The organism is Proteus sp. G2673 (assembly GCF_009915125.1).
Lineage (GTDB): Bacteria > Pseudomonadota > Gammaproteobacteria > Enterobacterales > Enterobacteriaceae > Proteus > Proteus penneri.
This window is the reverse complement of record NZ_JAABLT010000007.1, coordinates 1-230,686: the sequence shown is the minus strand read 5'-3', so window position 1 is coordinate 230,686 and position 230,686 is coordinate 1. Positions and strand designations below refer to the sequence as shown.

Sequence of the window (230,686 nt, the reverse complement as noted above, 5' to 3'; positions counted from 1 at the left end):
GCATGGTTGACGATGACGAGTCACGGCACTATACATTGCGGTGAAAGACGATTTATACACTTTAACTTGATCTGCACCATATTGCTCAATCGCTTGAGGCTCTGTTAAACCAACAGTACCAATAGCAGGATGGCTAAATACAACGGTTGGAATATTTGAATAGTCTAAATGTTCGTTAGGTTTGTTGTTAAATAAACGCTCGGATAACCGACGCCCTGCGGCAACAGCAACTGGCGTTAATTCAACCGCACCAGTATTATCGCCAACCGCATAAATTCCTTTTACATTGGTGTTTTGGAATTTATCGACTTTGATATAACCTTTTTCATTTAACTCAACACCCGTTACTGCCAGATTCAAATTATCTGTTGCAGGTTCACGACCAATCGCCCAGATTAAGGTATCAACAATCTGTTCTGTACCATTTTCCAGTTGTAGCGTTAAACTTCCGTCGGCATTTTTAATCACAGCTTTAGGAATGGCATGTGTGTGTAACTTAGGCCCTTCGGTTTCCATCACTTCTAACAGTGTTTCAACAATTAATGGGTCAAAATTACGCAGTGGCGCATGTTTACGCACAAATAAATGAGTTTCACTACCTAAAGCATTTAACACACCAGCAAGTTCAACAGCGATATAACCAGCACCAACAACAGCAACACGTTTTGGTAAAGCTTTTAATTCAAAGAAACCATCAGAATTAATACCATATTCAGCACCTGGAATATTAGGCTGAACAGGACGACCACCTGTTGCAATTAGAATATTATCCGCTGTGATCTTTTCACCATTAACTTCAATAGTATTGGCATCAACAAAACGAGCAAAACCTTGGATAACATCAACTTTGTTATTACCTAAGACACGGTCATAAGATTGATGAATTCGGTCAATATAAGCAGAACGGCTACTGATGAGTGTATCCCAATCAAAACGGTTCACCGTAGTGTCAAAACCATAATCAGGGCCATATTGATGAATAGCTTCAGCAATTTGCGCCGCATGCCACATCACTTTTTTAGGTACACAGCCCACGTTAACACAAGTGCCACCTAATGCTTTCGCTTCAATTAATGCACATTTTTGTCCATACATTGCTGCTCTATTAATTGACGCGATACCGCCACTACCGCCACCGATGGCGATGTAATCGTAATGTTTGCTCGTCATTTATCTGATCCATTTATCTGTAGAAAAATAGGTAACTCACAGTCTAAGCCTTTCATATCATGATATCTATTATGACAAAATTTAAAACATAGCTCGTCAGATTTTAGCTTTTACAGTAATAGACAAAAACAATAATAAAGATACTTATTCTGGTACAACCCACTCAACTAATGTATGTCCAATACCCTCAGGAACTAAGGTTTTATGTAACCAAGGAAGTATTGATTTCATTTGTGATTCTAATTTCCAAGGTGGATTAATCACAATCATGCCTGATGCCGTCATCCCGAGTTGATCACTATCGGGTTTCACTGCTAATTCAATTTGTAAAATTTTACGGATCCCTGTTGCTTCAAGCTCTTTTAACATGCGTTTGATTTGCTGACGATGAACCACGGGATACCAAATCGCATAAGTTCCCGTCGCAAATCGCTTATGACCTTCAACAATACCTTTAACAACGGCAGAATAGTCTTGTTTAAGTTCATAAGGTGGATCAATTAATGCGAATCCACGCCGACTTGGCGGAGGTAACTTAGATTTTAATTGGCCAAAACCATCTTCACGAGAAACTCTAGCTCGCTCATCACGAGAAAATTCTGTGCGTAATAAAGGAAAATCTGTTGGATGTAATTCTGTTAGCATTAAAGAATCTTGTTCTCTTAGCAATTTACCCGCTAACAGAGGTGATCCCGGATAATAACGCAGTTCCCCATTTGCGTTTAATTCTCCAACCGCTTCAAGGTAAGGCAAAATAAGCTCTGGCACTTCTTCTTGCTGCCATAAACGCGCAATCCCTTCTAAATATTCACCGGTGCGAGTCGCATGAGCATTGGTTAATTGATAACGTCCAGCGCCAGCATGAGTATCAAGATAAAGGAAAGGTTTCTCTTTCTCTTTTAAAGACTCAATGATCAGTGTTTGAACAATATGTTTTAAAACATCGGCGTGGTTGCCAGCATGGAAACTATGGCGATAGCTCAGCATTCTTTATCTTCCGTTAGAAATAAGTATAGCTTAGTAATTAATTTACTCTGAAATAGTGATTGAACTCAGTGTATCAGAAAAAGCCGAACTTCTTCATTGAAAGCGAAAGAAACGTTGTGTCTTAGTACCCAACCGTTATGATAAGTCCATATTTCACTTAAGTTTAAATAGGATATTAAAATGAAAAAAGTACTCTTTACCACAATTGCATTAACACTCTCCATTAGCAGTGCGTATGCCAACAGCTCAATAAATGGCTGCGAGATTAAAAAACAAAATATCCAAAAACAGATGGAATATGCGAAAGCACACGGTAATCAATACCGTATCCAAGGCTTAGAGCGAGCATTACAAAATGTTGAGCGCTATTGCACACCAGAAAGAGTGGTTGAAAACACGCGCCTTGAATTACGTGAAAAACAACTTGATATCAAAGAGCGCGAGCTCGAATTAAAAGAAGCACAACTTAAGGGTGATGCAGATAAAATTGCTAAACAAGAAAGAAAGCTAGCTGAAGAAAAAGCAGAATTAAAAGCTATTGAAGAAGAATTAAATCTACTGACAAAGTAGTTATCATCAGTAATTAATGCCTACTCCTTATTTGACTGTGAAACACAGAATAAAACAATAAGTGAGTAGCCATTCTCTTATTAAACCAAACTTAATATCAGAATTGCTGTATTGGTTTTTTATCTTTTATTAAGTACAAGATTACCGACACCTTTTGGCAGAGCATCATCTACACTTAAGCCAGAACAAACAAATAGATCGCTTAAAATAGTGGCTAATGATAAGAAGCATAAGGTGTGTAATAGAAATTAAGCTATGCTATTTTTGAGTAGAAATTATAGTAATGCCACTAATTTATTAAAAATGGACTGATCTAATTAAAGAGGATATATGTCAGAAGAGCAACAACCCAAAACAGAGAACGAAAAAACTCAACTGACTCAGCCACTCAAGAAAGGGCTGGAAAAAGGATTACATGGTGGAAAAAAAGCCATCGGTATTGGGATAAAAATTAGTCATTTCATTACCAATATTCCTTTTATTGCACATCTTATTCGTGCCGCAGAGCGCTTTACTGACAGAATGGGAAATCAGTTTGGTGCTGCTATCACTTATTTCTCATTTTTATCATTAATCCCTGTATTAATGCTTTCCTTTGCCTGTGCCGGTTTTGTTTTAGCCTCAAATCCCGATTTGCTCGCTAAATTAATCACAGGTGTCGCAAATAGCATTGACGATCCAACACTTGCATCTACGGTCCAACAAAGTATTGATACCGCAGTTCGCCAGCGTACAACCGTTGGTTTAACCGGTTTAGCGATTGCTCTTTATTCTGGTGTTAATTGGGTGGGTAATTTACGCCAAGCTATTTTGGCGCAATCACGCCCCGTATGGGAAAGAAACAAAGAAGAGCAAGAGAAAATCTATTTCCGCTATTTTCGTGACTTTTTAGCGCTAATTGGCTTACTTTTTGCGTTAATTTTCACTATTACACTCACATCTGTAGCGGGTTCGGCCCAAAGAATGATTGTTCATATATTGGGATTAGACGGTATTGAATGGCTAACGCCAGTATGGACAACAATAGGTTTAACTATTTCCATTACTGCAAACTATTTACTATTTTTATGGATATTGTGGATCTTACCTCGCCATCAACCCAAACGAATTTCGCTTATGAAAGGCACGCTTATCGCTGCCATTGGTTTTGAAATTTTAAAATCCGTTATGACATGGATGCTACCAAGAATAGCAAGCTCACCTTCAGGTGCTGCATTTGGTTCAGTGATAGGTTTGATGGCTTTCTTCTACTTTTTTGCCCGATTAACACTCTTTTGTGCCGCTTGGATCGCCACTGATGGCCCAAATATGCGCAAAGAACAGTTGGTTGAAACGCAATCAACATCTTAACTTTATGATAAAACTATATGGTTAATTCCCTACATTAACCGCCTATAAATAACGTAATAAGGAAAAACAATGCCATACGTTAATATTAAAATTACACGCGAAGGTGCAACCGCTGAGCAAAAAGAGCAACTCATTGCGGGAGCAACACAACTTTTGGTTGATGTCTTAGGCAAAAATCCAGCAACTACCGTTGTAGTAATTGATGAAGTTGAAACAGATAACTGGGGAATAGGCGGTAAAACAGTAACAGAATTACGAGCAGCAACAAAAAGTAAATAAAAAATTTCTGCAATATAAATAAAGGGTGTCAAGTACACCCTTTTTGCTGATTTATTTTCCTGACAGATAAGGAAGTAACTATGGTTAAATCAATGACTGATGCTTTTCATGCTTTACCTTCAGCAAGCGCTATCTATATTACAGGTGCAGGCATTCAATACCCTTTTGGTATGGCTCACGGATTTGCTGACGAAAGTACCCAGAAAAAATTAACTGTAGATACCCCATTTCGCATCGCTAGTAATACGAAAACCTTTCTCGCCGCTGCTTTTTTACGTTTATGGGAGCAGGATGCTTTATCCCTTGATGATGATATAACTAAATATTTAAGTGCGAATTATCAACAGACATTATTAGAGCTAGGCTATGATCTTAAAACCATTACACTACGCCATTTATTAAGCCATAGCAGTGGATTACTCGACCATGCAAATGAAGCTTACTTTGAAGAAGTGATTAAAGATCCCTCTCATAAATGGACACGAGAAGAGCAAATAGCACACTATGCTCAACAAGGCTTTCCCATTATTCCAGCCGGAAAACGCTTCATTTATTCAGATACTGGATACATTTTGTTAGGTGACATCCTTTCTAAGTTTATGAGAAAAAATATGGCCACCGCCGTTCGTGAATTATTGCATTTTCAAGACTTAGATTTACCACAAACGTGGTGGGAGGGTTTAGAACAACAACCTAAGCATCCTAAAGTACGAGCTAGACAATTTGCAGGTGAACATGAAGGTACTCATATTGATGCATCAATGGATGCTTTTGGCGGTGGCGGGCTTGTGATGACAACCCTTGAGTTAGCTAAATTTACAGCTGATCTCTTCGAAGATAGAGTTTACTTGCATCCATCAACCTTAAAAGAGATGAAATGGCAAGGTTCACATACAGGTGCGACAAATTATCGTTTAGGTCTAATGGCCGAAGAAACTGACCTAGGCACACTTTACTATCACCTTGGTTATTGGGGCTCAGCAGCTTACTACTTACCTGAAAAAAAGATTGCTATTGCAGGTTTTATAACTCAAAGAAATAACCGTGAAGATTTGATTACCATTATTAAAGAAGCATTTAAACGCCTTTAATATCAAAAAAACAAAAAGCCAAAAATGTATCAATAACACTTTTAGCTTTTTGTTTATTTTATCGCGGATATTTTTTCAATATCTGTCTATTTCTGTTCTATTACTATTTCGCTGTTGTTACCACTGACGTTGTTACAGCAGGTGCAGGTGTATTTGCCGTTTCTGGATGAACTTGCTTTTCAAATTGAATACGTAATTCACCTAAATTTACGGTTGGCGTTTCACCACTTTGTGTTAATACAAAAGTAATATCTTCAGATAGAATTCTTGAAAGTTCCTGATTTAATGTCTCTTTTGTTAAACCCGCTAAAAATGCTTGGCGTAAACGTTGATATTGTTCAGGTGGAATATCAATAATATTGCTTTGTTGTGATAACAGACGCTGATTAATTAAAATCGCTGTGCTGGTTTTTGCATAACGTGCAAACAACTGAGTTAACTGCAGCTGTTTCTCTTGTTGCAACTCTTGGTATAACTCATCGCTGATGCCTTGATTACGCAAGCGACCCAATTCTTCTCCCACCCATGATGCTAATGCAGGAATATGCGCTGTGATAGTATCAAGATTTAAAGAACAACTTGCACGTTGATATTGTACTCGGCAATCAATGTTAATCTGAGTGCTGTCTTTTTCCTTACGTTGTTCAAGGCTACGACCTAAATGCACAAAAATCACTTCACGAGCTAAATCACTTAACCAATATTTGTTTAACGTGTCAGAGTCTTTTACTGGCGACCAGTCTAAATCCCAAATTAAAGCAATTTGGTCTTTTACACGCATAGGCTCTTGCACATATAACGTTTCAGGTTTCATATCGGCAAGGACAGGTACTGGAACGGGTGTTACACGCTTTCCTGATAGCGATGAAAAGGCTTGATTAATACTTTCAGTCAATAATCGATTATCAACATTACCTGCAACATAAAGCGTCATCATATCCGGGGTATACCAACGCTGCTGATAATCTGACAACTCTTTAGTATTTACAGATTGATTAACAGGTTTTCCCGGATTGCGGCCTTTTAAATTAGAGCCTTCAAGACGTGAACGCCAGATAGGATCTTCAATGTTAAGAGGAAACGTTGCAATCGGAAGTGGCGATTGAACTGCGTTACGAACCGCATCTTCAGTATATTGTGCGGGTTTAGCAATACCTGCTAACAATGCAAAAGCATCCTTTAACAGCTCAGGCTGGTTGTTCGGTAAACTTAAATTATAAACAGTAAAATCATATGAAACGATCATTGGAGGCAACGGATAGTCAGGATCTAACGCATTTTTCCATAAATTATCGCGTTTTTCTGGTGTTAAACCTGTATTTTCCAAAACGTTGAGTTTGGACACTAAGGATGAAAAACCCGTTTCACTGCTTTTTTCTGACAAAGATCCCGTATTAACTAATAAACGGATCTGTATTCTATCATTTGGGCGTTGCGGTGTTTGTAAGATTTGCCACTGAAAGCCATTTGCTAGTCGCCCTTCTTGCCAAGCAGGATCAGGCTGTAAAGCCTCCGCTTGAACTTGGCAAACAACAGCGCCAAACATAACGCTTCCCAATAAAATTCGTGTCATTACACCCTGCATGTGAACCTCTATTGTATTAATCCTTGGTATTAAACCACTTATGAGGTTTAACAATAAGTGCCAAAAGACATGTTAGATGTTGGATATCTATTTTTTGTATTATCATTCTTTATCACCACAGAAACATGAAATAAAATCACTATAGTGATTAGACTCATTATGGCGTAAGAAGGTTCAGACCTTCGGCAATTTTTGATCAGATTTTTGATGATTATATCCTTTAACCAGCAAACCAATCTCATCATCACAATGTGATTTTGGACAAGATAACGCTGAAACTTGGCTATCTTTATTGAGAGTGACGGCAATTTGGCGTAACGGTTTTACAACAATACGATTAATACACCAACTAATAGCAACCGTTAGAATAAGCCCCATCAACAGATATGTTGTTAGCATTAATGCAACAGTATTACTGGTAAAACGATAAAAACGATTTGTGTCAGCCTGTAAAATGAGATGACCACCATAGGACTTATCATCTGTTGAAGTAATACCTAAAGGCTGTAAAGGAATAACAGCTTCAACGGGAATACCAAAAAGCCAACTTGAGAATTCAGAGACTTCTTTCTTAGGTGCAAAATCTAAATTCATCACTTGCACATTTTCAGGTTGCATAACAATCGCTTTACCCAAAATACCCGTCGCTTTTAGTGCAACTATTTGTTGTTTAGCATCATTCAAATCTGATCGTAACAATGCATCAGCGAGTGGTTGCTGAATACTGACACCGGCATTAAAAAGCTGATTTTGATAATCTTCGCGGCGTTGATCAATCAAATAAACAAGTTGAATACTGATAAAAATAGCAATAGTCACCAACGTAACGCCCGCAACAGCGGCCATCTGTTTTATTGTTAATGAATGTTTAAGATGAGGTTTCATCGTTGCTATTTCCGGTAACCATGCTTGAACAAAGGGGATTATACTGTATTTTTTCGATTATGTATCACTCTCAATAAAGAAAATAACATTATAAAAAGCGCTTATCCATTAAAATGGAAGTAGATAAATATATAATAATTATTATTTGAGTATAGTTATAAGATAAAAATAGTAAAATAAAAATAAAACCTTACTCTCTTCTTATTACTTACAACTAATCTACTTTATTTTAATAAAAAGATACAATTCACTAAAAAATACCAAAGTATATAAAATTAAACTCTGAAAACCCCTTATTTTAAAGTTAGAATACAATACTAAGCGTAATGTACTTCTTAATAAAAAACATTATTTCCCTTTAATATCATTGAGGTTTACATTTTAAAAGCTCACATAAATATAATATTTTATATTTATAAGATTATTATTAGATTATTTAGTTAAAATTTATTAAACATTATTAATGAAAAAAATAAGAACAATATAAATAAGTATATTGTTCTTATTTAATGAGATAAATTTATTTTATTTAAACTATCACGCTATCTTGCTCCACCGCAAAACAAGCAATAAGTTGGCCATTATAATCTTTTAAAGTTGGCTGTAATTGACTGCATGGCCCAAATGCACGACGGCAACGAGCTGCAAAAGCACAACCTGGTGGTGGATTTAACGGGCTTGGTAATTCTCCCGTTAATTTAATACGCTCTCGTCTTAATTCAGGCGTCAATCTTGGGGTTGCTGATAACAATGCCTGCGTATAAGGATGTTGCGGATTTTCAAAAATTTGAGCTTTTGTTCCTTTTTCAACACAACGTCCTAAATACATTACAATAACTTCATCTGCAATATGCTCAACAACCGACAGATCATGAGAAATAAAAACATAAGAAAGTCCCATATCTTGTTGCAGATCCATCATCAAATTCAGTACTTGAGCACGAACTGATACATCCAGTGCAGAAACAGGCTCATCCGCTACCACAATGTCTGGATCAAGCATCAAACCACGAGCAATAGCAATACGCTGACGTTGACCACCAGAAAACATATGTGGGTATCGACTATAATGCTCTGTCTTTAATCCCACTTTAGCCATCATTGATAATACTTTCTCTTTACGTTCAGAGGCATTCAATGTTGTATTGATCAATAAAGGCTCTTCTAAAATTTGCCCTACTTTTTTACGCGGGTTTAATGATCCATAAGGATTTTGAAATACAATTTGGATCTTTTGGCGGCGCAATTTCTCTGCTGATTTATCTTTGATCAACAGATTTTGCCCACGGTAAGAAAGCTCTCCTGAAGTAGGAATTTCAATCATGGTTAATAATCGACCTAATGTCGATTTTCCACAACCTGATTCACCAACAACCGCCAATGTTTTACCGCGCTCTAATTCAAAAGAGACACCATCAAGCGCTTTCACTGTTCTCTCTTTTGAAAACAGCCCGCCTTTTACGCTGTAATACTTGGCTAAATTGACCGCCTTTAATAAGGGAGTAGTGACATTTGGATTAACTTCAACCATGAGTAGGTCTCCCTGTATTATCTAACGGTGTATGGCATTTCACGCGATGTGTTCCCAATTCTCTTAAAGCAGGTTCAGTTTTATAGCATTCATCATGAGCATAAGGACAACGTGGATTGAGTAAACAACCTGTTGGTCGATCATAGCGTCCCGGTACAACGCCCGATAACGATGCTAATCGCGCTTTATTACTCGCGAACTCCGGAAGTGCTCTTAATAATGCTTGTGTATAAGGATGGCGAGGCGCTTTAAAAATTTCTGATGCTTTTCCGGATTCCACCACTTGCCCCGCATACATCACAATAATGGTGTCGGCAGCTTCTGCCACTAATGCTAGATCATGGGTGATCAACACTAACGCCATATTTTCTTGTTTTTGTAAATCAAGCAAAAGCTCTATAATTTGAGCCTGAATAGTCACATCCAGTGCCGTAGTCGGTTCATCAGCAATCAATAATTTAGGGCGACAAGCGATTGCCATTGCGATCATAACACGCTGACTCATTCCCCCCGAAAGCTGGTGTGGATAGATATCTAAGCGAGAAGCTGGATCAGGAATACCCACCAGCGTTAAGAGGTCGATAGCACGCTGCTTACGTGTTTTACGACTTCCTCCCTGATGTACTTTTAACGCCTCCATAATTTGATAGCCAACCGTAAAGCAAGGATTCAAGCTTGTCATCGGATCTTGGAAAATCATCGCAACATCAGCACCAACTAAATTGCGTCGCTCTGATTCAGAAATTTTCATCAGATCTCTACCATCAAAATAGAGCTCTTGTGCACTCACTCGCCCAGGGAAATCAATAAGCCCCATAATCGCTAATGAGCTGACTGATTTACCTGAACCTGATTCCCCTACAATACCGACCACTTGCCCTTCTTCAACTTGATAGCTAATTCGGTCTACCGCTTTAAACGGAGTATCTTCATCACCAAAGTGAACAGATAGTTGATTAATATTTAGTAATGCCATGTTCTTACTCCGTTACTGCTTTAATTTCGGATCAAGCGCATCTCGTAAACCATCACCCATTAAGTTAAAGGCTAATACGGTAAACAAAATCGCCAAACCAGGAAACGTCACAACCCACCATGCACTTTGTGTAAACTGCAACACATCAGATAACATGGTTCCCCATTCAGGTGTTGGTGGCTGTGCGCCCATGCCTAAAAAGCCCAATGCCGCCATATCTAAGATTGCATTAGAAAAACCGAGAGAGGCTTGAACAATTAAAGGTGCAAGGCAGTTAGGTAAGATATTGATAAACATTTGACGCAGTGAACCTGCACCAGCAACGCGAGACGCAATAACATAGTCACGGTTTACTTCAATCAAAACAGCAGCTCGTGTTAATCGGACATAATGCGGTAAGGCGACAAAAGTTAATGCAATAGACGCATTAACAATAGAAGGCCCAAAAATGGCTACCAACACTAATGCTAATAATAAACTGGGTAATGCCAGCATAATATCGACCACTCGCATAATGCCGATATCCACAAGTCCACCGAAATAACCCGCCACCAGTCCTAGAATAATTCCTAAAATAAGTGATAGTACGACAACGATACAGCCAACTAATAACGAAAGGCGAGCACCAAACATTAAGCGAGAAAGAATATCCCTGCCAACATCATCAGTACCTAGAATAAATTGCCAACTTCCCCCTTCTTGCCAAACAGGAGGCGCTAATAAGAAATCACGAAATTGCTCATTCGGTGCATGAGGTGCAAGAAAGCCTGCAAATAGCGCAATCAGCAACATAATCACGATATAAATTAATCCAACAACTGCGCCCTTATTTTGTTTAAAATAGTGCCAAAATTCTTGGAAGGGTGTCATGGGAGCCGGTGCATTGATGACCGGTGTAACTTTATTTTCAGTCATTATGCATTCCTTATTTTTTATGGCGAATACGTGGATTCACAATGCCATAAAGAACATCAACCAACAGATTGACAAAAATAATCATCGTTGCAATTAACAGCACACCACCTTGAACTACGGGGTAATCTCGTCGTTGTAAGGCATCAATTAACCAGCGCCCTAATCCCGGCCATGAGAAGATGGTTTCTGTTAAGATTGCGCCAGCCAGCATTGTCCCAACTTGTAATCCAATTACAGTGACAACAGGTAACATCGCATTGCGTAGTGCGTGGATAAGAATAACGCGAGCACGACTTAAGCCTTTTGCTCTAGCAGTACGAATATAATCTTCACCTAATACTTCAAGCATTGAAGAACGTGTCATACGCACTATCACAGCTAAAGGAATGGTTCCTAATACAATGGCAGGTAAAATAATGTGATGGATAGCATCAATAAAATCCCCTTCTTCACCCCAAATAAAGGTATCAATTAGCATAAATCCGGTAAGAGGATTACTGTCATCTAAAAAGACACTATCAGCGAGGCGGCCAGAAACAGGGGTTAAGTCTAATTTTACAGACACTAACATGATTAACATGATCCCCCACCAGAAGATGGGCATAGAATAACCGGCTAATGACACACTAATCGCAGTATGATCAAAAATAGAGCCACGTTTCACCGCAGCTAAAACACCTACGGGAATACCGACTGAAACCGCGAAGATCATGGCACAAACGCCAAGTTCTAAAGTGGCTTTAAAACGTGGTAAAAATTCATCCCAGACGGGAATGCGGCTTTTTAACGAAATACCCAAATCACCATGAAAAATACCATTTAGGTAATTGAGGTATTGTTGCCATAACGGCTTATCCAAGCCTAATTCTGCCATTAAATAAGCATGTCGTTCTGGAGAAAGTCCACGCTCACCCGCCATAATCATGACCGGATCACCGGGAATAAGATGAACGAAAATAAACGTCAGTAATGTAATTCCGATAAACGTAGGGATCACAAGTCCCAAACGTTGAAGGATAAATTGCAGCATATCCTAATTCTCTTTTCAAACATCAGCTAAAAGATAGCGCTGATAAATCAGAGGAAAGTCCTCTGCGCTCACAGTGTACTGAATGTATTCGTTATTATTGAATAGCGGTGTCTTTCATCAAGAAAGACACCGTACTTAAAGCAACCCAACAATTAGGTATTGCTCTTATTTAAGAGAGACATTCTCGAAGTGATGTTTGCCTAATGGATCAACCACGTAGTTTTCTACTTTTTTACTCACTGGTTCATAAACAGTCGAGTGAGCAATAATTAGAGCAGGTGCTTGATCATGCATCACAACTTGAGCTTGTTTGTAGAGTTCAACACGTTTGTCGTGATCGGCGGTGATCCGTGCTGGTTGGATCAGATCTTCAAATGGCTTATAGCACCATTTTGAATAGTTCGAACCTTGCTCTTTTGCTGCACAACTAAATAGCGTAGCGAAGAAGTTATCTGGATCCCCGTTATCGCCTGTCCAACCCATCATAACCGCTTGGTGTTCACCGGATTTAGCACGTTTGAGATATTCACCCCACTCGTAACTTACTATTTTGGTTTTAACGCCAATTTTTTCCCAATCCGCTTGTACCATTTCAGCCATACGACGTGCATTTGGATTATAAGGACGTTGTACTGGCATTGCCCATAAATCGATGGTAAAGCCATCAGCAAGGCCCGCTTCTTTTAGCAGTGCTTTAGCTTTTTCAGGATTATATTCATAATCGACGATATCATCGTTATAACCCCACATTGTTGGTGGAATAAGATTTTTCGCTTTCTGGCCAGCACCTTGATAAACCGCTTCAATAATGGCGTCTTTATTCACAGCCATACTTAATGCTTGGCGAACTTTTTGGTTATCCAGTGGTTTTTTCTCGACGTTAAACGAGATATAACCCACATTTAAACCGGGTTGTTCTAACAAATTGATATCGCTATTTTGTTTCATCTTCTCAATATCAGCAGGATTTGGGAAAGGCATTACCTGACACTCACCTTTTTGCAGTTTTGCATATCGTACAGAGGCATCAGGTGTAATAGAGAAGACTAAACGGTCAATATCTGGTTTTTTACCCCAATATTGGTCATTGGCTTTATAAAGAATACGAGAATCTTTTTGATATTGCTGTAATTGAAAAGGCCCTGTACCGATAGGCTCGAGATCTACTTTCTCAGGTGTACCTGCTTTCATCATATTATCCGCATATTCAGCAGATAATATGGATGCAAAGTCCATCGCCATATCAGCAATAAAAGGGGCTTCTGAACGAGTTAGAACAAAACGAACGGTATGATCATCAACTTTCTCGATCTTCTCGATCATGTTGTTCATATCCATTCCTGAGAAGTATTCATAACTTCCGCCAGAAACTTTATGGTAAGGATGTTTTGGGTCCATTTGACGCATAAACGTGTACATCACGTCATCCGCATTAAATTCACGGGTAGGCTTAAAGGTCTTACTACTATGCCAATTCACCCCTTTACGCAAATGGAAGGTATACACTTTTCCATCATCGCTCACATCCCAGCTTTCAGCTAAGCCCGGAATAATTTCTGTTGTACCCAGTTTAAATTCAACTAAACGGTTATAAATAGGCACTGAACTTGCGTCATAGGTTGTTCCAGAGGTAAATAACTGAGGGTTAAATCCTTCAGGTGAACCTTCAGAGCAATACACCAATGTTTTGGCCTGTACACCCGCAGAAACAGCGAATGCAAGCAATCCAATTGTGGCGGTCAAAATTCCTGTCTGTTTTTTGGAGCTTTTCATCATTACTCTCCGAAATTGTTCTGTTGTGTTTTGGTTTCCTATTTAAAAACGGAATACCTTTTTATTTTGTCATTGTTCAATTAACCAACTGTATTCCCTTACGTCAATAAGGCATTAGAAGGTAAAAAGAACTCTTTATAAACACAAATGAAACAAATATCGAACAAACTCAGAATAAAAAAATAAGTATCTGGCTAATATCTAGTCAAAAAAACCACATATTAAAAAATCCTTAAGTGAAATAACTGTTTTAAAAAAAGCCATAATTTGTGATTGAACGCTTAAATATTAAACGAATATATTGAAATGAAACAAAGAAATGGATGATTTATTCTGTTAGCCCTAAAAAATAACACCACACATAGAAGATAATCAGTGCAATACTAAGCTAACTTAAAAAGAGAAAAATGCCTTTTTCTCTTTTTAACTACTAGAATGCTATATAAGCCAATAATATATAGTTATTTATCAAATGATTTACAAAATCAATAGTAAAAAATATAAGATAAACCACCAAAATCAGAAGTTAAATTGGGCGTTGAAATTAAACTGTGATCCTGTTGCTTTTCTACTAGAAGGGGCCGATAACGGTATGCTCCATATTAACTGATAACTCAGCTGTTTAAAGCTTCCTTCTAGCCCTGTTGCTGCACCAATCAAATATTTATTTTTATTATAAAAAACGTTTTTTCTCTCTTCAGAGACGGAACCATAATCTATTGCAGAGAATAGCATTTGGTTATTAAAGGGTGTAAGCCAAGTGACCTTGTGTCGGGAAACAAACTGATTTGCATCAGAATAACCTTTGCCTGACTCAAAACCATACACACTATATAAACCGCCGATATTTGCTTTATCAAGTAACCCATCAATATCCGATCGAGTTAGTTGAAACAGTATTTCTGGCTGATAAAAAAATAACTGTGAATTAATTTTAAAAGGAATTAACACTTCTAAATTAATATTAAAAATTGGCACACCATTAAGCGAATCTATCGGAGAAAGTTTAGCGCCAGGAATAAAAACGCTCTGCTTATAATTAAATTTAGTATTAAGATAACCCCCTCTCATAAAACGATAATTTTGCTCAATACCCGCATTAACATAAGGGCTACGACGCTCATGTACTGATAAGCGATAGCCTGACATTTCATTTCGGTAAGTGTAATACTGAATTCCCCCTTTTAAAGTCACTGTACGCTGCGTTGAGGGTCTAAACTGGCGCTGGATCTCAAAGGAAAGAAGTTGTTGACGCGTTTTTTGTAACTTTTTTGTCGTTTCCGATATTCTACGGTTTGATCCAATGTTATAACCAAATAATGTCGCACGCCAATAATGATAAGGTACCTGCCATAAAAAGATCTGCTTTTTGATACCTCTTGATTTTAAGGTATCAAGTTGACTTGAAAGAATAACCATTAATGTGTCATTAAGTTGCGCTAAATTACCAAAGCTTAACCTTGTCGTACCAAATAGATCTCCGTAAATTTTTTGCTCTTTATTATCAATCGATACCGAGCCTGCGACTGTCCTTTTTCCAACTTGAGAAAGAGAAATAATTGACTCATTTTCTTTTGATGATGGTTCTATCTGAATTTTGACATTACTTTTAGGAATGGTTTTGAAATTTTCAGCGCCCTGTTCAATATCTTTAATATTTAAAATATCGCCTTTTTTTATAGGCATCGCCTGTGAGATCAAATAGTGTTTATCTGTCGACGTTTTAGAAACAATGTCTTGTACTTTCCCGACATTTAATGTGATATCCAATACCTCGTCATCAGCATAAAGATCAACGTTACCCACTTCACTCGTCACATAGCCAGCATCATAAAGCATCGCATTAAGAATATTGATATCTTGTTCTAATAATGATTGCGAATGACAATGCCCTATTAATGCTGCTTGCCATTTCGCCACTTGGCGTTGTAATGATGGAGAAGAAAACTCCTCCAAATGATGAATTTTTACCTGTTTGATTGAAAAACATGGCAAAGAAGGCGTGACAAACTCCATTTTATTTTGTTGCGCTAAATTCACTAAAGAGACACTGTCATTTTGTTGTAGTAAGTCATCTCTAAGTTGTGTCTCTGTTGGTAAATCTACTGGTACGGAAAGATCAATATGACTTTCATTCGCTACAGAGAAAAAGGCACAACACCATAAAATACAGTAGATTAGAATAGACAACTCAATACGCATTCAATTTACACTCTTATACAGGGAATAGGAGTGTTATGTATATGTAAAGAGAAACAAAAAAGATTTATAAAAAACGTCTTTTACCTAGATAGGTGCCAATAATGCAACCATGCCTATCTATCAGAAAGTAAAAAGAGATGATTGATGAAGAGATGCCCAAAACGACAAAACCCCGCTTTAAAAGCGGGGTTTCTTAATATGGTCGGCGAGAGAGGATTCGAACCTCCGACCCACTGGTCCCAAACCAGTTGCGCTACCAGGCTGCGCTACTCGCCGAAAACGAGGTGCATCTTACTGCCAGAAACCCACTCCGTCAATACTTTTTTAGTATCACCTGACTGTTCGTACGGTTTTCGACCAAAATAGTTGATTTTTAACTTTTTTATCATAAACAAGAGGTGATTTTTAGCGTTACTGTAACAAGCTTAGCTTTCTTTCTTCGCTTTACTATGGCTTTCTTTACGTTATCTATAAAATATGAAAAAAAATAACAAATTTATTCTTAATTATTATCGTCTAATTAGTGTACTTTTTATATAATTCGATTATGTCAAATAAGGTGGGTAATTTAGAGAATGAAACAATGTTGGTTGGGTGTCGCATTACTTTTATTGTCAATCACACTTCCAGCTCAAGCATCTACAGTTCATGCTTGCCGAGTGTACTTTAAAGAAGCGGATAAATTTATTCAGTACATTTCTGAAAGAGAAGATCTAAAACATAATATGCCGGAGATTAAGGCTAACTTCGAGCAAAGCAAAAAACAGATAATGACAGCACCTCAAGCAGAACAAAAAGTTATATGTGACAAGGAAATGCAAGAGCTTAATAGTTTGAATAAAATGTTTGGCCCTAAAGAAGAAACAGCTTTACATAAATAATCAAATAGATAATGACTAAATATAATTACTTATTTATTATTTAGTCATTAATTTTTATATTAATTCTTATTTTCATGATTATTATTCGCAGTTGTATTTTCCAATCTTTTTATACGTTCCTTAGGTGAATTATCACTTTTATCATCACCTTGAGTATAATAATCATATGGTAATAATAAAGTATCTAATACGGCACTAAAAGGGAAATCGAGAATAACCAGTGGCTTCATTGCCCATCCGGTTTCATCATCTTTTAACATTGTCATGTTATTTTTTGTCCCTGAATAAAGTTCTTTATTCGGGCCAGCATGAGTCATAACACTTGAGCAACCTGTCAGTAATGTCGTCAAAAATGTAACTAATGTTAAATTTTTACTTGTCGTTCTGAATATCATAGGGCACCTATAAAACGAGAGCTGTAATCAACGCTTTTTATCATATAGTTAAACCTGTTTTCTCTTACAGGACAAGAGAAAGATGATATAAAAAAGCTTAATTTTTTAGTCAGTAAATAAATAGTTCTAGTGTAAGAAAGTTTCATTTTCTCTAATTAAAAAAATCATAATAATATTATTAATGATTATGTTTTGATGATATTAAAATTCAACCTTCATTATTTTAAATTAACACTTTAACGCTATATTTATCTTTCTTGTTAGTTTGATCTCTATATATGTTGAATCTGTGCGATAAGACACAGCGACTTTCATTATTCTTTGCCAAAATAGGTTTATCGTTTTAGCTCAAATTTCTTCTTTTTTTATTTTTTGGGTACAGGATCTTTTTTATGAGTGATATTGCATTAACAATGGTGATGTTGTCATTAGCAGGCGCTCTAGGTCTTTGGATTGGCAATATCAAAATTTATCGGGTTAGCCTAGGAATAGGCGGTGTTCTTTTTGGTGGAATTATTATTGGCCACTTTGCTCAGCGCTATAATTTCTTACTTAATGCACAAACTCTTCATTTTATTCAAGAATTTGGGCTTATCCTTTTCGTTTATACTATTGGTATCCAAGTCGGTCCTGGTTTTTTCTCCTCACTACGTGTTTCGGGCTTAAAACTAAACGCCTTTGCTATCCTAATTATTCTTCTTGGTTCAATCATAACCGCGTCTATTTATCATCTATTTGATGTTCCTTTACCTATTATTTTGGGTATTTTTTCTGGTGCGGTTACCAATACCCCTTCTTTAGGGGCAGGACAACAAATACTGACTGATCTGCATGTCGACCCAGCATCAGTGGGACAAATGGGGATGGGCTATGCCATGGCTTACCCTATGGGGATCTGTGGCATTCTGCTAGTCATGTGGCTTATTCGTGTGTTCTTTAAAATCAACATTGATGAAGAAGCAAAAGCCTTTAGCAACCAACAAAACAACACTAAAGATGCACTACATACCATTAATATTGCAATTAAAAACCCCAATCTAGATGGCTTATTAATGCAAGATATTCCTCTGCTCAATGAAGATGCCATTGTCTGCTCTCGCTTAAAGCGTGGAGATAATATTATGGTACCTATGCCATCAACAATTATTCAGTTGGGAGATTTACTGCATATTGTGGGTTCAAAAGAAGATCTCAATAAAGTACGCCTAGTACTTGGTGAAGAGGTCGATGCTTCACTTTCAACATCAACAAATTTATTGCAATCAGTACGGATCGTTGTAACAAATGATTCCGTGCTCAGTAAGCGTTTAAAAGATCTGGATCTTAAAAGAAAATACGATGTTGTCGTGACTCGATTAAACCGCGCAGGTATCGAACTTATTCCAAGCAATAATAGTATGTTACAGTTCGGGGATATTCTTAATGTCGTTGGGCGCCCTGAGTCTATTGAAGCCATTACAGCCCTGTTAGGTAACGCTCGTCAGAAATTAGAACAAGTTCAAATGCTTCCTGTTTTTATTGGTATCGGTTTAGGGGTTTTACTTGGCTCTATTCCTATTTTTATTCCTGGTATTCCTGTGGCACTTAAACTGGGATTAGCTGGTGGTCCCCTTGTTGTTGCCTTAATTTTAGGACGTATTGGTACATTTGGTAAACTCTATTGGTTTATGCCTCCAAGTGCTAACTTGGCATTGCGAGAGCTCGGTATTGTCATGTTTCTTGCGGTGGTAGGATTAAACTCTGGCGGTGAATTTGTCGAAACATTAATTGATGGTCAAGGCTTGAGTTGGATTGGCTACGGCATTTTGATTACGTTATTACCGCTATTGATTGTTGGGGTGATCGCCAGAGTCTTCTTTAAACTTAATTATTTAAGCCTCTGTGGAATGTTAGCAGGTTCAATGACAGATCCGCCTGCATTAGCCTTCGCAAATTCAATTCATAGCTCAAGTGGGGCAGCCTCACTTTCCTATGCTACAGTTTATCCCTTGGCTATGTTTTTACGCATCGTAACACCACAATTAATGGCACTGATTATATGGACTTTGTAGTGAAAATAATAAATATATTAAATAATTGAACCGAAGTTGTTATCAAAATCTATATTTAGCTTAGCAGAGTGATAATTAAGGCAATGAATAGCCCTTATTTAAGCCATAGATTTTATAAATGTCTGTTTTAATAGTTCTCGTGCTAAGAAATTTAGATTGAGACGGATTACTAAATTTTTAGTAATCAATTTCTTTCCGTCAAACTTATGCTCAAAAGTCCTCGTTATTGTCTTTGCCCCTTCTTCTCGCTGAAGGGGCATTTTTATTAGATATTCACTGGCTGATAGATGTTCTCGATTTCTTCAGCCAGAATTTTTATTCCTTTCTCTATCAATTCAGGCTCTGGTACATAATTCATTCTCATACATTGATGAGCATGATCCCATGAATCTTCTAATCCCGGAAAGAAGTAATGTCCCGGCACCATTAATACACCACGTTTTTTCAAACGACGGTAAAGCTCTTCACAAGAAACCGGTAAATCTTTAAACCAAAGCCATAAAAATATCGCACCTTCAGGCTTATGAATAAGACAACGCTCTTCAGGTAAATAACGACGAATAATATTAATAGTTTCAAGTACTCGTTGATGATAAAAAGGCCCTATCACATCTTGAGATAACCGCATTAAATCATCGCGTTTTAACATTTCTAATGCCATTGCTGGTCCAATTCCACCAGGTGCGAGACTAATAATGCCGTTAACATTTGTAATGGCTGAAATCAGTTCTTCATTGGCAATAATAATGCCACAACGTGCCCCCGGTAAACCTAGTTTAGACAGACTCATACAGAGAATAGTATTGTCATTCCAACGAGGTGTTGCTTGAGTAAAAATAATACCCGGAAAAGGAACACCGTAAGCATTATCTATAATCAGAGGAATATTATGTCGTTTAGCTAAAATCTCTAGCTTTTCAACTTCGTCATCTGTAATCACATTACCCGTTGGGTTTGTTGGTCTTGAAACACAAATAGCCGCAATATCATCACTAATTTCAAGATGAGCAAAATCCACATGATATTTAAATTGCCCATTCGGCAACATTTCTATTGTTGGCTTATTCGCAACAAACAGATCTTCTTCTAATCCAGAATCAGTATAACCAATGTATTCAGGCGCTATAGGGAAAAGAATTTTTCGTTTTTTCCCATCTTTAGTTGTGCCACCTAATAAATTAAACAGGTAGAAAAAAGCACTTTGGCTACCATTGGTTAATGCAATGTTTTTCGCCGAAATATTCCAACCCAGCTTCTCTTTTAAGCATGTCGCCAACGCTTGTAACATAGCATCTTTGCCTTGCGGACCATCATAGTTACAAACTGCATCACTTAACGTACCATTTTCTGTCATCTCTTTAAGTAATTGACGAAAATAGTTGTCCATTTCAGGAATATGCGCAGGATTACCACCTCCCAACATCACGGCACCCGGTGTCCGTATTCCTTCATTTAAATCTTGCATCAAGCGAGCAATGCCTGAGTGCTGAGCAAATTTTTGCCCGAATTGTGATAATTGAGTCATCTTTGCAGGTATCTTCTATGTTGCTTTCTCGTTAAGAAATACCATACCGCGAGCTTTAATCTGCATCAATAGTTATAATGGAAATGATAAAATAGGAATATTAATACAGATTTAAATATTGAAATATAAAACCAATAATTTCTTAAATTAAAGATAACTCAACCCACATTTTAATTTTTATTGGTGTTTTCACTCTCTTCTTGGCGACAAAAACAGGAGAGAATATGGTCATTCACCATACCAACAGCTTGCATAAAAGCGTAGCAAGTTGTTGTACCAACAAATTTAAAACCTTTTTTCTTTAACGTTTTTGCCATTTTATCTGAGATTTCAGTGGATGCAGGTACTTGGGATATATCATCCCACTGATTAACAATTGGCTTATTATCAACAAATTGCCAAATAAACTGGCTAAAATCCTCACCTTGCCCTTCCATTGCCATAAAAACACGCGCGTTATTAATAATGGCGTTAATTTTTCCTTGATGACGGATAATAGCGGGATCTTGTAATAAAGCTTCGACATCTTTCTCTGTCATTTTGGCAATTTTTTCAGGTGAAAAACCAAAGAAACAGCGACGATAACCTTCTCTTTTTTTGAGTACGGTATACCAAGATAGCCCAGCTTGTTGGCCTTCAAGGCAAATCATTTCGAAAAGCTTGTATTTATCTCGTTCAGGTTTTCCCCATTCATCATCGTGATATGCCAAATATTCAGGATCATTGGTTACCCAATCGCAGCGTTGTTTACTCATTCACTCATTCCTTGTTATCAATAACTTTCAATAGCATCACTTATATACTGTATAAATATACATGTAAATAGGTAAAAAAATTCAATCTAATTCTTTGAGCATAGTCATAAAGTCAATTAAAGGATTATTTTTTTGATCGAGGGAAAATTGCCCGCATTCCTTGCTGTATATCTTTCGTCTAGAAGGTATACTGAAACCTTTCTTTTTATTCTATGTATCGCCATGCGGATATAACATGCAAAAGTTTGATACCAAAACCTTTCAAGGTCTTATCCTGACACTACAGGATTACTGGGCTCGCCAGGGCTGTACCATTGTCCAACCATTAGATATGGAAGTGGGCGCAGGCACATCACATCCAATGACTTGTTTACGAGCATTAGGCCCAGAGCCTATCGCTGCGGCTTATGTACAGCCTTCACGTCGTCCAACAGACGGACGTTACGGTGAAAACCCTAACCGTTTACAGCACTATTACCAATTCCAAGTTATCATTAAGCCATCGCCTGATAATATTCAGGAGCTTTATCTTGGCTCATTAAGAGAGTTAGGTTTAGATCCTACAATCCATGATATTCGTTTTGTGGAAGATAACTGGGAAAACCCAACACTGGGTGCTTGGGGCTTAGGCTGGGAAGTTTGGCTCAACGGCATGGAAGTCACGCAGTTTACCTATTTCCAACAAGTGGGTGGATTAGAGTGTAAACCGGTTACAGGTGAAATCACTTACGGCTTAGAACGTCTTGCCATGTATATTCAAGGTGTTGATAGCGTTTATGACTTAGTTTGGTGTGATGGCCCATTAGGTAAAACCACCTATGGCGATATCTATCATCAAAACGAAGTTGAACAATCAACTTATAATTTTGAATACGCAGATGTAGACTTCTTATTCTCTTGCTTTGAGCAATATGAAAAAGAAGCTCGTGAGTTGTTAGAATTAGAAAAACCTCTGCCTCTACCTGCCTATGAACGTATTTTAAAAGCAGGACACACTTTTAATCTATTGGATGCACGTAAAGCTATCTCTGTAACAGAGCGTCAGCGTTATATTTTACGTATCCGTACTTTAACCAAAGCGGTTGCTGAAGCATATTATGCTTCTCGTGAAGCGCTTGGTTTCCCTATGTGTAAAAAGTAAGAGGCTATCATGACAACTGAGACTTTCCTCGTGGAAATCGGCACAGAAGAATTACCGCCGAAAGCGCTTCGTTCTTTAGCCGAATCTTTTGCTGCTAATTTTACTGCAGAGCTGGACAACGCCAATATCACTCATGGTGATGTATCTTGGTTTGCAGCACCTCGCCGTTTAGCCATTAAAGCCGCTAATATGGCGAAATCACAAGCAGATAGAACCATCGAAAAACGTGGCCCTGCAATTGCTCAAGCATTTGATGCTGAAGGTAAACCAACCAAAGCGGCTGAAGGTTGGGCAAGAGGCAATGGCATTACTGTTGACCAAGCAGAACGCTTATCAACAGATAAAGGCGAATGGTTATTTTATCGTGCAGAAGTAAAAGGTGAAGCGGTTAACCAATTACTGATTGGCATGGTAAGCACTGCATTATCAAAATTACCAATTCCAAAATTAATGCGCTGGGGCGATAAAGAAACTCACTTTGTACGTCCTGTTCATACCGTCACTTTATTATTAGGTGATACTGTTATTGATGGTGAAATTTTAGGTATCCAAAGCGATCGCGTTATTCGTGGTCATCGCTTTATGGGTGAAGCTGAATTCACTATTGATAACGCAGATCAGTATCCTGAAATTCTTTATGAACGCGGAAAAGTGATTGCTGATTACGAAACGCGTAAATCAATTATTCTTCATGATGCTCGCCTTGCCGCTGAAAAACTCGGTGGTATCGCAGATTTAAGCGATAGCTTAGTGGAAGAAGTCACTTCATTGGTTGAATGGCCAGTTGTACTAACAGCAAAATTTGAGGAAAAATTCCTTGAAGTGCCTGCTGAAGCACTGGTTTACACCATGAAAGGTGACCAAAAATACTTCCCTGTTTATGATAAACAAGGTGGATTGTTACCTAACTTTATTTTCGTCACTAATATTGAATCTTCGGATCCACAACAGATCATTAGTGGTAACGAAAAAGTGGTACGCCCTCGCTTAGCGGATGCTGAGTTCTTCTTTAAAACTGACCGTAAACAACGTTTAGAAGATAACTTGCCGCGCCTTGAAACCGTATTATTCCAGAAAGATTTAGGCACACTGCGTGATAAAACCGACCGTATTCAGGCATTAGCTGGCTTTATCGCAGGTAAAATGGGTACTGATGTTAATAAAGCAACCCGTGCAGGTTTACTGTCAAAATGTGACTTAATGACCAATATGGTGTTCGAATTCACAGATACCCAAGGTGTTATGGGTATGCATTATGCACGTCATGATGGTGAAGCCGAAGAAGTTGCGGTTGCATTGAAAGAACAATATCAGCCTCGTTTCGCAGGTGATGAATTACCGTCTAATCCTGTTGCTAGCGCCCTCGCTATTGCAGAGAAGATGGATACCCTTGCGGGTATTTTCGGTATTGGTCAACATCCGAAAGGGGACAAAGATCCATTTGCTCTACGTCGCGCATCATTGGGTGTTTTACGTATTATCGTTGAGCAAGATTTACCGCTAGATATTGAAGAATTAACGCAAGAAGCCGTTCGCCTTTACGGCGAAAAACTGACAAATAAAAATGTCGTCAGTGATGTGGTTGAATTTATGTTAGGTCGTTTCCGTTCTTGGTATCAAGAATTGGGTTACAGCATTGATACTATTCAAGCTGTATTAGCACGTCGCCCAACACAACCTGCAGACTTCAATGCTCGCGTTAAAGCGGTAACTTATTTCCGCACATTAGAGGAAGCCGCTGCGTTAGCAGAAGCGAATAAACGTGTTTCTAATATCTTAGCAAAATCTGCTAACGTAAAACTAAACGACACGGTTTTAGCTTCCGTCTTAAAAGCACCAGAAGAAGTTCAATTAGCGGCGAATCTTTCTGTATTACAAGATAAGTTGGCGCCATTATTTGCAGAGCGCAAATACCAAGAAGCCTTAGTTGAACTGGCATCATTACGTGATGTGGTCAATAACTTCTTTGATAAAGTTATGGTAATGGATGAAGACGAAGCGGTTCGTATCAACCGTTTAACCATGTTAAGTCAATTGCGTGAACTGTTCTTAAAAGTCGCGGATATTTCTGTTTTACAATAAATTGTAGAAATACAAAAAAACACAAAACCGGCATTGTGAAAGCAATGCCGGTTTTTTTCCAATGAATGGTGAAAATATAAAATGAATTCGCGAACAAAATAATATTCCGCAATCGTCTCTTGCTTTAATACTCAATATGACAAAAGAGAGTGTATCAAAATGGGAGCGGAACGAAATTAAACCCAACGGAGCTACACTGAGACGTGTAAATTTGATTGCTCAAAAAGTCACTTATAATCTAATTCATTCTATTTTTTAGAGCCTATATAATACAGGCTCTATTTTTAGAATAATAACTACAATCCAGTCTCTACCGTAAATATCTGACGATAACCATCAACATCACGCATAAAGGCGATATATTGATCATCAGGAGAGAATACAACAGCATCACTACTTGGTGCTTGTGCTGTTTTTTCTGTTAATCGCGTTAGTTCACCCGTTTTTGCATTACATAACATCACACTATTATCACAAATAAAGGTGAGATATTGTCCGTTACTATTCCATGTAAAGGCGGACTGAATATCCCAATCCTGCGAGGTAACTTGCTTTATTTCTTTCGTACTTGGCGAGACGGTATATAACTGCACAACACCGTTATCATCTTTCATTAAAAAAGCAATCGCATCACCTTGTGGGGAGCTTCTTAACCAATGACGAGGCTGATTTAAAACACCTGCATATTTTCTATTTGCGGTATTTGTTAGGCGAACTTGATGAATACCTTTAGCCACTGCTGGCATTGTTGTCTCGGTTCCTGCCAGTGGTTTATCACCTTCAATACTGAAAGCCTGATTATCATCCGGTAAATCCACTAAGAAAATATCAGAAACTTTATCACCCGTTTCACTGACGGTATCGCCAATAAATGCAATAGCCCAACGTTGTTGTGAACCATCAGCCTTTGTATACCCCTGAGTACCAACCCAACACTCTTCATAAGCTTTATTAATTTCATCGCTCCCCTTTTGTGGATGAGCGACAGTTTGGCTTATGACAGTGCAAAAATATTCACCGTCATATTCACGAGGGTGTTTTTTAACAACATTAATCGCTTTCAGTGGCACAGCAACAGCCACATTACGTTGATCATATTCGCCACCCAGTTCGTGCATAATATGATCGTTATATGTAAAGCTTAAACGCGTGCCGTCAGGACTAAAAACATGAACATGCGTACCGCCACGTAAAGCACCAGCCTGATAAGGTGATGTCAACGAACAAGCGTCGATATTAAATGCACGATTGTTTTCTGATCCATCAACAATCACTCCGCGACGATGATGAAAATCATAATGCCATTCATCATCTGGGTTTTCAGGTCCATGAATAAAAGCATAACGCACAGGCTCAATTGGGCATACTGTAGCCACACCAACATGTGCCCCTTGTGTTGCTGTGTAAATTATCTGTTGCTGTTTTGTTTTCGCATGAATTTTTTCTATGGTTAGACCTGTAAAAGATCCTCCATTGGGACGTACATCATAGACTAACCACTGGCTATCTGGCGTCCAAACATTTATATTGGTTAACTGATGATGACGGCTATCAAACGTAATCTGGTGTTCCTGAAAAGACATATTTATCCTTATCGGGAAATAAATTTCCACATTATAAAAACTAATTAATTTTACCTGGCACTAAAAAAATTCAGTCGAGACTTTTTCGCAAGGTAATTACTCTACCCTCACTAAATAGTCAAAAAATTAGAAAATCATGTTACTTAGTGTTCTCTATATTATTGGTATTACTGCAGAAGCCATGACCGGTGCACTTGCAGCTGGTCGTCGTAAAATGGATGTTTTTGGCGTTATTATTATCGCCTCTGCAACTGCCATTGGTGGTGGCTCTGTCAGGGACATTCTACTGGGCCATTACCCCCTCGGTTGGGTAAAACATCCTGAATATATTGTCACTGTTGCATGTGCTGCTGTTATCACCATGTGGGTTGCTCCCATGATGAAACACTTACAGCGACTCTTTCTTATCCTAGACGCCATCGGTCTAATGGTTTTCTCTATTATCGGCGCACAAATCGCACTCGATATGGAGTATGGCCCAATTATTGCTGCTATTGCCGCAGTGATTACAGGTGCTTTTGGCGGTGTATTAAGAGATATGCTTTGTAATACCATTCCTCTCGTGTTCCAAAAAGAAATTTATGCCGGTATCGCTTTTGGTGCTGCGTGGCTTTATATGGGATTACTGTTTTATACACCGTTACCAAGAGACGTCATTATCATCATTACCCTAATTGCTGGGTTAACAGCTCGACTTCTCGCTATTCGTTATAAATTGGGCCTACCTGTCTTTAATTACGAGAATCAAGATTAACGAATCGCTATTTTAACGACAGCGGTTCTTTTTGATTCTGTGGGGTATCTCAAAATATAATCTCTTTTCGCTATTGTGATAAAAGGTAATTCCTATCACTGAGCCTTTAATTGTATGTTAATATTGACATAGTTTAATTTTTCTCTTGTTTCTATATTCAGAAAATAGAATGTAATAAGAAAAAAATAGCTCTGTATTAAACATGGGCGCTGTATGTCATTCATTGTATGTGTATACTATATGGGGGGATTTACTCCCTAAACATGTATTTATACTTAATTCTCCAGTCAAATTCAGAAAGTCATCATGATCCAAGGAACACTTTATATTGTTTCCGCCCCAAGCGGTGCGGGTAAATCAAGTCTTATTCAAGCGCTGTTAAAAACACAGCCTTTATATGACACGCAGGTTTCTGTCTCTCATACAACCCGCCCAATGCGACCGGGAGAGAGCCATGGTGAACATTACTTCTTTGTTACTGAAGAAGAATTTAAAAGCATGATAGACAGCGGAGATTTCCTCGAACATGCTTGTGTCTTTGGTAACTATTACGGCACATCAGGCAAAGTTATCAAAGAAATTTTAGCCAGTGGTGTTGATGTCTTTTTAGATATTGATTGGCAAGGCGCACAACAAGTGCGTAAAGCGATGCCTGAAGCTCGCAGTATTTTTATTCTGCCACCGTCAAAAGAAGAGCTTTACCGCCGACTTCGTGGACGTGGCCAAGATAGCGAAGAAGTGATTACAAAACGTATGTCACAAGCTGTATCGGAAATGGAACATTTTAATGAGTATGATTATTTGCTGATTAATGATGATTTCAATACTGCGCTTGCTGATTTACAATCAATTATTCGTTCAGAAAAATTACGCCTTGATCGTCAAACGCTACGACATGGTGATTTAATCAGCAAATTATTGGCAGACTGAGTTAACTTTCAGTATTATGCCCAGTCATTTCGTTAATGGTGGAGTAACACAAATATGGCACGCGTAACCGTTCAAGACGCTGTAGAAAAAATTGGTAACCGTTTTGACCTTGTTCTGGTCGCAGCACGTCGTGCGCGTCAGCTACAAGTTGGCGCTAAAGACCCTTTAGTTCCAGAAGAAAATGATAAAATGACTGTTGTCGCGCTACGTGAAATCGAAGAAGGCCTGATTAACGGTAAAATTCTTGATGCTCGTGAACGTCAAGAGCAGCAAGAGCAAGAAGCAGCAGAATTACAAGCTGTTTCAGCGATTGCGGAAGGTCGTCGTTAATCGTTTATAAAATAGGGGTAGGTCTGCCTTGTACCTGTTTGAAAGCCTGAATCAAATCGTTCAAAAATACTTGCCATCGGAGCAAGTTGAACAACTTAAAAAAGCCTTTATCGTCGCCCGAAATGCCCACGAGGGGCAAACTCGTTCAAGTGGTGAGCCTTATATTACTCACCCTGTTGCGGTTGCGTGTATTCTTGCAGATATGCGATTAGACCACCAAACGCTAATGGCGGCGCTATTGCATGATGTTATCGAAGATACTCCTGCAACCTTCCAAGATATCGAAAACCTATTTGGTAGTACGGTGGCCGATCTTGTTGAAGGCGTGTCTAAACTTGATAAATTGAAGTTTAGAGACAAAAAAGAGGCTCAGGCTGAAAACTTCCGTAAGATGATTATGGCGATGGTAAAAGATATCCGCGTCATTTTGATCAAACTGGCAGACCGAACTCACAATATGCGCACTCTGGGATCATTACGCCCAGACAAACGTCGCCGTATTGCTCGCGAAACACTCGAAATTTACAGTCCTCTTGCACACCGTTTAGGTATACACCATATCAAAACAGAGCTTGAAGAGCTGGGTTTCGAGGCGCTACATCCTAATCGTTACCGTGTAATCAAAGAAGTCGTTAAAGCTGCTCGAGGCAATCGTAAAGAGATGATTAATAAAATCCTCTCTGAAATTGAAGGTCGCCTAACGGAAGCGCATATCGAATGCAAAGTTAACGGTCGCGAAAAACACCTTTACTCTATCTATCGAAAAATGTTGTTAAAAGAGCAACGTTTTCACTCGATCATGGATATTTACGCCTTTCGCGTTATTGTGAAGGAAGTCGATACCTGTTATCGGGTTTTAGGGCAAATGCACAGTCTTTATAAACCACGTCCCGGTCGAGTTAAAGACTATATTGCCATCCCCAAAGCCAATGGCTACCAATCTCTTCATACCTCACTAATTGGCCCTCATGGAGTACCCGTTGAAGTGCAAATTCGTACGGAAGATATGGATCAAATGGCTGAAATGGGGGTTGCTGCGCATTGGGCTTATAAAGAGCAAGGTGAACAACCGGGCACAACCGCACAAGTAAGAGCTCAACGCTGGATGCAAAGTCTACTTGAATTGCAACAAAGCGCGGGTAGCTCATTTGAATTTATCGAAAACGTAAAATCCGATCTTTTTCCTGATGAAATCTACGTTTTCACGCCAGAAGGTCGCATTGTTGAATTACCAACGGGTGCGACTCCTGTCGATTTTGCTTATGCGGTCCACACAGATATCGGCCATGCCTGCGTGGGCGCAAGGGTTGATAGACAACCTTATCCTCTTTCACAATCGCTACGCACAGGACAAACGGTTGAAATCATTACTGCTCCAGGCGCAAGACCAAATGCGGCTTGGCTAAACTTTGTCGTCAGTTCAAGAGCACGCTCTAAAATTAGACAACTGCTGAAAAACCTAAAACGTGAAGACTCTATTAATTTAGGTCGCCGTTTACTCAATCACGCATTAAGTGAGCACAAGCTTGCTGATATTTCAGCAGAAAATATTGAGCGTGAGTTGAAACGGATGAAACTTCATTCAATCGACGACTTAATGGCTGAAATTGGTTTAGGTAATACCATGAGCGTTGTTGTTGCGCGTAATTTATTGATTGATAGTCAAAATCAAGATGAAAACGCACAAACCGAAACAACCAATGATGCTCCACCTAAACTCCCAATTAAAGGTGCTGATGGCGTATTGATCTCCTTCGCTAAATGTTGTCGCCCTATTCCGGGAGATCCTATCGTTGCACATATTAGCCCGGGTAAAGGTTTAGTTATTCACCATGAGTCTTGTCGTAATATTCGTGGTTACCAAAAAGAGCCTGAAAAATTCATGCCTGTCGAGTGGGACAAAGAGATCAACAGCGATTTCATTACTGAAATTAAAGTCGATATGATTAACCACCAAGGTGCTTTAGCAAACTTAACCGCAGCTATTAATGATGCAAATTCAAGTATTCAAAGTATGAATACAGAAGAGAAAGATGGTCGCGTGTATTGTGCTTTTATTCGCTTAACAGCAAAAGACCGAATTCAATTAGCCAATATCATGCGTAAACTTCGTATCATGCCAGACGTTCTGCGCGTTAGCCGTAATAAAAACTAGTCATGAATTCAATTCGATATGCCCGCATCTGTCAAATGATGGCGATGCGGCAACCTGACCTGACGATTTGCCTTGAAGAAGTGCATAAATCCCATAATGTGGCTGCTGTTATAAGGACAGCTGATGCCGTGGGTATTCCTAAAATTCATGCTATTTGGCCTGAAGAAAAAATGCGAATGCTCGTATCACCAGCAGCCGGAAGTAACAGTTGGGTTAATGTAGAAACACACCCCACAATCACTGATGCCGTAGGTGCCTTTCGTACTCAAGGTATGCAAGTTCTTGCGACACATCTCTCAGATAAAGCCGTCGATTTTCGTGAGATTGATTACACTCGCCCAACTTGTATTATTATGGGACAGGAAAAAACCGGTATCTCACAAGATGCGATAGCGCTTGCCGATCAAGATATCATTGTTCCTATGATGGGGATGGTGCAATCACTGAATGTTTCAGTTGCCAGTGCTTTAATTTTATATGAAGCACAACGCCAACGTCAGGCTGCGGGTATGTATAATCGAACAGAGAGCACCTTAACAGAAGAAGAACAACAAATTCTGCTATTTGAAGGTGGATACCCAGTATTGGCAGAAGTTTCTCGTCGAAAAGGCCTGCCTCGCCCATACATTAATGATCGTGGTGAAATTGAAGCACCTGAGTCATGGTGGGCAGAAATGCAAATGACACAAAAGCAACTTAGGAAATTAAAAAAGACGGAGTATTGATCCCATGAAAGGAAAACTGCTTGATGCAATCCCCTTAACCACTCTTCACGGCGTAGGTGCAAGTCAGGCAGACAAGCTGGCAAAAATAGGGCTTGTGACTATTGAGGATTTGTTACTCCACCTTCCTTTGCGTTATGAAGATCAAACGCACCTCTATGCTATTAGCGATCTTCTTCCCGGTATCCCTGCCACTGTTTCAGGTGAAGTATTAAGAACTGAAGTCAGTTTTGGTCGACGAAAAATGATGACCTGCCAAATTTCTGATGGCTCAGGTATTTTAACGCTTCGCTTTTTTAACTTTACAGTTGCAATGAAAAATAACCTTGCTCAAGGTAAACAAGTCATCGCCTATGGTGAAGTAAAGCGAGGAAGTCGTGGCCCTGAAATTATCCACCCTGAATATAAAATCAAAGTGGCAGGTGCTGAGGTTAAACTACAAGAAACACTCACCCCGATTTATTCAACAACCGAAGGCTTACGCCAAACATCATTGCGAAAACTGATAGAGCAAGCGTTAGAATTACTTGATACCTGTGCTATTAATGAATTATTGCCCGATCAATTTATTCATGGTTTACCTCCATTAGCCACCGCATTACGTACACTGCATAATCCTCCCCCTGATATCGCTTTTGCACAGCTTGAAAAAGGACAGCACCCTGCTCAAAAAAGACTCATTATTGAAGAGTTACTCGCCCACAATCTAGGTATGCTCAATGCCAGAGCTGGTGCGCAATCTTATCGTGCAGAACCGCTGTTTATGCCAAGCACTTCCACATTACGCCAGCAATTTCTCGCAATGCTACCTTTTACCCCGACAAATGCTCAACAACGTGTCGTCAATGAGATAGAAACAGATTTAGAAAAAAACTATCCGATGATGCGATTAATCCAAGGAGATGTAGGTTCAGGTAAAACGCTAGTTGCAGCATTAAGTGCATTACGTACTATTGCAAATGGTAAGCAAGTGGCGTTAATGGCTCCAACAGAATTATTAGCAGAACAACATGCATTGACGTTTAGAAAATGGTTTGAGCCTTTTGGTATCCAAGTGGGTTGGTTGGCTGGAAAGCAGAAAGGGAAAGCTCGCGAGGCACAGCAAAACGCCATTGCGAATGGTGAAGTATCGATCATTATTGGAACGCACGCTATTTTCCAAGAACAAGTTAAATTCCACTCTCTAGCCTTAGTGATTATTGATGAACAACACCGATTTGGTGTACATCAACGCCTCGCATTATGGAAAAAGGGCGAAGAGCAAGGCTTTCATCCCCATCAATTGGTGATGACAGCAACGCCGATCCCTCGCACATTAGCCATGACAGCCTACGCTGATATGGACACCTCTATCATCGACGAATTACCACCGGGACGCACACCTGTTACCACTGTCGCTATCCCTGATACTCGCCGTAATGACATTATTGAACGCATTAGGTTGGCTTGCACAGAAGAAAAGCGACAAGCCTATTGGGTATGTACCTTAATTGAAGATTCTGATGTTCTTGAAGCGCAAGCAGCCCAAGTTATCTATGATGAGCTTACAATTGCACTCCCTGAAATCAAAGTAGGGTTGGTACATGGGCGAATGAAGCCCGCAGAAAAACAGGCCGTAATGACCGCATTTAAAGAAAATGAACTCCAACTTTTAGTTGCAACAACAGTGATTGAAGTTGGCGTTGATGTGCCTAATGCCAGTTTGATGATTATTGATAATCCAGAACGGCTAGGCCTTGCACAGTTACACCAACTACGTGGACGTGTAGGTCGAGGCGCAATCGCCTCTCATTGTGTCTTGTTATATAAAACACCACTCACTCAAACGGCACGTTTGCGATTGCAGGTATTAAGGGATAGCAATGATGGCTTTGTCATTGCACAAAAAGATCTTGAGATCCGTGGCCCTGGTGAGCTTTTAGGTACCAAGCAAACGGGTAATGCACAATTTAAAGTCGCTGATTTATTGCGCGACCAAGGACTTGTTCCTGAAGTTCAGCGTATCGCTCGTTACCTGCATCAACACTATCCTAAACATTCTCAAGCCTTAATCGAACGCTGGCTACCTGCTAAAACACAATACAGCCAAGCTTAAAGTTACTCTTTTACATGGCTTAGCGTGCGTTTAAACTCGCTTCAGGTCGATCTTGAAATATTAGTAAGTTACATACCACATAGAAAAACACCTCAATGCCGATATCCAACATTGAGGTGCTCTTTAACGTTTTTGAAGCTATTTTAATTTATAGCAACCAAACTATCCTGCAACTATAGGCGTAAAGAATGGCAATAGTAGATACAGTTTGATCACTATCGCATTCACAATATCAATAAAGAATGCCCCTACCATTGGTACTACTAAGAACGCAAGATGAGAAGGACCAAAACGATCTGTAACGGCTTGCATATTCGCAATCGCCGTTGGTGTTGCTCCTAAACCAAAACCACAGTGACCCGCTGCTAAAATCGCCGCATCGTAGTTTTTACCCATGACACGGAAAGTGACAAAAATTGCATAAAGTGCCATTACACCTGCTTGAACACCAAGGATAACCAGCATTGGGATCGCCAGTGAAGCCAGTTCCCATAATTTCAGGCTCATTAATGCCATTGCTAAGAATAACGATAAACTCACGTTACCTAAAACTGACACCGCTCTATCAAAAACACGGTAGAACCCAAGCATTGAAAGGCTATTACTTAAAATAACACCAATAAACAGAACACACACAAAGGTTGGTAGTGAGAATGCCGTGCCTTCTAACAATTGAGAAAGGAACGTACCGGCCATTAAACAGATAGAGATCATCGCAATAGTTTCTAACAATACCATTGAAGTAATCATTCTACCTGTAGTGGGTTTCTCAAAGGCTGTTGGCATTTCATGATCATCAGCACCAATTCCTGGTGTTGGAATATTTTTGATTAAGTAACGCGCAACTGGGCCACCAATCAATCCACCTAAAACCAAACCAAAGGTTGCACACGCCATTGCGACTTCAGACGCACTCATGAAACCATAACTTTCAACGAACGTTTTACCCCAAGCAGCCCCTGTACCATGACCACCCGATAATGTAATAGAACCAGCCAATAATCCCATAAGAGGATCAAGGCCTAACATTTTCGCCAATGCAATACCGACCGTGTTTTGCACTAATAACAACCCAACAACAACGAAGACGAAAATAAAAAGCGCTTTTCCTCCCGCTTTTAAGCTTGCAAGGTTCGCGTTTAAACCAATTGTTGCAAAGAAGGCTAGCATTAATGGATCTTTAAGTGAGAGATCAAAACTGACTTCCCAATCCATAAAAGATTTAGATGCTAATAGAAGAACTGCAACAAGTAGCCCACCTGCAACAGGTTCTGGGATCGTATACCGTTCTAAAAAAGGAACAGATTTCACTAGTTTACGTCCGATCAAGAGAACCAAAGTGGCCGCAACCAGCGTGCCATAAACATCAAGATGATACATTTATGTACCCCGTCTTATTTGTTAATTTTATATAAAAATACTACGACGCTAAGTTCATCCATAAACAACGCCAAAAGCAGGTATCCCCGATTAGAAAAAAAAACGCAGACAAACACAAGTTAAAACATATAAAAATGTGAGCGCCTCTTATGCATTTTGATAACATCATTTTCACGCAAACGATTGCTTTTGTGGCGCAGATCATTAAAATACTGTTTTTGCCGAATAAGAAATTCACACCATGGTTACTTCAGAAAATCAAAATTTGCCTAAAAATAGTGATGTTTCAATTAAAAAAAATAGCGAACTTCTTTTTGCTTTAGAAGAGAAACCGCCATTACCACAAACACTTTTTGCTGCTTGCCAACATCTTCTAGCTATGTTTGTCGCGGTTATCACGCCTGCGATCCTTATTTGCCAAGCATTAGGATTACCTGCACACGATACTCAACGTATTATTAGCATGTCTTTATTTGCATCAGGTATTGCCTCTCTTATTCAAATTCGAGCATGGGGACCGATAGGTTCAGGATTATTATCAATCCAAGGAACAAGCTTTAACTTTGTTGCTCCGCTCATTATGGGAGGATTAGCACTTAAAAATGGTGGCGCAGATATTCCTACAATGATGGCGGCCCTTTTTGGGACATTAATGGTCGCCTCATTAACCGAAATCATCCTGTCTCGTGTACTTCACTTAGCAAGACGTATCATTACACCATTAGTTTCAGGTGTCGTAGTAATGATAATCGGCCTCTCTTTAATTCAAGTTGGATTAACTTCAATTGGTGGTGGTTATGCTGCTATCGAAAATAATACCTTTGGTTCACCACAAAACCTGTTATTAGCAGGCTCTGTTCTTATCGTTATTATTTTACTTAATCGACAAAAAAATCCTTACTTACGCGTTGCTTCTTTAGTCATTGCAATGGCTGTGGGCTATGTTCTTGCTTGGGCTTTAGATATGTTGCCCACACCAGTAGAACATCAAGAAACGCCTTTTATGACTATTCCTGAGCCGTTTTATTATGGGCTGTCATTTGATTGGCACTTGCTTATTCCTTTAATGCTGGTGTTTATGATCACTTCACTAGAAACCATAGGCGATATTACGGCAACTTCTGATGTTTCAGAACAACCCGTTAGTGGCCCTTTGTATATGAAACGGATCAAAGGGGGCGTATTGGCTAATGGAATTAACTCTATGGTTTCGGCATTTTTCAATACCTTTCCAAACTCTTGTTTTGGTCAAAATAATGGTGTGATCCAATTAACTGGTGTTGCGAGTCGCTACGTAGGCTATGTTGTTGCCGCAATGCTCATTATCTTAGGATTATTTCCGTTTGTTGCAGAATTTGTGCAAAGAATTCCTGAACCAGTATTAGGCGGAGCTACATTAGTTATGTTCGGTACGATAGCTGCGTCTGGTGTACGCATTGTTTCTAAAGAAGCGTTAAATCGCCGAGCCATCATGATCCTTGCAATTTCACTTGCGGTAGGGCTGGGCGTTTCACAGCAGCCTCAAATATTACAATTTGCTCCTGATTGGCTAAAAACATTGCTGTCATCAGGTATTGCTGCAGGCGGCTTAACGGCAATTATTCTTAATCTTATTTTCCCTCAAGAAAAGTAGTTGCCATAAATTATAACAGTTAAATAATCTTGTTTTATCTAGTGATGAATACTTGAGCATCGCCTAGTTTTCAGGCATAACTGTATACTGTTTTGATGGAGTATAAAACAGGAGAAGGGCAATGCGCTGGCTGATGAAAAGTATGGTATCTCTGATACTTATTGTTATTTTATTTATTATTATAATTTACGCTTTTATTCAGACTCAGTGGGGAGCGCAAAAGGCAAGCGAATGGCTAACAGAATACACTGATTACGACATTCGCTTCTCAGGTATTGAACATGACCTTATGCAGCCCGAACAAGTTATTGTTTATGATCTCCTCGTTAATCCTAAACAAGATAAAGCCAGAGTATCGGCAAAATCAGCACAAATCCGATTTGATTGGCAATTTTTTACCACCCCTTCCCATCTGCAAAAAATTACATTAGAAAATGGCAATATTGAATTTACCAATAAGTCTCCATCAATACCGTTAAGTGCTGATATTCTGCAATTTAAAAATATGATTTTAAACAGCACCAATGCGGATTTTTCTTTCGAAGCAAACAAAGTGACGGGGGGAATTACACCTTGGGCACCTACATCGGAAGATTTTATTGGAGCAGGCCATTTTCAATTTTCTATTGCTGATGGAATGATAAATAATAATAAATTCAGTAACTTTATTATTTCTGGTCAATATCAGCCCAATAATATTCAAATAGAAAAACTAGGAACGCATTTACTTAATGGCTCACTCTCATTAAGTGGTCAGTATCAAGATAATCAATGGAAGTTTGATGAAGTTTATATGAATGGCTTACGCTGGCAATCTTCGCAAACTTTTAATGAATTAATTCAGTCTCTCTCTGAGTACCCACGCATTAGCATAAGAGCGCTTAATATTGTTGATTTTACGGCTGAAGGGAAACAGTGGGCAATGAGTGGTTTTGATGGGCAATTTTCTCAATTTAATTGGGATAACGCTCTTTCATTTACAACCGGCGAGCTCAATACAAATGACCTTGTTTTTCAAGATGAACACTTCACTGATCTTATCGCAAAACTCAACCAGCAGAACAATCAACTCAATCTAGATAACCTCAGTTTACGCTATGAAAAAGGCTTAATTAAGCTTGCTGGTCATTGGAATAAAGACAATAAAACCATCACGATCCAAGATGCCACACTATCAGGTCTTTTATATACGTTACCTGAAAATTGGCTCAATTTTTTAGCTAAACCGATAGATACCAAGAGTAATATTCAAAATATCACTATCGAACAGTTATCTATCAACCAATCTATTTTGATTGATATCACGCCGGAATTTCCATTTCAATTCACCAACTTAACAGGAAAATTGCAAAATTTAATGGTTGCAAAAGAAGGTGAATGGGGATTATGGCAAGGTTCAGCCGTATTCAATGCAGATAGTGGAACATTAAATCGCATTGAATTACGTCGCCCTGATTTAAAAATTGTCACTCAGCAAGATAACGCTATTATTGAGCAATATTCAGCATTTATTGGTGACGGCATTGTTCGAGGTTCAGCCGGCTTAATCCAATCTAACCAACAACGCCAATTTTCACTTATTACTAATGGTTTAAATGTACCTTTATCAATACCTTATACATTAGGTTTAAAAACAACCTACTCTGATGAAATAGGTCAATTTACACTAAAATTGAAAGGTAATTTACGTGCAAGCCCAGTGATATCAACACTCAATGGCACATTGACTGGAAGTAAAGGTGAGCAACAAATACTCAATTCAGAAATACAAAATGGTGAAATAATTAATCACCTATAATATTGATCTTTCGCAGGAGCACGGATTGCTCCCTTAATAAAAAGCGTTACAATGCGCTATTGCCCTTTTCTTTATCGTGGAGTTTTCATGTCTGACGAAGATTTTTCCCCTGAAAAAATATCTTTAAACACGTTTCAACAATCTCCTTTAACTGCACTTAAAGATAACAGCACACTGCTTGTGTGTGATGACAACAAAACTCCGTTGTTCTATTGCCTTTCTAAAGAAGACTATGACGCCTTAATTGAACGAGTTATGGATGCCGAACTTGCCGCGATAGTGCTTGAACGTCGTCAAAATAAATTAGATGAGTTGAATTTAGACTAACTTTATTGATGCCTAAATAGAACAAATAAAAAACACCCTTTCAGGTGTTTTTTTGTTTTTATCGCATCTACAAAAATGAAATTAACGTTTTTTCTTTTTTCGACCCGGCTGAGCAAAGCGCTTACGAGAGTTATTTTCCGTTTCTTTGGTTTTTGTTTGAGGAATATGAATACCCAAGGCTTTTGCATTACTGCTGATTTGTTTCTTCGGCTTATTTTGCTTAGCTTTTGGTGGTGCTTCTGACGTTGATTTTTCAATCGCATCAAAGAGTTTGATCAGCTCATCATCCGTCAAGTCTCGCCATTCACCGACTGGTAATCCAGATAAGCTCACATTCATAATACGAACACGTTCAAGCTTAGTGACTTCATAACCAAAATATTCGCACATACGACGAATTTGGCGATTTAACCCTTGAACTAAGGTTATACGAAACACCATCGGCGCTTCTTTCTTGACCTTACATTTCTTGGTTTTTTGTCCCATGATAGGAACACCCGCACCCATTCCATGAATAAATTCATCAGTGATCGGTTTATTCACTGTCACAAGGTACTCTTTTTCGTGATCATTACCCGCACGTAGGATTTTATTGACTAAATCACCGTGGTTGGTCAAGAAAATCAATCCTTGTGAATCTTTGTCCAAACGTCCAATTGGGAAAATGCGGGTGCTGTGGTTAACATAGTCAACAATATTATCTTTTTCGCCATCATCTGTGGTACTGACAATACCCACAGGTTTATTCAGCGCAATCAGCACCAGCTCAGAATTATCCTGTGCTTCAATCAATCGACCATTGACTTTGACTTCATCGCCAGCAAATACTTGGTCGCCAATACTGGCGCGTTTGCCATTAATAAGGACAAGTCCTTGCTCAATATAACGGTCAGCCTCACGACGTGAGCAGATCCCGCTTTCACTGATATATTTATTAAGACGAGTAGATAAATTGGTGTCCATGCTTCCCTCCGTAAACTGCGAAATATACATCAATTGGATAGGGATAGAAACTCTATAACACTAGCATTCAAGAATAGATTTTTTATACTCTGTTTTTTTAATTAAAAACGCAGAAAATAGAAAAAGTAACCCAAAAGAAAATAATAATTTCCCTTTAAATGACTTTAAAGATAGCTAGCTGAATTAGCACTGCTTATTTTGTGAAGGTAAAACGATATAAGTACCACTAAAAACAGCACCAACACCTTCATCACCACAAATATCAACATCTAGCTTAATTCGTGCCTTACTCCCCTTCGCTAATCGCCCTAAATCTCCGCTTAAATTTTCCATATCAGCAACGGCAGCAGGACGCCCTGATACAGGTTTGCGATAACGAATATGCGCATCCACCAACACAATATCACCTTGCAACTTATGTTCTTGCATTAATAGCCAAATCAATCCCCAACCCGTTAATGTTGCGAGTGAAAATTGGCTGCCTGCAAAAATAGTGTGGTGAGGGTTTTGGTTCCCCGCTTCTGGAATAGTGGTGTAAAAACGTGTTCCCGTATATTGAGTAATACGTAACCCCATTTTTTCACTTAAAGGAATATGTTGATGCCACTGTTTTTGTAATTCAGCACACCAATCAGGCCGATGAAGAATATCATCTAAAGACTCAATACTTTTTTTCATAAAAAAGTGCTTAATGGGTGTTGTTTGCGGGCCTGTCACTAAACCACAATTTTCATAACCCAATTTTTCAAAGAAACTTACAGATTCTTCTCTCGCACTACACACTATTCGTTTTATACCCTCTTGGCGAGCCAATGACTCAAGTGCCATAGCAACGAGAGTACCTAAACCTTTACCTTGTGCATCCGTGTGCACCGCCATAAAGCGAATAGCACCCTCATTATCGGCATTGATATAGAGTCGTCCAATCGCAACAGGTTGTCCTGTTTCATCGACAACCATTTGGTGATGTGCAAAGGTGTCATAACCGTCTTTTTCAGAGCCTTCAGGTTGATGTAGAGGTTTACGAAGCATTTCCCAGCGAAAAGCATAATAGGCATCAAATTCGGCCTCTGTTTTTGGGGTTCGTAAATGGTACATATCTGAGCTCCTTTTAACATCACTGCTCGTTCGATGTTATACCTGTAACCAGAAGGTAACAGGGCCATCATTCGTCAGTGTAATTTGCATATCTGCGGCAAATTGGCCTGTTTGCGTTTCTAAGCCTTGTTGCTGACATTGTTCAATAAAGTAGTGATAGAGATTTTTCGCTAATTCTGGGGGGGCGCCATTCGAAAACCCAGGACGCATTCCTTTTTGTGTTTCCGCGGCAAGTGTAAATTGAGAGACAACTAATAAACTGCCACCAGCTTGTTGCACATTTAGGTTCATTTTGTCGTTTTCATCACTAAAGATGCGATAACCACATACTTTTTCACATAATCTTTTGGCTTTCTGTTCGTTGTCGTCTTTCTCTACACCTAATAAAACCAATAAACCTTGATTAATAGCACCGACTGTTTCACCTGCAATATCCACTTTTGCCTGTGTCACTCGTTGAATTAATGCGATCATACTCTCTCCAAAATAAATCAATAAAAAAGGATAACAAACTCAGCCTATTGTTATCCTTACGATAGCATTATTCTTCTACTGGGAGAGAAAAATCATAATCTTTGAAATAATCGATAATGGTATTTTTATCAACTACATGCACGGCTTTCATACCAACCGAAAGAGCAGCATCGACATTAGCTTGTAAATCATCAAAAAAAATGGCGTCTTGTGCTTCAACATTTTCAGACTCCAAAACATACTTAAACAGTTCAGGATCGGGTTTTCTCATACCAAGATCTTGCGATAAGTAGAGGAAATCAGCGGAAGCTGCGATTTCAGGATAATGCTCTGGCCAGTAATCATGATGCAAGCGATTCGTATTTGATAACACCACAACCCGATGTCCTTGCTCTCTTAATTTATTCATTATATCAATGACTTCAGGTCGTACTGCGATAAAAATAGCCTGCCATCCTTCAGCAAATTGCTCAAAACTTAAGTTCATGCCAAGTTCTGAGTTAATTTCTTCAGCAAATTCGATATCTGTAATATTACCGCGCTCGTGTAATTTAAAAACTTCGCCGGCTGTGAAGTTCTTTTTTATACTTGCTAATGGAACACCACTAAGCTTACTCCATACTGCGAATACTCGGTTAAAATCGATATCAATAATCACATTACCCATATCAAAGATATAAAGCATAAATCCTCTCCATAATAGAAAACTCGTTTTACTTTAATCATAAATCGCGTTACTGAACAGGCTTAAACGCTAAAAAAGTACAATAATCACACTTAATTTTTTGTAAAACATAAAATCCAAAGAGGGAGAGATAAAAAAAGAGATGAGAAGCATCATTATCTAAAATGAGATTATGGGGTGATGATAAAACATGATAAAAGGTGGGAGAAGAAAGGATTGATGGAAAACTTATGCGGCAGAGATTATTTTCCACCGCATTCGTCTTTTATAGCAATATATACTCTTGATGAGTATAAACTCAGGGCGCTAAACGCGCCCTAAGAATTATGTTATCAAAATAACGAATTAGTCTTTGCTACGGTAAGCACGACGACGATCGTTTTCTGACAGATAACGCTTACGCAGACGAATAGACTGCGGAGTAACTTCAACTAACTCATCGTCATCAATAAATTCTAGTGCTTGTTCTAATGTTTGTTTCAGGTGTGGAGTCAGCGTTGTCGCCTCATCGGTACCAGAAGCACGCATGTTAGTCAGCTTTTTACCCGTTAAACAGTTTACTGTTAAGTCATTAGAGCGAGTATGAATACCAATTACTTGGCCTTCATAAACTTCTGCACCATGAGTAACGAATAATTTACCACGGTCTTGTAAGCTATACAGTGCGTAAGCAACGGCTTTACCTTGGCCATTAGAGATCATAACACCATTATTACGGCGACCAATTTCACCTGGACGAACATCATCATAGTGACTGAATGTTGCATACAGTAAACCAGTACCTGATGTCATGGTCATAAATTCAGTACGGAAACCAATCAGACCACGGCTAGGGATAATGTAGTCTAAACGTACACGTCCTTTACCATCTGGTTGCATATCACGCATTTCGCCTTTACGCTCACCCATCGCTTGCATCACATCACCTTGGTGCTGTTCTTCAATGTCGATAGTCACTTGTTCAAAAGGCTCTTGTTTACGACCGTCAATATCACGGAAGATAACTTTAGGGCGAGATACGCCTAATTCGTAACCTTCACGACGCATATTTTCAATCAGAACTGACAGGTGAAGCTCACCACGACCTGATACACGGAATGCATCTGGATCTTCTGTTTCTTCTACACGTAATGCAACGTTATGGACTAACTCTTTTTTCAGACGATCTAAAATCTGACGAGAAGTCACAAACTTACCTTCACGGCCACAGAAAGGTGAAGTATTAACACAGAAATACATGCTAACAGTTGGTTCATCAACGGCTAATGCAGGTAGCGCTTCAACAGCACCCACTTCACAAATCGTATCAGAGATATTCAGTTCACCTAAACCAGTGATTGCAATGATATCGCCAGCTTCAGCAACATCAACTTCGATACGCTCTAAACCTAAATGGCCTAAAACTTTACCGACTTTACCATTACGGGTATTACCTTCGCTATCGATAATAGTCACTTGCTGGTTAGGTTTAACTTTACCACGCTTGATACGACCGATACCGATAACACCTAGGTAGTTGTTGTAGTCCAACTGAGAAATTTGCATCTGGAATGTACCTTCCAGATCAACTTTTGGTGGCTCTACATATTTGACAATAGCTTCATATAACGGAGTCATATCTTCAGCCATGTCATTATAATCTGTTCCCGCAATACCGTTTAATGCAGATGCATAGATAATTGGGAAATCAAGTTGTTCGTCAGTTGCACCTAAGTTTACGAACAGGTCAAATACCTGATCAACAACCCAGTCTGGACGCGCACCAGGGCGGTCAACTTTATTGATAACAACAATTGGTTTTAAGTTGTTAGCAAACGCTTTTTGTGTCACAAAACGAGTTTGTGGCATTGGGCCATCCATCGCGTCAACCAGCAATAGAACGCTGTCTACCATAGACATAACGCGTTCTACCTCACCACCGAAGTCGGCGTGTCCTGGGGTATCTACGATGTTAATACGATAGTCATTCCATTTAATCGCTGTATTTTTCGCAAGAATAGTAATTCCGCGCTCTCTTTCGAGATCATTTGAGTCCATCACGCGCTCAGCAACGGTTTCACGTTCACCGAACGTACCAGATTGCTGTAGTAATTTATCGACGATAGTTGTTTTACCATGGTCAACGTGGGCGATGATGGCGATATTACGCAAGTTTTCGATCACAAAATTTGCCTCAGGCATTGTAGAAATAAGCGCAGTATTGTACACGCTTTAGACGAGAGACTAAACAAGATCACAATAATGATTGCTTAACAATATGCAATTAATTGAATTGTGATCCTTTTCACGCCTCAGAATTTAGTAGTATCCGTTCCGTTGCACCAAAATAGTGCAACTAATTAGGCTTAATTTGCACCAAGTTTGTGCAATAATTAAAAAATCACAGGAGATATTCTACACTAAACTTCATCAATACAGTATATATCCCTTTTTAGATAAGTTGGCATGCTTTTCGCAATAGAATTTAGGTGAGCAAAAAATTCACCGAAAAATGTGTAAGGCCACTGCACTCAATAAAACCATTCGCCAGGAGAGTTCCTATGTCCCTTGAACATGTGTTATCCATGATTGAAGAACATAAAGTTAGATATATTGACTTACGTTTCACTGATACCCGCGGTAAAGAACAACATCTTACTATTCCGGCTCATCAGGTTAACGATGATTTCTTTGAAGAAGGAAAAATGTTCGATGGTTCCTCTATTGGTGGCTGGAAAGGCATTAACGAATCAGACATGGTACTGATGCCTGATGCAACAACCGCAATGCTCGACCCATTTTTCCAAGATCCAACCCTGATTATTCGTTGTGACGTTTTAGAACCGGGCACAATGAAAGGTTATGACCGCGATCCTCGTTCTATTTCAAAACGTGCTGAAGACTATTTAAAATCAAGTGGTATTGCAGACACAGTACTGTTTGGGCCAGAACCCGAATTCTTTCTATTTGATGACATTCGTTTCAAAAACGATATTTCGGGTGCTTCTTACGCTATCAACGATATTGAAGCGGCTTGGAACACCAATACCAAATATGAAGATGGCAACAAAGGTCACCGCCCTATGGTGAAAGGGGGTTATTTCCCACTGCCACCTGTTGATTCATCACAAGATATTCGTTCTACCATGTGTAACATTATGGAAGAAATGGGCTTAGTGGTTGAAGCACATCACCATGAAGTAGCAACTGCAGGTCAAAACGAAGTAGCAACTCGCTTCAATACCATGACCAAAAAAGCAGATGAAACCCAAATTTATAAATACGTGGTACAAAACGTGGCTCACGTATTTGGTAAAACAGCGACCTTTATGCCAAAACCTCTCGTGGGTGATAACGGTTCAGGTATGCACTGTCATATGTCACTGTCTAAAAACGGTGTAAACCTGTTCGCAGGCGACAAATACGGCGGATTATCTGAAATGGCGCTGTATTACATCGGCGGTATTATCAAACATGCTCGTGCATTAAATGCATTTACTAACCCAACCACTAACTCTTACAAACGTTTAGTCCCTGGTTTTGAAGCACCTGTAATGCTGGCTTACTCTGCGCGTAACCGTTCAGCGTCAATTCGTATTCCAGTGGTTGCCAGCATGAAAGCACGCCGAATTGAAGTACGTTTCCCTGATCCTTTAGCAAACCCTTATCTCGCGTTTGCAGCTCAATTAATGGCTGGTCTTGATGGAATTATCAATAAAATTCATCCTGGTGATGCTATGGATAAAAACCTCTATGACTTACCGCCAGAAGAAGCAAAAGAGATCCCAACGGTCGCAGGCTCATTAGAAGAAGCATTAAATGCATTAAATGCAGATCGTGAATTCTTAACCCGCGGTGGTGTATTTACTGATGATGCTATTGATGCTTATTTAGAGTTATTACGTGCGGATGTTCAACGTGTACGTATGGCACCACATCCTCTTGAATTTGAAATGTATTACAGCGCTTAAGATAAGTTTTACTGATAAAAACTTAAGCCAAGATGTAAAACTGTTTTTTTTGCCGTGAAGCTATTTTGCCCATCTTCGGATGGGCACTTTTCTCCCACTTAAGGAGTCCATCTATCACTTACGCATTGGTTCATTAATGCAATAAAGGTAAGATGCACTAAAATGGTGCAAAGAGGTATTCAATATGGAAACGGCGGACTTACCTGACAATACATTAATTTTAGACTCATTGATTCACTCAGTATTGGTTATCAACAAAGAGTTTATTATTTGCTACGCAAATCATTCTGCGTTACAGGTTTTAGCACAAAGCCGTCGAAAATTATTTGAAACGCCTTTCACTGCCCTTTTCAGCTATTACTCCTTTGATGCTGATTTAATGCGTGAAACATTAGCAAATGGACAAAGCTTTACCGACAATGAAGTGATATTGGTTGTAAATAACCAATCACACACAATGTCGCTCAGTGCCCAACCTATTTCCGAACAACATATTTTGCTGGAACTGGCGCCTATGGATAGTCAACGCCGGTTAAGCCAAGAGCAGATACAACAAGCCCAGCAAATGGCTGCTAGGGAATTGGTTAGGGGGCTGGCACATGAAATTAAAAATCCGTTGGGCGGATTACGGGGTGCGGCTCAATTGCTCGCAAAATCCTTACCTGATCCTGCTTTAACGGAATATACGCAAGTCATTATTGAACAAGCTGATCGCCTACGTGTGCTGGTGGACAGATTACTCGGCCCCCAACATCCAGGGACAAAAACACATCAGAGTATTCACCATGTCGTTGAGCGCGTTGCTCAACTTATTTCTCTCGAATGCCCTGAAAATGTTACCTTGCTAAAAGATTACGATCCCAGCTTACCTGAGTTATCACATTACCCAGATCAAATAGAACAAGTACTCCTAAATATTACTCGTAACGCCTTACAAGCTGTTGAAAAAACAGGAGGGACGATTATTTTGCGTACCCGTACTGCTTTTCAAGTCACACTCCATGGTGAGCGCTACAAACTGGTTGCACGTATTGATGTCATTGATACGGGTGATGGCATTCCTCCTCATCTACAAGATACGCTTTTTTACCCCATGGTGAGTGGTAGAGAAGGAGGAAATGGGTTGGGATTATCAATTGCGCGTAATTTAGTCGATCAACATGCAGGTAAAATCGAATTTACCAGTTGGCCCGGAAATACTGAGTTTTCTATTTATTTACCAATTAAGTAGGAGATAACCAATGCAAAAAGGAAATGTATGGGTTGTTGATGATGACAGCTCAATTCGCTGGGTACTTGAACGTGCCATTTCTCGTGAAGGTATATCTTGTAAAACCTTTGAACATGCGAATGATGTGCTTAATGCACTCAATACAGAAATACCTGATGTGTTGTTATCAGACATTCGTATGCCTGATATTGATGGTTTATCTCTTCTTAAAATCATTAAAGAAAACTACCCTACTTTACCCGTGATAATTATGACTGCGCATTCTGATCTGGATGCCGCAGTAAATGCTTATCAACAAGGGGCTTTTGATTACTTACCAAAGCCATTTGATATCGACGAAACATTAGCATTAATTGACCGCGCTATTACGCATTATCGCGAGCAAAAACAACCGAATACCGATGAAACCTCACTGCAATCAGTTACCGATATGATTGGTGAAGCACCTGCAATGCAAGAGGTTTATCGTATTATTGGTCGACTTTCTCGTTCCTCAATCAGTGTACTTATTAATGGAGAATCGGGTACGGGAAAAGAGCTAGTCGCACATGCATTACATCGCCACAGCCCAAGAGCTTCCTCTCCTTTTATTGCTCTCAATATGGCAGCTATTCCTAAAGATTTAATTGAATCAGAGCTTTTTGGTCATGAAAAAGGGGCATTTACAGGTGCTTCTCAAGTACGCCAAGGGCGATTTGAACAAGCCAATGGCGGTTCTCTTTTTCTTGATGAAATTGGTGATATGCCTCTCGACATTCAGACACGGTTACTGCGAGTGCTTGCTGAAGGGCAATTTTATCGAGTCGGCGGTTATGCTCCAGTTAAAGTTGATGTGCGCATTATTGCCGCTACACATCAAGACTTAGAAAAGCGCGTTCAAGCCGGTGATTTTCGTGAAGATCTCTATCATCGACTTAATGTAATACGTATTCAATTACCACCATTACGTGATAGAACGGAAGATATTCCCAGCTTAGCGCGCTATTTTCTGCAAAAAACAGCAAAAGAATTGGGCGTCGAAGCCAAAGTATTGCATCAACAAAGTTTGCAAATCATGATGGAATACAACTGGTCAGGCAACGTTAGACAATTAGAGAATGTGTGTCGCTGGTTAACGGTAATGACGGCAAGCCAAGAGATTATGCCTCAAGATTTACCACAAGAAATTCGCCAACCTGATGAGAGAGCCAAAAATATCAATCGAATTGCTTCTTCTCAACATTGGTCACAACATCTTTCATTATGGGCAGATGAAGCATTAGGGGAAGGAAAAGAAAACATCTTAACAGATGCTCTACCTCAATTTGAACGCACACTATTACTCAGTGCCTTGGCATATACACAAGGACATAAACAAGATGCCGCACGACTATTAGGTTGGGGCAGAAATACACTAACCCGTAAATTAAAAGAGTTAGGGATAGAGGAATATTAATCCTCTATATTCGTCATCCTTCAAGTTGCAAGGGTGTTGGCTACGCTCAGCTACCGAATCACATACATGAGTATGCTCATCGGGATATCTTTGCTTGCCGCCTACCTGCAACTCAAATGATTTAGAGTATATACCCTCTTTTGTATTTAAATTACACGAGAGAATTGACGTTGGCGCATTTGATTTCGTAAATAGGTATCAAAACACATGCAGATATTACGAATAAGCAAACGTCCTCTTGGTGTCACTTGAATGCCGTCAGCTGTTATTTCAACTAAACCGTCATCTTTCATTGGCACAAGTAATTCTAAATCTTCTTTAAAATAGTCATGGAAGACAATATCGTGCATTTTTTCAATATCAGAAAAATGCAGATTAAAATTACAAATTAAGGTTTTAATTACATCACGGCGAATACAATCATCATGAGTCAGTGATAAACCTCGCCATAGTGCATTACCTTCACTATTTACGCGCGCATAATACTCTTTCAATACCTTCTCATTTTGCGCATAGTTATCCCCTAACATACTAATTGCAGAAACACCCATACCTAATAAATCACACTCTTCATGAGTGGTATAGCCTTGGAAATTACGATGTAAAATACCTTTGCGCTGAGCCACGGCTAATTCATCATCAGGCTTTGCAAAATGATCCATTCCAATAAATTGATAGCCATTTGTCGTTAGCGTGGAAATGGTTTCTTGTAATATTTCTAATTTTTCTTCCGCTAAAGGGAGGTCTTCATCTTTAATTTTACGTTGAGCTGCAAATAAATTAGGTAAATGAGCATAATTAAATACACTTAATCTATCTGGTGATAATTCAATGACACGTTTTAATGTGAAGGCAAAACTCTCTTTGGTTTGCTTAGGTAAGCCATAAATTAAATCAATACTGGTGGAGTGAAAACCCACTTCACGCGCACGCTCTACTAATGCAAAAATAAACGCTTCATCTTGCTCACGATTTACTTTTTGTTGTACTTCTTTATTGAAATCTTGCACGCCCATACTCAGGCGGTTAAAGCCTTCATTACGCAAATGATCGATAACATCTAATTCAATCTCACGCGGGTCAATTTCAATAGAAAGCTCTGCATTATCGACAAAATCAAAATGCTGACGTAATAACGAAACCAATCGACTAATTTGTTGCTTATCTAGAAAAGTCGGTGTCCCCCCCCCCCAATGCATTTGAGTCACTTTTCGGTCTTTAAAATAGCGTGCTCGATTAATAATTTCTTTTTCTAAAACATCAAGATACTCATCTGCTTTATGTTTATGGCGCGTAATAATTTTATTACAGCCACAGAAATAACACAGCTTATGGCAGAAAGGAATATGGATATAAAGTGATAAAGGGCGCTCAGGATAACGTTGAGTCGCTTTGATAAAATCAGCATCGCCATATTGCTGATTAAACTCTAATGCTGTTGGGTATGATGTATAGCGAGGACCTGAATAGTTATACTTATGGATCAGGTCAAGATCCCAAATAATTGTTTGTTCTGACATGCCTCTACCTTCCAAAAGTGAACCGCTGATATTTCATACCAGCAAACAGACATTATGAATATCTGGAAGATATAGTGTAACCAATAAATCAGAAACTGAATATGATCGAAAGAGGTATCGCATAAATCTCTATCTTCTTATTGATAGACGATAACTCTCAAATATACGGCGTGATGTAAATCACATTATATAAAAATAGTCTTATCCATTAAAGATATTCATGAATAAATTAAGTTTATTCAATATGTTAGTCGTTTAAATTTATTGTGGAATATCAGAAGAAAACTTTTACACCGAGTTTAAAGCGATATATTACTCAAAATACGATTTAAATTAATTAAATATCTCGTTATATTGGTTTTATTATTCTTTTATTCCCTCTTAATTCGATGATTATAATAATAGTAACATTTATACCTTTACCTAAATTATAATATTACATATCCTAGAGACAAACATTGATTAATATCCAAATCAGTCGTGTTTTGATTTAAATTTGAGAGTCATTTAAAGAATAAAGGTCGCTATATTACAAGGAAAGATAGCATCCCCCATACCTTATCTTATTCTAATTGACCAGTCTCTTTTATATACCCGAATTATGGATTATTAACCATGGAAGGAAATGGACTAGCAACCAAGGATGGTTTATCTTTTCAATAACAGCACTTCTTTTTTATTTCCTCTCTATCTCATACTTATCAGATCGTAAGTATAAGCAGTATTACCTAACATTAAATAAGAATAATTATTATCCGTAAATAAAATAAGGCTCTGCTTATTTTAAACTAATTAAACAGAGCCTTTCATTATAATGCTTATTTTAGTGTATTTACTTATTTTGCATCTTTACCATAATTAGGTGAGCGAGGACCGTATAAAATACCATTGACTTTACCGGCTGAAAGTAACCGCACACTGGTTATTCCTGCAATTTGGTAACTCTTATCAGAAACGGTATTAACAATTTGATTCACAACAGCTGAAACCAACATCCCGACTAAACTACCTGATGAACCGTCTGTTTCTGTACTTGATGCCGTTGCAGAGCTGCTCCACAACACGCCACCATTACGAAGATCAACAAGCTTAGCAGTCACGGTCACTCTCGTATCACTGGAAATAACTTGATATGACGTTCCAAACTCGGTGATATCTAAGTATAAAACAGCATCTGCCCCAAAGATTTCACGTAATTTATTAGGACTTACCGCGTGAATATCCCCAGCCATGGATAAACCATTTTGCTTAAATGTCTCTTCAACGACAGCAACCGGGAAAACATAATATCCTGCTTCTGCCAAAGGGTATGTCACTTGAGATAAGAAACTGTGCCCTGCTTCAACTTCCGTTGTGTGGTTTTGCGGCACTAAGACTAAAATACTTTTTGGTTTACTCTGTTTAAATGCAGTGTAATCTGTTTTAACTGGCTGGGCGCAACCCGTTAATACCAACGTAAAAGCCAAGCAAACTAAAGTGAATAAGCGACTCATTTTTGCATTCCTTTATTTTTCATCAGGCGATCCATAAATTCTGCTGATTCAGGGTAAAGTGCTTTTTCCTCATTAAATTCAGCCATCGCTAAATCTAATGCACCTGTCGCACCATATAACATGCCTAAATGCGCATGTAATCCTGGTGGAATACCTAATGATTTAGCACGAGAAAGTTCGATGCTTTTCTTTAATGCATCAATCTGTGCTTGAGGGTCACTTTCACTTTGTTGATAGTGTTGATAAACCACTTGTTGATAACTGTCCCAGTTATAAAGTGGTTTAGGGCCACTTGCACAGCCCGTCAGTAATAATGCCCCAAAAGCAAGGCTTACTAATGATTTAGACATCGTTATATCCTTATAAAGACATATTATTTTGAAGGCTGCCAAGCATTGCTCTCAATACCTGCAACTAAGTTATTAACCGCTTCACGAATCGCTAAATCTAGCACTTTACCGTTAAGTGTTGAGTCATAGCTTGCTGTTCCACCAAATCCAATGATTTCACGGTTAGAAAGCTCGTATTCACCCGCACCTTGAGATGAGAACACCACTTCTGATGTGTTTACATTCACAACGTTTAAATTGACTTTTGCGTAAGCAACTTGGGTTTTACCTCGGCCTAAAATACCAAATAATTGGCGATCACCGACTTCTTTACGGCCAAATTCAGTGACATCACCCGTAATAACATAGGTTGCACCTTTTAATTGCTGGCTTTGGCCTTTAATACCCGCTTCTTCTTTTAATTCAGATAAATTAGCTCTATCTAATACATTAAAACGCCCAGTCTGTTGTAAGTGCGTCATTAAAATGGTTTTGGATTGATTACCTAATCTATCAACACCATCAGAGAATATTCCATTCATATAACTAGAACGGTTATCAAACTTACCAATTGAAATAGCGCTCTTAGTGCCTGTATAAGTTGTGTGATAGGTTGCGACTTTAGCAACCTCTAAAGAGCGTGAAGATTCTGATGCACAGCCTGCTAGTAATGAAGCAGAAATCATGATCAAACCAAACGATAATTTATTTAAATTCATATTCATAACCTAATAAAGGTGAAATAAACCTATAGATATTCATTCTATTAATTAAGATAGAGTTGGTATAAACGGAAACAATGGTTTCCAGTTCTAGCTCATAGACGTTCACTTAAAAACCTCAATAATAATAAGGTTATAAGACGATCAACTCATATTTATAATATAAAGGTAATCAGCGATAGGGAGAATAGAAGATGATTGATAAAAATAATAACAAATAAATATAGAGATAAAACAGAGAATGCTTTGTTTATTATTTTTTTAATATCACTTAAGTCAGTTCAATATTAAAGCTATAAAAAATAGAAGAGAATTTATATTACCTTACTATTTAATTAATTCTTATAAGTATCTTTATCAAAAGAAAACATCTAAATAATGTGTAATAAAAAAGGCGATATAACCTATATTAGTTATATCGCACTTATTATTCTCGTTCTTTTTACCAACTACCAACTAATAGGGTAGCAATAAATGCGCTATTAGCGTTTTTTTCCAAATGCTGCGGCTAAAGCATCACCCATTGCACTATTTCCTGCATTATTACCATTACTCATTGGCTGACGGTTATTACGAGCTGTTTTTTGCCCTTTGTTATTTCTAACAGAATTCGTGTTATTTGATGATGAATGTTTTTTATCACTATCACCCGCGACTTCATCTAAACGCATAGTCAGTGCAATGCGCTTGCGAGCTAAATCCACCTCAAGAACTTTAACTTTAACAATATCACCCGTTTTTACCACAGTATGTGGATCTTCAATAAATCGATCTGCTAAAGAAGAGATATGAACCAAGCCATCTTGGTGTACACCGATATCAACGAATGCGCCGAAGTTCGTCACGTTAGTCACAGTTCCTTCAAGGATCATACCACTGACTAAGTCATTCATTGTTTCGACACCTTCAGCAAACGTTGCCGTTTTAAACTCTGGGCGAGGGTCACGCCCTGGTTTTGCTAACTCTTTTAAGATGTCATTAATCGTTGGTAGACCAAACTGCTCCGTGATAAACGCTCTTGCATCAACCTGTGAGATCAAAGCGCTATTTCCCATTAAATCGTCAATCTTTTGCTGCGTAGATTGCAGGATATTTTCCACAACAGGATACGCTTCAGGGTGAACTGTTGAGGCATCAAGTGGGTTTTTGCCATCACGAATACGCAAGAATCCTGCACATTGCTCAAAAGCTTTTGGCCCTAAACGCGCCACTTTGAGTAACTGTTTTCTATCAACAAAACGACCGTTTTCATCGCGCCAGCTAATAATATTTTGAGCAATAGATTGGCTAAGTCCTGCAACACGCGTTAATAATGGTACTGATGCTGTATTTAAATCCACACCAACACTATTCACACAGTCTTCCACGACAGTATCCAGTTTTCTGGCTAATAATGTTTGGCTAACATCATGCTGATATTGACCAACACCAATTGATTTAGGATCAATTTTTACCAGTTCAGCCAACGGATCTTGTAAACGGCGAGCGATAGATACCGCACCACGAATAGAAACATCTAAATCAGGAAACTCGTTAGCAGCAAGCTCTGATGCGGAATATACGGACGCTCCTGCCTCACTCACAATTACCTTTTGTGCTTTGACATCTGGGTAACGTTTTACAGTTTCAGCAAAAAAGCGTTCGGTTTCACGAGAAGCAGTACCATTGCCAATTGCCACCAGTTCAACATTATGCTTAATACATAACGCCGCAACACTGGCTGCCGCTTTATCCGCTTGGCCTGTATGTGGATAAATCGTATCTGTGGCGATTAATTTACCAGTGCTATCAACAACCGCAACTTTAACACCGGTACGTAAACCAGGATCAAGCCCCATTGTGGCACGCATGCCGGCAGGAGCAGCCATCAATAGATCATTAAGGTTACGAGCAAAAACATTAATCGCTTCTTCTTCCGCTTTTTCTCGTAATTGGCTCATCAGTTCTGTTTCAATATGCATTAAAACTTTTATGCGCCAAGTCCAACTTACAACCGCTTTACGCCAGCTATCTGCGGGTTGATTATTTAAACGTAACCCTAAATGTTCCGTAATCAGTTGTTCACCGTAGCTCTCTTTGGGTGCTTCTTCAAATTGTGGATCTGGATTAAGTGATAATTGAAGAATACCTTCATTTCGACCACGAAACATTGCTAATGCGCGGTGAGAAGGAACATTAGCAATAGGTTCATGATGATCAAAATAATCACTAAACTTCGCCCCTTCTGCTTCTTTACCCTCAATCACTTTGGCAACAAGGTGTGCATTTTTCCATAGATATTGACGGACTTTCGCTAATAATCCAGCATCTTCTGAAAAGCGCTCCATTAAAATATAACGCGCACCATCTAAAGCGGCTTTCGTATCATTCACGCCTTTTTCTGCGTCGATATAAGCGGTTGCCACTTCTTCTGGATTATTTTGTGGTTCATTCCACAGTAAATCCGCTAAGGGTTCTAATCCATTTTCAATCGCAATCTGCCCACGAGTACGGCGCTTAGGCTTATAAGGAAGATAGAGATCTTCAAGCTCTGTTTTACTTTGAGTGTCATTAATTGAAGAACGTAACTCAGGCGTTAATTTTCCTTGTTCTTCAATTGATTTTAAAATTGTTTGGCGGCGATCGTTGAGTTCCCGTAGATAACTAAGGCGAGTTTCTAATTGACGTAATTGCGTATCATCTAGTCCGCCGGTGACCTCTTTACGATAACGGGCAACAAATGGCACCGTATTCCCTTCATCCAGTAACGTTATAGCCGAAAGGACTTGCTGGGGCTTAACTGAGAGCTCATCTGCAATAATTCGGCTTAATGATTCATTCATAAAATATTTACCTACCGAGAGGAATAGTTAAAAAAAGATGGTTATTATACACGCAGAGCACTAAAAAAATTGGGCAAATTTCCTATCTATCTCGACAATTATGAGGAAATTAACAGATTATTTTAACATTCACGTTATAGTATCTTTATGAAATTCAATGTTGATGATAGTTTTTATTTGTAATGGCAAAAAGTAACTATATTACTCGTGATGGCTGGTATGCCTTAGACAAAGAGCTAAAATATCTTTGGAAAGAAGAACGCCCCCGTGTCACACAATCGGTTTCAGAAGCCGCGGCACAAGGTGACCGTTCAGAAAATGCTGAATATATTTATGGAAAGAAGCGATTACGCGAAATTGATAGACGTGTTCGTTTTTTATCAAAACGTCTTGATGAGCTAAAAATCGTTGACCCAGATCCTCGCCAAGAAGGAAAAGTCTATTTTGGTGCTTGGGTTACGCTTGAAGATGATGACGAAAATGTCAAAACCTTTAGACTTGTGGGTCCCGATGAATTTGACCCAGCAAAGCAGTGGATTTCTATTGATTCCCCTGTTGCCAGAGCGCTTATTGGTAAGCAAGTTGATGATGAAATTAGTGTGCAAACACCAGGTGGTGAAGTTAATTACTGCGTATTATCTATCAAGTATCATTCAGAATAAGGCAAATAAATAGATTTATTCTCTTTATCCTCACCAAAGAACAAGTTTTATCTATAAATTATTAATATTTATTCTTTGTTTTTGGTTTAATATTCTTATCGATGATAGAATTCGCTAATAGAAGCATTTGCACTTCGGGAGCTTAAAAAATGCAAGAAAGTTATAAAGTGCTAATCGTAGATGATGATTTACGTCTACGTTCACTACTCGAGCGTTATTTGACAGAGCAGGGTTTTCAAATCCGTACTGCTGCAAACGCTGATCAAATGGATCGTCTGCTCACACGTGAATCTATCCACCTTATTGTGCTCGATTTAATGCTTCCAGGTGAAGATGGCTTATCTATTTGCCGTCGCTTAAGAAGCCAAAATAACCCTATTCCTATTATTATGGTTACAGCAAAAGGGGAAGAGGTTGATAGAATTGTAGGGCTTGAAATTGGCGCTGATGATTACATATCAAAACCTTTCAACCCAAGAGAATTACTCGCACGTATTCGCGCCGTTCTTCGTCGCCAAGCAAACGAACTGCCCGGTGCACCATCACAAGATAATGCCATTATCTCTTTTGGTAAATTCAAGCTAAACCTTGGTACACGTGAAATGTTCCACGAAGAAGAGCATATGCCTCTGACAAGTGGTGAATTTGCTGTATTGAAAGTGTTGGTATCACACCCTCGTGAACCGCTTTCTCGTGATAAGTTAATGAGCCTTGCTCGTGGTCGCGAATACAGTGCAATGGAGCGCTCAATTGACGTGCAAATTTCTCGTTTACGCCGCATGATTGAAGAAGATCCAACACATCCTCGCTATATTCAAACGGTTTGGGGTCTTGGTTACGTCTTTGTTCCTGATGGAACCAACGTTCAATGAGAAGGCTGAGGCTTTCCCCTCACAATAAACTGACACGCTCGTTATTTCTGGTTATCTCGCTGCTTTTTTTTAGCTTGATAGCCAGCTATATCCTTGTGCAGCATCTTATTGTTGGGCCAAGCCTTCAGCAATTTAATAAAGTATTAGCGTATGAAATACGCACATTAGTACCTGAAGAACTGATCCTAGTTGACGGCACTCCGCTAAAAATATCCCCGGCTTTACGCAATAAAATCTATAACGAATTAGGCATTTCTTTCTTTGATAAAGAAGCTGCACTTAAGGAAGGGCTCTATTGGGCAAAAATAGACGATGAATTAAGTGAACAGATGACTGAATATCTTGAGGGGAAAACTGAAATTTGGATCGAGAATACGCTGGAATATCCTGTTTTATGGGTCAATACACATATTTCCCCTTCTCTTTGGATCCGTGTACCACTAACTGAATTAGGGCAAAACTTCTTACTGCCTGTTTATCGACAAGCGATTATTTTTATTATTATCGTTGTCGCTTTTTTCTGGCTTTATAGTCGTTTTCAAAATCGCCCACTCAATGAAGTAGAGTATGCTGCGCGCCGGATTGGAAAAGGCGTCATTCCTCCTCCTATTCCTGAATCTGGCTCTTCAGAAATGCGTTCAATCATTCGCGCCTTTAACCAGATGTCATCAGGAATTCGCTCATTAGACAATGATAGAACACTTGTTATGGCAGGTGTTAGTCATGATTTGCGTACACCACTGACTCGTATTCGTTTAGCAACTGAAATGATGAGTCCCGAAGATAGTTACCTCGCAGACTCTATTAATAAAGATATCGAAGATTGTGATGCTATTATTGGGCAATTTTTAGACTATATGCGCACGGGTAAAGAGATATCTTTAGAACTGTGTGATATGAATAATCTATTACAAGAAGTCATTTCAGCTGAATCTAATTCAGGAAAAATCAGTGAAGAACATCTTTATCCAGAACCCATTAATATCACAGCTAATCCTATCGCTGTAAAACGAGCACTTGCCAATATGGTTGTCAATGCCACCCGCTATGGCAATGGCTGGATAAGCGTTTCAAGTGGAAAAAATGAAGAATATGCATGGTTTCAAGTCGAAGATGATGGCCCTGGTATTCCACAAGAGGATAGACAACGTCTTTTCCAGCCTTTTGTTCAAGGTGAACAAGCACGTAGCTCAACGGGGGCGGGTTTAGGATTATCCATTATTCGCCGTATCATGGATGCTCACGGTGGTTATGTTGAGCTTGATGATAGTGTTAAAGGTGGATTATTAATTCGAGCTAACTTTCCATTAAAAGAGCGAGAAGACGAAGACGATTAGGCACATCTTAATCTATCTCTTTTTATCTTTCTCACTTCCTTTTTTTCTTTCTCCCCTATAAATATTTCATCATTTTTATGCTTTGTCATAAAACTGTCACAATTAAGACATTTAATTGTCATCTAACTGACCTATTGTCTGTGCGTACCGTAACCGAAGTTGATAGATGTCGAAAATTATTCTACCTATCCCACAGGAGGGATTATGAAACTGATGCGTACCACCCTGACTAGTGTCATTGCCGCTGCGTTTTCAATGACCGCTCTTTCTGCACAGGCAACGACCTCGCTGACTGGTGCTGGCGCAACGTTCCCTGCCCCAGTTTATGCTAAATGGGCAGATTCCTATCAGAAAGAAACGGGTAACAAAATTAACTACCAAGGCATTGGCTCCTCTGGTGGTGTTAAACAAATCATTGCTAATACCGTTGATTTTGGTGCTTCTGATGCGCCATTAGCAGACGATAAATTACAAGCTGACGGTTTATTCCAATTTCCTACTGTGATTGGTGGCGTTGTTATGGCAGTCAATATTCCTGGTATCAAATCAGGTGAACTGACCTTAGATGGCGACACTATCGGTAATATCTATCTAGGCAAGATCCAAAAATGGAACGACCCGGCCATCGCTAAACTCAATCCAGGCTTAAAATTACCAGACCAAAATATCGCGGTTATTCGTCGTGCTGATGGTTCAGGTACCTCTTTCGTTTTCACTAGCTACTTATCAAAAGTAAATAGTGCATGGAAAGATGGCGTGGGTGCTGGCTCTACCGTTAAATGGCCAACAGGCTTAGGTGGAAAAGGAAATGATGGTATCGCTGCATTCGTTCAACGTGTACCGGGTTCAATTGGTTATGTTGAATATGCTTACGCGAAACAAAACAATCTTGCTTATACTAAATTAGTCACCGCTGACGGCGAAGTCATCGCGCCTACAGCAGACAGTTTCAGTGCGGCAGCAAGAAAAATCGATTGGAGCAAAAGCTTTGCACAAGATCTGACTAACCAAAAAGGTGAAAATGCATGGCCGATTACTTCAACCACCTTTATCCTTGTGCATCAAACACAAAAAGATGCTGTGAAAGGTAAAGAAGTACTGAATTTCTTCAACTGGGCTTATGAGAAAGGTAATCAGGAAGCGAAAAATCTTGATTATGCCGTCTTACCAACCGAAGTTGTAGAACAAATCCGCACAGCGTGGAAAACAAGTATTAAAGACAGTAATGGTAAACCGATTTACTAATAAAACGGCAACCATTAAGAAATTAGTTAACGTTCACCCCCTGTAAAACAGGGGGTAATAAATTAAAAGAGGCTTTATGGCCGAGCACACAACGGTAATAAAGACCCCTAGTAAACGAGGGGACGTTATTTTCAGCGCACTAGTCCGTCTAGCTGCGTTGATTACGCTTTTGCTTTTAACAGGTATCATTGTTTCACTGATTTTTGCTTCATGGCCAAGTATTCAGCAGTTTGGCCTTTCATTCTTATGGACAAAAGAATGGGATCCACCAGCACAGGAGTTTGGTGCATTAGTACCGATCTACGGTACCATTGTGACCTCAGTCATCGCACTGATTATTGCTGTTCCTGTCAGTTTTGGTATCGCCCTTTTCCTCACTGAATTAGCGCCTAATTGGCTAAAACGTCCATTAGGTATTGCGATTGAGTTACTCGCGGCTATCCCAAGTATTGTTTATGGTATGTGGGGGCTATTTGTCTTCGCACCACTGTTTGCCACCTATTTCCAAGAGCCTGTCGGTAATGTGCTTTCATCCATTCCTATTGTGGGTGAGCTTTTCTCAGGCCCTGCTTTTGGTATTGGTATCTTAGCTGCAGGTGTTATCCTCGCTATCATGATCATTCCTTATATCGCTTCTGTGATGCGTGATGTGTTTGAACAGACACCTGTCATGATGAAGGAATCAGCCTACGGTATTGGTTGTACAACATGGGAAGTGATTTGGAATATCGTTCTACCTTATACCCGTAACGGTGTTATCGGTGGCGTTATGTTGGGATTAGGCCGTGCCTTAGGTGAAACCATGGCGGTGACCTTTATCATCGGTAATACCTACCAATTAGACTCTATCTCACTGTTTATGCCAGGTAACAGTATCACGTCTGCATTAGCGAACGAATTTGCTGAAGCAGAAACGGGATTACACACTGCTGCATTAATGGAATTAGGGCTTATCTTGTTTGTCATCACCTTTATCGTTCTCGCGATTTCTAAGTTTATGACATTACGTTTATCAAAAAATGAAGGAGCGCGCTGATATGTCTAAAACATCCTCTTCTTCATTACGAGTTCAAACAGAAAACGAACTGCGTGTACGCCATAAACGCCAACTTTGGCGTCGTCAAAAAAACCGTATCGCGCTGTTTTTATCTATCTCGACTATGGCATTTGGTCTTTTCTGGTTAACGTGGATTTTATTCTCTACGTTCACCAAAGGCTTTGATGGCATGTCAATCGCGCTTTTTACTGAAATGACTCCACCACCGAATACTGATGGTGGTGGATTGGCGAACGCCATTGCTGGTAGTGGCTTACTGATTTTGTGGGCGACGGTTATTGGAACACCGTTAGGTATTCTTGCAGGGATTTATCTGGCTGAATATGGTCGTCGTTCATGGCTTGCTGAAACTACACGTTTTATTAACGATATTTTGCTGTCAGCGCCATCAATCGTCGTCGGACTCTTTGTCTACACCATTGTGGTTGCACAGATGCAGCACTTTTCAGGATGGGCTGGGATTATCGCATTAGCGTTACTGCAAATTCCTATCGTGATACGTACCACTGAAAATATGTTGAAGTTAGTCCCTGATAGCTTACGCGAAGCCGCTTACGCATTAGGAACACCAAAGTGGAAAATGATCTCTAAAATCACCTTAAAAGCCTCGGTATCAGGCATTATCACGGGTGTGTTATTAGCGATTGCACGTATTGCCGGTGAAACAGCACCACTGTTATTTACTTCACTATCAAATCAATTCTGGAGCACAGACTTAAACGAACCGATAGCTAACTTACCTGTGACTATCTTTAAGTTCGCCATGAGTCCTTTTGCACAATGGCAAGAGCTTGCTTGGGCTGGCGTATTACTTATCACCCTCTGTGTTCTATTTATCAATATTATTGCGCGCGTGCTGTTTGCTAAACGCAAGCACGGTTAACGCAGAAAGTTAAGCAAGAGAGACGTTGAATGATTATGGCTAATGATAACGCAGGAAATAAAATTCAAGTTCGTGATTTGAACTTCTACTACGGTAAATTCCATGCGCTGAAAAATATCTCTTTAGATATTGCCAAAAATAAGGTGACTGCATTTATCGGCCCTTCTGGCTGTGGTAAATCAACCTTACTGCGTACTTTTAATAAGATGTATGAGCTTTATGGCGAACAACGTGCAGAAGGCGAGATTCTGCTAGATGGCAACAATATCCTGACAGATAAGCAAGATATCGCGCTATTGCGTGCCAAAGTCGGTATGGTGTTCCAAAAACCAACACCTTTCCCGATGTCAATTTATGACAACATCGCTTTTGGTGTACGCTTATTCGAAAAGTTATCTCGCGCTGATATGGACGAACGTGTTCAGTGGGCTTTGACTAAAGCCGCATTATGGAACGAAACCAAAGATAAATTACATCAAAGTGGATATAGTTTATCTGGTGGTCAACAACAGCGTTTATGTATTGCACGCGGTATCGCTATTCGTCCTGAAGTGTTATTACTCGATGAGCCTTGTTCAGCACTTGACCCAATCTCAACAGGTCGTATTGAAGAACTTATCAGCGAACTCAAATCAGAATATACCGTGGTTATCGTGACACATAACATGCAACAAGCAGCACGTTGTTCTGATTACACTGCATTTATGTATTTAGGTGAGTTAATTGAATTTAGCGATACGGATACGTTATTTACGCGTCCTGCGAAAAAACAAACTGAAGATTACATCACTGGGCGTTATGGCTGATAACGAGGCAATCAATGGATAATTTAAATCACAACAAGCATATTTCTGGTCAATTTAATGCTGAGTTAGAGCATATCCGTACCGAGCTGATGGTTATGGGTGGGCTTGTTGAAGAACAACTGAAAAAAGCCGTTATGGCAATGCATAATCAAGACCAAGCATTGGCAAATGAAGTTATTGAAGGTGACCATAACGTCAATATGATGGAAGTCGCCATTGATGATGCGTGTATGCGAATTATTGCTAAACGCCAGCCAACCGCGAGTGACTTACGTTTAATTATGGCGATATCAAAAACGATCGCTGAGCTAGAACGTATCGGTGATGTTGCTGAAAAAATCTGTAAAACGGCGCTTGAAAAGTTTTCACACCAGCATCAACCTCTGCTTGTGAGTTTAGAATCTTTAGGTCAACACGCCATACAAATGCTTCATGATGTTCTTGATGCGTTTGCGCGCATGGATTTAGATGAAGCTGTACGCATCTATCGTGAAGACGCTAAAATTGATAATGAATATGAGGGGATTGTTCGTCAATTAATGACTTACATGATGGAAGATCCTCGCACTATTCCAAGTGTGTTAACCGCACTCTTTTGTGCACGCTCAATTGAACGCATCGGCGACCGTTGCCAGAACATTTGTGAGTTCATTTTCTATTACGTAAAAGGTCATGATTTCCGCCATTTAGGGGGCGACCAAGTAGAAAAAATGCTCACCAAAAGTGACGATAGCAACACCTCTAAATAAATTTATCTCTCTTTTTCTTTTCTTCAAAACAGCGACGCTGATGTCGCTGTTTTTTTATTTTCTTATCAATTAATCCCCTTCTAGCTCAACACGTTTTTTTATCTTATTCCTTAAAAGCATATACATATCAATTTTTATTATTTTATGAACTTAGATCAACTTGATAGCGTGATATCCAACATAACGATGATAATTCTTTTCTTTGGGGTGAATAATGAAACTACGTGTTTTGGCAACCGCATTAATTGCAGGCTCTGTGCTTTTCTCTGGTCTTGCAAAAGCAGATAAACTCGATGATATAAAAAAAGCAGGTGTAGTACGTATCGCGATTTTTGATAGCAATCCTCCTTTTGGCTTCATTGATCCTCAAACCAAAAAACTGGCAGGTTATGATGCGGATATCGCCAATGAGATCGCCAACGATTTAGGTGTAAAACTGGAACTTCGCCCAACAAACCCAGCAAACCGTATCCCACTTTTAAGTTCTAAGAAAGTTGATTTAATCGCGGCCAACTTCACCATTACCGATGAACGCGCTAAGCAGGTTGACTTCTCTATTCCTTACTTTGCAACCGGACAAAAATTTATTGCACGTAAAGGGGTTTTAACTAACCCAGAACAAATTCATTCACTGCGCATTGGTGCAGATAAAGGTACTGTTCAAGAAATCACGTTACGTGAACGCTATCCTGACACCAAAGTTATCTCTTATGACGATACACCACTGGCTTTCGCCGCATTACGTAATGGTAACGTACAAGCCATCACACAAGACGATGCAAAATTAGTGGGTTTATTAGCCAATCTTCCTGATGCCATTAAAGCAGATTTTGAAATTTCACCGTTTAGCATCACCCGTGAATACCAAGCAGTTGCAGCAGCTAAAGGTGAAGAACGTTTAATTAATGAAATCAATAACACACTATTAAGATTGGAAAAAGAAGGCAAAGCAGAAGAGATCTATAACCGCTGGTTTGGCCCTGAAACCAAATCAGCTCAACCTCGCGGTGATTTTAAATTTGCCCCACTATCAGAGCAAACACCACAATCTTGATCTTTAAAGCGTAATAACTTTCTTCTTTCATCAAAATAAAGTTATTCCTTTACTAAAACACCTACCCCGCTTTTGCGGGGTTTGGTGTCTACAATAGGCCTATTATATGTTTGAGCAATTTCTATCACATTACCTTCTTGAGCCACACTATTTAAGCTGGCTCTGGAACGGTTTTCTAATCACTTTGCTTATCTCTTTTTGGACTATTGTCATCGCAACATTAATGAGCTTCGCCCTTAGTGCTGCAAGAGATAGCACGTTTGCGCCATTACGCTGGTTAGCCACTGCTTATACTTCACTATTTCGAAATACTCCACTGTTAGTACAGTTGTTCTTTTGGTATTTCGCCTCAGGAGAATTTCTGCCACAAAGCGCCATGATGTGGTTAAACACACCTCATGAGATTGTATTCTTAGGTGTAACACTTTCTTGGCCTTCTTTTGAGTTTTTGGCTGGCATTGTGGGGCTGACATTTTACTCAACGCCATTTATTGCCGAAGAGCTGAGAGCGGGCATTCAAGGTGTTAAACAAGGGCAAAAATATGCCGCTTTAGCACTAGGCTTAACACCGTGGCAATCTATGCGTTATGTGATTTTACCTCAAGCGTTTCGTATTGCTCTGCCTCCTTTGTTGGGTCAATACATGAATGTGATAAAAAACTCATCACTGACTATGGCTATTGGTGTTGCAGAGCTTTCTTACGCATCAAGACAAGTCGAAACAGAATCACTACGTACCTTTGAAGCCTTTGGTGTCGCAACCATTCTTTATATTGCGGCGATAGCCTTGATGGAAGCTTGGGGACAATGGCATCAGCAACGTAAATTAGCACAAGGATATTAAAATGGATTTTACTGTTATTGCTGATAACTGGCAGTACTTACTCTTTGGTGCTTATCCTGATGGGCCTTTAGAAGGTGCAGCGCTGACCATCTTTATCAGTATCATTGCGGGTATTGCATCTATTATTTTAGGTACCTTAGGTGGCATTGCACTTGCGATGCTCAGAGGCATCTGGGTTAACCTTTTCGCGGCTTTTTTAGGTTTTTTCCGCGCTATTCCCGTCATTATGTTGATATTTTGGGTCTATTTTTTATTGCCCGTTGTATTAGGGATGGAAATACCTGAGATCACCACCGTAATTTGTGCATTGGCGTTAATTACATCGTCTTATATTGCACATGGCGTTAAAGCGGGTATCTTGGCGATTGGGAAAGGTCAGTGGCAAGCAGGGTTATCGTTAGGCTTTAATCGCTGGCAAGTGTTGTGGCATATCGTATTGCCACAAGCATTACGCATGATGGTGCCTTCATTTATTAATCAGTGGATAGCCTTAATCAAAGATACTTCATTAGCTTATGTCGTCGGTGTCGGTGAGCTTTCGTTCTTAGCGACACAAGTCAATAACCGCAGTATGGTTTACCCAATGGAAGTCTTTCTGTTTGTTGCTTTTATCTATTTTGTTCTCTGTTTTTCATTGGAAATTATTGCCAATAGAGTGGCTAAATTATTTTCCACACAAAAAGAAAAGCGCCCTTTTTGGCAAAGGGTGTTACCGTTTAGAAAAAAATATTTCACCGAAAAAGAAAAGGCATAGAAAAGGATTTAAATGTATGACTGATCCCGCTATAGAAATTGCATCATGTCGATACCATTATTAGACTTATTAGCCTCCTTACATTTATCCAGTTTAACCCTTAAAGGATCTCAACGTTTTTTAAGCTTTAGATTTTCCCTCTACGCAATCGATTACTTTTTTAGGTGCAGTTATGGTTTTATTTGTGTAGGATAAAGCGAAAAACATTTTTTTTGGGATCTTTTGTCTATGAGCATGTCATCACCAAACTCTGGTTCACAGGGTTTGCTCCAACGTGTGTTTAAGCTACAAGAACACGGTACAAACGCTCGCACTGAACTAATTGCGGGTATCACGACTTTCTTAACGATGGTTTATATTATCTTCGTTAACCCTCAAATTCTCGCCGCTGCCAATATGGATATCAAAGCCGTCTTCGTAACGACCTGCTTAATTGCGGCTTTCGGCAGTATTTTAATGGGATTAGTGGCAAATTTACCTATCGCCGTTGCCCCCGCTATGGGTCTAAACGCCTTCTTTGCTTTTGTGGTTGTTGGCGCGATGGGCTACTCATGGGAAGTTGCTATGGGAGCGATTTTCTGGGGTGCCGTAGGTCTGTTTTTACTCACGCTCTTTCGTATTCGTTATTGGATAATTGCCCATATTCCACTGAGTTTACGTGTGGGTATTACGAGCGGTATCGGCCTTTTTATCGCCATGATGGGCTTAAAAAACTCCGGTATTATTATTCCTAATAACGACACTATCGTGACTATCGGTAATTTTGCTTCTCATAACGTATTACTAGGTGCATTAGGCTTTTTTATTATCGCTATTCTTGCTGCTCGTAATATTCATGCCGCAATTCTTATCTCAATTGTTATCACCACTATCATTGGTCTTTTCTTAGGGGATGTTCAATATCAAGGTATCTTTGCTATGCCACCTTCTATCACTACCGTGGTAGGTAAGGTGGATATTGTTGGCGCGTTAGATATCGGCCTTTCTGGTGTGATTTTTGCCTTTATGTTAGTTAACCTATTTGACTCTTCAGGCACATTAATTGGTGTGACAGATAAAGCGGGATTAACCGATGACAAAGGCAAATTTCCACGGATGAAACAAGCATTATATGTCGATAGCTTAAGCTCTGTTGCAGGCTCTGCAATGGGAACATCGTCTGTCACTGCTTTTATCGAAAGTACTTCGGGTGTTTCTGTCGGCGGTCGTACAGGTTTAACGGCGGTCGTTGTCGGTGTTCTTTTCTTACTCGCGATCTTCTTATCACCACTCGCAGGCATGGTACCAAGCTATGCGACGGCAGGCGCACTGATTTATGTGGGTGTATTAATGACATCCAGCCTTACGCGCGTGAAATGGGATGATTTAACAGAATCTGTTCCAGCCTTTATCACTGCTGTCATGATGCCATTTAGCTTCTCAATTACTGAAGGTATTGCTCTTGGTTTTATTGCCTATTGTGTGATGAAAGTGGGTACTTTCCGCTGGAAAGAAATTAATCTATGTGTTGTGATTGTTTCACTGCTATTTATTTTAAAAATATTACTAATTGATACTCACGTGATTGATTTAAATAATTTATTTTAACATTTAATAAATTAAGATCATGATGATACAGACAAAACGGCACCAATAACGTGCCGTTTTTTATAAGAAAAGAGGTGATTATGCAACGTTCGTGGGCAACAACAAACCAAAGATAATCGAATCAGAAACCTCATCACCGACTATCCAACGCTGTTTAAGATACCCTTCCTGTTCAAAACCTAATTTCGCTAATAAAGCAGCTGAAGCTTTATTATCAGGGTGAATATCGGCCTCTAAACGACGAACAGATAAATGCGTTTGGAGATACGTGATAAACGCAGCCATAGCTTCTTTCATCACCCCCCTGCCTTGATAAGCCGTATCAAGGCAATATCCGATTTCGCCACGTCGTGAATTAGGGTAATGATTAAAGAAAACACACATCCCCATCAGTGTATTAGTTGCTTTATCTATCACCGCTAAACGCAGATACTCTTTTCTTTCCATATGGGTGATATCTTGAATGATATCTTCTTGCGCTTCTTGCAGAGATTGCCAAGGAAGATGACTCCAGTAGCGCGTCACTTCAGGTGAGCTCATGATCTTAAACCAATCTTCCGCATCCCCCATTTCAAAAGGGCGCAATCTTAATCTTTCTGTTTCAACCTGAATATCGGCGTAACGCATCTCTACTTTTCCTTATGTGTTTTTGGCGCCACAAATGCAATACAAACTGGCTCGGCAATGGCATCAGGTTCAGCACGAAACATTATCTCTTGAGTATCCGCTATTTTTAAGCTCGGCCAGTGTTTTAATCCTTCATCAAAATGTGCTTTTTCACAGTAATAGCCGACTGCACTCACTAAGACGACACCTTTTTCTTCTAATTGTTGAAGTGTTATATATCGATTATAAATATTAGGTGGTTGAACATTTTCTTCTAACACCCAAGGCTGTGAAGATAATGGTCTATCTTTACCATAAAAAGTCACCCATTCATGCATATACTCACCACCAACATATGCAAGTGGCGTGTGATAATGCTGATGCCATGCTTGTTCAACCTCTTGCACAAAGGTTTTTACACCAATAAATTTTTGACCTGCATTACGCACATTAGCAGCTTGAACGACGGTATAGCCAGAAACAACCAACATGCCAAACACACCTAAACCGTACAATACACCACGCAATGAACGCTTAGGCATGACACTGATTGAACCCACAAAAAGCGCAGTTGCAACTGACATAAAGGGTTGTAACCATTCCGTGATACGTCCACCTTCATGAAAACTAAACCAGACAAAAATAATTACCAATGGGAATAGCAATACAAAATTCAATAATTGGCTATCTTTAGATGCAGACCAACTTACTCGGCCACCATAAAGACGTAATATTACCCACATCAAGATAATGGGATAAAAAACCGTCAGTACAGCACGCGTTGTACGCAAATTAAAACGGTTTTCTATTTGTGAATCGACCCACTTAAAAGCGGCAAAGTCGGTTTGCCATAACCAAATAAAATTAGGGATAACAAAAGCAAACCAAATAACCAACGCTATATAGAAATAGGGAGAACAATAACTTGCTCGAACTTTAGGTACAAAAAGGCTTGATAAAAACACAGAACCTATAAAAGCTAACGATGAATATTTCCCCATTGTGGCGATACCCATCGTAATCGCAAAACCAATCCAATATTTTTGATTGTCATTAATAGCACAAAGGAAAAAATAGAACGCCCATGCCCAACAACCCACTAGAATATAATTATCGTTATACGGGATAATATCAAAGTTGATAACGCCAGATAAATTAAGCGACAACATAGCAAACCAAGCTAGATTAGTATTTTGTGTCAACTTATAGGCTAAGTTCCAAACACCTAATAGCCCAATGGCAATGACAATAAAGTGGATAAAATACCAATAAAAGCTAAAATCGATACCGCCATAAATAGCCGGTGTCATTATAAAACCAACAAACCAAGGATTTTTTGGAGATCCCCACCCTCCATTAGTGCCCCAATTAACAGCCTCAACAGCATCATAAGGCACGGTAGGGTCAAAGAGATAACTCACTAAGATCCAGAGCGTCGCATAACCAATAACCCACCAATATACTGGTTTACGTAATTGTGCAGATAATAATGTCATAATAAATAAAAATTTAAGTTAATTAATTTAGTTTGGTCGTTGATTGACGTCACAACACAGTAAAGTATAGTGAAACGAACCGCACATTGTACGTGAGCAAAAATTAAATTGTCTTAAATTTGCGCTTTTATTGAAAATTTGTTTCTGATAGATTGCGCAACCAAGAAGATCACTATCGAGTTACCATTATGAATATGATTAAAAGAAAACCCGCAGCTAAAACACGTAAGAAATCTCGTGAAGAGCTGAACGCGGAAGGACGTGAACGTAAACGTCAAAAAAAACACCGCGGCAATCCTGCCGGTAACCGTCAGCAGGAAGCGGAAAATAAACAGCAAACGAAAAATACAGCGCCGAAAGATCCCCGTATTGGTAGCAAAAAACCGATCCCTCTGATTGTGGGTGATACACCAAAAGTGGCGAAGAAAAAACCGGCACCCGTTAAAGAAGAGCCCGTTCGTTTAACATCTGAGCAAGAATTAGACCTGTTAGAAAACGATGCTCGTTTAGATGAATTACTGTCTCGTCTTGAAAACGGTGAAAAACTCAACGCAGAAGAACAGGCTTATACTGAGAAAACCCTTGATCGTATTGACGAATTAATGGTTGAACTGGGTATTGAGTTTGAAGATGATGACGATGAAGAGAAAACAGAAGACATCATGCAATTGCTGAAAGGTAAATAATCAAAAGATTAATTATTTTCCTTGATTAGCTGACATCTAACGGATATTAATAACTTATTGATATCCGTTATTTTTTATAACGTTTTCTCTGTTTTACTTTTCATTAATTTTTATTATCAACAATAGATTAAATAACCCTCACAAGCTCAGATAACTCCATCTATTCCTCTCTTGTTATCCCTGATATCCTATTTTTCTATCTTTAATATACGAGTGATAAAAAATATGGATAACAGACAGCAGTACTTAGATATCGCAGCCGGGCAAGGAGAAAAAGTGCCCTCTCGTATAGTGGCCTTCCCTGCACAGCCACTAAACTATGCGCTTATTGAACAACGTCTAGACGAACAGACAGATTACACTGATGGTGAAATAAATTATCTCAGTGAAAATATTGACGACGGTTTTTTCTATCGTTGCCAACATGGTGATGACGAGTTACATTTTTTTGTCTGTCTTTACCCTCGTGATGAAAATTACGAAATACGCCCAATGTATTCAACAGATGAACTTACCCCGCAATTATTAGCGCACGCAAATACCACAACTCAAGATTTATTGTTGGAAACACTGTTTACTGAAACCTTGCATCCTTTAGCGAGTTATCGCCATCAACTGAATTTTCTTAATATCATCGCACCCGAAATAGTTTTAGCATTAGATGAATCAGCGGCAGGTAAAGCATTAACGCCTGAGTGGATACGCTTCCAATTAGAAACGCCCGATCTTTATCCTGAAGTAGAAAGCTTATATGTTATTCATGCTGTCTATGACACAGAAAATGAACCACCAACCATGTTCTGGTTCCATACACATGGATTAGCTCGTTGTGGTTTAACAGAAGTCGATTTAGTTATTCCAAGTATGCTTGAATCTTACTATGGTATTCCTGATCTCTTCCGTTGCTTTGTTAATAACAGCATTAATCATCGCCAAATTGCATTTGGTGAACCAATGCTTTGCGGTCAAACATCATCAGGCTTGGAGTATCTTGTCGCATTACCTTTTGAAGAAGGTATTCGCCATATTAATCAATCAACACCACTCGAAAGCCTTAGACCTTTAGAAGAGATGCGTTACGACACGGAAGGTGCACCACACGGCGTTTTCTTGGGTGATTTGGCCGATCGTGATGAATATCATCAACATCCTTCTTCTATGCTATTTAGAACCAATGAAGAAAATCCTGTTTTAGAAACCTTCTTTAAAGGTTATGAAGAGCAGCAAGCGATGATGCTACTGCGTAGCAATGAAGAAACCTATGAGATGTCTGAAAAAGCCAAGCGACGTTGGGAATACTTCGTTTCTATGTTTGATAACTACAATCAACCACCTGTTGAGAAAAAAAGTGGGTTTCTCTCCAAGTTATTAGGAAAAGACAAACCCGAAGAGACCGAAAACCCGTGGCAATTTATGATCAAATTCGGCATTCCTTATGGTGAAGAGGAAGAGCTAGAGCATATGTGGTTTGTGCCACAGTCTCGTGATGGAGACACTGTTTATGCAAAATTACTCAATGTGCCATTTTATGTGAAAGAGATGCAAGAAGGTGAAATCTATCCCATCAATATAGATTTAATTACTGATTGGGTCGTTTCATTTGAAGGTGATAGCTATACCCCTAACAATATTTACCAGCTTTTTAGCCACCAGCAAACTCACTAATTAGTAGGCATTCACAATAACAACGCGAGCTTTTTTACTTAAGCTCGCGATCTTCATATTCTTGAAATCTACGTTTATCTTGTTCCCTGTTAATACTATTAATTGATTATTATTTTATTGCTACATCGACATCTCAACACTTCACATTTTGTTTTTGTCTAGTAACAGATAGAGAAAACAGCCTGATTTCCTCCCAATATCTTTTCTCTGGTTGATTTAAATCAAGTGCAGATAAGTGTAGTCTAGGCTAAATTATACCCAATAAGGATAGTTATAATTCTCATTAGCATTAAAAATATTTATTATAATTATCCTGACTATTATTATGTGAATTCTCATACGCGTTAATAATTATCAGTATCATTATTTTTTGTATCAACATTCGTGGAAGGACGATTATGTCTCTGATCCCAAATCACAGTTATAAAATCTTGAGCTACTCACCTCAGATTAGCCCTGCATACAGACAGAAATTGTTATCTTTAGGTATGTTACCTGGCGCTGTGTTTAACGTTATTCGTATCGCCCCACTGGGTGATCCTATTCAAATAGAAACGCACCGAGTCTCCCTAATTTTAAGAAAAAAAGATCTCGCATTCATTAATCTTAGCGAAGTAGTTCATAACGAAAAATAATCGTTATTTCTCATTCAACCTGGCAAGACAACTATTGGCATCACTATTATGACTCCTCTCACTATAGGCCTTATCGGTAATCCCAATGCCGGTAAAACAACACTCTTTAATCAGTTAACAGGCTCTCGTCAGCGTGTGGGTAACTGGGCGGGTGTAACGGTCGAACGTAAAGTTGGTCGTTTCACAACTGCAAATCATAAAATTGAGCTCGTCGATTTACCCGGAACTTACTCTTTAACGACAATCTCAGAACAGACATCGCTTGATGAGCAAATCGCCTGCCATTTCATTTTAAGTAATGAAGCAGACATGTTGATTAACGTGGTTGATGCATCAAACCTTGAGCGTAACCTCTATTTGACATTGCAACTGCTTGAGCTTGGTATTCCGTGTATCGTGGCATTAAACATGCTCGATATTGCAGAACACCAAGATATGCAAATTGATATCAAGGCACTTTCAGAACATTTGGGTTGTCCTGTTATTCCAATGATTTCAACCAAAGCATCTGGCATTGATAAGCTCAAAGAAGCCATTGATACCTTCCCGGCTGAAAAGAAAAAACCACAAGAATTACTCACTTCTTATCCACTATGGTTATTAAATGAAGTTGAGGTACTTGCTGAAAAAATTAATCATGATGAGTTTAATTTACAGCAACGTCGTTGGATGGCATTACAGTGTTTAGAGGGCGATATTTATACTCACCAACGAGCTCAAATCACGAGTGAAGATATCAAAAACATCCGCCAACGCATTCAAGACGAACAGAATAATGAACCAGAATTAGTCATTGCGGATGCCCGTTACCAAAATATTGAGCGCATCTGTCATACCGTGATCAATATGGAGTCCATTAAGCCGAATATTCTGACACAAAATATCGATAAAGTGATATTAAACCGTTGGTTAGGTGTTCCTATCTTCCTGTTTGTTATGTATTTAATGTTCGTTCTAGCAATTAACATTGGTGGTGCATTACAACCTGCTTTTGAAGGTGGCTCCGAAACTATCTTTATTCATGGTATTCAATGGGTTGGTGCAACGTTTAACTTCCCTGAATGGCTGACAATTTTCCTTGCTCAAGGTGTCGGTGGCGGTATCAATACTGTTCTTCCATTGGTGCCACAAATCGGGATGATGTACCTCTTTTTATCTATCCTTGAAGACTCAGGTTATATGGCTCGTGCCGCATTTGTTATGGATAGATTGATGCAAGCTCTGGGATTGCCGGGTAAATCATTCGTACCACTGATTGTCGGTTTTGGTTGTAACGTACCTTCCATTATGGGTGCGCGTACTCTAGATGCACCCAGAGAGCGATTGATCACCGTATTAATGGCACCGTTTATGTCTTGTGGTGCTCGTTTAGCGATCTTCGCGGTATTTGCGGCAGCTTTCTTTGGTAAAAACGGCGCGAGTGTTGTTTTCTCGCTTTATCTTCTGGGTATTGTGGTTGCTATCCTCACAGGCTTGTTGCTAAAACACACCATTATGCGCGGCGAAGCATCACCTTTCGTGATGGAACTGCCTGTTTATCATGTTCCTCACCTAAAAACGTTACTAATGCAAACTTGGCAGCGTTTAAAAGGCTTCGTGGTACGTGCGGGTAAAGTCATTATTATTGCCAGTATGTTTATCGGTGCATTAAATAGCTTTACTTTCTCAGGTAAGCCTGCCGATAACATCAATGACTCTGCATTGGCAGAGGTCAGTAAAGTGATCACACCATTATTGCAACCTATTGGTGTTCATAACGATAACTGGCAAGCAACGGTAGGTTTAGTCACTGGTGCGATGGCAAAAGAAGTGGTTGTGGGAACATTAAATACCCTTTATACCGCGGAAAGCATTGTGAACGAGCCTTTTGATCCTGAAGAATTCGATCTGTGGGGTGAAATTGGTGACGCCTTTGGTGAAACATGGGATAGCTTAAAAGAGACTTTCACGCTAGCTGCGCTTTCTAATCCAATTGAAGCAAGTAAAGGTGATGGTGAAATGGATACCGGCACAATGGGAACTATGGGGGCAAAATTTGGCTCCGGCATTGCTGCATACAGCTATTTAATCTTTGTTTTACTGTATGTGCCTTGTGTTTCAGTGATGGGTGCTATTGCGCGTGAAACCAGTCGTGGCTGGATGACCTTCTCTATTCTTTGGGGATTAAATATTGCTTACTCACTGGCTGCGCTGTTCTATCAAACCGCAACCTTTAGCGAGCATCCACAAAGTAGTGGTATCACCATTGCGGCTGTAGTTATCTTCAACTTAATTTTGTTTATCTTGTTGCGTAATGCCCGTAATCGTCTAACAATTAACTTAAGCAATAAACCTTCATTGGCTAAACAATGTTGTTCAAAAGGTAGTTGTCACTAAGTGACCAAGGAAAAGTAAGATGGCTAGTTTGATAGAAGTACGTGATTGTATCGCCCTTAATGGTCGAGCCGATGCCCGTCTTATCAGCCATCAACTCAATATGCCTGAACCGTTGGTGCAAGCAATGTTAGAGCGGCTCACATTGATGGGTAAGCTTCAAGAGGTAGATGTCGAGGATTGTCTTACGGGCAGTTGTAAAAGTTGCCCTGAAGCCACCGCCTGCCAGACAAAGCTTTATCAATTACGCTAACAATAATGGTGTATAACCGACTTAAATCCCCTATTTTTATAGGGGATTTTTCTATCATCACACTCGGTTCTATCTTGCTTGGTGCATAATAGTAGTTCATTCTTTACATGCGTGAATAAGTGCGTCACTAAATTCATCTGGATGTGAAATAAACGGTGCATGAGCCGCATTACGGAAAATAACCGAAGGTGATTGTGGATAAATAGCATCTAATAACCCAGCTACTTTTCGAGGTACTAACCCATCTAAATAACCGTAAAAACGAATAAAAGGGCAACTCAGCATTTTCAACTCTTCTCGTAAATCCTCAGTACGCAGAATTTCTAATCCTCCATTAAGCACTTCAACAGAAGGAAGAGGTTGCTCTAATACCACTGATTTTAATGCCTTCATATCTTCACGCGCACTTTGAGTACCTAATGTTTGCAGTGCTAAAAAGCGCTCAACTGTACGATGAAAATTCTCATTTAACTGCTGTTCAAACCCTCTTAAAACCTCAGATTTGATACCAGGCCAATCGTCATGAGCACCAAAACAAGGTGAAGAAGCTACGGTAATCAACGCTTGCACATTATTAGGATTATCTAAAACAACACGGCTCGCGACTAATCCACCTAGAGACCATCCTAGCCAAATAGCATTAGCAGGCGCTTTTGTAAAAACAATCTCTGCCATCTCTTTTAATGTGAGGGCAGGAAAACCTTGGCTACGCCCATAACCCGGTAAATCAACAAGATGCAGTGTAAAATGCGAGCTTAGCCGCGGTATTAATGATTGCCAGACCTCGGCATTCAATCCCCACCCGTGTAATAGCACAAGATCTGTTTTTCCTTCACCGATTGTCTGCCAATACAATTTATTCATTGTTATGATCTCTTCTCTTAATACAGGGATTTTGATTATGTGGATAACAATAGCAGGATATTGTTGGTTATGTCGCCAACCCTTACATTATGATACTAAAGGTATTTGTTCGAGTTGTATTCGCTATTTACCTAAACAACATAACCGTTGCCCATGCTGTTTATATCCCTCATCTCACGCTATGATGCTATGTGGGCGCTGCTTACAATCGCCTCCACCATGGAAACAGATGTTGACAGTCACAGACTATCAACCTCCATTAAATAAATTATTACACCTTTATAAATACCAACCTCGCCCTCAAATAGCTTTATGTCTCGCACGACTTTTTCTATTGCGATGGCTTTCACATCATAGAGAAAATGGGGTGCAGAAACCCGATAGAATTATTAGCGTTCCTTCGCATCGCCATCGCCGTTGGTCTAGGGGCTTTGAGCAAGTAGAAGCGATTGCTAAGCCTTTGGCAAGGTGGCTAAATTGTGCTTATCAACCAGATACCCTGATAAGAACTCGTGCTACACTGGTGCAAACGCATCTTAATGCCAAGCAAAGGCAACAAAATTTAAAGAATGCATTTATATTAAATAACACAGTGTCGGTATCAGGGAAAAATCTGGCACTAATTGATGATGTTATCACTACAGGCGCGACATTAAAGAGTATTGTCCCCTTGTTATTTCGTGCGGGAGCACGCTCTGTTGAGGTATGGGCGATTTGTCGAACCTTGTAGTTAACCGCCAATTGGGCGTATGATAACCAACCAGAACAGTCAACTATTGAGCAAGACGATATGATTATTATTACTGATGCCGCACAGGCGCATTTTGCCAAACTACTGGCTAACCAAGAACCCAACACCCAAATTCGCGTATTCGTTATCAATCCAGGCACACCTAATGCTGAATGTGGCGTTTCATACTGCCCACCTGATGCCGTAGAACCAAACGATACTGAAATTAAGTTCGAAAAACTTTCTGCGTATGTTGATGACATCAGCGCACCTTTCTTAGAAGATGCAGAAATTGATTTTGTTACTGACCAACTAGGCTCACAATTAACCCTGAAAGCACCTAACGCAAAAATGCGTAAAGTCGATGCTGATGCACCATTAATTGAACGCGTAGAATACGTACTACAATCACAAATTAACCCACAATTAGCAGGGCATGGTGGTCGTGTTAGTCTAATGGAAATCACAGAAGATGGTTATGCTATCTTACAATTCGGTGGTGGGTGTAACGGTTGTTCAATGATTGATGTCACATTAAAAGATGGTATCGAAAAAGAACTGTTAAACCAGTTCCCAAATGAATTAAAAGGTGTGAAAGACTTAACTGAACACCAACGTGGTGAACATTCCTACTACTGATCCTTCAGTATCACATCCCCTATGATACTCACCTGCACGGATATCATGGGGGATTTGTTTATTAAAATAATCATTTACAAAGTATAACGTCATCTTTACCTATTTGACGTTATGATAAATGTACCGTTCTCTCGCTCAGAACAAATAAATCAATTAACAATATAATAAATAAGACAATTATGGATAAGTTTCAATTTCTCAGCATTGAACAAGCCTATCAATTCTGGACATCTCAATCGGCAATCTTAGTTGATGTTAGAGATCCTCAGAGTTACCGCATGGGTCATGCTACCGGCGCATTTCATCTCACCAATGATACGCTAAACAAATTTTTACAAGATGCTGACTTTGATGTGCCTGTGATGGTGATGTGTTATCACGGTCATAGCAGTCAAGGAGCAGCTCAATATCTGGTCAATATGGGCTTTGAAACCGTTTACAGTGTTAATGGTGGTTTTGAAGCATGGCTAAGAGAGTTTCCACAAGCGATAACCTCTCTGCAATAACTACAGATGAGTTTTGTTAATGATCCACATTATTACGCTTTCTAACCCTCAAGCAGCTGATTTATTTGTCAATTATATGGCAACAAAAGGTGTGCGAATTCACGCAAAAAATGAAAATCAGCAGATCTCACTTTGGTTAGAAGACCAACATCAATTGGATATGGTTGAAAAAGAACTCAATACTTTTTTACGCGAGCCTTTTCACCCACGTTACCAAGCCGCAAGTTGGCAAACCGGTAATCCGCAAAATACGGGTATCAAATATCGCCCAGCTTTTTCGATAAAAAATATGGTGCAACGTTCAGGGCCGTTAACGGTACTGGTGATTATTTTATGTATCCTCGTTTTTATCTGGCAACAAGTGGTTGGTGACTATGATGTCATGCTCCATTTAGCATGGCCTTATGAAGAGAGCTTAAACCTTGAAGTTTGGCGCTATATTACCCCAGCGTTTATTCATTTTTCACTGATGCATATCGCCTTCAACCTTGCTATGTGGTGGTATCTCGCAAGTCAAACAGAGCAACAATTAGGCACCGGTAAATTATTTGTGATCATGCTCGTTTCTGCGCTCTTTAGTAATTGGGCACAATCCTTGTTTACAGATTCCAACTTTGGTGGGCTTTCTGGCGTTGTTTACGCATTAATTGGCTATGTCGGTTTAACAGGAATACGTAATCCAGAAAAAGGTATTGGCGCTCCAACAGGTTTAATCGTCTTTTCAATTTTGTGGATTGTTGCTGGTTATATGGGCGTTTTAGGTGACTCTATCGGGAATGCTGCACATTTTGCAGGCTTCCTTATCGGCTTATTGATGGCTTTGTGGGATAATCGACATCAATTATCTCGTAGATCATAATAAAATTAACATGATATTTTTAACATTAGGGGATACCTGTGAAGCAAACGCAACGACATGATGCCATCATTGAACTGGTACGCCTACAAGGCTATGTCAGCACTGAAGAATTGGTGGAGCATTTTGAAGTCAGCCCACAGACCATCCGACGTGATTTAAATGAATTAGCGGAAAAGAACAAAATCCAACGTCATCACGGTGGTGCGGCATTACCTTCAAGCTCAGTGAATACGGCTTATCATGATCGTAAAATTATGTGGTCTGATGAAAAATCACGTATCGCACAACGAGTAGCAAGCTTAATTCCTGATGGTGCAACACTGTTTATTGATATCGGTACAACACCTGAAGCGGTCGCACATGCATTAATTAACCACAAAAACCTACGTATCGTGACCAACAATCTCAATGTGGCAACGTTACTGATGGGCAAAGAAGACTTTCGCTTAATTCTTGCGGGTGGTGAAGTACGTACACGAGATGGTGGCATTGTCGGTGAAGCGACACTTGATTTTATCTCTCAATTCCGTCTTGATTACGGTATCTTAGGGATAAGCGGTATTGATATGGATGGTTCTCTACTTGAGTTTGATTACCATGAAGTTCGCACTAAACGCGCAATTATCGAAAATTCACGCTGTGTAATGTTGGTGACTGACCATTCTAAGTTTGGTCGTAATGCGATGGTGAATTTAGGTAATATGAATCTAATCGATTACTTATTTACCGATCAAGAACCCCCCGCAGGGATCCAAAAAATTGTTGAGCAACACAACGTTCAACTCGAATTATGTTAATTGAATAAATTCCTCAAAAAGTACCTTATCAGGTACTTTTTTTTCGCCTATTTCCTACTAAACTCAGATTAATCCATTCTATTTGCTCTCATTTTTGATCTGTCTACACTCTTTTTCATTAATACATGAACAATGTTGCTTATTATTAATAAACCCACAAAAAATGTGGATATGATAATAAATTGTTACCCATATCACGCGGTTATGTTTTTTATCAGTTATATAGTTGGCATTTTCATCAAACTTCATTACAATTGTGAGCGAAAACGAACATTAAAGAATTATTTCGCGCATTCGTAGGAGGATGTTATGAAAACTCAAGACTTGATTGTCATCGGCGGCGGGATAAACGGCGCTGGAATTGCGGCGGATGCAGCTGGCCGAGGCCTTTCAGTACTTATGCTGGAAGCTCAAGACTTAGCAAGTGCGACATCTTCCGCGAGCTCTAAACTTATTCATGGTGGTTTACGTTATTTAGAACACTACGAATTCCGCTTAGTTAGCGAAGCACTGGCAGAGCGTGAAGTATTATTACGCTTAGCACCACATATCGCATTTCCAATGCGGTTCCGCCTGCCACATCAAGCACACTTACGCCCAGCTTGGATGATCCGTATTGGTCTATTCCTTTATGATCATTTAGGAAAACGTGTCAGTCTACCAAGCAGTAAAGGCATTAAATTTGGTGCAAACTCTGTTTTAAAACCAGAATTAACACGCGGTTTTGAATATTCAGATTGTTGGGTTGATGATGCACGTTTAGTGGTACTCAATGCACAAGAAATCGTCCGTCGTGGTGGTGAAGTGCGTACTCGCACAAAAGTAACCCGCGCTTGGCGTGAAAATAATTTGTGGATGGTAGAAGCGCAAGATTTACGTACTGGTAAAACATCGCTTTATCAATCAAAAGCTCTTGTCAATGCGGCTGGTCCTTGGGTTAAAACCCTGTTTGACGAAGGCTTAAAACTGAAATCACCTTATGGTATCCGCTTAATTAAAGGTAGCCATATTGTTATTCCTCGTGCTCATAACGAACCACAAGCTTATATTTTACAAAACGAAGATAACCGTATTGTCTTCGTTATTCCTTGGATGGATGAATTCTCTATCATCGGTACTACGGATGTTGAATATAAAGGTGATCCTAAAGATGTCGCTATTGATGACAACGAAGTTCAGTATTTACTGAAAGTCTATAACGATCACTTTAAAAAGCAGTTAACCAAAGAAGATATCGTTTGGAATTACTCTGGTGTACGCCCATTGTGCGACGATGAATCCGATTCACCACAAGCGATAACCCGTGATTACACCTTAGATGTTCACGATGATAATGGTCAAACACCACTATTATCTGTATTTGGTGGTAAATTAACGACTTATCGTAAATTAGGCGAACACGCCGTTGATAAACTCGCAAGCTACTTCCCTAACATGGGTAAACCGTGGACCAAAAATGGTCAATTACCGGGTGGTAATTTAGAAGGTTGTGATCGTGATGGTTATTCACGTTTAATTCGTCAACGTCATCCTTGGTTACCAGAAGCACTGGCGCTGCGTTTTGCTCGCACTTATGGTAGCAACACTGAATTACTGCTTGAAGGTATTACTGATTTAGCCGGTATGGGCGAAAACTTCGGTCATAATCTGTATGAAGCAGAATTACGTTATTTAGTGAAACATGAGTGGGTTATCGAAGTTGATGATGCGATTTGGCGTCGTACCAAACTCGGCATGTGGCTAGATGACGAACAAAAACAACGTATTAGTCAATGGTTAGCGGCTAATACACAAAATTCATAAGAATAGTCACCCTATTCTCTGACTCTGTTCGATGTTTTTATTAGCAATTTTTGTGGCGCCTAATACCGCGCCACTTTTTTTTGCTTTTTTTACCAAAACGCTAAAATTACTCATCATTGATCATGAGTTAACTGCTTTTCTAGAAAAGCTTTTAACACTGTTGCATTATTTTGTTGCTCGTCTTTACCTGAATAAAGTAATACCAGCGGTTGCTTTTTGGCTATTGCGACAAGTGATTGCCAATGTTCAGGTGCAGCCATTAATTCTTGCGTATAACGTTGCCTGAATTCAGTAAAATCGCCCCCTCCGCCATGAAACCATTTTCGTAATTCAGTCGAAGGCGCGACACCTTTATTCCATTCATCATAATGAAAATCGGTCTTTTTCACACCCCTTGGCCAGAGCCTATCGACTAACACACGATAACCTTCATGCTCGCCGTCTTTATCATCATAAACACGTTTACAAGTGATCATTTCGCCTCTCATCAATACGTTAGTTAACTTTATTGTAGAAGAAAAATGAGAAGATTGACCTCTCAATACGCTCATTTTCATCATAGAGTCTCTTTCAACATGAAATTTTCTCTCCTTTTGATTGAATTATCCTCATCAAAAACAAGGTGAATAGTTGTTGACTAAATAACCTAATTAAGAGAATCTACATCTAGACGTCTAAATGGTTAGATGGGTAATTAGGTAGTGATACTTAAATAAGAATAACAACACAGTGACATGATTGATGAGGTATAGGTATGAGCTTTTATCACGCAAGCCAACATGAAGCATTAAACCAAAATCTTGCCGAACTTGATGGCCAGATCCAAGTTTCTTTTGAGTTTTTCCCACCTCGTACCGAAGAGATGGAAAATACTCTTTGGCAATCTCTTGCGCGCTTAAATACCTTAAAACCGAGCTTTGTTTCTGTGACTTATGGTGCAAACTCAGGCGAGCGAGATAGAACGCACTCGATTATTAAAGGGATCAAAGAGCGTACAGGATTAGAAGCCGCACCGCATTTGACTTGCGTTGATGCTAGCCGTGAAGAACTACAACATATCGCACAAGATTATTGGCAAAGTGGTATTCGACATATTGTTGCCTTACGAGGTGATTTACCGGACAACACTCAAAAGCCCGATATGTACGCCACCGATTTAGTTCATTTACTCAAAGGCGTGGGTGATTTTGATATCTCCGTTGCAGCTTATCCTGAAGTCCATCCTGAAGCAAAAAGCGCACAAGCGGATTTAATTAACTTAAAAAGAAAAGTCGATGCAGGAGCAAATCGCGCCATCACTCAGTTTTTCTTTGATGTCGAAAGCTATTTACGTTTTCGTGATCGCTGTGTTTCAACAGGTATTGATGTGGAAATTGTGCCTGGTATTTTACCTGTCACTAATTTTAAACAGTTAAAACGCTTTGCCGATTTAACCAATGTAAAAATTCCGGGATGGATGCATAAAATGTTTGATGGGTTAGATAATGATCCTGAAACCCGTAGTCTGGTAGGTGCATCAATTGCAATTGATATGGTGAAGATCTTAAGCCGAGAAGGCGTCAAAGACTTCCATTTTTATACACTTAATCGCTCAGAACTGACCTATGCTATTTGCCATACGCTAGGCGTTCGTCCTGAACTGGTACAAGCCTGATCCTAACTTACAATTACCCCGCTAATTAAGCGGGGTGACATCGTGATAGATTACTCACCAAAGTGATATGGCTTTTCTACTGGCAATAGGCTGTATGCGGTGTCGAGATCACCATTAGCAATACAATTATCTATTTTACGTGCCTTATCGGTAATATCCGTAATATTCACAATCCACTCTTGGCAATATTTTTCAACTGCTTGATTTCGCAAACCAATTTGGATAGTGCGATAACTGAGTCGATTCAGATAAATATCACGTTCAGGATCCCACTGAATACGGATATTACTGGTTTCTGATGCCGCTTTCCAAGCCTCAGCACTGACATAGCGGTCTGGGTCAAAATGACTCACAACACCTTGTGTCAGCATTTCTTGAAAGCCTTCATGGGTAATATCAACGGCAAGAATAGAAGCTTGGTTAACGTCTTTACGTCCCCAACCAGAACGGTACATCATCCAAAGAAAGGAAGGTTTTACCCAAGTCATGCGGGTCATACTAAAGGGGGGCGAAACAAATGTTCCGTTTGCGACTGCGCTCTGAGCAATAGTATTTGAATAGGCTTGATAAACACGAACAAAATCATTCGTATAATATGCCCTTACTTCGCATTCAGGACATCGGTCAACATCATCGTTCATCTTTCTTTAATATCCTTTTATATTAATAAAATGGAACTATCCGCTTAAATTATGAGCCTCTGATTACAGATAATCAAGAGTCCCCATTTTTTATAAGGCTATATAAATAGCGTAACGCGTGCCCACAGAAATAAAAAAAGAATAACAATAAAACGAGCAGACTCATGTTCCTATTGTGTTTTATTTATACAGTGATAAGTCAATTAATCTTGCTAATCTACTCACAAAGTGAGGCGAATAAGCAATTTAATTGACTCACTGGGTAGAGATTAGGCGCTCGATAAGCTGTGTTTTGATAAGTGAAGGGGATTTCACGGTATTACCTGAAATTTTTGCCGTCATGATTTCAAACGCTTTTTCGACTAATAAAGCCTCATCTTGCTTCATTGACCACACGTTATTAGGTAAAAAGCTCAACATCACATGATCATCGAAGGTACCAATATGGAGGTGAGCAGGAATAACACCTTCACGCTGACGAATAACACTCAATAGACCTTCAAGAATAGGCAGTGATGAGGCAATAAAATGAGTCGGTATTTGCTGATGTTGCTCTAAATACTGTTTCATCATTTGTTCGCCATCTTTGGTCGTATTCTGTTCTGCATAAGAGACCGTGACACGACTATCATCGCCATAATGCTCTTTTATCGCTTGCACATAACCGCGCAAACGCGCTGCAATCGTAGGCAGTAATGCATCTCCCGCAAAAAAATGGATTGGTGCATCTTGCTTTATCATCGCTCTTGTCAGTTGAGCACCACTGTCACAGTTATCTGAAGCGACACAAATAGCCTCACTCACAGAGAAATCTCTATCTAAAAATACCAATGGTTTTTGACGATGCTTAACATGGTGTAGCTGATTTTTGCGGCTTGATGAAACAATGAAAATACCATCAACATTGCGTTCATCCATTGATTTAACAAGCTTATTTTCATTTTTGATATCACCATAGGTACAGCTAATTGTTAGCTGGCAACCAATTTGGTGACAATGCATCTCTAATTTTTCTGCTAAAGCAGCGAAGAATGGGTTAGAAAGACGAGGGATAACCAATCCGTAGGTATCTGTTTTATTCAGCTTTAAACTTCTAGCTGCATGATTGACGGTATAGCCAAACACCTCAACATAGTCCGCTATTTTCTTTTGCGTTTTTGCACTGATCCGGTATTGATCACCTTTGCCATTTAATACCAATCTGACTGTGGTAATAGACAAATTCAGGTCATTTGCAATCTGTTCAACTGTTTTTGCCATTAATATTCCATTATTGATATTGTGCCCTCATCGTAATGATGAGGGCCTGTTAACCTTTACTGAGCAGGCTTAGCTCGGTATTTCTTCCACATCGCTTTTAACGAAGGTCCAATAATGGGTAGGATCAACGTCAGTATCGCAATACCTAAGAATGTCGCTGTAATCGGGCGTGTATACAGGATAGATAAATCACCCTGAGACATCATTAAAGCACGACGTAAATTTGATTCTGCCATCGGCCCTAAGATAATCCCGATAACCACAGGAGACATGGAAAAATCGAGCTTAATCATAATGTAAGCGAGCAATCCTGCCCCCATCATCACAAATACATCGATGATACTATGGTTCACAGAATAAGCACCGACACTACATAATACAAAGATAATAGGTACTAATACACGGCGTGGCACATCCATCACTCGAACAAAGAGTTTCATACATAAGAAACCTAAGATACCGAGGAAAATATTCGCCATCATCAAGCCAATAAAGATACTGTTTACTTCAACGGGATTGTCCGTAAAAAGCTGAGGCCCCAATGCCAATCCTTGAACCATAAACGCACCCATAATAATGGCGGTTGCGCCATCACCTGGGATACCTAAGGTCATTAACGGCACCATGGTTCCGCCTGTGACTGAGTTTGCACCGGCTTCTGGCGCAGAAACACCTTCTGGTGAGCCGTGACCAAATTCTTCAGGGTGTTTAGACCAACGTTTCGCTTCGTTATAAGAGATAAATGATGAGATATCTCCGCCCGTTCCCGGAATAGCCCCAATCGTTGTACCAATGGCAGATGAACGAAAATAAGTTGGTAATACACGTTTAAAATCAGCCCATGTCGGTAATACACGGTGAATACGTGCGTTAATTTTTTCGCTCTTCTTCTGTTTGCGTTCACGGTACTCTTCTTCAAAGCTAATAAGTCCTTGAGAGAAAGCAAACAGACCCACCAAGATAGGGATAAACGAAACGCCACCCATTAGGTAAACGGTATCAAAGGTGAAGCGAGGCCCAGATGTCATTGGATCAAGACCAATAGTTGCAATCGCTAAACCTATCGCACCACCCATTAATCCTTTCACAATCGATTGCGATGATACACTGGTAATAATACTTATGCCAAATACAGCGAGCGCAAAATATTCAGCCGCCGAGAAACCCGTCGCCACTTTTGCTAATTGAGGCGCAATAACAATCAGGGCGATCGTACTAAAGACGCCTCCAAACATAGAGCCCATCGTAGATAAACCCAACGCTCTGCCTGCTTCCCCTTTTTTCGCCATTGGATAACCGTCCAATACCGTTGCAGCGGAAGCGGGAGTACCCGGCGTACTAATCAATATCGCAGTAATTGAGCCGCCATAAACGGCACCACAATACATGCCTAATAACAGGAGGATCCCTGTCATTCCTTGGAAGGAATAAGTTAATGGGAGAAGTAATGCAATCCCCATATTCACTGTTAAGCCTGGTAATGCGCCGATAATAATACCCGCGAACACCCCTAACAGGATCATCGTTATCGTTTCCAGACTGAAAACGACCATTAAAGCGTCTAGTATTTCCATCTCAAAGCTCCTTTACCGCTTACTCAAAAAAGACGGAGGTTGGCAGAGGTGAATTAAAGATAATGTCAAAGAAGACATAAACGACGGCAACTATTACAACCGGAATAACAACCAATGCAATAGGTTTTCTTTCATTCATCAGCCACATAATGATCGGGATAAGAAGCAGTGACGGAATAATAAAGCCAAAAAAGTGCAGGCCTGTGGCATAGACCAACATAAAGAGGCCCAAACCGTAAGCGCGTTTAACTGCAGTAGAACTCAGGTCAACAGACTGGTGTACATGTTTGATTTTATCAACCACAACACTGATCCATTGAAAAATCCCCAGTAAAATAAATAAGATGGCTAAACCGTAAGGCCAGAAACGTTCCCCTGGTACACCATAATCATCAAACATGCTCATATCACGGGAGAGATAGATAATTAGTGCCCCGAAAGCCACTGAAATCGCACCGATGATTGTATTGATTTTTGTCATGTCGGGATCTCCCCGACCCTACCTGCCGTAACAGGTAGGGTGGTTTATAATAATAGAAAGGTTATTTTTTCAGGGTTGTTGAAATTAGCTCAGCATACATCTCGTGGTCTTCTTTCATCATTTGGTAAGCATCGTCACCAGTGATGAATACAGGCATAATACCTTGTTTTTTCAATGCTTCTTGATATTCAGGTTTTTGAACCACTTCAGAGAATGCATCCACTAACTCTTTCTTCACGTTATCAGGTACATTAGCGGTTGTTGCTAATACAGCCCAAGCACGCATTTTCACGTTAGTATCTAATTTCAATGCTTCTTTGAAAGTCGGTACTGCTGGGAATAATGGGAAACGACGTTCATCCATTACACCAAGAACACGTAAAATACCCGCATCAACTTGAGATTTAACCGCACCTGGTGTGGTTAATACGCCATCAATGTGATTACCCACTAATGCTGCGATTGAAGGACCTGTACCTTCGTTATAAGGGATATGGTTAAATTTAGCGCCAGTAGTACGTTCGATATTCACGCCCGCTAAGTGATAAATAGCACCCATACCCGAGTTACCGACTTTCAGTTTACCCGGATTCGCTTTCGCGCCATCGATAAACTCTTGTAACGTGGTGTAAGGTGATTCTGCATTAACAACTAATACCACTGGGTCGGCAATAGTTGTTGCGATTGGGGTAAAGTCTTTATAAGTAACAGGTGATTTTCCTTGGTGTGGGAACATCGCCAATTCGACGGTTGTCATCACTAATTTTGTGCCATCTGGGCGCGCATTAGCAACTTCAATCAGACCCGTTAAACCATTACCAGCAGGCTTATTCACAGGAACGAAGATACGTCCAGCTGGCATAACATCTTTTGCAAATTCAATGATAGTACGAGCAGAAGTATCAGTACCACCGCCCGGATTTTTCGGGATGACAACATCAATATTTTTTGTAGGATACGTTAACTGTTGGGCAACAGCATTCCCCATGCCCAGTGTCATCGTAATCGCCAACGCTGCGAGTAGACTCTTTTTCATAAAACCCTTTCTCCACATTTTTATTGAGTAGCCATTAATTGCTGATAAACAATGTTTTTTCGATTCCAAGTAAAGGTCACGTGTAGGGTATTGTTTTCAGCAATAATAGCCGGATATGAAAATTCGCCTTCCCCATCGAGTAAATCGAATGGTTCAGACCAAGTACTGCCATTATCGGATGAAAGACTGACAGAGATAGGATAACGACGGCTCCAGTTACCTGAATTCGGGTTATACACCAATGCCAGTTGACCATCTGCGAAGGAGACGACATCAATGCCGCTATTATTATTTGGTAATATTGTTGCATAAGCCGGACACCAACTGCGCCCATAATCCGTTGAATCGCTACGATAAATAGTACCGCGCGTACTCCGCATCATGGCATGCACATGCCCAGGCTGGGATTCCCATAGTGTTGGCTGTATCACGCCATCCCATTGAAAAACGCGTTGTAGATCAGTCTCCCATAGGGCATCGTCCTTTAAACCCTGCCAGATTTCATGTTCCGTCTGCCCACCTTTATGATGTTCAATCGGAATATCCACTCGCAACCAGTGTTGACCGTTGTCACTTGAAATATCGACAAACGCATCCCAGAATTGATCATCCTCAACCGATCCTGGTGCCAACCACTCGCCATTCGACATCACTAATACTTTGTTCTTCACAGGACCTCTAGGTGCTACATCACCAGAAACCAATTCACTCGGTAAACTCCAGCTATTTCCGCCATCCTTCGAGATAACGTATTGGGTCGTCCAACTATGTACATCGGGACCCGTTTTATAAAACAGCCAGATATTACCTGTTGATGGGTCAACATGTAAAACTGGATTCCAGTGTGCAACACCCGGATTTTTAACAACAGGTTGAGCGTGTTGCCAATGATCACCCTCTTTCATCACTAGCCAGATAGCGGTATTACCGCTACCTTCTTTATCGCCAGCGAAAAAAGCGGTTAACAAACGCTCAGAGTTAGGCACACGCACAATCGTTGAAGCATGGCAGTGATTAAAAAGTGAATGTGCATTATCAAGCACAAACTGGGTTTCCTTCATCACGAAAGGCATATTCCTACTCCTGTGTCCTAAATTAATCTAACGAAAGCCACTTCTTCATATTCTCACCCAATGCAGTCATGCTATTGACGGCAGAAGGGAAAAATGAGTTTTCAAACTGACTGCTGTTACGGGAACGGCAGACCAGTGTGCTGAAGTTACCAATCAGGCGCTGATGATATTTAGCGCATGCTGGATAATCCAGTGTTTCGGTCATCGCTGCTGTTGATAAATAATCTGCTAACACCGCAGCCTGCTCTGGTTTATCTTTCCAATTCTCATAAAGCCAAACATAAAGCTCTGGATGGAAATTGGCCATAACACCGCTATATGCCTGACATCCTGCTTGGAATGAAGCTAATAGCGTTTGACTGTTGGCGTTTGCAAGATGCAAGCGAGTTCCTTTTGATAATGCCAAACGGCGCTCTATCATTGGTAGAGAACAACACGTATCTTTGATGAAAGTAAAGCGATCACTTTGTGCACACCACTCTACAATCTCTTCAGATAACAAGCGTTTGTAAGGATGAGGACATTCATAAATGCCCAAATCAATCTCTTTTGGTACCACATTGGTTAAGACTTGCAGTGTTTCCAGCGCTTTATCATCAGACTCACCAATAAGCGCTAAGCGATTACTGATCATAATGACGCCATCAACACCTGTACCTGCCATTGCCTGCAATTGTTCTTTTTGCTGGCTTAATGCGGTTGCAGTATGGCCAGAAGCCACTACAGGTACTCTTCCATCTGCTTTTTCAACGATAAAGCGGGTAAGTGCTTGAGTTTCCTCATCACTTAAATAAAACATTTCGCTTGATTGGCAGGCAGCAAAGAGTCCATGTACACCAGAATCGATATACCAGTCTACAAGGCGCTCTAATGACGCCCAATCAATCTCCCCTTTGGCATCAAAGGGAGTTAACATAACAGGCCAAACACCGACGTATTTTTGCTGGCTCATCATCAATTCCTTACAGTAAGTTAATGGCATCGCCTGCCACTTTCACTTGGATACCTTGAGTCAATGCTTGAGCAACGAATGCTTTAAGCACAAACGCCAATTTATCTTCATCAACATAAGCCACGGTAATGTGGTTACTTTGATGCCCCGCCATAAGGTCATCACGTGTTACGCCATCTAACGTACAGTTCAGTAATGGCCATTCGTAGTTAGTTGCTCTACGACGACGTTCAAATTCTGCTTCAGGTAATTCCACCGCTACGCCAGTACCAATATGCATAATTACATCAGTACCTTCATAGTGTGCACGCGCCCATAACAAACGCCCTGCTTTACCTTGACCTGCGATAGTTGATCCTCCTTTAGGGAAGAACATCGGAGGCTGACGATAACCTGTCGCACCTTTTAAGCCGCCTTTGAGGTGTTCAAAAGGAACCGATCCTGAAATTTCCATATCCCAGTAGAACGTGCCTTCATACTCACTACCCCAACGAATATCATGCAATGTGGTTTCAGCCGGTAATCCTAATGAGGTTAATAAACGCCATAACATCGTTTGAGGAATAGCCGTACCCATATCCACTTCGTTGATACAAGGAATTGGTGTATTAGGGCAGATAATCTCGCCGTTTTCATCTGGTAGTGGGAAACGCGCGGTTGAACCAATCGCACCTTCAGCAAAGTCAGACGCTGGGCAACAATCTTTTAAGCCCTGCTGATATTGCACACCCACCGCAGTTAAACCAAAACGTTTGACGAAACGCGCCATTGCAATCATCATGGCGCACTGCTCCATTACCTGTTCACGAGTGAGTTCAGTTTTGTCATCTTGACCAAACATAAACGTCATCCCGTTATCTTCGTACCACTGTAAACATGCCTCTCTTAATTCTGTCGGCACTTTCGCCATTTCGACCAGTAACGCAGATTGAGAAAGGGATTCAATTGGCATACCAATATTGATCATCGCCTGTTGTGGGAAGACCCCGTTAATCATTCCCATACAGAATGTATCGAACAAACCAATTATTTCTTTATTTTTAATTATATATTCGCCGACTTTACGACCCACTTCGCCAGCGTCTGTCGCCATTACCCTGTGTGTTGGCGCAATATCTGTAAGATAGCTAAGCTTATGATTTACATAACCATATTTTAACCAAGTCGCTAAGCCATCTACAAAAAATTCATCATCAAATTCTTCTGACCATAAACGTGAATAATTTTTACCTAAACTGGTCATCGTGCCCGCTAAACACAACATTCCTACCAAACCCGGCCATGTACCATCAAAGTTAGCTAGCAGTAAAATAGGACCACGATGGTGTGCTAATGAAGAGGCAATATGGTGTGAATATTGCCATGCAGTTAATAACACGATAACCGGCGCATCAGGATCGATAGCGGCAAACATGTCGCAACCTTCACGCTGACTACTGATAAAACCATGACCGCGAGCTTCATTAATTTCATGAGCACGCTTCATTTTGTAACCTTGAGCTTCTAATGCTGCAGCCAATTTATCTTCAAATTTTTTCTGTACAGGCCAGCATGTTACGTTTGCAGGCTCACGTAAGTCTGCGTTGGTGACCATCAGGATCTCTTTCTGACCTGCTGTGATGGTTGTTGGTAATTTTGGTAGATTTAAGTTCAACATAAGATATCCCTGGTGAGGTAAACTTGGTTCATAATCGGAAAAATTAGAGGTCAACAATCTGACATCATTTCGTTATAACGCTGCTGATCTTGATACATCTGCAAATAAACTTGATATTTAGCTTGATGGAAAGCAAACGTGTCGCTATCTGGTGTGATAATGCTGCCTTCTCGTACCATTGCGCTGGCAGCTTTTGAGAAATCATCAAAGGCTTTACACGCGACAGCACCGAGTAACGCAGCCCCTAAATTCACCGCATCTTCTTCTTGTGCTAAATGAATTTCACGACCTGTCGCATTGGCGTATTCGCGTAGCCACAATGGATTTTTCGTTGCTCCACCGCACATCACGATGCGATTGATTTGATGTCCAGCATCTTCAAGTGTGTCGATAATATGGCGTGTGCCATAAGCAATAGATTGCAGTGTTGCAAGATAATAACGAGCCAATGCAACACGACCACTTTCCAGTGTTAATCCGCTTACCATACCTTTTGCAGCAGGATTGGCGCGCGGAGAACGATTGCCATGATGATCAGCTAAAACATGAAACTGTGTCGTTGGATATTGTTCATTCTCTTCCAATTCAGCGACAGCTTCGTTTAATAAGGCATAGTAGTTAACGCCTTTTTCATTCGCTTCTTGCTCTAATTCAGCCCATGACTCATGACGGCGGATAGACCATTCAACTAACGCACCAGCGGCACTTTGACCACCTTCGTTTAGCCATAATTCGGGTAACATCGCGCCAAAGTAAGGTCCCCAAACACCGGGCACCATAATGGGATATTGGCTCACAATCATATGGCAGTTAGATGTACCACTGATAATTGCCAAACTCCCTTCAGGTTGTGATGCCGTTAATGCCAAGCCACCCGCATGTGCGTCAATAATGCCTGAAGCAACAATGACACCCGTGTGCAAGCCAAACGCATTGGCAACCGACTCATCTAAACAACCTGCTTGTTCACCCAATGCCAGAATGGTTTGTGGTACTTTTTCTAATAATTCATCCAAACCTACATCGGCTAACAAACTCTCACTGAATTGTCCCTGATGTGCTAAATAGTTCCATTTACAGGTTAATGTGCAGGTACTTGCTACATCTCCTGATGTTGCTTTCCAAACTAAAAAGTCTGCTAAATCAAAGAATCGCCATACATTTTGATAACGTTCTGGGTAATGGTTTTTCAACCACAGAATTTTTGGCAATTCCATTTCAATACTCACTTCACCACCGACATATCGCAGTGAAGGATCATTGGTCAGATTGATGGTGACCGTTTCTTGTACAGCTCGGTGATCCATCCACATGATGATATCTTGTTCAGCGTTACCGCTTGGTGAAACAGAAAGCCCTTTACCGTCCTTACCCACTGCAACTAAAGAACAAGTGGCATCAAAACCAATAGATTTCACATGGATAGGATCAATAGCAGATAACGCCACCGCCTCTTTTACGGTAGTGCAAACCTGCTGCCAAATATCGGTAGACGATTGCTCAACGAAATCCGTTTTTGGACGGAATTGAGCAATAGGGCGGACAGAAAAGCCCAAACGCTTTCCATTGCTATCAAATACCGCTGCACGGACACTGGCTGAGCCAACATCAACGCCAATAAAATATTGTTGTTCCATGCGAACCCTCATCATTTGCTAACGCTATGCTAATTTTTGCTACTTCGAGTTAGCAAGTTAATTCGAGCATGACGAAAAAACAATCACAATAAGAGTAGTTTGTGATGCAGATCTACATAGATAATTTAACTATATGATTTTATAGGTAATTTATTTATTTGGCTTTATGCATTATTTAGATGACGTACTGAATCGATTATGTTCGCTATGAAACTAACGAACATTTAATTAATAATGTAAGTAAAAACACTTAAAATAATATTAACGCCTCAACAATACCCTCTCTTCTATTAAAAGATATCTCACTAATAATGAAAGATATTATTCAAAAAATAATGAAATCAGGGAAAACAATAATATTCCTATTGCTATAACGCTCTATTACTTTATTTTTAATAAGTTAATTTAAATTTATATATTCATTTTTGGAGTGTTTGATCATGTTAAAAAATATTGCTGTCAGTCTCTCTCTACTACTTTTTCAGCGACATTAGCAGAAAAAGAATCACATCAAAAAATACTTAACAGTATTGCTGTTTATTAATTAGATAACAGATTGAATAAGTTTTTTAGAATAATCATGTGTAACATTACCTAGATTATTTACCTCACATAATTCAATTTTCTTACCTTGTAAAAAGAACATCACTTTATCGCAGAAATAAGCCACCGTTTGAATATCATGACTAATAAAAAGATAAGAGAGTGAAAATTCTTCTTTTAACTGTTTTAATAAATCTAATATTTGAACTTGAGTGGGAATATCTAAAGAGCTAAGCGCTTCATCTAATACAATAAGTTTTGGATAAGACGCTAATGCACGACATAAACATACCCGCTGAGCCTGACCACCAGACAGTTCAAATATATAACGGGTATAGCAACTTTTAGGTAATTCTACTTTATCTAAAAAAGCAAAAATAAGTGTTCTGAGTGCTTGATGGCGAATACTTGGATTAATGATTTTAATCGGCTCAGCAATAATTTCGCCTACCGTTAATGTCGGATTAACAGAAGTCAGATAATCTTGAAAAACGATACTGATTATACCTTGGCGATGAAGTCGTTTTGTAACGGGCTTATTATTTAAAGAAATAACACCACTATCAGGTAATTCTAATCCACAAATTAAACGAGCTAAGGTACTTTTACCACTACCACTTTCCCCTACTAAACCAAAAGTTTCTTGGGTATTTATATTAAAAGAAAGCGCATCAATAACCTTCACTTTTTCACCGAATAAAGTGTTATTTCTTTGAGTATAAAACTTACTGATATTCTCAACGTTTAATAACATAGCATCTCTTTTATTATGATGATATTAATCTGTTTTTTTATTAATCAATTGCTCAAAACGTAATGAAAGCTGTCGGCGTGCATTAATTAAATAACGCGTATATTCCTGTGTTGGAGATGTTAAAACGGTTGCTTTATCACCACATTCAACCATTTTTCCCTCTTGCATCACGACAATATCATCAGCAATTTCATTAACGAGTCCTAAGTCATGGGAAATAAAAATCAGCGTTGAATGATGAGTGGTGACGACATGCTGGAGTAGCTTTAAAATCTCTCGACGAAGGGGTGCATCAAGCGCCGTTGTCGGTTCATCAGCAATTAATAGTTTAGGTGACAACGCGAGCGCAATTGCAATCATCACACGTTGTAGTTGTCCGCCACTTAATTGATGAGGGAATGCCTGCATAATAGATTGAAATTGATGAGGAAAAACATGAGATAATGCCAACTGAGTTTCTTCCAGCGCTTGCTTTTTAGTATAGGAAAAATGGTAGATTAAAGTTTGGCTGATTTGCTTACCTATTTTCATCAAAGGATCAAACGCACTCATGCCATTTTGAACAATCAAACCTAAAGATGTTCCCAATAAAGCTCGACGTTGAGAAAATGCCTCATCACTGATTTTCTTTCCTTCAAAGAGGATCTCCCCTGATACTACTAATTGTTCAGGCAGTAATCCCATAATGGCTTTACTCATCAAGCTTTTGCCACTTCCACTTTCTCCGATAATTGCGAATGTACGCCCTTGCTTTATCGAGAAAGAGACATCATCAATCAGCTTTTTTCCGCTTTCTTGATGAGTAATAGAAACATGCTCAAGCGTCAGTAAGTTGTTCATGCTTTTCTCCTACTGACTGGCGATTATCAGGATCAAACACATCACGTAAAAAATCACCCCAAAAATTAAAGGCAGTGACAACAAGAGTGATAGCAATCCCCGCAGGCAACATCTGTTCTGGATGTAATACCATGACATTTTTTGCTTCACTGAGCATATTTCCCCATTCTGGGATCGGTGGTTGTACGCCTAACCCTAAAAAAGAGAGCGCCGAGATCATTAAAATAACACTGCCAATATCGGTTGATGCTAAGACGATAGTTTCAGCAAACGTCACAGGTAATAAGTGGCGTCGTAAAATATGGTGAGAAGGCGCACCAATCACGCGGGCGTAAGCAATATAGTTACGATGTGAATATTGGCGAACAACCCCCCTGATCATTCTGGCATACCATGCCCATTTCACTAAAACAACGGCAATTAAGATATTACCAATGCCCGGCCCCATTATTCCCACTAACGCTAAGATCATAATTTCTGCAGGAAATGACAAAACTACATCACATAATCGCATAATCAAGGTATCTGTCTTTCCATGGAAAAATCCGGCTAACATCCCCATTAACCAACCAATGATTAATGTCACACTCATGGCAAATAAGGCATAAAATACTGTCGTTCTTACACCAAACAATAACCTTGAAAAGATACAGCGCCCTAAATTATCCGTACCTAACGGATAATCAACACTCATGGGCTTAAATTTCAAACGTATTGAAGTTAATGTGGGATCATGCGGTGCTAACCAAGGGGCGAATATTCCTGCAATAACCACAATCATAATCACCAATAAACACAGTTGTGCACTTTTATCTTTTGCGAGCCGTTGCCAAAAAATCCGCCACATTATTCTCTCCTTAACCGTGGATCTGCCATCATTTGAATGACGTCCATCAGAAAATTAAAAAACAGAAAGAGCAGTGACATCAATAAAATATAAGCTTGTATCATCGGATAATCACGACCAAATATGGCGCTGATACATAGTCGCCCAATTCCCGGCCATGCAAAAATATTTTCAATGACCACTGTACCTGCAATAAGCTTCGGAATACTCATACCCAGTGCCGTTAAACTGGAATACAGCGAATTTCGTAAAATATGGCGACGTAAAATCAGGTTATCCGGTAATCCTCGTGCTTTGGCATAAAAGACGTAAGGCTGATGCCATTGGTTTAACATCGCACCTCTTAACAAGCGTAAATAAGTACCGATATACCCTAAAGAAAGCGCCAGAGCAGGCAAAATAACAGATTGTGGTGATAACATTCCACTGACAGGGAGCCAATCTAAATAAACGGCGACTCCCCAGATTAATAGCAATCCTAACCAATAATTAGGTATAGCCGTTAAAACAAACACAATGAAACGAATACATTTATCTATAAAACTTTGAGGTTTAGCCACACACCACAATGCTAAAGGCAGTGCCAAAATAATCGTAAAGAATAGCGCCGTCGAGGCTAGCCAAAGTGTTGGAGGTAATGCCCTTAACATCTCTTGAATAACAGGGGTTCTGGTAAGAAAAGACGTACCAAAATCGAGCTGGAACCCCGCCATTAACCATAAAAAATAACGCGTAAAAAAAGGCTTATCTAAACCTAGCTCATGACGCATGCCTTCAATGGCTTCGGGTGTGGGTACGATTTCATTGACACGTAGCGCAACCTCCGCAGGATCAGACGGGGCTAATTCCAACAGAATAAAAGCAATAAATGAAATCATCAGTGCCAGTGGGAAGATCGCCAGCACTCTCCAGAATATATAACGTAGCATAAGATTTAATCAGTGTGGCATGTTGATATTACGTGCCACACTTATTTGGGTTAATCTCATTGATGTATTAATTAAGGCTTAAAACGCATCTTTTCAAACGGTATTTCATATTGAGACGGATTAAAGCCAACATTTTCTAATTCACTGCGATGGATAGCCTTAGTACGTGAATAGGTTAATGGGATATAGACCGCTTGCTCTGCTAATAAGGTAAATAAGGTTTTATAGAGTTCCTGACGTCGTGTTTCATCAGGTGTAATTAATAGCTCACCAATCATGGCATCCAATTCGGCTTTATTAGCCAACCCTTTTTGTCCTTGATAATCCGCATGAGCCGGTATTCTAAATGATGAAACAAAAGAAGCCGGATCGTAAGGTGTTCCCCATGAGAGTGAATATTGTAAATCGAAATCACCATTTTTTTGTCTATCTAAATAGGCTTGTTTCTCTTCACCTAAAATCGTTAAACCGACACCAATCTTTTTAAAATCATCTTGAATAAGTTCAGCTATCTCTTTCTCAACCGCATTGTTCACATTATAAGAGAGCAACAGCTGTAATTTCTGACCTTGTTTCTCACGGATAGTCTGACCTTTTGGTAATACCCAGCCTTCGGCTTCTAATAGCTCAATCGCTTTTGTCGGTCGATAAACATAAGTTGGAGAAGTAAAATCACAGTAAGGCACGCTACGCGCCATTAAAGTATCAGCGACTTTTTCACTGCCCGCTAAAATACCTTGTGCTATCCCCTCTTTATCGACGGCATATTGTAATGCTTGACGAACTTTTTGGCTGGATGTTATTGCACGACTACTATTGAGCACAATCGCGCGAGACGCGATCGGTGCACTCATTTCAGTATTGAATTTATCTGATGCCATAAGAGCTTCAAATGAATCCATATCTAACATGTCGCCATCTGCACCAAAAATAAGCTGAATATCCCCTTTTTGTAGAGAAAGTAACATGGTTTGTCTATCGGGGATCACTCGCCACATTACCCCATTTAATACAGGTTTTTCTCCCCAATAATTTGGGTTAACTTTAAACTCTGCATATTGGTCTTTTTTATGTTCAGTTAATACCCAAGGCCCCGTACCAATATAGTTCGCAACACCTGTTTTTGTTTTGCCATTAATAAATGAATTTGGCGAAATAAAGCGGAATGGGCGAGTTAAACCTAATTCAGTTAATGTTGGGTAGTAAGGATGTTTTAAATTTAATTTAACGGTAAATTCATCGACAATTTCAACGTTATCAATCTGACGCACTAATTCTAACCATGCATGTCGTTCATAGTTGTCTAGCACAGCTTCAATGTTTAATTTTACCGCGTTGGCATTAAACGGTTCGCCATCACTGAAGGTCACATCATGACGTAAATAAAAGGTATAACTTTTGCCGTCTGGGGAAATATCCCAACGTTCCGCTAAATAAGGTGCAACACCTTTTTCGGTATTTAATACAAGGGATTCAAATACCATATTTTGAGCCGCCATCTCACCTGAGTAGAGATGCGGGTTAATATCACGAATATCTTTTGTGCTAGCATAATCCAACATATTATTACTTTTATCTGCTAACGCAGGAAAAGCACATGTAAATGTTAATAATAGTGTTGAGAACACTGAAAATAAGGGCTTCACGTTATTCTCCTTTAATCATTTATTCTTTGTTTTTGAGCGTGGATCATAAACATCGGTGTTGAACCATAATTAATTTTTTCTTCTTCGTTCCATACAAAATCACCAATGCGAGTATCTATCATATATCGACTAAAACCGACTTCTAACAAAGTATTAATATCCCATTGAGGACGCTTTATTTGACTCAATGGAAGTTGGCGGGCAATTCGTTCCATCTCTTTGGTATCTGTATTGACGTAATGATCTTCAACTTGCTTTTCAATTGAACGCTCTCTATCTGCTACAAAACCTTGCCAATAATTCTCATCAAAGAGATGTAAATACCAATTAGCATCAAAATTAATTAAACTGCCTCCCGGTTTTAATACACGAAACCACTCCGAATACGCTTTTTGCGGCGCTTTTAAATTCCAAGTGACATTACGGCTGACAACAAGATCAAACTGCTCATTGGCAAAAGGCAGTTGATGTACATCGCCTCGAATAAATTGAATATTTACCTGATGTGTTTGTGCATTTTGTTTAGCTTCCTGCAACATGCCCTCAGTTGCATCAATTGCCGTGACATCATGACCCGATAACGCTAATAAAATGGCAAAAAAACCAGGGCCTGTCCCAATATCAAGCACCTTTAAGGTTTCGCCTTCTTTGATATGCCCCAATAACAGATGACGCCATTTCTGTTGTTTCTCGCTCAGCAATTCCTGTTGATTAGACTCACTATAACTTTCAGCTCTGATATTCCAGTAGCGAGTTACATCATTAAGTAATTGGTTATTATTTATTTTATTTGTCATCAGAAACCTGCTGTTATATCCACATAAAAAGAGGAATAAATTCCCCTAAAAGCGAATGATTTGGCTATTTTTTAGTGTGGGTAACATACCTTGTAACCCCAAGATGCTCTATGTGCTATATCAATATTCACCAGTACTTAATCAGGAAGATCAGCCAATTTGCGATCTTCCTCTTTAACATAAATACGCATCCTAATAGGGGTGAAGATAAATAAGCAAATGGATTATTTCTCCTGTTAAAATAGAGAAATAAATTGAGCGAATTTAGAAATAAAAATAAAATTTGTCTTGTATTAAAAAAGTGGGCGCTTTAATTTCACCTTTTTTATAAAACCGTTATAGTCAATAATATTGTTATCTTAAATTTCTTTCTTTAAACGAATAAAGCCGTCACATAAGGCTCTCTAAAATATGAATCGAATCTCACGATTAACGGCTGATATTACCCGCGCCGATTTTGCCTTCACGCATCAACAGCAATTACTTCAATTGCTGACCCAACATTTTCCGACTAAGTATCATTCTCTATTTGCTACTCCAGAGAAAAAATCGGATGACGTGATTGAATGGTATTCTCCTGTTTCTGGCAACCCTGTCGCTTTAACCTCGTTACAAGACCAAGAACAACAAGAAATAAGACGCATTTTAGATGAACGCCTTAACGATATTAAAACGCAAACAGCGTTATTGGCTTCACAAAATAGAATTACGGATGAAGAGCGCCACCTTTTAGATACCGCATCAACGCTGCCTGATAGCGAAAGTGTCTATGTAATTAATGGGCAACCTGTTATTACATGGTGGCCTCGCACAACCCCATTACCACCACCTATTGCTCAAGTTACTGCGGGTGCAAGTGCCGCGGCGGCGGGTGCTGCACTCGCTGATGTGCCAGCCAAAACACGCAATCGCTGGTTACGTTGGCTATTACTCTTCTTATTCTTGCTGTTTTTAATTTTATTGGCTTCTTGGCTAAAAGGGTGTTTTGATCCCAAGACCGTTCCTCCTGTTGTGGAAGAAAAACCGGCTGTTGTTATACCGCCAAAACCAGAGCCTGCCCCTGAGCCAGAGCCGACCCCTGAACCCACTCCTGAACCTGTACCGGAGCCTATTCCTGAACCAGAGCCAGAACCAGTCCCAACACCTGCACCTGTGCCCAAGCCTATGCCAGTGAAAAAACTCACACCACTAGAAGCTTGTGTACAAGATGAATTGAAAAAAACCGGTGTGACAGAGAAAACGGCAAATGCAACTTGTGAAAATCGCTTGGCAAATAAAATTAAGCAAATGTGTCCAGCCGAACGTCCACCAGAATTAGCACCACAGGTCATTCTTATTTTTGATGCTTCTGGCTCGATGGCACTGAGCATGAATTTAACAGAAAGTGATTTAGATTATATTGCTTCAACTGGACAACTTTTCCCAGGTTATGATGCCGAACCCCGACGGATCACGACAGCAAGAAACGCCGCAATAAAAATCATTAATAACATTCCGTCAGATATGAAAATCACTACCGTTGTGGCATCTGACTGTGGTGTTGTGAAATCAAGCCCTGCTTATGGGGGTAATGAGCGGTCAAAATTGCTTAACTACATTAAGCGTATTGAGCCAGATAGTGGCACACCATTAGCCGAGTCGATTAAACGTGCGAGTAATCTAATTAAAGGCAATAATCGTGACACCATTATTGTGTTGTTATCTGACGGTTTAGAGTCTTGCGATCAAGATCCATGTTCAGCAGCCAGAACATTAAAACGTGCTCATCCTCGCGCAGTTATTAATGTTGTCGATATCTTAGGAACGGGTGCAGGTAACTGTGTGGCGAATGCAACGGGCGGTAAAGTCTTCACTGCACGTAATGCGAATGAAGTCAGTTTAATGACTCGCAAAGCGATTGAAGATTATATTCCGAAGAACTGTAAATAATGATTAATTACTATTTCTAATATTTAATTCACCCTCTTTGGTTTCACATTGAGGGTGAACTTTTTCACGTATCGCGTGTATTTTATTATTATATTGAAGTTAGCAATCTCTATATCTTATCGATTGCAGACCATTCTTTAATTATGTTTTTTTCTTTTCTTGCTCTCTCATTATTCAGAATAAACCTATTTTGTGATTATTATCACAGTGACTAGATGATTATTAATAGTTTATTCTTTTATATTTTTTCTTTTTTTCTTCTATTTCCTTATTTTTTAATGTAAAACCCAACATTCCAGTGATTTAATCTATATATTTCAAAAAATATAGCGCAACCTATATTGCCACGATTTAATTATCATAATCGCTATCTCAATATTCCCGCTTTCACGCAAGAAAAATAAAAAAGTGTTTAATAATAATCAGTTAATTAACCCTAAATAATCCGCTAGATAGACACCTAATTTCTGATAATATAAAATGTATATCAATTTTATATCTTTATTTTTAGCCTTAAAGCCTATTTACGGATAAGCCAACTTACCCATAGATAATCTTGCCTAGCGGAATGATCGTCGTGAATAAAGCATTCTTACGAAGTGGTAAATTAGAAAGTTACCTCCCGATGGGAGAAAATGGACAGGCTGTTTATATCTCTGCACTGCAGCTACGTGAAACTCTGCGTTTGAAAGGAAAGGCACATATTTCTCAATGCCTTGCCATTCCTCAGCCGAATGAAACTGGCGAGCGCATTGACTGGTATTCACCGATTGATGGCTCGGTTATTCCTTGGTCTGCAGCTTCCGAAGAAGAGCGTACAGCTGCTTATGCTGTGCTGAAAAAAAATCAAGATGATTTAATCGCTTTTAGTGAACAAGAGAGGCAAAAGGCTGGAAATAAAGAAAGTCAGCTTTTTGGCGCACTCCTCAGTAAAACCATCCAATTTCCTGACGAAAACCATATTTTTATTGTTGATGGCCAACCGATTATTACCTTTTGGGGATTTGTCAGCGCCAATCAACAACTAAGAATTGATCCTGTTGCTTGCTTAAAACCCGTTGTTGCGACAATCGCACCAACATCAACAACGATCCCACCAGCGCAAGAAAAAGTCATTATCACTGAGACTAAGCGCCCTTGGTGGCGTTTCTTATGGTGGCTGTTACCTTTATTATTACTTCTACTCGCTATTTTCTTCTTAAGAGGCTGTTTCTCAGCGCCAACGTTACCTACGGTCGATATTAAAACACCCAATATTGAAGCGCCTCAACTACCCGATCCTACGCTTGAAAAGCCAAACGTTCCCACTGTGGTGACTAATGGTCATACCGTTGGTATACCAACAGGTACCGTTCACACAGGTACATTAGGCACCGTAGATGCAAATGGAAATGTGATTAATAGCACTGATGGGAACAGTGCAGTAGTTGATCCTAATACGGGGTTACCTGTGGTTGATCCTCAAATAGATAATAACCAAGGTGCTTTACCTGAAGGAGCCGCGCCCAACGATGCGCAACAATCGAATGTGCCTCCTGTTGATCCCACAACACAAAATGAGCAACCGAAAACAGATACTCCTCAAAATGCAGGGAATGAGAACAATACCGCCAACCCTCCGGTTGATCCTAATGCACCACCCGATGTCACACCACCAGCCACGGCTGATAACACAACACCACTGACTATTCCTGCAAATGCGTTAGCTAATGGCTCAACCCAATTCCTTAATGGCCAATGGAAAGCAGGTGCCGGTATTCAAGATCAAAAAACAGGTAAACCACTGAGCTTGAACTATCAATTAGATAATGGTAAAGGGCAAGTCGTCATGACACGCAGTGATGGCGTGACCTGCAAAGCCCCTGTTAACGCAGCCGTCAATCACGGTGGGCTGAATATAAATAACCAAGGTCAGGCTCTGTGTAGTGATGGCTCAAACTATTTGATGCCAAATATTATTTGCCAACCTGGAAGCCAAAATATTGCTGATTGCCAAGGGAAATATGAGAACAGTCAGCCATTCCCATTATCAATGAAGCGGGAGAATAATTAATTCATGTTAGCGCCACTGACCGATTATAAAGATAAAATCACCCTTATCCGTGACAGCAATATTCAGTTTCTGGATTTTGGTTTTACGCTACCACAGCGCAAAGAATATGGTGAGTTTGTTAAAAAAGGCGAAAACGGCCCGTTAATGCGACTCATCTATAATGAGCGAGACGATAACTATCTTTATCCAGCGCCGAAAAATCAACCACAAACACCGAGAGAAGCAGAATTTAGCTTCTCTCTTGAAGAGTCATTAAATTTACTCAATGACACTTGGTTGCCAGTGCCGTTTTTTCGCTTTAATCCGCCACGCTCATTCTCTCAAGGCCCTGATAACTGGGTGAGAATGATGTTTCACCAACTGCCAGAGCCAGATGAAGATGGGCATACACATCGCATTGTAGTGGCTTTTGATACTCGCATTGAACCCAATCGCACTAATACGGCTTATCTCGCACCAAACGAAGAAGATGTTCGTTCTGGTGTTGCTTTTGCTCTCGCCTATCTAGGTTATGAGGTGGAAAATTTCCTTGAAACACCTTGGATTGATGGTTGGTTAAAGGAAGTCTTTAGTGAAAGAGCGCTGACTGTAACCAAAATGTACCATGATGAACTGGATGAGGCGCTGAAAGAGTTTCAACATCAGGCACATTATCTCAATTTGCTCAATATATTAGGTGAGAAACTCCACTTACCTGAGATCAAAATTAATGAATCCAAACCGCAAGAGCCTGCCATTGAAGTTGACCTTATCCTTGATGTGGGTAACTCACGTACATGTGGGATCTTAATTGAAGATCATATCAATGATAATAAAGGGTTAACTCAACTTTATGAAATGACATTACGTGATTTAAGTCACCCTTATCAAATCTACAACGAGCCATTTGAAAGCCGTGTTGAATTTGCGCAAGCGGAATTTGGTAAACAAGATTTTTCAGTTAATAGCGGTCGAAATAATGCCTTTATGTGGCCAACTATTGGTCGCGTTGGCCCTGAAGCTAACCGCATGGCAGCACAACGCTTAGGAACCGAAGGCTCAACAGGTATTTCAAGCCCTAAACGTTATTTATGGGATGACTCACCCTATTCTCCAGGTTGGCGCTTTAGTCGCTCTTTTGGCCAAACAGACAGAGAGCCACTGGCAACCGCTGTACCTATGACATACCTTCTAAACGATCATGGTGAACCGTTATTCCGTTTAGAGCCTGATGAGCGTATGCCTGTCTTTACGCCAAACTACACACGTAGTTCATTAATGACCATGATGTTAACCGAGGTGTTAGCACAGGCATTAACGCAAATGAACAGCCCAGCTCAACGCCTTAAAATGAGTCACGCAAGTGCGCCTCGTCAATTGCGTAATATCATTTTAACGATCCCACCTGCGATGCCAAAACCAGAGCGCGCGATTTTTGAAACGTGCATGGAAAATGCATTAGGCCTCATTTGGAAAGCGATGAATTGGGACCCAACTGATGAAAAACTGCGTTTTGATGGTAAAGATGAACAATGTCGTATACCAATGCCAAACATCCATGTGAAATGGGATGAGGCCACTTGTGGTCAATTAGTTTACCTCTACAACGAAACACAAATTAAATTTGGCGAGCGTACTGAAGCCTTTTTTGCCAGCCAAGTGCGGGAAGATAACCGCGCATTAACCGGTGATAGCACGTTAAAGATTGCCTCAATTGATATTGGTGGCGGAACAACCGATCTCGTTATCACGCGCTATAAACTGGATACGGGTACCGGTAGCAACGTCAAAATTATTCCAACACAACTATTCCGCGAAGGATTCAAAATCGCGGGTGATGATATTTTATTAGATATCATCCAGATCTGTGTTTTGCCTGCATTACGCACAGCATTAACAGATGCGGGTATTTCTGATGCCGATGCTCTGATGTCTTCTCTTTTTGGTAGTGAAGGTTTAGATGCGGGTCAGCAAGTATTGCGTCAACAGCTTACCTTACAAATCTTCAATCCAATTGGATTACGTATTTTAAGCCAATACGAAAACTTCGATCCATTAGTGCCTCATGAAGGTATTAACAGCACCTTTGGCGAATTGCTAGATGTCCAACCAACAGAGCATGTGCGACGTTATATTGACGATGCCGCCAATAAAGAGTTAGGTGGCGGAGATAGCTTCTCTATCTTGAATGTGCCAGTACAAATTAACTTTACACAACTACACGCTGAATTTATTTCAGGTGAACGTATTAACATCACCCGTAGTTTAAAAGCATTGTGTGAGGTACTTTATTACTACTCCTGTGATGTTTTACTACTCACAGGTCGCCCTTCTCGCTTACCGGGTATTCAAGCACTGTTAAAAGTATTACAGCCTGTACCACCTTCTCGTATATTGCCATTACATGGTTACAAAACGGGGGGTTGGTATCCGTTCAATAAAAAAGGCCGCATTGACGATCCAAAATCAACCGCTGCGGTTGGTGCAATGTTGTGTTTAATGGCTGAGAATGCACGTTTACTCAACTTTTACTTCTCGACAGGTAATTTTAAAACTTACTCAACAGTCCGTTATTTAGGGATGTTAGATAATAACAACACGATTTCCGATAATGACGTTTATTACCGAGATATTCAGGATAAATTTGAACCTGATCCTGATACCTATTTTGAAGTCAGAGGCGGAATACGTTTAGGTTTTCGTCAATTAGATAACGCCCGTTGGCCTGCCTCGCCACTTTATACCTTACGCATTAAAAATCCGAAGTTGGCACAACAGTTAAGCCAAGAAGACAGCGTATTGCATATTAAGCTAGGCGAAGAGCGCGGAGCCTCTAGCCATAATAATGACAATAAATCTGAAAAATTACGGATTGAAGAAATGGAGCTTATTAATGGCAAAGGTGGCGTTAATAAAAACGGTTTAAGCTTCAAACTCAATACGTTAGCAGATAGTGGTATTGGTGAAACATCCTATTGGCTGGATAGCGGGAGTGTATTAGGTAAATGAATATGATGGATGAAAAACAGTTAACAGCCAAATGGGATGCCATTTATCAAGGTGCAGGCAAAGCCATTGATTGGGTAAGTGCTGTAAGAGGTAATGCACCTCGTTTAAATACCGAAGCCGATAGCCTTATCTATCGCCTGCGCCGTAGCCGTAATATGGCAAAAAATCTCAGCTTAGCGACCCAACGCCCAATGTCAGTGGGCTTTTTTGGTCTGTCTCAGGCAGGAAAATCGTATCTGATCTCAGCCCTTGCCGCAGGACAAGAAGGTCGTTTAAGAACCAGCATGTCAGGTAAAACACTTGATTTTATCGACCATATCAACCCACCGGGTAGCGGTAAAGAAGCCACTGGCTTAGTCACTCGCTTTAGTCGCAACGCCACAAAAGGTACACAAGCGTTTCCTGTCGAACTGCATCTTTTTAGCGAAATTGAGATCGTTAAAATTATCGCTAATGCTTACCTGTATGACTTTAATCAGGAAAAAATTGATTTTGAATTAGATGAAGAAAAAATCTCTCGTTTAATCAATTCATTAAGCACACAACGCAGTGCGACACCTGTTGCTGGTATTACTCATGATGATGTTGTTTCATTATGGGATTACCTGCAACGCCACGCGGAAAAAAGTCAGAAGAAATTAGCAACAACCTATTGGCCTAAAGCGATTGAATTAGCGCCTTATCTCAGCATAGCCCAACGTGCTAAGTTATTTTCAGTGTTATGGGGCGACATTGCAGAACTGACATCTGCTTATCAGCGTTTTAGTACCACACTTGCCTCTTTAGGCAATGCACCTTTAGTTTTGGCTCCGCTTTCTTCTTTAGTCAAAGAACAAGACGGTGTGTTAGTACAAAACGACAGTATTATGAACGTAGATATGTTAGAGCGTCTCAATACTGCCAATGATAGCCAGATCAGCATTTGTCCTGTTCATGGTGATCGTATTGATGCCCCTGTAACCCTTTCATTAGCAGAGTTAACTGCACTCACGGTTGAATTAGTCGTCCCGTTATTAGATGCACCAAGTAAAACGCTGTTTGAACAGGTTGAGCTACTGGATTTTCCGGGTTATCGCGGGCGTTTAGGAGTTGAAACCATGGCGGATGTGCGCCGTCAGGTTAATGATGATAGCGCAAACCCACTCGCTCAGCTTATTCTTCGGGGTAAAGTTGCCTATCTGTTTGAGCGTTATACCGATAACCAAGAGATGAATGTGCTGGTGGTATGTACCGCATCAAACAAACAATCCGATGTAAAAGAAGTGGGAGCTGTCCTCACAGAATGGATCAATAACACGCAAGGTAAAGATGCACAAACTCGTGCTAAACGCCCTTCTGGCTTGATTTGGGCGATGACCATGTTTGATATGCGTATTACCAACTCCTTAACCATGAATGAAGCGTTATTACGCCAATCATGGGGTAAAGGGGGCATGATCAAAATGGCGATGTTAGAACGCTTTGGTCAATACCCTTGGATGTCAGATTGGATGAATGGAAATGCCTTTAATAACACCTTCTTGGTGCGTAAACCGAGTATGCCTACCCCGTTTATTCAAATCAGTAATGGCAAAGAGAGTGTGCTCAATGAGGACAGCGTTTCACAATTACATCTGATGAAAAAAACCTTTGCTGAAGACGAAACTGTCCAACGTTATATTCGTGAGCCTGACCAAGCATGGGATGCCATGTTGTCGCTTAACGATGGTGGTATGCAACGCCTTGCTGATTATCTTGAAACCGTTGCCTTAAAATCACTAAAACTTGAACGTATCAGTGAGCAACTGCAAGAAATTCAACGTGATTTAATCGGTCATCATCTTGAGAAATGGTATCAATCAGGTGGTGAAGAGGAATTACAAGTAAAACGTCGTAATGCCGCGACTATTTTGCGTTTTATGCAAAGTCGCCCTTATTTACAAGGTGCTTTACTAGATTACCTGTTGCCGTCTCGTAAATCTCTCTACGACCTGTATATGCAGGAAAAAGAGGTTGTCGATACCCTTTCAGACAACAAAAAAGCAACACAAGCCCCAGTTTCTGCCTTTGCTGCTATGGAACAACCGACTTTTGATCTCTTTAGCGATGCGCCAATCTCTTTGGTGCCAGAAGAAGATGAAGCCCCTAAAGGCCACGGCAATGAGGTTACCTACCCTAAAAAAGTGATGGCATTATGGATAAACCATCTGCGTAGTCTACCTGATAACAATACATTGTTAACCTATCTCGGTATCGACCAAGAAATTATGGTGCTGTTAGTTGATGAACTTATTACCGCGATTAATCGTCTTGGTGTTGAACAACGCATGTTGAAAACTCTGGCAGGAACTGAAGCCATTGCCCGCCGTGATGACTTAGCCGAACAGCAATCATCTCGTGTTTATAATGTATTGGGTGATTTTATTACTTGGTTTAATTTCAAAGATAACGGTGTTGAGAAGCCAGATAGCAAAATCAATGTAGGCCATAAAATCTTTGAAAGACCCGATAACACTAGCGTGCAATGGGGTGATGATGAGCGCTTAGTCCGCTTACCTACCAACCCAGTTAACTATACCCTTTTATTTGTGATTGATTGGCTTATCGCTTTATCGGCGGTTATTACTGAGAATGCAGGTCATTCAGCAGGAAGAGAAATCAGTGCTGAACAAAACGCACAGTTAGGCCAAATCATTCAAACCATGAAATCATCCGTCGTGGAGTCATAATTCGTGTTTAATCCAGAATTAAAACCCGTACAACCTGCTCGTCCTGGCTTTGCGGTATTAAGTATTCGTAATTGGGAAGGTGACGCTTCCCCTGTTTATTTAAGCATTCAGCGCAACCAAGATCGCTATTTCTTAAATGATAAAGGGGAGTGGGTAGGTAATGCCTTTTTCCACCAGCTGTCTCTTGAAGATGCTGATGACGGTTATCAAATCGTTCTTGATAAAACGTTAGTTGATCCCCTCGTTAGCAACTTACAAATGGCGTATCAATTTACGTTAAAAGACGATAATGAAACACAAGATATCGGTCGATTACGTATTCGTGATGGTGTATTAGCTTCTCAAGCACAAGGTCAAAGTGAAGCATTAAAATCAACGGCAACATTAGATACTCAAGCCGTTCCACCCGCTCCGATTGTCGAAACACCACCAGAGCCGAAGCCTGAAGCAATCAAAGAGCCTGAGCCGATTATTCCTGAAATTAAGCTAGATGAACCGCCACAACGACCGACACCACCTGCACCGAAAAAATCTAAAATTGGTTTAATTTTAGCAATTATCCTGATCTTAATTTTAGCGGGTATCTTAACGTGGTTCTTCTTACTAAGAGGCAATCCAGCAGGTGAACCAGCACCACAACCGATATCAGCGCCATCAACACCAAGTGTGTGTAGTGTTGAAAATATGAAATCAGGTACGGCGCTCGCTTTTGTACAAAGTTGCATACAGAGCCAACCAGATAGCAAAACTATCCTCGCAACGATCTCACTCGCAAAACAGAACAATCAATGTGATGTTGCTCAGCGTTTATATGCATATAAAGCGCAATCAGGTGATGTTGAAATCGCACTAAATTATGCTCGTGAATACGATCCAGAAACCGCATCAGCACAAGGTTGCTTTAGTGCAGACAAAGAGACCGCTATTTATTGGTACGAAGCAGTTTTAAATCATGATCCACAAAACAGTGACGCAAAAGCGCGTCTTGAAGCTTTGAAAAAATAGGAAAGTCACATGAAAAAGGCGCATTGGCTGACACTTATTCTCAGCGGTTTAATTCTAACAGCACCTGCCAGTGCTGAAGAGAAAAAACCGCTATTACAAGAGGGGAAAAAGACGCTCTATCAGCGTGTATTAACCTACCCAGGTTGCCAAGTGGCAGACACAATTGGTGCAGCAGGTAAAGAACAACCCGCATTTAGCCGTTTTTATGTTTATCAACGTCAAAAACAAGGCACCAATGAGTGGTTACAAGTCGGCCCTGATAGCTTGGGACATATTAGCGGTTGGATGAATGCAAGCTGCACATCTGAATGGAAAATGCAGTTAACACTCGCATTTACTAACCCTGCGGGTCGTAACCCAATGCTGTTTTTCAAAGATAAGCAAACGGTTGAAGGCTTACTTGAAAGCCCTACTCCCGAAAAACAGTATCAACCTTTTTTAGCTGATATCAAAAATCAAAAAGTCAATCCGGCTATTTTAGCTAAAGAGCCCGATTATATGATTGATCAGAAAAGTAATTTTTATCTGTTACCTGTACTAGGCTCAGATGAAGTCTTTACTGACGCGGGCTATAAAGTGCGAGTGCTTAATGTGGCATCGGTCTCTTCACAAACCAAAGACAGCAAAGACGCACAGAATACAAATGCAACCGCAAACAATACAAAACCAGCAACGCCAGATAGCAAAGATGCTGACAATATGATGCAAGGTTTTTCTGCGGCTGTCGTGTTTGTTATCGACTCAACAATATCAATGGACCCTTACATTGATAGAACCAAAGAAGCGATTCAGAAAGTTTATACTCAAATCGAAAAAGACAATATGTTGGATAAGGTAAAATTTGGTTTAGTGGCGTTTCGCTCTAATATCAAAGCCGTTCCCGCATTGGAATACGATAGCAAAATGTTTGTAAACCCCAATGACGTAAAAGATGGCCCTGATTTCCTGAATAAAGTAAAAGAATTGCGTCAAGCAAAAGTCTCAAGTAGTCGTTTTGATGAAGATGCATATGCTGGTGTTATGCAAGCCCTTGATGATGTTGATTGGACTCGTTTTGGTGCGCGTTACGTTATTTTAATCACCGACGCGGGCGCATTAACGGGCGATGATCCTCTGTCATCCACTAAACTCGATGCTGAACAAATTCGCCAAGAAGCCGCTTATCGTGGTGTTGCACTTTATACCCTGCATTTAAAAACCCCGTCAGGTGCAAAAAATCATGCTTCAGCACAAACGCAATATGAAGCATTAACGCTGAATCCGTTCTTACACAAATCGCTTTACTACCCTATCAACTCAGGAGATGTAAATAGTTTTGGTCGTATGGTAGACAGTTTAGCAACTGCTGTCACCACGCAAATTCAAACCGCTTATCGTGGTGAAGCTACTGTGGGAAGTGCATTAAATGCTGATCCTACTTATGGCAAAGATAAAGAGACTGACACCTTACTTAGTGATGCACACGATTTAGGCTATGCCATGCGTTTAGCGTATTTAGGTGAAAAACAAGGTACAAAAGCGCCTCCGGTCTTTAAAGCATGGATAAGTGATCGTGACTTATTACAGCAAAATATCCCAACCACAGAAGTACAAGTGTTACTGACCAAAAGTGAGCTTAGCGATTTAAGTGACGTGATGAAAAAAATCGTTAATGCGGCTAATGAAGGTTTGATCTCACCTGACAATATGTTTGCAGATTTACGCTCGATTGCTGCCACAATGGGTAACGATCCTAATCAAATCAAACAGGGTTCGGCAACCAAATTAGGTGAAATGGGCTTACTCGGTGAATATATCGAAAATCTCCCTTATTTAAGTGAAGTTTTAGGCTTAGATGAAGAGACATGGAAAAGCTGGGATGGCCTTGAGCAAGAGAAGTTTATCCGCCGACTCAATACCAAGTTGCAATATTATCAACGCTATAACGAAGATGTTGATCGTTGGATATCCCTCGCACCACAAAGCGATCCGCGCGATCACGTTTATCCTGTCCCACTGGAAAACCTGCCTTAATGATCCAGATTGAAGACATGGCAATTACGCGTGGTGATGCGCAACACGGTTTTCGTGTTGCGCTTCCTTCATTGACCCTTAAAAAAGGGGAAATTGGCGCGCTAACAGGATTAAGTGGTTGTGGTAAAAGCACCTTACTAGAAATGATCGGGTTAATCTTACGTCCTGATAAATTAACCCATTTCCAACTCGGTGATGATGTCATTATCACACAAGCGGTGTTGAGTAATGAGCAGGCACAACTCGCATCATTGCGTGCCGAAAAATTGGGTTTTATGCTCCAAAGTGGCGGATTGCTTCCCTTTTTAACCGTCATGCAAAATATTCAATTACCTCGCAAAATGCTGGAATTACCGCCACACTCCGCTTGGCTTGATCACGCCATTGACCATCTGCAATTACGCCCATTGTTAACTCGTCTTCCTCGCCAACTCTCTATTGGTGAGCGCCAACGCGCAGCATTTATTCGCGCAATCGCTCATGAGCCCGCTTTATTACTTGCTGATGAACCTACAGCAGCCCTTGATCCCCATAATGCACAAGCGCTGTATGCACTCATTGTAGAGATGGTAAAGCAACTGGAAATTTCTGCGCTGGTTGTTAGTCACGATTGGTCTTTAGTCGAGCGTTTTGGATTTAGCCACTATCACGCGCAACTCGAAGGAGGCGGTAGTGTCTTTATCAAACAATAGTGCCAATCCTAATCGCCTAGGGTTACTTAGCTCACTCGCTTGGCGCGACTTAATTTACGATCGCAAAGTCGCATTATGTATTGTGTTTTCTTTGGTCTCAGTCATTGCCCCACTGCTACTGCTGTTTGGATTAAAGAATGGCATTGTAACGCAGCTTCATAATCAACTGCTAAATGATCCTCGTAACCTTGAAATACGGATGTTGGGCAATGGTAATTATCCACAAAGCTGGTTTGATGAAATTGCGCAAAAAGAAGAAGTCCGTTTTGTTATCCCATTAACACGTAGCTTAAACACACAAGCCGATATTGTAATTGATGGGCAGCATTTTATTGATAACGCTGAAGTTATCCCGACGGCAGACAACGATCCTTTATTAGAAGGTGTAGCTATTCCCCAAAATGCAGACACTTTAGTCCTTTCTGCCAATGCAGCACAAAAGCTACAGGCAAATGTAGGCGATAGAGTGCGCTTATTTATCAGCCGTAAGCTTAATGGCGTTAATGAACGGGCCAAACGCACCTTTACTGTCGGCGCCATTATCAGTGATAGCAAATTTTCAAGAGCGGCGGCCTTTGTTTCTCTTGATGTTTTAGTCGCAATGGAAGATTACCGAGATGGTTATCAGGCGCCTCTTTTTGGTATTACACAAGGAGTTGAGTCAAAACCAAGAACCCAGTTTGCTAAAGCTCGCCTTTACGCCACAAATTTAGATGCCATCACACCATTAGATGATTGGTTTAGGCAACAACACATTGATGTAATAACACAAAAAAGCCAAATAGAGTCTGTAAAAGCGATCAGTTATGTCCTTAACGTTATTTTCTCTGTTATTGCTTGGGTCTCACTATTAGGTTGTATTGCCTCATTAATTGGCGCCTTTCTTGCCAATATTGATCGTAAACGCAAAGACATGGCAGTCCTTCGCCTATTAGGTTTTCGTCAATTTGCTGTTTCTTTATATATTGTATTGCAAGCGCTGCTATTAACGAGCGTTGCCTTTATTTTAGCCCTTGGGCTTTATGGCATTGGTAGCACCTTATTTACCACATTATTAGGCACCCATTTACCTGAACAAGCTTTTGTTTGTCAGTTAACGTTTTGGGATTTATTGATCGCCATGTGTAGCGCCTTACTTGTGGCCTTAGTAGTGGCAAGTATTGGCGCATTACGTGCCGTTTCGATTGAACCTGCGGAGAGCTTACGTGAAATTTAATTTATCGCTTTTAACTTTATCATTTGCGCTGTTATCTAGCAGTTTTACCGTATCTGCCAAATGGGACGATAAATTCGTTAACCCAAAAGCGTTGCCTGATGATGTGATCTTGCCTTTCCCTTGTGAAGGTTCAATGGTATTTCGCCAAGTGACTATCCCTCTCAGTCAGCCTTTACAAGACTACAGCGTGACTTTAGGGCAAGAAGGTGATGAATGGGGGTATTTAGAACAATCACGAGCTGAACATATCGCGGGTAGCTTTCCACTAAAAGGCAAAGAAAAAGGCCGTTACTACCTTATGGCAAAATACCCCGTTACCGATCTGCAATATAACGCCATGCAGAGCGTGATTAACAATAAAGAGTGCCCTGTCGCTTCAAATAAATTACGTTTACCAAAAGTGAATATTAGTTGGTACGAAGCGATGCAATTTGCAGACCAATATAACCAATGGTTAAGAAGCAAACATCCAGAGGCATTACCCGTTGAAGATGGCGCAAAAGGTTTTGCACGATTACCGACAGAAACAGAATGGGAGTTCGCAGCGCGTGGTGGCCTAAAAGTCTCAGCCTCCGAGTTTCGTGATGTGCGTTTTCCAATGCCAGAAGGTACCAAAAATTATATTTGGTCAGCAGGCAGCCAATCTGCTAATGGCTCATTACAACTCACCGGTTTATTATCACCCAATCCATTAGGCTTACATGATATGTTGGGTAATGTCGCTGAAATGATGTTTGAGCCTTTTAGATTAAATAAACTCGACCGCTTACATGGGCAAGCAGGTGGATTTATTGTACGTGGCGGTAGTTATCTCACGCCGGAGAGTGATATACGCAGTTCATGGCGTCAAGAAGAGCCTTATTACACTGACACTGGTGCAAATAAAAACAAATACACAGGCTTTCGTTTAGCCATTGTTGCCCCAGCATTAACATCACGCGACAAAATCAAAGAGATAGAAAAAGAGTGGCAGCAATTAGGTAATGAGAAACCAGCAAATAATAAATCGAAATCCAATAGCGATAATTCCATTAATAGCCTGAATACACTCTCAACTCAAGTGCAAGATGAAGCATTGAAAAAACAGTTAGCTGAATTAAAAAATACATTACGGGCTAATGCACAACTGCGTGATGAGCAACGTGATCAAGCTATCCGTACTTCACTGCAATTAGGTGCTTTTTTGTGTACCAAATTAAAAGATGATGGCGAGTTCTACGACCGATTAATCGCATTACATGAAAAAAACTGCCCTGCTGGCACTAAAGATGCCACTTGTGAACGACGTCAAGAACAAGTCAACGAACATAAGAAAACCCTCGACTTTGTTGTGAGCTATTACGCTGACACGTTAGTGGATATGGCAACAACATACGACGCCTCTTTAGTAAAACCGCAAATTGACGTTGTACGCCAATTGATGGAGGCCAGAGGTAAATCAAATTTAAATACGTACCTTTCAACGTATATGCAAGGACTTCAAGGATATTGGGCTAACGGTAAAGTTTCACGGAATGAATGGCTTGAAGCGTGTAAAAAACAATAACAGAGACTTTGGGATAGGTGTGGTATGAATAAACAACTTATGGCGGTACTTAGCATTAGTGCTTTACTTGCCTTATCAGGGTGCCAAAGTAATAACGGTACTGATCCTCGTTTGAAAAATAACAGTGATATGGAGTTTTTCAGCAAATCAGGTATTACAGCCTGTGCGGGGGGTGCCGCGATTGGTGCATTAGGCTGCTTAGTTTCAAATTCCAGCAATAAAGGCGCATGTATGCTCATTGCTGCTGTCGCGGGTTGTGGTGTTGGTATTGGTGCCAATGCCTATTTAGACAATAAACGCCAAAATTACGCGACAAAAGAAGAGATGCTCAATTCCATGATTGCTGATATTCAAAATGAAAATCAGCGCTTACAAAATGCTTCTAACACAGCGAAAGCCGTTATTGCTGATGATAAAAAAGCCATCGCTAAAATTCAGCAAGAGATGAAACAACAACGTTTAAATAAAGACGCCGCAGAGAAACAACTCAAAGGTATTGATGCCAATATTGCAGCGCTTCGTTCGCGCTTAGCTGATATGAAAAAACGTGAAGGTGAATGGCGTGATATCGCTGCTCAAAGTCGTCAAGATGGCTTAAAAACCGCACAGCTTGATAAACAAATCGATGGGATGAAGCAACAAGTTGCCTCTTTACAAGAAGAGCTTGATAGTCTTTATACTCAACGCACAGCAATAAGACTTAGTTAACGTTAAAAAGGATGATAATGAAATTTTTACCTCTTTCCCTTATTGGCATGAGCTTACTTTTAAGTGGATGTGTCACCAATCCCGCGGATTGTGATCCGACAACGGGTGATGTCAGTATAATTACTAAATTTAACTGTAATTATTCAGGGACTTATGACAATCGTATTGAACAAAAAAAAGCGATTTTAGGTAACGAACAAGCATTAAACACCGAGTTTAAAGCCGTTCTTGCTGCCATTGAGAAAGAAAAACAACAGACCAATGCAGATCTAAAAAGTAAACAAGCTAGTCAACGTGCATTAAGTCAATCAATGAATAATCTGTTAAATCAAATTCGCCAAAAAACCAAAGGGCAAAATGATATTCAAAAGCAGATCAATGAAATTGATAAGCAAATGAAAGCAGCACAAAACAACCCATCAAAATCAGTGATGGAAAAACAGCTTGAATTAGAAAATTTACAAAATCAAGTCATTAGTCTACAAAGTGATTTAGGACTAAAATAAACCTAAAAAGGCTCTCTATTATTATTTAGAGAGCCTTTATCTTAATTCTTATTTATTTTTATGATGATTTACACCGCATATATATTATTATTTATATAATATTGATAATAATTAATAAGGCACTTTAATAAAACAACCATATTTAAATCCTTGTGCTATTTTTTATTCCATTAGAAATGGACTCGTTATTATAATTTGATCGCTTAATAATGCGTTCTTATTATTTTAATTATGGGATATAACTATGAAAACCAAATTACTATCAACTTTATTTATATCTAGTTTATTAGCTGCATCTTCTGTTTATGCTCAAGAAGATTTTAACCTTGGCAAAACAACACTTTCAGCGGGTTACGCACAACTCAAAATGGAAGGCCAAAAACCGATGCATGGTGGCACAATTTCGTTACGCCAAGAACTTAATCAACAACTCGGTGTTCTTATCACAGGTTCATACGCACAAAAAGATTACGATTTAGATAAACCTGTTAAACAGTTCTTAAAAGATGTAGATACTCGCTATTATTCTGTTATGGCAGGCCCTACTCTACGCTTAAATGATTACCTAAGTGTTTATGGTGCCGCAGGGATTAGCCAAATTGAGATGAAGAATATTAAAGGTGTGGATCTCAACGAAAAAATCAAGAAAAATGCATTTAGCTGGGGAGCTGGCTTGATCATTAATCCTGCCGAAATGGTTTCTATTTCACTTGGCTATGAAAATAGCCGCTATAAACTTGATAAGTTGAGCGATAGTAAAATTGTCATGGATGGATTTATCGCTAATATCGGTTATCGATTCTAATAAAAAAAGCACATATTATTTTTATAATATGTGCTTTTTTCTTATTTTGATTATTATTAAATTCATTATTCTTATGAAAAAAATATTATTATCACTATTCTCTTCTACATTACTTTTTACTTCTTTCACTTATGCTAAAAGTGATCGTCCTTTATATTCTATTGGTTATGCTTATATTAAAGTGAAAGATTTACCCACAGCAAATGGGATTAATATGAGAATTCAAGCATTACCGGCAGCTAATAAAAAAATCTCAATACAACTTGCAGGAACTTTATCGAATCAATCATTATCAGATAATGGCAGGTTACGTTATGTTTCTATCGCTTTAGGACCTGCTTATGCTCTAACATCTTTTATTGATCTCTATGCCACAATTGGTGCCAGTGGAATAAGTTATCAAACCAAAGAAAATATAAATAAAGATAATTCATCTAAATCTGTCAGTTGGGGAACCGGTATCACATTTACATCACCACAAAATATTACACTTACTTTAGGCTATGAAGGCAGTTACTTTAAAATGGCAGGGAAAAGTTATCCAAGTTATGCACTTATCAGCAATATTGGTTATCGTTTTTGATTTCTACAGTGGTAAAAACAAAAACGCCTCTGCGTTATAACAAACAGAGGCAAAATAACTCAAAAAGACCCACACCAGGGAATAACACAGACATCAATCATCCAAATCACATTCCAAATCATTTCATTAAATCTTGATACGTTCCCAATTGATAACCTCGTTCAATAATCGCTTGTTTTAACGTCATATCTGTTAACACTTCAAGTTCCATTAAGCGCTGAAAACAATAACCACTCGCACGTAATGGATTATCCACAAAAGCTGGATGTGTCATCACTTCAATAGAGTGCTCATGACGCGCTTTCGACTCATCAAGCACCTTTAAAAATAAAGCTTGAGTGATTTCATCTCCATAAAATTGACTATCAAAACCATCACTACTTATCACACCTTGGGTATCAATCCCTTCTTTTTGCGCTAACGGTCTATCAACCCGTATCGGTAGCGATTTTTCTTTGGCAAACTCCGCCACGATAGGAAAAACTTGCTTAAACATATGTACATGATGGTGGCTATCAATATGGTCAGGCTCACGACCAAAGATCTCAATAAAACGCTGATATTGTGCGTCAAGTTCAACTCGAATTTCATCCAGCGGTAAATTGCCCTCTTCTGCCATTTGCCATACCCATTTCCCTAGTACACCTTCACGCGTTAAAGAAGGTAAAGGAGACAGCGGCTTACCCATCGTCAAAGTAAAATGAAGCCCAACACCCAGACCGGGTAACTCATGGCACAATTGTGCTGCATGTTTAATTCCTTCAACGTTGACAAGTGCCGTTGTTGAACTAACCACTCCATGACGAAAACACTCTACAATGCCGTAGTTTTGGCCTTTACTCAGTCCGAAATCATCTGCATTCACAATTAATAAACCAGCCATTCTGTCTCCTTATTACTTATTTTTATCTACCGACAATTAATGAGCGGCTTTTTCTAACTCAGCAATTGTTTTAGCAAAATTAGGTAGATGCGCTTTATGTGCTAATAACATTTCGCGCGTAAGCACTTCTGAATCTTTATCTGAAAGTACTAATGGCGTTAAATTCATTGCTAATAAAGCATCATTTAATTCACCACTAATAGCCGCTTTGCTGGCCGCGATTTCAAAGGCTTTAATGGTATGAATTAATCCCATCACTTTTTCATCAAAATGTGTTAAACGTGGATGAGGTTTAGCACCATCTCGCCCTAAAATCGCGGTCACTTCAATTGACCAATCTGCTGGAATATTATCGACATGACCATGATGAGGAATATTCACATAATGCTCAGCTTGTTTATCATTATAAATAGCATTAATCACTTCACAGGCCGCATCCGAATAATAAGCCCCTCCACGTAATTCCAACTCTTTCGGTTTGATATTCAAATCAGGATTTTTATACAATTCAAACAGTTGCTTTTCGACTTTTTGTACTACTTTAGCGCGAGCACCACCTTTATAGTATTCGCCCATTTCAATAGCTAACATCTCTTTTTGCTTGAAGTAATACAACAAATAAGAGCATGGCAACAGATTAAGAGAGCGGATCAATCCCTCACTAAAGGGTAGGTCAAAAATGTTCTTCACAGAGCCAGCAGTTAATGTGCCTGAAGCAACACCGTCTAATAATTCAGGGAAACGAGACTGGCCATTTACAATAACGTCTTTAATAAACACCATGTGATTTAAGCCAAATAAATCAATGGAGAGTTCATCTTTATCTGTTAACTTAAGAACATCTGTAATAAACATCTTCATACCAATTGGGATATTACAAACCCCAATAAATTTCTTAAAGTTGGTATGACGATAAACCGCTTCTGTTACCATGCCTGCTGGATTGGTAAAGTTGATGATCCACGCATTAGGGCAAATTTCTTCAACATCTTTAATAATATCGAAAATAACAGGGATCGTGCGTAGCCCTTTAAATAACCCGCCCGCACCATTGGTTTCTTGTCCTAAATAGCCGTGACTTAACGGAATAGATTCATCAAGTTCTCTTGCTTTCAATTGACCAACACGCAATTGTGTTGTGACAAAATCAGCATCTTTTAACGCTTCACGACGATTAAGGGTTTTATAAATGGTTAAAGGAATACCCGCCTTTTTTACCATGCGTTGGCAAAGCTCAAAAATAATCTCGAGCTTCTCTTTTCCTTCTTCTACATCCACCAACCATAATTCAGTGATCGGCAGTTCATGATAACGTTTAATAAAACCTTCTAATAACTCAGGTGTATAACTGCTTCCGCCACCAATGGTAACAACTTTTAATTTATGACTCATAAAACACTCCCATACAGCGTAATCATGCTGTTATTTGTGTATTAATGGCAAAATTAAGGCGTAAAGAGCCATAAAGAAAATAAGCTTATTTTCTTCTTTCTCTTTTATTTTTAATAAATTTAATCTTTATTGTTGATTAATTTATTACGCCCAATAATGAATTAGTTTGTTTCTTTAATACTACATAAATTTTTTCGATAACTATTTGGGGTTAGCGAAGTTATTTTCTTAAATGTCTTAATAAATAAACTAGGACTACTGTAACCCGCATCAAAGGCAATATCTGTTATCGAATAGTTTGTAATTTCCAATTGCTTTTTCGCAAAATTAATTCGAATATCATGAATAATTTGCATTGGTGTTTTATCGTAATAACGCCGAGTTGCTCGGGTTAAATATTCTTGTGATTTCCCTGATAACATCACCATATTAACCAATGCATTTTCACCAAATTTTTGTTTGTCATGCATCTCGCTTACGGTATCTCTTAGCCATAAAGGAATATCATCTTCAATACGATTATCTCGATGGTGTCGTAATCTGTTCACCACATTAAAGGTGACAATTTCAATAAATTCATTAAATTCCGTATGGCGAAAATTCAAAGAGCCAATAACGGATTCAATATAGGAAAGAAATTCATTTTTTAATTCATAAACTTGTGAAGCGATAAAATAAGCAGGCAATAACGAGAAGTAATGTTTATCAAAAAAGGCCTTACTAATTCCCACATTTAAAATACGTGTTGCACCAAAATCATAGAAACTTTGATGATGAGAGCCTATAGGGATAAAAACAAAATCTCCTCGCTCTAATAACACCTTCTTACCATTAATCTCTTGATAATAACGCCCTGTTAAAACAATGGTGAATTCATAATAATCATGTTGATGCAGTCCGCTGACACTTTCTGTTTTATTATAAATAAAGACATGAAAGTTTTTGCCATTAAATAGCTGATCTTCATAGACCATGCGTATTTCGCTTGGTGCTCTCAATGACTCCACCACAATATTCATCTTATTTTATCTTCTCATGTAACTCGATTAATTCTGTCACTAACTCTCTGGCTAACATTGATGTCATTAAATGATCTTGCGCGTGAACTAATACTAAACTGACTTTCGTTTTTCCTACACCTTGGTCATCACCAATTAAACGAGTCTGTATTTTATGTGCTTCATTTAATGCTTCACGAGATTGTTCCATTAACTTTCTAGCGCCTTCAAAATCGCCTTCTTTGGCTTTTTTTAATGCGCCATAAGCCACACTACGAGCTTGGCCTGAGTTAATGATAAGCCCCATAATGATCTCTTCAAATTCATCATCGGTTGCACTGCTATCAACGACATTTTCAATATCTAACATCATATTTCCTCTTTGACACTGGCAAGTGCAGAGAAACCTCTGCACTTGTATTTTCTATCACTTAAAATTTCAACGCGTTAGCAATATCTTCTTCACTTTCTTCTTTTTCAATTTCAGTTTGAGCTTTATTTGAAATAATCACGAAAGGAAGATAAATCAGTGTTGCTACACCCAAGTTAAACAGCGCTAATAACAGTGCTGCGATACTGCCGTTAGTGTTAAAGAATGCACCTAATCCTGTTGGCATCGTCCATGGCGCTATATTTGTTACCGGTGGGATTATCCCTAAGTAATAAGCCGTCACAGTAATTGCGGCAAGAATAGGCTGAATAAGAATAAAGGGAATAAACATCACTGGGTTCATGATAATAGGCAAACCAAAAATAATCGGTTCATTAATTTGGAATAAACCTGCTGGTAATGCCAGTTTTGCCACTTGGCGATGATCGGCGCGACGAGATGCGATAAAGATAGCCAGAATCAGCCCCAGCGTTGCCCCCGTACCCCCTAAGAAGATAAAGGAGTCTAACATCGGTTTGGCCCAGAGATGGAATGTCTTACCTGCCGCTAATGCGGCTTCAACAGAACCGTACTCTGTATAAATCGCAATATTCTCTAATGCCCATGGTGTCATAATGCCACTATCAAGCGCTGTCAGCGCTAGTGAACCATGAATACCAAAGAACCATAACAATGATGTGAAGATAACATACGCCCAACCCACTACAGAACCTAACGAGGCTAAAGGTGTTGAGATAGAGTCCAAAATAACTTGGTGGAAATGTGTCTCATAATGTCCTAATCCCCACGAAACTATTCCCATAACAGATAAGATAATAAAACCAGGGATTAAGGCCGAGAATGAACGTGAAACAGAAACTGGTACGCTATCAGGTAAGCGGATCACCCAATTACGACGCACAATAAAGGTAAACATTTCAGCCACAACAAGACCGATAATAATACCTGAAATAACATTTGCGCCCCCTAACCAGTTGGCGCCAACAGCATACGCTCCCCCAGCATTATAAGGTGTGACAGTCATAAACGCGGCGATAGAGAGTAACCCCGCGGCGATAGGATCGACCTTTCGCTCTTCGGCTAATCCCATACCGATAAAAAAGGGTGTCATTAATGACATGATACCCAATGTTCCGTTATAGACATTCCCCCCAATGGCTTTAAAACTATTGAGTGTTTCTATTGTTGATGCATCAAGGCGGATACCTAAAGAATAAAAAAAGGAGCCCTCACCAAAACTAAGAAAGACGTTATTGATAAGTACAAACATTGCCCCTGCAAGGGTTAACGGCATTAAACGAATAAAACCATTTTTAATCGCATTAACGTGAGGTTGCTTTCCAATTTTAACCGCAAAAGGAAGGAGTACCTTTTCAAGTGAACCAATGAACTTACTCATAGAAAAATACCCTTAAAATGCCGCTAATTACTCGGCTTGCTGAAAAATTCGCTCTTTGACTGGAATAAAAAATTAAATAATAAAAAAATAAAATTAATTTGTTGTTGCAGATGCTTTTTTAATAGAGGCGACAGCGGCTTTTAACACGCCTAAGCCATCTACTTTTCCATATAACAGAGAGTCGATCACTTCGACCGGTTTATTCGGGAGTAATTTTTGGATATCAGGCAACATCCAACTAATTTGTGGACCAAGTAAAATTAGATCCGCATCCTGTCCTTTTTGTGCCGCTAAGGTTTCAGGAAATGCTTCAATAACCACAGGCACTTGATATTTTTCTGCTTGTGCTCGCATTTTGGTCACGAGAAGAGATGTTGACATGCCAGCAGAACAAAATAAGTAAATATATTTCTTTTGCATAAAACCCTCTTGAGTTGGCAACGATTTACCCTAGAGATAACAAGGCTTTCTCTTGTGCATTCATTACTGTGTCAGTACAGAAACCGAAGTAAGATTAAAATAAGGATTGTTTCTGCTTGAATGAAGTATACGCAATGATACTGGCTAACGATATTTCTTAGTGGTTCAGAATTGTCTCTCCTTGACCTACTCTTTTGACACTCTTCACAAATTGAGCAAATAATCTTAAGAGTTCTTTCACGTCACAAAATTTGTTCTTTATTTTCCTTTAATGATCTCTCACAAAATTTCGCCATTTTAGTCAAGTTAATCCTTTATTATTATGAGAATGTGAATTAGTATCATTACTCTTTATGTTTTTGATGGTATTATCGCCTTCTTTGTGGATCGACATTTAAGCCACTGCTGTAAAGATCCGTGTTATTTCGTGTTGCAACAATATGGGAAAGAGAATGTTTAAAAAGTCATTAAGCCCACTGTTTTTACTGCTTTCTTCACTTGTTATCGCAGGTTGTGATAACGCTCAAGACGCATCAACAGCACAATCAGCGGAGAAACAAACTCTCACGATTGAACATTTCCAAGGAACAACTGAAATCCCTGCACACCCGCAAAAAGTGGTTGTGATGAATATGGAAACCCTTGATATTATTGATGCATTAGGTGTTTCTATTGTTGGCATTCCACAAACGAATGTTCATTTACCAAAATTCTTAGAGAAATACACCAATCCGAACGACTATATCAATGAAGGTGCTTTATTCGAGCCAAACTATGAAAAGCTCAGCACAACAGCGCCTGATTTAATTTTAAGTGGTAGCCGTGCTCGTGATGCATATGCAAAATTAAGTGAAATTGCACCTGCGATTTCAATGGATATCGATCCGAAGCGTTTCGTTGAAAGTCTTGCTGAACGCACCACAACATTAGGTCAAATTTTTGGCAAAGAAGAACAAGCTAAAAAATTACTGGCTGATTTCAATAGCAAAATTGATACCGTAAAAGCCAAAACACCAGACGCAGGTAAAGCAATGGTGGTTTTAGTCAGTGGCGGTAAAATTTCAGCTTATGGCCCAAGCTCTCGCTTTGGCTTTATCTACGACGTATTAGGTTTTGAACCCGCTTATGTTTTTGATAGCCCTGGTTCACACGGCAACATCGTCAACTCTGAATTACTGTTAAAACTTAACCCAGATTGGCTGTTTGTCATTGACCGTGATGCAGCCATTGGTCGTGAAGATTCACAACCAGCTCAACAAGTTCTTGATAATGCACTAGTTAGAAAAGTAAATGCTTGGAACAAAGACCAAGTTATCTATCTTGATGCAAGTTCCATTTATATCTCCGGCGGGATCCAAACTTACTCTCGTTTAATGGATACAATTAATCAAGCCTTGGATCAAAAAAATAAAGTAACTGAATGAAAACGTTCCATTTATCATTGGGGATAGGGGGTATCGCTATCCTCTCAATGATCAGTCTATTCATCGGCGCAGGAGATATTACTCCTGCTTCGCTTTTTACTGATCCCGATATGCGCGATATCTTCTTTATCAGCCGTGTTCCAAGAACGCTATCATTATTACTCGCCGGTGGTGCCATTAGTGTTGCAGGATTGATTATGCAACTGCTTACCCAAAACCGCTTTGTCGAACCTTCTCTTGCCGGAACAACGCAATCTGCAAGTCTTGGATTATTAGTCGTCATGCTGCTCTTTCCAGCGGCAGGCATCTTCACCAAAATGATGGTCGCAACTGTTTTTGCCCTTCTTGGTACATTGTTGTTTATGTTGTTGCTGCAAAAGATCACCTTAAAAACAACACTGATAGTGCCTTTGGTCGGCATTATGCTTAGTGCGGTTATTGGCGCACTTACCATCTTCTTAGCGGTGTATTTCGATTTACTGCAATCATTAGATGCATGGACAAGTGGTGATTTCTCAAGTGTGCTACAAGGTCGTTATGAGCTGTTATGGCTTGTTGGTGCTCTAGCAATCATGGCGTGTTGGGTTGCAGATAGTTTTACTGTTGCCGGAATGGGACGAGAGTTCTCCATTAACGTGGGGCTGAATTACCGCAAAGTGATGATAATAGGATTATCGATTATTGCACTGATTAGTGGTGTTGTGGTGTCTGTTGTTGGTGCATTGCCTTTCCTTGGTTTGATTGTGCCCAATCTGGTGAGCTTAGTGATGGGGGATAATATCCGCAAAACCATCCCTTGGGTTTGCTTAAGTGGTGGTGCGATTGTTTTATTATGTGATGTCATTGGCCGACTTATTCGCTACCCATTTGAAATTCCTGCCAGTGTTATTTTAGGCGCGGTGGGTGCCGTTATTTTCCTTTTTTTACTACTAAAGCAGCAACGTTATGCAAAAAGTTAATTCATCCATAATTAGCAAATGTACTGGCGCTGCCGAACATAAGAAAACGCGCCTTTCGCCCATGTCACGTATCTGGTTATTATTAGGGGTATCGTTATTATCTATTGTGTTATTTATGACGATAAACCTAAACGGCAATATCTCTTATATTTTGACTCATCGTGCTTACATTATTCTCACCATGATTGTAGTGGCTTTTGCCGCGGGTGTTTCAACAATATTGTTCCAAACTATTGCAAATAACCGTATTTTGACACCATCACTTATGGGGTTAGAAGCCCTGTTTGTATTGCTACAAACCGTATTTGTCTTTTTTGAAGGCGATATGCCTGCATCATGGATGTTGAACTTATCAAAATTCTTTTTAGAATCAACATTGTTGGTGCTATTTTCGGTTGTACTTTATCGTTGGTTGTTTAGCTCGGTACGTTTTAACATCAATTTAGTCCTGATAATTGGGATCATCTTAGGTACGTTATTTCGTAGTTCAGCCACACTATTACAACGTTTGATGGATCCTAATGAGTTCTCCATTTTACAAGGTCGCATGTTTGCCACTTTCACCCGTGCAACCCCTGATCTTATCTTTTGCGCTTTAGCCATTATCGTTGTCGTCGGTGTTTTACTTTGGCGTATGCGCTATAGCTTTGATGTAATGGCATTAGGCCAAGCGAATGCGATTAACCTCGGTATTAATTACCGCAAACAGACCACTTATATTCTGTTACTCATTTCTGTCTTAGTGGCTGTTTCGACCGCTTTAGTCGGCCCGTTAACCTTCTTAGGTTTAATTGTCGCTAACCTTGCTTACCATATCAGTGGCAGTAGCCAACACCGTTTCTTAATGCCTGTTGCCTTCCTACTAGGTACTATTGCCTTAATCGGTGGGCAACTGGTTTTAGAATATGGCTTAAAAATGACAGGAACACTTTCTGTTGTGATTGAGTTTGTTGGTGGGATGTTCTTTATCTATTTGGTGTTAAGAAGACTTTAATATGATTGAAATCAGTAAGATATCAAAGCATTATCAAGATATAACCGTTCTCGATAATATTACAACAACCATTCAACGTGGCGGTATTACTTCGATCATTGGTCCTAATGGCGCGGGTAAATCCACACTACTTTCTGTTATTGGGCGTTTATTGCTTCCTGAAAGTGGCATGGTCAGTGTTAATGGTATGGATGTTGCGGCAACAGATAGTGATGTGCTGGCAAAAAACCTCTCAATACTGCGCCAAGAAAACCAGTTCGTCAGCCGTTTAACCGTAGAAGAATTAGTTGGCTTTGGGCGTTATCCTTACAGCAAAGGGCGGTTAACACTCGACGATAAAAAAGTCATTGATGAGTCATTAGCCTTTTTAAATTTGACTGAATTTCGTCATCGCTATCTAGATGAGTTATCAGGCGGACAACGTCAACGTACCTATGTTGCGATGGTGCTATGCCAAGATACAGAATATGTCATGCTTGATGAACCACTGAATAATCTTGATATGAAACATGCGGTAATCATGATGAAACTTCTGCGAAAAGCCGCAGATGAATTAGGAAAAACCATTATTATCGTTATTCATGATATTAATTTTGCTTCAGTCTATTCAGACTATATTTTAGCCATGCGTAATGGACAGCTGTATTATCATGGTTCACCAAAAGAGATCATGAAAGCCGATATTATCGAGGATATTTTCGATACCCCCGTTGACGTTAAAGAGCTCGATAATAAACTCATTGCTATGTATTACTAATTCCATTTAGCCATATTGTCTTCAATAAAAAGCATGTTGTTTTTATTATTAGCAACATGCTTTTTTATTGTTTTTTCTCTTGTTCAAGCAACTCTGAATCAATATCTTCAAAGATAGATTGCCATTCGTTATCATCAATATCCATTAGTCCAAAATAACGCAATAAAAAGGTGCCTTCTGTCGCTAAAAATGCCAATCGTGCACGTTTTCCAACCTCCGTTGTTGTATCTAATCCCGCCAATCGCTGTTGATACCACTCTTTGGTACTTTGTAGATACTCAGGCGTCTGTAACAATGCCGCCATCAAACTCGCACCTTTGGCAAAAGCGACTTTGTCATGATTATGGGTCGCATGAATATGTGCAGCAACACGATTTTCTGGCGAGTTATCGTTTTCAACACTCTTTTGAAACTGCGCTTCATAGTGACCTTCCCAGTGTTCAAACATGGCATCAATCATCGCCTCTTTACTGCTAAAACAGTATTGAACACCCCCTTTAGAGATCCCCATTTTTTTTGCAACAGTATCAATCGTCAGTGCGGCAGCACCTTGTTCCATAACGATATCGAAGATCGCTTCTAATAATTTTTCTCTATCAATCGTTCTTTGCCGTCCCATAAAAAAACCTCTTTTCAATACGACCGTATGGATTTATATTGTAGCCGTTAGTAAAAATAATACACATAAAAATAACTGAGATTTCTATGATAAAAGATTATAAACGTTGGATAGTACTACTTTTGGTATCGAGTATGCTGTTTCTCATTGTTGTTGATGTCACAGTGCTTTATACCGCATTGCCACGTTTAACTCATGATTTAAACGCCAGTGCATCAGAAAAATTATGGATAATGAATGCTTACCCGTTAATTGTTGCTGGATTACTACCTGCAGCGGGTATGCTCACAGACAGGATTGGCCATAAAACACTCTTTATTTGTGGGTTACCGCTATTCGCTCTCGCTTCTTTGTGTGCAGCATTTTCACCCACCGCAACGACCTTAATTGCCTCTCGTGGTTTTTTAGCAATTGGAGCCGCAATGAGTATGCCAGCTACTCTGTCAATAGTGCGCCAAGTCTTTAGCGACTCGCAAGAACGCGCTATTGCGATTGGCATTTGGTCTGCGGTTGCTTCTGGCGGTGCGGCTTTAGGGCCTTTAATTGGTGGGATGTTGCTTGAACATTTTTGGTGGGGCTCTGTCTTCTTAATTAACGTCCCTATTGTGCTTTTGGTATTACCATTTTCGATTTGGCTTATTCCTAAGTTTGCTGGACATGGTAACCATAAAATTGATTATTTAAGCTCAGTACTGATCCTAATCGGTTTAATCAGCGCTATTTATGCTTTAAAAGAACTAGGAAAACCTTATACACAGTGGATTGAAGTCACTATTACAGGTGTAATTGCGGTAATTTTTCTCACACTATTTACCTTGCGCCAACGTAAACAAACTCACCCGATGATTGATTTTGGGTTATTTAAAAACCGCTTTTTTAGTATCGGGATTTTAATGGCAGTGCTTTCTATGGTGATCATTGTGGGCATTGAATTACTACTTAGCCAGCGTTTACAGCTTGTTGCGGGTTTTACCCCTTTAAATGCAGCATTAGTGATCTTACCTATTCCAATTGGCTCTGTGTTGGCATCCCCTTTAGCGGGCTATTTTTTAACACGACTAGGGGAAATTCGCTTAATTATTGCTGGATTTATGCTTACTTTGATAGGAAATCTGTGGTTAATTGCCGTTTATCAAACAACATCGCCAATGGTGTTAATTGGTAGCTTATTTTTAATCGGCTTTGGTTTAGGTATTATTTTTACCACCGCATCGACATCCATTATGTTAAGTGTCGCTGATAAACAAGCAGGAATGGCGGCCTCCATTGAAGATGTGGCTTATGAGCTAGGGAGCGTGATTGGAGTGACATTTATGGGCAGTTTGATGAGTACAGTGTACACCTTAAAACTCGTACTACCTGACTCATTAGCTATCAATGATGCAGCCTATGACAGTTTAGATGAGGCTCTTATTGTGGCAGAAAAATTACCAAATGATGTGGCTTCTCTTGTGATATCTCAAGCAAATTTAGCCTTTGAAAATGCCTTTTTTGTTGTATTAATTGCCACGGCTATTATGACTGCATTAAGTTTATTCTTTTTGCCTTATTGTTTACGTCATACTGTAAGAAAAAAAACAATTAACCATAATTCACTATTAGATAAATAGTATAAATAACCTCACGCATCACCATGGTACGTGAGGTTATTGATTGCAATATGAGAGAATATTAAAGCGTGATAATTCCTTTCATCAGTAAACCGATAACTATCACATCAAGTAGTAATAAAATAACGAGATAAAGCGTCTCTTTTTTCTGAAAAATAGGTTTATTATCGTGTTTCTCTTTACGTGACCAGATAAAAACAGGCAGTCCACAAGTCAATAAAATTGGGACTAATGCAACATATTGAATTTGGCTTGCATACAAAATAAAGAGGCAGAAAATAACACCTAATACACCACTTAATAAGGCTAATCCTCTTCCTGTTTTTGCATATTGATCATATTGGCGGTTAATACAAATCTTAGTGATATATAACGTTGTAGTGATGTAAGCGGGAACAACCATTAATGCGCTAATGTTATACATGGTATTCCATGCATTATTTGAGAAATAAACCAATAACATCGCTGCTTGCATCACAATACTGCTCACCCATAGAGATGTATTTGCGGCTTGGTTTTTATTGGTGCGTGCAAAGGCTTTAGGAAATGCACCTTTTTGCCCTGCGACCATCGGAATTTCTGCACATAACATTGTCCATGCTAACCATCCCGCTAAAACCGAAATAATCAGCCCGACATTCATTAACCAGTCCCCCCAATTACCAACAACTTTGGCTAATACACCCGCAGTTGATGGATTACTTAATTGAGACAGTTGTGGTTGTGGCATAATGCCAAAAGGTAAGATGGATAATAAAATATAAATAATTAATGCTAATAAAAAACCTAATAAGGTTGCTTTACCAACATCTTTTTTATTTTTTGCTCTACCAGATAAAACGACAGCACCTTCAACACCAATAAATGCCCATAGGGTTACTGTCATCGGTGCCAGTATTTGGGACATTAATGACACTGGCTCTGCCTTATTATCCACCGTACTCATAATTTGTGGTGATGTACCCCAGAAGTTACTAAATAATTGGTAATAATCATTCAGTACACCCAGAATAATAACAAATAAAATCAATGGCACTAATTTAGCAATGGTTCCGAGTGTATTAACAAAGCCCGCAACTTTCGTTCCTGATAACACTAAAAAGTTATAGCCCCAAATTAAAATGGAACCACAAATAATGGAATTTAAATTATTGCCATCGGTAAATACACCGGGGAAAAACTGATCAAAGGCATCCATCAAGATAACAGCGAAAGCCACATTACCAAATGCGGTCATTAACCAATATCCCCATGCAACATTAAATCCAATAAAAGACCCAAAACCTTCTTGTGCGTACATATAGACACCAGCTTGAAGATCAGGTCGTAAATCAGATAATAAGCGAAACGCATTAGCAATAAAGTAAATACCAATACCCGCAATAATCCATGCGATCAAAACCGGCCCTATCGCTGAACTTGCCGCCGTATTTTGTGGCAAGCTAAACACACCACCGCCTAACATAGAGCCCACAACAATTGCAATCAGGGCAAATAAACCCAACTTTGCACCATTATCACTCGCCGCGGGGGTGGTATTCTTTGACGATGTGGTTTCTGATTTGTTTGCCATAAAAACCTCTTACCTTAAGATAATAATATCTGGCGCCTAATCCCACGCCAGATATTTTCATCGCATCATAATGTTGTCATTAATTACTGACGGCCTTTTTTAATTGCTGACACACGGCGTTTGAATTTCACATGTGAAGGTAATTCTTTCGCAATGCGTTCATCTTCAACAATCGCTCTTACCCAAAAATCACCCTTCTCATCGACATTGATCCCTTGTATTTCATGCTCAAACCCTGGAAATGCCTTATCAAAAATTTGTAAGGCTTTTAGGTAACCAATAATACCTTGATCTCCTTTAGGTAAGCGTTCACCAGGCATAAGAACAGGAATTCCCGGCGGATAAGGAACTAACATACTCGCCGAAATACGACCTGAAAAATCATCTAAAGGGATATGTTCTGCTTTATAGCGAACGACTTTTTGATAAGCCTCCGCTGGTGACATGACAGGTTCTGGATCACTATTTACTGCATCATTAATATGTTTCATTAAATCAAGCTCATCCATCTTTTCATGCATAGATTGGCAGAGTTGTTTTAATGTCATTTTTGCATATTGAGGAGCGATTTCTTTTAGTGAGGGAATAGCATCTATCGCTAACGCATCGGAATCATAGAGCTTTTTAAAGGTCAGTAAACTTTCTAATAACGTTCCCCATTTACCTTTAGTTACCCCTACAGAAAAGAGGATTAAAACGGTATAGTCCCCCGTTCTTGCAATTTCAATACGCCGATCGTCCAAGAATTTAGTAATGATATAACCTGGGATACCCATCTTTTGATATTGACCATCGGCAGTAATACCAGGGCAGGTAATTGTGACTTTAACAGGGTCTAACATACTGTCGGTATCAGCAATATCTTCATCAGAAAAACCATGCCATTTATCACCGATTTTTAATGTCCAACAATCAGACTCTTGGCTTAACAAATCGAGAGGTGCTTGCTCAAAGCTGTGATTTTCGCCAGTTTTCGGATCACGTACTTGAGTTGGCTGTAATACATCGAAGAACCAATCAGAATCACCATTTTGCTCTTTTAATTGGCGTTTGACAGAAACGACGGCCTTACGAAATGCAATGGCTTCTTCTATCGATTCTTGTACTAAAGAATAACCAGATTCTCCTTTCATCATTCCGACTGCAACATCAATGGAAGCAATAATAGGATAATAAGGTGAAGTGGTGCCATGCATCATAAATGAGTCATTAAAGTCATCAAAATTTAACGGCGCACGTTCGCTTTTTTTCACGTGGATCATTGATGCCATAGAGAGTGATGGCAACATTTTATGTGTTGATTGCACGGCAAAAAGGGTAGGACGATTAGGAATATCTTCAGATACATCCATCGCAAAACGATTTTTATATAAAGGATGGAAACGCGCATAAGCATACCATGCTTCATCAAAATGAATTCGAGGTACGCTGGTTGCTAAATTTTTCACCACATCATTTACGTTGTAACAAAAACCATCATAAGTACAGTTTGTCACAACAGCATAAGTCGGTTCAGGGCTGATAGCACCTTCGGCTAGCGGACTCTCTTTTATCAGTTTGCTAATACTGGCTTGTGTTAAGCGTTTGGTTGGGATCGGACCAATTAAACCGTAGCCATTTCGTGTAGGTTTTAAATAAACAGGACGTCCTTGTGAAAGTGTTAAGCCATGATTCAATGATTTATGGCAGTTTCTATCCACAACAACAATCTCGTCTGCCCCAATAGCGCCTTGTGCCACAATACGATTGGAGCCGGATGAACCTGAAACACCATAAAATGTCCAATCAGCGCCAAATAGTTCTGCTGCTATTTCTTCTGATGTTTTTGAAGGCCCCGCATGAATAAGGTAATCCCCCATTTCAGCCGTTGCGACACCAATATCAGCACGCATCATATTTTCACCAAAGAAATTGATGAACTCAATACCAATAGGATGTTTCAAATAAGCCATACCGCCCATATGTCCTGGGCAATCCCAATAATAATCACCATCCTCAGTGAAATCTTTTAATGTTTTAAAATATGGAGGTAAAAGGCTCTCTGCATAGCGATGAATTAAAGTATAAATACGATTAGCTGTAAATGTTGCGGTTTCTGAATAGAGATAGATATATTCACTTACTTCTTTAAGAATATTAATAGAAACATTATCGGTAATATTCTCTTCAGACAGTAGAATAATAGGGGTCGTTGGATTTCTTTTTCTAAATAATGAAATAAAGGCTTCACTCTCTATATTCATTTTTGGATTGTTTTTATCCCAGAAAATACCTACCGCACTGTATTTAGGGCTCTCTTTTATATATTTAATCCCATGATCAATATTATCTGCAATTTGAGCAATAAAACCACGCTCTGTAATTGCATGTTTTAATGATCCTAATGCTTGTTTTGCAGGGCTATCTTCTTTTAGTCCCGCAGATGAGACAAATAATACATGATGATTAAACTTCATAGACACCTCCATAGGTATCAATATTGATTGATATTGCCATTATCTGATTCATTTCATTGAAAAAATTTCAATTAATAATTATGCAATAATTAAAATTCAATATAATTATTGAGATATAGAAAAATCGTCAATACGTCCAGTAAGATAATAAAAACAAATAAAATACGCTCTGTTGGATTAAATAGCGTCTTCTGCTCTTGATATCTCGACCAAATAAAAAGGGGAATACCTAATGTCAGTAAAATAGGCACCATCGCTAAATATTTAATTTCACAAGCATAAAACATAAACAAGCAGAACATTAATCCAATAAATCCACTAATTAAAGCAGAAGCCTTACCTTTATTGGCATATTTTGAAAAGTCACCCGACAAACAAAGCTGTAATAAATAAGCTGATGTTGCCAAATAAGCAGGTAGAACCATTAATGCAGAAATAGCTAACATTGTTAGCCAAGCATCATTAGAAAAATAAGCAACAAAGACAACCAATTGCATAAATAGGCTACTCACCCACAGAGAGGTAGAGGCAGCGCCATTTTTATTTTTTACTGAAAATGCTTTAGGAAAAGTACCATTTTGAGCCGCTACCATAGGTATTTCAGCACAAATCATCGTCCAAGCTAGCCAACTGGTTAATACGGACACTAATACGCCGATATTAATTAACCACTCCCCCCAATCCCCAACAACAGTTTTTAATATTCCGGCTGTTGATGGTGTTGGTATTATGCTTAATGCTTTTTGCGGTAAAACACCAAAAGGTAATACTGAAATAAAAATACAAATAATCAGTGAGACAATAAACCCTATCAATGTTGCTTTGCCCACATCTTTTTTATTGCGCGCTCGACCAGATAGCGCAACCGCACCTTCGACACCGATAAAACACCACAGAGCAACATCTAAAGGCGCTAAAATTTGTGCAGGAATAGGCCCTAAATTATCAGCTGAAATAGGTGCTGAATTTCCCCAAAAATTATTAGTTAGCTCTTCATAATTCAAGAAGTAAACCAGTATAAACACGAAAATACTTAAAGGAATTAACTTCGCAAACGTACCAATAATATTAATCGCACCCGCCAATTTCGTGCCGGATAAAACAAGGTAATTAAATCCCCAAATAAGAATAGAAGCACCGATAATAGAGGGAATATTATTTCCGCCTTTAAAATCACCCGGTAAGAAATAATTTAAGGTATCCATCACCATAATAGCAAAAGCAACATTGCTAAAAATGGTCATTAACCAATAACCCCAAGCAACAATAAAAGCAACAAAAGCACCAAATCCTTCACGAGCATACATATAAATACCTGATTGAAGATCAGGTCGAATATCTGAAAGCACCATAAAGATCCGGGCAATAAAATACATACCAAAACCGCAAATTAGCCAAGCAATAATGACTGGACCAATTTCAGATGTTGCTGCCATATTTTGCGGTAATCCATCAACTCCACTACCTATCATTGAGCTGATTACGATGGCAATCAACGCAAGTAGTCCTATCTTCTGGCCTGTATTATTATTTGAATTGCCTTTTGACATATTCTTAACCCTATTGTAACGACTTCTGTATTAACATGATGAGCTAATGAATGAGTATAGTAGAATATAAAAATCATACACTCCAAACTATTACGATAATTGTAACTTATTATGTCTAAATGAAAAAAACATGACTTAAATATTAATGGGTTTTAATATTTAATCACCTAAAGAAAATAAATAACAATAGATCCCTTTCAATAGATAAGAATCAAAAATTAAGTGTTTAAAATTTTATACATATAACAACCATCTTCATGAAAAGTAAAAAGATATATTTTTCATCATCAGATAATAATTATATTCATATAAAACGAACATTAAAAGTATTTGTTATTTTATATATATCAATCAACTAGTTAAATATAAATTTAGTATACTTTCCTTTTATTAAGATAGTAATAAATACGTAATTCACATATAAGGTAAATCTTAAAAAGAATTATTCTTTATTTAAAATATTGGAAAGAATCTTAAAAAGAATAGTAATTGAAATTAAATATTAAAAACGATCTAATTTCAGCCCATCCGCACTAAAATGAGAAGGCGATTGTCCCATCTGTTTTTTAAACATTGTCGAGAATGAGCCCGCGCTGTTATAACCTAAATCAAAGGCAACTTCAGTAATACCGCGCCCAGATAAAATTTGTGTTAATGAATTCAATAAACAGACTTGTTGTCGCCATTGTGAAAATGACATTCCTGTTTGTTTGCGGAAAAAACGGCTAAAAGAGCGCTCACTTTTATGTAATTTATCTGCCCACTGTTGCGGTAAAGAATCTATTTTTGGGTTACGAATAAAATCACGACATAATTGAGCTAATTTACTGTCTTGTGGAATAGGCGCAAAAAACGGTAACGGTTTTGCTTTTGCTAACTCACATAAGATTAACTGCATTAAAAGACCATCTCGCCCTTTTTTATCATATTCTGCAGGCACATCTACAGCTTCAAGCAGTAACTGGCGAAAAAGAGGAGAAACACTGACAACTTCACATTGTTTGCTATGACGAGGTGCTGCGGAAGGCTCGATATACAAGCTTCGAGTGCTCACATCTAACATACGCGTTTCATGCCCAGTTTCTGGTGGGATCCACACACCACAAGACGGTGGAATAATCCACTCACCATCATCTGTACTCACTTCAATTAAACCCGTAGCAGGGTATAAAAATTGCGCTCGACGATGTTGATGTGTTTCTAACAGCGTATTGGGCAAATAGTCTGTACCCAGCGCAATAACATCTCGGTCAAGTGAATCAACGCTTTTTAACGGTACATTTCTCACAGTCTAGGTTACCCTTTTTTTATTTTCGTCCTTTTTAATATAACAGTTCTCACGCACTCTACACACTGGCAAATAATGAGTTATATAATTAAAATCGCTATATGTTTTAATAAATAACGAAGATATTTTATGTGAAATTTCAACCTTCTTGATATCTATTAAATAAACTTCGTTAACAATCAAAAAACGCGCTTTTAACACCCTTAGTAAATAGGCTGAAATTCAAATGTCATTGTCTGGTTTTAGAATGTTGGCAAAAGATTAATCAACTACTATCCCTCTCGCAGAGGTTAATTCAAGCATTCTGCAATTATCTATGCATTCAATAATAATGCAGCGGATACCAGACATTCCCTTTATTCATAGCCTAGAAAAATCACGCACGTTCTTTATATCAAGTATCGGGTATATCGGGGTCCGCCTATTATGTTTAAGGTAGAGTTCATTATGAGCAATCAGTCCGATCACGATCATGATACAAAGAGCATTCTCAACGATGTTAGCCGCCGTCACTTTATTCAAGCGAGCTCAGCATTAGTCACCCTTCCTTTTCTCGCATCAAACTCCTTTGCTGCGACAACCGATAACGCTATCCCAGTAAAATCAATAACGACCGAAGAGGGTGAACGGGTTGTTTCAACTTGCAGTAGCTTTGACTGTGGCGGTAAATGTGATATTCGAGCCCACGTAAAGGATGGCAAAGTCACCCGTATTAGCACACGTCCCGATGCTGATCTAGATGAAGAGATGCCTATTATGCGTGCCTGCGTTCGAGGTCGCGGTTATCGAAAATTTGTCTATCATCCAGACCGTTTAAAATACCCAATGAAACGCGTTGGCAAACGTGGCGAAGGCAAATTTGAACGGATCACGTGGGAAGAAGCGACCACTCTTATTGCGCAAAATATGCAGCGTATTAACCAACAATATGGCCCCGCATCACGCTTTGTCAGCTTAAGTACAGGTGTGACTGGCGGTATTTTCTCGGGTGCGAATATGTTACGTCGCCTGTTTAATATCACGGGGGGTTTTCTAGAAAACTATCACTCCGTTAGTAATGGAAATACCCTTGCAGTCACCCCTTATACTTACGGTACAGCTGCTAGTGGTAGCACACTTGATACATTAGAAAACACCCCTCTTGTGATTTTATGGGGCCATAACCCTAACGAAACGATTTTTGGTCACTCAAACCATTTCTTCCAAAAAATGAAGAAAAATGGCACTAAGTTTATTGTTGTTGATCCTCGTTATTCTGATACCGCCTCTTCTTTAGCTGATCAATGGATCCCATTATTACCAACAACGGATAACGCCATGATGGATGCGATGATGTATGTCATCGTCAGTGAGAACCTTCACGATCAAGCATTTATCGATAAATACACTATTGGCTTTGACGAACACCAAATGCCAGAAGGTGTAGGTAAAAATGAATCTTTAGTTGCCTATTTGATGGGTAAAAAAGATGGCATTAAGAAAACACCTGAATGGGCAGAACCTATCACTAAAGTGCCTGCTGATACTATCCGCCAATTAGCCCGTGAATATGCATCGACAAAACCGGCAGCATTGATGCAAGGTTGGGGGCCTCAGCGCCATATTTGTGGTGAACGGACGGCACGTGGTGCAACATTACTTGCAACGATCACCGGTAATGTGGGGGTTCGAGGTGGTTGGGCTGCCGGCTATGGTATGGCTTTAAACTCTGAATTGCGTAAAACCATCGCAGGGCCAAGCCTATTAACCAACCCAGTAAAAGCGAAAATTAATATCACCAACTGGGTGCAAGCGTGTGAAGACAAAAATTTAGTCACACCACAAAATGGGTTACTGAACGCCGAGAAACTTGATACTGAAATCAAGATGATTTTCTCAATGGCGGGTAACTACATGACAAACCAAAATACCGATATTCTTCATGCTGCTAAAGTCCTTGAAGATGAATCAAAGGTAGAATTTATCGTCTGTAGTGATCTGTATCTGACACCAAGTGCAAAATATGCCGATATTTTACTACCTGAAACCAGCTTTTTAGAACGCTGGAACATCGGTGGTACATGGAGTTATGGCGACTACATTATTCTTTCTGAAAAAGTGATTGAACCTGAATTTGAACGTCGTACTGACTACGATTGGTTACGTGAAGTTGCAGATAAATTAGGCGTTGGTGAACAATTTAGCGAAGGCAAAGAGACTGATCGCGATTGGATTGAATATTTAGTCGATGACGCCAGTGTGAAACGTCCTGAAGACGGCATTCCAACCTTTAAAGAGCTATTGGTTAAACGCCGTCATCTATTAAAACATCGTCCTCATACTCAAAATGTAGCGTTTGAGAAAAATATCCAAGATATCGAGAATAACCCATTCCCAACACCATCAGGCAAAATTGAGATTTTCTCTAAACGCTTATATGACATGAATAATGTCGATATTCCGGCGCTCTCTCATTACGTACCCGCTATTGAAGGCCCTGAAGATACGCTAACGGATAAATTCCCGTTACAACTTATCACATGGAAAGGGCGTAATCGCGCAAACTCAACGCAGTTTGCCAACCCTTGGTTACAAGAAGTACAACGCCAAGAACTCTGGTTAAACCCGTTAGATGCCCAAGATAGAAACATCAAAGAGGGCGAGAAAGTCAAAGTGTATAACGATCGTGGAGTAACGATGGTGCCCGTCAAATTAACACAACGAATTATGCCTGGCGTCGTGGCCTTGCAAGCAGGAGCTTGGTGGCAACCTGATGCAAAAGGCATAGATCAAGGTGGATGTGCCAATGTATTAACATCATCCCGTAGCACCGCAATGGCACACGGCAATGCTCACCAAACATTATTGGTCGAGGTAGCAAAAGTATGAGTCAATTTATCGTTTATCCCGCTGTGAGCAACAAACAGTTAGGATTTTATATCGACAGCGCTCGCTGTTCAGGTTGCAAAGCGTGTCAGGTTGCTTGTAAAGATAAAAACAACCTTGATGTCGGACGCAAATTTCGCCGTGTCTATGAAATCACTGGCGGGGGTTATACCCGTAATTCGAAAGGTGCGCTGATCAATAATGTCTTCGCTTACACCTTATCTATCTCTTGTAACCATTGTGACGATCCGATTTGTGTTAAAAACTGCCCAACAACAGCAATGCATAAGCGTAAAGGCGATGGCATTGTCATGGTAGATACCGACAAATGTGTCGGTTGTGGTGCTTGTGCGTGGTCTTGCCCTTATGGCGCGCCACAGATGAACCCAGAAACCAAACAGATGTCAAAATGCGATTTTTGTATCGATTTACAGCAAAAAGGTGAACAACCGGTTTGTGTCGCCACTTGTCCGCTAGGTGCAATCCAATTTGGCCCTATTGATGAACTGCGTGAACGCTATGGCGATTTAGATTATGTCACGGGTTTACCTTCCCCTGAAATAACACATCCCAACCTTGTTATTAACCCACATCAGGGTGCAAACAATGACGGAATTAATAATAAGGGAGAAAGAAAATGAATGAATGGTCATTATTAATCTTCACATTTATGATGAATGCGACCATTGGTCTTGCACTAACAACAGGGCTTTTTGCTCGTCGCCTTTCTCATTATCTCAATGCAGAAAGCTACTATCGCTTTATGCTGTTGACCTTATTTGTTATTTGTGGATTGGCAGGTTTAGGCTCTATCGCTTCAATAACTCACTTAGGTGTGCCATTAAATGCCCCTAATGCCATTAGAAATGTTTTTTCTGCTTGGTTAAGTCGTGAAGTCGCCGTCACTGCTATTTTTGTCGGTTGCCTAGGATTAACCTTTTTATGGCTCTGGCGCACTCGCAAACTCTCAATGCTGTTATTAAGTAGCAGTATTCTGATTGGGTTATTTGATATTTATTGTATGGCATCGATTTATCGCCATACCTCTATTTTGACATGGATGGACCCTAACACTTACATCATGTTCTTCGGCACGATGTTAACACTTGGTGCCGCTATTTTCTTTTTGCTGATCAAAGTATTACAACACGTAGGCAGTAAGTTAGGTATTGAAATACCACAAGACTCATTCCCAATACGCTGGAAATGGCAATTATGGGGAATAATGGCATTTAGCTTAATTGGCCGATTACTGTATCAACCTTTTTATGAACAATATTTAACTCGCACACTCTATAGCCAAAAATCGGTGACATTCCCGTTATCACCTATTCAAGTGTATTACTCTATTGGCTCGCTACGGACTGCCTGTTGGATCTTAGCCACCTTTGCAGTATTAGCTTGTGGCTATAGTTTAGTGAAATTCCTAACCCCTAAAAATCAAGGTCAATCAACTGAGTCTATTTTTGCACTTGGCTGTGTTATCGCAATTATCGCTGACTTTATGTTGCGCTATGTTTTCTACTCAATTCACTAATTGCAATTGAGTATGGTTGTTTTAAGAAAGTATCAAAAATTATGAGCAGACTTTCTTAATTATTTAAGGTAATTTGGATCACGCACCCAGATTACCTTTTTTCGTTTAGGGCATTCCTTTTTAAAATTATTATTATTTTAGCCCTAAGCGTTTTGTCAAACGACGTAAATTAGCCGGATCAAGCGATAATTCTCGTGCAGTTGCCGCCCAATTTTGGTTATTACGTAGTAATGCCTGTTTAATTAAATCTCGTTGAAACTCATCCGTAGCTTCTTTTAAATTTTTGTCCCCTGATGGTAATGATTGTGATATTGGATGAGTAAGATTTTCTGTGCCTAAAGCAAAATGACTAACTTGTAAAATAAGACTGTCTGTCTTATTCCCTGCTCTCGCTAATACGATTGCTCGATGAATAGTATGTTCTAATTCACGCACATTACCCGGCCAAGAATAATGCAATAAATAAAGGCGTAATTCAGGACTAATAATCACTTGTGTAAGATTAAAACGCTGACGATATTGCTCGCAGAAATAACCCACTAATAGCAAAATATCGTCGTCTCTTTCTCGTAATGGCGGAACATGCAAAGGAAAGATACTTAAACGATGGAAAAGATCGGCACGGAAATTTCCCGCCAAGACTTCTTCCCATAAATCACGATTTGTTGCTGCTATTACACGCACATTAACGCGTAAGTTACGATCATCACCAATACGTTGAATATCGCCATATTGTAAAACACGCAGTAATTTTGCTTGGAGTGATAATGATAACTCCCCAATTTCATCAAGAAATAAAGTGCCATTATCTGCCATTTCAAATTTACCACTACGATGGCTAATTGCTCCGGTAAAAGCCCCTTTTACATGCCCAAATAATTCACTTTCTGCCACACTCTCAGGAAGTGCGGCACAATTTAAATAGACTAACGGATTATCTGCACGATTAGACATTTCATGAATGGCTTTTACCACCAGATCTTTACCGGTTCCTGTTTCGCCATTCACTAAAATATTCATATCTGCGGATGCAACAATTTCTATCTCTTTTTTCAGTTGCATCATCGAAGGCGATAAACCAATAATTTCTGTTTTTACTGTGGGCTTAAACGTATTAGTTGGCATAAATAACATATTTTGATTTTCGAGTTGCTCAATCAATAACGCATTATTTAATGCACCAGAAGTTAAGGCCGCAATTAAACGAAGCTCTTCATCACTGAAAGTATCAAACTGATGAGGGTCCATTCCATCAAGTGTTAAAGTGCCAATTAAATCTTGTCCTGCAAATAACGGTAACCCCACACAAGCATGCACTTTTAAATGCTCTCTATCTGGAATAAGGCCATCATAAGGATCGGGCAAATCACTGTCTGCAGGAAAACGCACCACATCCCCTGCTCGCGCTATCGTTTCGAGACGAGGATGCCCTTCTAGTAAAAAACGACGCCCTAATACATCAGGCACGAGGCCATCTATGGCTAATGGGATAAACTGATGAGGCTCGTAGCGAAGCAACGCGGCAGCATCGCAATTTAGCACTTGCCGAAGTGTGGTCACCAGCCGCTGAAATCTATCTTGGTGACCAACATCTTTTTGTAATTCAATGGCAATTTTAGCCAACACATCAACAGAAAAACCCATAAAAACACCTCATAGTCATTATGATTGTTATTATGGTCATTTTGACATGACAAAGATAGTCATATTGACAATATATTAAATAACTATAAAAACAAAAATCATTTTAAAACAATAAGATATTGACCCTAATGTGTTTGTAAAAAGCGATAACGTCGCCAAAAGTGATAAAATGGAAAGTAAATGAATTGCTCGGTCAGAGCAATCATTAGAAAAATCAGTAAACCTTACCGTTCACCTTGTGTATCAATCAATAAACGCTGATTTATATACTCAATAGTCTCGTCTATCGTCATAATATTATTAACGACATTAGTAATACCTTGCCCAATAATAATTTCGGCTTGGCGTAAATTAAATAACTTACCATTAGGCACCGAAGATTCTCGTATTCCTTTATTAATTTCTTGATAAGCCAACGTCATCCATGGATAACGATGGCTAATTTCTTGATTATGGCTAAAATTTTTATGATTACTATTTCCACCTAATAAAATTAGGTGATCCATTACCATTGGGGAATAAAGCCAACGATAAAATTGCTCTGCATATTGTGATTTTTGGCTATAACGTGAAACCCCTAATACGCCACCGCCTAATTGTGGAATACTACCGGGTACAGGTGCAAAACCTGTTTTAGGTAAAATATTGCTATGTGCGACATCGTTAAATAAATTCATATAAGCGATCAGCATGGCAAGATGCCCTTGCTCAAATTGCCTAACCGACTCACTCCACCATTTATTATGAATATTCTCAGTGATCGACAACTGTTTTAAATATTCTTCTAATATTTCGCCGGCTAAAGGCATTTTTAATCTAGGAATATTATCGTTTCCTATTAAACACCCACCTTTGGCGTAATAACGTAATAGATACTCTGTTGCAATCAGCCCCGCACTACCTAATGTTGTTGAAGCCCCCATTGGCCGACTTAATTGCCCTTCTTCATGTTGTTCAGTAAAAAACTGCGTCACATTATCGTATTCTTCAAATGTTGTTGGTACGGTTAACTCATTACCTGTTTTCTCGTAATACATTCTTTTTAAGATAGGATCTTCAAACAAGTCTTTTCGATAAAACAGAAGTTGCGCACTGGCATCAAAAGGCATGGCATAAGCAACATTATTCACTAAACTAAATTTTTGCTGAGTAGGTAGTGAAAAATTATTTAATAAGTCCGTTAATCCATTACCAATCTTATCTAATGGCTGTAATATTCTTTCTGCAAACCAAGGAAAACAGGCCATATCAATACGCAATAAATCATAATAGGGATGCAAATGTAACTGACTTAAAATTTGATAAACTTCATCGTAAGGATGTATCGCTAAATTAACTTTAATCCCTGTTTGACGATAAAAATGAGGTAGCAACTTTTTTAATGCACTGGTTGAAGGGCTAGGTAAAATCAGTAAGTTAAGACTTATATTTACTTTATCCTCACTGATAACCGCGGGTGTTAAAGTATAAAGATGATCACTTTGATTACGCACACAAGTTACATTATTCTCGATAATCTTCTCATCCTCTTCATTTTGAATGAGTGCATCAATCACTTCTAACCCGAGTTGAGCATAATTCATAGGAAAGTAATATAACCCTTTTAATACAGGTGGAATATTGTCGCTCAATGCAAAAATAGGCGGGCAATCATTATGGCTACCAAAATAACTCGCTTGCGTTAAATAACGTGCCTTCTCTATATCTTGAGCAATAAAGATGTCTGGGATTTGCTCCAGAGAAAAGAAATCAAACGCAATTTTATAACTCTCTTCATCTGATGCACAAAGCACCACATTTTTTTTATTGGGAGCAGTCTCTAAAAGTCGATGTTGTAATTGATTGGCAAAGTTTTGATTATTTAAATAATCACTACTCCCCATAAAAATGCCCACTAATTTACCAGGGGTTTTTGCAACCTGTTGGCAAATAGCCTCTGCGGCTTGAGCAAAATCTAGCGTGAAAAATCGTTGAGTATTAAGTGGCTGGCGATAAACAAACGCAACTTGAGAGGGGGGTAATTTTAACGTGTCAAAATAGATATTTGCATCTTTGAGACAACTTACCGTGATCACTTGTTTATAACCACCCGCGGCAATTTTCTGTAATGCCTCTAATTCTGTGGTTTCCAGATCATCCGTTAAAAAAAGATCGTAAGTGACCTCAGGAAAGTGAGCAATAGATTGCCTTAAGGAATTAAAGAAAACCGCATATTTTTCAGAAACTAATTGAGGTAAAAGTATAGCTATTTTATGGCTTTTATTGGTTCTTAACAGTTGAGCTTGTGTATTTAACTGATAGCCCATTTGTTTGGCGGCTTGATACACAGCTTCAATTTTCTCAACACTCACATTCCCACGTTTATTCAATACGTTAGAAACCGTTCCATGAGAGACACCTGCTAGTTTTGCAATATCTTTAATCGTTGCCATTGACCTTTTTCCATCTCAATTTCTGCTTTCACTAGCATACCTGAATTATTTATCGCGACTACTGCTAATTGATTTGAACGTTCCATCTTTAATTTGTTTATAAAACAAGCGTTTGTTACTTATCAAAAATAAATAATTATCAATATCAATTAAAATATATATCAATATTAATCAATGTGATAAGAAATTTAATTTGAATAAGATCACTGATCTGATCTTCATTTATTGGCAAATGAATACCACCATTTTATTATTGGAACGTTCAAATTAATCTATAACTTATAGATAGCCAACACCAGATAATTAATAAAATCATAATAAAACAATAGGATAAGGGGATTTCTTATGAAACTTCATTTTTTAGGGACGGCTGCCTCAGAAGGCATACCCAATCCCTTCTGCCGTTGTGAACACTGTCTGAAAGCAAGAGAACTTGGTGGGAAAGATATCAGAACTCACTCTTCTGCCATTGTCGATGACATTATGTTAATCGACGTATCACCTACATTTAGTTACCAGTTAATGCGTGATGGGATGGATGCAACTAATTTTGAAAGCCTTCTATTCACTCACACGCATCCTGATCATTTCAATGTTGGCGATCTGTTTAGCCGAATGGAAGGTTATGGTTTTGAAATTAACCATCCCCTTCATATTTTTGGTAATGATCGCGCAATTAATGGTTGTATCGAAGTTTTACCTGGTTACAGCAAAGAGCGTTTTGCTTTTCACTGCTTAATTCCTTTTGTTACCGTCGAAAGAAACGGTTATAAAATTACGCCATTACTCGCTAATCATGCGAAATGGGAACTTTGCTATGTTTATCATATTGAGAAAGATGGCAAGGTTATTTTCTATGGCCATGATTCTGGTTGGTTCCCTGAACTAACATGGAAATGGTTAGAAAACAAGCCACTGGATATCGTTGTTTTTGAATGTACTTATGGACTCAATGGTAAAGATCGAACTGATAATCATATGAGCCTAGAAACTGTATTTGCAGCGAAAGAAAAACTGCAACAGCAAGGTTGTTTACATCAAGATACACAAATTGCTGTTTCGCATATTTCACATAGTGGCAAATTGCTTCACCACGAATTAGAAGCTGTTTGTGCTCCTCACAATATCCGCGTTGCCTATGACGGGTTAACGTTAGAAACAAATTAAGAGGAGAACGATGATGGATATGAAAATAACCTCTCGCTTACTGATTATGATGTTTGTGCAATATTTCATGCAAGGCGCATGGAATATGACCATGGGGCTAGTATTAAGTAGCTATGGTATGGCAAGCATTATTGGTAATGCCTACGCTTTATTAGGCGTCGCAACCATTATTTCCCCATTATTTATTGGTATGGTGGCTGACCGTTTCTTTGCTTCACAAAAAGTCATGGGCATCCTTCATTTAATTAATGCCGCTGTCATTATTTGTGTTCCTCAATTTATTGAAGCACAAAACAGTGGCATGACATTATTCTTAATTTTCATTATTGGATTATTGTTTTATCCAACAACTGCGCTTTCAAATAGTATTAGTTTCTCCCATATTAATGGCGTGAAATATTTCCCTATTATTCGTGTATTCGGTACGTTTGGTTTTATGGCTATCGGATTTATATTAGGTGAAATGGGCTTCTCTGGTAGTACGATGACTTGGTATATCGCTTCGGCTGTGGGGGTTTTACTCGGTTTCTACTGCTTTACTTTGCCTAATACGCCACCTAAAGCGAAAGGTAAGCCATTCTCTGCTCGTGATGTTTTATGTTTAGATGCACTTTCATTATTTAAAGATCGTTATTTCGCTATCTTAATGTTTAGTATCTTTATTTTAATGATCCCTAAAACAGCTTATTCCGCTTATATTCCGGTATTTATTAAAGCATTAGGTTTTAATAATGCGGCGTCTATTATGCAAATCGGTATAGCCTGTGAAGTGCTGTTTATGTTTGTGTTGTCATTCTTCTTAATGAAGTTTGGCTTCAAAATTACATTACTTTTAGGGGCTGTTAGCTGGATCATTCGCTCAATATTCTTCTCTTATGCAGCGGTAAATACAGAGTTTTATTTTATCGTTATCGGATTAATGTTACAGGGATTATGTTGGGACTTCTTCTTTACCGCTGGTGATATCTATGTTGACCGCAAAGCTAAACCTGAAATCCGCGCTCAAGCACAAGGTCTACGTTTTATTGTCTCTAATGGTTTCGGCTTATTATTTGCTTCCACTATTTGTGGTCAAATCTTTAATTCAACCGTAACAGAAACAGGTGATGCTGCATTACCACAGTGGTCAACATTCTGGATATACCCAGCTATCGTTGCCGCTGTTGTGACAATATTCTTTATCTTCTTCTTTAAAGATGATGTGAGTAAAAAGAAAAATAACGAAGATAAAAAAGTACAAGAAAGTATTGCAACACAATAGTCTTAAAATAAAGGAATGAGCCAACGTTAGGAGCAAACCATGGACGCATTAATTCAGTTTGTTGACAGCATTGGCCCTTTATCACTATCAAGTATCGCTAAATTATTGGCCGCCTTTATTTTGGGCGGCTTTATTGGCTTAGAGCGTGAATCAAAGGGAAAACCTGTCGGTTTTAAAACTTGTGTCATTATTGCCGTTGCCAGTTGTTTATTAACTATTGTTTCTATTCAATCTGCAGAATATTACGCCAATATCTCCGACAACATTCGTAGTGATCCAATGAGATTAGCAGCACAAATTATCAGTGGTGTCGGCTTTCTTGGGGCTGGTGTTATATTGCATCGACGTGATGATGCCATTTCAGGACTGACAACAGCCGCTATCGTATGGGCATCAGCGGGTGTTGGTATTGCTTGTGGCTCAGGTTTTTATTGGCATGCCATGATTGTGACGGTTCTATTTTTTATGGCTATTCAACTTAGCCCACAAGTGGTGTTATTTCAGATGAAAAACCACCGTTTAGGTAAGATAAAAGTGCGTATGTTATTTACTCATGAAAGCGGTGTTCCTCTGTTAATTGAGTATTTAAAAAGCCACAAAGACGTGATTGAAAATCTCACTATTCGCGACATTAAAAAAGAGCGTGTTGAAGTGAATTTGAAACTGTTAGTGAGACAAAAAATTACTTTACCTGAATTTTATTGTTCATTAAAACAGCTTGAACATGTTCATTCTGTTTCTCTTGATCATTAATTTCTATCCACTCATAAAAACACCTCAAAAGCAAATATTCCCACTTTTGAGGTGCAAGTCGATTTAAAGTATTTCTACAAAATTAGAAATATTAATGATTATTCTTCAATCAAATCATCTCTAAATTTGGGTTTTTGCTTAATATCATCACAATTTTCAATTTGTATTTTTAACCCTAATTTCCATTGCTCAAAAGCATAGGTATCAGCAAGATCAATTTTAAATTTAGTATCACTCACTTTTGTGATTTTAACTGAATCTACACCTAACTCATTTAACATATCCAATGTCAGCAATTCTCTGGCTTCTAAACCAAAAACATCATGTAATATCCATTTCCCTAAAATAGATTGAGGATTAGTTTGTAGCCCTTTTCCATTGTCTTGTGTCACAATAGCTGTGATTACTCGATCATCTGGTAATTGTAACTCAAATCCTTTAGATGCATTTCTTTCTTCTTTATCTAAGGCATTAAACCCAAAAAAATGAGGAAATATATGATGGATCCAGATAGGGATCGGAATATAAGCTTCAAAGTCTGGACGAGGTTTATTTGAGCCTTTAGTTTTAGGTGCTGCATTCCATGCATTAAAACCTGATTTTTCTTCTACTTTCATTGAAGAGTCTGAATAAATAGGTAGATAAATCGTTTCTTTCGGATCTTCTATTTTTTCTTTTATAGGGGCTAATTTACTTACCGATGAATTAGTTACATGTATATATGACAATAAATCAAAAGGATCTTTATATTGTGTAATAGGAATTTTAGTTACAATTGATTCTTTAGAAGCATCAAATTCTTGCAATAAGACACTTTTACTCACATAAAACTTATATTTTTTATTTTTGTCCTTAAAATTAAAAACACCTTTATTATCATTAACAGAAATTATTTTAATTGAATCTAAATCAATTAAATCATAATTACATTCAACAATATTCATCACATTACTGTCTCTCGTAATATTATGATATATAGTATATGTTGTGTTATATGTACGCTGATCAAGCTGAATTCGTTTATTTCGTAATAAAGCCACTTTCTTAACAACATCAAGTGGCGTACCTTTATCGATTAAAGGCCTAATTTCTGTCGGCGCCACTTTATTAAATTCTGCAACTTTTTGAAAAGTCTTATCTCTTGAATGTATCCATGTTTTTAAACCAACACCAATTCGATTTTTCCCTATCTTAGCGATAGCATCAAACGCGGAATCTTTACGTGTTAGGTCTTCTACATCAAAAACTCGAGCAAAAAGTTGTTCATGATTTCGATAATATAGATAAGGTTTATCTGCACTACTTCCGGCTTCTGTATCCTTAAAAAGGCCAGATAATGCACCAAAAATCTCTAAAAATTTAATATATTCATCTCTTTTATCTTGAGGAAATGAAGACCATAAATCTATATTTTTTGCCATATTTACCTAAAACCTTTTAGAAAATTATCATAAAAAACGTATTAACTTATCATATAAACAACACAAGATATTAATACTACCTCACAAAAAAAATCATTAAGTTTTAAATTACAACATTGAAAAAAATAAAGATATTTATAATTATAAATATAAAAAAATAAAATAAAAAAACTTGAATAAAAAAAGAGGGTAACTAATCTATAGTTTACTTTAAAATAAAATATATTAAGGAATTAAAAAATGACTTTTATTTATTTACCTCTTTATTCTGACAGAGATAATACCGTACATCCTAAATCAGGACTTAATGCATGGAATGCATCATCTAAAAACCCTAACTCACCTAATCCAAAACCAAGACCTGCAGATGAAGTTTATATTCCTATCCCTAAATGGGTTCATGAACATTTTCCCTATTTCTTTGGTTTTGATGCATTAGATCCTACACAACAAAATGCATCTTCAAATGGTTTTTACCTACACTCTCCCATTGGAAGATGGGACGCTATTGTTACCCAAGAAAATAGTAAAGGACTTGAAACCAATCCTCAATCTGATTTAGGTTATTGGCTTTTACGGGATATTCTTAAATTGCCTTATAATACGGAATTAACTATGGATATATTAAATAGAAAAGAAATTGATTCAGTAAAGATAACTAAAATAGATAATTCTAATTTTAGAATTGAAATCGCGCCATTTAATGCATTTAGAAATTGGAAAAATACCCTCTCTAGCTAATAAATTTACCCTAGAAAAACTCTAGGGTTTTCATCGCTAGTTCTTAATATTTTTTCATTTGGTTATTTCTTTTTTAGGCCATTATCTAAATAATTCAATGTTATTACCCCAAACCATTAACAGTTGCTGCTTTTTGCTTAAGAGTTCTGTAGAATACTCTTTCGAATTTAGTGATTTGGGATATTATTTATGAAGTGTGCGTCATTTTTTGCGGGTGTTGGTGGTATTGATATAGGCTTTGAAAAAGCAGGTTTTGATACAGTTTATGCTAATGAACTGGATAAATTTGCGGTTACGACCTTAAAAGAAAATTTTGACTTTATCATTGACCATCGAGACATCAGAGATGTAAAAACAAATGAGATCCCTGATTTTGATATCATGTTGGGTGGTTTTCCATGCCAAGCATTTTCAGTCGCAGGTTACCGCCAAGGCTTTGATGATGAAAAAGGCCGTGGTAATTTATTCTTTGAATTAGAACGGATTTTTGCCGAAAAACAACCACCTGTTATCTTTCTAGAAAACGTTAAAAATTTAGTTTCCCATGATAAAGGTAACACCTTTAAAGTGATTTTAGATTCACTTCATAAACACGGCTATCACGTTTCTCATCAAGTATTAAACGCCTCTGAGTATGGCAATATTCCACAAAACCGAGAGCGTATTTATATTGTATGTTTCAAAGATGAGCAAGCTCATAAACGCTTTGTTTTTCCAGAAAAAACACCATTAACTAAACGTATCTCAGATTTATTAGAAGATGAAAGTACAATAGAACCACGCTATTTTTATACCGCTAAAACTCCTTTCTTTGACCAACTTGTTGAAGATGTGGTTGATGCCGAAACGCTCTACCAATGGCGTAGAAAATATGTAAGAGCCAATAAAAATAACCTTTGCCCTACATTAACAGCCAATATGGGGACAGGTGGCCATAACGTCCCCTTACTTAACGTTCAAAAGAAATCAAACACCATCAGAAAGCTCACACCAAGAGAGTGTTTTAATTTTCAAGGTTACCCAGCTGACTATAAATTACCCAAAGATATGAGTAATGCTAATTTATATAAGCAAGCTGGAAATAGTGTTGTAGTGCCAGTTATTGAACGGATCGCACAGCAGATAAAATTAGCGCTAGGATAAAATGTAATAGTTTTGAAATTTAAATCCCAAATCTCAATTTTCTAAGCCTATTATCCTGATCATAAAAAAGCCCGATAAAACATTTATTTTATCGGGCTTTGTCTTAACAGAGATCTATTTACTATTCTTTATTTTTTAATGGATTAGCAAAGCGTTCTAGGTACATCATGCCAAAAATTGTTGAAGCATAGTCTGTAATATGCCCGACATCACGATAAACTGGCACACCTTCTATGTCGGTTAAACAGACATTTTTATCGCACTGCACATCTTTGGGATCGATGATAATTAAAGTTGGATAGTCCTTTTTTAATTTAGCAAATAATTGATTCATCCATGTATTCCCCTCACCTTTGTAGTTTTTGGGGTTACAGTTATTATCTGCAAAATCTTTTCTTAATTTTGCATTTTCATAAAAACAGGTCATAAAACCACTTGGCATTGAATTAACTGTTTTAATAAAAACAGGTTTAGCACCCGTGGCAATAATAATATCAAGTGCTTCACGCATCGCTTTTTCAACACGTTTACGAGACGCTTCGACGGTTCTAACATCACCTAATTTATTAATGACATGATTTGACGCGTAATTATTCCAAACTTGCCCAAATATGACATAATCAAAGTGGTTATTCTTGATAAGTTGATAATATTTCGCTGTTTGATCGTAACAACGTTGATAAACTGTATTTTTATGATTAGACCAGTCATAAAGATAAATATTAGGAAGTGTAATACACGATGACGTTGCTTGTGCATATACATCTAACTTGGCGTCTTTACCTAATATATCCATAAAGCCCCAATAATGATTCGCATGAGAATCACCCAATAAAAATGCTTTTCTCTGACTTCCCACTTCACCAATATGGCACATTTTATCTGGATCAGAAGCTTCAAAATTCATACATTTCGTTCGATTAGGATAATCAAACTGATTCAATTTAGCTTCTAAATTAACGTAGTTTTGCCCAAGCCTTGCTCCAATACCTTGGTATTTTTCATTTAGTAAATTTAGCCCCAAAGCAAATAAAATAGGAACAATCAACAAAAATATGATGGAGTATTTAAAAGCTACCCGCTTTCTTCTAAATGGTTTTTCAATAAGAAAATAAGAAGCAATTGAGAGCAATAACGTTAATGCTAACAGCGATCCTTTTTGCAGTTCTGTATTAAATACACCGATATAACGTGCAACGGCAAATAATGGCCAATGCCATAAATACAATGAGTAAGATAATAACCCAACGATCACGATCGGTTTTAATGAAAGTGTTTCTTCAATAATACTTCCATGCTGTCCGGTATAAATAATTAATGCAGCACCAAGACAAACATACAACGTATTAAGGTTCGGGTAACCAGCAATAATATCGTTTTTAAATGCAATCCAAAGAATAACACCTAACGCAATTAAGCTAATGACATCATTTATTCTGCGGTTAGGTTTTATCTTTGTTGGGAAATAGGCGACACATGCCCCTAGCATGAATTCAAAGATACGCGTACTAAAGTAATAATAATTTTTCGGTTGGTCTTTTTGATAAAAAAATACCAACAAAAAAGAAACTATCGCAATAAATACAACAGGATAAAAATTATTTATTTTTTCTTTATGATTTATTTTATGTAGAAAATAAAGTACAAAAGGCAAGAAAAGATACCATTGCCACTCTACCGCCAAAGACCATGTATGCAATAACGGTAAAAAGAGTGCATCTTGTGCTGCATAGCTGGTTGTTGCTCTCGCAAAATATTTATTAGAGAGAAAGGCTGAGGCGTATTTTTCGCTATTTGTAATATCAAGATAATCACTAGGGAGATAAAACAGTCCGGATATCACTAAAACCGCAATCAGAACAACAAGGTAAAGAGGTTGTAATCGCCATAATCGACGATTATAAAAATCACGAAATGAAAAATCACCTTGTGATAATGACGTTTTAATTATCAGCGAGATCAAAAAACCAGAGATCACAAAGAAAATATCGACGCCAATAAACCCTGAAGGAATTAAACGATTATCTAAATGGAAAAAGATAACCAAAATAACAGCGACCGCTCTTAAACCATCTACATCTGCCCGATATTTTACATTCATAACTCAAACAAATAACCCAAATAAAAAGAATCGCTGGATTATATACCAATTAGCTATTTCGCTTTAGTCACAAAAAGAAGAAGACTATTTAATATTGACTATTAATAACACCTAAATGGCCATAACTGATTAAATTCCATCGTTAAACCTATCTGTACTTCAGTTGAAAGTGAACCCTTGCTCACTACAAATTTAGGGTGTCGAATAACAATAGGAGTATTAATCGCATTATGTATTAATGATGATCGGTTTTGCTCTAATTCATCATAAAGCTTCTTCATTTCTGCTGATGACGTATTCTCACTTAATCGCCCAAGCGTAATATGAATAATATTTTTATGAAGAGTGTTATCAATAGGGATCTGCTGATAAATCTGCTGCCTGAAGCGTGTTAATTCCTCGGAGATACCCGTTAATATCAAGCTACCATTGGATGTTAGGATAACGTTTTTAAATAAAATTTTGATACTTTTTATTTGATTAAAGATTTTTGCAATCTCATGACACCATGCCAATAATACAGGTCGTTGCAGTTTAAACTGTTCATTTTGTTGATTAAAAATCGTTAATAACGTGGAATGAAATTCTTGTGGCTGAGCAAATTCAATAAATGGAAATTTAAGCTTAAGCTGTTCACAATAAGCCATTAGCTTCTGGCTAAAGGGAATAAAGCTTTCTTCAATTTCAGGCTGACAAATTATTAATTGCCCAGCATTTAAGCTGACATCAATAATATCTTCATCATTAACTTGTCGTTGCCAAGCGTCACCTGTTGCCAATTTTTTGAGTGTTGCTTGTGTCAGGAATTCATATGCCATCCGCGCACCTTAATTAAGAATAAAATAATAACTCATACTTTGGTTTGAGTGACATTTAAAATCAAGCTTTAGAAAGAAGAATAAAAAAGTGGCTTTCTTCTGAAAGCCACAGTCACATCAAAGGGGGAGATGTTGAAAGATGGGTCTATCTACAAAGAACTCAATCAAAGTCAAATCGATTACAGAAAATTAGCCGCTTTAAACTTCGCGAGTGCATCAGCTTTTTGTTCTGCTGTCATTGGGCGTAACGGACGACGGGGATCACCCACATCAATGCCATGCAATTGCATTGCCACTTTTCCTGCTGCAACACCACCGTATTCGACTAATACACGAATAATCGCAATCACTTTATCCATGCAAGCAGTAACACCTTCATGATCACCAGTTTTAAATTTTTCAATAATTTCAAGATATAATGGCGCAGCATAATTATATGTACTGCCGACAGCGCTTAATGCACCACAAGCTAATCCTGCAGGAATAAATTCATCAACACCAAATGGAACATCGTACTTTCCGCCATCTACGCGTAAGCAACGCTGGAATTCATACATATCAGGAGAATTAAATTTCATACCAGATAAATTAGGTATTACTTTACCCGCTACTTGTAGGAATTTTTCCATATCAATACTTAAGCCTGACATGGTGGAGTGATAATAGTAAAAACCTTTAGATGGCGCGCTAGCAGCAGCCAAACGACAATATTCAACAAGATCATCAACATTGCCGGGTTTAAAGAAACAAGGGCCAATAACGGATGTTGCTTTAATATCTAAAGTTTCGGCATGGCGGGCAAGTTCTAGCGTATCAGCAATACTTAATGCACCGGTATGAATAATAAGATCAAGCTTGCCCTGACTTGCCTTAACCCAGCGTTCAGCCACTTTCTTACGTTCTTCAACAGAACAATGAATACCTTCGCCTGTTGTTCCTAATACGTAAGCACCTGTCACACCACTTGTAATCAGGTGTTTTGCTATCTCATCAATGACAGGATAATTAACGCTACCATCTGTTGCAAAAGGCGTATGAGGTGCGGCAATCAGTCCAGAGAGTTTGTTCATGATAACTTCCTTTGGAGGTTAATTTCTTTTGTATTAATCTTATGGAGCTTAACTCTATATTAGGGAGCAATACTTCAGAACGCAATAACGAAATGAGCATTAAAGGAAGAGAAAAATGAAAGTGTGATCTTTAGCCAATTTTCACTAAAAACCACACAATAATGTAGAGATAAACTTATGCGGAATGAGTCTGTTTTAGTGCATTCAATGTTCGTAATTTTTGCTCTTTAACCATGTCAGGTTGAGCTTGGACTAATAGTGTATAAAGAAGATCTAATACAAAGAGTTGTGCTGTTTTTGTACCAATAGAGTCACCTTGCAGTTTCCCTTGTCGGTTACCATTAATTAAATGGTGATCAGCATACTCCATAATTTGTGAGCCTAAATTATGCGTCAATGCAATCGTGCTGGCTCCTGCTTCTTTAGCCAATTTAAGTGCATGAACAGTTTCTGGAGAATTGCCTGAGTGGCTAATTCCAATCGCCACATCACCGGGTTTTAATAATGAAGCTTGCATATACATAAAGTGATTATTTGTCACAGCATCAACACGATAACCAATTCGCATCAGTTTATTTTTTAAATCTTCTGCGGTAATTCCTGAAGAGCCAACACCACAAATAAAAATATAGTTTGCAGATAATAAAGCATTTACAGCACCTTGAACTTGCTTCATATCGAGCAGATTCAATGTCTCTGATAGTACGTTATTAATCGTTGCTTGAAGTTTTAAACCAATAGTATGGATATCGTCTTGATGGGTTACTTCTGCATCAAGAATAGGTGACTCGTCATTATCAGAGGTCGCCATTTCAATCGCCAAATCCATTTTAAAATCTTGAAACCCTTTATAACCCAATGTACGGCAAAAGCGCACAACAGTCGCTTCACCCGCTTTTGTCGCTTGTGAAAGTTGAGCAATAGAGAGCTGAGTGACTTCTGTAGGATGGAACAGGATATAGTCTGCAATACGCTGTGATACTCGCGTTAGACTATTTTTCATTGCGCCTAGCGTATCAAGTATTTTACCCGGCTTTAATCGGGTCGTTGCCTGTTCTGTCATGGAGATTATCCTTGGTTGCAGAAGATACACGGGAAAAAAATTCTGCCAACAAGAGTACCAATTCCAACAGGTTAAAAAAAGCCTTGCACATACAATAATGTGATAATAAAAAACGCTTTATTCCTTAATATCATCAGAATACAACTTACTGATACATCAGAAATAAAGCGCTTAATAAAGACCGTAATTGCTAGTCAGTTAATGTGGTGACATCTAGCTTAACAACCACTTTCTTCAGTACATTTACACTCTTTTCAGCCGAAATTCCCGGTTTATGTGGTTCATAAGGCATAAAAACAGCAAACATGTTTGGTGTAAGCGTTAAAGTTTGTTGACCTATTATTGTATCAGTGAGTTGATAATCATCAGTCTCATTATAAGGTGTCACATCTTGAGCTGAACCCTGTATACCAAAATCAATGATCTCTTCGCCACTAAGCAATATTTGAATATCAATATAACGCTGATGCAACTCAGCTCGCTTCTGTTCACGAGGCTGAGTTTCAAACGTCATCACATTCATAAACAGCGTTTCGTCATCAATTTTATAACTACCCGGAGCAAGTGAAGCGGGATCTAGTGCTAATGCTTTTTCCATCGCGTGACGTAACGCGGGATTCATTTCTGGCATTGTAGCCAAATCTGATATGTGTCCAAATATCATAGATTATTCCCTATTAGTTTCCTGATGTTTCGTTCTCATCTAATGAAATTTGTTTTGCTGATGCGAAAAGCGGTGCTGTAACTGTGCCTGCAATAACAACAGACATTGCACCAATCACTCCATAGAAGAAGAAATTGAGATCACTGCCATAACGCGCGGCTAATACTGCAATAATACTGACAATGATCCCAACAATGGCACTACCTGCATTCGCGCGTTTAACAAAAATACCCAGCATAAACAAACCCGTCATTGGGCCACCCATTAAACCAATCAGACTATTAAAGGCATCCCAAATTTCAGATTCATCAGATAAAACTAACCAGATTGCTGCCAAGCTACTGAAGACGCCAGCAACAATAATGACTAACCTTGCGACTTTCATTTTTTGTTCGGCACTGCGCTCAGATTTACTTAAACGAGTATAAATATCAGAGTTAAAACAACTTGAAATACTGTTTAAGCTACTCGAAATACTGGATTGAGCCGCAGCAAAAATAGCGGCAATAATTAATCCTGCAATACCAACGGGCATTTCAGTCACAATAAACAGAGGCAAAATCCCTCCCGTATTAAAGCCTTCAGGTAAGAAATTAGGATTCTGTTTGTAATACACAAACAAGGCAGATCCAATAGCAAAGAAGAAGATAGGAATAATGGCAACTAATTTCGCATTCGTTATCAGTGTACGTTTTGTTTCTTCAATGGAATCTGTCACAATATAACGCTGCACCACATCCTGGCTTGCAGTAAACTGTTGAATATTAGCGAATAAAAAACCGATCATCAAAACAGGGATGGTGCTATCAGTCCAACTCCAACGAAATTGAGTCGTAGGAAAAAATTTATCGGCTTGTGATGTTGCAGTGAAAATTTCACTAATTCCGCCATCAACTTTAAAGCAGATCATAATAAAAATAAGAACTGCACCACCTGAAAGTAATAACCCTTGAATAACGTCTGTCCAAATAACCCCTTCAATTCCGCCCATCCATGTATAAATAATACAAAGCAAGCTAATCAGTACAATTAAGACAACAGGATCGATACCCATAAAAGGACGTAAAGCAAGTACAGTTAAATAAGTAATAATGGCAATCCGACCAATATGGAATAACATAAATGAAAGGCTGGCAAATAAACGACTGCGTACATCAAAACGTGCTTCTAAATATTCATAAGCCGAAGTGATTTTTAATTTTCTAAAGAAAGGAATATAAAAATAAAAAACTAAAGGCAAAATAGCGATAGCCAAGTATTGCCCGATAATAAAAGTCCAATCAGAGGTATAGGCTTTTGCTGGGATCGACATAAAAGTAATGGAACTTAAAGTCGTCGCAAAGACAGAAACTCCTGCCGCCCAACCTGGAACGCGACCTCCTCCACGAAAATAATCATCCGCTGTTTTTTGGCGTTTAGAGAAATAAACACCCACGAGTAACATTGCTGCCAAATAACCAAACAGCACTGCATAGTTAATAAAACCAAAATCATGTAATTGCATTTTTTAGTCCTGCCATATGTAGGGTAAAAGGTAAGTTTTACGACAGTTTTTTTATTGCTCTCTAGCCCAAAGGACAGCGCCCCAGAGCCCGGCATCATGATGATAGTGAGCCGATAATATCGGCACTTGTAATGCAACTGGTTGCTTTATCTGGGCAGCTTGAACGAGTTCGATATATCCCTTAGCTAGCCCGACACTTCCCCCAAGAACAACACAATCAGCATCCGTTGTTGCTTTAATATCGGTCACCAAATTTGCAATGGTGTTTGCTGAACGTTCAATAATTGATTTTGCTTGTGAGTTTCCCTGATGAAAGGCAGCAAAAATCGCTTTTGCATCTTTTCCAGCAAGTTCCTCTGTCGCTTGCGACGCAATTGCACGGCCAGAAGCAATTGCTTCAACACAACCATAGCGACCGCAACCACAAAGTGGACCATGAGGATCAGCAAGCGTGTGACCTAAATGACCTGCAATACCTCTTTTTCCTGTAAAGAGTTGTCCTTGTTGAATTACGCCACCACCCACACCTGTGGATACAGTGATAAATGCCATATCAGAAATAGTTTCACGACGATGATCATACTCAGCCCATGTAGCTGCTTGAGCATCGTTGAGTAGCCAACAAGGCAATCCTGTGAGTGCAAAGAGTGTTTCTTTTAAAGGAAAATCTTTTAGCCCACCTAAATTATCAGGATTTAATGCGGTCAAAATGCCATTACAAATAATTCCTGTTGATGCAACAGCAACACTATCTGCATAGCTTTTTAGTGGTGTAGTAATAGCAACTAAGGCTTCATAAAGTTGCGTTGGTGATGCACTTGCTGGTGTGGCTATCTGAGTATGTTGTGTCAATTCGTTATCTCGACTAATTAGTGCTGCCGAGATTTTTGTTCCTCCAATATCAATGGCTAATGTATTCATTTATCTAACTCCTGCTGCCACTTTAATGCCTGAGTAAACCAATCACAGACATGCTCAAGACGCGTTAATGCAGAACCTACTGTGACAGCCCAAGCACCAGCTTGCATTCCTCTTGCGGCTATCATTGGTGTGTTATAACGCCCTTCAGCAATCACTCGACATCCTTTTTCAGCCAATGCGGTAACCAGCTGCAAATCAGGTAATTTCGGTATTTCGCCACCGGTATAACCCGACATCGTTGAACCAATAAATTCAGTGCCTAACTCTTGGCAATACATGCCTTCATCAAAAGTGGCACAATCTGCCATCGCTAATTTTCCTAGGCGATGAATATGGGCTAATAGCGTTTTCACTGGCACAGGACGTACACGATCAGTACCATCAAAAGCAATAATATCGGCACCCGCTTTAGCCAAGTCATCAACATCACTAAGCCACGGAGTGATCCTCACAGGGCTATCAGGTAAATCTCGCTTCACAATGCCAATAATCGGCACATCAATAAGAGGACGAGTTGCTCTTAAATTATCAATTCCCTCAATACGCACAGCAATTGCTCCTGCATTTACCGCTGCTTGAGCCATTGCAGCAACAATTTCTGGCTTATCCATTGGGCTATTATCAACAGGCTGGCAAGACACAATTAGTCCACCTTTTTGTTGAATATCTTTAGTCATCTTTTCAATTAGCGCCATTTTGAACTCACTGCTCTCTTTTTTTGAAATGTAACTCCAAATTATAGTATTTTACGGAGTTTAATTTCTCAATCAAAAAAACAGTAAATTGTGAAGAAGATCAAACAATAACCAAAATCACACAACTCACTGATAAATAAATAGAATAAAAAACAGAATGATGTTTACACCACTCTGCTTTTTTATTCCGTTTTACTTAAATTAAAAATGGAATTGCAACCCAACTCGATAACGAGTCTGACGATCATCGCTGAGAGGGCTTACAGCCATATTGCCAACTTCAATATAAGGTGTGAAAGTACTGTTGATTTGATAAGAGAGAGCGACGTTATGCTCATAATTGCGTTTTTTATTATCATATTTTATAGCGTCGCTATACATTTGAGTATAATCATATTCCACTTTAAATTTGTTATATTTATAACCGATAAAACCATCAAGGCGATTTGTTTTTTCATCATCAACACCTTGTTTTGTTTTACGGGCATAATCAAAACGATAACGTCCTGCAATATATAAACCATTATCAAAGTTATATTGTGCTTTTAAATAGGGTTTATATATAGAAGTATCTGTTACAGTTTCAAAAATAAGGCCAGGCTGCAATGTAATATGGTTATTTAGTTTATAGTTATAACTTAATCCCATTTCAATCGCATTATTAACAACATCACTAAATAGTTTATCTTTTTCACCATCAACACCACCCGATTTAACGCTAGCATCAATATAAAAACCAACGCCATTTGAAAAAGAGTGAATAAATGCAACTCTATCTTTATTAATTCGAGTAGAGTCTGCATATTCATGACGAAAGTCCAACGTAGTCGCATATAATTGAGATGATATTAATAAAGTACAGCATGACAATAAAAGTTTTTTCTTTTTATTTAGCATAATATTTATCCAAAAGGTGAGATCCCCTGAATTAAACAAGGAGATCTTTATAATTTATTTTAATTTATATGTAGGAAGAGATTATTCAATAATTAATTTTTTATCTTTCATCGTTAAAGTAATAACTGAATTAACAGCTTCACCTTTATTTGTTTCACCTCCAATTAAATAAAGTGAATTATTATGTGAGATAGTGACACCATAACCAAGAGGAAGAGGTAATTCACCAATGACTTTCCATTGATTATTAATAAAACCATAAATTTCTTTATGCCATGTCTTTTCTAATCCTTGATGCGCAAAATAATGTTGCTGTGCATATTTTTCCTGTGCGCCCGGAAAATTAGCCCCACCAGCAACAAGTAAAGTATGCATACTATAACCTGTAAACGCACCAGCTAAGCCATCTTGCCGTTGATTAGATATAGGGGCGGGTAGTTTCTGAGCAACAGAATCCCATTGTAATTGATTATTTTTTAATGTGGCAGTTTGTACTTCACTGGTACGTAATCCAGGTTTTATTTCACCATTGATTAAAGTGATTTTATTGCCATCATAAGCTAATGCAGAACCTGCTGTTCCATTAAATGGTATAACACCTAATAATCGCCATTGATTATTTTCAGCATTATATTCCATTACATTTCGATTAAAAAAATAGCCCTCTACTGGCTTATTAAAATAATCACTAATGACTTTTTTATTTTCAATTTCATTCGATTTAGTTCGATTTAAATCCACGAAATAACCGTCAAATATTTGTTGATTAACACCACCAAGAATAATGGCGTGATCATTGTTAATGTTAATCCCTGTGTGCCCCACTAATCCATAAGGCGCTCGTGTATTGACCTTTTCCCATTTATTTTCTTTTGGTAAATAGCGATAAACATCCGTAAGCGCACTAATTGTTGCGCTATTTTCATTTTCTTTACCTGCTCCACCAAAAATATAAATATCGTTATTTAACTCTAGTGCAATAGCTTGCTCTCTTTGTGTTCCAGGAAAGTCTGCCATTTTTTCCCATTGTTTTATCGAATTATTGAGATCAAGCTTGTACCATGATTTCCCCGCTGTACCTAAACCAGCATAAATAACATTTTCGCTGATTGTTCCAGCCCCACTTTTAAATGTTACGGGTAAATTAGGGAGTTTTTCTGCAAAACTAGCAGACGTGAATATTGTCGTCACTAGCATTACAGAAAGACAGGAGTAAGATATTTTCTTTATTCTGTTCATACTTATTAGCTCTTATTATTGTCATCAAGTAGGGTATTTTTCTTGTATCTTAAATATCACTCCAATATATAATTATTTTCGGAGTTAAACTTCAAATCGATCTTTTCTGAATTGTGAAGGCGATCAAAATGTCTATTTTTTAATCTCATATTTTTACAGCTTTCTTTAAACTAAATTTAGGAATAAAAATCTGACAATGAAATGAAAAATAGTCACAACAAATTATTATTGAGATTTTATGCAGAATATAATTTTACTTCTTTTGCAGTAAAAAAATTTTATGACACAGGTAAAAATGGAGTTTTATTTCAAGTGCCTTTTTAATCGATTTAATGCTTATTTTTACCTTGTGTGTTAATTAAAAAACGAGTTATGTAACATGATGGAGTGGTGAGTTGATCACCTGAATATAAATAAGGTGTACCCATATCTTCAATATCAGTACAAGGCCATTGAATATGCGCTAAACCTGCCAATTTTTCATAAGTGACACCAAAAATAGCGGACATATTCCATAACTTATTACGACCTTCAACTATTGGCATCAGAAAAACATTTAGAAATAAAAATTAACACTGAATTCTAATAAAATTTCTTTCTTTAGTTTGAATTTATGATATAAATAATAAATACGCATTTTGAAAAACAATATTTCATATTGCATTGCGATCATATCCATTTCAATAAAGAGCAAAAAGATGAACATGAATACCGATAACCGACTTTTAGGCCTAAACCTACTACTCCTTCGTTAGGTGGCCAAGCACGTTCATTTTTTTGCAAAAGCCACCAGTAAGGTGGCTTTTTTGTCTGTAGCCTTCTGGTGGAGCTGTTTTTAGGGGAGTTCTATGATGTATAGTTTCACCACAAGGATTAAAAGTTACAGTCACTTACCAACAACCTATTGTTTGGCAATCACCTCCATAACACACATGATTAAACAGGGGGAAAAATGAGCCAACAATGGACATCACGAATCGGCCATATCTTAGCAGCCGCAGGCTCTGCAATCGGTATTGGCGCAATCTGGAAGTTTTCTTATGTTGCCGCCAGTAATGGGGGAGGCGCATTCTTAATCGTCTTCTTATTATTCAGTTTTATTATCGGGCTTGCGGTATTACTGGCTGAGAATATCTTAGGTAGCAGCACTCACGCTGAAGCCGTTAATGCCTTTAAGAAAATGATGGGACGCAATTGGGTCATCATTGGCGTTATTGGTGTATTCAGTTCATGGTGTATTTATAGCTTCTATAGTGTTGTCGGTGGTTGGACAATTGGCTATACCGTTATGGCGGCAACAGGTCAGTTGAATATTACAGATAGCGCTGAATTAACTGGTATTTTTACCCACTTTATTAGTGATCCTTTATGGCCTATTTTGGCTCACCTTGCCTTTGCTGGATTAACCTGTTTTGTGGTTTTAGCTGGTGTACAACGTGGATTAGAAAAAGCCGTCAAAATCATGATGCCAATGTTATTTATCATTATGATTTTATTGATTATTGTTGGTATCAGCTTACCCGGTTCATCTGAAGGCTTAAAATTATTTTTATACCCTGATTTTAGCAAGTTAACCCCTCAAGGCGTATTAGATGCGTTAGGGTTAGCCTTCTTTTCACTGTCTATCGGTTTAGGTATTCACATCACTTATAGTGCTTATTTAGCGGATAACAAAGGTATCGCTAATTCCAGCATGTGGGTGGTTATTTTGTCCTGTATGGTGTGCGTACTTGCTGGATTAATGATTTTTCCTGCTTTATCTGCCGCAGGTTTAGAGCCTAATGCTGGCCCTGGCTTAACCTTTATGACGATGCCGGTTTATTTTGCTCACTTACCCGGTGGCAATATATTAGCTGTGACGTTCTTTATCCTGTTATTAATGGCGGCATTAACCTCTGCAATTTCATTACTTGAGCATATCGTCGCTTATGTGCAGATGCGTTTTCAGTGGACTCGTCGTCGTGCAGGATTAGTGGTTACCGCCTCTATTATGTTGATGGGTATTCCAGTTTCATTATCTTTCGGACCGATGAGTGATGTGACACTGGGGGGGAAAACAGTCTTTGATTTGTTGGATTACCTGACTTCTAATATTTTGATGCCACTGTTTGGTATTGCAATGTGTTTAATCTTTGGTTGGTCACGTAGAGCGAATGCATTTATTCCTGAAAATATCACGGGATTAAAACGTCAAAGCTTATTATTGGTGTGGCGTTATATTGGTCCAATCTGTATCGGTATTATTTTAGTTCATGGTTTAATTGGCTAACTATCAACGAAAAAGAGCTACTCAAATGAGTAGCTCTTGACTTAACTGATAATGATTTTTTATGGATACTTGATAGTTTTTACTATTTATTTATAACTTTGTTTAATTTCTTGAGAAATCGCTAACCCACGTTTTGCTTCTTTTTCAGCAAGCTCAACAGATAAACCGATATAAGAGCGAGGATCTAGCATTGCTTTAATTTCATCCGCATTAAAGGTAGCGCTAATGATCTCATTCTTCATTAGGTTAGTGTAAAAATCCTCACCATCTGCTGCTGTTTTAATGGCTTCTTCATATAACAGTGAATGCGCTTTATCTTTACCTAATTTTTCTGCCATTTTCATCATAACGTATTCGGTATTATCTAATCCCTTATTTCTCATCACGTTATGTAGCATTCTCTCTTCATGAGGAACAATGGTTCTTGAAAGCTCTTCCGTTCTTAACAAAACTTCTGTTGTTAATTCTAATGCTTCTTCAATTAAGCCATCGAATAACATATAAGAACTGCTGTCACCTTCATAAGGTCTTACCGCAGAGTACATTCCCACATTTGGTAACGAGTACAATTTCTGAGAGTTAGCAATAATACCTTTCGCTAATTTTGGATTAATTTTATGAGGCATCGTGCTACTACCCACAGTGCCTTTGGTAAATCCTTCAGAAACTTCAGCAATTTCTTCTAATGTAGTGCTATAAACTTCTTCACCAATTTTATGGCAGATATTAGCCATCAGTGCCAAGTTCATCATGTACTCTAATTTGTGTGTACTTAGGTTACGTGATGGTACTTCCATTGCCTGCATACCCACCAATTCAGCAACGCGTTTTTGTACTTTCATTCCCACTTCAGGCATTGAGTTAAAAGCACCTACAGCGCCACCCATCATAATGGTGAATACACGCTTCTCACACTCTTTCATGCGCTGATAGCAGTCAATAAAATCGCTGATCCACACTGACACTTTATACCCGTAAGTGATAGGAATAGCATGACGACCGTGCGTTCTACCCGCCATTACCATATGTTTTGTTTTTTCAGCGAGGTTTGATAAGTTTTCAATAATTTCGCTTAACAACAACATAAATTTGTTATGTACGGTTTTCATCATATACAGCTGTGAGCTTTGCTGTATATTTTGTGTGGTAATGCCGTAGTGCACATATTTACCACTCTCTTCAGAGCATGCATTCACTAGTACTTTTAAGAAAGGCACAAAGCCATGACCGATTTTTTGATAAATACGGTTCATCTCTTCAAAATCAATATTCTCTATAATCGCCTTTTCTTTAATTTCATCTGCGGCAGACTGTGGAATAAAACCATATTCAGCTTGTGCTTGCGCTAACATTGCTTCAAACATCAACCAAGTTGAATATTTAGCTTCATTGGACAGCAGCTTTTTTATACCGCGATCGTCGATTGTTTTACTTTTAGAATCGTATAACGCTCTCATCATGTATCCTTTTATTTCTTCATTGCTTCATCAACAGCATTGCGAACAAATTCGACTTTAGGGCCATAAACGACATGGACATGGTTTGCTGCCGGAAAGAAGAATGCTGTACATCCAGACTCCAACATTAATTCTTTATCTATTTGATTAACTTCATTAATATCAATACGTAGCCGTGTAATACAGTTATCAACATTACGAATATTTTGTTTGCCACCTAACGCCTGAATAAGAATGTCTGCAATTTCGCCATAACGTTTTTCTTTGATTAGCGTATTTTTCATATTGCTTGATTCTTCTCTACCTGGCGTTTTGATATCAAATTTGACGATAGCCCAGTAGAAAATGAAGTAAGTCACAACCGCAAGTGCGCTACCAATCAACACTAAGAAGATCCAGTTAGTGTGTTCGTACAGCAAACCAAAGATAGTGAAATCAAAGACGGTGCCTCGGATATAACCAATTGCAACACCAGCAAAAGAGAGCAGAACTGCGCCAATACCTACGATAATCGCGTAAATTAAATAGAGTAACGGTGCGATAAAGACGAAGGTAAATTCAAGCGGTTCGGTAACGTTACCTAACATGGCAGTTAAGACCATCGTCACCAACATCGATTTAACTTCAGCGCGGTTCTCTTTTTTCGAGGTTTTATAAATTGCTAATGCAATCGCAGGGAATAAGAACAACGTAACCAACATTTGTTGCTGAGCCATAAAACGCGTCAAGCTTGGCATCATTGCCCAATATTCACTACTTGGCCCTTGGTTAAATAACACTTCTGTCATTGCTGGAACAACGCCCACATAGGTTTGGCCGTCAATCACATAAGAACCACCAGCTTCAGTAAATCTAAACAGAACGTTCCAGACATGGTGTAAACCAAATGGAATAAATAGACGCTCACCACCTGCGGTAAAGAAAGGTCCGACAGGACTTAAGAAGACAGCCGAGAGCTTAGTTAAGCCCATGACTAATACTTCCCAAATAAATGGCAGTAATGCACCTACGCCAATCATTAATCCGACCATAATAATGGCGACAGATTTTTTTCCTGAGAAGAAGGCAAATGCGGTCGGTAATTCAAGGTTATAGAATTTATCGGTAGCCCATGCAGCGATTAATCCGGTGATAATCCCCCCTGCGGCACTGATGTTCATAGTTTGTATACCAAGCACCTTGATTTGCCCCACCTGTGTCATAATCGCAGGATCAGCAAGTTTTCCAGTCAATACCAACCAGATATTGATTGTACTTATCAAGGTTAAATAACCCACCACAGAGGCAAAGACCGCTATCCCCTTATCTTTGTGGCTCATACCATATGCCACACCCATTGCAAATAAGAGTGGGATATTGTCAAACACAACGCCCGCAATAGAACGGATACTCACTAATAAAGCATTGACTGTTTCATTTCCTAAAAAAGGAAAGCGTGCAATCATATAAGACTGAACTAAAGCACCACTGATCCCCAAGATCATACCGATAGGTGCCAATACGCCGATTGGTAGAAGTAGGGTTCTACCAAAGCGCTGAATAGATTCGCTGAACTTTTTCCTGGCCATATTTGTTTCCTTATGACTTCTCGAATATAAAAGAATTACCGAGGTACTCTAGCTTAGGGATTATAGGAAATGAATGACGTGGCGGTTTTAAATATTATCTCAGGTCACAACTTATGACTTAGGTCTTTTTTTAATTATCAACTTAATCAATAACAGTGAATAAATAATTTTACTCTATTAAATAATATTTATTTTAGAACTTAGAAGTAAGATTGAAAAGAAAGACTATTTTAGAATAAATGATAATTATTCTAACGGAATAGATTAATACTATTCACGCTTTAATAATTAAAAGAGGAGCTAATAAATCAGATAGATGATGTTATCTTTTTTTAAAGTAGATTTTCCAGCTCGTTAATCAATAAATCTACCAGCATAAAAAAACCAATACGTGATTTGGTATCGTCTTTTTTTGTATCATGATTATCCGCAAAACAAAATAGCGCATGTGTTGCGTAACTGGTTAATTCATTAGTATTAAATGCTGTCATGCTAATGATATTGGCATCTTTTAACTGAACGATTTTTGCTGTCTCGATGATTTTCTTGGTGCCACCAGAAAGAGAAATGAAAATAACGGTGTCGTCTTCATTAACAAGACGCGTAAACGAATCAGATAAATTGTAATCATTAATAAAAAAGCAATGTAGACCTAATGCAAACAATAGGTGTTCAAGGTAATACCCTACGGCTTTACTGGTGCCTCTTGCAACAATAAAAATATTCCTAGAATGGCGTAAAGTTTTTGCACACTCCTGAATTTGTGCTTCATTAATTAAGGTAAATGTTTTATTAATGTTTTTTTCTAACTGTTTTTTATAAGATGCCGCACTCGTCTTTTCAACCTTATTTCTGGTCAAAATATAATTATTAATTTGGAATTTAAGCTCTTTAAATCCACTAAACCCTAATTTTTGCGATAAATTAATGATCACCGTTTTTGATACAAAGGTTTTGGCAACTAAATCATTAATATTTAAATATGGAATATCCGCAATATTATCGGTGAGATATTTTAATACTTTTTTTTCGCTGATCGTTAAATTGTCATAATTTTTTAAAAAATCCAGCATATCTCACCCAATAAATTAATCTAACGCATTCTATGAAAACAGCAAACATCAAAAAAGCAGCTCTGTTCTTTCTGCGAGTTTATGTGAAATAAAGTACATTACGAGTATACGTCAAATCATACAGTTATGTAGGCTCAGAGTGATATTTTGTGAATTAGGATAATATTGAGCCCACTTTTTAATGAGCCCAATACGTGTTATTCATTACCCCAGCGATTTAGAAATTCAGCGATATCATCAATGCGTTTTTTATCAATACCCGCTTCTTTTGCCATCTCTTGTTGTGCCGATTCACTAATTTCTTCGTTATTTGTGAGTCGAGTGAGTAACAACTGAAAATAAAGTGCTAGCGCATCTTCTTCAGCTTGAGCGACAGGCTTTGCGGATTCCATCGCATACTCTTCTACCATGTCATAATATTTAAAATGAATGTCATTGTTCATAAGTTATTCCCAAGAATTAACGTTTATACTCGCCATATTCAAATGAGTAAGAGTATATCTCTACATTCGCCTGATAACCTAAAATTCGCTATCATCCACTTTCTTCTTTTTTGCGGATAAGCTGATGTCTACGATTATCGATACTTTTATCGCCCCACCTTGCCATGATGAAATCGAGATCCTTTATCAAGACGAGCACTTAGTTATTATTAACAAACCAACCGGACTATTGAGCTTATCGGGAAAAAATCCACAAAATATCGATTCGGTGCATTATCGATTAGTGAAGCTATTTCCAGGATGTACGCTTGTTCATCGGCTTGATTTTGGCACATCTGGATTGATGATTGTGGCACGCAATAAAGCAATCAATGCGCTTTTATGTCAGCAATTTAGCCAGCGCAATATAACCAAAATATACAACGCACTACTATGTGGTCATTTGAAAAAGAATGAAGGGGTGATTGATGCACCAATTGCAAAAGATCCCGCTCTATTCCCACGCATGTCGATTTGCCCTATTAATGGTAAACCTGCACGCTCTGGTTATCACGTTATTGAGCGTTTTTATCATACATTAGAAGATGGAACATTATTGCCTTTAACACGCGTACAATTTACCCCTGAAACAGGAAGAACGCATCAACTTCGTATTCACAGCCAGTTTATAGGGCATTCTATTTTAGGTTGTGATTTATATGGTGGATGCGACGGAGGTTTAATTGAAAAAAGGGAAGGAACTGAACGGACTCCGCGACTTATGCTTCATGCAAGTGAACTTCATTTTGTTCACCCTATTAGCCAAACACCAATAAAAGCGCGTTGCGAAAGCCCGTTTTAAATGTCGATATTTACAGTTTGAGCGCTTTTACTGTTTCATCGATATCGAGTTCATCTTCAGTAAAAACTATCTCTGTTCCATGCATTGTCATGATCGCCAGTTTTCTCAAAGTACGCATATTATTAGCACCATCCGCTGATTTTGGTCTGATGCTATTCATTAAAGTCCCGACAGAAAGTACCGTGTTTTCTTTATCGATATGCGTATCTGCGGATACTTCCTCACTATAAATTCGAAATGATTTAATAGATGTTAGCTTAATTCGCTCACCTGCAATATAAACGTATTTGCTGTCTGGGATCACTTTAACCGCATACGCAGACAGCCCTTTGGTATTGGTGGTCGGCTCAAAAGTGACATTTGCATCTGTCTTTATCAAAGCAGGGTTGGCAACTTTAATCACATGAAAATAACGGTTATCCCCGTTTTCATCTTTAATAAATCCAAAACCTTTATCTTCAAACCACTTTGTGATTATTCCGTTCATTGCCATTATTATCGCCTACTTAATCGTTTATCTACAAAAATTTGCTGATGCAGTATAAAGCACAATGCTTATACAGACTATGCCTGTGAGCGAATATGCTACGTTGCTTACTACCACATCAAATCATCTGGAATTTTAAAATCAGCATAAGGATCGTCTTCATCTTGTTCTGTCTCGCTAAGCGCGTTATTTAACAAGATACAGTCCACATCTCTTTGTGTAATTTTATCCGCAACACTGGCTGGAATAATCGCGTATTCCGTTTTATCTGCACTATCCAGACGAGCAATAGCAAGACGCCCACTAATTAATTGGGATTGCGTTAGTTTATCCACTACGATGTTTTTAATCACATTATTGTCAGTGAAATTAAAATCAATATCACCTTTTGCTGGTGTAATTCTATTCATCTCAATAAGTTGCTTAACTTGCGCTTTATATTCTTTAGATAAAGTTGCTTGTTTTTGTTGTTCACTAAGCAGTCTATCGCGCTCAAGTTGGGCTTTTTTATTTTCTTCTACGGCTTCTCTTGCTTCTCGCGCTTGAACGCGTGATTTTTTTGCCGTTCTTTGGACTTTTGCCATTTTTTTACTGGTCACAAGCCCTGCTTTTAACATTTGCTCTTGTAAGGTAAGTTTTGCCATTTTTATGCCTAAATCTGCTCAATCATTTTTGAAATTATACCTGTAATTTCCAAGAGTGCATCAGATTGTAAGATTGGTCGTTTATTAGAAAAATAGGACTAGTGCGATTTGAACCTACCTGTGTATTTAGAGTATATTGGAAAAACTATCGCCAAACCTTCTCTTATAACAGGTAATACTAACAATGGCTCTGATCCCCAAAAACTATGCACGGTTAGAAAGTGGTTACCGTGAAAAAGCACTGAAAATCTATCCGTGGGTATGTGGACGTTGTGCTCGTGAGTTTGTCTACTCGAACTTACGTGAACTAACCGTTCATCATATTGATCACGACCATACCAATAACCCAGAAGATGGTAGTAACTGGGAGTTATTGTGTCTGTTTTGCCATGATCACGAACATTCAAAATATACAGAAGCAGACCAATACGGCACAACTGTTGTCGCAGGTGAAGATGCGCAAGATGATGTCGGTGCAGCAACCTATAATCCTTTTGCTGATTTAAAGTCGATGCTCAATAAGAAAAAATAGTATTATTAACATCTGCAAATAATATAAAAATAACACTGTAATTTAGTGAATATAATAAAAATAGTAAGGCTTCTCTTTTTACTGATTTATTTCAGTAAGCCTTTCTATACTCTACCTCTCAACTTTTTATCCATATTTAAATTATCATAATGAAGTTTTTAATACTCTTTTAATGACAAAAAATAATTAGCAAATTAAATTCATTTAAATAACCAGATAACCAATACTATTAAAGAGTTCTTTTCATTAGAAAACACAATCAATCTATTAAATAGAAAACCAATCACCCCACATCAAAAAAACCTTTGTTTTCTTTATATTAATTGGATCACATCTCAATATTTCTATATGACTTCTTAAATAAATTATTAATAAACAATAAGCGCAATTAATCATAAATACCATAAAAGAAAACTATTTAAATAGTTTATTAACTTATAAAAAAACAATAAGATAAATTTAAACTTATTAGCAATATAATAAATCTCAAAATTTCAAATCAATACAAAATTACCTTGATTTCTTCATACTAACTTGGCTAAATTAAAACCAAGGCAAATCTAATTAAGTTATTATTTTAAATATTCATGGCATTACTTCTTATATATATTAGCGATAAATAGCATCGCCATTTTATTACTGCGTGATATATAAAACCATTGACTAACAATTAGCATTATTAGGAAGTTATTCAAACAATGAATAAACATCATTATATAAAATGGGGATTGTTCTCTTTTTATTTTTTATCTATTCCGTTAATTGCAGTACCATATACTTCCCCTATACCGGCAGAACAAGCCGTGTCGATTGATGATCGAGAACAACAACGCCAAAAAGAGCGAGGGCGTATTTTACAACAACAAAATAGACCTGATATTGATACTCGTCTTTCTCACTCAGATATCGAACTTCCTGACTACCCTATTAATGAAAAACCCTGTTTTTGGATTAATACCTTTACGCTTGAGGGCGAAGCTTCTCGTGATTTTCAATGGACACTAAAAGCGGTAGATGACGCTAAAGATCATTGCCTTGGTGGACAGGGTGTTTTGTTAGTCGTGAACAAAATTCAAAATGAAATATTATCAAAAGGCTATGTCACCACACGAGTTATGGTACAAGAACAAGATCTTACACAAGGTCATTTAACGCTCACACTACAACCCGGTCGAATTCATGAGATCCGTTTTGATGATAATGTCTCTTGGCGTGCTCGTTTATGGAATGCGATCCCCACATCATCAGGCAATATTCTTAACTTACGTGATATTGAACAAGGGCTGGAAAATTTTAAACGGGTACCGAATGTCACAGCAAACATTCAAATCGTCCCCGGCAAAGAAGATGCCACCAGTGATTTAGTTGTGAGTTGGCAAGAACAGCGCCCTATACGGCTAAGTTTGGGGTTAGATGATAGCGGTTCAAAAAGCACTGGGCGTTATTTAGGTTCGGCGACATTGGCCATTGATGCACCTTTCTCTCAAAACGACCTATTTTATGCCAATGTGGGTAAAGATTACTTTGATAATGGCCCATTTGGTAATCGTTCTTACACCTTTAACTATTTTATTCCTGTTGGAAACTGGGGCTTTGCCGCTAACTACAACCATTATACGTATCATCAAAACATTCCTAATGCGAATGAGATATTGCGCTACAGCGGTGAAAGCGACAATACCCAATTTACCGTATCCCGATTGCTATTTCGTAATCAGTTTCATAAAACCACACTCAATATGCGGGTCTATCGCAAGCATTCTACCAATGCGGTCAATGGGATTGATATTGACCAACAACACCGCCGAACCGCAGGGTGGGAAATCGGTTTTAACCAGCGGAGTTATTTCGGTAATGCCACCTTAGATGCCAACCTCAATTGGCGCCGTGGTACGGGGGCATTTGGTGCTCTACGTGCCCCCGAAGAAGACACTCACAGTGGGAGTGCCAGAACCGGACTTTTTTTAGGTAATATCGGTTTTAATCAGCCTTTTTCTTTGGGTAAGCAGCCTTGGCGCTGGAACACCTCGCTACGTGGTCAATGGAGTCAACATGCCTTAACTCCACAAGACAGAATGGCAATCGGTGGACGTTATACCGTGCGCGGTTTTGATGGCGAGCAAAACCTATCTGGTGAAAAAGCCCTGCTTTGGCGCAATGACATTGCGTGGAACCTGTTTTCTCAAGGACAAGAGCTCTATTTAGGTATCGACTATGGTCGTGTTGAAGGACAAAACACACGCTACCTCGTGGGACACCAATTAGCGGGTACAGCATTGGGTTTACGCGGCTCACTATGGTCTCGAATAAGTTATGACGTTTTTGTGGGTACACCACTTTATAAACCCGAAGGTTTCCATACTTCAGGTGCGACCGCTGGTTTTAATCTTAATGTAGAGATTTAGTCTTTCTGTGGCAGTTATTCCCTTGGTTTAACTAATCCTTTCTCTTTTTTTGGATTGTTGATTTTAAAGGTATTATTTATGAATAAGCATTGTTATCGCCTTATCTTTAGTCGTACCCATGGGGAATTACGTGTTGTTTCAGAATTAACCAAAAGTTGTAGTACTGAAGCAGGACAAACAAGAGGCTCCCAAGGTACTCGGATATGGGTCACACTTCGGCGTAGCGCTTTTTTACTTTGGTTGGCGTTAGGTTCTCCTTACGTATTGGCTAATGGTATTGTTGCTGATAACAACGCGCCACAAAATCAACGACCAGAAGTCATTAATACTCAAAATGGTTTACCACAGGTTAATATTAGTGCGCCTAATGAGGCGGGAATTTCTCATAACCAATACAAACAATTCGATGTCGATCAACGCGGTGCTATTTTAAATAACTCAGCGGTCATGACTTCAACACAGACCGCAGGCATGATCCAAGGTAACGCCAATCTTGATCCGAACAAAGCGCCAGCTCGCGTTATTTTAAATGAAGTCAACAGTAATAATCCAAGCCAATTGAAAGGGTTTATTGAAGTTGCTGGTGGGAAAGCACAAGTGATTATTGCTAACCCTTCGGGCATTATTTGTAATGGGTGCGGCACGATCAATGCGGGTCGAATGACGCTAACAACGGGTAAACCTCAACTTAATCCTGATGGAAGTTTAGCGGGATATCGTGTTGAAAATGGCGTTATTCATGTTGAAGGTGGTGGGTTAAATGGAGATAGTCGCCATGATACACAATACGTTGATCTGCTCGCCCAAGCGGTAAAAATCAATGCAGGCGTGTGGGCAAAAGAAAAAATTGAAGTTGTCGCAGGGCGTAATCAAGTCGATACGCAAAACAATGCCACGGCACTTGAACAAAAAGAGAAGACTGCAAAACCGGAATTTGCCATTGATATGGGACAAATGGGGGGAATGTACAGTGGTCAAATTAAAATGGTGGGCACTGAACAGGGCGTTGGTGTACGTAATCAAGGTGGTCATCTACAAGCCAATAAAACCTTAACGGTGACAAGCCAAGGGCAACTCGTTTGGCAGTCAACAAAAACGCAAGAAGCAGTGACACAAGCAGGTGGCGATATTAACCTGATTGCCAAAGAAGATCTTATTCATCAAGGTAAACTTCATAGTGGCGGTCAGTTACGTGTAGAAAGTCAAGACGGTGCGTTGAAGCAATCAGGCACATTAGCCGCAACAAAAGACGTGACTTTAATTGCCCAAAAAGAGATCCAAACACAAGGAAATTTACTGGCGGGCAGTGATCTTAATAGCCAAATCATCCAAGACGCAAATCTCACTTTAAACAGCCAAAATAATATTCGCGCTCAAGGTAATTTACTGAATAAAAAAGCGATTAATATTACGGCAAAACAGGTCGATTTAAGCCAAAGCCAAATTGCTACTTCAACGTTAGCGATAAAAGCAACACAAGGTGATGCTCGTTTAGACAATGCACGAGTTGATACCCATAAAGTTGATGTTATCGCAACGGGGAATATTTCTTCTCAACAAGCCAAAATAAAAGCCCAATCTTGGGATATCGATGGGAATCATCTTTTCAACCAAAAAGGTATTTGGACACAAACAGGAAAAAGTGAAAGTCGTTTTGCATTAAAAGGCCTATTTAATAATACGAAAGGCAGTGTTGAAGCTTATCAATTATCCCTTAATGGCCAAGACTTAAATAATACCGATGGGCGTTTAGTGATGTTAAATAACTCGCAACAACATTGGCAATTTAATCAATCGATAAATAATCAACGTGGCGAGTTAGGGAATAATGGGAATTTACAGCTTGATACTCAACATCTTAATAGTGAGTCAGGGAGTATTAAAAGCCCAACGCAATTAATAATAACAGCAAAATCAGGGATTAATAATCAAAAAGGTCAGCTTCTTTCTGGTGAACAGCTTATTTTAAATACGGACAATTCTCTTAATAATCAATCCGGAAAAATAAACAGTAACCAAATTGACATTAAGACGTCTTTATTCAATAACACGCAAGGACAGCTAGTTGGTCAAGATACTTTAACGCTTTCTACCCAAAAGACATTAACCAATACTCAAGGTTTTATTGGTGCGGGTAAAGCATTAACGTTGTCTGCACAAAGTGATTTAAATAATCAAGCAGGCATTGTGCAAAGCGAATCTCTATTTAACCTTGTTGCCAACCATATTGATAATCAAGAAGGACAATTACTTTCTGGTCATCAAATGAAGGTGAAAGCAGCTTCATTAAGCTCATCGAAAGGTAATATCAGTGCAAAAGAGATTGATCTTAATGCAAATACGGTCAGTAATGTTGCGGGAAAAATTATTGGTCAAGATAGGTTAACGCTCACAACGCATCAATTGCTCGATAATACACAAGGTACATTATTAACAAATAAAGCTTTGGTGCTTTTAAATGAAAATAACCTTATCAATGATAATGGTCTGATACAAAGTGGCGAAATTACGAAGATTGATGCTCAAAATATTAGCAATAATCAAGGTAAGCTTCTTGCTGGTCAACAGATAACATTAACCACTCCAAAAAACCTCGATAACCAAAAAGGTGAAATCAGCGCCAAATCGTTAGCCGTCACCACCGATCAGTTAACAAACCAACAAGGTAAATTGGTTGCCACAGACAATCTCGACCTTATTGCTCACCAATCTCTTAATAATACTCACGGTTTATTGGAAGCAGGGAAAACACTAAAGATAACCACCGCAGGACGTTGGAATAATCAAGAAGGGATCACCCAAGCAGGGCATCAAATTATTGCCAGTGCTGATACCATTGATAATACCCAAGGGCAGTTACAATCAGGGGATAAACTTACCTTCAAGACGACTCATGATGTCATCAATACATTAGGTAAAATAACCGCACAACACCTTTTACAGTGGCAAGGTCACGATAATAGCCAATTTAATAATAATAACGGGTTACTGCAAAGTAATGGCACGCTAACGTTAGAAGGCGGGGCACTGAGCAATCAACAGCAAGGCAATATCTTTAGCCAAAAGGCGCTACAGTTAGTGCTAAAAGGTGATTTACTTAATCAACATGGCAAAATCACGAGTAATGAAAATAGTGTGATTAAAGCGAATAATCTTATCAATACACAAGGTGAGATAAATTCCCTTAATACACTCAATATTGATTTATTAGAGCAACTGGATAATCGCCAAGGTCGCCTGTTTAGTCAATCATCACAACACTTACAAGCCACGGATATTCTCAATACCAAAGGTTGGATGGGCAGTTTAGACACATGGTTTGCAAAAGCATCAGCCTTTAATAACCAAACGGGACAAATACAGAGCCAAAAAGAGGCCTCTTTAGTTGCTAATACCTTTGATAATACAAATGGATTGCTTCAATCTAGCGATAGCGCTCAATTACGTATTGCTAAGAGTATAAACAATACCCAAGGTAAAATTAGTGCACAGAATACAGTTGATGCACAAGGTACACAGCCTAACGGTGCTATTGAAACGGTTAACAATATTGCTGGTCAATGGTTAGCAGGCAACAGACTCAATTTACATGTACTCAATCTCGATAATTCACAGCATGGCTTGTTATATAGCCAACAGCATACACAGTTAGCGGTGGATAATGCCCTGAATAATCGTCAAGGAAAAATTCAAAGCGAAGATAATCTCGCCTTAACTGCCAAAACGCTATACAACCAATCAGGTTCAATTGATGGTCAGCAAGGGGTAACGCTGACGCTAGCGGATTTACTCGATAACTCACAGGGTAAAATAAGAAGTAATCAACACCAATCCATTTATGGCTCTAGAATTCAAAACCATCAAGGTCATATCAGTAGCCAAGGTGAATTAACGGTTAATGGTGCACAGCTTGATAATACGCAAGGTATGCTGATTAGCCAGAAAAACAGCCATTACGATATTGAACACATTAATAATAATGCAGGAAAAATACACAGTGGCCAGTCATTAACACTGACTGCAACTGATCTTCAAAATCAGCAAGGCCAGCTCGTTTCAACACAGGCGTTAAAGGTTAATACCGCTCAATTAGATAATCATAATAACGGTATTTTAAGTAGCCAAGATGCCCTTAATATCACCACAAACACGCTAAATAATCGCGATAATGGCTTAATTTGGGGTACCACCCAAAATGTGATTTCAGCAAAAAATATTGATAACACCCAAGGGCGCCTACAAAGTAATGGATTGTTATCCTTAAATTCTCTCTCTTTATTGAATAACCAAAAAGGGCATATTTTAGCTAATGGGGCGATTGCAATAAATGCGAAAGACGCCCCTATTGCCTCAACCTTAATGTTATTGAATCAGCGTGGCGTTATTCAAAGTGGTGATAAACTCACACTTAATACTCAGACTTTCAATAACCAAGGTGGCACGTTACAAAGCGAAAAAGCTTTAACGCTTACCGCAAAACAGGATTATACCCGACGTGATGGAGATATTTTAAAGAGCAATCAATCTGTTTCCCTTTCTATTTCTGGCGTATTTACGAATTTAGCTGACTGGTTATTACCCGCTTCACTGACGATAAAAAGCCAAGATATGATTAACTCGGGCACGTTAGTTAGCCGTGCACTAAATTTCAACACGGGTTTACTGAAAAACCGCGGTCGCCTTGAAGCTGACGATTTTACCTTTAACCTGACAAGCTTGGATAATTCCGCCACTATTATGGGTGATAATGGGGTTATTCACACTCAATTACTGGAAAATAAAAGTAAAAATGCCGTTATTGCAACGACACAATCTCTTGATTTAGCCGCTCGTGACAAGTTGATAAATCATGATGGTGCGTTGATTTATAGCGGCGATAAGTTATCTCTATCCGGTTCATTTATTGAAAATAAAGCTAGCTTTATTGAAGCCGAAGGCGATGTCTCAATTACCGCAGACCAATTGCATAATTTACGTGAAGGACTGGAGATTGAGCGAGAAGCGGAGAAAAGTGATTATCGCTGGCATCGTTATCATTATTTCTGGCGTTCTTATAATTCAAAAGTTATTACAGATCCCACACCTTTTGCGCCTACAACCCAAAAGTTAACGTTTAATGATGATAATGCTGTTCTTAATAATAAATATGGAACATTAACAGCAATAGATGCCTCAGGTAAAAGAGCTCAAGTTCTTGTTAATAATGTAAATGACAATACACCGATAAGCTTATGGGTACATTATGAATCGCTTATTCCTAATAGCGATGGTACCTATAATATGACCTTTTATCAGACGACTGGATTTGAACAGATAAATGGCGTTCCTACACCGTATCATAATACGGTATGGAGAGAATTCTCAGGCGAACCTCGTATTGAACAATGGGATCCAAATATACATGTAAGTAGCTATGATCTAAAACTTATTAGTGATTATAGTAATTTCCGTGAACGCACAGTATCAGGAACAGCAACACGAGATAAATTAATTTCTGAAGGTATTGGCGCTCGTATTCTCTCGGGTGGCAATATGAAGGTGAATATTTCAGAACGACTCTTTAATGATGCCAGCATGATTACTTCAATGGGCGATCAACATATTGAGGGAAACGGTAAAATAGACAATAAAGCCTATTCTGTTAATGAACGCCGCCAAGAGTATATTGTCGATCACTACGATAAGGATACCAAGCACTGGTACCCAAGCTTTAATAATGATGAGACTACAGCATTAGCTACCATTGATAGCATCATTTCAGGCAATGGTAATGTCACAATTAAAGGGGCATCAATCACCAATACTACGGTGAATGCCGCGCAAATTAACACGCTTGAAGCTGCATTAAAAGCCGTTGAAGCAGAGCGCGCAGAATTTGCCCGTAATCCGTTAGCGTTTAATATAAAAGGTGTGGATAAGCAGACCGCCAATACAGAGGTCACAACGGGAAGTAAAAGTGAAATAACCCATTCTGATGCTACATCGCCTTTGGCTCGTCCATTATTACCCTCAGAAATTGCACTGACTGAAAAACAACATTTAGGCAATGTGATCACCGATTTGCCTGATAATGGTCTATTCCGACAAAATATCGCCCCCGATAATCCATTCTTAATTGTGACGGACGAACGTTTTACCAGCCGTACTAAATTTATTAGCAGTGACTATTTACTTGATCGTGTGGGGTACGATCCTGCGCAAGTACCTAAACGATTAGGGGACGGATTCTACGAACAACGTCTTGTGCGTGAGCAAGTATTAAAACTGACGGGGCGCCCCTCACTTTATGAAAGCGATGCCATGGCACAGTATCAATATCTTATGAACAATGGTGTGAAAGTCGCGAGTGATTTCCATTTACGCCCCGGTGTTGCGCTTACACCAGAGCAAATTACGTCATTAGAACAAGATATTGTTTGGTTGGTCAGTGAAACAGTCGATACCGCACAAGGGCCACAAACTGTTTTAGTGCCAAAAGTGTATTTAGCGAATAAAACCTTAAACTTATTGAACAGTGGCGCGATTGTAAGTGGCGATCATTTACATCTTTCTGCTGATAGCATCAATAATGCAGGACAACTGCTTGCCAATAAAGGGCTTGAAATTGATGCCAACCAATTTGAACACCAAGGTGGCGATATTCGGGGTGAAAATGTCAATATTCAAGCGGATAGCATTAATTTAAGTACTAATCTGCAAGATGCTCTACGCCAAGCCCGTATCAACGGTACCGATATCACGCTAAAAGGCCACGATATTCAACTGCAAGGGGCAAAACTGGATGCATTAAACGACATTAATCTAAATGCGCGTGATAATCTCACTATCACTACAGCAAAAAGTACCCATTCTAGTGAATTTGATGTGATATCAGGTTCAATGGGTAGTCGGACTGAAAATTTTATAGAAGAACCGGGTGAACACCGCCTTGCTCATCTCAGTGGTGAATGGCAACGAGCACAAGGAAGCGAGTTGAACGCCGGCGGTAACCTTAATCTCACCGCGGTGAAAGATGTCACACTGCAAGGCAGTCAAGTCAAAGCGGATGAACACCTGACCGTAAATGCAGGCGAGAACCTCAATATCCTCGCTGACAGTACCACAACCAAAAGCCACCTTGATGCCAATAGTAAAAGCACCTCCGTGAGCAATACTCGTGAAGAAGAGCGTTTGCAATTAAGTACACTCAGTGGTGATAAAGGCGTCAGCCTAAATGTGGGGCATACCTTGACAGCACAAGGTGCTCAAGTAGATAGCACCGAAGGTAAAACCACCGTTCGAGCTCAAGATGTAGATATCCAATCCGTCACAAAACAGATTGAAGACAGTGACTATCAGCATTCAGGCGGAGGACGTAAAAGTTACAGTCGTCTTGTGGATACCGCCCAAGAAAACGTGGTTGGAAGCACCTTTAGCGGACAGCAAGGTGTTGAAATTACCGCCCGTGAGGGTGATATCAATTTAACAGGTAGCACTTTACACAGTGAAAAAGGGGCTGTTGATTTAAGCGCCACACAAAATATTAATCTCAATACCGCGACAGAAACCCATACGGAGTTTTTAGAAGAACATTCAAAGAGTAAAGGATTTTTAAGTTCTAGTCAGACTCATACTCTCCAAAATGATCATGTGACACGTGAGCAAGGTAGCGTCGTCAGTGGAGAGCAAGTCAATATTCAAGCGGGTAAAGATATTCAAGTTACAGGCTCTTCGGTGGTCGCAGAAAACGATGTCAGCTTAACCGCTGGTAACAATGTCGATATCACCGCTGCGACCGAGACCGACTCGCATTATCTCCTCGAAGAGAAGAAAAAAAGCGGTCTAATGAGTAGTGGTGGCATTGGTTTTAGTGTGGGTAAACAATCCTCCCGCCATGAAGTGGATGAAAAAGGCACCACCCAAAGCCAAAGTGTCAGTACCATTGGCAGCACACAAGGTAATGTCAATATCACCGCAGGTAACAAACTGCATGTGGGTGGCGCTGATCTGATTGCCCAAAAAGACTTAAACCTCACCGGTGATAGCGTCCAAATCGACCCGGGCTATGATGAACGGACTCGCACTGAAACCTTTGAAACCAAACAAAGTGGGTTTAGTGTTGCACTCTCTGGAAGTGCAGGTAGCGCCCTCAATACTGCCGTCAGCACCGCACAACAAGCTCGCAAAGAAAGTGACGGTCGTTTAAGTGCCCTGCAAAACACCAAGGCAGTATTATCCGGTGTCCAAGCCCAGCAAGCGGTTGAGTTAGATGGGCTGAAAACCGATGCAGCCAATGCACACAATCTTGCCAACAACCTCAAACCGGGCGATGAAGACTATCAAAAAGGCGCCACCAATACGGTTGGTGTCAGTGTGTCTTACGGTAGCCAATCGTCGAAAAGCGAAACCCATACCGACAGTCGCCAGTCTCAAGGCAGTACCTTAAATGCCGGACAAAATCTGTCGATTACCGCAACGGGTAAAAATAAAGATACGAACCCAGACAGCGGTAATATCACGGTTGTTGGCAGTGAACTCAAAGCCGGCAAAGACTTATCGCTGTCTGCCACGCAAGATATCAACCTTGTTTCTGCCCAAAATACCGAGCAAACCACCAGCCAAAACCGCAGCAAAGGCGGCAGTATCGGGGTTGGTGTAGGTGTGGGTGAAGGTGGCTATGGGGTCAATGTCTCTGCCTCCGTCAACCAAGGCAAAGGCCATGAAAAAGGCAATGCCCTCACTCACACCGAGACCACGTTAGATGCAGGTAATAAACTCACCTTAAACAGTGGACAAGATACCACCCTCAAAGGTGCTCAAGTCAGTGGCGAACAAGTCACTATCAATGTCGGTCGTGACCTCACTTTACAAAGTGAGCAAGACAGTGACCGCTATGACGCCAAACAGCAAGAGGTCAGCGTCGGTGGCGGTTACACGCTAGGTGGCACACCAAACATCAATATCAGTGCCAGCAAAGACAAGATACACAGTAACTACGACAGTGTGAAAGAACAAACCGGTATTTTTGCCGGCAAAGGTGGTTTTGATGTCAACGTCAAAGACCATACTCAGCTTGACGGTGCGGTGATTGCTTCTACCGCCGACAAAGGCAACAATCACCTTGAAACGGGTACGCTGGGTTGGAAAGATATTGACAACAAAGCCGATTTTACTGCCGAACACACGGGCGGATCGATTGGCACCGGTGGCCCAATTGGTAGCCAACTGGTGACCAATGCCGCGGGCGGGCTACTCTCTAACGCCAATAACAGCGGCCACGCCGAAGGCACCACACAATCAGCGGTCAGTGACGGTAGTGTCATTGTTCGCAATGAAGACAAACAAAAACAGGATATTAACAAGCTAAATCGCGATACCGACCATGCCAATGACGGCAGTATCAACCCTATCTTTGATAAAGAAAAAGAGCAAAATCGCTTAAAACAAGCGCAACTGATTGGCGAAATTGGCAATCAGGCGATGGATATTATTCGCACCGAAGGAAATATTGCGGGTCTGAAAGCGCAGAAAGACCCCGATGCGTTAGCCATTGCCAAAAAACAACTGGAAGCGGCGGGTAAAACACCTACCGAGCAAACCATTAAAGACCAAGCCTACAACAATGCCATGGCACAATATGGCACCGGCAGCGACTTCCAAAAAGCCGCCCAAGCGGTGACTGGATTACTGCAAGGGCTGGCGGGTGATAATTTAGCCGGTGCATTGGCAAATGCTTCTTCACCGTACTTAGCAACGTTGATAAAACAACAAGTGGGTGAAGAGAATAAAGCCGCGAATGCCATGGCGCATGCCGTATTGGGTGCTGTAGTTGCAGAGCTAAATAACCAATCTGCCGCCGCAGGAGGATTAGGCGCTGGTAGTGGTGAATTAGCAGCGAGATATATCGCTAAAGAACTCTTCCCGAATAAAGACGTGAGCGAACTTACGGAAAGTGAAAAACAGCAAGTCAGTGCATTGAGTCAACTGGCCTCTGGTCTTGCCGGAGGACTGACTACCGGTGATATAGCTGGTGCAATTACTGGCTCGCAAGCTGGGAAGAATGCGGTTGAGAATAACTTTTTACATTCTGAACAAATTATGAGTTTTGTTGACGCTCAAGCGAAAACTAAGACCCCAGAAGAGAGAAAGCAGTTACAAAAAGATATTGATACACTAGACAAGCAACTTCAATCACAAGCGGAAAGATGGGGAATATCAACCAATGATATGAAGAGCGCTTTAGATAGCTTGAAAACATTGGAAGGTTTGCCAGATTGTAATGCACAATGCCAAGACATGGTGAAAGATTCAATATCTAAACTTGAGCCAGCATTAGAAAATAGAATTGCTAAGCATTCATCACAAACAGAGAACCTCAAAGAGCTAACAGGTATTTTAGCGACGGTGATTGTACTGAATGAAAGCGGATTGATTGATGGAAATTCGAAAGGGAATAATACATCATCAGTAGTTACTAAGCCTAATGTAACGACAACAAAACCAAATGAACAAGTACCACCGAAAACTGTACCTAATCAGACAGGTGGTGATAAATTAGGTAATTATCAAGTTCACGACTTGAAACAGGTGACTGACCCTGCTTTAAATTTAGATTCTATTAGGAATGCGACTCAACAATATTTGAAAAAACCGTTACAGCAAGATGGTGCAGCAGTTAGCTATGCTACTGCTTCAGTTACAGTAAATGGTAAAACTGAATATTATCTTTCGGTGAGTGGCAAATCTTGGTCAGGGAAATCTCCTGATACGGTAAATATTGATGGGGTTACTTATAAAGTTATTCGTGATGATAAGAATAGTTTTACTAGTGTAGGAAACATTGAGTCGAAGAGAACAAATTTTAATCATGCAGAACAAAAGTTATTTAATCATATTCAAGATGCTTATAAAGGACAAAAAGCAGATGTAAATATGGCAATACAAAATACATCGAATCGAGATCCGGGTATGTGCGTAAGTTGTGGCTATACAAGTAAAAATTTTGCAGAAAATAATAAAGATCTTAATGTGAAAATTTATCAAGGCTCTACGGGGGAAAATAAGTAATGAACAATGAACTGATAGAGTATCTACATTCGGTATATCCTGAGTTACCGATTGATACTAGCTATATGCGGGGTTACTCGAATGAAGAAATTGGGAAAATTGAACGTTTATATGACATCAAAGTCGAAGGTCAATTGTATGATTTTTTAGCTAATATTGGTCGTTGTAGCGGTGGCCTTTTTGGCGATGAACCGCTTGTTTTTTATCGATATGGTCAGACGGTTAGAGGTAACATCTTATATCAAGATTCAATGAGAGATGAAGTCCCACATGTTCAGCCATATAATCTTCGAAAACAGAAAGCGTTATTTATATCAGTAGAAAGCTATACTCAGTATTTCTTTTTACTTACAGAGTCTGATGATCCTAACCGAGTTTATCAATATGATGAAAATGAAGAGACTGTAGAAGCGACTGACTGGGATCTAAACAGTTATTTAAGACATATAGTTAATGTCTATACGCGAAACTACAAAATAAAAGCTCCATTTGACGAATGCGGCGAGCTTATTGTTATTTAAATTATAAAGATCCCAATTTAATATTGGGATCATCTTTAATAATCTTATTCACTCCTCAGTCGACCGGATAATCAACTGTCCAGCTTGGCGGATAAAGGTATAATGATCACCACCTAAAATTCCTGTTTATTCACACACTTACAACTAATTATCAGTTGGGGGCTGGAGTTGGATTTTCCGCGTTTCGGCAAGTGACCCACTGTATATTGTCTGGTTTTCCCCCTTCTTCTTTAGCTGTCTAGCTTTTTGCCTTACAACAGAGCACTAATGCCAATCGTCGAAAAGCGAAACCCACACCGACAGCCGCCAATCTCAAGGTAGCACCTTAAATGCCGGATAAAATCTGTCGATTACCGCAACAGGTAAAAATAAAGACAGATTCAAGTGGTTACAGGATTACTGCAAGGCTTAGCAGGAGGATTAGGCGCTGGTGGCGGTGAATTAGCAGCGAGATATATTGCGAAAGAGCTCTTCCCTAATAAAGACGTGAGTGAACTCACTGAACGTGAAAAACAGCAAGTGAGTGCATTGAGTCAACTGGCCTCTGGTCTTGCCGGAGGACTGACTACCGGTGATATGGCGGGTGCAATTACTGGCTCGCAAGCTGGGAAGAATGCGGTTGAGAATAACTTCTTCAAACCTACAGTTCTGCCAACAGATATGGCTGATTATGGGCAATCAGTTTCATCACTAGCGGTTTCAATGGCCCAAAATGATGACAGTATAGAAGAAATCAATGCAGAGTTATATCCTTCTCACTCATGCAAAATCATGCTCATCGTGTGGCGAAATCAATGTCCTGCCAACAAGCAAAGCGGAGCTCTTGTGTCCGAACAACCGTTAGCAGAATAATTTTAGTCGCTATTTTGGTGATCACACTACCTGTATAACCAGCTAGATCCTTCAGAAAATAAGGTAACTCTTCAGCGGTTAAGAATGGGAAATGTTGTTTCTTCGGTGGGGTTAGTGCTGTTGCCAGATCAGGTGCTGGATTGTATTCGATCACATAAGGAGAAAGTAGACTTTAATAGACGATGGTAAGCTAGGCGTGGCGGAAGATCACAGGAGTCGAACCTGCCAAGGACCGCTGGCGGCCCCATCTGGATTTGAAGTCCAGCCGCCCCACCGGGGACGATGATCTTCCATTTTTAAATAGGTCAAAAGGAAATAACGGGATGATTATACGCTGAATTATTTTTAATCCCAAGTGCATCAAATCAATAAAATCCCTTTCAAATAAAATAATCCCGTTTTTGAGTAAAACCTCGGATAATTACCGCGATACTATTGAACTTATACAGTTTCATCCTCATCTTACTATTTATAACGAATAAACTCAGTGGTGTGTTTTACGTCACTGCAAACCCAAATACAGGATGTTTTTTATGTCAAATCCATTACTTAGCACAACGGGATTACCTGCATTTTCCCAGATCAAACCAGAACATGTTGTTCCTGCATTAAAAGAAGTGTTAACAAATTACCGCGAAACAGTTGAAAGATTACTCGCTGAAAATACTCAATTTAATTGGAATAACCTTTGCCAACCCTTAGCAGAAGCAGGCGATAAACTTTCTCGTGTTTGGTCCCCCGTTAGCCATTTAAATTCTGTTAAAAACTGTGCTGAACTGCGTGAAGTGTATGAACAAAGTTTGCCGTTGCTATCTGAATTTAGTACATGGATGGGACAACATGAAGGCTTATATCAAGCTTATAAATCAATTAAAGAAAGTGCTGATTTTAATGCGTTAACTCAACCACAGAAAAAAGCGATTGAAAACGCATTACGTGACTTTGAATTATCAGGTATCGGTTTACCTAAAGAGAAACAACAGCGTTTTGGTGAAATTAGCGCGCGTATGTCTGAGTTAAGCGCTAAATATGGAAATAACGTATTAGATGCAACGATGGGGTGGTCTAAATTAATTACTGATGTAGAAGATTTATCGGGTATGCCTCAAAGTGCTATTGATGCCGCAAAAGCTATCGCACAAGCAAAAGAACAAGACGGCTATCTGTTAACACTTGATATGCCTAGCTATCTCCCTGTTATGACCTATGCGGATAATCGTGAACTTAGAAAAGAGATGAGCATCGCTTATAGCACGCGCGCATCAGATCAAGGCCCCAATGCAGGCCAGTGGGATAATAGTGAAATAATGGCGGAGATCCTCGCATTACGTCACGAACTCGCCCAACTGCTTGGTTTTAAAAATTATGCTGAAAAATCACTTGCTACTAAAATGGCAGAGTCTCCGGAGCAAGTTCTTAGTTTTTTAACTGACTTAGCACAACGCGCTCACCCACAAGGTAAAGAAGAGTTAGCGGAGTTAACTCAATTTGCAAAAGAGCATTATGGCATTGATAAATTAGAATCTTGGGATCTGGCTTACTACAGCGAAAAACAGAAACAACACCTGTTCTCAATCGATGATGAGCAATTACGTCCTTACTTCCCTGAACAGCGTGCTTTAAGTGGTTTATTTGAAGTTGTTCATCGTATCTATGGTTTAACAGCCAAAGAGCGTAACGATATCGACACTTGGCATGATGATGTTCGTTTCTTTGAGCTTTACGATGACAATAACACCTTGCGCGGTAGCTTCTATCTTGATTTGTATGCACGTGAACACAAACGTGGTGGTGCTTGGATGGATGATTGCATAGGAAGAATGCGTCATGCCGATGGCAAGCTACAAAACCCTGTTGCTTATCTCACCTGTAACTTCAATAAGCCTGTAGGTGATAAACCAGCACTGTTTACTCATAATGAAGTCACCACACTGTTCCATGAGTTTGGTCATGGCTTACATCATATGTTAACGCAAATTGATACTGCCGATGTTGCAGGTATTAACGGTGTACCATGGGATGCTGTTGAATTACCAAGCCAATTTATGGAAAACTGGTGCTGGGAGCCAGAAGCATTAGCCTTTATTTCTGGTCATTATGAAACTGGCGAACCATTACCACAGGCAATGCTTGATAATATGCTTAAAGCAAAAAATTATCAGTCTGCAATGTTTGTGTTACGCCAACTAGAATTTGGTTTGTTTGATTTCCGTTTACATGCAGAATATGACCCAGCAAAAGGGGCTTGTGTAATGGAAACCTTAAACCGTGTGAAAGAACAAGTTTCCGTTGTTCCTTCAACACCTTGGGCGCGGTTTCCTCATGCCTTTAGCCATATCTTTGCAGGTGGGTATGCTGCCGGTTATTACAGCTATTTATGGGCTGATGTACTGGCAGCTGATGCCTTCTCTCGCTTCTCCGAAGAAGGCATTTTTAACCGCGAAACGGGTCAATCATTCCTTGATAATATTTTAACTCGTGGTGGTTCAGAAGAACCAATGGAGCTATTCAAGCGCTTCCGTGGTCGTGAACCGAAACTTGATGCTATGCTCAAAGGCTACGGCATTAAAGGATGATATGTGAATATCTGTTTACTTTGTGAAGAAGGCGCTGATAACAGCGCCTTATCTGATTTAGCGCAACGTTGGGGACTCGTGCACGACGAAACGCAAATCATGGCTTTAGTATTAACATCGACCCACCTTGAATTACGCAAACAAGATGAACCTAAATTAGGTGGCATCTATGTGGATTTCGTAGAAGGCACCATGGCGCATCGTCGTAAATTTGGCGGAGGTCGAGGTGAGGCGGTAGCAAAAGCGGTTGGGATCAAAAAAGACTATCTGCCTGATGTTGTTGATGCGACAGCCGGACTTGGTCGAGATGCATTTGTATTAGCATCTATTGGTTGCAAAGTCAGAATGGTAGAGCGTCACCCTGTCGTTGCTGCATTACTTGAAGATGGCCTAAAGCGTGCTTATCGTGATGCTGATATTGGTGAATGGATGCAAGAGAGAATGACATTAATTCATGCCTCTTCGGCCCAAGCACTCACTGAGATCACGCCTCCTCCTGATGTTGTCTATCTTGATCCTATGTATCCCCATAAGGCGAAAAGTGCATTAGTAAAAAAAGAGATGCGAGTATTTCAGTCTTTAGTTGGTGCTGATGAAGATGCAGATGCGCTATTAGAACCCGCAATGACTTTGGCGAAAAAACGTGTCGTTGTAAAAAGACCCGACTACGCAGAACCATTAAATAATCAGGCTGCACATGCCAATGTAACAACCAAAAATCACCGTTTTGATATTTATCCTTGTATTTAAAGTTATCCTTTTATAATAAAGGGGCTATAGAGCCCCTTTATTACACCACCACCGCTTTTCTTCTAATTTCTGATTATTGAATACTATACCCACCATCAATAACAAGATTATGACCATTTATCATATCTGAAGCATTACTTGCTAAAAAAACAGCAGCAGCAGCAATCTCTTCAGGTTCTGCAAAGCGTTGGGCTGGAATTTGAGCTTTCATCTTTTCACCTTTCTCACCTTCCCAAGCTTTTTTACCTAAATCGGTCATCACAATTGTGGGTGATATCGCATTGATTTGTAAGCCTTTAGGTGCCCATTCTAATGCAAGAACTTGTGTCATACCAATAACGCCCGCTTTGGTAGCACAATAGGCGATATGCTCGGGCAGTGCTATCACCCCCGCTTGAGAAGCAAGATTGATTATCTTACCTTGTCCTCGCTGTAACATGTGTCGCCCAACTTCTTGGCATAACAAAAAAGTCCCCGTTAGATTCACTGATAGCGTTTTATTCCAATCTTCAAGCGAGAGAGACTCCGCGGGTGCTAATGCTACAATGCCTGCACAATTAACTAAAATATCAATACGATCAAATTCTTCTAATACAGAATGTACAGCTTTTTTTACCGAATCTTCGCTTGAGATATCACATTGAATACCTACTGCACTATTTAATTGCTGAGCAACCTGTTCCACTTGCTCTGATCTATCTAATAGCGCAACTTTTGCTCCTTTCTCAATAAACATTTTCGCAATAGATAACCCAATTCCTGCAGCTCCCCCCGTAATAACAGCGACTTTATTTGGTAAAGTAAAATCTATCTGCATAGCCATAAATACCTCCCACAAAAATAATCACTTTATAAAGTGCCTCTTTTTTAAGGATAGCAGATGAAAAATTAGATAAAGATGAGATAGGTAAACCAAGGAAGGTTCGTCGGGGATCTGACGGGTGTTAAACACCCGTTCAGAATTAATAAATTTTACAGTACGCCTTGCGCCAGCATTGCATCAGCGACTTTAACAAAACCAGCAATGTTCGCGCCTTGAATATAATTAGTCTGCTTACCTTCACCACCGTAATTCACACAAGCATGGTGAATATCTAACATGATGTGATGTAAGCGAGCATCCACTTTCTCTGCTTTCCAGCTTAAACGTGCCGCATTTTGCGCCATCTCTAAACCAGAGGTTGCAACACCACCGGCATTAGCGGCTTTTCCTGGTGCAAAAAGGACACCCGCTTCAATAAAGGCATCTGTTGCTGCAATCGTTGTTGGCATATTCGCACCTTCCGCAACGGCTTTAACGCCATTGTTGATCAAGACTTTTGCAGCCTCTAGATCTAATTCATTTTGTGTTGCACAAGGTAGAGCAATATCAACAGGAACAGCCCAAGGTTGTTGCCCTTCAAGATAGGTTAAACCAAATTCTTTGGCATACTCTTCAACACGACCGTAATTATTTTTAATTTCAGTGAGTCGTGCGAGTTTTTCTGTCGTAAATCCAGCTTCATCAACCACAGTACCAGCTGAATCTGATGCTGTTATGACTTTAGCGCCTAACTCTAAACATTTTTCAATAGTGAACTGTGCAACATTACCTGCACCAGAAACCGCCACACGCATTCCCTCAAGAGACATACCATGACGTTTAAGCATTGCATTAGTAAAGTAGACTAAACCGTACCCAGTAGCTTCTGGGCGGATTAAACTGCCCCCGAATGAAAGACCTTTACCTGTAAATACACATTCATTGCTATTAGACAGTTTTTTCATCATGCCTGCCATAAAGCCGACTTCTCGCGCACCCACACCAATGTCACCAGCAGGAACATCTGTATTAGCCCCTAAATGGCGATAAAGTTCAGTCATTAAAGCCTGACAAAAACGCATCACTTCCCCATGACTTTTACCTTTAGGATTAAAATCAGAGCCACCTTTTGCGCCCCCCATCGGCAATGTCGTTAATGCATTTTTAAATGTTTGCTCAAAACCTAAGAATTTTAGGATGGAGAGATTGACTGATGGATGGAAACGCATACCACCTTTGTAAGGTCCAATGGCTGAGTTAAATTGGATACGCCATGCACGGTTAACTTGTACTTGCCCTTTGTCATCTAACCAACAGACGCGAAACTGAATAATACGTTCAGGCTCAACTAAACGCTCAAGTAATGATTGTTCACGATATTGTGGATTTTTCTCTAAAAAAGGCCACAAAGTGGTAAAAACTTCACGAACCGCCTGATGATACTCAGGCTGATGAGCGTTATATTTTTCTACCCCTTCTAAAAACGAAGATAAAGAGCCAGATCTATTCATTCAGCTATTCCTTTTTTGTGTAATGTGATGATGATATAACCTCATTTATTCAGAATATTTTTGGGTTTTTGTGAGGTTGATATTGTTTTGCTTCTTGAATATATCATTAAAATGTATTCACACTTCAAGACATTTTTTTCATAATTAGACAAAAAAAAAAGATTGACTCAGTTTAACTGTAAGAAAAATAGGAATTTTGGGCAAAAAAATACCTGCATAAGCAGGCATTTTTTTGCTTAAACAAGCAATCGATTATTATTCATCATCTTTCAGAGGTACAATTAGCATATCAACATGCACAGTATTAATTAGTTGGCGTGCCGATGACATCAATTTGCTCCAGAAGTCTTGGTGATGACCACAAACGACTAAATCCATATCGTATTTCTTAATCGCATCAACCAGAACTTGACCTAAATCGCCGCTACCGCTCAGGGTTTCTTGAATTTCATAACCCGATTGATCAGAAAGGTTTTTTAACGCGTTACGGGTTTCATCAGTAATACGTTGTTGCATATCACCGAGGTTGACATCTATAAGACCGGTATAAAGATCAGAGTAGTTAACATCAACGTGAATTAAGGAAACTTTGGCATTATAGGGTTTTGCCATAGATACAGCTTTCTGTACCAAGACGTTACTCTCAGGGGATAAATCAACTGCCACTAGAATATGCTTATAAGCCATCGTGAACTCCTTCCATAAGCTGATTAATCGGTTGGAAAGGCGGTTAAGCCTAAATCCTATGTATTAAATATAACGTTTTAAGATGAAAGTTAGATGTTGCCTTGATCACAACTTATGTCAAATTCATCAAGAAAGCATCTATCGATGAATAACAATATACACCATTTTAGATTAGCACGATGTCATTCACCGATAATATCATCATAATAATGAGAATTGAGTAGAAAAAACAACAAAAACACCCTTTTAGAGTTATTTTTTATTTTTTTTTCTAAAAAAGGAAACAACTTGAAAAAGTCACTTTTGTTTATTGCTTAATTTCACCTAAACTTAAATTAGAGAAAAAGTAACCTTTATTGGTAAAGATTTTCTCATCTCAGAATCTATTATTCTAGGGAGGGGATTATGTTTAATGTCATTGTTGTCTTTTGGGCGCTATGTATTCTTTGCCTGATCAATATGATGCGTTATTTTTCATCTATTCGGGTGTTACTCACAATACTGCGCCAATCCGATCCTTTGCTCTACCAATCGGTGGATGGTAATGGATTTTTTACTATGCATGGGCAATTTTCAAAACAGTTGCGGCTTATCCGCTATATCAACCAACGCCAATACATCAATCATCATAATCCTGAAGTTATTATGCGTTGCGAGCGAATCTATCGGCAATTTTATCTTGTTAGTCGTTTTTGTATTTTGGCTGTCGCAAGTTTAATTGCGATGCTTTTCTGGTAGAGACAAAAACAAAAAACGGTGACTAAAAGTCACCGTTTATAAACAAACTTAGGTAAGTTACCGCTATTAGCTATTCACAATAAATGTCAGTGATATCCAATAAAGTAAACCTGATAAACCAATGCTAACTGGTAATGTTAAGATCCAAGCCAGTGCAATGTTTTTCACTGTCTTAGTTTGAACACCACCACCATCAACAATCATCGTACCTGCAACTGCAGATGACAGAACTTGTGTTGTTGATACAGGCATACCCGTATAACTTGCTACACCAATGGAAACTGCTGCTGTTACCTGAGCAGAAACCCCTTGTGCGTAAGTCATACCTTTTTTACCAATTTTCTCACCAATAGTTACTGCAACGCGTTTCCAACCTACCATTGTCCCGATAGAGAGCGCTAATGCCACTGCGATAATGATCCAAATCGGAGCATATTCCACCGTGTTTAGCAGGTCACGACTCAATGTTTTTAAGAACCGTGCATCTTGGGCGCTAGTTTCTGGTAATTTAGCCACTTCTGTTGCGGTATCAGCGATACACATAAGTAATCGACGCATTTGAGCACGCTGGTCTGCTGTTAGCTCGTCATAAGAGCTAATATTTGCAAGCATCAGTTCTGTTTGATTCAGAACAATTGGCGTTCTTGCGCTATTACAATGAAAATCTGTATCACTAGCATCAGTTTGTGCTGGTACTACTGGTGTATTATCAATAGCATGCTGTAGCGCTGGCTGATGTTTCTCATAATATTGTTGTAAGTGTACAACTGCATCATGAGTTTTGGTGATATCGTATCCGCTCGCATTCATATTGACGACAAAGCCCGCAGGCGCTACGCCAATTAATACCAACATGATAAGACCGATACCTTTCTGCCCATCATTTGCACCATGAGAGAAACTCACCCCAACTGCTGATAAAATCAGTGCAGTACGGGTCCAAAATGGCGGTTTACGCTTACCATCTTGCTTCTCACGTTCGGCAGGTGTCAGGTGAATACGACGACGCTTTTTCGTACCACTCCAATAACGGCGCAGTAAGAAAATCATCGCACCTGCAATAATCAAGCCGATAATTGGAGAAAGAATGAGTGACAGGAAGATACTGATCATTTTAGGTATGTTTAACGCATCAACGATAGACGAATCTGTCACGATAGCATTTGTTAAACCAATACCAATGATAGCACCTATTAGCGTATGTGAACTTGATGCTGGGATACCAAAATACCATGTACCTAAATTCCAGATAATGGCAGCTAACAGCAACGAGAAGACCATAGCAAGGCCATGACCTGAGCTCACATTCAGCAGAAGATCTGTCGGTAACAAGTGAACGATAGCATAAGCTACGCTCAAACCACCGAGCAAAACTCCAAGGAAGTTAAATACACCCGCCATCACGACCGCAAATTGCGCACGCATAGCACGAGTATAGATAACTGTTGCTACCGCATTTGCGGTATCATGGAAGCCGTTAATAGCTTCATAAAATAGCACAAAAATCAGTGCTAAAACCAACATTAAACCTGTATGAAATTCTAGGTCAGTAAACAAATGTAGCATAGACGTTAAGCCAGTTAGTTGGACATGAACGCGGCGCATTATCAGCGACAAATGCGAACGGTGGAAGCGAAATTTAACCTTTTTTTGATTTGATAACCAACAAAATCAGAGTCTTTTTAAGATAATTCCTTATATATCATCCAATTAATAAAAATAAAAAAAAGTAAATTTCTGACAAATTTTTTCCTTGCTAATACGAATTTAGGTGAAAAATACAGATTTCTCCATATAATTTTACAAAAACATGCTGATCTTACGCGAAAATCATTGATTAAGTAGTCAGTAAAAACTAAGAACGAGGCATCATTGTGGGATCATACGATACAGTAATTATAGGTGCAGGTGCCGCGGGGCTTTTTTGTGCATCTTTAGCAGGGCAAGCGGGGCTATCTGTTTTAGTCCTCGATAATGGCAAAAAAGCAGGTCGTAAAATTCTAATGTCAGGTGGTGGACGTTGTAATTTCACCAATATGTATATCGAACCTTCAGCGTATTTATCAGAGAATCCTCATTTCTGTAAGTCAGCGCTTGCTCGCTATACACAATGGGATTTTATTGAATTAGTGCAAAAATATAACATCGCCTACCATGAGAAAACGTTAGGACAGCTATTTTGTGATGATTCAGCACAACAAATTGTTGATTTATTACTGACTGAATGTCAAAAAGGGAAAGTAAGTATTCACTTACGTAGTGAAGTTACGCAAATCGAGAAAACTGACGTAGGCTTCACTATTTTTGTTGATGGAAAAACTATCACAACATCTTCAGTAGTTATTGCCAGTGGTGGGCTTTCTATGCCTGGTTTAGGTGCTACTCCTTTTGGCTATAAAGTCGCAGAACAATTTGGCCTTCCTGTTTTACCCACTCGTGCCGGCTTAGTGCCTTTTACATTACATAAACCCCAGCTTGAGCAATTAAGCCAACTATCTGGCGTAGCTGTACCTGCCATTGTGACAGCAAAAAATGGGACGAATTTTAAAGAAAACATTCTTTTTACGCATCGTGGTCTTTCAGGCCCTGCTATTTTGCAAATCTCTAGTTATTGGCAACCAGGTGAGTATGTAAGTATTAACTTACTTCCCAATATTGACCTTGAAAGCCTTCTACAAGAAAAACGTCAAGAGCACCCAAATCAATTATTAAAAAATACGCTTTCTCGCTTATTACCAAAGCGTTTTATTGAAATAATGATAGAAAATAAACAGTTACCTGATATTTCTCTGACTCAACTTAGTAATGAACGCATTACGCAAATTGCAACGTTATTACAAGAATGGCAAGTTCAACCCAATGGCACTGAAGGATATCGCACCGCAGAAGTCACACTAGGTGGCGTAGATACTCGTGCCCTTTCCTCTAAAACAATGGAAGCCACAAAAGTCAAAGGACTCTATTTTATTGGAGAAGTGGTTGATGTGACGGGGTGGTTAGGTGGATATAATTTTCAGTGGGCATGGAGCTCAGCTTATGCCTGTGCACAGAGCCTTATCTCAACATCAAAATCGACTTTTGTTGAGTAATAATAAATAAATGTGTAAATACTAAAGTTATAAATATTGGTTTTATAATTCTATAAACTTATAAGTCATATATAATGGAAACCAGCCATCATTAATCAGTGATGGCTTTTTCTTCTGGTATTGCTCTGTAGTGACTCAAAATGCTTTATACCCCTCCATTTTCTCTGGTTTTTTGCCATATTTTCTCTTCTTTTTCCTATAAATGACCCCATAAAGAATATTGTTAACTATTTGGTTATATTACTATTTTAAAAAATTATTAAAATAAAATAACTCGTTAATCAGTGAGTTAAGACTTTTTTGGCTCTTTTTTCTAATTTGATTAAAAAAAAGACTTTACAAATGATACTGAGAACCATTATCATTACTATCACTTTCAGATGCACCTCCTTCAGGGTCATATGAAAGAACGACATTGCTCACATTGCTTCCAGTGTTTTACTTTAGCCAGCCGGGTGCTGGCTTTTTCTTTTCTAGAACTTATTCGATGTTTTTATTTTCTCTTATTCAAATTATTTGGATCCTCAGGTTAAATTCCTCCGCTTTTTTACTTTGCGCTATTGAGTAAACTGTGTTCAACAACTTCAGAGAAGGAAACACATTATGATTTATCTACGCAAAGCAAATGAAAGAGGACACGCTAATCATGGTTGGCTAGATAGTTGGCATACCTTCTCTTTCGCAAATTATTACGATCGTGATTTTATGGGATTTTCTGCACTACGCGTTATTAATGAAGATCGCGTAATACCCGGTGAAGGTTTCGGTACTCACCCACATAAAGACATGGAAATTTTGACCTATGTGCTTGAAGGTAATATTGAGCATAAAGACAGCATGGGTAACAAAGAAAATGTTCCCGCAGGTGAGTTTCAAATCATGAGTGCAGGTACAGGCATTACTCACTCAGAATATAATCCAAATAGTGATAAAGGACTGCATTTTTACCAAATTTGGATTATGCCAAATACCGTCGGTATCACACCACGTTACGATCAACGTCGTTTTGATACGACAGCAAGCAAACAGCTTATTTTATCGCCTGATGCTCGTGATGGCTCTTTAAAAGTCTTTCAAGATATGACGTTATGGCGCTGGAACCTGAAAAAAGGTGAAGAAGCACAATATCAAGCCGAAACAGGTCGTCATATTTGGCTACAAGTTGTGAAAGGCAAGATAGCAATTAATGACATTATTGCGACCACAAGTGATGGAATAGCAATTGCTAATGAAGATATGATCCGTTTCGTTGGTGATGAAGATAGTGAAGTTTTACTGTTTGATTTACCTCCTGTAACAGCATAGTTGGGTTATCCACCCTCTAAAGTCACTTTTTCTCTAATAATCTATTTCACTTTATTTTTCTATTCCCTGAAAGCTTCTCGCATTTCAGGGATTTTTTTTTATCTAAGAGATCTCAAATAAAAAAACACCAAAATCACATCCTATGAGATTGGTGTTTTTATTCATACTAATAAAAATTAACGTTTTGGCCCAACTTTAGTTAACGCTTGACCCGCAGGGGTATCCGTATATTTATCGAAGTTTTTCACAAAACGATCGGCAAGATCATCTGCTTTAGTATCCCATTGCGTTTTATCCGCATAAGTATCGCGAGGATCTAAGATTTCGCTGTTAACGCCTGGTAATGCTGTTGGGATCTCTAAATCAAACACGGGTAATGTTTTCGTCGGTGCTTTATCAATATCACCATTTAAGATGGCATCAATGATAGCGCGTGTATCTTTAATCGAAATACGCTTACCCGTTCCGTTCCAACCTGTATTAACTAAGTAGGCTTTTGCACCTGATGCTTGCATACGTTTTACCAATACTTCAGCATATTGTGTCGGGTGCAGTGATAAAAATGCCGCACCAAAACAAGCTGAGAATGTTGGCGTTGGCTCAGTCACACCACGTTCGGTCCCCGCAAGTTTAGCGGTGAAGCCTGATAAAAAGTGGTATTGCATCTGTTCTGGTGTTAAACGTGAAACAGGAGGTAGCACACCAAAAGCATCCGCAGTTAAGAAAATAACTTTCTTAGCGTGACCAGCTTTGGAAATTGGTTTAACGATATTATCGATGTGATAAATAGGGTAAGAAACGCGGGTATTTTCTGTTTTCGAACCATCGTCAAAATCAACAGAGCCATCCGCTAAAACAACCACATTTTCTAATAGTGCATCACGTTTAATTGCACCGTAGATATCGGGTTCAGCTTCTTTTGATAAATGGATAGTTTTCGCATAACATCCACCTTCAAAGTTAAACACGCCGTCATCATCCCAACCATGTTCATCATCACCAATCAGCTTACGCTTAGGATCAGTTGAAAGTGTTGTTTTGCCAGTACCAGATAAACCAAAGAAAATAGCAACATCACCACTTTCGCCAACGTTTGCCGAACAGTGCATAGAAGCGATGCCTTTAAGAGGAAGGAAGTAGTTCATCATAGAGAACATACCTTTCTTCATCTCGCCACCATACCAAGTACCGCCAATTAACTGAATGCGTTCAGTTAAATTGAAAGCAACGAAGTTTTCTGAATTCAGACCTTGCGCCTTCCAATTTGGATTTGTACATTTCGCTCCGTTCATCACAATGAAATCTGGTGTGAAATTCTCCAGCTCTTCTTGTTCAGGACGAATAAACATATTTTTAACAAAATGTGCTTGCCAAGCAACTTCTGTGATAAAACGAACTTTTAAACGTGTATCCGCATTCGCACCACAAAAGGCATCGACAACAAACAAACGTTTGCCTGATAGCTGGTTGGTTACTAATGATTTTAAGTCATCCCACACTTCTTGTGAAAGTGGCTTGTTATCATTCTTACCTTTCCCCTGATCAGCCCACCATACGGTATCACGAGTAACATCATCACGAACAATGTATTTATCTTTCGGAGAACGTCCAGTAAATATACCTGTATCAACGGCAATAGCGCCTAACGAGGTTTGTGTACCTCGTTCATAACCTGTTAATTCTGGTTTAGTTTCTTCATCAAATAACAGCTCATAGCTTGGGTTATAAATGATTTCACTTGTGTCCTTAATACCGTACTGCTGGAGATCCTTAGGGGTAAGACCTTTAACGCTCATAGTTTCGCTCCTGATAAATAGACCTTTCTACGAATAATATTAAGGTGTTACAAGTAATTAACAGCGATTGTTATCAATATTTTGAAAATTTATAATTTTTTTATGTTAAGAACGAGAACTAATGCACAAAACTAAAGAAAAATTATTGAATAAAAAAGGACGCAAAATAGCGTCCTTTTGATAAAACAGTCTTGCTAAATCGAATCAGTGTAATTCAGAATCATCTAACGCATTGATATTATTAATATCATTTTCAGTGAAGATGTAATGTGTTCCACAATATTCGCATTCCATATCAATATTTCCTTGTTCTTGCAACAGGTGGTTTACATCTTCTTTAGACAATGTTACTAATGTATTTTCACAGCGTTCACGCGAACAAGTGCAATGAAATTCAATAAGTTGAGGATCATAAAGAGTGACATCTTCTTCGTGATATAAACGATGTAAAATCTCTTTAGTTTCTAGCGTAAATAGCTCTTCAGCTTTGATGGTGTGTGTTAACTGTGTGAGCAGTTCAAAATGTTCCGCTGTATGTTCTGCTGTGAACTCTTCTGAAGCAGGCAATACTTGTAATAACATCCCCGCTGCAGCTGGCTTGCCCGCTTGCATACCACTACGAATAAATACTCGTGTAGGTAACTGTTCTGACTGCTTAAAGTAGTTATCAATACATGCTTCAATAGTTTCACCATCAAGAGCAACAATACCTTGATAACGCTCACCTTTTTCTGGCGTCACCGTGATGACCATAAAACCATTCCCGATCATCTCTTTTAAGCTACTACCTGCTTTAACATCATCCCCAATACGTGCAACACCACGCATTTGTTGATTGTTATTTCCATTGATCACAGCTAATCGCACAGGACCATCACCTTGTATTTGAACTGTAATATCACCTTCAAATTTAAGCGTAGCTGTTAACAAACTGGTTGCCACCAGCAAATCACCCAGAAGGTGTTGAACTGGCTCAGGATAATGGTGATTTTCAAGCATTGATTGATAGGTTTCAGTCACATTGACCAATTCACCACGTACCGCGTTTTTTTCGAATAAAAAACGTGATAAAGAGTCTTTTTTAGACATGATTTTCTCTCATTTCAGGGAATCGGTTAATCCGATTCTTGTAAATTTGTCTGTTTGAAGCGAAGTAAGGTGCGTCTTTCCTTTTTATCTGGGCGACGCTCAGGATGAGGCATTGTTAACGCATTCATTTTTCTTGCCAGAGCCATTTTTTCTCTTTTAGCAATACTCTCAGGTGTTTCACAATAAAGCGCTTGAGCTTGGGTAGCACCTTGTCGCTGTGAACTTACCATAAGAATGGTTACCGTCCGTTCATCATTACCTTGTCGTAGGCGTATTTCAGCGCCTTCTTCAACGATTTTACTTGGCTTACCTCTCACACCATTGTAGTGAACTTTGCCACCTTCAATCATTGTACGAGCGATAGCACGCGTTTTATAAAAACGTGCGGCCCAAAGCCATTTATCTAAACGGACGCCACTTTCTTGCGATGGTTGACTCATCCCTTTCTCCTTAACTTCAACTTCTTTATGAAGGCGATAGTGTAAACACATAGCCTTCCACAACAAGGGACTTACTGGGGAGGGCGATAAAAACAGTGCTCATAGTAGAGACTGATTTTATTCATGCGTTGGTTATTTTGTCGCCGACGCCGGATGATAAGAAATAGGTTCAATATTAAGAACCCAATAGCGATAAACAATAATAACGTATTACCGATGTAATATAACATCGTCATCGAATCTGGCAGGCTATGTAAAAATATCTGTAACGTACCATTCGCATCGACAACCATGCCCGTTATTACTCCACCCGTATCAAAAGGTGTATGTAATAAAATATCGGATAAACGTTGTAGTTCTCGCCACTGTTCTAACGGAGTAGGTTCAAACACGGAGTTTGAACTTGAAGCGTAATCAACAAGCTGTTTTCTTTCATCACTGATTAATAGCACACCACCTGGTGGCGGACTATTTAACAGTATTGCGGCTTTATCTATTTCTCGGTAGATAAAAGAAGATGTGGTGGTGTCGATAAGCTTTTCCAAGGCCTCAGCACTCACTGCACGTAATAAAACATTAGTTCCAGTTAATTTACCACTTTCAGCTCGTTGAACCAATGCATCCCAATCATTGACATTACTTAAGTTAACTAGTGCCATTTTCAGGCGAATGCATTCATTTTCTCGTGGACATAAATCCTGAGTTTTCAACACAATACCATCAAAATTATCTAACAGGTTCATCCCTGACTTAGTAATCGCTTGGCCTAAACTTGGGTTAACTCGGTTATTAGAAACTGGATGTAATTGCTCTTCGACCATATGTAATAAAGCGGCAGCTTTTTCTATCGTGCTCGATTCAGGCATTGGCATTGGATTACTGTTATTCCAGTAAATCCCTGAGCAATCAAAAGGTGCAAAAATTGTTTTATTATTTTTACTTGATAAGTTAGGTGGCATGTAGCACATCCCAACCCCTTTCGCTTGGATAATATCCCCGACATGCAAATCAGTTGTTTCCAGCTCAGTAAAATTGGTGACTAAATGAGGTTTTGTATCTTTAAGCCATGAAAAACTGAGTTTCATTGAAAGAGACAGAGGTTGATAAAGATACAACATGCCAATAATAAACAGGCTCCAGAAAACGAAAATAATATTTTTAATATAGCGTTTATATGGATAATTTTTTTCTTCATCATGCAATGAAAGGTAGTTTCCTTGCTTTACAACATGATGATTTGGATACATTTCTAAATAAGTCACCTTATCAATATCGCTTTGAATATAAGGCTCCCAATGAGGCGGATAAACAAGATCAATCCCCCCCAAAGAAACATTCTTTACCTGCCCATGATCAAAATTGCCAAAAAGTCCCCAGCGCTTTAAGCGCCCTTTAAAACAGTGGATTTCTTGTTTACGTGGTTTGATCAGCGGGTTGTGGATCAAAAAAATACCCACAGCAAGAAAAGCACTACCAGTCGCTAAGATCCACGGAAGAAAAACTTGGGGCATCATTAAAGCAGTTAAACACAACGTGAACCCTATACAAATAAAAGAGCCATCCCAAAAACCAGATGAGTTATGTAATCGATATTCTTCGTTGGTTTCTTCTCGGATTTGCAATAAGTGAGCCGCATCACCTTCATTCTTTTGAATTGTTGATGAACCATTTGCCAATATAGGTTCAGAGCGCTGTTTTAAACTTAAAGCAGAAAAATGAATTTTTTCATCTTTTAAGAAATGCCCATTCACACCAACAACGATGGGGATCGAAGGGGTACAAACAACATCGAGAACGTTTTCTTGCTGAAGATAAGGAACAAGTAGCGGGGGAATATGGATTTCTACAGCATCAATATAATAACGCCAATGATTTAATCCTTCACTAGAGCCAGCAAAGCGATTGACGATATTTCTTAAAGTCGTAACGACTTCACCTTTAATCGGCATCTCGGGGAAGTTTTGTAATGAATAGCCAGAAGAGAAATCAGAGGTGCCAAAATAAGATAAATAATCACTAATAAGCCCATAGTCATCAGAAGTGAGCTTACGATAAGTAGGTTTAGCGAGAGAGGGTAGGTGATGTGAGCCATCAAGCCGCCTTCTTTTAAAGAATAGAAAGGCGGCCATTATAAATAGGCTTATCATCAAGATAGCCAATATAATGACTGATAGTCTCATTTTTTCCCCATACTTATACTGATGCTGCGTAGTAACAATAACAAATTTAAAACCCTGCCTAACATAAGGCAATTCCTATTCTTTTGTTCTATTTTTTATTTAAATACAATAGATTATATTTTTTTTGGCGCGTTATCATTTATTTATTTTATCAATTTTATATCCACTAACAACGCGATCTTCAGGTAAAATAGCGGATCAATAAATAATAATATTCTCAAAAAATCAATAAATAACTAGGTTTAGTTGCGGAGTGTACTCAATTTTCACTTAAAAGCTAAATCTAATTGTTAGATTTATTTTGTCATTAATGTGTTAAATTCAGGTTAATCTCTATTCTGCCAGGGGCTGTTATGAAAGAACTTAAAAAACCCAATATATTAAACATTGATAACATCGCCCGTTCTCGATTATTTCAGATCCAATCCGTTAATCTGGAGTTCAGTAACGGGGAAAAACGCATTTATGAACGCATGAAACCAGCGAACCGTGAAGCAGTGATGATTGTTCCGATCATTGATGACAACCTTATCCTTATTCGTGAATACGCTGTAGGTATCGAAAATTATGATTTTGGTTTTCCCAAAGGCGCAATTGATCCTGGTGAAAATGCCCTACAAGCCGCCAACCGTGAACTAAAAGAAGAAATTGGCTATGGTGCCCACTCATTAATAGAACTTGCAAAGCTTTCTATGGCGCCATCTTACTTTTCTAGCAAAATGAACATTGTCATTGCGCATAATCTTTATCCAGAGCAACTCAAAGGGGATGAGCCTGAGCCACTGATCCAAATACGTTGGCCTATTGCAAAAATGATGGACTTACTCGATCACCCCGATTTTACAGAAGCTCGTAGCGTCAGTGCTCTTTTCTTAGCCCACCGCTATCTATTACAAAATAAATAGATAATAAAAAACCGGACTTTAACATCCGGTTTTTATTTTCGATTAATTAGAATAACTCGTTAGATTCGCCATTATCCTCAAAAATCTGTGTTCCTACTTCATTTTTTGCTCTTTCTGTCGGTTGAGTACCTTCAATAAAATATTCTTTCATTGAAGGACCATCACCCGCTAGTTTCCCTGTTTTTCTATCAATTTGAACAGCCACAACACCTTGTGGCATTGGCATCATATTAACAGGTACACCATCTAGAGCCACTTTCATAAAGTCGTTCCAAATAGGTTGGGCTGTTTTAGCCCCCGCTTCGCCACCACTAGCGGCAGTTCGACCTAAACTACGACTACTGTCATCAAAACCAATCCAAGCTGTGGCAACAATATTGGCACCATATCCAGAAAACCATGCATCTTTAGAACTGTTGGTGGTTCCTGTCTTACCACCAATGTCTTGACGTTTAAGATCACGAACTGCACGCCAACCTGTACCAGACCATCCCGGTTCACCCACTAGGTTTGTTCTTAATGCATCATGCATTAAGAAAGCGAGTGGTGTGCTGATAACGTGTGGCGCATAAGGGCTTTCTTTTACAGTCTCAGCTAACGGTGCTTGTTCTAATTCAATTTCAGGCGTAGCAACTACTGGCTGAGATTTATTAGATTGAGCAACGTTTTCCATATAGTCATCAGATAGAGCGATAGAACGCATGGTATCACCATAAATAACCGGTATATCTGTACAGTCTGGGCATGCTACTTTTGGCTCTGCAGTAAACAGCACTTCACCTTCTGCATTTTCAATACGTTGGATATAGTAAGGTTCAATTAAATATCCACCATTCGCCATCACAGCAAAACCGCGTACCATTTGCATTGGTGTAAATGATGGTGATCCTAATGCTAAAGATTCTGTTCTATCGATATTTTGATTAGGGAAACCAAAACGTAATAGATAATCAGCAGCATAATCCACCCCCATTGCGCGCATTGCACGTACCATCACCACATTTTTAGACTGACCTAAACCTTGACGTAAACGAATAGGACCGGCATAAGTTGGCGGTGAGTTTTTAGGACGCCAATCGGTACCTGCGCCCGCATCCCAACGGCTAATCGGTAAATCATTAAGCAGCGTCGATAACGTCAATCCTTTATCTAATGCTGCCGCATATAAGAAAGGTTTAATGTTCGAACCAACTTGGCGTAAAGATTGAGAAACTCGGTTAAATTTACTGATCTCAAAATCAAAACCACCAACAAGCGCAATAATCGCACCATTAATAGGATCTAATGCAACAAATGCCGCATTTACTCCTGGAAGCTGTGCTAATACCCAATTATTTTCGTTATTTTGACGTACCCATATTTGCTCGCCCACATGTACAACGGCATCAACTTTTGTTGGTGTTGGGCCTTGCGAGGTGTCAGAAATAAATTTACGTGCCCAACGCACCGCTTTTAAATCTAGCGTAATATTCTCGCCCGTTTTTAAGATAACTTTGGCTTCTTTCGCATCAGCAGATAACACAACAGCAGGAATTAAAGGACCATAAGTTTGGATCCCTTTTAATTTTTTGTTGATAGCTTCGTTATCCCATGGCGTTTGCCCTTCACGCCATAGAACTTCTTGAGCACCACGGTAACCATGGCGCATATCATAGTCTATCACATTGTCACGCAAGGCTTTTTCTGCTGCTAATTGATCTTTACGAATAATGGTAGTGTAAATTTTATAGCCATCGGTATAAGCATTTTCACCATAGCGCTCATACATTTCCATTCTCACCATTTCTGTTAGATAAGGTGCAGAGAAATCAATTTGCGGTGCATGGTATTTAGCAACAATAGGCTCAGCTCTTGCACTTTCATATTGTGCACGAGTGATATAGTTCTCTTCATACATGCGCTGTAAAACGATATTACGACGTTTTAAAGCACGATCATAAGAATACAGTGGGTTAAGCGTAGATGGTGCTTTCGGTAAACCAGCAATCACTGCCATTTCATTTAAGCTAAGCTCATGAACACTTTTACCAAAATACACATAAGCCGCAGCACCCACACCATAAGCTCGATTACCTAGATAAATTTTATTTAAATACAGTGCTAAAATTTCATCTTTAGTGAGCTCTTTCTCAATGCGAATCGCCAAAAAGGCTTCTTTTATTTTCCGCATTAATTTCTTTTCAGGTGTTAAAAAGAAATTTCGAGCTAATTGTTGCGTAATGGTACTCGCGCCTTGAGAGGCTTGTCCTGATGTTAATGCCACTACAACAGCACGCGAGATCCCAATAGGGTCAATACCGTGGTGTTCACGAAAACGTGTATCTTCTGTTGCGATAAAGGCATTAATCAGTTGAGGAGGCATCTCCTCCAATGTTAGCGGTAAGCGACGTTTTTCGCCGTATTGCGCGATCAACTCTCCGTCTGCACTAAATACCTGCATAGGGGTTTGTAAACGAACATCTTTTAATGTCGCGACATCGGGTAACTGAGGCTCAACATACTTATACATACCATATATCGAGGCTGCTCCCAAAATTATGCAAGCAAAAACGAAGATGAAAAAATATTTTAAGAACTTCACCTTAAATTTCCCATGTAGTGTGAATTGGGCGGTTTATCAACAAACAGTGTGTAGTATAAAGGTAACGCCTCTTTGAAAATAGGCAATTACTCATCAATAGATATGGATATCTCTTATGGAAACACACAATTATCAGATTGGTATTGAAATTAACACTCATCATATCAATGCAATTTTGATATTTCAGCAGAATAAACAATGGAAAATCAGTACATTTTGGCAATTCCCTTTACCTCTTAATGACGATTTTAATGATATAAAATTAAGAAAAATCCTAATGAATTGGCGTAAAAATTTACCCTTTATTAATAATGTTACGCTTTCTCTACCAGATAGTTATGAAAGCTATCAAATTATCCCACTGCCTCATGCAATTTCCCTTACATCAGCAGCATGTTATCGATTAGCACAACTACGAGCCACATCTTACACACAAAATACGAAAATCCCTGTTAATTTTGATTATCGACAGAATAAGGATAAACTCGCCATTCATCTGTGCCATAAAACGATTTTAGATAAGTATATTGACTTATTCTCTCAAATAAATTTAACAATAACGGCGATTGATACCCCTGCATGTGCACTGCGTTATTTAGCAACTTACCTTGACCTATCACCCCAAGATCAACTTTTACACTGTAAAAACAAAACACTACTCTGGGTATCATCTGATGAAAATATGCCTCATTACGGTACTCTCGCCTATGAAAACCAACAAGAGCAACAAACTTGTATTTACCAGTTAGTAGAAAAATATCATTGGTCACTAAAACAGTGTTACTTAGCAGGCGATAACGAAGAATATTTTAGCCAGTTGATGCCTATTTGGCCCAATCGTTCCCACAGCTTATTTGAAACAACGTCAGATAAAGATCTCATTCCACTTGTTGCATTGGGTTTAGCATTACGCCCTGAAGAGGTGTTATGTATCAAATAAATTATCTCCCTTGGCGCCACAATTTATTTAAACAAAAAGTATTGTTATGGCTTTATCAAACGCTATCATTGGTCACGATCACTTTCGTTGTATGTAGCTATTACACCTACCATTTGGCACAAAAACGAACACTCATAACAGCGCAACAGCACCAGACTCAACAACAAGAAGATTTATTACTAAAACAACTCGATATATATCAAAAACAGAAAAAACAGACACTTTTACGCTATCAACACTATTCACTCTATTATCAAAACTGGTTACGCTATTTACATTACATTCGCTTCTTTCGAGCTATCGAAACGCATCTTCCCGCAACCGGTTGGATTAGCCACTATGATGAGGCAGATAATCAACGTTCACTGCATCTCACTCTTCCCAATACACAATCACTCTCTTTTATTACCAACCTTAAAAGCCACCCTGTTTTAGCCTCTTTAGCGTTGAATTATTTACAACAAAGCAAAACTGATCCGTCTTACACAGAAGTACATTTAAACGGAAAATTAGAAAAACAAGAGCAATGGAGTGAAGAAGATGGGGAACATCAATGAAAATAAATGCACAATGGTTGTTACTTATTGCGTTTTTACCTAAGTGGAAACTCACTTTACTAAGCTTAATTATACCTTTTATTACCCTGCTAGTTTATTACCTCTTTATCTACACGGACTATCAGCAAGAAATAACCCAACAACACGTAGAAATGGCTCAAAGACGAAAGCGAATAGATCATCATCAAAACACGTTAAACACAATGCCATCAATTAATTCACTAATCACACAACAAATAGATTATGACATTCCATTCAATAACTCACCGGTTAGTGAGCAATTACAACACTTACTGATGACTTATCATTTTATACCAGAAATTTGGGAAAGCACGCCCAACTCGTTATATAAACTCACATTTACTTTGTCTTATTCTCAGTTTTTAACACTGTTGGAATGCCTCAATCAAACAAGTTTAGCACTTATTTCTCTGAATATTTTTCCAATAGAAAACTATCTAATTTCAGTACAAATGAGCCTTATAGAACTAAGTTATCCTCACACAATACAGGATGATATATCATGAAAATAGGTATTTTAATCGCCATATTATCTATGACAACCACCATTTGGGCTCACACCCGAGATCCCTTTTTTCCTCAGAACATCAATAATGAAAAGATATCATCTACCTTTATTGAAGAACGAACATCAGCGACAGAGCAATCTGAAGAATTGCATCACCAACTTTATCCTTTAAATTATGCTGATGCTGAGAGACTAGGTGAGCAACTCACTAATCACACTATTCCATTACTGAGTCAGCAAGGGCGGGTTATTATTGATAGAGAAGCAAATAGTCTTTCAATTATTGATAATAGTAAAACACTGTCTGAAATAGAAGATTGGCTAAAACTACGAGACACCCCACAACAACAAGTTCACATCACAGCGCATATTGTCAGTAGCAGTCAGGATGCTTTAAATGAATTAGGCACTCAATGGGGGTTACAAGCATTAAAAACACAAACCGAAGCAACATCTACAACAGTATCTAATACGATTTCAGCAACCTCCTCACTTAATTCGGCGCTATCAACACCTTCACTCTCTGCATTATCACTCCATCAAAACACCAAAAATCCCCTTCACTATATTGCATTCAACATTGCCAGAATCAATGGACGCCTATTAGAGCTTGAATTAAGTGCGTTAGAACAAGAGAAACAATTATCTATTATTGCAAGTCCACGGCTAACAACCGCTCATGAAAAAACAGCATCCATAAAACAAGGAACGGAGATCCCCTATGTCAGTCGAGATAATGAAATTACACAAGTTCAATTTAAAGAGGCTGTCTTGGGTATGGAAGTCACACCCATTATTCAAAGAAATAAAAAGATAAGGTTAATACTTAAAATTAGTCAAAACACACCGGGCATTGCACTTGTTCAAAGTGGAAGTGAACATCTGTCTATTGATAAACAAGAGATCAGCACAGAAGTGGCGATTCGTGATGGAGAAACCATTATGTTAGGAGGTATATTTCAGCAGAAACAGCAAGAACACACGGCAAAGATACCCTTCTTATCCTCGATTCCTTTACTTGGCGTACTTTTCAGTCATAAAAGAGATCAACACAGTCGTCATGAATTGGTTATTTTTATTACACCCAAATTAATCTAATTTTTTATGTGAAAAGTAATTTCATTATAAAATACAATTAATTACATGTTTTTTACTAAGATTAAATTGAGAGTTATTCATTGTTTTTTCTTATAATCTGTATTTATAGATTTGACGATGAGGACGATTTAGCTTACAAGGGTTAGCTAATTTGAGTGAGCCTGAAACATCACAATAAAAATACGGATACATTTTATGCACTTCCTCTATTCTTGGAGGTAGGGCTTTTTATATGTAATATTGATCGCTTGATGACGAAAAAGACAATATTATCAGATGCGGTTTTCCGACTAAATTGTGTTAGAATCTCCGCATTGCCAACAAAGATAATTACTTTTTAGTAGTTTTTGTTATGTACTGTGGGCAAAGGGATTTTTATCCTATGTTGTCACTTATGACAGCATGTGGTTATTTTATAGCGATCTACTGAAAGAACTCAGTCTTATTATGAGAGTAGATAACAAATGTTATCAGGCGTGAATTAGATAAACACTCATAAATTTCAGTTTAGGTCCCGTCGCTGAATGAATTTGGCGGGGCGGGTTATCATTAACGAATATCTTAGTAATACCAAAAACATGGCAGAGAAACGTAATATCTTTCTGGTTGGGCCTATGGGTGCCGGCAAAAGCACTATTGGTCGTCAGTTAGCTCAACAACTTAGTATGGAGTTTTATGATTCCGATCAGGAAATTGAGCGGCGTACAGGTGCGGATGTAGGTTGGGTATTTGATGTTGAAGGCGAAGAAGGCTTCCGTCAACGAGAAGAGAAAATAATCAACGAACTTACTGAAAAACAAGGCATTGTACTTGCAACAGGTGGTGGTTCGGTGAAATCGCGAGAAACCCGTAACAGACTATCTGCACGTGGTGTGGTTGTTTATTTAGAAACCAACATTGAAAAACAACTCGCTCGTACCCAACGTGATAAAAAACGTCCTTTATTGCAAGGTGTTGAACCTGTGCGTGATGTCTTAGAGACATTAGCTGAAGAACGTAATCCTCTTTATGAAGAGATTGCTGACATCACTATTCATACTGATGATCAGAGTGCAAAAATTGTAGCCAATCAAATAATTGAATTATTAGAACAAAACTAATACATTCAGCTATTTATAAGGTTAAGTAAAGACAATAAGAAGAAGGCCACTGTTATGGAAAAAATCACTGTCACATTAGGTGAAAGAAGCTATCCCATTACCATCGCTTCTGGCCTTTTTCATCAAGAAGATACCTTTTTACCATTAAAGTCAGGGCAGCAAGTGATGATCGTCACAAACGTGACGCTTGCTCCACTCTATTTAGAAAAGGTAACAGACACCTTAAAAAAACAAGGTGTTTTGGTTGATAGCGTAATTTTGCCTGATGGCGAACAATATAAATCGCTTGAGATCATGAATGATGTCTTTACTGCATTATTAGAAAAAAATCACAATCGAGATACAACACTTATCGCATTAGGCGGTGGTGTTATTGGTGATCTAACTGGTTTTGCTGCAGCAAGCTATCAACGTGGTGTTCGCTTTATCCAAGTACCAACAACACTATTGTCACAAGTCGATTCTTCTGTAGGTGGAAAAACCGCGGTTAATCATCCTCTTGGCAAAAATATGATTGGTGCGTTTTATCAGCCCGCTTCTGTGGTTATCGATCTCGATTGTCTTGCCACATTACCGCCCCGTGAACTTTCATCGGGTTTAGCTGAAGTTATTAAATATGGCATCATTTTAGATAAAGACTTTTTTATCTGGCTTGAAAATAATATTGATAAACTCTTAGCTCTTGATCCTAAAGCCATGGCATTTTGTATCCGTCGTTGCTGTGAGCTAAAAGCTGACGTTGTTGCCGCTGATGAAAAAGAAACAAGTGGTTTGCGCGCACTACTCAACCTTGGCCATACCTATGGACACGCCATTGAAGCGCATATGGGATATGGTGTTTGGTTGCATGGTGAAGCCGTTGCCGCAGGCATGGTAATGGCGGCAAGAACATCTCAAGCACTTGGTCAATTCACTGGAGAAGAGACTCAACGTGTTATTCAATTGCTTGAGAAAGCCAACCTCCCCGTCAATGGCCCTATTGAAATGACACCTGATGACTATTTACCTCATATGATGAGAGATAAAAAAGTATCTGGTGGCAAATTACACCTTGTTTTACCAAAAGGTATCGGTCAATCCGAATTACGTGCCGATATTACTCGCGAACAAGTCCACAAAGCGATAACATCTTGCATTAATGCAAATTAAGCACCCCATTACCTGACCAGAAATAAACCAGAATATTCATTTAAGGAAAATTCTGGTTAATATTGTCAAATGCAACGTTTCAGAAAAAGCGTTTCATCCTTATACTATGAGGTAATGGCTAAGCTGAATAGAATATTTTTCGCTTTTTGACGCTCTGACGGAGGGCATAATGGACGAGTTCAAACCTGATAATGAAACCAAGGGTAATAATTCACTCAAACCTGATACATCGGATAGGCCTGAACGTCGAACCAATCGACCTCGTAGCAATCCATTAAAAAATGCTCGATTCTCTGTATCCCGTCAACAGATGATGATTGGTGTCGGTGTTTTAGTCCTGATTCTGCTAATTATCGCAATAAGCTCAGCATTAAAATCACCAGAAACAACTGAACCAGCACCTTCAACCAATACAGAAAGAAATATCGATCTATCTCAACAACCGTCATCCGTTACGCCTTCAGAAAATGGTCAGCCATCGACTCCTCAATCTATTTCTGGGCAAGAGATACAGCCAGCAACACCACCTTCACAAAACTTACCACCAATGATTGATTCACAAGGTCAACGTGTTGAGATCCCTGGAGATATCGTTGATTCTTTAAATCAACAACAAGCGGGCATCAATCAAGCGGCTAATCAGCAATTAAACGCACAACAACCAAAACCGGAACAACCTGTTACACAAGCCCCCGTCACCAAACCAGTACAACCCGTACAGAAACCGGCTGAAGTAAAAACACCACCGACAAAACCAGTAACACCACCAGCAACAACGCAACCTAAACCAGCAACAACTAAACCGGTTGTTTCAGGCTCATTATCTGCTGGCAATTTAAATTCTATTCCAGCTGCAAATTATACATTGCAATTAAGTGGCGCAAGTCGCCAAGATACCTTGGAAGCTTTCGCTAAAAAGAACCTAAATGGAAACTACGCTATCTATAAAACTCAGCGTAATGGTAACCCTTGGTATGTACTCATCTATGGTAACTATCGTAATATAAGCGAAGCTAAACAGGCTGTTTCTTCATTACCAGCACCGGTACAAGCGAAACAACCATGGGTTAGACCGATGAAACATGTTCATCAGGATCTAAAAAAATAATTAAGACGAGGTTCACCGCTGATATGCTGTCTGAAACAGAGTACAATCGGCGACTCTGAAACGATTGAGAAATTTGGACGGCATGAAAAAAAAACGCGCATTCCTAAAATGGGCTGGTGGTAAATATCCTTTGGTAGATGACATTAAACGTCATCTGCCTGAGGGTAATTGTTTAATTGAACCTTTTATGGGTGCTGGTTCTGTTTTTCTAAATACAGAATACGATTCATATATTCTTGCCGATATAAATAGTGATCTAATTCATCTCTATAACACGGTAAAGCAATATCCTGAAAAATTTATGAAGGATGCCCGCTTATTATTTACCCCTCAAATGAATATCGCAGAGGAATTTTATCAACTACGACAAGAGTTTAATCGCTCAACTGATCCTTATCAGCGTAGTGTCCTATTTCTCTATCTTAACCGTCATTGCTACAATGGGTTATGTCGTTATAATTCCAAAGGTGAATATAACGTCCCTTTTGGCCGTTACAAAAAACCTTATTTTCCTGAAATAGAGTTAATTTGGTTTTCTGAAAAAGCACAAAAAGCCGAATTTGTTTGCCAAAGCTATTCATCAACGATGACTAATGCAGAAAAAGGTGCTGTCGTTTATTGCGATCCGCCTTATGCGCCATTATCACCGACTGCAAATTTCACGTCATACCATACAAATAGCTTTAGTTTTCAAGAGCAAGAACATCTGGCTCAACTTGCCTCAATGCTGGCTTACGAGAGACAGATACCCGTGTTAATATCAAACCATGAGACTGCGTTGACAAAAACGTGGTATGTGAACGCAAAAGAGCTACACAGTGTGAAAGTCCGAAGAACAATCAGTAGCAACACACTTGGTCGTAGCAAAGTGAACGAATTACTTGCCTTATATAAATAATCGTTAACACTTCCCGACAATGGGAGTGTTGTCTGGAGAATGCGATGAAAGATTTTCTGATTGCCCCTTCTATTTTATCTGCTGATTTTGCTCGCCTGGGTGAAGATACTGAAAAAGTACTCGCTGCAGGCGCTGATGTTGTCCACTTTGATGTTATGGATAACCACTATGTTCCTAATCTGACCTTTGGTGCGCCAATTTGTAAGGCATTGCGCAACTACGGTATTACAGCCCCCATTGATGTTCACCTAATGGTAAAGCCCGTTGATCGCATCATCCCTGATTTTGCAGAAGCAGGCGCAACTTATATTTCATTTCATGCAGAAGCCAGTGACCACGTTGACCGTACCATTCAATTAATCAAAGATTGTGGTTGTAAAGCGGGCTTAGTGCTTAATCCAGCAACCCCATTAAACTATCTCGACTATGTTATGGATAAATTAGATCTTATCCTGCTGATGTCTGTTAACCCTGGTTTTGGTGGCCAATCATTTATTCCTAACACTCTCGATAAATTACGCCAAGTTCGTAAGATGATTGATGATGGTGGTTATGACATTCGTTTAGAAATTGATGGCGGTGTCAAAGTCGATAATATTGCTGAAATTGCCCAAGCGGGTGCAGATATGTTTGTTGCTGGTTCGGCTATTTTCAATCAGCCCGACTATAAACATGTTATCGACAATATGCGCCGTGAATTAAAAAAGGTATCGTAATGACAGATAAAAAACTCAAAGGTATCCGTGCTATCGCCTTTGATCTCGATGGCACACTCACCGACAGCGCTGTAGGGCTTACAGAAGCAACGGATTACGCATTAAAAGCAAAAGGCTTTCCTCCTGCTGGAAAACATAACGTCACTATTTGGGTGGGTAATGGCGTTGATATGCTACTTACGCGTGCTTTGCATAATGCTGGCGTTGAGGATGTCACTGAAACCTTATTAAAAGAAATGCGTGATCTTTTTGATGAACATTATGCAACTTCCGTCAAAACAGGCAGTGATTTATTCCCACACGTTAAAGAAACCCTTGAAGTATTAGCTTCACATAATATTCCATTAGGTATCGTCACCAATAAACCGTCACCATTTATCGCTCCACTATTACAACAACTGGAAATTGATAAGTATTTCTCCTTGGTGCTAGGAGGAGACGATGTTAAAGAAAAAAAACCGCATCCAGCACCATTATATTTAACAATGGGTACATTTGGTGTTAAAAAGGAAGAACTCCTTTTTGTTGGGGATTCTCGCAACGATATTATTGCAGCACAAGAGGCACAATGCCCTTGCGTAGGTTTAACCTATGGCTATAACTACGGCGTATCTATTGCAGACAGCAAACCTGATTTTACTCTCGATAATTTTGCTGATTTGCTCTCTATCCTCGATATCACGCCAATGACAACTGTGGAACAGAATTAAAATGACGACTTCAGTAGAAAAAACGGCACAAAAGCCAATTGTATTCAGTGGTGCACAACCTTCTGGTGAATTAACTATCGGAAATTATATGGGTGCGCTACGTCAATGGGTACAAATGCAAGATGACTATGATTGTATTTACTGTATCGTTGACCAACACGCTATTACAGTACGCCAAGATCCTAAAGAGCTAAGAAAAAGAACCTTAGATACACTCGCTCTGTACCTTGCTTGCGGTATTGATCCAGAAAAAAGCACTATTTTTGTTCAGTCACATGTTCCACAACATGCACAATTAAGCTGGGCACTTAACTGCTATACCTATTTTGGTGAATTGAGCCGAATGACTCAATTTAAAGATAAGTCAGCGCGTCATGCTGAAAATATCAATGCAGGGTTGTTCGATTATCCTGTATTAATGGCAGCCGATATTCTGATTTATCAAACAAACCAAGTCCCTGTTGGTATCGATCAAAAACAACATCTTGAATTAAGCCGTGATATTGCTCAGCGCTTTAACGCTATTTATGGCGATATCTTCACTGTACCCGATCCTTTTATTCCAAAAGGTGGTGCGCGTGTGATGGCATTACAAGATCCAACTAAAAAAATGTCTAAGTCTGATGATAACCGTAATAACGTTATCGCATTGCTTGAAGATCCTAAATCAGCAGCTAAAAAGATCAAACGTGCAATGACAGACTCAGAAGAGCCACCTCGTGTTATTTACGATCTTGAAAATAAAGCGGGTGTATCTAACTTATTAGATATTTTAGCGGGTGTAACAGGTAAAACTATTCCTGAATTAGAAGCTGAATTTGAAGACAAAATGTACGGTCATCTAAAAGGTGCTGTCGCAGATGCGGTCTCTGAAATGCTAACCGACATTCAAGAACGATTTAACACATTCCGTAATGATGAAGCATTACTTAATAAAATAATGAAAGAAGGTGCAGATAAAGCTAAAGCTCGCGCTCAAGCAACCTTAGACAAGGTTTATGACGCAATCGGGTTTATTGCTCATCCGTAATTTCCTTTTAATACATAAAAAACACCTCTCTTATTTTGAACTGACCCCAGTTCATTTTTAGAGAGGTGTTTCTTTTTATTCCTTAAACAAGCGTCGATTAAAACTTTCAATAGTTTGATTTTGCAATCTTAACTGCATAGTCTTGCTCCAACTCGCAGATAATCCTGCGGCACTTAATAACCGACGATAAAGTTCTTCATCAAAAGGCATATGAAAAGCAATTGAAATCGCCTCTTTCACAGAAACATCACTGTTTCTTGAAACCAAAATAAGAGGATGATGGCTACCGGTTTCTCCTGTACTCACAACTCGGTATAACCAACCACAATAACCACTATCTTGCATAATTTGCGAAAAATTACTGACGTCTGTCACCGTGTTAAGTTTATAGCAAGGAGAGCGAGGCTGAGTAACTTGAATTAATGTGGTTCCCCATTGATAAATATCACCAATAAAAACATTTTCTTCTGTCATGCCTGTTGTTGAGATATTTTCACCAAATGCAGGAGCATGAAAAAAATCCGTCAATTGTGGGAATTGCTCAGCCCAATAAAGATAGTGTTCTTTAGGATAGTGACAAAGTGCGCGATCAGGGCCACCGTGAAAACTCTTTTCAGCTTGCTCATCTCCTTCTAATCCCAACGAAGTGAGTTTGATATGACCGTCCACCAGCCTTTTGGTGATCGCACTGGTAAATCCATTAGACGTTGTTGTGATGCTGCCGATAAAAACACTAGGAAAATAACGCATGGCTCACTACCTAAACAGAAAACAATGCCCCATAGTAAAGAGAGTGTTCAAAAGAAACAATGCCGACATATGTCGGCATTGAAAATATAAAAAGAAAGGAAGCTATTTACTCAATTATGCTTTACTTTGAAAACGTTTTTGCGCTTCATCCCAGTTAACAACGGACCAAAACGCTTTAATATAATCAGGGCGACGATTTTGATATTTCAAGTAGTAAGCATGCTCCCACACATCTAACCCTATAATTGGGTAACCAGATGCGCCAGCTAACTCTTCACCCATTAATGGGCTATCTTGGTTTGCTGTAGAAACTACCGCAAGTTTGCCATCGTCTTTTAATACCAGCCAAGCCCAACCAGAACCGAAACGGCTAGCTGCTGCTTTTTCAAATAACTCTTTAAAAGCCTCAACGCTACCAAAATCGCGCTCAATCGCCTCTTTTAGTGAACCTTGTAATTGAGTACCTAGCTTCAGCCCTTTCCAGAATAATGAATGGTTAGAGTGACCACCTGCGTTATTACGTAAGAATGTACGTTGATCAGCAGGTACTTTATGAAGGTTTTTAACTAATTCATCAATTTCTAAACCAGCAAGCTCAGGTAATTTTTCTAATGCTGTATTGGTATTATTCACATAAGTTTGATGATGCTTAGTGTGGTGAATTTCCATTGTACGCTCATCAAAATGAGGTTCTAACGCATCATAAGCATAAGGCAGTGCAGGTAATGTATAGCTCATATTAATCTCCAGTGCTGTTTTATCTTGGATCACACCATGTGATTTATCTTTTCATTTCATTATAGTGAAAAAAACGTTAATGAAAATCATTATCATATCCATGTTGTTATTGTGGTTTTTTTATCCAGCACGGTTAAATTAATTTTCATAGTATATTATTTTAATTATAAAGCCTTCTATTAAACAATAATCCTATTAAACGAGAAAATAGTAGATTAATCATTCATCACTAGCTTTCGCACTATTTGAACATTCCATAAAAAGCATTTCCATTAATTCGTGATCTTCTGCGCAAAAAAGAAACAATCTTTATTTCCCCTCTTTTGTTAACGACTTTTTGACATAGTATTAACAATAGTGAGGAGAACTATTATGACAAAAATAAACCAACATCATATTCCTGCAAGCATTGCAGAACACGCCCTGATCAATAAAGAGCAATACCAAAAAGACTATGAATTATCTATCAAAAACCCTGAGGCCTTTTGGGCAGATAAGGGGAAAATCGTTGACTGGATAAAGCCATATACTGTGGTAAAAAATACATCCTTTGACCCAGGCCATGTACGCATTCGCTGGTTTGAAGATGGACAGCTAAACATCAGCCAAAACTGCCTTGATCGCCATCTTAAAATACGAGGTGATCAAGTCGCCATTATTTGGGAAGGTGATTCACCTAATGAGTCAAAAAAAATTACTTACCGACAACTTCACCACGATGTTTGCCAATTCGCTAACGTATTAAAAAACTTAGGTATTAAAAAAGGCGATGTTGTGGCGATTTATATGCCTATGGTGCCAGAAGCCGCAGTCGCTATGCTTGCTTGTACTCGTATTGGTGCTATCCATTCTGTTATTTTTGGTGGTTTCTCCCCTGAAGCGGTTGCTGGCCGGATCATAGACTCAAAAGCTAAATTAGTCATTACAGCTGATGAGGGATTACGAGCGGGTCGCGCTATTCCTTTAAAGAAAAATGTTGATGATGCATTAAACCACGCCGATATTCCGCCGATTAATCACGTAGTGGTATTTCGCCGCACAGGACATACCGAACAATGGATTGATGGACGTGATGTTTGGTGGGATGAAATCATCCAAGATGTCAGTGCAGAATGTGAAGTCGAAGTTATGGATGCAGAAGATCCTCTCTTTATTCTGTATACCTCAGGTTCAACAGGCAAACCTAAAGGTGTACTGCACACTACAGGGGGCTATCTCGTTTATGCTTCAATGACCTTTAAATACACCTTTGATTATCATGAAGGCGATATTTATTGGTGTACCGCTGATGTGGGTTGGGTAACAGGCCATAGCTACTTACTGTATGGCCCACTTTCAAATGGTGCGACTACGGTTATGTTTGAAGGTGTTCCTAATTACCCATCAGTTAACCGTATGGCTCAAATCGTTGATAAGCACCAAATCAACATTCTGTACACAGCCCCTACCGCAATTCGTGCGCTAATGGCTGAAGGCGATAAAGCGATTGAAGATACTCAACGCACCTCTCTACGGATCCTTGGCTCTGTAGGTGAACCTATTAATCCGGAAGCCTGGGAATGGTTCTATCAGAAAATGGGACGTAGCCAATGCCCGATTGTTGATACATGGTGGCAAACAGAAACGGGTGGTTTCATGATAACCCCACTACCGGGTGCTATGGATTTAAAACCGGGTTCAGCAACACGCCCATTCTTCGGCGTTCAACCTGCCATTGTCGATAATATGGGAGAAGTACAGCAAGGGGCTTGTGAAGGCAACTTAGTGATTACTGATTCTTGGCCGGGTCAAGCAAGAACACTTTTTGGTGATCACGATCGTTTTGAACAAACTTACTTCTCAACCTTTAAAGGTATGTATTTCTCTGGTGATGGAGCGCGCCGAGATGAAGATGGTGACTATTGGATAACAGGACGTGTTGATGATGTCTTGAATATTTCAGGTCACCGTTTAGGAACAGCAGAGATTGAATCTGCTCTTGTTGCACATCCTAAAATTGCAGAAGCCGCAGTAGTGGGTATTCCTCACAATATTAAAGGACAAGCCATTTATGCTTATGTCACTTTAAATCACGGTGAAGAACCAACCCCTGAACTTTATACTGAAGTTCGCAACTGGGTACGTAAAGAAATTGGACCAATAGCGACACCAGATATCCTACATTGGACAGATTCCTTACCTAAAACACGATCAGGGAAAATTATGCGCCGAATCTTGCGCAAAATTGCCTCTGGTGACACAACTAACCTCGGAGATACCTCAACACTCGCTGATCCGGGTGTTGTAGAGAAACTGTTAGAAGAAAAACAGTCTCTATCACTCACCGCTTAATACACAACAAAATAGCTGTCATTTAAAAAACGTAATACGACAAAGCAAAGACATGAAAATGTCTTTGCTGGGCGCTCTTACCTAAAAATCATGAAATGCAGGGGATTGAAGCCTCTAAATCAAGTGATAAACCAAACAATTATATAGAGGAGAACTCTGATGAATGCCAATATTTATCAAGAGATAGAAAACAACCCTCGCTTTAAAGAACTGGTTAATAAACGTAGTCGTTTTTCATGGACACTTTCAATTATTACGCTCGTTATGTATGTCTCGTTTATCTTACTTATTGCATTCTATCCACAGTGGTTAGGTACACCACTATATGAAGGAAGCTACATTACACGAGGTATTCCTATTGGTATTGGCTTAATTATTGCCTCATTTCTATTAACAGGTATTTACGTAATCAAAGCTAATACTGAATTTGACAAACTTACCGCTGAAGTTATTGAAGAGGTAGAAAAATGAGAAATTTACTCTATGCAATAAGCTTATTTTTCCTTTCTTCAACAGTGGCTTATGCTGCTGCAATAACAGAAGGAGGTGAAAAACAACCGATGAATATTCAGGCTATTATTATGTTTCTGATATTTGTCGGATTAACGCTTTATATTACTTATTGGGCCTCTAAACGTACTCGTTCACGTTCAGATTACTATACAGCTGGAGGAAAAATTACTGGCTTTCAAAATGGGATGGCAATTGCCGGTGATTTTATGTCTGCCGCATCCTTTTTAGGGATCTCCGCTCTGGTTTATACCTCGGGTTATGATGGACTTATCTATTCAATTGGATTTCTAATTGGTTGGCCTATCATTCTTTTTATCATTGCTGAACGCTTACGTAATTTAGGACGTTATACCTTTGCGGATGTTGTCTCGTATCGCTTAAGCCCTAAACCTGTAAGAACTCTCTCTGCTATTGGATCACTGGTTGTCGTTGCCCTTTATCTAATTGCACAAATGGTGGGTGCCGGAAAATTAATCGAACTCCTTTTCGGTTTAAACTACCATATTGCCGTTGTGCTTGTTGGTATTCTAATGGTGCTATATGTTTTATTTGGAGGCATGTTAGCCACCACTTGGGTTCAAATCATTAAAGCTATTTTATTACTTGCAGGTGCAAGTTTTATGGCTGTTATGGTGATGAAAGCTGCCGATTTCAATTTCAATACCTTATTTAAAGAAGCCGTTAGTGTTCACTCAAAAGGGTTCTCTATCATGAGCCCTGGTGGATTGGTTTCCGATCCTATATCGGCTCTCTCTTTAGGTCTTGCTTTAATGTTTGGTACAGCGGGACTTCCTCATATCATCATGCGCTTCTTTACTGTTAGCGATGCAAAAGAAGCCCGTAAGAGTGTTTTCTATGCAACAGGTTTTATTGGTTATTTCTATATTCTTACTTTTATCATTGGTTTCGGCGCTATCTTACTCGTTAGCCCTAATCCTATGTTCAAAGATGCCACTGGCGCTTTAATTGGCGGAACCAATATGGCGGCCGTTCACTTAGCGGATGCAGTCGGCGGTAATTTCTTCTTAGGCTTTATTTCAGCTGTTGCCTTCGCCACTATTTTAGCCGTTGTTGCGGGACTAACTTTAGCGGGGGCTTCTGCGGTATCGCATGACCTCTACGCTAATGTAATTAAAAATGGCCATGCAGATGAAAGACAAGAGCTAAAAGTATCTAAAATTACTGTAGTTATCTTAGGTATCGTCGCTATCGGTTTAGGTATTTTATTTGAAAAGCAAAATATTGCCTTTATGGTGGGGTTAGCATTCTCAATTGCGGCAAGCTGTAACTTCCCAATCATATTGTTATCTATGTATTGGAAAGGACTTACAACACGAGGAGCCGTAGCGGGAGGATGGTCTGGTTTACTCGTTGCTGTCACGTTGATGATCTTAGGGCCAACAATTTGGGTTAGTATTTTAGGTCATGAAAAACCAATCTACCCTTATGAATATCCGGCATTATTTTCAATAATTATTGCTTTTATTATCTCATGGCTTTTCTCTATTACAGATAAATCATCTTTAGGTGAGCAAGAAAAAGCAAAATTCCAAGCACAGTTTATCCGTTCTCAAATTGGCTTGGGTATTGAGCAAGGTAAACAGCACTAACAGCTAGAAATAATGTAATCTTTCTTAATAAAAAGAGCCGCAAAGTGAATTCCAACTTTGGGGCTCTTCAATTCCAATCATTTTTATCAATTATCATAAAAACCGTGCTCCTATTTCTATCATTTACTTATTTATAATATTTTTAAGCTTTAACTACATATCTATACGATTATTTATATAACTTATTATCAACTACTCTACCGGTATAAAGAGAAAAATAAAATAAATTAAAATCAATTAATTACAAACAAAAAGTAAACATAATTTATTTGCCACATGACTTATTAATAAAGCTAAAGCGCCCAAAATAATGAGAAAGAAGCATAATAATATCAATTTCAGACACACTTCAGACAAACAAGGCTTGTATTGTCAAAAAGTAAATGATTAACTTTTTATTTTATATAAAAAGAGATGGTAGTTTTTAAATAGATTATGTCTTGGCAAACTCATTACGCACTTTTATTTTTCTTATCTATAGCACCTGCAGCATTGGGTGGTTCAACGCTGTATATAGAACAAAAAATCTATATTGTTCTCATTGGTTGGCTACTTATGCTGATGTGTAGTGGCATTTATCGTTACTTTTTGGGAAAAATAATAACCTTTGTTATTAGTGCGCTATGGTCTTTAAACCTTTCTATTTCTCTATTTTTCTATCGTGAGCATGATATTGCCTTTTCATCATCCATTGCTGAAACTTTTATTAATACTAACAGTAGCGAAACTGTCGGTATGCTCTCTTATAATAAGTACTATGTATTATTTTATATATGTGCTTTTGCCGTTTACTATTTTTTTATCCATAAAGCGGCTCAAGTATCTGATCTAAAAACGACAAAAAAAAGTGTAACTGCTTTTGTTATATTAATCGCCATTATTCCATTTTATAAAAGCTTAGCATTAAGAAACGACAACAATAGTAAATTACTTGCAGAATATACTCTTCTGAATACACCTTTTTATAATGCAGCAGCACTTGTCCGAACTCTCCACGAAAATCGCAAAATTAGAAGAATTCCTTCTCAAAAAGTTGAGTTCCAATATAATAAAAATAGTGATAATACAGAAATTTACATCCTAATTATTGGAGAATCCGTTCGCAGAGATCATCTAGGAATTTATGGCTATCAGCACAATACAACACCTAATCTAATGAAAGAAAAGAGTCATCTTATTTTATTCAATCAAGTTTATTCTCCGGCACCAGTAACCATTCTTTCTGTACCAATTTCACTCTCAAATATAGGATTAGAACAGTTACAAGATAAAAATCATTATGCTGATAATATTGTTTCCCTTGCCAATCATGCCGGATTTAAAACATATTGGCTAAGTAACCAAGGTGAAGGTAATCAAAAAACCAGTGTTATTTCTGTCATTGCGAATATGGCCCAAAATAAAAAGTGGAATGAATTTATCGGTTATGATGAAGAGCTACTTCCTTATTTAGATAGCGCTCTGAAAGAACCCTCTGCACAGAAAAAATTAATCATCTTACATACATATGGTAGCCATGAGCCGGCCTGTAATCGATTTCCCAATCGGTATTTAAAGAAATTCACGCAAGAAGATGATGATAATTGCTATGACAGCTCTATCGCTTATACAGATAAATTAATTAATGACATCATTGAAAGAGTCAAAGATAAGCCAGCTTCTATTCTCTATTTTTCCGATCATGCTTTACAGCGTCTCGATAAGAATAGAGAGGTTCGTTATCATCATGGCGTAAATACACCACGTAAAGAAGCTTACGATATCCCGTTGTTTATTTGGTATAGCCCCTCAACAACAAAACCAATCATTAGTAATGAGATGTTAAGCAAACCTTATTCAACAGCAAATAATTATTGGTTATTAAGTAGTTGGCTTGGTATAGAACATCACTCACCAAATAAATGCTATTCACCCTTAGCTGATTGCTATCAGCCGAGATCCCCCATCATGGTCATTGATGGTAATAAAAATCTCTTAAAATATGATTTATTAAGTTCAGAAGAACAAGAGCCACAATAATATATGGCTCCTTACAAAGAATTATTAGCAATCTTCAATCACTATATAAATGGCATTTAAAGAACCATGAACACCAACAACTTTAATTAATTCAATATCAGAGGTACAACTTGGTCCACTGATAATATTAATACAAGAAGGCATTCGGACATCTTTTGTTGCTAGTTGATGAAGTTTTTCCGCTAATTGTGCAACTCTTGGTAAAATGGTACTCCTCTTAATAACAAAGAGTGTTGTTTCTGGGATCAAACTAACACTACGTCCTTTATCTGCTCCAGAAAATAAAACAACGCCCCCTGATTCAGCAAGTCCATATTCGGCAAAGACAATCCCCACTTTAGCATTTTTTACATGTTCAATATTTTCTGCACCAACATGGTGATCCCACACACTAACATCACAATGTTGAGATAATAAATCAATAACACCACTTTCTTTTAAACGAGGATCACCCGTCAATATCACTGATGAACCATATTTATTACATAGTGCAAGTAAGCACTGAGGTAAGGCTTCTTGTGTCGTTGTCTCATAATCGCTGCCTGCTAATTTAGCGGTATTAAGAAAATATTGATATCGTTCCTCTTCCGATAATTCAGTTAATCTTTCTTCCGGATATGTATTTATTGGTGTTGGTAATGAGTCAGGTATTGTTTTTAATGGTCTTCCTAACTGAGAAGCTAAATGAGATAGGAATGTATGTTTATTATTCATCTCTTATTTCTCCTCTTTTTGATGTTTTTTAAACCAACTACGGAAACTTTCACCATCACCTTGTGGCAAGTTTCTTGCTTCAGTCCACGCTTTTAATGCACCTATATTTAAAGGCGTTTTCCCCTCTTTAATAAACCACCTTGCAGCATGAGCTCCCCAATTCATACCAACTTTCCATAATGTAGGATGACGATTTACATAGTTAAATATATCGGTGATCGTACGCTCCGTTGTTGGTGTGATTTTTTCCTTAACCATCACATCTCTATGTTTTTTAATTAAGTTGGATAGTGGGATTTTTACAGGACATACAGAATCACAGGCGGTACATAATGAACACACATAAGGAAGGTTTTTAAAATCTTTATAACCACCTAATAAAGGGGTTAAAACAGCACCAACTGGGCCTGGATAAATAGAGCCGTATCCTTGGCCACCAATATGGCGGTAAGCAGGACAAGTATTCATACAGGCCCCACAACGAATACAACGCAAAATATCTTTAAATTCGGAGCCGATAATTTTTGAACGCCCATTATCAACAATAACAAGATGAAAATCTTCAGGGCCATCAACATTATCTTTTTCCCTAGGCCCTGTAAGCCATGTGTTATAGCCCGTTAAACGTAATCCAACGGCACTGCGTGCTAACATGGTAATAAGAATATCCACCTCTTTAAATGTCGGTGCGATACGCTCCATACCCATCACAGCTATATGTGTTTTAGGTAATGTAGTGCTTAAGCGAGCATTACCTTCATTAGTCACTAAACAAACTGAACCCGTCTCTGCAACTGCAAAGTTACAACCCGTTACACCAATATCGGCAGTAAAAAAATCGTCTCTAATATTTTGACGAACAAAACGAGTCATTTCTTCTGGTGTATCAGAGCCGTTATATCCCAATTTATCATGGAATATTTGACGAATTTGTTCTCTATTTTTATGAATAGCAGGTACAACAACATGCGAAGGCGCATCTTTGGCTTGCTGGAGTATAAATTCTGCTAAATCGGTTTCAATAACTTTAATACCTGCATTCTCTAATGCGGTATTCATACCGATTTCTTCAGTTACCATTGATTTAGCTTTAACAACTTTCTTTGCTTTTTTTTCTTTAGCTACACTGAGAATATATTGCGTTGCTTCTTCTTTTGTTTTAGCAAAGAAAACATGCCCACCATGTTCTTCTACTTTTTCAGATAATTGGTATAAATAAGCATCCAAGTTAACAAGCACATGATCTCGAATTTGCGCTGCTCTATCTCTCCAATCTTCCCAATGTCCAAGATCATCAACCATCTTTTGCCGATTTTTACCAATAGTTTCTTGTGCATTAGCAACGGCTTTTTGCATAACTTCATCATGTACTTGGCGATCGATAAGATCTTTAAAAGGAATAGAACTCGTTCTTAACGACATAATTCCTCCTCATGACTCATCAAGACCTGTGCAATATGTAACACTTTAACAGGGCGTCCTTCTCGCTCTAAACGTCCACCAATATTTAGAAGACAGCTAACATCTGCACCAATTAAATAATCAGGTTTAACATCCATAATATGGTGTACTTTTTCTTTTACCATTTCTCCTGAAATTTCGGCCATTTTGACTGAGAATGTCCCCCCGAAACCACAGCACGTTTCCATATCTTCAAAAGGTAATAATTCAAGACCTTTTACATGCTGTAATAATTTAATAGGTTCTTCTTTAACGCCCATTTTACGAAATAGGCTACAAGATGGGTGATAAACAGCTTTACCTTTAAGACTGGCGCCGACATCAAGAACACCAAGCTGATTTACAATAAAAGAAGTTAAATCAAACATTCTGTTAGCTATTTTTTCAGCTCGCATTGCCCAATCAGGTTCATTAGCTAAATATTTGGAATAACCTTTGATTGCATAAGTACAAGATCCCGCTGGAGAAATAATTGGATAATCATTAACTTCGAAGGTTTCAATAAATTTTTTCATAGCTGGTTTTGCGTTCTCGATATAACCACTATTAATAGCGGGTTGACCACAACAACCTTGTTTTTCAAGAAAATGAACCCGACAACCTAATTTTTCTAGCAGTAATACGCTGTCTCTTGCCATATGGGATTTTAGAGCATCCCCAATACATGTGACATAAAAATTAATATCCATACATTTGCTCCTATTGCTTATCTTTTATACAAAATAGTTTACTGACCGCCATTTATTTATCGTTATATTTGTATGACAATTAATATTGTCACAAAAATGATGTTAAATATATGTTTAATTCTATGTTTTTTTATAATTTGAATCGGTATATAAAACTAATCTAGGTATAGAAATAGGATGGAATAAATTATTTTAAATAAAAACAATTTATTAAAAAGAAATGGAATAGAGGATTAAAAAATAAAAACTCCAAACGCAAAAAAGCCAACCCATTGGGTTGGCTTTCTCGTCTTAATTAATGCCTGGCAGTTCCCTACTCTCACATGGGGAGACCCCACACTACCATCGGCGCTACAACGTTTCACTTCTGAGTTCGGCATGGGATCAGGTGGGTCCGCTGCGCTATGGCCGCCAAGCAGAATTCTTCAAATTCTTTAATTATTCGTCTCTTCCTGAGACTCACCCCTTTGGGGCCAGTGCTCTGCACTGTTCCAGTTTGTTCCAGACAAACTGGTCTGTTTTATTACCCGTTACTCACCCTTCATCAGTTCGTAACCAGCAATATTCAATCTTAAACAAGCCTACTTCATTCATCTTTGTCTCTCAGACAAAACACCTTCGGTGTTGTCAGGTTAAGCCTCACGGTTCATTAGTACTGGTTAGCTCAACGTATCGCTACGCTTACACACCCAGCCTATCAACGTCTTAGTCTTAAACGTTCCTTTAGGTCACTCAAGGTGACAGGGAAGACTCATCTTGAGGCAAGTTTCCCGCTTAGATGCTTTCAGCGGTTATCTCTTCCGCACTTAGCTACCGGGCAATGCCATTGGCATGACAACCCGAACACCAGTGGTGCGTTCACTCCGGTCCTCTCGTACTAGGAGCAACCCCTCTCAATCTTCCAACGCCCACGGCAGATAGGGACCGAACTGTCTCACGACGTTCTAAACCCAGCTCGCGTACCACTTTAAATGGCGAACAGCCATACCCTTGGGACCTACTTCAGCCCCAGGATGTGATGAGCCGACATCGAGGTGCCAAACACCGCCGTCGATATGAACTCTTGGGCGGTATCAGCCTGTTATCCCCGGAGTACCTTTTATCCGTTGAGCGATGGCCCTTCCATTCAGAACCACCGGATCACTAAGACCTACTTTCGTACCTGCTCGAGCCGTCACTCTCACAGTCAAGCTGGCTTATGCCTTTGCACTAACCGCATGATGTCCGACCATGCTTAGCCAACCTTCGTGCTCCTCCGTTACTCTTTAGGAGGAGACCGCCCCAGTCAAACTACCCACCAGACACGGTCCCCGACCCGGATTACGGGCCTAGGTTAGAACATCAAACGTTAAAGGGTGGTATTTCAAGGTTGACTCCATGCAGACTGGCGTCCACACTTCATAGTCTCCCACCTATCCTACACATCAAGGCTCAATGTTCAGTGTCAAGCTATAGTAAAGGTTCACGGGGTCTTTCCGTCTTGCCGCGGGTACACTGCATCTTCACAGCGAGTTCAATTTCACTGAGTCTCGGGTGGAGACAGCCTGGCCATCATTACGCCATTCGTGCAGGTCGGAACTTACCCGACAAGGAATTTCGCTACCTTAGGACCGTTATAGTTACGGCCGCCGTTTACTGGGGCTTCGATCAAGAGCTTCTCCCTAAGGATAACCCCATCAATTAACCTTCCAGCACCGGGCAGGCGTCACACCGTATACGTCCACTTTCGTGTTTGCACAGTGCTGTGTTTTTAATAAACAGTTGCAGCCAGCTGGTATCTTCGACTGGCTTCGGCTCCGTCCGCAAGGGACTTCACTTACCGCCAGCGTGCCTTCTCCCGAAGTTACGGCACCATTTTGCCTAGTTCCTTCACCCGAGTTCTCTCAAGCGCCTGAGTATTCTCTACCTGACCACCTGTGTCGGTTTGGGGTACGATTGTTGGTAACCTGAAGCTTAGAGGCTTTTCCTGGAAGCAGGGCATCAATTGCTTCACCACCTTAGTGGCTCGTCATCACACCTCAGCATTAAGTGACCGGATTTGCCTAATCACTCTGCCTACATGCTTGAACCGGGACGACCGTCGCCCGGACAACCTAGCCTTCTCCGTTCCCCCATCGCAGTTACCACCAGTACGGGAATATTAACCCGTTTCCCATCGACTACGCTTTTCAGCCTCGCCTTAGGGGTCGACTCACCCTGCCCCGATTAACGTTGGACAGGAACCCTTGGTCTTCCGGCGTGCGGGTTTTTCACCCGCATTATCGTTACTTATGTCAGCATTCGCACTTCTGATACCTCCAGCATACCTCACAGTACACCTTCGCAGGCTTACAGAACGCTCCCCTACCCAAC

188 protein-coding genes, 2 tRNA genes, 2 rRNA genes and 1 pseudogene (1 of these 193 cut by a window edge) are annotated in these 230,686 nt (G+C 39.1%); 99 read left to right on the top strand and 94 right to left on the bottom strand.

Features of this window, described 5'->3' with window-relative positions:
- Both gorA and GWI59_RS03860 read right to left on the bottom strand, forming a co-directional pair.
- Positions 1 to 1,170 carry the 5' portion of a glutathione-disulfide reductase gene (gorA, locus tag GWI59_RS03865; protein WP_072064809.1) on the bottom strand. The gene continues 186 nt to the left of window position 1, outside the view, so the window shows 1,170 of its 1,356 coding nt (coding positions 1–1,170); its start codon is at positions 1,168 to 1,170; its stop codon lies beyond the left edge, outside the window.
- Between the two features lie 144 nt (positions 1,171 to 1,314).
- On the bottom strand, positions 1,315 to 2,157 hold the full coding sequence (locus GWI59_RS03860; RefSeq protein ID WP_006534636.1) for a 23S rRNA (adenine(2030)-N(6))-methyltransferase RlmJ: 843 nt from the start codon (positions 2,155 to 2,157) through the stop codon (positions 1,315 to 1,317).
- Positions 2,158 to 2,337: 180 nt separating this feature from the next.
- Between GWI59_RS03860 and GWI59_RS03855 the strand changes: the two genes are divergently transcribed.
- The 4 genes from GWI59_RS03855 to GWI59_RS03840 all read left to right on the top strand — a co-directional run bounded on the left by GWI59_RS03855 (position 2,338) and on the right by GWI59_RS03840 (position 5,447).
- Positions 2,338 to 2,727, top strand: coding sequence for a DUF1090 domain-containing protein (locus GWI59_RS03855; protein ID WP_161724011.1), 390 nt, complete (start codon positions 2,338 to 2,340; stop codon positions 2,725 to 2,727).
- Between the two features lie 330 nt (positions 2,728 to 3,057).
- Positions 3,058 to 4,077, top strand: a complete 1,020-nt coding sequence (gene yhjD / locus GWI59_RS03850) for an inner membrane protein YhjD (RefSeq protein WP_109399095.1) — start codon at positions 3,058 to 3,060, stop codon at positions 4,075 to 4,077.
- Positions 4,078 to 4,146: 69 nt separating this feature from the next.
- Positions 4,147 to 4,356, top strand: coding sequence for a 2-hydroxymuconate tautomerase family protein (locus GWI59_RS03845; protein WP_006534633.1), 210 nt, complete (start codon positions 4,147 to 4,149; stop codon positions 4,354 to 4,356).
- A gap of 80 nt (positions 4,357 to 4,436) precedes the next feature.
- Positions 4,437 to 5,447: a serine hydrolase domain-containing protein gene (locus GWI59_RS03840; RefSeq protein ID WP_109847995.1), complete on the top strand. Its 1,011-nt coding sequence runs from the start codon at positions 4,437 to 4,439 to the stop codon at positions 5,445 to 5,447.
- Between the two features lie 103 nt (positions 5,448 to 5,550).
- On the opposite strand, the gene GWI59_RS03835 is transcribed toward GWI59_RS03840, so the two are convergent.
- The 9 genes from GWI59_RS03835 to GWI59_RS03795 all read right to left on the bottom strand — a co-directional run bounded on the left by GWI59_RS03835 (position 5,551) and on the right by GWI59_RS03795 (position 16,620).
- Positions 5,551 to 7,032 (bottom strand): insulinase family protein, encoded by a 1,482-nt coding sequence (locus GWI59_RS03835; RefSeq protein ID WP_161724009.1) that lies wholly within the window; start codon positions 7,030 to 7,032, stop codon positions 5,551 to 5,553.
- A 174-nt stretch (positions 7,033 to 7,206) separates the two neighbouring features.
- Positions 7,207 to 7,917, bottom strand: a complete 711-nt coding sequence (locus tag GWI59_RS03830) for a HAMP domain-containing protein (protein WP_109399098.1) — start codon at positions 7,915 to 7,917, stop codon at positions 7,207 to 7,209.
- 529 nt (positions 7,918 to 8,446) lie between these two features.
- A complete protein-coding gene (gene dppF, locus GWI59_RS03825) occupies positions 8,447 to 9,448 on the bottom strand; it encodes a dipeptide ABC transporter ATP-binding subunit DppF (RefSeq protein ID WP_072064816.1) in 1,002 nt (333 codons plus the stop codon).
- Entirely contained in the window at positions 9,441 to 10,424 is a 984-nt protein-coding gene (gene dppD, locus GWI59_RS03820) for a dipeptide ABC transporter ATP-binding protein (RefSeq protein ID WP_072064818.1), read from the bottom strand. Before dppD ends, dppF begins: the two co-directional genes overlap by 8 nt.
- A gap of 12 nt (positions 10,425 to 10,436) precedes the next feature.
- Positions 10,437 to 11,339, bottom strand: coding sequence for a dipeptide ABC transporter permease DppC (dppC, locus tag GWI59_RS03815; RefSeq protein ID WP_006534626.1), 903 nt, complete (start codon positions 11,337 to 11,339; stop codon positions 10,437 to 10,439).
- A gap of 10 nt (positions 11,340 to 11,349) precedes the next feature.
- Positions 11,350 to 12,369: a dipeptide ABC transporter permease DppB gene (gene dppB, locus GWI59_RS03810; RefSeq protein ID WP_072064823.1), complete on the bottom strand. Its 1,020-nt coding sequence runs from the start codon at positions 12,367 to 12,369 to the stop codon at positions 11,350 to 11,352.
- A gap of 165 nt (positions 12,370 to 12,534) precedes the next feature.
- Entirely contained in the window at positions 12,535 to 14,142 is a 1,608-nt protein-coding gene (dppA, locus tag GWI59_RS03805; RefSeq protein WP_161724007.1) for a dipeptide ABC transporter periplasmic-binding protein DppA, read from the bottom strand.
- 519 nt (positions 14,143 to 14,661) lie between these two features.
- Complete coding sequence (locus GWI59_RS03800) at positions 14,662 to 16,344, bottom strand: ShlB/FhaC/HecB family hemolysin secretion/activation protein (protein WP_161724005.1); 1,683 nt, start codon at positions 16,342 to 16,344, stop codon at positions 14,662 to 14,664.
- A gap of 199 nt (positions 16,345 to 16,543) precedes the next feature.
- Positions 16,544 to 16,620, bottom strand: a tRNA-Pro gene (locus GWI59_RS03795).
- A gap of 299 nt (positions 16,621 to 16,919) precedes the next feature.
- Between GWI59_RS03795 and GWI59_RS03790 the strand changes: the two genes are divergently transcribed.
- Entirely contained in the window at positions 16,920 to 17,225 is a 306-nt protein-coding gene (locus GWI59_RS03790) for a DUF5339 family protein (protein ID WP_006534621.1), read from the top strand.
- A gap of 59 nt (positions 17,226 to 17,284) precedes the next feature.
- Here GWI59_RS03790 and GWI59_RS03785 read toward each other — a convergent pair whose 3' ends face one another.
- Complete coding sequence (locus GWI59_RS03785; RefSeq protein WP_072064830.1) at positions 17,285 to 17,620, bottom strand: YceK/YidQ family lipoprotein; 336 nt, start codon at positions 17,618 to 17,620, stop codon at positions 17,285 to 17,287.
- 392 nt (positions 17,621 to 18,012) lie between these two features.
- Between GWI59_RS03785 and GWI59_RS03780 the strand changes: the two genes are divergently transcribed.
- Positions 18,013 to 19,671, top strand: a complete 1,659-nt coding sequence (locus GWI59_RS03780; protein WP_006534619.1) for a putative transporter — start codon at positions 18,013 to 18,015, stop codon at positions 19,669 to 19,671.
- A gap of 265 nt (positions 19,672 to 19,936) precedes the next feature.
- Here the strand turns inward: GWI59_RS03780 and GWI59_RS03775 are convergent, their stop codons facing one another.
- Positions 19,937 to 21,196 carry a valine--pyruvate transaminase gene (locus GWI59_RS03775; RefSeq protein WP_072064833.1) on the bottom strand — a complete coding sequence of 420 codons (1,260 nt, stop codon included), beginning with the start codon at positions 21,194 to 21,196 and terminating at the stop codon, positions 19,937 to 19,939.
- A gap of 170 nt (positions 21,197 to 21,366) precedes the next feature.
- A complete protein-coding gene (locus tag GWI59_RS03770) occupies positions 21,367 to 21,951 on the bottom strand; it encodes a DNA-3-methyladenine glycosylase I (protein ID WP_161724003.1) in 585 nt (194 codons plus the stop codon).
- 235 nt (positions 21,952 to 22,186) lie between these two features.
- On the opposite strand from GWI59_RS03770, the gene glyQ reads away from it, so the two are divergent.
- From glyQ to GWI59_RS17580, 3 genes are all read left to right on the top strand, one after another.
- Complete coding sequence (gene glyQ, locus GWI59_RS03765; protein ID WP_004246832.1) at positions 22,187 to 23,092, top strand: glycine--tRNA ligase subunit alpha; 906 nt, start codon at positions 22,187 to 22,189, stop codon at positions 23,090 to 23,092.
- A gap of 9 nt (positions 23,093 to 23,101) precedes the next feature.
- Entirely contained in the window at positions 23,102 to 25,174 is a 2,073-nt protein-coding gene (gene glyS, locus GWI59_RS03760) for a glycine--tRNA ligase subunit beta (protein WP_161724000.1), read from the top strand.
- 85 nt (positions 25,175 to 25,259) lie between these two features.
- Complete coding sequence (locus tag GWI59_RS17580) at positions 25,260 to 25,433, top strand: helix-turn-helix domain-containing protein (RefSeq protein WP_265820497.1); 174 nt, start codon at positions 25,260 to 25,262, stop codon at positions 25,431 to 25,433.
- 37 nt (positions 25,434 to 25,470) lie between these two features.
- Here GWI59_RS17580 and GWI59_RS03750 read toward each other — a convergent pair whose 3' ends face one another.
- Positions 25,471 to 26,757, bottom strand: a complete 1,287-nt coding sequence (locus GWI59_RS03750; protein ID WP_109848000.1) for a DUF3748 domain-containing protein — start codon at positions 26,755 to 26,757, stop codon at positions 25,471 to 25,473.
- Between the two features lie 136 nt (positions 26,758 to 26,893).
- Between GWI59_RS03750 and GWI59_RS03745 the strand changes: the two genes are divergently transcribed.
- The 6 genes from GWI59_RS03745 to recG all read left to right on the top strand — a co-directional run bounded on the left by GWI59_RS03745 (position 26,894) and on the right by recG (position 33,743).
- Positions 26,894 to 27,511, top strand: coding sequence for a trimeric intracellular cation channel family protein (locus tag GWI59_RS03745; RefSeq protein WP_006534609.1), 618 nt, complete (start codon positions 26,894 to 26,896; stop codon positions 27,509 to 27,511).
- Positions 27,512 to 27,817: 306 nt separating this feature from the next.
- Positions 27,818 to 28,441, top strand: coding sequence for a guanylate kinase (gmk, locus tag GWI59_RS03740; RefSeq protein WP_006534608.1), 624 nt, complete (start codon positions 27,818 to 27,820; stop codon positions 28,439 to 28,441).
- Positions 28,442 to 28,495: 54 nt separating this feature from the next.
- Positions 28,496 to 28,771 carry a DNA-directed RNA polymerase subunit omega gene (gene rpoZ, locus GWI59_RS03735; RefSeq protein ID WP_006534607.1) on the top strand — a complete coding sequence of 92 codons (276 nt, stop codon included), beginning with the start codon at positions 28,496 to 28,498 and terminating at the stop codon, positions 28,769 to 28,771.
- Between the two features lie 28 nt (positions 28,772 to 28,799).
- A complete protein-coding gene (spoT, locus tag GWI59_RS03730) occupies positions 28,800 to 30,926 on the top strand; it encodes a bifunctional GTP diphosphokinase/guanosine-3',5'-bis pyrophosphate 3'-pyrophosphohydrolase (RefSeq protein ID WP_161723998.1) in 2,127 nt (708 codons plus the stop codon).
- Positions 30,927 to 30,928: 2 nt separating this feature from the next.
- On the top strand, positions 30,929 to 31,651 hold the full coding sequence (trmH, locus tag GWI59_RS03725) for a tRNA (guanosine(18)-2'-O)-methyltransferase TrmH (RefSeq protein ID WP_109848001.1): 723 nt from the start codon (positions 30,929 to 30,931) through the stop codon (positions 31,649 to 31,651).
- A gap of 4 nt (positions 31,652 to 31,655) precedes the next feature.
- Positions 31,656 to 33,743 (top strand): ATP-dependent DNA helicase RecG, encoded by a 2,088-nt coding sequence (gene recG / locus GWI59_RS03720; RefSeq protein WP_161723996.1) that lies wholly within the window; start codon positions 31,656 to 31,658, stop codon positions 33,741 to 33,743.
- A gap of 162 nt (positions 33,744 to 33,905) precedes the next feature.
- On the opposite strand, the gene gltS is transcribed toward recG, so the two are convergent.
- Positions 33,906 to 35,123, bottom strand: a complete 1,218-nt coding sequence (gene gltS, locus GWI59_RS03715) for a sodium/glutamate symporter (RefSeq protein ID WP_072064843.1) — start codon at positions 35,121 to 35,123, stop codon at positions 33,906 to 33,908.
- Between the two features lie 241 nt (positions 35,124 to 35,364).
- Between gltS and GWI59_RS03710 the strand changes: the two genes are divergently transcribed.
- The 3 genes from GWI59_RS03710 to GWI59_RS03700 all read left to right on the top strand — a co-directional run bounded on the left by GWI59_RS03710 (position 35,365) and on the right by GWI59_RS03700 (position 38,881).
- Positions 35,365 to 36,756 carry a uracil-xanthine permease family protein gene (locus GWI59_RS03710; protein ID WP_161723994.1) on the top strand — a complete coding sequence of 464 codons (1,392 nt, stop codon included), beginning with the start codon at positions 35,365 to 35,367 and terminating at the stop codon, positions 36,754 to 36,756.
- 121 nt (positions 36,757 to 36,877) lie between these two features.
- Positions 36,878 to 38,554, top strand: coding sequence for an AsmA family protein (locus tag GWI59_RS03705; RefSeq protein ID WP_161723992.1), 1,677 nt, complete (start codon positions 36,878 to 36,880; stop codon positions 38,552 to 38,554).
- An 87-nt stretch (positions 38,555 to 38,641) separates the two neighbouring features.
- The gene (locus GWI59_RS03700; RefSeq protein ID WP_072064850.1) at positions 38,642 to 38,881 is read left to right on the top strand and encodes a hypothetical protein; all 240 of its coding nucleotides are present in this window, start codon (positions 38,642 to 38,644) and stop codon (positions 38,879 to 38,881) included.
- An 81-nt stretch (positions 38,882 to 38,962) separates the two neighbouring features.
- On the opposite strand, the gene rluF is transcribed toward GWI59_RS03700, so the two are convergent.
- The 5 genes from rluF to typA form a co-directional block, all read right to left on the bottom strand.
- Positions 38,963 to 39,844, bottom strand: a complete 882-nt coding sequence (gene rluF, locus GWI59_RS03695) for a 23S rRNA pseudouridine(2604) synthase RluF (RefSeq protein ID WP_072064851.1) — start codon at positions 39,842 to 39,844, stop codon at positions 38,963 to 38,965.
- A gap of 183 nt (positions 39,845 to 40,027) precedes the next feature.
- Positions 40,028 to 40,942 carry a fatty acid biosynthesis protein FabY gene (fabY, locus tag GWI59_RS03690; protein ID WP_072064853.1) on the bottom strand — a complete coding sequence of 305 codons (915 nt, stop codon included), beginning with the start codon at positions 40,940 to 40,942 and terminating at the stop codon, positions 40,028 to 40,030.
- A 36-nt stretch (positions 40,943 to 40,978) separates the two neighbouring features.
- The gene (gene dtd, locus GWI59_RS03685) at positions 40,979 to 41,416 is read right to left on the bottom strand and encodes a D-aminoacyl-tRNA deacylase (protein ID WP_072064855.1); all 438 of its coding nucleotides are present in this window, start codon (positions 41,414 to 41,416) and stop codon (positions 40,979 to 40,981) included.
- 67 nt (positions 41,417 to 41,483) lie between these two features.
- Positions 41,484 to 42,101: a glucose-1-phosphatase gene (yihX, locus tag GWI59_RS03680; RefSeq protein WP_006534588.1), complete on the bottom strand. Its 618-nt coding sequence runs from the start codon at positions 42,099 to 42,101 to the stop codon at positions 41,484 to 41,486.
- 345 nt (positions 42,102 to 42,446) lie between these two features.
- Complete coding sequence (typA, locus tag GWI59_RS03675) at positions 42,447 to 44,282, bottom strand: ribosome-dependent GTPase TypA (protein ID WP_006534586.1); 1,836 nt, start codon at positions 44,280 to 44,282, stop codon at positions 42,447 to 42,449.
- Positions 44,283 to 44,641: 359 nt separating this feature from the next.
- Here typA and glnA point away from each other — a divergent pair, with 359 nt between their 5' ends.
- The 3 genes from glnA to glnG all read left to right on the top strand — a co-directional run bounded on the left by glnA (position 44,642) and on the right by glnG (position 48,717).
- Entirely contained in the window at positions 44,642 to 46,051 is a 1,410-nt protein-coding gene (gene glnA / locus GWI59_RS03670) for a glutamate--ammonia ligase (RefSeq protein ID WP_072064860.1), read from the top strand.
- Between the two features lie 184 nt (positions 46,052 to 46,235).
- A complete protein-coding gene (glnL, locus tag GWI59_RS03665; RefSeq protein ID WP_072064861.1) occupies positions 46,236 to 47,282 on the top strand; it encodes a nitrogen regulation protein NR(II) in 1,047 nt (348 codons plus the stop codon).
- Between the two features lie 10 nt (positions 47,283 to 47,292).
- Positions 47,293 to 48,717, top strand: a complete 1,425-nt coding sequence (gene glnG, locus GWI59_RS03660; RefSeq protein WP_006534580.1) for a nitrogen regulation protein NR(I) — start codon at positions 47,293 to 47,295, stop codon at positions 48,715 to 48,717.
- A 146-nt stretch (positions 48,718 to 48,863) separates the two neighbouring features.
- Here glnG and hemN read toward each other — a convergent pair whose 3' ends face one another.
- The 5 genes from hemN to GWI59_RS03635 form a co-directional block, all read right to left on the bottom strand.
- Positions 48,864 to 50,237, bottom strand: a complete 1,374-nt coding sequence (gene hemN / locus GWI59_RS03655) for an oxygen-independent coproporphyrinogen III oxidase (protein WP_109399115.1) — start codon at positions 50,235 to 50,237, stop codon at positions 48,864 to 48,866.
- 836 nt (positions 50,238 to 51,073) lie between these two features.
- Positions 51,074 to 51,730: a DUF799 domain-containing protein gene (locus tag GWI59_RS03650; RefSeq protein ID WP_109399116.1), complete on the bottom strand. Its 657-nt coding sequence runs from the start codon at positions 51,728 to 51,730 to the stop codon at positions 51,074 to 51,076.
- A complete protein-coding gene (locus GWI59_RS03645; protein WP_072064868.1) occupies positions 51,727 to 52,080 on the bottom strand; it encodes a DUF4810 domain-containing protein in 354 nt (117 codons plus the stop codon). Before GWI59_RS03645 ends, GWI59_RS03650 begins: the two co-directional genes overlap by 4 nt.
- Before the next feature lie 23 nt (positions 52,081 to 52,103).
- The gene (locus tag GWI59_RS03640; protein WP_006534576.1) at positions 52,104 to 52,778 is read right to left on the bottom strand and encodes a CsgG/HfaB family protein; all 675 of its coding nucleotides are present in this window, start codon (positions 52,776 to 52,778) and stop codon (positions 52,104 to 52,106) included.
- A 485-nt stretch (positions 52,779 to 53,263) separates the two neighbouring features.
- Entirely contained in the window at positions 53,264 to 55,603 is a 2,340-nt protein-coding gene (locus GWI59_RS03635) for a Tex family protein (protein WP_072064869.1), read from the bottom strand.
- 182 nt (positions 55,604 to 55,785) lie between these two features.
- On the opposite strand from GWI59_RS03635, the gene greB reads away from it, so the two are divergent.
- From greB to GWI59_RS03575, 12 genes are all read left to right on the top strand, one after another.
- Positions 55,786 to 56,265 (top strand): transcription elongation factor GreB, encoded by a 480-nt coding sequence (greB, locus tag GWI59_RS03630; RefSeq protein WP_006534574.1) that lies wholly within the window; start codon positions 55,786 to 55,788, stop codon positions 56,263 to 56,265.
- Positions 56,266 to 56,414: 149 nt separating this feature from the next.
- The gene (gene ompR, locus GWI59_RS03625; RefSeq protein WP_006534573.1) at positions 56,415 to 57,137 is read left to right on the top strand and encodes an osmolarity response regulator transcription factor OmpR; all 723 of its coding nucleotides are present in this window, start codon (positions 56,415 to 56,417) and stop codon (positions 57,135 to 57,137) included.
- Positions 57,134 to 58,474: a two-component system sensor histidine kinase EnvZ gene (envZ, locus tag GWI59_RS03620; RefSeq protein WP_115065680.1), complete on the top strand. Its 1,341-nt coding sequence runs from the start codon at positions 57,134 to 57,136 to the stop codon at positions 58,472 to 58,474. Before ompR ends, envZ begins: the two co-directional genes overlap by 4 nt.
- Before the next feature lie 204 nt (positions 58,475 to 58,678).
- Entirely contained in the window at positions 58,679 to 59,719 is a 1,041-nt protein-coding gene (gene pstS, locus GWI59_RS03615) for a phosphate ABC transporter substrate-binding protein PstS (protein ID WP_006534569.1), read from the top strand.
- Positions 59,720 to 59,795: 76 nt separating this feature from the next.
- Complete coding sequence (gene pstC, locus GWI59_RS03610; RefSeq protein ID WP_161723990.1) at positions 59,796 to 60,755, top strand: phosphate ABC transporter permease PstC; 960 nt, start codon at positions 59,796 to 59,798, stop codon at positions 60,753 to 60,755.
- Between the two features lies 1 nt (position 60,756).
- A complete protein-coding gene (pstA, locus tag GWI59_RS03605) occupies positions 60,757 to 61,659 on the top strand; it encodes a phosphate ABC transporter permease PstA (protein ID WP_072064874.1) in 903 nt (300 codons plus the stop codon).
- A 29-nt stretch (positions 61,660 to 61,688) separates the two neighbouring features.
- The gene (gene pstB, locus GWI59_RS03600) at positions 61,689 to 62,465 is read left to right on the top strand and encodes a phosphate ABC transporter ATP-binding protein PstB (protein WP_006534565.1); all 777 of its coding nucleotides are present in this window, start codon (positions 61,689 to 61,691) and stop codon (positions 62,463 to 62,465) included.
- Positions 62,466 to 62,479: 14 nt separating this feature from the next.
- Positions 62,480 to 63,214, top strand: coding sequence for a phosphate signaling complex protein PhoU (gene phoU, locus GWI59_RS03595; RefSeq protein WP_006534564.1), 735 nt, complete (start codon positions 62,480 to 62,482; stop codon positions 63,212 to 63,214).
- A 214-nt stretch (positions 63,215 to 63,428) separates the two neighbouring features.
- Positions 63,429 to 64,268 (top strand): ABC transporter substrate-binding protein, encoded by an 840-nt coding sequence (locus GWI59_RS03590; protein ID WP_072064877.1) that lies wholly within the window; start codon positions 63,429 to 63,431, stop codon positions 64,266 to 64,268.
- A gap of 106 nt (positions 64,269 to 64,374) precedes the next feature.
- The gene (locus tag GWI59_RS03585; RefSeq protein WP_109848006.1) at positions 64,375 to 65,112 is read left to right on the top strand and encodes an amino acid ABC transporter permease; all 738 of its coding nucleotides are present in this window, start codon (positions 64,375 to 64,377) and stop codon (positions 65,110 to 65,112) included.
- Between the two features lies 1 nt (position 65,113).
- Entirely contained in the window at positions 65,114 to 65,866 is a 753-nt protein-coding gene (locus GWI59_RS03580; RefSeq protein ID WP_109399121.1) for an amino acid ABC transporter permease, read from the top strand.
- Positions 65,867 to 66,094: 228 nt separating this feature from the next.
- On the top strand, positions 66,095 to 67,453 hold the full coding sequence (locus GWI59_RS03575) for an NCS2 family permease (RefSeq protein ID WP_072064880.1): 1,359 nt from the start codon (positions 66,095 to 66,097) through the stop codon (positions 67,451 to 67,453).
- A 78-nt stretch (positions 67,454 to 67,531) separates the two neighbouring features.
- On the opposite strand, the gene GWI59_RS03570 is transcribed toward GWI59_RS03575, so the two are convergent.
- On the bottom strand, positions 67,532 to 68,080 hold the full coding sequence (locus tag GWI59_RS03570; protein ID WP_006534555.1) for a GNAT family N-acetyltransferase: 549 nt from the start codon (positions 68,078 to 68,080) through the stop codon (positions 67,532 to 67,534).
- A gap of 2 nt (positions 68,081 to 68,082) precedes the next feature.
- Positions 68,083 to 69,555, bottom strand: a complete 1,473-nt coding sequence (locus GWI59_RS03565; RefSeq protein WP_161706157.1) for a glycosyltransferase family 39 protein — start codon at positions 69,553 to 69,555, stop codon at positions 68,083 to 68,085.
- A gap of 188 nt (positions 69,556 to 69,743) precedes the next feature.
- Between GWI59_RS03565 and yihI the strand changes: the two genes are divergently transcribed.
- The 5 genes from yihI (at position 69,744) to GWI59_RS03540 (ending at position 75,167) form a co-directional block, all read left to right on the top strand.
- Positions 69,744 to 70,241 carry a Der GTPase-activating protein YihI gene (gene yihI / locus GWI59_RS03560; protein ID WP_072064892.1) on the top strand — a complete coding sequence of 166 codons (498 nt, stop codon included), beginning with the start codon at positions 69,744 to 69,746 and terminating at the stop codon, positions 70,239 to 70,241.
- 225 nt (positions 70,242 to 70,466) lie between these two features.
- Positions 70,467 to 71,906: a DUF4026 domain-containing protein gene (locus GWI59_RS03555; RefSeq protein WP_161723988.1), complete on the top strand. Its 1,440-nt coding sequence runs from the start codon at positions 70,467 to 70,469 to the stop codon at positions 71,904 to 71,906.
- A gap of 398 nt (positions 71,907 to 72,304) precedes the next feature.
- Complete coding sequence (gene feoA, locus GWI59_RS03550; RefSeq protein ID WP_109399125.1) at positions 72,305 to 72,541, top strand: ferrous iron transporter A; 237 nt, start codon at positions 72,305 to 72,307, stop codon at positions 72,539 to 72,541.
- Between the two features lie 48 nt (positions 72,542 to 72,589).
- Positions 72,590 to 74,917, top strand: coding sequence for a Fe(2+) transporter permease subunit FeoB (gene feoB, locus GWI59_RS03545; RefSeq protein WP_161723986.1), 2,328 nt, complete (start codon positions 72,590 to 72,592; stop codon positions 74,915 to 74,917).
- Positions 74,918 to 74,936: 19 nt separating this feature from the next.
- On the top strand, positions 74,937 to 75,167 hold the full coding sequence (locus GWI59_RS03540) for a FeoC-like transcriptional regulator (RefSeq protein ID WP_006534547.1): 231 nt from the start codon (positions 74,937 to 74,939) through the stop codon (positions 75,165 to 75,167).
- 96 nt (positions 75,168 to 75,263) lie between these two features.
- Here GWI59_RS03540 and bioH read toward each other — a convergent pair whose 3' ends face one another.
- The gene (gene bioH / locus GWI59_RS03535) at positions 75,264 to 76,031 is read right to left on the bottom strand and encodes a pimeloyl-ACP methyl ester esterase BioH (protein WP_161723984.1); all 768 of its coding nucleotides are present in this window, start codon (positions 76,029 to 76,031) and stop codon (positions 75,264 to 75,266) included.
- 37 nt (positions 76,032 to 76,068) lie between these two features.
- Here bioH and gntX point away from each other — a divergent pair, with 37 nt between their 5' ends.
- The 6 genes from gntX to glpD all read left to right on the top strand — a co-directional run bounded on the left by gntX (position 76,069) and on the right by glpD (position 81,365).
- Positions 76,069 to 76,761, top strand: a complete 693-nt coding sequence (gene gntX / locus GWI59_RS03530; protein ID WP_072064903.1) for a DNA utilization protein GntX — start codon at positions 76,069 to 76,071, stop codon at positions 76,759 to 76,761.
- Positions 76,762 to 76,821: 60 nt separating this feature from the next.
- On the top strand, positions 76,822 to 77,400 hold the full coding sequence (nfuA, locus tag GWI59_RS03525) for a Fe-S biogenesis protein NfuA (protein ID WP_006534544.1): 579 nt from the start codon (positions 76,822 to 76,824) through the stop codon (positions 77,398 to 77,400).
- 179 nt (positions 77,401 to 77,579) lie between these two features.
- Positions 77,580 to 77,906 (top strand): thiosulfate sulfurtransferase GlpE, encoded by a 327-nt coding sequence (gene glpE / locus GWI59_RS03520; protein WP_006534543.1) that lies wholly within the window; start codon positions 77,580 to 77,582, stop codon positions 77,904 to 77,906.
- A 19-nt stretch (positions 77,907 to 77,925) separates the two neighbouring features.
- Positions 77,926 to 78,765, top strand: a complete 840-nt coding sequence (gene glpG, locus GWI59_RS03515; RefSeq protein ID WP_109399129.1) for a rhomboid family intramembrane serine protease GlpG — start codon at positions 77,926 to 77,928, stop codon at positions 78,763 to 78,765.
- A gap of 38 nt (positions 78,766 to 78,803) precedes the next feature.
- Entirely contained in the window at positions 78,804 to 79,562 is a 759-nt protein-coding gene (locus GWI59_RS03510; RefSeq protein WP_006534541.1) for a DeoR/GlpR family transcriptional regulator, read from the top strand.
- 309 nt (positions 79,563 to 79,871) lie between these two features.
- The gene (glpD, locus tag GWI59_RS03505) at positions 79,872 to 81,365 is read left to right on the top strand and encodes a glycerol-3-phosphate dehydrogenase (RefSeq protein ID WP_161669732.1); all 1,494 of its coding nucleotides are present in this window, start codon (positions 79,872 to 79,874) and stop codon (positions 81,363 to 81,365) included.
- Positions 81,366 to 81,478: 113 nt separating this feature from the next.
- Here glpD and GWI59_RS03500 read toward each other — a convergent pair whose 3' ends face one another.
- Positions 81,479 to 81,841: a DUF488 domain-containing protein gene (locus GWI59_RS03500; RefSeq protein ID WP_072064908.1), complete on the bottom strand. Its 363-nt coding sequence runs from the start codon at positions 81,839 to 81,841 to the stop codon at positions 81,479 to 81,481.
- Positions 81,842 to 82,119: 278 nt separating this feature from the next.
- Here GWI59_RS03500 and metF point away from each other — a divergent pair, with 278 nt between their 5' ends.
- Positions 82,120 to 83,019, top strand: coding sequence for a methylenetetrahydrofolate reductase (gene metF / locus GWI59_RS03495; protein ID WP_109399131.1), 900 nt, complete (start codon positions 82,120 to 82,122; stop codon positions 83,017 to 83,019).
- A gap of 50 nt (positions 83,020 to 83,069) precedes the next feature.
- Here the strand turns inward: metF and GWI59_RS03490 are convergent, their stop codons facing one another.
- From GWI59_RS03490 to GWI59_RS03420, 15 genes are all read right to left on the bottom strand, one after another.
- On the bottom strand, positions 83,070 to 83,660 hold the full coding sequence (locus GWI59_RS03490; RefSeq protein WP_072064911.1) for a DUF4291 domain-containing protein: 591 nt from the start codon (positions 83,658 to 83,660) through the stop codon (positions 83,070 to 83,072).
- Between the two features lie 255 nt (positions 83,661 to 83,915).
- Complete coding sequence (locus tag GWI59_RS03485) at positions 83,916 to 84,920, bottom strand: LacI family DNA-binding transcriptional regulator (RefSeq protein ID WP_006534534.1); 1,005 nt, start codon at positions 84,918 to 84,920, stop codon at positions 83,916 to 83,918.
- Positions 84,921 to 84,976: 56 nt separating this feature from the next.
- Positions 84,977 to 86,494 carry a tripartite tricarboxylate transporter permease gene (locus GWI59_RS03480; RefSeq protein WP_006534533.1) on the bottom strand — a complete coding sequence of 506 codons (1,518 nt, stop codon included), beginning with the start codon at positions 86,492 to 86,494 and terminating at the stop codon, positions 84,977 to 84,979.
- Positions 86,495 to 86,513: 19 nt separating this feature from the next.
- On the bottom strand, positions 86,514 to 86,975 hold the full coding sequence (locus GWI59_RS03475; RefSeq protein ID WP_006534532.1) for a tripartite tricarboxylate transporter TctB family protein: 462 nt from the start codon (positions 86,973 to 86,975) through the stop codon (positions 86,514 to 86,516).
- A gap of 61 nt (positions 86,976 to 87,036) precedes the next feature.
- Positions 87,037 to 88,011, bottom strand: a complete 975-nt coding sequence (locus tag GWI59_RS03470; protein WP_228407144.1) for a tripartite tricarboxylate transporter substrate binding protein — start codon at positions 88,009 to 88,011, stop codon at positions 87,037 to 87,039.
- 20 nt (positions 88,012 to 88,031) lie between these two features.
- Positions 88,032 to 89,084 (bottom strand): sialidase family protein, encoded by a 1,053-nt coding sequence (locus GWI59_RS03465; RefSeq protein WP_006534529.1) that lies wholly within the window; start codon positions 89,082 to 89,084, stop codon positions 88,032 to 88,034.
- 22 nt (positions 89,085 to 89,106) lie between these two features.
- Positions 89,107 to 90,036, bottom strand: a complete 930-nt coding sequence (locus GWI59_RS03460; protein ID WP_109399133.1) for a dihydrodipicolinate synthase family protein — start codon at positions 90,034 to 90,036, stop codon at positions 89,107 to 89,109.
- Positions 90,037 to 90,046: 10 nt separating this feature from the next.
- Positions 90,047 to 91,693: a hypothetical protein gene (locus tag GWI59_RS03455; RefSeq protein WP_006534527.1), complete on the bottom strand. Its 1,647-nt coding sequence runs from the start codon at positions 91,691 to 91,693 to the stop codon at positions 90,047 to 90,049.
- Positions 91,694 to 91,743: 50 nt separating this feature from the next.
- The gene (locus GWI59_RS03450; protein WP_115065682.1) at positions 91,744 to 93,330 is read right to left on the bottom strand and encodes an FGGY-family carbohydrate kinase; all 1,587 of its coding nucleotides are present in this window, start codon (positions 93,328 to 93,330) and stop codon (positions 91,744 to 91,746) included.
- Positions 93,331 to 93,874: 544 nt separating this feature from the next.
- The gene (locus GWI59_RS03445) at positions 93,875 to 94,627 is read right to left on the bottom strand and encodes an ABC transporter ATP-binding protein (RefSeq protein WP_115065683.1); all 753 of its coding nucleotides are present in this window, start codon (positions 94,625 to 94,627) and stop codon (positions 93,875 to 93,877) included.
- Between the two features lie 24 nt (positions 94,628 to 94,651).
- Positions 94,652 to 95,467 carry an ABC transporter ATP-binding protein gene (locus GWI59_RS03440; RefSeq protein ID WP_109399137.1) on the bottom strand — a complete coding sequence of 272 codons (816 nt, stop codon included), beginning with the start codon at positions 95,465 to 95,467 and terminating at the stop codon, positions 94,652 to 94,654.
- The gene (gene opp1C / locus GWI59_RS03435) at positions 95,445 to 96,314 is read right to left on the bottom strand and encodes a nickel/cobalt ABC transporter permease (RefSeq protein ID WP_109848015.1); all 870 of its coding nucleotides are present in this window, start codon (positions 96,312 to 96,314) and stop codon (positions 95,445 to 95,447) included. Before opp1C ends, GWI59_RS03440 begins: the two co-directional genes overlap by 23 nt.
- Positions 96,314 to 97,243 carry a nickel/cobalt ABC transporter permease gene (opp1B, locus tag GWI59_RS03430; protein WP_109848016.1) on the bottom strand — a complete coding sequence of 310 codons (930 nt, stop codon included), beginning with the start codon at positions 97,241 to 97,243 and terminating at the stop codon, positions 96,314 to 96,316. Before opp1B ends, opp1C begins: the two co-directional genes overlap by 1 nt.
- A gap of 71 nt (positions 97,244 to 97,314) precedes the next feature.
- The gene (nikA, locus tag GWI59_RS03425; protein WP_161723982.1) at positions 97,315 to 98,889 is read right to left on the bottom strand and encodes a nickel ABC transporter substrate-binding protein; all 1,575 of its coding nucleotides are present in this window, start codon (positions 98,887 to 98,889) and stop codon (positions 97,315 to 97,317) included.
- An 11-nt stretch (positions 98,890 to 98,900) separates the two neighbouring features.
- Positions 98,901 to 99,686, bottom strand: coding sequence for a class I SAM-dependent methyltransferase (locus GWI59_RS03420; protein WP_072064934.1), 786 nt, complete (start codon positions 99,684 to 99,686; stop codon positions 98,901 to 98,903).
- Positions 99,687 to 100,097: 411 nt separating this feature from the next.
- On the opposite strand from GWI59_RS03420, the gene GWI59_RS03415 reads away from it, so the two are divergent.
- From GWI59_RS03415 to GWI59_RS03355, 13 genes are all read left to right on the top strand, one after another.
- The gene (locus GWI59_RS03415) at positions 100,098 to 101,615 is read left to right on the top strand and encodes a vWA domain-containing protein (RefSeq protein WP_006534516.1); all 1,518 of its coding nucleotides are present in this window, start codon (positions 100,098 to 100,100) and stop codon (positions 101,613 to 101,615) included.
- A 577-nt stretch (positions 101,616 to 102,192) separates the two neighbouring features.
- The gene (locus tag GWI59_RS03410) at positions 102,193 to 103,668 is read left to right on the top strand and encodes an SrfA family protein (protein WP_161670855.1); all 1,476 of its coding nucleotides are present in this window, start codon (positions 102,193 to 102,195) and stop codon (positions 103,666 to 103,668) included.
- Positions 103,669 to 103,671: 3 nt separating this feature from the next.
- Positions 103,672 to 106,656, top strand: coding sequence for a virulence factor SrfB (locus GWI59_RS03405; protein WP_072064938.1), 2,985 nt, complete (start codon positions 103,672 to 103,674; stop codon positions 106,654 to 106,656).
- Positions 106,653 to 109,364, top strand: a complete 2,712-nt coding sequence (locus GWI59_RS03400) for a putative virulence factor (protein ID WP_161723980.1) — start codon at positions 106,653 to 106,655, stop codon at positions 109,362 to 109,364. The genes GWI59_RS03405 and GWI59_RS03400 overlap by 4 nt, the downstream gene beginning before the upstream one ends.
- 3 nt (positions 109,365 to 109,367) lie before the next feature.
- On the top strand, positions 109,368 to 110,369 hold the full coding sequence (locus GWI59_RS03395; RefSeq protein ID WP_006534512.1) for a hypothetical protein: 1,002 nt from the start codon (positions 109,368 to 109,370) through the stop codon (positions 110,367 to 110,369).
- Positions 110,370 to 110,378: 9 nt separating this feature from the next.
- The gene (locus GWI59_RS03390; protein ID WP_109848018.1) at positions 110,379 to 112,382 is read left to right on the top strand and encodes a vWA domain-containing protein; all 2,004 of its coding nucleotides are present in this window, start codon (positions 110,379 to 110,381) and stop codon (positions 112,380 to 112,382) included.
- A complete protein-coding gene (locus tag GWI59_RS03385; RefSeq protein WP_161723978.1) occupies positions 112,382 to 113,074 on the top strand; it encodes an ABC transporter ATP-binding protein in 693 nt (230 codons plus the stop codon). Before GWI59_RS03390 ends, GWI59_RS03385 begins: the two co-directional genes overlap by 1 nt.
- Complete coding sequence (locus GWI59_RS03380) at positions 113,055 to 114,290, top strand: ABC transporter permease (RefSeq protein WP_109848020.1); 1,236 nt, start codon at positions 113,055 to 113,057, stop codon at positions 114,288 to 114,290. Before GWI59_RS03385 ends, GWI59_RS03380 begins: the two co-directional genes overlap by 20 nt.
- Positions 114,280 to 115,836, top strand: coding sequence for an SUMF1/EgtB/PvdO family nonheme iron enzyme (locus GWI59_RS03375; protein WP_161706151.1), 1,557 nt, complete (start codon positions 114,280 to 114,282; stop codon positions 115,834 to 115,836). The genes GWI59_RS03380 and GWI59_RS03375 overlap by 11 nt, the downstream gene beginning before the upstream one ends.
- 24 nt (positions 115,837 to 115,860) lie before the next feature.
- On the top strand, positions 115,861 to 116,544 hold the full coding sequence (locus GWI59_RS03370) for a hypothetical protein (RefSeq protein ID WP_006534503.1): 684 nt from the start codon (positions 115,861 to 115,863) through the stop codon (positions 116,542 to 116,544).
- A gap of 17 nt (positions 116,545 to 116,561) precedes the next feature.
- Complete coding sequence (locus tag GWI59_RS03365; RefSeq protein ID WP_237612096.1) at positions 116,562 to 117,050, top strand: hypothetical protein; 489 nt, start codon at positions 116,562 to 116,564, stop codon at positions 117,048 to 117,050.
- Between the two features lie 244 nt (positions 117,051 to 117,294).
- Entirely contained in the window at positions 117,295 to 117,855 is a 561-nt protein-coding gene (locus GWI59_RS03360) for an Ail/Lom family outer membrane beta-barrel protein (RefSeq protein WP_161723976.1), read from the top strand.
- A 73-nt stretch (positions 117,856 to 117,928) separates the two neighbouring features.
- Positions 117,929 to 118,438 (top strand): outer membrane beta-barrel protein, encoded by a 510-nt coding sequence (locus GWI59_RS03355; RefSeq protein WP_157955981.1) that lies wholly within the window; start codon positions 117,929 to 117,931, stop codon positions 118,436 to 118,438.
- Between the two features lie 118 nt (positions 118,439 to 118,556).
- Here the strand turns inward: GWI59_RS03355 and chbG are convergent, their stop codons facing one another.
- From chbG to GWI59_RS03325, 6 genes are all read right to left on the bottom strand, one after another.
- Positions 118,557 to 119,321 carry a chitin disaccharide deacetylase gene (gene chbG / locus GWI59_RS03350; protein ID WP_161723974.1) on the bottom strand — a complete coding sequence of 255 codons (765 nt, stop codon included), beginning with the start codon at positions 119,319 to 119,321 and terminating at the stop codon, positions 118,557 to 118,559.
- Positions 119,322 to 119,357: 36 nt separating this feature from the next.
- Entirely contained in the window at positions 119,358 to 120,713 is a 1,356-nt protein-coding gene (locus tag GWI59_RS03345; protein WP_006534496.1) for a 6-phospho-beta-glucosidase, read from the bottom strand.
- 161 nt (positions 120,714 to 120,874) lie between these two features.
- A complete protein-coding gene (chbR, locus tag GWI59_RS03340; RefSeq protein ID WP_072064957.1) occupies positions 120,875 to 121,732 on the bottom strand; it encodes a transcriptional regulator ChbR in 858 nt (285 codons plus the stop codon).
- A gap of 1 nt (position 121,733) precedes the next feature.
- On the bottom strand, positions 121,734 to 122,081 hold the full coding sequence (gene chbA, locus GWI59_RS03335) for a PTS N,N'-diacetylchitobiose transporter subunit IIA (protein ID WP_072065055.1): 348 nt from the start codon (positions 122,079 to 122,081) through the stop codon (positions 121,734 to 121,736).
- Positions 122,082 to 122,142: 61 nt separating this feature from the next.
- Positions 122,143 to 123,501 (bottom strand): PTS N,N'-diacetylchitobiose transporter subunit IIC, encoded by a 1,359-nt coding sequence (gene chbC, locus GWI59_RS03330; RefSeq protein ID WP_006534492.1) that lies wholly within the window; start codon positions 123,499 to 123,501, stop codon positions 122,143 to 122,145.
- A gap of 93 nt (positions 123,502 to 123,594) precedes the next feature.
- Positions 123,595 to 123,921, bottom strand: coding sequence for a PTS sugar transporter subunit IIB (locus tag GWI59_RS03325; protein WP_006534491.1), 327 nt, complete (start codon positions 123,919 to 123,921; stop codon positions 123,595 to 123,597).
- A gap of 452 nt (positions 123,922 to 124,373) precedes the next feature.
- On the opposite strand from GWI59_RS03325, the gene GWI59_RS03320 reads away from it, so the two are divergent.
- The 4 genes from GWI59_RS03320 to GWI59_RS03305 are packed head-to-tail and all read left to right on the top strand — an operon-like array spanning position 124,374 to position 128,055.
- Positions 124,374 to 125,345: a siderophore ABC transporter substrate-binding protein gene (locus GWI59_RS03320; protein ID WP_109848025.1), complete on the top strand. Its 972-nt coding sequence runs from the start codon at positions 124,374 to 124,376 to the stop codon at positions 125,343 to 125,345.
- Entirely contained in the window at positions 125,342 to 126,304 is a 963-nt protein-coding gene (locus GWI59_RS03315) for an ABC transporter permease (RefSeq protein WP_109399155.1), read from the top strand. Before GWI59_RS03320 ends, GWI59_RS03315 begins: the two co-directional genes overlap by 4 nt.
- Positions 126,291 to 127,298: an iron chelate uptake ABC transporter family permease subunit gene (locus GWI59_RS03310; RefSeq protein ID WP_161723972.1), complete on the top strand. Its 1,008-nt coding sequence runs from the start codon at positions 126,291 to 126,293 to the stop codon at positions 127,296 to 127,298. The genes GWI59_RS03315 and GWI59_RS03310 overlap by 14 nt, the downstream gene beginning before the upstream one ends.
- Before the next feature lies 1 nt (position 127,299).
- On the top strand, positions 127,300 to 128,055 hold the full coding sequence (locus GWI59_RS03305) for an iron ABC transporter ATP-binding protein (RefSeq protein WP_006534486.1): 756 nt from the start codon (positions 127,300 to 127,302) through the stop codon (positions 128,053 to 128,055).
- A 64-nt stretch (positions 128,056 to 128,119) separates the two neighbouring features.
- Here GWI59_RS03305 and GWI59_RS03300 read toward each other — a convergent pair whose 3' ends face one another.
- Positions 128,120 to 128,674: a TetR/AcrR family transcriptional regulator gene (locus GWI59_RS03300; RefSeq protein ID WP_161723969.1), complete on the bottom strand. Its 555-nt coding sequence runs from the start codon at positions 128,672 to 128,674 to the stop codon at positions 128,120 to 128,122.
- Positions 128,675 to 128,760: 86 nt separating this feature from the next.
- Between GWI59_RS03300 and GWI59_RS03295 the strand changes: the two genes are divergently transcribed.
- Positions 128,761 to 130,284: an MFS transporter gene (locus GWI59_RS03295; RefSeq protein ID WP_161723967.1), complete on the top strand. Its 1,524-nt coding sequence runs from the start codon at positions 128,761 to 128,763 to the stop codon at positions 130,282 to 130,284.
- A 61-nt stretch (positions 130,285 to 130,345) separates the two neighbouring features.
- Here GWI59_RS03295 and GWI59_RS03290 read toward each other — a convergent pair whose 3' ends face one another.
- The 4 genes from GWI59_RS03290 to GWI59_RS03275 all read right to left on the bottom strand — a co-directional run bounded on the left by GWI59_RS03290 (position 130,346) and on the right by GWI59_RS03275 (position 137,151).
- Positions 130,346 to 131,857: a basic amino acid/polyamine antiporter gene (locus GWI59_RS03290; RefSeq protein WP_082147387.1), complete on the bottom strand. Its 1,512-nt coding sequence runs from the start codon at positions 131,855 to 131,857 to the stop codon at positions 130,346 to 130,348.
- A gap of 83 nt (positions 131,858 to 131,940) precedes the next feature.
- Positions 131,941 to 134,313: an Orn/Lys/Arg decarboxylase N-terminal domain-containing protein gene (locus GWI59_RS03285; RefSeq protein WP_161723965.1), complete on the bottom strand. Its 2,373-nt coding sequence runs from the start codon at positions 134,311 to 134,313 to the stop codon at positions 131,941 to 131,943.
- A gap of 89 nt (positions 134,314 to 134,402) precedes the next feature.
- Positions 134,403 to 135,863, bottom strand: a complete 1,461-nt coding sequence (locus GWI59_RS03280; protein WP_006534477.1) for a basic amino acid/polyamine antiporter — start codon at positions 135,861 to 135,863, stop codon at positions 134,403 to 134,405.
- Positions 135,864 to 136,365: 502 nt separating this feature from the next.
- Positions 136,366 to 137,151, bottom strand: coding sequence for an AraC family transcriptional regulator (locus tag GWI59_RS03275; RefSeq protein WP_115065692.1), 786 nt, complete (start codon positions 137,149 to 137,151; stop codon positions 136,366 to 136,368).
- A 447-nt stretch (positions 137,152 to 137,598) separates the two neighbouring features.
- Here GWI59_RS03275 and GWI59_RS03270 point away from each other — a divergent pair, with 447 nt between their 5' ends.
- From GWI59_RS03270 to GWI59_RS03260, 3 genes are read left to right on the top strand one after another with little or no spacing between them, the layout of a single operon-like run.
- The gene (locus tag GWI59_RS03270) at positions 137,599 to 140,019 is read left to right on the top strand and encodes a DMSO/selenate family reductase complex A subunit (protein ID WP_115065693.1); all 2,421 of its coding nucleotides are present in this window, start codon (positions 137,599 to 137,601) and stop codon (positions 140,017 to 140,019) included.
- Positions 140,016 to 140,657 carry a DMSO/selenate family reductase complex B subunit gene (locus GWI59_RS03265; protein ID WP_109848031.1) on the top strand — a complete coding sequence of 214 codons (642 nt, stop codon included), beginning with the start codon at positions 140,016 to 140,018 and terminating at the stop codon, positions 140,655 to 140,657. The genes GWI59_RS03270 and GWI59_RS03265 overlap by 4 nt, the downstream gene beginning before the upstream one ends.
- Positions 140,654 to 141,553 carry a dimethyl sulfoxide reductase anchor subunit family protein gene (locus tag GWI59_RS03260; RefSeq protein WP_161670850.1) on the top strand — a complete coding sequence of 300 codons (900 nt, stop codon included), beginning with the start codon at positions 140,654 to 140,656 and terminating at the stop codon, positions 141,551 to 141,553. The genes GWI59_RS03265 and GWI59_RS03260 overlap by 4 nt, the downstream gene beginning before the upstream one ends.
- Before the next feature lie 132 nt (positions 141,554 to 141,685).
- On the opposite strand, the gene norR is transcribed toward GWI59_RS03260, so the two are convergent.
- Positions 141,686 to 143,197 carry a nitric oxide reductase transcriptional regulator NorR gene (gene norR / locus GWI59_RS03255; RefSeq protein ID WP_161723963.1) on the bottom strand — a complete coding sequence of 504 codons (1,512 nt, stop codon included), beginning with the start codon at positions 143,195 to 143,197 and terminating at the stop codon, positions 141,686 to 141,688.
- Between the two features lie 224 nt (positions 143,198 to 143,421).
- A complete protein-coding gene (locus GWI59_RS03250; protein WP_161723961.1) occupies positions 143,422 to 145,629 on the bottom strand; it encodes an extracellular solute-binding protein in 2,208 nt (735 codons plus the stop codon).
- A 345-nt stretch (positions 145,630 to 145,974) separates the two neighbouring features.
- On the opposite strand from GWI59_RS03250, the gene GWI59_RS03245 reads away from it, so the two are divergent.
- Genes GWI59_RS03245 through GWI59_RS03235 form a run of 3 tightly spaced genes read left to right on the top strand, consistent with a single transcriptional unit; the run spans position 145,975 to position 148,810 of the window.
- Entirely contained in the window at positions 145,975 to 146,796 is an 822-nt protein-coding gene (locus tag GWI59_RS03245; protein WP_006534465.1) for an MBL fold metallo-hydrolase, read from the top strand.
- A 13-nt stretch (positions 146,797 to 146,809) separates the two neighbouring features.
- A complete protein-coding gene (locus GWI59_RS03240; protein WP_109848035.1) occupies positions 146,810 to 148,057 on the top strand; it encodes an MFS transporter in 1,248 nt (415 codons plus the stop codon).
- 39 nt (positions 148,058 to 148,096) lie between these two features.
- Complete coding sequence (locus GWI59_RS03235) at positions 148,097 to 148,810, top strand: MgtC/SapB family protein (RefSeq protein WP_115065696.1); 714 nt, start codon at positions 148,097 to 148,099, stop codon at positions 148,808 to 148,810.
- A gap of 98 nt (positions 148,811 to 148,908) precedes the next feature.
- On the opposite strand, the gene GWI59_RS03230 is transcribed toward GWI59_RS03235, so the two are convergent.
- Positions 148,909 to 150,231 (bottom strand): NgoFVII family restriction endonuclease, encoded by a 1,323-nt coding sequence (locus tag GWI59_RS03230; RefSeq protein ID WP_161723959.1) that lies wholly within the window; start codon positions 150,229 to 150,231, stop codon positions 148,909 to 148,911.
- 240 nt (positions 150,232 to 150,471) lie between these two features.
- Here GWI59_RS03230 and GWI59_RS03225 point away from each other — a divergent pair, with 240 nt between their 5' ends.
- Complete coding sequence (locus GWI59_RS03225; RefSeq protein WP_161723956.1) at positions 150,472 to 150,972, top strand: hypothetical protein; 501 nt, start codon at positions 150,472 to 150,474, stop codon at positions 150,970 to 150,972.
- A gap of 189 nt (positions 150,973 to 151,161) precedes the next feature.
- Positions 151,162 to 152,115, top strand: coding sequence for a DNA cytosine methyltransferase (locus GWI59_RS03220; RefSeq protein WP_161723954.1), 954 nt, complete (start codon positions 151,162 to 151,164; stop codon positions 152,113 to 152,115).
- 121 nt (positions 152,116 to 152,236) lie between these two features.
- On the opposite strand, the gene GWI59_RS03215 is transcribed toward GWI59_RS03220, so the two are convergent.
- From GWI59_RS03215 to GWI59_RS17375, 11 genes are all read right to left on the bottom strand, one after another.
- On the bottom strand, positions 152,237 to 154,216 hold the full coding sequence (locus GWI59_RS03215; RefSeq protein WP_161723952.1) for an acyltransferase family protein: 1,980 nt from the start codon (positions 154,214 to 154,216) through the stop codon (positions 152,237 to 152,239).
- A 101-nt stretch (positions 154,217 to 154,317) separates the two neighbouring features.
- Entirely contained in the window at positions 154,318 to 155,034 is a 717-nt protein-coding gene (locus GWI59_RS03210) for a hypothetical protein (RefSeq protein ID WP_161723950.1), read from the bottom strand.
- Positions 155,035 to 155,213: 179 nt separating this feature from the next.
- Positions 155,214 to 156,104 (bottom strand): dihydrodipicolinate synthase family protein, encoded by an 891-nt coding sequence (locus GWI59_RS03205; RefSeq protein WP_072064991.1) that lies wholly within the window; start codon positions 156,102 to 156,104, stop codon positions 155,214 to 155,216.
- A 175-nt stretch (positions 156,105 to 156,279) separates the two neighbouring features.
- On the bottom strand, positions 156,280 to 157,167 hold the full coding sequence (locus GWI59_RS03200) for a MurR/RpiR family transcriptional regulator (protein WP_006534458.1): 888 nt from the start codon (positions 157,165 to 157,167) through the stop codon (positions 156,280 to 156,282).
- Between the two features lie 190 nt (positions 157,168 to 157,357).
- Positions 157,358 to 157,831, bottom strand: a complete 474-nt coding sequence (gene nanQ, locus GWI59_RS03195) for an N-acetylneuraminate anomerase (RefSeq protein ID WP_109399172.1) — start codon at positions 157,829 to 157,831, stop codon at positions 157,358 to 157,360.
- A 13-nt stretch (positions 157,832 to 157,844) separates the two neighbouring features.
- The gene (locus GWI59_RS03190; protein WP_006534456.1) at positions 157,845 to 159,335 is read right to left on the bottom strand and encodes a sodium:solute symporter; all 1,491 of its coding nucleotides are present in this window, start codon (positions 159,333 to 159,335) and stop codon (positions 157,845 to 157,847) included.
- Between the two features lie 51 nt (positions 159,336 to 159,386).
- Positions 159,387 to 160,256, bottom strand: coding sequence for an N-acetylmannosamine kinase (gene nanK, locus GWI59_RS03185; RefSeq protein WP_072064995.1), 870 nt, complete (start codon positions 160,254 to 160,256; stop codon positions 159,387 to 159,389).
- Entirely contained in the window at positions 160,253 to 160,951 is a 699-nt protein-coding gene (locus GWI59_RS03180; RefSeq protein ID WP_072064997.1) for an N-acetylmannosamine-6-phosphate 2-epimerase, read from the bottom strand. Before GWI59_RS03180 ends, nanK begins: the two co-directional genes overlap by 4 nt.
- 201 nt (positions 160,952 to 161,152) lie before the next feature.
- Entirely contained in the window at positions 161,153 to 161,848 is a 696-nt protein-coding gene (locus tag GWI59_RS03175) for an oligogalacturonate-specific porin KdgM family protein (protein WP_006534451.1), read from the bottom strand.
- 81 nt (positions 161,849 to 161,929) lie between these two features.
- Entirely contained in the window at positions 161,930 to 163,087 is a 1,158-nt protein-coding gene (locus tag GWI59_RS03170) for an N-acetylneuraminate epimerase (protein ID WP_161669701.1), read from the bottom strand.
- A gap of 329 nt (positions 163,088 to 163,416) precedes the next feature.
- Positions 163,417 to 163,632: a hypothetical protein gene (locus tag GWI59_RS17375; RefSeq protein ID WP_006534448.1), complete on the bottom strand. Its 216-nt coding sequence runs from the start codon at positions 163,630 to 163,632 to the stop codon at positions 163,417 to 163,419.
- Positions 163,633 to 164,039: 407 nt separating this feature from the next.
- Between GWI59_RS17375 and GWI59_RS03165 the strand changes: the two genes are divergently transcribed.
- Positions 164,040 to 165,356, top strand: a complete 1,317-nt coding sequence (locus GWI59_RS03165) for a sodium-dependent transporter (protein WP_006534447.1) — start codon at positions 164,040 to 164,042, stop codon at positions 165,354 to 165,356.
- 86 nt (positions 165,357 to 165,442) lie between these two features.
- On the opposite strand, the gene GWI59_RS03160 is transcribed toward GWI59_RS03165, so the two are convergent.
- The 4 genes from GWI59_RS03160 to GWI59_RS03145 form a co-directional block, all read right to left on the bottom strand.
- On the bottom strand, positions 165,443 to 166,813 hold the full coding sequence (locus GWI59_RS03160; protein ID WP_109399176.1) for a class-II fumarase/aspartase family protein: 1,371 nt from the start codon (positions 166,811 to 166,813) through the stop codon (positions 165,443 to 165,445).
- Between the two features lie 11 nt (positions 166,814 to 166,824).
- A complete protein-coding gene (locus tag GWI59_RS03155; RefSeq protein ID WP_006534444.1) occupies positions 166,825 to 168,381 on the bottom strand; it encodes a PTS transporter subunit EIIC in 1,557 nt (518 codons plus the stop codon).
- A gap of 332 nt (positions 168,382 to 168,713) precedes the next feature.
- The gene (locus GWI59_RS03150; protein WP_072065002.1) at positions 168,714 to 169,454 is read right to left on the bottom strand and encodes a MurR/RpiR family transcriptional regulator; all 741 of its coding nucleotides are present in this window, start codon (positions 169,452 to 169,454) and stop codon (positions 168,714 to 168,716) included.
- 197 nt (positions 169,455 to 169,651) lie between these two features.
- The gene (locus GWI59_RS03145; RefSeq protein ID WP_006534442.1) at positions 169,652 to 169,897 is read right to left on the bottom strand and encodes a DUF2543 family protein; all 246 of its coding nucleotides are present in this window, start codon (positions 169,895 to 169,897) and stop codon (positions 169,652 to 169,654) included.
- Between the two features lie 124 nt (positions 169,898 to 170,021).
- Here GWI59_RS03145 and GWI59_RS03140 point away from each other — a divergent pair, with 124 nt between their 5' ends.
- Positions 170,022 to 170,738 (top strand): RluA family pseudouridine synthase, encoded by a 717-nt coding sequence (locus GWI59_RS03140; protein ID WP_006534441.1) that lies wholly within the window; start codon positions 170,022 to 170,024, stop codon positions 170,736 to 170,738.
- A 10-nt stretch (positions 170,739 to 170,748) separates the two neighbouring features.
- On the opposite strand, the gene GWI59_RS03135 is transcribed toward GWI59_RS03140, so the two are convergent.
- Both GWI59_RS03135 and GWI59_RS03130 read right to left on the bottom strand, forming a co-directional pair.
- Entirely contained in the window at positions 170,749 to 171,225 is a 477-nt protein-coding gene (locus tag GWI59_RS03135) for a cold-shock protein (protein WP_161669695.1), read from the bottom strand.
- 110 nt (positions 171,226 to 171,335) lie between these two features.
- Complete coding sequence (locus GWI59_RS03130) at positions 171,336 to 171,869, bottom strand: DUF2058 domain-containing protein (protein WP_072065008.1); 534 nt, start codon at positions 171,867 to 171,869, stop codon at positions 171,336 to 171,338.
- Positions 171,870 to 172,053: 184 nt separating this feature from the next.
- Here GWI59_RS03130 and yajD point away from each other — a divergent pair, with 184 nt between their 5' ends.
- The 5 genes from yajD to GWI59_RS03105 all read left to right on the top strand — a co-directional run bounded on the left by yajD (position 172,054) and on the right by GWI59_RS03105 (position 187,225).
- Positions 172,054 to 172,401, top strand: coding sequence for an HNH nuclease YajD (gene yajD / locus GWI59_RS03125; RefSeq protein ID WP_006534437.1), 348 nt, complete (start codon positions 172,054 to 172,056; stop codon positions 172,399 to 172,401).
- Positions 172,402 to 173,099: 698 nt separating this feature from the next.
- A complete protein-coding gene (locus GWI59_RS03120) occupies positions 173,100 to 174,806 on the top strand; it encodes a ShlB/FhaC/HecB family hemolysin secretion/activation protein (RefSeq protein WP_161723948.1) in 1,707 nt (568 codons plus the stop codon).
- A gap of 78 nt (positions 174,807 to 174,884) precedes the next feature.
- Positions 174,885 to 185,852 carry a hemagglutinin repeat-containing protein gene (locus GWI59_RS03115; RefSeq protein ID WP_161723946.1) on the top strand — a complete coding sequence of 3,656 codons (10,968 nt, stop codon included), beginning with the start codon at positions 174,885 to 174,887 and terminating at the stop codon, positions 185,850 to 185,852.
- Complete coding sequence (locus GWI59_RS03110) at positions 185,852 to 186,373, top strand: hypothetical protein (protein ID WP_006534425.1); 522 nt, start codon at positions 185,852 to 185,854, stop codon at positions 186,371 to 186,373. Before GWI59_RS03115 ends, GWI59_RS03110 begins: the two co-directional genes overlap by 1 nt.
- 384 nt (positions 186,374 to 186,757) lie before the next feature.
- Positions 186,758 to 187,225: a VENN motif pre-toxin domain-containing protein gene (locus GWI59_RS03105; RefSeq protein ID WP_337247385.1), complete on the top strand. Its 468-nt coding sequence runs from the start codon at positions 186,758 to 186,760 to the stop codon at positions 187,223 to 187,225.
- Here GWI59_RS03105 and GWI59_RS17610 read toward each other — a convergent pair.
- Positions 187,152 to 187,373 (bottom strand): annotated as a pseudogene (locus GWI59_RS17610) (tyrosine-type recombinase/integrase); the annotation flags it as partial. The gene GWI59_RS03105 and the pseudogene GWI59_RS17610 sit on opposite strands and share 74 nt — an antisense overlap.
- 49 nt (positions 187,374 to 187,422) lie before the next feature.
- Positions 187,423 to 187,517: transfer RNA gene (locus GWI59_RS03100), tRNA-Sec, on the bottom strand.
- Between the two features lie 241 nt (positions 187,518 to 187,758).
- Between GWI59_RS03100 and prlC the strand changes: the two genes are divergently transcribed.
- Positions 187,759 to 189,801, top strand: coding sequence for an oligopeptidase A (prlC, locus tag GWI59_RS03095; RefSeq protein ID WP_072065020.1), 2,043 nt, complete (start codon positions 187,759 to 187,761; stop codon positions 189,799 to 189,801).
- A 3-nt stretch (positions 189,802 to 189,804) separates the two neighbouring features.
- Complete coding sequence (gene rsmJ / locus GWI59_RS03090; protein WP_006534419.1) at positions 189,805 to 190,551, top strand: 16S rRNA (guanine(1516)-N(2))-methyltransferase RsmJ; 747 nt, start codon at positions 189,805 to 189,807, stop codon at positions 190,549 to 190,551.
- Between the two features lie 73 nt (positions 190,552 to 190,624).
- Here the strand turns inward: rsmJ and GWI59_RS03085 are convergent, their stop codons facing one another.
- From GWI59_RS03085 to uspA, 3 genes are all read right to left on the bottom strand, one after another.
- Positions 190,625 to 191,374 (bottom strand): SDR family oxidoreductase, encoded by a 750-nt coding sequence (locus GWI59_RS03085; RefSeq protein WP_006534418.1) that lies wholly within the window; start codon positions 191,372 to 191,374, stop codon positions 190,625 to 190,627.
- Positions 191,375 to 191,523: 149 nt separating this feature from the next.
- A complete protein-coding gene (gene gdhA / locus GWI59_RS03080) occupies positions 191,524 to 192,864 on the bottom strand; it encodes an NADP-specific glutamate dehydrogenase (protein ID WP_109399429.1) in 1,341 nt (446 codons plus the stop codon).
- Between the two features lie 255 nt (positions 192,865 to 193,119).
- Complete coding sequence (gene uspA / locus GWI59_RS03075; RefSeq protein ID WP_072065023.1) at positions 193,120 to 193,551, bottom strand: universal stress protein UspA; 432 nt, start codon at positions 193,549 to 193,551, stop codon at positions 193,120 to 193,122.
- 405 nt (positions 193,552 to 193,956) lie between these two features.
- Here uspA and uspB point away from each other — a divergent pair, with 405 nt between their 5' ends.
- Complete coding sequence (gene uspB, locus GWI59_RS03070; protein WP_006534411.1) at positions 193,957 to 194,289, top strand: universal stress protein UspB; 333 nt, start codon at positions 193,957 to 193,959, stop codon at positions 194,287 to 194,289.
- Between the two features lie 66 nt (positions 194,290 to 194,355).
- Here the strand turns inward: uspB and pitA are convergent, their stop codons facing one another.
- On the bottom strand, positions 194,356 to 195,855 hold the full coding sequence (pitA, locus tag GWI59_RS03065) for an inorganic phosphate transporter PitA (RefSeq protein WP_115065702.1): 1,500 nt from the start codon (positions 195,853 to 195,855) through the stop codon (positions 194,356 to 194,358).
- 308 nt (positions 195,856 to 196,163) lie between these two features.
- On the opposite strand from pitA, the gene GWI59_RS03060 reads away from it, so the two are divergent.
- Complete coding sequence (locus tag GWI59_RS03060) at positions 196,164 to 197,378, top strand: NAD(P)/FAD-dependent oxidoreductase (protein ID WP_109848556.1); 1,215 nt, start codon at positions 196,164 to 196,166, stop codon at positions 197,376 to 197,378.
- 603 nt (positions 197,379 to 197,981) lie between these two features.
- Complete coding sequence (locus tag GWI59_RS03055; protein WP_109399433.1) at positions 197,982 to 198,683, top strand: pirin family protein; 702 nt, start codon at positions 197,982 to 197,984, stop codon at positions 198,681 to 198,683.
- A gap of 176 nt (positions 198,684 to 198,859) precedes the next feature.
- On the opposite strand, the gene pckA is transcribed toward GWI59_RS03055, so the two are convergent.
- From pckA to umoB, 4 genes are all read right to left on the bottom strand, one after another.
- The gene (gene pckA, locus GWI59_RS03050) at positions 198,860 to 200,479 is read right to left on the bottom strand and encodes a phosphoenolpyruvate carboxykinase (ATP) (RefSeq protein WP_161723944.1); all 1,620 of its coding nucleotides are present in this window, start codon (positions 200,477 to 200,479) and stop codon (positions 198,860 to 198,862) included.
- 204 nt (positions 200,480 to 200,683) lie between these two features.
- A complete protein-coding gene (gene hslO / locus GWI59_RS03045) occupies positions 200,684 to 201,568 on the bottom strand; it encodes an Hsp33 family molecular chaperone HslO (protein ID WP_161723942.1) in 885 nt (294 codons plus the stop codon).
- A gap of 26 nt (positions 201,569 to 201,594) precedes the next feature.
- The gene (gene hslR / locus GWI59_RS03040) at positions 201,595 to 202,008 is read right to left on the bottom strand and encodes a ribosome-associated heat shock protein Hsp15 (RefSeq protein WP_072065031.1); all 414 of its coding nucleotides are present in this window, start codon (positions 202,006 to 202,008) and stop codon (positions 201,595 to 201,597) included.
- A gap of 71 nt (positions 202,009 to 202,079) precedes the next feature.
- Positions 202,080 to 204,188, bottom strand: a complete 2,109-nt coding sequence (gene umoB, locus GWI59_RS03035; RefSeq protein WP_161723940.1) for a flagellar biogenesis regulator UmoB — start codon at positions 204,186 to 204,188, stop codon at positions 202,080 to 202,082.
- Positions 204,189 to 204,541: 353 nt separating this feature from the next.
- On the opposite strand from umoB, the gene nudE reads away from it, so the two are divergent.
- Positions 204,542 to 205,093 carry an ADP compounds hydrolase NudE gene (gene nudE, locus GWI59_RS03030; protein ID WP_006534397.1) on the top strand — a complete coding sequence of 184 codons (552 nt, stop codon included), beginning with the start codon at positions 204,542 to 204,544 and terminating at the stop codon, positions 205,091 to 205,093.
- Positions 205,094 to 205,139: 46 nt separating this feature from the next.
- Here nudE and mrcA read toward each other — a convergent pair whose 3' ends face one another.
- On the bottom strand, positions 205,140 to 207,674 hold the full coding sequence (mrcA, locus tag GWI59_RS03025) for a peptidoglycan glycosyltransferase/peptidoglycan DD-transpeptidase MrcA (RefSeq protein WP_072065033.1): 2,535 nt from the start codon (positions 207,672 to 207,674) through the stop codon (positions 205,140 to 205,142).
- Positions 207,675 to 207,789: 115 nt separating this feature from the next.
- Between mrcA and GWI59_RS03020 the strand changes: the two genes are divergently transcribed.
- The 11 genes from GWI59_RS03020 to trpS all read left to right on the top strand — a co-directional run bounded on the left by GWI59_RS03020 (position 207,790) and on the right by trpS (position 217,509).
- Positions 207,790 to 208,614 (top strand): hypothetical protein, encoded by an 825-nt coding sequence (locus GWI59_RS03020; protein WP_109848561.1) that lies wholly within the window; start codon positions 207,790 to 207,792, stop codon positions 208,612 to 208,614.
- Positions 208,602 to 209,171: a fimbrial assembly protein gene (locus GWI59_RS03015; RefSeq protein WP_161670840.1), complete on the top strand. Its 570-nt coding sequence runs from the start codon at positions 208,602 to 208,604 to the stop codon at positions 209,169 to 209,171. The genes GWI59_RS03020 and GWI59_RS03015 overlap by 13 nt, the downstream gene beginning before the upstream one ends.
- A complete protein-coding gene (locus tag GWI59_RS03010; RefSeq protein WP_006534389.1) occupies positions 209,168 to 209,698 on the top strand; it encodes a hypothetical protein in 531 nt (176 codons plus the stop codon). Before GWI59_RS03015 ends, GWI59_RS03010 begins: the two co-directional genes overlap by 4 nt.
- Complete coding sequence (pilQ, locus tag GWI59_RS03005) at positions 209,695 to 210,798, top strand: type IV pilus secretin PilQ (protein ID WP_006534388.1); 1,104 nt, start codon at positions 209,695 to 209,697, stop codon at positions 210,796 to 210,798. Before GWI59_RS03010 ends, pilQ begins: the two co-directional genes overlap by 4 nt.
- A gap of 578 nt (positions 210,799 to 211,376) precedes the next feature.
- Positions 211,377 to 211,898 (top strand): shikimate kinase AroK, encoded by a 522-nt coding sequence (gene aroK, locus GWI59_RS03000; RefSeq protein ID WP_036914409.1) that lies wholly within the window; start codon positions 211,377 to 211,379, stop codon positions 211,896 to 211,898.
- Between the two features lie 54 nt (positions 211,899 to 211,952).
- Positions 211,953 to 213,047, top strand: a complete 1,095-nt coding sequence (aroB, locus tag GWI59_RS02995) for a 3-dehydroquinate synthase (protein WP_161723938.1) — start codon at positions 211,953 to 211,955, stop codon at positions 213,045 to 213,047.
- Between the two features lie 169 nt (positions 213,048 to 213,216).
- Complete coding sequence (locus GWI59_RS02990; RefSeq protein ID WP_072065038.1) at positions 213,217 to 214,155, top strand: SPOR domain-containing protein; 939 nt, start codon at positions 213,217 to 213,219, stop codon at positions 214,153 to 214,155.
- Between the two features lie 82 nt (positions 214,156 to 214,237).
- The gene (dam, locus tag GWI59_RS02985) at positions 214,238 to 215,053 is read left to right on the top strand and encodes an adenine-specific DNA-methyltransferase (protein WP_072065039.1); all 816 of its coding nucleotides are present in this window, start codon (positions 214,238 to 214,240) and stop codon (positions 215,051 to 215,053) included.
- A 44-nt stretch (positions 215,054 to 215,097) separates the two neighbouring features.
- A complete protein-coding gene (gene rpe / locus GWI59_RS02980; protein WP_006534381.1) occupies positions 215,098 to 215,769 on the top strand; it encodes a ribulose-phosphate 3-epimerase in 672 nt (223 codons plus the stop codon).
- Positions 215,769 to 216,479, top strand: coding sequence for a phosphoglycolate phosphatase (locus GWI59_RS02975; RefSeq protein WP_072065040.1), 711 nt, complete (start codon positions 215,769 to 215,771; stop codon positions 216,477 to 216,479). Before rpe ends, GWI59_RS02975 begins: the two co-directional genes overlap by 1 nt.
- 1 nt (position 216,480) lies before the next feature.
- Entirely contained in the window at positions 216,481 to 217,509 is a 1,029-nt protein-coding gene (trpS, locus tag GWI59_RS02970) for a tryptophan--tRNA ligase (RefSeq protein ID WP_109848563.1), read from the top strand.
- A 75-nt stretch (positions 217,510 to 217,584) separates the two neighbouring features.
- Here trpS and yiiM read toward each other — a convergent pair whose 3' ends face one another.
- Complete coding sequence (gene yiiM / locus GWI59_RS02965) at positions 217,585 to 218,259, bottom strand: 6-hydroxyaminopurine reductase (RefSeq protein ID WP_006534376.1); 675 nt, start codon at positions 218,257 to 218,259, stop codon at positions 217,585 to 217,587.
- A gap of 114 nt (positions 218,260 to 218,373) precedes the next feature.
- Complete coding sequence (gene sodA, locus GWI59_RS02960) at positions 218,374 to 218,997, bottom strand: superoxide dismutase [Mn] (RefSeq protein ID WP_072065043.1); 624 nt, start codon at positions 218,995 to 218,997, stop codon at positions 218,374 to 218,376.
- Positions 218,998 to 219,369: 372 nt separating this feature from the next.
- Here sodA and acs point away from each other — a divergent pair, with 372 nt between their 5' ends.
- From acs to GWI59_RS02940, 4 genes are all read left to right on the top strand, one after another.
- Positions 219,370 to 221,328: an acetate--CoA ligase gene (gene acs, locus GWI59_RS02955; RefSeq protein ID WP_161723936.1), complete on the top strand. Its 1,959-nt coding sequence runs from the start codon at positions 219,370 to 219,372 to the stop codon at positions 221,326 to 221,328.
- Between the two features lie 159 nt (positions 221,329 to 221,487).
- Positions 221,488 to 221,799 carry a DUF485 domain-containing protein gene (locus tag GWI59_RS02950; protein ID WP_006534371.1) on the top strand — a complete coding sequence of 104 codons (312 nt, stop codon included), beginning with the start codon at positions 221,488 to 221,490 and terminating at the stop codon, positions 221,797 to 221,799.
- Positions 221,796 to 223,451, top strand: a complete 1,656-nt coding sequence (locus GWI59_RS02945) for a cation acetate symporter (protein ID WP_109848566.1) — start codon at positions 221,796 to 221,798, stop codon at positions 223,449 to 223,451. Before GWI59_RS02950 ends, GWI59_RS02945 begins: the two co-directional genes overlap by 4 nt.
- 435 nt (positions 223,452 to 223,886) lie before the next feature.
- Positions 223,887 to 225,470 carry a phosphoethanolamine transferase gene (locus tag GWI59_RS02940; protein ID WP_161723933.1) on the top strand — a complete coding sequence of 528 codons (1,584 nt, stop codon included), beginning with the start codon at positions 223,887 to 223,889 and terminating at the stop codon, positions 225,468 to 225,470.
- A gap of 24 nt (positions 225,471 to 225,494) precedes the next feature.
- Here GWI59_RS02940 and GWI59_RS02935 read toward each other — a convergent pair whose 3' ends face one another.
- The 5 genes from GWI59_RS02935 to GWI59_RS02915 all read right to left on the bottom strand — a co-directional run.
- Positions 225,495 to 226,184, bottom strand: coding sequence for a LutC/YkgG family protein (locus tag GWI59_RS02935; RefSeq protein WP_161723931.1), 690 nt, complete (start codon positions 226,182 to 226,184; stop codon positions 225,495 to 225,497).
- A 3-nt stretch (positions 226,185 to 226,187) separates the two neighbouring features.
- Positions 226,188 to 227,606, bottom strand: coding sequence for a LutB/LldF family L-lactate oxidation iron-sulfur protein (locus tag GWI59_RS02930; protein WP_109399451.1), 1,419 nt, complete (start codon positions 227,604 to 227,606; stop codon positions 226,188 to 226,190).
- Positions 227,597 to 228,334: a (Fe-S)-binding protein gene (locus tag GWI59_RS02925; RefSeq protein ID WP_072065048.1), complete on the bottom strand. Its 738-nt coding sequence runs from the start codon at positions 228,332 to 228,334 to the stop codon at positions 227,597 to 227,599. Before GWI59_RS02925 ends, GWI59_RS02930 begins: the two co-directional genes overlap by 10 nt.
- A gap of 300 nt (positions 228,335 to 228,634) precedes the next feature.
- Positions 228,635 to 228,750, bottom strand: a 5S ribosomal RNA gene (gene rrf / locus GWI59_RS02920).
- A gap of 212 nt (positions 228,751 to 228,962) precedes the next feature.
- Positions 228,963 to 230,686: ribosomal RNA gene (locus tag GWI59_RS02915) — 23S ribosomal RNA — on the bottom strand; the annotation flags it as partial.

Excerpts from the sequence above, each read along its gene's own strand:
- GWI59_RS03860 (WP_006534636.1), bottom strand. The coding sequence starts at position 2,157 with ATGCTGAGCTATCGCCATAGTTTCCATGCTGGCAACCACGCCGATGTT.
- GWI59_RS03855 (WP_161724011.1), top strand. The coding sequence starts at position 2,338 with ATGAAAAAAGTACTCTTTACCACAATTGCATTAACACTCTCCATTAGC.
- yhjD (WP_109399095.1), top strand. The coding sequence starts at position 3,058 with ATGTCAGAAGAGCAACAACCCAAAACAGAGAACGAAAAAACTCAACTG.
- GWI59_RS03845 (WP_006534633.1), top strand. The coding sequence starts at position 4,147 with ATGCCATACGTTAATATTAAAATTACACGCGAAGGTGCAACCGCTGAG.
- GWI59_RS03840 (WP_109847995.1), top strand. The coding sequence starts at position 4,437 with ATGGTTAAATCAATGACTGATGCTTTTCATGCTTTACCTTCAGCAAGC.
- GWI59_RS03835 (WP_161724009.1), bottom strand. The coding sequence starts at position 7,032 with ATGCAGGGTGTAATGACACGAATTTTATTGGGAAGCGTTATGTTTGGC.
- GWI59_RS03830 (WP_109399098.1), bottom strand. The coding sequence starts at position 7,917 with ATGAAACCTCATCTTAAACATTCATTAACAATAAAACAGATGGCCGCT.
- dppF (WP_072064816.1), bottom strand. The coding sequence starts at position 9,448 with ATGGTTGAAGTTAATCCAAATGTCACTACTCCCTTATTAAAGGCGGTC.
- dppD (WP_072064818.1), bottom strand. The coding sequence starts at position 10,424 with ATGGCATTACTAAATATTAATCAACTATCTGTTCACTTTGGTGATGAA.
- dppC (WP_006534626.1), bottom strand. The coding sequence starts at position 11,339 with ATGACTGAAAATAAAGTTACACCGGTCATCAATGCACCGGCTCCCATG.
- dppB (WP_072064823.1), bottom strand. The coding sequence starts at position 12,369 with ATGCTGCAATTTATCCTTCAACGTTTGGGACTTGTGATCCCTACGTTT.
- dppA (WP_161724007.1), bottom strand. The coding sequence starts at position 14,142 with ATGAAAAGCTCCAAAAAACAGACAGGAATTTTGACCGCCACAATTGGA.
- GWI59_RS03800 (WP_161724005.1), bottom strand. The coding sequence starts at position 16,344 with ATGCGTATTGAGTTGTCTATTCTAATCTACTGTATTTTATGGTGTTGT.
- GWI59_RS03790 (WP_006534621.1), top strand. The coding sequence starts at position 16,920 with ATGAAACAATGTTGGTTGGGTGTCGCATTACTTTTATTGTCAATCACA.
- GWI59_RS03785 (WP_072064830.1), bottom strand. The coding sequence starts at position 17,620 with ATGATATTCAGAACGACAAGTAAAAATTTAACATTAGTTACATTTTTG.
- GWI59_RS03780 (WP_006534619.1), top strand. The coding sequence starts at position 18,013 with ATGAGTGATATTGCATTAACAATGGTGATGTTGTCATTAGCAGGCGCT.
- GWI59_RS03775 (WP_072064833.1), bottom strand. The coding sequence starts at position 21,196 with ATGACTCAATTATCACAATTCGGGCAAAAATTTGCTCAGCACTCAGGC.
- GWI59_RS03770 (WP_161724003.1), bottom strand. The coding sequence starts at position 21,951 with ATGAGTAAACAACGCTGCGATTGGGTAACCAATGATCCTGAATATTTG.
- glyQ (WP_004246832.1), top strand. The coding sequence starts at position 22,187 with ATGCAAAAGTTTGATACCAAAACCTTTCAAGGTCTTATCCTGACACTA.
- glyS (WP_161724000.1), top strand. The coding sequence starts at position 23,102 with ATGACAACTGAGACTTTCCTCGTGGAAATCGGCACAGAAGAATTACCG.
- GWI59_RS03750 (WP_109848000.1), bottom strand. The coding sequence starts at position 26,757 with ATGTCTTTTCAGGAACACCAGATTACGTTTGATAGCCGTCATCATCAG.
- GWI59_RS03745 (WP_006534609.1), top strand. The coding sequence starts at position 26,894 with ATGTTACTTAGTGTTCTCTATATTATTGGTATTACTGCAGAAGCCATG.
- gmk (WP_006534608.1), top strand. The coding sequence starts at position 27,818 with ATGATCCAAGGAACACTTTATATTGTTTCCGCCCCAAGCGGTGCGGGT.
- rpoZ (WP_006534607.1), top strand. The coding sequence starts at position 28,496 with ATGGCACGCGTAACCGTTCAAGACGCTGTAGAAAAAATTGGTAACCGT.
- trmH (WP_109848001.1), top strand. The coding sequence starts at position 30,929 with ATGAATTCAATTCGATATGCCCGCATCTGTCAAATGATGGCGATGCGG.
- recG (WP_161723996.1), top strand. The coding sequence starts at position 31,656 with ATGAAAGGAAAACTGCTTGATGCAATCCCCTTAACCACTCTTCACGGC.
- gltS (WP_072064843.1), bottom strand. The coding sequence starts at position 35,123 with ATGTATCATCTTGATGTTTATGGCACGCTGGTTGCGGCCACTTTGGTT.
- GWI59_RS03710 (WP_161723994.1), top strand. The coding sequence starts at position 35,365 with ATGGTTACTTCAGAAAATCAAAATTTGCCTAAAAATAGTGATGTTTCA.
- GWI59_RS03705 (WP_161723992.1), top strand. The coding sequence starts at position 36,878 with ATGCGCTGGCTGATGAAAAGTATGGTATCTCTGATACTTATTGTTATT.
- GWI59_RS03700 (WP_072064850.1), top strand. The coding sequence starts at position 38,642 with ATGTCTGACGAAGATTTTTCCCCTGAAAAAATATCTTTAAACACGTTT.
- rluF (WP_072064851.1), bottom strand. The coding sequence starts at position 39,844 with ATGGACACCAATTTATCTACTCGTCTTAATAAATATATCAGTGAAAGC.
- fabY (WP_072064853.1), bottom strand. The coding sequence starts at position 40,942 with ATGTACCATTTACGAACCCCAAAAACAGAGGCCGAATTTGATGCCTAT.
- dtd (WP_072064855.1), bottom strand. The coding sequence starts at position 41,416 with ATGATCGCATTAATTCAACGAGTGACACAGGCAAAAGTGGATATTGCA.
- yihX (WP_006534588.1), bottom strand. The coding sequence starts at position 42,101 with ATGCTTTATATCTTTGATATGGGTAATGTGATTATTGATATCGATTTT.
- typA (WP_006534586.1), bottom strand. The coding sequence starts at position 44,282 with ATGCCTGAGGCAAATTTTGTGATCGAAAACTTGCGTAATATCGCCATC.
- glnA (WP_072064860.1), top strand. The coding sequence starts at position 44,642 with ATGTCCCTTGAACATGTGTTATCCATGATTGAAGAACATAAAGTTAGA.
- glnL (WP_072064861.1), top strand. The coding sequence starts at position 46,236 with ATGGAAACGGCGGACTTACCTGACAATACATTAATTTTAGACTCATTG.
- glnG (WP_006534580.1), top strand. The coding sequence starts at position 47,293 with ATGCAAAAAGGAAATGTATGGGTTGTTGATGATGACAGCTCAATTCGC.
- hemN (WP_109399115.1), bottom strand. The coding sequence starts at position 50,237 with ATGTCAGAACAAACAATTATTTGGGATCTTGACCTGATCCATAAGTAT.
- GWI59_RS03650 (WP_109399116.1), bottom strand. The coding sequence starts at position 51,730 with ATGAGTCGCTTATTCACTTTAGTTTGCTTGGCTTTTACGTTGGTATTA.
- GWI59_RS03645 (WP_072064868.1), bottom strand. The coding sequence starts at position 52,080 with ATGTCTAAATCATTAGTAAGCCTTGCTTTTGGGGCATTATTACTGACG.
- GWI59_RS03640 (WP_006534576.1), bottom strand. The coding sequence starts at position 52,778 with ATGAATTTAAATAAATTATCGTTTGGTTTGATCATGATTTCTGCTTCA.
- GWI59_RS03635 (WP_072064869.1), bottom strand. The coding sequence starts at position 55,603 with ATGAATGAATCATTAAGCCGAATTATTGCAGATGAGCTCTCAGTTAAG.
- greB (WP_006534574.1), top strand. The coding sequence starts at position 55,786 with ATGGCAAAAAGTAACTATATTACTCGTGATGGCTGGTATGCCTTAGAC.
- ompR (WP_006534573.1), top strand. The coding sequence starts at position 56,415 with ATGCAAGAAAGTTATAAAGTGCTAATCGTAGATGATGATTTACGTCTA.
- envZ (WP_115065680.1), top strand. The coding sequence starts at position 57,134 with ATGAGAAGGCTGAGGCTTTCCCCTCACAATAAACTGACACGCTCGTTA.
- pstS (WP_006534569.1), top strand. The coding sequence starts at position 58,679 with ATGAAACTGATGCGTACCACCCTGACTAGTGTCATTGCCGCTGCGTTT.
- pstC (WP_161723990.1), top strand. The coding sequence starts at position 59,796 with ATGGCCGAGCACACAACGGTAATAAAGACCCCTAGTAAACGAGGGGAC.
- pstA (WP_072064874.1), top strand. The coding sequence starts at position 60,757 with ATGTCTAAAACATCCTCTTCTTCATTACGAGTTCAAACAGAAAACGAA.
- pstB (WP_006534565.1), top strand. The coding sequence starts at position 61,689 with ATGATTATGGCTAATGATAACGCAGGAAATAAAATTCAAGTTCGTGAT.
- phoU (WP_006534564.1), top strand. The coding sequence starts at position 62,480 with ATGGATAATTTAAATCACAACAAGCATATTTCTGGTCAATTTAATGCT.
- GWI59_RS03590 (WP_072064877.1), top strand. The coding sequence starts at position 63,429 with ATGAAACTACGTGTTTTGGCAACCGCATTAATTGCAGGCTCTGTGCTT.
- GWI59_RS03585 (WP_109848006.1), top strand. The coding sequence starts at position 64,375 with ATGTTTGAGCAATTTCTATCACATTACCTTCTTGAGCCACACTATTTA.
- GWI59_RS03580 (WP_109399121.1), top strand. The coding sequence starts at position 65,114 with ATGGATTTTACTGTTATTGCTGATAACTGGCAGTACTTACTCTTTGGT.
- GWI59_RS03575 (WP_072064880.1), top strand. The coding sequence starts at position 66,095 with ATGAGCATGTCATCACCAAACTCTGGTTCACAGGGTTTGCTCCAACGT.
- GWI59_RS03570 (WP_006534555.1), bottom strand. The coding sequence starts at position 68,080 with ATGCGTTACGCCGATATTCAGGTTGAAACAGAAAGATTAAGATTGCGC.
- GWI59_RS03565 (WP_161706157.1), bottom strand. The coding sequence starts at position 69,555 with ATGACATTATTATCTGCACAATTACGTAAACCAGTATATTGGTGGGTT.
- yihI (WP_072064892.1), top strand. The coding sequence starts at position 69,744 with ATGAATATGATTAAAAGAAAACCCGCAGCTAAAACACGTAAGAAATCT.
- GWI59_RS03555 (WP_161723988.1), top strand. The coding sequence starts at position 70,467 with ATGGATAACAGACAGCAGTACTTAGATATCGCAGCCGGGCAAGGAGAA.
- feoA (WP_109399125.1), top strand. The coding sequence starts at position 72,305 with ATGTCTCTGATCCCAAATCACAGTTATAAAATCTTGAGCTACTCACCT.
- feoB (WP_161723986.1), top strand. The coding sequence starts at position 72,590 with ATGACTCCTCTCACTATAGGCCTTATCGGTAATCCCAATGCCGGTAAA.
- GWI59_RS03540 (WP_006534547.1), top strand. The coding sequence starts at position 74,937 with ATGGCTAGTTTGATAGAAGTACGTGATTGTATCGCCCTTAATGGTCGA.
- bioH (WP_161723984.1), bottom strand. The coding sequence starts at position 76,031 with ATGAATAAATTGTATTGGCAGACAATCGGTGAAGGAAAAACAGATCTT.
- gntX (WP_072064903.1), top strand. The coding sequence starts at position 76,069 with ATGTGGATAACAATAGCAGGATATTGTTGGTTATGTCGCCAACCCTTA.
- nfuA (WP_006534544.1), top strand. The coding sequence starts at position 76,822 with ATGATTATTATTACTGATGCCGCACAGGCGCATTTTGCCAAACTACTG.
- glpE (WP_006534543.1), top strand. The coding sequence starts at position 77,580 with ATGGATAAGTTTCAATTTCTCAGCATTGAACAAGCCTATCAATTCTGG.
- glpG (WP_109399129.1), top strand. The coding sequence starts at position 77,926 with ATGATCCACATTATTACGCTTTCTAACCCTCAAGCAGCTGATTTATTT.
- glpD (WP_161669732.1), top strand. The coding sequence starts at position 79,872 with ATGAAAACTCAAGACTTGATTGTCATCGGCGGCGGGATAAACGGCGCT.
- GWI59_RS03500 (WP_072064908.1), bottom strand. The coding sequence starts at position 81,841 with ATGATCACTTGTAAACGTGTTTATGATGATAAAGACGGCGAGCATGAA.
- metF (WP_109399131.1), top strand. The coding sequence starts at position 82,120 with ATGAGCTTTTATCACGCAAGCCAACATGAAGCATTAAACCAAAATCTT.
- GWI59_RS03490 (WP_072064911.1), bottom strand. The coding sequence starts at position 83,660 with ATGAACGATGATGTTGACCGATGTCCTGAATGCGAAGTAAGGGCATAT.
- GWI59_RS03485 (WP_006534534.1), bottom strand. The coding sequence starts at position 84,920 with ATGGCAAAAACAGTTGAACAGATTGCAAATGACCTGAATTTGTCTATT.
- GWI59_RS03480 (WP_006534533.1), bottom strand. The coding sequence starts at position 86,494 with ATGGAAATACTAGACGCTTTAATGGTCGTTTTCAGTCTGGAAACGATA.
- GWI59_RS03475 (WP_006534532.1), bottom strand. The coding sequence starts at position 86,975 with ATGACAAAAATCAATACAATCATCGGTGCGATTTCAGTGGCTTTCGGG.
- GWI59_RS03470 (WP_228407144.1), bottom strand. The coding sequence starts at position 88,011 with ATGAAAAAGAGTCTACTCGCAGCGTTGGCGATTACGATGACACTGGGC.
- GWI59_RS03465 (WP_006534529.1), bottom strand. The coding sequence starts at position 89,084 with ATGCCTTTCGTGATGAAGGAAACCCAGTTTGTGCTTGATAATGCACAT.
- GWI59_RS03460 (WP_109399133.1), bottom strand. The coding sequence starts at position 90,036 with ATGAGCCAGCAAAAATACGTCGGTGTTTGGCCTGTTATGTTAACTCCC.
- GWI59_RS03455 (WP_006534527.1), bottom strand. The coding sequence starts at position 91,693 with ATGTTGAACTTAAATCTACCAAAATTACCAACAACCATCACAGCAGGT.
- GWI59_RS03450 (WP_115065682.1), bottom strand. The coding sequence starts at position 93,330 with ATGGAACAACAATATTTTATTGGCGTTGATGTTGGCTCAGCCAGTGTC.
- GWI59_RS03445 (WP_115065683.1), bottom strand. The coding sequence starts at position 94,627 with ATGTTATTAAACGTTGAGAATATCAGTAAGTTTTATACTCAAAGAAAT.
- GWI59_RS03440 (WP_109399137.1), bottom strand. The coding sequence starts at position 95,467 with ATGAACAACTTACTGACGCTTGAGCATGTTTCTATTACTCATCAAGAA.
- opp1C (WP_109848015.1), bottom strand. The coding sequence starts at position 96,314 with ATGTGGCGGATTTTTTGGCAACGGCTCGCAAAAGATAAAAGTGCACAA.
- opp1B (WP_109848016.1), bottom strand. The coding sequence starts at position 97,243 with ATGCTACGTTATATATTCTGGAGAGTGCTGGCGATCTTCCCACTGGCA.
- GWI59_RS03420 (WP_072064934.1), bottom strand. The coding sequence starts at position 99,686 with ATGACAAATAAAATAAATAATAACCAATTACTTAATGATGTAACTCGC.
- GWI59_RS03415 (WP_006534516.1), top strand. The coding sequence starts at position 100,098 with ATGAATCGAATCTCACGATTAACGGCTGATATTACCCGCGCCGATTTT.
- GWI59_RS03405 (WP_072064938.1), top strand. The coding sequence starts at position 103,672 with ATGTTAGCGCCACTGACCGATTATAAAGATAAAATCACCCTTATCCGT.
- GWI59_RS03400 (WP_161723980.1), top strand. The coding sequence starts at position 106,653 with ATGAATATGATGGATGAAAAACAGTTAACAGCCAAATGGGATGCCATT.
- GWI59_RS03390 (WP_109848018.1), top strand. The coding sequence starts at position 110,379 with ATGAAAAAGGCGCATTGGCTGACACTTATTCTCAGCGGTTTAATTCTA.
- GWI59_RS03385 (WP_161723978.1), top strand. The coding sequence starts at position 112,382 with ATGATCCAGATTGAAGACATGGCAATTACGCGTGGTGATGCGCAACAC.
- GWI59_RS03370 (WP_006534503.1), top strand. The coding sequence starts at position 115,861 with ATGAATAAACAACTTATGGCGGTACTTAGCATTAGTGCTTTACTTGCC.
- GWI59_RS03365 (WP_237612096.1), top strand. The coding sequence starts at position 116,562 with ATGAAATTTTTACCTCTTTCCCTTATTGGCATGAGCTTACTTTTAAGT.
- GWI59_RS03360 (WP_161723976.1), top strand. The coding sequence starts at position 117,295 with ATGAAAACCAAATTACTATCAACTTTATTTATATCTAGTTTATTAGCT.
- GWI59_RS03355 (WP_157955981.1), top strand. The coding sequence starts at position 117,929 with ATGAAAAAAATATTATTATCACTATTCTCTTCTACATTACTTTTTACT.
- chbG (WP_161723974.1), bottom strand. The coding sequence starts at position 119,321 with ATGGCTGGTTTATTAATTGTGAATGCAGATGATTTCGGACTGAGTAAA.
- GWI59_RS03345 (WP_006534496.1), bottom strand. The coding sequence starts at position 120,713 with ATGAGTCATAAATTAAAAGTTGTTACCATTGGTGGCGGAAGCAGTTAT.
- chbR (WP_072064957.1), bottom strand. The coding sequence starts at position 121,732 with ATGAATATTGTGGTGGAGTCATTGAGAGCACCAAGCGAAATACGCATG.
- chbA (WP_072065055.1), bottom strand. The coding sequence starts at position 122,081 with ATGTTAGATATTGAAAATGTCGTTGATAGCAGTGCAACCGATGATGAA.
- chbC (WP_006534492.1), bottom strand. The coding sequence starts at position 123,501 with ATGAGTAAGTTCATTGGTTCACTTGAAAAGGTACTCCTTCCTTTTGCG.
- GWI59_RS03325 (WP_006534491.1), bottom strand. The coding sequence starts at position 123,921 with ATGCAAAAGAAATATATTTACTTATTTTGTTCTGCTGGCATGTCAACA.
- GWI59_RS03320 (WP_109848025.1), top strand. The coding sequence starts at position 124,374 with ATGTTTAAAAAGTCATTAAGCCCACTGTTTTTACTGCTTTCTTCACTT.
- GWI59_RS03315 (WP_109399155.1), top strand. The coding sequence starts at position 125,342 with ATGAAAACGTTCCATTTATCATTGGGGATAGGGGGTATCGCTATCCTC.
- GWI59_RS03310 (WP_161723972.1), top strand. The coding sequence starts at position 126,291 with ATGCAAAAAGTTAATTCATCCATAATTAGCAAATGTACTGGCGCTGCC.
- GWI59_RS03305 (WP_006534486.1), top strand. The coding sequence starts at position 127,300 with ATGATTGAAATCAGTAAGATATCAAAGCATTATCAAGATATAACCGTT.
- GWI59_RS03300 (WP_161723969.1), bottom strand. The coding sequence starts at position 128,674 with ATGGGACGGCAAAGAACGATTGATAGAGAAAAATTATTAGAAGCGATC.
- GWI59_RS03295 (WP_161723967.1), top strand. The coding sequence starts at position 128,761 with ATGATAAAAGATTATAAACGTTGGATAGTACTACTTTTGGTATCGAGT.
- GWI59_RS03290 (WP_082147387.1), bottom strand. The coding sequence starts at position 131,857 with ATGGCAAACAAATCAGAAACCACATCGTCAAAGAATACCACCCCCGCG.
- GWI59_RS03285 (WP_161723965.1), bottom strand. The coding sequence starts at position 134,313 with ATGAAGTTTAATCATCATGTATTATTTGTCTCATCTGCGGGACTAAAA.
- GWI59_RS03280 (WP_006534477.1), bottom strand. The coding sequence starts at position 135,863 with ATGTCAAAAGGCAATTCAAATAATAATACAGGCCAGAAGATAGGACTA.
- GWI59_RS03270 (WP_115065693.1), top strand. The coding sequence starts at position 137,599 with ATGAGCAATCAGTCCGATCACGATCATGATACAAAGAGCATTCTCAAC.
- GWI59_RS03265 (WP_109848031.1), top strand. The coding sequence starts at position 140,016 with ATGAGTCAATTTATCGTTTATCCCGCTGTGAGCAACAAACAGTTAGGA.
- GWI59_RS03260 (WP_161670850.1), top strand. The coding sequence starts at position 140,654 with ATGAATGAATGGTCATTATTAATCTTCACATTTATGATGAATGCGACC.
- norR (WP_161723963.1), bottom strand. The coding sequence starts at position 143,197 with ATGGGTTTTTCTGTTGATGTGTTGGCTAAAATTGCCATTGAATTACAA.
- GWI59_RS03250 (WP_161723961.1), bottom strand. The coding sequence starts at position 145,629 with ATGGCAACGATTAAAGATATTGCAAAACTAGCAGGTGTCTCTCATGGA.
- GWI59_RS03245 (WP_006534465.1), top strand. The coding sequence starts at position 145,975 with ATGAAACTTCATTTTTTAGGGACGGCTGCCTCAGAAGGCATACCCAAT.
- GWI59_RS03240 (WP_109848035.1), top strand. The coding sequence starts at position 146,810 with ATGGATATGAAAATAACCTCTCGCTTACTGATTATGATGTTTGTGCAA.
- GWI59_RS03235 (WP_115065696.1), top strand. The coding sequence starts at position 148,097 with ATGGACGCATTAATTCAGTTTGTTGACAGCATTGGCCCTTTATCACTA.
- GWI59_RS03230 (WP_161723959.1), bottom strand. The coding sequence starts at position 150,231 with ATGGCAAAAAATATAGATTTATGGTCTTCATTTCCTCAAGATAAAAGA.
- GWI59_RS03225 (WP_161723956.1), top strand. The coding sequence starts at position 150,472 with ATGACTTTTATTTATTTACCTCTTTATTCTGACAGAGATAATACCGTA.
- GWI59_RS03220 (WP_161723954.1), top strand. The coding sequence starts at position 151,162 with ATGAAGTGTGCGTCATTTTTTGCGGGTGTTGGTGGTATTGATATAGGC.
- GWI59_RS03215 (WP_161723952.1), bottom strand. The coding sequence starts at position 154,216 with ATGAATGTAAAATATCGGGCAGATGTAGATGGTTTAAGAGCGGTCGCT.
- GWI59_RS03210 (WP_161723950.1), bottom strand. The coding sequence starts at position 155,034 with ATGGCATATGAATTCCTGACACAAGCAACACTCAAAAAATTGGCAACA.
- GWI59_RS03205 (WP_072064991.1), bottom strand. The coding sequence starts at position 156,104 with ATGAACAAACTCTCTGGACTGATTGCCGCACCTCATACGCCTTTTGCA.
- GWI59_RS03200 (WP_006534458.1), bottom strand. The coding sequence starts at position 157,167 with ATGACAGAACAGGCAACGACCCGATTAAAGCCGGGTAAAATACTTGAT.
- nanQ (WP_109399172.1), bottom strand. The coding sequence starts at position 157,831 with ATGATATTTGGACACATATCAGATTTGGCTACAATGCCAGAAATGAAT.
- GWI59_RS03190 (WP_006534456.1), bottom strand. The coding sequence starts at position 159,335 with ATGCAATTACATGATTTTGGTTTTATTAACTATGCAGTGCTGTTTGGT.
- nanK (WP_072064995.1), bottom strand. The coding sequence starts at position 160,256 with ATGAATACATTAGCCATTGATATTGGAGGAACAAAAATCTCGGCAGCA.
- GWI59_RS03180 (WP_072064997.1), bottom strand. The coding sequence starts at position 160,951 with ATGGCGCTAATTGAAAAGATGACTAAAGATATTCAACAAAAAGGTGGA.
- GWI59_RS03175 (WP_006534451.1), bottom strand. The coding sequence starts at position 161,848 with ATGCTAAATAAAAAGAAAAAACTTTTATTGTCATGCTGTACTTTATTA.
- GWI59_RS03170 (WP_161669701.1), bottom strand. The coding sequence starts at position 163,087 with ATGAACAGAATAAAGAAAATATCTTACTCCTGTCTTTCTGTAATGCTA.
- GWI59_RS17375 (WP_006534448.1), bottom strand. The coding sequence starts at position 163,632 with ATGCCAATAGTTGAAGGTCGTAATAAGTTATGGAATATGTCCGCTATT.
- GWI59_RS03165 (WP_006534447.1), top strand. The coding sequence starts at position 164,040 with ATGAGCCAACAATGGACATCACGAATCGGCCATATCTTAGCAGCCGCA.
- GWI59_RS03160 (WP_109399176.1), bottom strand. The coding sequence starts at position 166,813 with ATGAGAGCGTTATACGATTCTAAAAGTAAAACAATCGACGATCGCGGT.
- GWI59_RS03155 (WP_006534444.1), bottom strand. The coding sequence starts at position 168,381 with ATGGCCAGGAAAAAGTTCAGCGAATCTATTCAGCGCTTTGGTAGAACC.
- GWI59_RS03150 (WP_072065002.1), bottom strand. The coding sequence starts at position 169,454 with ATGCTGGATTTTTTAAAAAATTATGACAATTTAACGATCAGCGAAAAA.
- GWI59_RS03145 (WP_006534442.1), bottom strand. The coding sequence starts at position 169,897 with ATGAACAATGACATTCATTTTAAATATTATGACATGGTAGAAGAGTAT.
- GWI59_RS03140 (WP_006534441.1), top strand. The coding sequence starts at position 170,022 with ATGTCTACGATTATCGATACTTTTATCGCCCCACCTTGCCATGATGAA.
- GWI59_RS03135 (WP_161669695.1), bottom strand. The coding sequence starts at position 171,225 with ATGAACGGAATAATCACAAAGTGGTTTGAAGATAAAGGTTTTGGATTT.
- GWI59_RS03130 (WP_072065008.1), bottom strand. The coding sequence starts at position 171,869 with ATGGCAAAACTTACCTTACAAGAGCAAATGTTAAAAGCAGGGCTTGTG.
- yajD (WP_006534437.1), top strand. The coding sequence starts at position 172,054 with ATGGCTCTGATCCCCAAAAACTATGCACGGTTAGAAAGTGGTTACCGT.
- GWI59_RS03120 (WP_161723948.1), top strand. The coding sequence starts at position 173,100 with ATGAATAAACATCATTATATAAAATGGGGATTGTTCTCTTTTTATTTT.
- GWI59_RS03115 (WP_161723946.1), top strand. The coding sequence starts at position 174,885 with ATGAATAAGCATTGTTATCGCCTTATCTTTAGTCGTACCCATGGGGAA.
- GWI59_RS03110 (WP_006534425.1), top strand. The coding sequence starts at position 185,852 with ATGAACAATGAACTGATAGAGTATCTACATTCGGTATATCCTGAGTTA.
- prlC (WP_072065020.1), top strand. The coding sequence starts at position 187,759 with ATGTCAAATCCATTACTTAGCACAACGGGATTACCTGCATTTTCCCAG.
- GWI59_RS03085 (WP_006534418.1), bottom strand. The coding sequence starts at position 191,374 with ATGGCTATGCAGATAGATTTTACTTTACCAAATAAAGTCGCTGTTATT.
- gdhA (WP_109399429.1), bottom strand. The coding sequence starts at position 192,864 with ATGAATAGATCTGGCTCTTTATCTTCGTTTTTAGAAGGGGTAGAAAAA.
- uspA (WP_072065023.1), bottom strand. The coding sequence starts at position 193,551 with ATGGCTTATAAGCATATTCTAGTGGCAGTTGATTTATCCCCTGAGAGT.
- uspB (WP_006534411.1), top strand. The coding sequence starts at position 193,957 with ATGTTTAATGTCATTGTTGTCTTTTGGGCGCTATGTATTCTTTGCCTG.
- pitA (WP_115065702.1), bottom strand. The coding sequence starts at position 195,855 with ATGCTACATTTGTTTACTGACCTAGAATTTCATACAGGTTTAATGTTG.
- GWI59_RS03055 (WP_109399433.1), top strand. The coding sequence starts at position 197,982 with ATGATTTATCTACGCAAAGCAAATGAAAGAGGACACGCTAATCATGGT.
- pckA (WP_161723944.1), bottom strand. The coding sequence starts at position 200,479 with ATGAGCGTTAAAGGTCTTACCCCTAAGGATCTCCAGCAGTACGGTATT.
- hslO (WP_161723942.1), bottom strand. The coding sequence starts at position 201,568 with ATGTCTAAAAAAGACTCTTTATCACGTTTTTTATTCGAAAAAAACGCG.
- hslR (WP_072065031.1), bottom strand. The coding sequence starts at position 202,008 with ATGAGTCAACCATCGCAAGAAAGTGGCGTCCGTTTAGATAAATGGCTT.
- umoB (WP_161723940.1), bottom strand. The coding sequence starts at position 204,188 with ATGAGACTATCAGTCATTATATTGGCTATCTTGATGATAAGCCTATTT.
- nudE (WP_006534397.1), top strand. The coding sequence starts at position 204,542 with ATGAAAGAACTTAAAAAACCCAATATATTAAACATTGATAACATCGCC.
- GWI59_RS03020 (WP_109848561.1), top strand. The coding sequence starts at position 207,790 with ATGGAAACACACAATTATCAGATTGGTATTGAAATTAACACTCATCAT.
- GWI59_RS03015 (WP_161670840.1), top strand. The coding sequence starts at position 208,602 with ATGTATCAAATAAATTATCTCCCTTGGCGCCACAATTTATTTAAACAA.
- GWI59_RS03010 (WP_006534389.1), top strand. The coding sequence starts at position 209,168 with ATGAAAATAAATGCACAATGGTTGTTACTTATTGCGTTTTTACCTAAG.
- pilQ (WP_006534388.1), top strand. The coding sequence starts at position 209,695 with ATGAAAATAGGTATTTTAATCGCCATATTATCTATGACAACCACCATT.
- aroK (WP_036914409.1), top strand. The coding sequence starts at position 211,377 with ATGGCAGAGAAACGTAATATCTTTCTGGTTGGGCCTATGGGTGCCGGC.
- aroB (WP_161723938.1), top strand. The coding sequence starts at position 211,953 with ATGGAAAAAATCACTGTCACATTAGGTGAAAGAAGCTATCCCATTACC.
- GWI59_RS02990 (WP_072065038.1), top strand. The coding sequence starts at position 213,217 with ATGGACGAGTTCAAACCTGATAATGAAACCAAGGGTAATAATTCACTC.
- dam (WP_072065039.1), top strand. The coding sequence starts at position 214,238 with ATGAAAAAAAAACGCGCATTCCTAAAATGGGCTGGTGGTAAATATCCT.
- rpe (WP_006534381.1), top strand. The coding sequence starts at position 215,098 with ATGAAAGATTTTCTGATTGCCCCTTCTATTTTATCTGCTGATTTTGCT.
- GWI59_RS02975 (WP_072065040.1), top strand. The coding sequence starts at position 215,769 with ATGACAGATAAAAAACTCAAAGGTATCCGTGCTATCGCCTTTGATCTC.
- trpS (WP_109848563.1), top strand. The coding sequence starts at position 216,481 with ATGACGACTTCAGTAGAAAAAACGGCACAAAAGCCAATTGTATTCAGT.
- yiiM (WP_006534376.1), bottom strand. The coding sequence starts at position 218,259 with ATGCGTTATTTTCCTAGTGTTTTTATCGGCAGCATCACAACAACGTCT.
- sodA (WP_072065043.1), bottom strand. The coding sequence starts at position 218,997 with ATGAGCTATACATTACCTGCACTGCCTTATGCTTATGATGCGTTAGAA.
- acs (WP_161723936.1), top strand. The coding sequence starts at position 219,370 with ATGACAAAAATAAACCAACATCATATTCCTGCAAGCATTGCAGAACAC.
- GWI59_RS02950 (WP_006534371.1), top strand. The coding sequence starts at position 221,488 with ATGAATGCCAATATTTATCAAGAGATAGAAAACAACCCTCGCTTTAAA.
- GWI59_RS02945 (WP_109848566.1), top strand. The coding sequence starts at position 221,796 with ATGAGAAATTTACTCTATGCAATAAGCTTATTTTTCCTTTCTTCAACA.
- GWI59_RS02940 (WP_161723933.1), top strand. The coding sequence starts at position 223,887 with ATGTCTTGGCAAACTCATTACGCACTTTTATTTTTCTTATCTATAGCA.
- GWI59_RS02935 (WP_161723931.1), bottom strand. The coding sequence starts at position 226,184 with ATGAATAATAAACATACATTCCTATCTCATTTAGCTTCTCAGTTAGGA.
- GWI59_RS02930 (WP_109399451.1), bottom strand. The coding sequence starts at position 227,606 with ATGTCGTTAAGAACGAGTTCTATTCCTTTTAAAGATCTTATCGATCGC.
- GWI59_RS02925 (WP_072065048.1), bottom strand. The coding sequence starts at position 228,334 with ATGGATATTAATTTTTATGTCACATGTATTGGGGATGCTCTAAAATCC.